This is a genomic window from Sorangium sp. So ce119 (assembly GCF_051524405.1).
GTDB classification, from domain to species: domain Bacteria; phylum Myxococcota_A; class Polyangia; order Polyangiales; family Polyangiaceae; genus Sorangium; species Sorangium cellulosum_G.
In genome coordinates this window covers 8,638,381-8,869,066 of record NZ_CP150310.1, presented here as the reverse complement: position 1 = coordinate 8,869,066, position 230,686 = coordinate 8,638,381, and the positions used below count along the sequence as shown (strand labels likewise).

172 protein-coding genes and 3 pseudogenes (2 of these 175 running past the window's edge) are annotated in these 230,686 nt (G+C 71.6%); 88 read left to right on the top strand and 87 right to left on the bottom strand.

Features of this window, described 5'->3' with window-relative positions; genetic code table 11:
- From WME76_RS33505 to WME76_RS33480, 6 genes are all read left to right on the top strand, one after another.
- A protein-coding gene (locus WME76_RS33505; protein ID WP_437956297.1) for a DUF4384 domain-containing protein crosses the window boundary here: on the top strand, positions 1 to 226 show its 3' portion. It extends 569 nt beyond the left edge of the window; 226 of the gene's 795 nt are visible here — the last part of the coding sequence; the start codon falls outside the window, past its left edge; it ends in the stop codon at positions 224 to 226.
- Positions 223 to 1,809 carry a caspase family protein gene (locus WME76_RS33500; protein ID WP_437956296.1) on the top strand — a complete coding sequence of 529 codons (1,587 nt, stop codon included), beginning with the start codon at positions 223 to 225 and terminating at the stop codon, positions 1,807 to 1,809. The genes WME76_RS33505 and WME76_RS33500 overlap by 4 nt, the downstream gene beginning before the upstream one ends.
- Positions 1,810 to 1,922: 113 nt before the next feature.
- A complete protein-coding gene (locus WME76_RS33495) occupies positions 1,923 to 3,263 on the top strand; it encodes an LLM class flavin-dependent oxidoreductase (protein ID WP_437956295.1) in 1,341 nt (446 codons plus the stop codon).
- A gap of 230 nt (positions 3,264 to 3,493) precedes the next feature.
- Entirely contained in the window at positions 3,494 to 4,474 is a 981-nt protein-coding gene (locus WME76_RS33490) for an aldo/keto reductase (RefSeq protein ID WP_437956294.1), read from the top strand.
- 329 nt (positions 4,475 to 4,803) lie between these two features.
- On the top strand, positions 4,804 to 5,112 hold the full coding sequence (locus WME76_RS33485) for a hypothetical protein (protein ID WP_437956293.1): 309 nt from the start codon (positions 4,804 to 4,806) through the stop codon (positions 5,110 to 5,112).
- A 397-nt stretch (positions 5,113 to 5,509) separates the two neighbouring features.
- Positions 5,510 to 6,211: a phytanoyl-CoA dioxygenase family protein gene (locus WME76_RS33480; protein WP_437956292.1), complete on the top strand. Its 702-nt coding sequence runs from the start codon at positions 5,510 to 5,512 to the stop codon at positions 6,209 to 6,211.
- Between the two features lie 61 nt (positions 6,212 to 6,272).
- Here the strand turns inward: WME76_RS33480 and WME76_RS33475 are convergent.
- A pseudogene (locus tag WME76_RS33475) lies at positions 6,273 to 6,878 on the bottom strand (pectate lyase); the annotation flags it as partial.
- 1,143 nt (positions 6,879 to 8,021) lie between these two features.
- Between WME76_RS33475 and WME76_RS33470 the strand changes: the two are divergent.
- The 3 genes from WME76_RS33470 to WME76_RS33460 all read left to right on the top strand — a co-directional run bounded on the left by WME76_RS33470 (position 8,022) and on the right by WME76_RS33460 (position 13,224).
- Positions 8,022 to 9,470, top strand: a complete 1,449-nt coding sequence (locus tag WME76_RS33470) for a pectinesterase family protein (RefSeq protein ID WP_437956291.1) — start codon at positions 8,022 to 8,024, stop codon at positions 9,468 to 9,470.
- A gap of 88 nt (positions 9,471 to 9,558) precedes the next feature.
- Positions 9,559 to 12,258, top strand: a complete 2,700-nt coding sequence (locus WME76_RS33465; protein ID WP_437956290.1) for a hypothetical protein — start codon at positions 9,559 to 9,561, stop codon at positions 12,256 to 12,258.
- A gap of 93 nt (positions 12,259 to 12,351) precedes the next feature.
- Positions 12,352 to 13,224 (top strand): DNA-formamidopyrimidine glycosylase family protein, encoded by an 873-nt coding sequence (locus WME76_RS33460; protein WP_437956289.1) that lies wholly within the window; start codon positions 12,352 to 12,354, stop codon positions 13,222 to 13,224.
- An 84-nt stretch (positions 13,225 to 13,308) separates the two neighbouring features.
- On the opposite strand, the gene WME76_RS33455 is transcribed toward WME76_RS33460, so the two are convergent.
- From WME76_RS33455 to WME76_RS33445, 3 genes are all read right to left on the bottom strand, one after another.
- The gene (locus WME76_RS33455; RefSeq protein WP_437956288.1) at positions 13,309 to 14,085 is read right to left on the bottom strand and encodes a hypothetical protein; all 777 of its coding nucleotides are present in this window, start codon (positions 14,083 to 14,085) and stop codon (positions 13,309 to 13,311) included.
- A gap of 346 nt (positions 14,086 to 14,431) precedes the next feature.
- On the bottom strand, positions 14,432 to 15,127 hold the full coding sequence (locus WME76_RS33450) for a hypothetical protein (protein ID WP_437956287.1): 696 nt from the start codon (positions 15,125 to 15,127) through the stop codon (positions 14,432 to 14,434).
- Positions 15,124 to 15,798, bottom strand: coding sequence for a hypothetical protein (locus WME76_RS33445; protein WP_437956286.1), 675 nt, complete (start codon positions 15,796 to 15,798; stop codon positions 15,124 to 15,126). Before WME76_RS33445 ends, WME76_RS33450 begins: the two co-directional genes overlap by 4 nt.
- Positions 15,799 to 16,435: 637 nt before the next feature.
- Here WME76_RS33445 and WME76_RS33440 point away from each other — a divergent pair.
- Genes WME76_RS33440 through WME76_RS33425 form a run of 4 tightly spaced genes read left to right on the top strand, consistent with a single transcriptional unit; the run spans position 16,436 to position 21,943 of the window.
- The gene (locus WME76_RS33440; protein ID WP_437956285.1) at positions 16,436 to 17,245 is read left to right on the top strand and encodes a cyanophycinase; all 810 of its coding nucleotides are present in this window, start codon (positions 16,436 to 16,438) and stop codon (positions 17,243 to 17,245) included.
- Positions 17,246 to 17,269: 24 nt separating this feature from the next.
- Positions 17,270 to 19,954, top strand: a complete 2,685-nt coding sequence (gene cphA / locus WME76_RS33435) for a cyanophycin synthetase (protein WP_437956284.1) — start codon at positions 17,270 to 17,272, stop codon at positions 19,952 to 19,954.
- Positions 19,954 to 21,108, top strand: a complete 1,155-nt coding sequence (iadA, locus tag WME76_RS33430) for a beta-aspartyl-peptidase (protein WP_437956283.1) — start codon at positions 19,954 to 19,956, stop codon at positions 21,106 to 21,108. Before cphA ends, iadA begins: the two co-directional genes overlap by 1 nt.
- A complete protein-coding gene (locus WME76_RS33425; RefSeq protein ID WP_437956282.1) occupies positions 21,083 to 21,943 on the top strand; it encodes a cyanophycinase in 861 nt (286 codons plus the stop codon). Before iadA ends, WME76_RS33425 begins: the two co-directional genes overlap by 26 nt.
- Before the next feature lie 68 nt (positions 21,944 to 22,011).
- Here WME76_RS33425 and WME76_RS33420 read toward each other — a convergent pair whose 3' ends face one another.
- Positions 22,012 to 23,280 carry an SPRY domain-containing protein gene (locus WME76_RS33420; RefSeq protein ID WP_437956281.1) on the bottom strand — a complete coding sequence of 423 codons (1,269 nt, stop codon included), beginning with the start codon at positions 23,278 to 23,280 and terminating at the stop codon, positions 22,012 to 22,014.
- 428 nt (positions 23,281 to 23,708) lie between these two features.
- Between WME76_RS33420 and WME76_RS33415 the strand changes: the two genes are divergently transcribed.
- Complete coding sequence (locus WME76_RS33415) at positions 23,709 to 24,599, top strand: LamG-like jellyroll fold domain-containing protein (protein ID WP_437956280.1); 891 nt, start codon at positions 23,709 to 23,711, stop codon at positions 24,597 to 24,599.
- 332 nt (positions 24,600 to 24,931) lie between these two features.
- Here WME76_RS33415 and WME76_RS33410 read toward each other — a convergent pair whose 3' ends face one another.
- A complete protein-coding gene (locus WME76_RS33410; protein WP_437956279.1) occupies positions 24,932 to 25,318 on the bottom strand; it encodes a hypothetical protein in 387 nt (128 codons plus the stop codon).
- 1,174 nt (positions 25,319 to 26,492) lie between these two features.
- On the opposite strand from WME76_RS33410, the gene WME76_RS33405 reads away from it, so the two are divergent.
- The 3 genes from WME76_RS33405 to WME76_RS33395 all read left to right on the top strand — a co-directional run bounded on the left by WME76_RS33405 (position 26,493) and on the right by WME76_RS33395 (position 30,208).
- Entirely contained in the window at positions 26,493 to 27,287 is a 795-nt protein-coding gene (locus WME76_RS33405) for a hypothetical protein (RefSeq protein WP_437956278.1), read from the top strand.
- A complete protein-coding gene (locus tag WME76_RS33400; protein WP_437956277.1) occupies positions 27,287 to 27,868 on the top strand; it encodes a hypothetical protein in 582 nt (193 codons plus the stop codon). Before WME76_RS33405 ends, WME76_RS33400 begins: the two co-directional genes overlap by 1 nt.
- 96 nt (positions 27,869 to 27,964) lie before the next feature.
- A complete protein-coding gene (locus WME76_RS33395; RefSeq protein WP_437956276.1) occupies positions 27,965 to 30,208 on the top strand; it encodes a caspase family protein in 2,244 nt (747 codons plus the stop codon).
- Positions 30,209 to 30,233: 25 nt separating this feature from the next.
- On the opposite strand, the gene WME76_RS33390 is transcribed toward WME76_RS33395, so the two are convergent.
- Positions 30,234 to 32,789: a CHAT domain-containing protein gene (locus WME76_RS33390; RefSeq protein ID WP_437956275.1), complete on the bottom strand. Its 2,556-nt coding sequence runs from the start codon at positions 32,787 to 32,789 to the stop codon at positions 30,234 to 30,236.
- A 127-nt stretch (positions 32,790 to 32,916) separates the two neighbouring features.
- On the opposite strand from WME76_RS33390, the gene WME76_RS33385 reads away from it, so the two are divergent.
- The 3 genes from WME76_RS33385 to WME76_RS33375 all read left to right on the top strand — a co-directional run bounded on the left by WME76_RS33385 (position 32,917) and on the right by WME76_RS33375 (position 39,430).
- Complete coding sequence (locus WME76_RS33385) at positions 32,917 to 34,047, top strand: LA_2272 family surface repeat-containing protein (RefSeq protein WP_437956274.1); 1,131 nt, start codon at positions 32,917 to 32,919, stop codon at positions 34,045 to 34,047.
- Between the two features lie 419 nt (positions 34,048 to 34,466).
- The gene (locus WME76_RS33380) at positions 34,467 to 38,447 is read left to right on the top strand and encodes a protein kinase domain-containing protein (RefSeq protein ID WP_437956273.1); all 3,981 of its coding nucleotides are present in this window, start codon (positions 34,467 to 34,469) and stop codon (positions 38,445 to 38,447) included.
- A 161-nt stretch (positions 38,448 to 38,608) separates the two neighbouring features.
- The gene (locus tag WME76_RS33375) at positions 38,609 to 39,430 is read left to right on the top strand and encodes a hypothetical protein (protein WP_437956272.1); all 822 of its coding nucleotides are present in this window, start codon (positions 38,609 to 38,611) and stop codon (positions 39,428 to 39,430) included.
- A gap of 75 nt (positions 39,431 to 39,505) precedes the next feature.
- Here the strand turns inward: WME76_RS33375 and WME76_RS33370 are convergent, their stop codons facing one another.
- The 3 genes from WME76_RS33370 to WME76_RS33360 form a co-directional block, all read right to left on the bottom strand.
- Entirely contained in the window at positions 39,506 to 40,435 is a 930-nt protein-coding gene (locus WME76_RS33370; protein WP_437956271.1) for a hypothetical protein, read from the bottom strand.
- A 141-nt stretch (positions 40,436 to 40,576) separates the two neighbouring features.
- Positions 40,577 to 40,951: a UDP-N-acetylglucosamine-peptide N-acetylglucosaminyltransferase gene (locus WME76_RS33365; protein WP_437956270.1), complete on the bottom strand. Its 375-nt coding sequence runs from the start codon at positions 40,949 to 40,951 to the stop codon at positions 40,577 to 40,579.
- Between the two features lie 98 nt (positions 40,952 to 41,049).
- Positions 41,050 to 41,580 carry an SMI1/KNR4 family protein gene (locus WME76_RS33360; protein ID WP_437956269.1) on the bottom strand — a complete coding sequence of 177 codons (531 nt, stop codon included), beginning with the start codon at positions 41,578 to 41,580 and terminating at the stop codon, positions 41,050 to 41,052.
- 264 nt (positions 41,581 to 41,844) lie between these two features.
- Here WME76_RS33360 and WME76_RS33355 point away from each other — a divergent pair, with 264 nt between their 5' ends.
- On the top strand, positions 41,845 to 43,596 hold the full coding sequence (locus WME76_RS33355) for a hypothetical protein (protein WP_437956268.1): 1,752 nt from the start codon (positions 41,845 to 41,847) through the stop codon (positions 43,594 to 43,596).
- Positions 43,597 to 43,677: 81 nt separating this feature from the next.
- Here WME76_RS33355 and WME76_RS33350 read toward each other — a convergent pair whose 3' ends face one another.
- On the bottom strand, positions 43,678 to 45,465 hold the full coding sequence (locus WME76_RS33350) for an FG-GAP repeat protein (RefSeq protein WP_437956267.1): 1,788 nt from the start codon (positions 45,463 to 45,465) through the stop codon (positions 43,678 to 43,680).
- A gap of 322 nt (positions 45,466 to 45,787) precedes the next feature.
- On the opposite strand from WME76_RS33350, the gene WME76_RS33345 reads away from it, so the two are divergent.
- Entirely contained in the window at positions 45,788 to 46,468 is a 681-nt protein-coding gene (locus WME76_RS33345) for a hypothetical protein (protein ID WP_437956266.1), read from the top strand.
- Positions 46,469 to 46,537: 69 nt separating this feature from the next.
- On the opposite strand, the gene WME76_RS33340 is transcribed toward WME76_RS33345, so the two are convergent.
- A complete protein-coding gene (locus tag WME76_RS33340; RefSeq protein WP_437956265.1) occupies positions 46,538 to 47,335 on the bottom strand; it encodes an MBL fold metallo-hydrolase in 798 nt (265 codons plus the stop codon).
- 65 nt (positions 47,336 to 47,400) lie between these two features.
- Positions 47,401 to 48,585, bottom strand: a complete 1,185-nt coding sequence (locus WME76_RS33335) for a thiolase family protein (RefSeq protein ID WP_437956264.1) — start codon at positions 48,583 to 48,585, stop codon at positions 47,401 to 47,403.
- Between the two features lie 231 nt (positions 48,586 to 48,816).
- Between WME76_RS33335 and WME76_RS33330 the strand changes: the two genes are divergently transcribed.
- From WME76_RS33330 to WME76_RS33320, 3 genes are all read left to right on the top strand, one after another.
- A complete protein-coding gene (locus WME76_RS33330) occupies positions 48,817 to 49,689 on the top strand; it encodes a DUF2515 family protein (protein WP_437956263.1) in 873 nt (290 codons plus the stop codon).
- A gap of 169 nt (positions 49,690 to 49,858) precedes the next feature.
- On the top strand, positions 49,859 to 50,431 hold the full coding sequence (locus tag WME76_RS33325; RefSeq protein WP_437956262.1) for a peroxiredoxin: 573 nt from the start codon (positions 49,859 to 49,861) through the stop codon (positions 50,429 to 50,431).
- Positions 50,432 to 50,712: 281 nt separating this feature from the next.
- Positions 50,713 to 52,842, top strand: a complete 2,130-nt coding sequence (locus tag WME76_RS33320) for a glycosyl hydrolase (RefSeq protein WP_437956261.1) — start codon at positions 50,713 to 50,715, stop codon at positions 52,840 to 52,842.
- Between the two features lie 13 nt (positions 52,843 to 52,855).
- On the opposite strand, the gene WME76_RS33315 is transcribed toward WME76_RS33320, so the two are convergent.
- The 5 genes from WME76_RS33315 to WME76_RS33295 all read right to left on the bottom strand — a co-directional run bounded on the left by WME76_RS33315 (position 52,856) and on the right by WME76_RS33295 (position 60,004).
- Positions 52,856 to 54,601, bottom strand: a complete 1,746-nt coding sequence (locus WME76_RS33315; RefSeq protein WP_437956260.1) for a class II glutamine amidotransferase — start codon at positions 54,599 to 54,601, stop codon at positions 52,856 to 52,858.
- A 21-nt stretch (positions 54,602 to 54,622) separates the two neighbouring features.
- Positions 54,623 to 55,657: an alpha-E domain-containing protein gene (locus WME76_RS33310; protein WP_437956259.1), complete on the bottom strand. Its 1,035-nt coding sequence runs from the start codon at positions 55,655 to 55,657 to the stop codon at positions 54,623 to 54,625.
- The gene (locus WME76_RS33305; RefSeq protein WP_437956258.1) at positions 55,654 to 57,246 is read right to left on the bottom strand and encodes a circularly permuted type 2 ATP-grasp protein; all 1,593 of its coding nucleotides are present in this window, start codon (positions 57,244 to 57,246) and stop codon (positions 55,654 to 55,656) included. The genes WME76_RS33310 and WME76_RS33305 overlap by 4 nt, the downstream gene beginning before the upstream one ends.
- Before the next feature lie 63 nt (positions 57,247 to 57,309).
- Positions 57,310 to 57,777 (bottom strand): response regulator, encoded by a 468-nt coding sequence (locus tag WME76_RS33300; protein WP_433929372.1) that lies wholly within the window; start codon positions 57,775 to 57,777, stop codon positions 57,310 to 57,312.
- A 328-nt stretch (positions 57,778 to 58,105) separates the two neighbouring features.
- Positions 58,106 to 60,004: a chloride channel protein gene (locus WME76_RS33295; RefSeq protein ID WP_437956257.1), complete on the bottom strand. Its 1,899-nt coding sequence runs from the start codon at positions 60,002 to 60,004 to the stop codon at positions 58,106 to 58,108.
- Positions 60,005 to 60,211: 207 nt separating this feature from the next.
- On the opposite strand from WME76_RS33295, the gene WME76_RS33290 reads away from it, so the two are divergent.
- Together WME76_RS33290 and WME76_RS33285 are read left to right on the top strand one after the other, a co-directional pair.
- A complete protein-coding gene (locus WME76_RS33290; RefSeq protein ID WP_437956256.1) occupies positions 60,212 to 60,580 on the top strand; it encodes a hypothetical protein in 369 nt (122 codons plus the stop codon).
- A gap of 103 nt (positions 60,581 to 60,683) precedes the next feature.
- Positions 60,684 to 61,070 (top strand): hypothetical protein, encoded by a 387-nt coding sequence (locus WME76_RS33285; protein WP_433929367.1) that lies wholly within the window; start codon positions 60,684 to 60,686, stop codon positions 61,068 to 61,070.
- A 48-nt stretch (positions 61,071 to 61,118) separates the two neighbouring features.
- Here the strand turns inward: WME76_RS33285 and WME76_RS33280 are convergent, their stop codons facing one another.
- Positions 61,119 to 61,823 carry a hypothetical protein gene (locus WME76_RS33280; RefSeq protein WP_437956255.1) on the bottom strand — a complete coding sequence of 235 codons (705 nt, stop codon included), beginning with the start codon at positions 61,821 to 61,823 and terminating at the stop codon, positions 61,119 to 61,121.
- Positions 61,824 to 62,313: 490 nt separating this feature from the next.
- Here WME76_RS33280 and glgC point away from each other — a divergent pair, with 490 nt between their 5' ends.
- From glgC to WME76_RS33255, 5 genes are all read left to right on the top strand, one after another.
- Entirely contained in the window at positions 62,314 to 63,582 is a 1,269-nt protein-coding gene (glgC, locus tag WME76_RS33275) for a glucose-1-phosphate adenylyltransferase (protein WP_061614391.1), read from the top strand.
- Positions 63,583 to 63,827: 245 nt separating this feature from the next.
- On the top strand, positions 63,828 to 64,523 hold the full coding sequence (locus tag WME76_RS33270) for a metallophosphoesterase (RefSeq protein ID WP_437956254.1): 696 nt from the start codon (positions 63,828 to 63,830) through the stop codon (positions 64,521 to 64,523).
- 123 nt (positions 64,524 to 64,646) lie between these two features.
- The gene (locus WME76_RS33265) at positions 64,647 to 65,612 is read left to right on the top strand and encodes a 50S ribosomal protein L11 methyltransferase (protein ID WP_437956253.1); all 966 of its coding nucleotides are present in this window, start codon (positions 64,647 to 64,649) and stop codon (positions 65,610 to 65,612) included.
- Positions 65,609 to 66,358, top strand: coding sequence for an RsmE family RNA methyltransferase (locus WME76_RS33260; RefSeq protein WP_437286236.1), 750 nt, complete (start codon positions 65,609 to 65,611; stop codon positions 66,356 to 66,358). Before WME76_RS33265 ends, WME76_RS33260 begins: the two co-directional genes overlap by 4 nt.
- 31 nt (positions 66,359 to 66,389) lie before the next feature.
- Positions 66,390 to 67,304, top strand: a complete 915-nt coding sequence (locus tag WME76_RS33255; protein ID WP_437956252.1) for an alpha/beta hydrolase — start codon at positions 66,390 to 66,392, stop codon at positions 67,302 to 67,304.
- A 50-nt stretch (positions 67,305 to 67,354) separates the two neighbouring features.
- Here the strand turns inward: WME76_RS33255 and WME76_RS33250 are convergent, their stop codons facing one another.
- The 4 genes from WME76_RS33250 to WME76_RS33235 form a co-directional block, all read right to left on the bottom strand.
- Positions 67,355 to 68,284 carry a hypothetical protein gene (locus WME76_RS33250; RefSeq protein WP_437956251.1) on the bottom strand — a complete coding sequence of 310 codons (930 nt, stop codon included), beginning with the start codon at positions 68,282 to 68,284 and terminating at the stop codon, positions 67,355 to 67,357.
- A gap of 129 nt (positions 68,285 to 68,413) precedes the next feature.
- Positions 68,414 to 68,944: a hypothetical protein gene (locus WME76_RS33245; protein WP_437956250.1), complete on the bottom strand. Its 531-nt coding sequence runs from the start codon at positions 68,942 to 68,944 to the stop codon at positions 68,414 to 68,416.
- Complete coding sequence (locus WME76_RS33240) at positions 68,941 to 69,717, bottom strand: hypothetical protein (protein WP_437956249.1); 777 nt, start codon at positions 69,715 to 69,717, stop codon at positions 68,941 to 68,943. Before WME76_RS33240 ends, WME76_RS33245 begins: the two co-directional genes overlap by 4 nt.
- A complete protein-coding gene (locus WME76_RS33235) occupies positions 69,714 to 72,311 on the bottom strand; it encodes a TonB family protein (RefSeq protein ID WP_437956248.1) in 2,598 nt (865 codons plus the stop codon). Before WME76_RS33235 ends, WME76_RS33240 begins: the two co-directional genes overlap by 4 nt.
- 268 nt (positions 72,312 to 72,579) lie before the next feature.
- Here WME76_RS33235 and WME76_RS33230 point away from each other — a divergent pair, with 268 nt between their 5' ends.
- The 6 genes from WME76_RS33230 to WME76_RS33205 all read left to right on the top strand — a co-directional run bounded on the left by WME76_RS33230 (position 72,580) and on the right by WME76_RS33205 (position 78,073).
- Positions 72,580 to 72,996: a hypothetical protein gene (locus WME76_RS33230; RefSeq protein ID WP_061617236.1), complete on the top strand. Its 417-nt coding sequence runs from the start codon at positions 72,580 to 72,582 to the stop codon at positions 72,994 to 72,996.
- 113 nt (positions 72,997 to 73,109) lie between these two features.
- The gene (locus WME76_RS33225; protein ID WP_061617235.1) at positions 73,110 to 73,919 is read left to right on the top strand and encodes a ParA family protein; all 810 of its coding nucleotides are present in this window, start codon (positions 73,110 to 73,112) and stop codon (positions 73,917 to 73,919) included.
- Positions 73,894 to 74,733 carry a hypothetical protein gene (locus WME76_RS33220; RefSeq protein WP_437956247.1) on the top strand — a complete coding sequence of 280 codons (840 nt, stop codon included), beginning with the start codon at positions 73,894 to 73,896 and terminating at the stop codon, positions 74,731 to 74,733. Before WME76_RS33225 ends, WME76_RS33220 begins: the two co-directional genes overlap by 26 nt.
- The gene (locus WME76_RS33215) at positions 74,730 to 75,650 is read left to right on the top strand and encodes a hypothetical protein (protein WP_437956246.1); all 921 of its coding nucleotides are present in this window, start codon (positions 74,730 to 74,732) and stop codon (positions 75,648 to 75,650) included. The genes WME76_RS33220 and WME76_RS33215 overlap by 4 nt, the downstream gene beginning before the upstream one ends.
- Positions 75,647 to 76,954, top strand: coding sequence for a hypothetical protein (locus tag WME76_RS33210; RefSeq protein WP_437956245.1), 1,308 nt, complete (start codon positions 75,647 to 75,649; stop codon positions 76,952 to 76,954). Before WME76_RS33215 ends, WME76_RS33210 begins: the two co-directional genes overlap by 4 nt.
- A gap of 246 nt (positions 76,955 to 77,200) precedes the next feature.
- Positions 77,201 to 78,073 (top strand): fibro-slime domain-containing protein, encoded by an 873-nt coding sequence (locus WME76_RS33205; protein WP_437956244.1) that lies wholly within the window; start codon positions 77,201 to 77,203, stop codon positions 78,071 to 78,073.
- A 115-nt stretch (positions 78,074 to 78,188) separates the two neighbouring features.
- Here WME76_RS33205 and WME76_RS33200 read toward each other — a convergent pair whose 3' ends face one another.
- The 5 genes from WME76_RS33200 to WME76_RS33180 form a co-directional block, all read right to left on the bottom strand.
- The gene (locus tag WME76_RS33200) at positions 78,189 to 79,442 is read right to left on the bottom strand and encodes a thioester reductase domain-containing protein (protein WP_437956243.1); all 1,254 of its coding nucleotides are present in this window, start codon (positions 79,440 to 79,442) and stop codon (positions 78,189 to 78,191) included.
- Between the two features lie 265 nt (positions 79,443 to 79,707).
- Entirely contained in the window at positions 79,708 to 81,105 is a 1,398-nt protein-coding gene (locus tag WME76_RS33195; RefSeq protein ID WP_437956242.1) for an MFS transporter, read from the bottom strand.
- A gap of 125 nt (positions 81,106 to 81,230) precedes the next feature.
- Positions 81,231 to 83,036: a fatty acyl-AMP ligase gene (locus WME76_RS33190; RefSeq protein WP_437956241.1), complete on the bottom strand. Its 1,806-nt coding sequence runs from the start codon at positions 83,034 to 83,036 to the stop codon at positions 81,231 to 81,233.
- On the bottom strand, positions 83,033 to 83,299 hold the full coding sequence (locus WME76_RS33185; RefSeq protein ID WP_061617553.1) for an acyl carrier protein: 267 nt from the start codon (positions 83,297 to 83,299) through the stop codon (positions 83,033 to 83,035). The genes WME76_RS33190 and WME76_RS33185 overlap by 4 nt, the downstream gene beginning before the upstream one ends.
- Before the next feature lie 103 nt (positions 83,300 to 83,402).
- A complete protein-coding gene (locus tag WME76_RS33180) occupies positions 83,403 to 84,398 on the bottom strand; it encodes a helical backbone metal receptor (protein ID WP_437956240.1) in 996 nt (331 codons plus the stop codon).
- A gap of 160 nt (positions 84,399 to 84,558) precedes the next feature.
- Here WME76_RS33180 and WME76_RS33175 point away from each other — a divergent pair, with 160 nt between their 5' ends.
- On the top strand, positions 84,559 to 85,977 hold the full coding sequence (locus WME76_RS33175; RefSeq protein ID WP_437956239.1) for a serine/threonine-protein kinase: 1,419 nt from the start codon (positions 84,559 to 84,561) through the stop codon (positions 85,975 to 85,977).
- Between the two features lie 7 nt (positions 85,978 to 85,984).
- On the opposite strand, the gene WME76_RS33170 is transcribed toward WME76_RS33175, so the two are convergent.
- Positions 85,985 to 86,578 (bottom strand): DUF2231 domain-containing protein, encoded by a 594-nt coding sequence (locus WME76_RS33170; RefSeq protein ID WP_437956238.1) that lies wholly within the window; start codon positions 86,576 to 86,578, stop codon positions 85,985 to 85,987.
- A gap of 476 nt (positions 86,579 to 87,054) precedes the next feature.
- On the opposite strand from WME76_RS33170, the gene priA reads away from it, so the two are divergent.
- Positions 87,055 to 89,514 (top strand): replication restart helicase PriA, encoded by a 2,460-nt coding sequence (priA, locus tag WME76_RS33165; protein WP_437956237.1) that lies wholly within the window; start codon positions 87,055 to 87,057, stop codon positions 89,512 to 89,514.
- Positions 89,515 to 89,539: 25 nt separating this feature from the next.
- Here priA and WME76_RS33160 read toward each other — a convergent pair whose 3' ends face one another.
- The gene (locus WME76_RS33160) at positions 89,540 to 90,109 is read right to left on the bottom strand and encodes a hypothetical protein (protein WP_437956236.1); all 570 of its coding nucleotides are present in this window, start codon (positions 90,107 to 90,109) and stop codon (positions 89,540 to 89,542) included.
- A 339-nt stretch (positions 90,110 to 90,448) separates the two neighbouring features.
- Here WME76_RS33160 and WME76_RS33155 point away from each other — a divergent pair, with 339 nt between their 5' ends.
- A complete protein-coding gene (locus WME76_RS33155) occupies positions 90,449 to 90,892 on the top strand; it encodes a helix-turn-helix domain-containing protein (RefSeq protein ID WP_433929328.1) in 444 nt (147 codons plus the stop codon).
- Between the two features lie 12 nt (positions 90,893 to 90,904).
- On the opposite strand, the gene WME76_RS33150 is transcribed toward WME76_RS33155, so the two are convergent.
- Complete coding sequence (locus tag WME76_RS33150; RefSeq protein ID WP_437956235.1) at positions 90,905 to 91,699, bottom strand: RNA polymerase sigma factor; 795 nt, start codon at positions 91,697 to 91,699, stop codon at positions 90,905 to 90,907.
- 283 nt (positions 91,700 to 91,982) lie between these two features.
- On the opposite strand from WME76_RS33150, the gene WME76_RS33145 reads away from it, so the two are divergent.
- Together WME76_RS33145 and WME76_RS33140 are read left to right on the top strand one after the other, a co-directional pair.
- Entirely contained in the window at positions 91,983 to 92,891 is a 909-nt protein-coding gene (locus WME76_RS33145) for a prephenate dehydratase (protein ID WP_437956234.1), read from the top strand.
- A 264-nt stretch (positions 92,892 to 93,155) separates the two neighbouring features.
- Entirely contained in the window at positions 93,156 to 95,234 is a 2,079-nt protein-coding gene (locus WME76_RS33140) for a hypothetical protein (RefSeq protein WP_437956233.1), read from the top strand.
- A gap of 201 nt (positions 95,235 to 95,435) precedes the next feature.
- On the opposite strand, the gene WME76_RS33135 is transcribed toward WME76_RS33140, so the two are convergent.
- The 3 genes from WME76_RS33135 to WME76_RS33125 form a co-directional block, all read right to left on the bottom strand.
- The gene (locus WME76_RS33135) at positions 95,436 to 97,382 is read right to left on the bottom strand and encodes a bifunctional metallophosphatase/5'-nucleotidase (RefSeq protein ID WP_437956232.1); all 1,947 of its coding nucleotides are present in this window, start codon (positions 97,380 to 97,382) and stop codon (positions 95,436 to 95,438) included.
- 91 nt (positions 97,383 to 97,473) lie between these two features.
- Entirely contained in the window at positions 97,474 to 98,757 is a 1,284-nt protein-coding gene (locus WME76_RS33130; RefSeq protein WP_437956231.1) for a diaminopimelate decarboxylase, read from the bottom strand.
- A gap of 134 nt (positions 98,758 to 98,891) precedes the next feature.
- Positions 98,892 to 99,830 (bottom strand): protocatechuate 3,4-dioxygenase, encoded by a 939-nt coding sequence (locus WME76_RS33125; protein ID WP_437956230.1) that lies wholly within the window; start codon positions 99,828 to 99,830, stop codon positions 98,892 to 98,894.
- 1,194 nt (positions 99,831 to 101,024) lie between these two features.
- On the opposite strand from WME76_RS33125, the gene WME76_RS33120 reads away from it, so the two are divergent.
- Positions 101,025 to 101,432: a response regulator gene (locus tag WME76_RS33120; protein WP_437956229.1), complete on the top strand. Its 408-nt coding sequence runs from the start codon at positions 101,025 to 101,027 to the stop codon at positions 101,430 to 101,432.
- Positions 101,433 to 101,497: 65 nt separating this feature from the next.
- Positions 101,498 to 102,394, top strand: a complete 897-nt coding sequence (locus WME76_RS33115) for a dienelactone hydrolase family protein (protein WP_437956228.1) — start codon at positions 101,498 to 101,500, stop codon at positions 102,392 to 102,394.
- Positions 102,395 to 102,533: 139 nt separating this feature from the next.
- Here WME76_RS33115 and WME76_RS33110 read toward each other — a convergent pair whose 3' ends face one another.
- Positions 102,534 to 106,856 (bottom strand): VIT domain-containing protein, encoded by a 4,323-nt coding sequence (locus tag WME76_RS33110; protein WP_437956227.1) that lies wholly within the window; start codon positions 106,854 to 106,856, stop codon positions 102,534 to 102,536.
- A 529-nt stretch (positions 106,857 to 107,385) separates the two neighbouring features.
- Between WME76_RS33110 and WME76_RS33105 the strand changes: the two genes are divergently transcribed.
- The 4 genes from WME76_RS33105 to WME76_RS33090 all read left to right on the top strand — a co-directional run bounded on the left by WME76_RS33105 (position 107,386) and on the right by WME76_RS33090 (position 111,278).
- Positions 107,386 to 108,096, top strand: a complete 711-nt coding sequence (locus tag WME76_RS33105; RefSeq protein WP_437956226.1) for a thermonuclease family protein — start codon at positions 107,386 to 107,388, stop codon at positions 108,094 to 108,096.
- Between the two features lie 549 nt (positions 108,097 to 108,645).
- Positions 108,646 to 109,986, top strand: coding sequence for a cytochrome B6 (locus tag WME76_RS33100; protein WP_437962183.1), 1,341 nt, complete (start codon positions 108,646 to 108,648; stop codon positions 109,984 to 109,986).
- Between the two features lie 122 nt (positions 109,987 to 110,108).
- Entirely contained in the window at positions 110,109 to 110,309 is a 201-nt protein-coding gene (locus WME76_RS33095; RefSeq protein WP_437956225.1) for a hypothetical protein, read from the top strand.
- Positions 110,310 to 110,696: 387 nt separating this feature from the next.
- Positions 110,697 to 111,278, top strand: a complete 582-nt coding sequence (locus WME76_RS33090) for a TetR/AcrR family transcriptional regulator (RefSeq protein ID WP_437956224.1) — start codon at positions 110,697 to 110,699, stop codon at positions 111,276 to 111,278.
- Between the two features lie 166 nt (positions 111,279 to 111,444).
- Here WME76_RS33090 and WME76_RS33085 read toward each other — a convergent pair whose 3' ends face one another.
- The 5 genes and pseudogenes from WME76_RS33085 to WME76_RS33065 all read right to left on the bottom strand — a co-directional run bounded on the left by WME76_RS33085 (position 111,445) and on the right by WME76_RS33065 (position 115,512).
- Entirely contained in the window at positions 111,445 to 111,717 is a 273-nt protein-coding gene (locus tag WME76_RS33085; protein WP_437962243.1) for a hypothetical protein, read from the bottom strand.
- Positions 111,718 to 111,845: 128 nt separating this feature from the next.
- Positions 111,846 to 112,058, bottom strand: a pseudogene (locus tag WME76_RS33080) (NAD(P)-binding domain-containing protein); the annotation flags it as partial.
- A gap of 3 nt (positions 112,059 to 112,061) precedes the next feature.
- Positions 112,062 to 112,943 (bottom strand): NmrA family NAD(P)-binding protein, encoded by an 882-nt coding sequence (locus WME76_RS33075; RefSeq protein WP_437956223.1) that lies wholly within the window; start codon positions 112,941 to 112,943, stop codon positions 112,062 to 112,064.
- A gap of 90 nt (positions 112,944 to 113,033) precedes the next feature.
- Complete coding sequence (locus WME76_RS33070) at positions 113,034 to 113,240, bottom strand: hypothetical protein (protein ID WP_437956222.1); 207 nt, start codon at positions 113,238 to 113,240, stop codon at positions 113,034 to 113,036.
- Positions 113,241 to 114,696: 1,456 nt separating this feature from the next.
- Positions 114,697 to 115,512, bottom strand: coding sequence for an SDR family NAD(P)-dependent oxidoreductase (locus tag WME76_RS33065; RefSeq protein WP_104976861.1), 816 nt, complete (start codon positions 115,510 to 115,512; stop codon positions 114,697 to 114,699).
- Between the two features lie 74 nt (positions 115,513 to 115,586).
- On the opposite strand from WME76_RS33065, the gene WME76_RS33060 reads away from it, so the two are divergent.
- The 4 genes from WME76_RS33060 (at position 115,587) to WME76_RS33045 (ending at position 118,835) form a co-directional block, all read left to right on the top strand.
- Entirely contained in the window at positions 115,587 to 116,489 is a 903-nt protein-coding gene (locus WME76_RS33060; RefSeq protein WP_437956221.1) for a LysR family transcriptional regulator, read from the top strand.
- Positions 116,490 to 116,901: 412 nt separating this feature from the next.
- On the top strand, positions 116,902 to 117,210 hold the full coding sequence (locus WME76_RS33055; RefSeq protein ID WP_437962182.1) for an ArsR/SmtB family transcription factor: 309 nt from the start codon (positions 116,902 to 116,904) through the stop codon (positions 117,208 to 117,210).
- The gene (locus tag WME76_RS33050) at positions 117,197 to 117,721 is read left to right on the top strand and encodes an SRPBCC family protein (RefSeq protein WP_437956220.1); all 525 of its coding nucleotides are present in this window, start codon (positions 117,197 to 117,199) and stop codon (positions 117,719 to 117,721) included. Before WME76_RS33055 ends, WME76_RS33050 begins: the two co-directional genes overlap by 14 nt.
- A gap of 829 nt (positions 117,722 to 118,550) precedes the next feature.
- Positions 118,551 to 118,835, top strand: coding sequence for a hypothetical protein (locus WME76_RS33045; protein WP_437956219.1), 285 nt, complete (start codon positions 118,551 to 118,553; stop codon positions 118,833 to 118,835).
- Between the two features lie 151 nt (positions 118,836 to 118,986).
- Here the strand turns inward: WME76_RS33045 and WME76_RS33040 are convergent, their stop codons facing one another.
- A complete protein-coding gene (locus tag WME76_RS33040) occupies positions 118,987 to 119,751 on the bottom strand; it encodes a hypothetical protein (protein ID WP_437956218.1) in 765 nt (254 codons plus the stop codon).
- A 1,745-nt stretch (positions 119,752 to 121,496) separates the two neighbouring features.
- On the opposite strand from WME76_RS33040, the gene WME76_RS33035 reads away from it, so the two are divergent.
- Positions 121,497 to 122,213 carry a glycoside hydrolase family 11 protein gene (locus WME76_RS33035; protein ID WP_437956217.1) on the top strand — a complete coding sequence of 239 codons (717 nt, stop codon included), beginning with the start codon at positions 121,497 to 121,499 and terminating at the stop codon, positions 122,211 to 122,213.
- Positions 122,214 to 122,384: 171 nt separating this feature from the next.
- On the opposite strand, the gene WME76_RS33030 is transcribed toward WME76_RS33035, so the two are convergent.
- Entirely contained in the window at positions 122,385 to 123,017 is a 633-nt protein-coding gene (locus tag WME76_RS33030) for a glutathione S-transferase family protein (protein WP_437956216.1), read from the bottom strand.
- An 869-nt stretch (positions 123,018 to 123,886) separates the two neighbouring features.
- Between WME76_RS33030 and WME76_RS33025 the strand changes: the two genes are divergently transcribed.
- Positions 123,887 to 129,439 (top strand): AAA family ATPase, encoded by a 5,553-nt coding sequence (locus WME76_RS33025; RefSeq protein ID WP_437956215.1) that lies wholly within the window; start codon positions 123,887 to 123,889, stop codon positions 129,437 to 129,439.
- A gap of 164 nt (positions 129,440 to 129,603) precedes the next feature.
- Here the strand turns inward: WME76_RS33025 and WME76_RS33020 are convergent, their stop codons facing one another.
- Positions 129,604 to 130,266: a glutathione S-transferase family protein gene (locus tag WME76_RS33020; protein ID WP_437956214.1), complete on the bottom strand. Its 663-nt coding sequence runs from the start codon at positions 130,264 to 130,266 to the stop codon at positions 129,604 to 129,606.
- Between WME76_RS33020 and WME76_RS33015 the strand changes: the two genes are divergently transcribed.
- A complete protein-coding gene (locus tag WME76_RS33015; protein WP_437956213.1) occupies positions 130,265 to 130,825 on the top strand; it encodes a hypothetical protein in 561 nt (186 codons plus the stop codon). The genes WME76_RS33020 and WME76_RS33015 overlap by 2 nt on opposite strands.
- A gap of 28 nt (positions 130,826 to 130,853) precedes the next feature.
- On the opposite strand, the gene WME76_RS33010 is transcribed toward WME76_RS33015, so the two are convergent.
- Complete coding sequence (locus WME76_RS33010; protein WP_437956212.1) at positions 130,854 to 132,308, bottom strand: thrombospondin type 3 repeat-containing protein; 1,455 nt, start codon at positions 132,306 to 132,308, stop codon at positions 130,854 to 130,856.
- Between the two features lie 677 nt (positions 132,309 to 132,985).
- Positions 132,986 to 134,542 carry a sigma-54 interaction domain-containing protein gene (locus tag WME76_RS33005; protein WP_437956211.1) on the bottom strand — a complete coding sequence of 519 codons (1,557 nt, stop codon included), beginning with the start codon at positions 134,540 to 134,542 and terminating at the stop codon, positions 132,986 to 132,988.
- A gap of 239 nt (positions 134,543 to 134,781) precedes the next feature.
- On the opposite strand from WME76_RS33005, the gene WME76_RS33000 reads away from it, so the two are divergent.
- Positions 134,782 to 136,017: an RtcB family protein gene (locus WME76_RS33000; protein ID WP_437956210.1), complete on the top strand. Its 1,236-nt coding sequence runs from the start codon at positions 134,782 to 134,784 to the stop codon at positions 136,015 to 136,017.
- Positions 136,018 to 136,056: 39 nt separating this feature from the next.
- Here WME76_RS33000 and WME76_RS32995 read toward each other — a convergent pair whose 3' ends face one another.
- The gene (locus tag WME76_RS32995) at positions 136,057 to 137,412 is read right to left on the bottom strand and encodes a PQQ-dependent sugar dehydrogenase (protein ID WP_437956209.1); all 1,356 of its coding nucleotides are present in this window, start codon (positions 137,410 to 137,412) and stop codon (positions 136,057 to 136,059) included.
- A gap of 336 nt (positions 137,413 to 137,748) precedes the next feature.
- On the opposite strand from WME76_RS32995, the gene WME76_RS32990 reads away from it, so the two are divergent.
- Entirely contained in the window at positions 137,749 to 139,266 is a 1,518-nt protein-coding gene (locus tag WME76_RS32990; RefSeq protein WP_437956208.1) for an MFS transporter, read from the top strand.
- 25 nt (positions 139,267 to 139,291) lie between these two features.
- On the opposite strand, the gene WME76_RS32985 is transcribed toward WME76_RS32990, so the two are convergent.
- From WME76_RS32985 to WME76_RS32960, 6 genes are all read right to left on the bottom strand, one after another.
- Positions 139,292 to 140,155, bottom strand: a complete 864-nt coding sequence (locus WME76_RS32985; protein WP_437956207.1) for an STAS domain-containing protein — start codon at positions 140,153 to 140,155, stop codon at positions 139,292 to 139,294.
- A 205-nt stretch (positions 140,156 to 140,360) separates the two neighbouring features.
- A complete protein-coding gene (locus tag WME76_RS32980; protein WP_437956206.1) occupies positions 140,361 to 141,527 on the bottom strand; it encodes an SUMF1/EgtB/PvdO family nonheme iron enzyme in 1,167 nt (388 codons plus the stop codon).
- A 152-nt stretch (positions 141,528 to 141,679) separates the two neighbouring features.
- A complete protein-coding gene (locus tag WME76_RS32975) occupies positions 141,680 to 142,321 on the bottom strand; it encodes a LolA family protein (RefSeq protein WP_437956205.1) in 642 nt (213 codons plus the stop codon).
- A gap of 100 nt (positions 142,322 to 142,421) precedes the next feature.
- Positions 142,422 to 144,878, bottom strand: coding sequence for a cytochrome c peroxidase (locus WME76_RS32970; protein ID WP_437956204.1), 2,457 nt, complete (start codon positions 144,876 to 144,878; stop codon positions 142,422 to 142,424).
- A gap of 251 nt (positions 144,879 to 145,129) precedes the next feature.
- Positions 145,130 to 146,626 (bottom strand): C45 family autoproteolytic acyltransferase/hydolase, encoded by a 1,497-nt coding sequence (locus tag WME76_RS32965; RefSeq protein ID WP_437956203.1) that lies wholly within the window; start codon positions 146,624 to 146,626, stop codon positions 145,130 to 145,132.
- 1 nt (position 146,627) lies between these two features.
- Positions 146,628 to 147,452 carry a glycosyltransferase family 2 protein gene (locus WME76_RS32960; protein WP_437956202.1) on the bottom strand — a complete coding sequence of 275 codons (825 nt, stop codon included), beginning with the start codon at positions 147,450 to 147,452 and terminating at the stop codon, positions 146,628 to 146,630.
- Between the two features lie 168 nt (positions 147,453 to 147,620).
- Here WME76_RS32960 and WME76_RS32955 point away from each other — a divergent pair, with 168 nt between their 5' ends.
- Together WME76_RS32955 and WME76_RS32950 are read left to right on the top strand one after the other, a co-directional pair.
- Positions 147,621 to 148,934 (top strand): MFS transporter, encoded by a 1,314-nt coding sequence (locus tag WME76_RS32955; RefSeq protein ID WP_437956201.1) that lies wholly within the window; start codon positions 147,621 to 147,623, stop codon positions 148,932 to 148,934.
- 12 nt (positions 148,935 to 148,946) lie between these two features.
- Positions 148,947 to 149,939 (top strand): phosphotransferase enzyme family protein, encoded by a 993-nt coding sequence (locus WME76_RS32950; protein WP_437956200.1) that lies wholly within the window; start codon positions 148,947 to 148,949, stop codon positions 149,937 to 149,939.
- 92 nt (positions 149,940 to 150,031) lie between these two features.
- Here the strand turns inward: WME76_RS32950 and WME76_RS32945 are convergent, their stop codons facing one another.
- Complete coding sequence (locus tag WME76_RS32945; protein WP_437962181.1) at positions 150,032 to 151,351, bottom strand: MFS transporter; 1,320 nt, start codon at positions 151,349 to 151,351, stop codon at positions 150,032 to 150,034.
- A 119-nt stretch (positions 151,352 to 151,470) separates the two neighbouring features.
- Between WME76_RS32945 and tnpA the strand changes: the two genes are divergently transcribed.
- The 5 genes from tnpA (at position 151,471) to WME76_RS32920 (ending at position 157,654) form a co-directional block, all read left to right on the top strand.
- On the top strand, positions 151,471 to 151,812 hold the full coding sequence (gene tnpA, locus WME76_RS32940) for an IS66 family insertion sequence element accessory protein TnpA (protein ID WP_437954793.1): 342 nt from the start codon (positions 151,471 to 151,473) through the stop codon (positions 151,810 to 151,812).
- Positions 151,809 to 152,180 (top strand): IS66 family insertion sequence element accessory protein TnpB, encoded by a 372-nt coding sequence (gene tnpB, locus WME76_RS32935; RefSeq protein ID WP_437954794.1) that lies wholly within the window; start codon positions 151,809 to 151,811, stop codon positions 152,178 to 152,180. The genes tnpA and tnpB overlap by 4 nt, the downstream gene beginning before the upstream one ends.
- Before the next feature lie 120 nt (positions 152,181 to 152,300).
- Positions 152,301 to 153,905 (top strand): IS66 family transposase, encoded by a 1,605-nt coding sequence (tnpC, locus tag WME76_RS32930; protein ID WP_437954795.1) that lies wholly within the window; start codon positions 152,301 to 152,303, stop codon positions 153,903 to 153,905.
- Between the two features lie 593 nt (positions 153,906 to 154,498).
- On the top strand, positions 154,499 to 155,389 hold the full coding sequence (locus WME76_RS32925; RefSeq protein ID WP_437956199.1) for a class I SAM-dependent methyltransferase: 891 nt from the start codon (positions 154,499 to 154,501) through the stop codon (positions 155,387 to 155,389).
- Positions 155,390 to 155,692: 303 nt separating this feature from the next.
- Entirely contained in the window at positions 155,693 to 157,654 is a 1,962-nt protein-coding gene (locus tag WME76_RS32920; protein ID WP_437956198.1) for an alkaline phosphatase D family protein, read from the top strand.
- A 526-nt stretch (positions 157,655 to 158,180) separates the two neighbouring features.
- On the opposite strand, the gene mscL is transcribed toward WME76_RS32920, so the two are convergent.
- The gene (gene mscL, locus WME76_RS32915; RefSeq protein WP_437286167.1) at positions 158,181 to 158,630 is read right to left on the bottom strand and encodes a large conductance mechanosensitive channel protein MscL; all 450 of its coding nucleotides are present in this window, start codon (positions 158,628 to 158,630) and stop codon (positions 158,181 to 158,183) included.
- A gap of 298 nt (positions 158,631 to 158,928) precedes the next feature.
- Between mscL and WME76_RS32910 the strand changes: the two genes are divergently transcribed.
- Together WME76_RS32910 and WME76_RS32905 are read left to right on the top strand one after the other, a co-directional pair.
- Entirely contained in the window at positions 158,929 to 159,534 is a 606-nt protein-coding gene (locus WME76_RS32910) for a 5-formyltetrahydrofolate cyclo-ligase (protein ID WP_437956197.1), read from the top strand.
- A gap of 16 nt (positions 159,535 to 159,550) precedes the next feature.
- The gene (locus tag WME76_RS32905; protein WP_437956196.1) at positions 159,551 to 162,028 is read left to right on the top strand and encodes a hypothetical protein; all 2,478 of its coding nucleotides are present in this window, start codon (positions 159,551 to 159,553) and stop codon (positions 162,026 to 162,028) included.
- Between the two features lie 252 nt (positions 162,029 to 162,280).
- On the opposite strand, the gene WME76_RS32900 is transcribed toward WME76_RS32905, so the two are convergent.
- Entirely contained in the window at positions 162,281 to 162,610 is a 330-nt protein-coding gene (locus WME76_RS32900) for a PilZ domain-containing protein (protein ID WP_061612867.1), read from the bottom strand.
- 156 nt (positions 162,611 to 162,766) lie between these two features.
- On the opposite strand from WME76_RS32900, the gene WME76_RS32895 reads away from it, so the two are divergent.
- Complete coding sequence (locus WME76_RS32895; RefSeq protein ID WP_159397796.1) at positions 162,767 to 162,943, top strand: hypothetical protein; 177 nt, start codon at positions 162,767 to 162,769, stop codon at positions 162,941 to 162,943.
- Between the two features lie 1,042 nt (positions 162,944 to 163,985).
- Positions 163,986 to 165,899, top strand: a complete 1,914-nt coding sequence (locus WME76_RS32890; protein WP_437956195.1) for a right-handed parallel beta-helix repeat-containing protein — start codon at positions 163,986 to 163,988, stop codon at positions 165,897 to 165,899.
- A gap of 237 nt (positions 165,900 to 166,136) precedes the next feature.
- Here the strand turns inward: WME76_RS32890 and WME76_RS32885 are convergent, their stop codons facing one another.
- The 4 genes from WME76_RS32885 to WME76_RS32870 all read right to left on the bottom strand — a co-directional run bounded on the left by WME76_RS32885 (position 166,137) and on the right by WME76_RS32870 (position 172,771).
- On the bottom strand, positions 166,137 to 168,020 hold the full coding sequence (locus tag WME76_RS32885) for a hypothetical protein (RefSeq protein WP_437956194.1): 1,884 nt from the start codon (positions 168,018 to 168,020) through the stop codon (positions 166,137 to 166,139).
- 440 nt (positions 168,021 to 168,460) lie between these two features.
- The gene (locus WME76_RS32880) at positions 168,461 to 170,524 is read right to left on the bottom strand and encodes a M3 family metallopeptidase (RefSeq protein WP_437956193.1); all 2,064 of its coding nucleotides are present in this window, start codon (positions 170,522 to 170,524) and stop codon (positions 168,461 to 168,463) included.
- 366 nt (positions 170,525 to 170,890) lie between these two features.
- The gene (locus WME76_RS32875) at positions 170,891 to 172,054 is read right to left on the bottom strand and encodes an acyl-CoA dehydrogenase family protein (RefSeq protein WP_437956192.1); all 1,164 of its coding nucleotides are present in this window, start codon (positions 172,052 to 172,054) and stop codon (positions 170,891 to 170,893) included.
- 153 nt (positions 172,055 to 172,207) lie between these two features.
- Entirely contained in the window at positions 172,208 to 172,771 is a 564-nt protein-coding gene (locus WME76_RS32870) for a CAP domain-containing protein (RefSeq protein ID WP_437956191.1), read from the bottom strand.
- A gap of 407 nt (positions 172,772 to 173,178) precedes the next feature.
- On the opposite strand from WME76_RS32870, the gene WME76_RS32865 reads away from it, so the two are divergent.
- The 3 genes from WME76_RS32865 (at position 173,179) to WME76_RS32855 (ending at position 177,750) form a co-directional block, all read left to right on the top strand.
- Positions 173,179 to 174,366: a hypothetical protein gene (locus tag WME76_RS32865; RefSeq protein ID WP_437956190.1), complete on the top strand. Its 1,188-nt coding sequence runs from the start codon at positions 173,179 to 173,181 to the stop codon at positions 174,364 to 174,366.
- A gap of 248 nt (positions 174,367 to 174,614) precedes the next feature.
- Positions 174,615 to 175,745, top strand: coding sequence for a hybrid sensor histidine kinase/response regulator (locus WME76_RS32860; RefSeq protein ID WP_437956189.1), 1,131 nt, complete (start codon positions 174,615 to 174,617; stop codon positions 175,743 to 175,745).
- Positions 175,735 to 177,750, top strand: coding sequence for a PAS domain S-box protein (locus WME76_RS32855; protein WP_437956188.1), 2,016 nt, complete (start codon positions 175,735 to 175,737; stop codon positions 177,748 to 177,750). Before WME76_RS32860 ends, WME76_RS32855 begins: the two co-directional genes overlap by 11 nt.
- 61 nt (positions 177,751 to 177,811) lie before the next feature.
- On the opposite strand, the gene WME76_RS32850 is transcribed toward WME76_RS32855, so the two are convergent.
- Entirely contained in the window at positions 177,812 to 178,867 is a 1,056-nt protein-coding gene (locus WME76_RS32850; protein ID WP_437956187.1) for an AraC family transcriptional regulator, read from the bottom strand.
- Between the two features lie 77 nt (positions 178,868 to 178,944).
- On the opposite strand from WME76_RS32850, the gene WME76_RS32845 reads away from it, so the two are divergent.
- The 4 genes from WME76_RS32845 (at position 178,945) to WME76_RS32830 (ending at position 185,995) form a co-directional block, all read left to right on the top strand.
- Positions 178,945 to 180,000: a Rieske 2Fe-2S domain-containing protein gene (locus tag WME76_RS32845; RefSeq protein ID WP_437956186.1), complete on the top strand. Its 1,056-nt coding sequence runs from the start codon at positions 178,945 to 178,947 to the stop codon at positions 179,998 to 180,000.
- Positions 180,001 to 180,230: 230 nt separating this feature from the next.
- Positions 180,231 to 182,906: a type VI secretion system Vgr family protein gene (locus tag WME76_RS32840; RefSeq protein ID WP_437956185.1), complete on the top strand. Its 2,676-nt coding sequence runs from the start codon at positions 180,231 to 180,233 to the stop codon at positions 182,904 to 182,906.
- Between the two features lie 55 nt (positions 182,907 to 182,961).
- The gene (locus WME76_RS32835) at positions 182,962 to 183,606 is read left to right on the top strand and encodes a peptidoglycan-binding domain-containing protein (RefSeq protein WP_437956184.1); all 645 of its coding nucleotides are present in this window, start codon (positions 182,962 to 182,964) and stop codon (positions 183,604 to 183,606) included.
- A gap of 22 nt (positions 183,607 to 183,628) precedes the next feature.
- Complete coding sequence (locus WME76_RS32830; protein WP_437956183.1) at positions 183,629 to 185,995, top strand: hypothetical protein; 2,367 nt, start codon at positions 183,629 to 183,631, stop codon at positions 185,993 to 185,995.
- 69 nt (positions 185,996 to 186,064) lie between these two features.
- Here WME76_RS32830 and WME76_RS32825 read toward each other — a convergent pair whose 3' ends face one another.
- The 3 genes from WME76_RS32825 to WME76_RS32815 all read right to left on the bottom strand — a co-directional run bounded on the left by WME76_RS32825 (position 186,065) and on the right by WME76_RS32815 (position 187,801).
- A complete protein-coding gene (locus tag WME76_RS32825) occupies positions 186,065 to 186,901 on the bottom strand; it encodes a hypothetical protein (RefSeq protein ID WP_437956182.1) in 837 nt (278 codons plus the stop codon).
- A gap of 79 nt (positions 186,902 to 186,980) precedes the next feature.
- Complete coding sequence (locus WME76_RS32820) at positions 186,981 to 187,214, bottom strand: hypothetical protein (RefSeq protein WP_437956181.1); 234 nt, start codon at positions 187,212 to 187,214, stop codon at positions 186,981 to 186,983.
- Positions 187,215 to 187,405: 191 nt separating this feature from the next.
- Positions 187,406 to 187,801, bottom strand: a complete 396-nt coding sequence (locus WME76_RS32815) for a PAAR domain-containing protein (protein ID WP_437956180.1) — start codon at positions 187,799 to 187,801, stop codon at positions 187,406 to 187,408.
- Between the two features lie 106 nt (positions 187,802 to 187,907).
- Here WME76_RS32815 and WME76_RS32810 point away from each other — a divergent pair, with 106 nt between their 5' ends.
- On the top strand, positions 187,908 to 189,365 hold the full coding sequence (locus WME76_RS32810) for a hypothetical protein (RefSeq protein ID WP_437956179.1): 1,458 nt from the start codon (positions 187,908 to 187,910) through the stop codon (positions 189,363 to 189,365).
- 53 nt (positions 189,366 to 189,418) lie between these two features.
- On the opposite strand, the gene WME76_RS32805 is transcribed toward WME76_RS32810, so the two are convergent.
- The 5 genes from WME76_RS32805 to WME76_RS32785 all read right to left on the bottom strand — a co-directional run bounded on the left by WME76_RS32805 (position 189,419) and on the right by WME76_RS32785 (position 195,074).
- Complete coding sequence (locus WME76_RS32805; RefSeq protein WP_437956178.1) at positions 189,419 to 189,889, bottom strand: response regulator; 471 nt, start codon at positions 189,887 to 189,889, stop codon at positions 189,419 to 189,421.
- 389 nt (positions 189,890 to 190,278) lie between these two features.
- Positions 190,279 to 191,664 (bottom strand): sigma-54-dependent transcriptional regulator, encoded by a 1,386-nt coding sequence (locus WME76_RS32800; RefSeq protein ID WP_437956177.1) that lies wholly within the window; start codon positions 191,662 to 191,664, stop codon positions 190,279 to 190,281.
- Complete coding sequence (locus WME76_RS32795) at positions 191,646 to 193,244, bottom strand: sensor histidine kinase (protein ID WP_437956176.1); 1,599 nt, start codon at positions 193,242 to 193,244, stop codon at positions 191,646 to 191,648. The genes WME76_RS32800 and WME76_RS32795 overlap by 19 nt, the downstream gene beginning before the upstream one ends.
- A gap of 178 nt (positions 193,245 to 193,422) precedes the next feature.
- A complete protein-coding gene (locus WME76_RS32790; protein ID WP_437962180.1) occupies positions 193,423 to 194,376 on the bottom strand; it encodes a flavin-nucleotide-binding protein in 954 nt (317 codons plus the stop codon).
- Between the two features lie 62 nt (positions 194,377 to 194,438).
- Positions 194,439 to 195,074 (bottom strand): glutathione S-transferase family protein, encoded by a 636-nt coding sequence (locus WME76_RS32785; protein ID WP_437956175.1) that lies wholly within the window; start codon positions 195,072 to 195,074, stop codon positions 194,439 to 194,441.
- Positions 195,075 to 195,222: 148 nt separating this feature from the next.
- Between WME76_RS32785 and WME76_RS32780 the strand changes: the two genes are divergently transcribed.
- Both WME76_RS32780 and WME76_RS32775 read left to right on the top strand, forming a co-directional pair.
- On the top strand, positions 195,223 to 196,122 hold the full coding sequence (locus WME76_RS32780) for a LysR family transcriptional regulator (protein WP_437956174.1): 900 nt from the start codon (positions 195,223 to 195,225) through the stop codon (positions 196,120 to 196,122).
- A gap of 61 nt (positions 196,123 to 196,183) precedes the next feature.
- Complete coding sequence (locus WME76_RS32775) at positions 196,184 to 197,764, top strand: AAA family ATPase (protein WP_437956173.1); 1,581 nt, start codon at positions 196,184 to 196,186, stop codon at positions 197,762 to 197,764.
- A gap of 13 nt (positions 197,765 to 197,777) precedes the next feature.
- Here WME76_RS32775 and WME76_RS32770 read toward each other — a convergent pair whose 3' ends face one another.
- From WME76_RS32770 to WME76_RS32755, 4 genes and pseudogenes are all read right to left on the bottom strand, one after another.
- A complete protein-coding gene (locus tag WME76_RS32770; RefSeq protein WP_437956172.1) occupies positions 197,778 to 199,682 on the bottom strand; it encodes a PAS domain-containing protein in 1,905 nt (634 codons plus the stop codon).
- 95 nt (positions 199,683 to 199,777) lie between these two features.
- Positions 199,778 to 200,563, bottom strand: coding sequence for an ABC transporter permease (locus tag WME76_RS32765; protein WP_437962179.1), 786 nt, complete (start codon positions 200,561 to 200,563; stop codon positions 199,778 to 199,780).
- A 5-nt stretch (positions 200,564 to 200,568) separates the two neighbouring features.
- Positions 200,569 to 201,375 (bottom strand): ABC transporter permease, encoded by an 807-nt coding sequence (locus tag WME76_RS32760; protein ID WP_437956171.1) that lies wholly within the window; start codon positions 201,373 to 201,375, stop codon positions 200,569 to 200,571.
- Positions 201,372 to 202,289, bottom strand: a pseudogene (locus WME76_RS32755) (ABC transporter ATP-binding protein); the annotation flags it as partial. The gene WME76_RS32760 and the pseudogene WME76_RS32755, both read right to left, overlap by 4 nt.
- A 258-nt stretch (positions 202,290 to 202,547) precedes the next feature.
- Between WME76_RS32755 and WME76_RS32750 the strand changes: the two are divergent.
- Positions 202,548 to 204,938 (top strand): protein kinase domain-containing protein, encoded by a 2,391-nt coding sequence (locus WME76_RS32750; RefSeq protein WP_437956170.1) that lies wholly within the window; start codon positions 202,548 to 202,550, stop codon positions 204,936 to 204,938.
- Between the two features lie 21 nt (positions 204,939 to 204,959).
- On the opposite strand, the gene WME76_RS32745 is transcribed toward WME76_RS32750, so the two are convergent.
- Positions 204,960 to 206,198 carry an FIST C-terminal domain-containing protein gene (locus tag WME76_RS32745; protein ID WP_437956169.1) on the bottom strand — a complete coding sequence of 413 codons (1,239 nt, stop codon included), beginning with the start codon at positions 206,196 to 206,198 and terminating at the stop codon, positions 204,960 to 204,962.
- Between the two features lie 132 nt (positions 206,199 to 206,330).
- On the opposite strand from WME76_RS32745, the gene WME76_RS32740 reads away from it, so the two are divergent.
- Together WME76_RS32740 and WME76_RS32735 are read left to right on the top strand one after the other, a co-directional pair.
- Entirely contained in the window at positions 206,331 to 207,086 is a 756-nt protein-coding gene (locus WME76_RS32740) for a PP2C family protein-serine/threonine phosphatase (protein ID WP_437956168.1), read from the top strand.
- A 33-nt stretch (positions 207,087 to 207,119) separates the two neighbouring features.
- Positions 207,120 to 207,383, top strand: coding sequence for a hypothetical protein (locus WME76_RS32735; protein WP_061607276.1), 264 nt, complete (start codon positions 207,120 to 207,122; stop codon positions 207,381 to 207,383).
- A gap of 83 nt (positions 207,384 to 207,466) precedes the next feature.
- Here WME76_RS32735 and WME76_RS32730 read toward each other — a convergent pair whose 3' ends face one another.
- The 5 genes from WME76_RS32730 to WME76_RS32710 form a co-directional block, all read right to left on the bottom strand.
- Positions 207,467 to 209,524, bottom strand: a complete 2,058-nt coding sequence (locus tag WME76_RS32730) for a PrkA family serine protein kinase (protein WP_437956167.1) — start codon at positions 209,522 to 209,524, stop codon at positions 207,467 to 207,469.
- Between the two features lie 354 nt (positions 209,525 to 209,878).
- Positions 209,879 to 211,057 carry a YcbK family protein gene (locus WME76_RS32725; protein WP_437956166.1) on the bottom strand — a complete coding sequence of 393 codons (1,179 nt, stop codon included), beginning with the start codon at positions 211,055 to 211,057 and terminating at the stop codon, positions 209,879 to 209,881.
- 191 nt (positions 211,058 to 211,248) lie between these two features.
- On the bottom strand, positions 211,249 to 212,238 hold the full coding sequence (locus WME76_RS32720) for an L-threonylcarbamoyladenylate synthase (protein ID WP_437956165.1): 990 nt from the start codon (positions 212,236 to 212,238) through the stop codon (positions 211,249 to 211,251).
- 285 nt (positions 212,239 to 212,523) lie between these two features.
- Complete coding sequence (locus WME76_RS32715; protein ID WP_437956164.1) at positions 212,524 to 213,549, bottom strand: hypothetical protein; 1,026 nt, start codon at positions 213,547 to 213,549, stop codon at positions 212,524 to 212,526.
- Positions 213,546 to 213,929 carry a hypothetical protein gene (locus WME76_RS32710; RefSeq protein WP_437956163.1) on the bottom strand — a complete coding sequence of 128 codons (384 nt, stop codon included), beginning with the start codon at positions 213,927 to 213,929 and terminating at the stop codon, positions 213,546 to 213,548. Before WME76_RS32710 ends, WME76_RS32715 begins: the two co-directional genes overlap by 4 nt.
- A gap of 640 nt (positions 213,930 to 214,569) precedes the next feature.
- Here WME76_RS32710 and WME76_RS32705 point away from each other — a divergent pair.
- A complete protein-coding gene (locus WME76_RS32705) occupies positions 214,570 to 215,415 on the top strand; it encodes a hypothetical protein (RefSeq protein WP_437956162.1) in 846 nt (281 codons plus the stop codon).
- 27 nt (positions 215,416 to 215,442) lie between these two features.
- Here WME76_RS32705 and WME76_RS32700 read toward each other — a convergent pair whose 3' ends face one another.
- Positions 215,443 to 215,682: a hypothetical protein gene (locus WME76_RS32700; protein WP_437956161.1), complete on the bottom strand. Its 240-nt coding sequence runs from the start codon at positions 215,680 to 215,682 to the stop codon at positions 215,443 to 215,445.
- A 268-nt stretch (positions 215,683 to 215,950) separates the two neighbouring features.
- Here WME76_RS32700 and WME76_RS32695 point away from each other — a divergent pair, with 268 nt between their 5' ends.
- Positions 215,951 to 216,880: a hypothetical protein gene (locus WME76_RS32695; protein WP_437956160.1), complete on the top strand. Its 930-nt coding sequence runs from the start codon at positions 215,951 to 215,953 to the stop codon at positions 216,878 to 216,880.
- A 10-nt stretch (positions 216,881 to 216,890) separates the two neighbouring features.
- Complete coding sequence (locus WME76_RS32690) at positions 216,891 to 217,913, top strand: Uma2 family endonuclease (RefSeq protein WP_437956159.1); 1,023 nt, start codon at positions 216,891 to 216,893, stop codon at positions 217,911 to 217,913.
- Between the two features lie 50 nt (positions 217,914 to 217,963).
- On the opposite strand, the gene WME76_RS32685 is transcribed toward WME76_RS32690, so the two are convergent.
- Entirely contained in the window at positions 217,964 to 220,774 is a 2,811-nt protein-coding gene (locus tag WME76_RS32685) for a hypothetical protein (protein WP_437956158.1), read from the bottom strand.
- A gap of 72 nt (positions 220,775 to 220,846) precedes the next feature.
- A complete protein-coding gene (gene dnaB / locus WME76_RS32680) occupies positions 220,847 to 222,349 on the bottom strand; it encodes a replicative DNA helicase (protein ID WP_437956157.1) in 1,503 nt (500 codons plus the stop codon).
- A 437-nt stretch (positions 222,350 to 222,786) separates the two neighbouring features.
- On the opposite strand from dnaB, the gene WME76_RS32675 reads away from it, so the two are divergent.
- On the top strand, positions 222,787 to 223,668 hold the full coding sequence (locus WME76_RS32675; RefSeq protein WP_437956156.1) for a carbohydrate kinase family protein: 882 nt from the start codon (positions 222,787 to 222,789) through the stop codon (positions 223,666 to 223,668).
- 70 nt (positions 223,669 to 223,738) lie between these two features.
- Here WME76_RS32675 and rplI read toward each other — a convergent pair whose 3' ends face one another.
- The 6 genes from rplI to WME76_RS32645 all read right to left on the bottom strand — a co-directional run bounded on the left by rplI (position 223,739) and on the right by WME76_RS32645 (position 227,804).
- Positions 223,739 to 224,191 carry a 50S ribosomal protein L9 gene (gene rplI, locus WME76_RS32670; protein ID WP_061618025.1) on the bottom strand — a complete coding sequence of 151 codons (453 nt, stop codon included), beginning with the start codon at positions 224,189 to 224,191 and terminating at the stop codon, positions 223,739 to 223,741.
- Between the two features lie 10 nt (positions 224,192 to 224,201).
- A complete protein-coding gene (gene rpsR, locus WME76_RS32665) occupies positions 224,202 to 224,522 on the bottom strand; it encodes a 30S ribosomal protein S18 (protein WP_061611043.1) in 321 nt (106 codons plus the stop codon).
- A gap of 3 nt (positions 224,523 to 224,525) precedes the next feature.
- Complete coding sequence (rpsF, locus tag WME76_RS32660; RefSeq protein WP_437956155.1) at positions 224,526 to 225,062, bottom strand: 30S ribosomal protein S6; 537 nt, start codon at positions 225,060 to 225,062, stop codon at positions 224,526 to 224,528.
- 109 nt (positions 225,063 to 225,171) lie between these two features.
- Positions 225,172 to 225,843, bottom strand: coding sequence for an aminoacyl-tRNA hydrolase (pth, locus tag WME76_RS32655; RefSeq protein WP_437956154.1), 672 nt, complete (start codon positions 225,841 to 225,843; stop codon positions 225,172 to 225,174).
- A 129-nt stretch (positions 225,844 to 225,972) separates the two neighbouring features.
- Positions 225,973 to 226,662, bottom strand: coding sequence for a 50S ribosomal protein L25/general stress protein Ctc (locus WME76_RS32650; protein WP_437956153.1), 690 nt, complete (start codon positions 226,660 to 226,662; stop codon positions 225,973 to 225,975).
- A gap of 197 nt (positions 226,663 to 226,859) precedes the next feature.
- Positions 226,860 to 227,804, bottom strand: coding sequence for a ribose-phosphate pyrophosphokinase (locus WME76_RS32645; RefSeq protein ID WP_433929208.1), 945 nt, complete (start codon positions 227,802 to 227,804; stop codon positions 226,860 to 226,862).
- A 173-nt stretch (positions 227,805 to 227,977) separates the two neighbouring features.
- Between WME76_RS32645 and ribF the strand changes: the two genes are divergently transcribed.
- Positions 227,978 to 228,979: a riboflavin biosynthesis protein RibF gene (gene ribF / locus WME76_RS32640; RefSeq protein ID WP_437956152.1), complete on the top strand. Its 1,002-nt coding sequence runs from the start codon at positions 227,978 to 227,980 to the stop codon at positions 228,977 to 228,979.
- A gap of 58 nt (positions 228,980 to 229,037) precedes the next feature.
- Positions 229,038 to 230,686, top strand: partial view of a DUF4912 domain-containing protein gene (locus WME76_RS32635; RefSeq protein ID WP_437956151.1) — the 5' portion only. It continues 808 nt past the right edge of the window; 1,649 of the gene's 2,457 nt are visible here — the first part of the coding sequence; its start codon is at positions 229,038 to 229,040; its stop codon lies beyond the right edge, outside the window.

Genomic DNA, 230,686 nt, shown 5'->3' with positions numbered 1-230,686 from the left:
CCCCGTCGCCGCGCGCATCGAGCCCGGCCGGAACGTCCTCCTCCCGCAGAGCACGGTGCTGGACGACACGCTCGGCGCCGAGCGGATCTACGGGCTGTTCTGCGCCGAGGCCGTCGCCGTCGAGCCGCTCCGGGCCGCGCTCGCGGCCCACCCCGACGCGCCTCCGGCCCCGCCCGGCTGCGACGTCGACGCGCTCACGGCGGAGAAGGTCGCGGGCGCGCCGTGATCCTCGGCCGCCCCGCCGCGCTCGCCGCGCTCGCGTGCGCCTGGGTCCTCGCCTGGGCGGCCCCGGCCGAGGCCCGGATCGAGCGCTTCGCGGTGCTCATCGGCAACAACGCCGGTGAGCGGGGCGAGGTGGAGCTCCGCTATGCGGAGGACGACGCGGCCAAGATGTACGACGTCCTCAAGGACCTCGGGGGCTTTCCCCCGGCGAACCTGGTGCTCCTGCGGGGCGAGGGCGCGGAGACGGTCCGGCGCACGCTCATCACCATGAACGACCGTGTCCGCGCGGCCGTGTCGAGCCCGGACACCGACGTCCTCTATCTCGTCTACTACTCCGGTCACGCCGACGCGAACGCCCTCCACCTCGGGCCGGCGCCGCTCTCGCTGACGGAGTTCGAGCAGCTCGTCCGCGGCTCGGCGGCCTCGGCGCGGCTCCTGATCGTCGACTCGTGTCGATCCGGGGCGCTGACGCGCGTCAAGGGCGGCACGAGCGCGCCGCCGTTCGTCATCAAGCTCGATCAGCGGCTCGCCGGGCAAGGCATGGTGACGCTCACGTCGAGCTCCGGGAACGAGGACGCCCAGGAGTCCGATGAGCTCAAAGGATCGTTCTTCACCCACGCCCTCGTCTCGGGGCTGCTCGGGACGGCCGACGCGGATCGCGACGGCGCCGTCTCCCTCGAGGAGGCCTATCGCCATGCCTACGAGAGCACCCTGCGCGCCACGAGCCGCACGTGGGCCGGCGCGCAACACCCCACCTTCCGTTACGATCTCCGCGGCCAGGGCAAGCTCATCTTGACAGAGCTGCCGGTGCACGCGTCGCTGCGGGGCGTGCTCCGGTTCCCGCTCGGCAGATCCTACCTGGTGATGCGGGACTCGAGCGAGGGCCCGGTGGCGGCCGAGGTGGGGGCGAGCGACGCGACGCGGACGCTCAGCCTGCGCCCCGGCCGCTACTTCGTGCGCGGCCGAGGCCCCGATTTCCTCCTGGAAGGGACCGTCGAGGCCGAGGCCGGGCAGACGACCGACGTGGGCGACGAGCGGCTGAGCCGCGTCACGTTCGCGCGGCTGGTGCGCAAGGGCGGCGGCGTCCGTGAGATCGCGCATGGGCCGGTGGCGGGCTATCAGTTCAGGACGCCGATCCTCCAGGGGAGCTCGTCGTGTCACGGAGGCTTCGTCGGTTACGCGGTCGAGCTCCAGCACCTCGGCGTCGCGACCCGGCTCAGCGCGTGTCACAGCGCCTTCCAGAACGAGCACCTGACCGCGAGCAACGATGACCTCGGCCTGGACGTGCGCCTGTCCCACGCCTGGGATCTGCCCGTTGTCACCCTCGGCGTCGGCGTGGACCTCGGCCTCGCCGTGATGAGGCAGCGGTTCGAGACGTCCGGCCACGCACCCGACCGCTACGGCCTGGCAGGGGCGTTCGGCGCCGGCGCCGGGGCGAACGTCGATCTCGTGGGAGGGTTCTACCTCGGCGTCGAGGGGGCAGCGCAGACGTACCTCTTCGAGCAGCAGCGCGCGGGCAGCGGCGAGGGCGAGATCGCCCCTTCCGTGGCGGCGCGGCTCCGGGTGGGCATCGGCATGAACCTCTGACGGCGCGCCCGCCGCCCGCCGTTTTCCGCTCGCGCCGACGCATCCGTTATAGTAGACGTGCCGTATCCAACGCGACGCGCGGAGTGGCCGCGCCCGCCGCTCGGGGGCTCACGATGCCTGCACGCACGCTGAAGCTCGGCGCGTTCATGCGCCCTGTCAGCATCCACACGGGCGCCTGGCGCTATCCAGGGGCTTACCCGGATGCGAATTTCAATTTCGCGCACCTCAAGCGCTTTGCGCAGCGCCTGGAGCAGGCTCGCTTCGACGCGTTCTTCATGGCCGATCACCTCGCCGTGCTGAACATGCCGCTCAACGCGCTGGCGCGCAGTCACACGGTCACGTCCTTCGAGCCGTTCACGCTGCTCTCCGCGCTGGCCGGCGCCACCGAGCACATCGGCCTGGTGGCGACCGCGTCGACAACGTTCGATCAGCCGTTCCACGTGGCCCGGCGCTTCGCGTCCCTCGATCACCTCAGCGGCGGGCGCGCCGGTTGGAACATCGTCACCACCGCGAACCCGGACGCAGCCCTGAACTTCGGGCTCACCGAGCACGTGGAGCACGACGAGCGTTACCGGCGCGCGCGCGAGTTCTACGACGTTGTCACGGGCCTCTGGGACAGCTTTGCCGACGACGCGTTCGTGCGCGACGTCGAGTCCGGGATCTACTTCGACGCCGAGCGCCTGCACGTCCTCGACCACCGGGGCAAGCACTACGCGGTGCGCGGGCCCTTGAACATCGCGCGCCCCGTCCAGGGCTGGCCGGTCATCGTGCAGGCGGGCGCCTCGGAGGCGGGCCGGCAGCTCGCGGCAGAGACGGCCGAGGTCGTGTTTGCGGCGCAGTCCACGCTGGAGGGCGCGCGTCGCTTCTACGCCGACGTCAAGGGCAGGATGGAGCGCCTGGGGCGGCACCCCGACACGCTCAAGATCCTGCCCGGCGCGCTGGTCGTGGTGGGAGATACGGTGGAAGAAGCGCGGGAGAAGCGCGCTCGGCTCGACAGCCTGGTCCACGTCGACAGCAGCATCGCGTCGCTCTCGATCGCGCTCGGCTGCGACGCCTCGCGCTTCGATCCGGACGCGCCGCTGCCGGAGATCCCGCCCACGAACGCCGGACAGAGCGGGCGCGAGCGCGCCATCGAGCTGGCGAAGCGGGAAGGGTTGACGGTGCGGCAGCTCGCGCAGCGCCTCGGCGGCTTCGGTGGGCTCGCGTTCGTCGGTACGCCCGGCACCATCGCGGATCAGATGGAAGAGTGGCTGTTCCAGAGCGGCTGCGACGGCTTCAACGTCATGTTCCCCTACCTGCCGGGCGGGCTCGACGACTTCGTCGATCGCGTCGTCCCCGAGCTCCAGCGACGAGGCCTGTTCCGGCGTGAGTACGAAGGGCGGACGCTGCGGGAGAACCTCGGGCTCGCGCGGCCCGCCAACCGGTTCTTTCCAGAGCCCGCCGCGGCGCGCTGAGCGTCGCTGGCGCGCCCACGCCACGGTCCCTCCACGCGCTCCGCGATCCTCCTTCAAGGCGGACGCGGCCCCGGAGCCCGCCCTGGCCCGCGGCTTGCACAATGCGCCGCGCGCGCGCTCAGCGCGGCCGCGAACCACGAGCCGAACAGGTACGCAGGAACCGCACGTCCCTCGCTCGGGGGTACGGCCGACCTGCGCGACCAGCTCGCGTTCGCCTTCGGAGGAAGACCATGACTGATCTGCCCACTCGCCTGCTCGGACGCACCGGCGTCCGCGTCACCACGCTCGGCTTCGGCGCCATGGAGCTGCGGGGCGCCCCGCGCGGCCCGGAGATCTCGGATCAGGAGGCGGAGCGCATCCTGAACGACTTGCTGGACGCCGGGATCAACTTCATCGACACCTCGATCGATTACGGTCGCAGCGAGGAGCGGATCGGGCAGTTCATCTCGCACCGCCGTGGCGAATATTTCCTGGCCTCGAAGTGCGGCTGTGTCGTCGGCGGGGCTCAGGGCGAGCACGTGCACACGGCGCAGAACATCCGGCACGGCGTGGAGAACAGCTTGCGCCTGCTGAAGACGGACCACCTCGATCTGGTGCAGTTTCACCGGAGCCTCACCCGGCAGGAGTTCGAGCAGGACGGCGCGCTCCAGGAGGCGCTGAAGCTCAAGAGCGAGGGCAAGGTGCGCTTCCTCGGCGTCTCGGGCACGCTGCCCAACCTGGTGGAGCAGATCGAGATGGGCGTCTTCGACGCCTTCCAGATCCCGTACTCCGCGCTCCAGCGCGAGCACGAGGACGTGATCACGAGGGCCGCCGAGGCCGGCGCGGGCACCATCATCCGCGGCGGCGTGGCGCGCGGCGCGCCCACCGACTGGCAGCGCACGAACTACATGCTGCCGGGCACCACCATGCAAGACCGCTGGGAGCGCGCCAGGCTCGACGAGCTGCTCGACGGCCTGAGCCGGATCGAGTTCACCCTGCGCTTCACGCTGTCGCACCCGGGCCTGAGCACCACGATCGTCGGGACCCGGAACCCGAAGCACCTCCGCGACAACCTGGAGTTCGCGCGGAAGGGTCCCCTGCCGAGCGACGTGCTCGCCGAGGCGAAGCGGCGTTTGAGCCAGGCGGGCTCGATCCCGGAGCCCCTGCCCACCGCGGATGTGCGCCCGCGCGGCGCGGCGCAGGCGGCGGCGCCTGCCGGAAGCGCGCTCTGAGGAGCCGCTCCGGACAGCGACCTGCTCGACGCGGCGTCTGCCGCACGGGGAGCGCGCGTGGCCGGGACGTCTGGCGTCAGCTCCCCCGCGCAGCAGCTCGTGCGACGGGGCCTGGTTCCGCCTTCCAGGAGTCCGGCCATGGAGCCGGAGAGAGATTTTAACGCCAAGGCGCAAAGACGCCAAGACGCAAGATAAGGACAAATATCATTCCTTTGCGCCTTTGCGCCTTTGCGCCTTTGCGCCTTTGCGCCTTTGCGCCTTTGCGTTGAATCTCTCCTCTCGCGAGGCAGATCCCTGGCAGGGTTTCTGACCCTGTAGGAACAACTTCCATGCCGCTGCCCCGCCCGCCGGATGGCGTCGCGCCGCGCGTGGGGCTCACGCCCGGCATCGGGATCTCCGCGTCGCCGTGGGGCGCCGATCCGCCGCCCGTGTTGCTGCTCTGGCAACAGTCGGTGGTGATCTGCTGCTCCTCCACGGGCACGACCCGCGTCCGCCCGAGGGGTAGAAACGGCGCGGTGGTCCGCTGCGGCGCTGTACCCTGGGCCGGCGAGGCAGGGCGCATGAAGGCGAGCATCCTCGACTGTAACGGCACGCTGACGGCACCGTCCAGAGCGCCGAACAGCTTGAAACAGCCATGAATGAAGAGATTTGAACCACAGAGGGCACAGAGGAAGAAGAAAATAAATCATCTTTCTTTTCTCTTCCTCTGTGCCCTCTGTGCCTCTGTGGTTCGTTTTCTCGTGGTTTCCGGGGGCAGCTTGACAGCGGCCCCGAGCCAACGAATGCTTCGACGCGCGGGCTGTTCCCGAGCCCGGCCCCTCGCGCCGCCGCCGGCACGGCGCGCGCCAGGGCGAAGAGGGCGCTGCCCTTCGGCGGTCCTGGATCGTGATGCTGCCCCTCTTCCGTCGGTGCCGGCCGGCAAGGATCGAGCGCGGCAGATCACGAGGAAAGGGCCGATGACCGGCCATCGGTGATCGTCGCGAGCTCGAGCGCCGCGAGGTCATGATGAGCAATTCAAGTTCAGCGAAAGACCGGATGGACGCCTTCCGCGCGCACGGCTTCTTCGTCGTGCGCGCTTTCCTCGATGTCGCCGAGCGCGCCGAGCTCCGCCGCGCGTGCGACGTCGCGCTCCTTCACGCTCGAGCGCGCTCCCTGGAGACGGGTCACTCGACGCCCAGGATCTCGCTCCTCACGGACGGCGCGACCTGCGTCCAGGAAGACCCTGGCGCGCTCGAGCGCATCGCCGTGTTCGTCGGCTCCGCGCGCGTCTGCGAGCTCCTCGCCGGCCTCTCCCGCCCGCGAGAGGAGGAGACGCCGCGCCTGAAGGACGCGCACTATTACCACGAGCCGACCCGGCGTGACTGGGACGGGGACTGGCATCGAGACAGCCAGTTCGGCCAGCCCGATCCGGAAATTGAGCGCGCGGTCGTCGCGACGACCACGGCGGTGCACTTCCGGGTGGCGCTGGAGGACGACGACCGCCTCGAGATCGTCCCCGGATCCCACGCTCGCTGGGACACCCCGGACGAGCTCCGGATCCGAAGGGGCGCCGACAGGACCACGCCGGACATGCCGAACGCCGCGCGCGTCGCCTTGCGCGCCGGAGATGCGTGCGTCTTCCACGCCTGGTCGATTCACCGCGCGACGTACCGGAGGGCGCCTCTGCGTCGCACGGTCGACGCCCTCTACGCCTTCGCCCGCCCGGCCGCGCGCCGGTGGCCGTCTCCGGCGGTCTGAGCCCGGTCGGCGGGCCGGGAGGCTCCAGCCCCCGGCCTGCCGACCGACGGGGCGCGCCCCGTCAGTACTCGGTGTTGTTGGACGTCGTGATCCGCGACGAGGACAGGCCGATGAAGAGCGAGTCGCCGATGTCGCTGTAGCGGGTGTTCGTCATCGTGACGGTGCTGGTGCTGCTGTCCGTCCTGAAGATCGCCTCATCCATGCGCGAGATGTCGCAACGGTCGATGAAGACGTCGACCTTGAACGTCGTCCCGCCGTTCTGCCGGATGAACTTGCCGGCGTTGGACGCCCGGAAGTTGGAGACCCGGAAGGTGCTGGCGGCGTTGATCTGGAACACCTTGTCCTCGCCGTTCACCGCCGAGCCGCCGTTGAGGACGACCGTGCCAGACTCCTTGACCGTCAGCGCGTCCTCGCCGATGTCCTCCCAGACGATGTTCTCCAGCGTGACGTTGCCGTACGTGTGGATGCCGTCCGCGGCCGGCGCGCCGAGGACCACGTTCCTCAGCACCGCGCCGTTCTCGAGCTTGAACACCGGCTTCTGGCTCTCGGACTGGCTGCCGTCGCCGAGCGCGCTGCCGGCGATGAACCGCCTGCCGCCGCCGTCATAGGTCTGGCCGGATCGCACGACGATCGTCGCGTCCACGACCCCTCCGCTCCCGGTGACCGTGCCGCCGCCGCCCCCGCCGCCCGAGCCGCCGCTGCCGCCGCTCCCGCCCGAGCCGCTGGAGGAGGAGCTCGACGTCGCGCCGCCGCCGCTGCTCGAGCTGCTCCCCGTCGGCACGAGCTCGATGTAGTCGACCTTGATGTCGTGGTCCGTCGCTGAGGCGCTCTTGCCGCTGCAGAGCAGCTTGAACTCGACGCTGCCCGAGAGGCTCCTCGTGCCGAGCGTCACCGTCCTCCAGCTGTCGCCGGTGGATGACGAATAGCCGTCGAGGTTCCCCACGGAGGCGCCGTTCAGCTGGAGCTGGTAGTTCCCGTAGGCGTTCCGCTGGGCATAACGCACGACGACGCGGTACTCACCCGCCGCGACCGATTTCGAGAACTTGAAGTGGTCGCCGCTCGCGTTGGCCTTGAGCCGCACGGTGCTCGAGCTCGCGTCGTACCCGTCCCCCGACGAGTGAGACCAGGACTGCGACTCGGCCTCGAGCCGCGTGGCGCTCACCGCCTCGCTGACGCCATCCATCTCCAGGATGGCTTCCTCTTCCGAGAGGCAGCCGGTCGCGATGAACCCCACGGCGCCGATCGCCAGCAGCACATGACGAGCAAAGGTCGAATGAAGCTTCATGATTCCAGTCCTTGTTCAAGTAAGTTGTCGTACCGTAAAGTCGCCTCGCGAACGCCTCGACCCGGAGCGCGCAGCGCTGTCGTCAGCCCTGCGCGCACGGCCGAGGTGCTCTGCGCTGCGCTGTTCGCAGAGACCCTATCAGCAACACGCGGGCCACATGCGGGCTCGCCCTGGAGCGCAGTAAATGTGCGTTACTGCTGGATATTTCCTCGGAGAACAACGGCCCATGCCCTCTCGGACCCCAGGCGCGTCCGGCGCTGTCACGCAGGGCTGTACACCGTGTTAACCGGGAGTTGACAGGGCAGGCCCGCACAGCAACACCCTTCCGTGCGCGGACGGCCGGCGCACAGGAGTGACAGCCACATCGGGTGTGGGAGAACGAGCATGTTGCGCGACACGGCGCGAGGCGCCCCGCCTCGGCGACCCGTAGGTCACCCGCCCTCGATGCTGCCTGACATGCGGGCGGTTCGGTGTGGCGTCGCGCCGCGTGGCGCGCGTCTTGAAGGCGAGGTCGAAACGGTGAACATGAACAGCAAGTCACGTCGGATCCTCTCGCTCCCTCTCGCCCTCCTCGCCCTCGCCCTCTCCGGGTGCGGCGGCGACTCGGGCGACGGGGGCCCGGCAGGCGCGTCTTCCTCGAGCGGTGGATCCACCGCACCGGACGCCTCCAGCGGCTCGACGACCGGGGGAACCTCCGGCTCCGGCGGTTCGCCTTCAGGCGAGGGCGCTGGCACCGCGAGCAGCTCCACGGGCGAGAACTCGGGATCGGGCGGCTCCGGCACTGGCGGCTCCGGCACCGGCGGCTCCGGCGCCGGCGGCTCGGGTACGGGCGGCTCCGGGCTGGACGGGTCCACGGGGACCGAGGCGCGCCCGCAGCTCACGGGCGCGCAGGCGGCCCACCACACCGTCCTGAAGCACCTCGAGAAGGCGGGCGAGCTCGCGTCCGGTCTCGTGACGGACTCGTGGGATCCCACCGCCGGGGCAGGCGACGTCGGCGGATTCACGCCCACGTACACGGTCGCGGCGAGCGGCGGCACCCACAGGACGGTGCAGTCCGCGATCGACGCCGCGGTGGCCGCCGGCGGGGCGCGCCGGGTCTATATCGAGGTCGCGTCGGGCGCTTACCGCGAGGTGGTCTGCGTGCCGTCGTCGGCCCCGCCGATCACGCTCTACAGCAAGAGCGCCGACGCCAGCCGGACGGTCATCGCGTACGACAACCACAACGGCAAGACCAAGGAGACAGGCAAGCCCGCCAATCCCTGCAACCCGAACCTGAGCGGGACCACGTACGGGACCAGCGGCAGCGCGACGTTCGCCGCGTACGCCGACGATTTCCAGGCCAAGAACCTCACGATCGCGAACGACACCGACGAGCGCGCCGTGTCCGGCGGCAAGCAGGCCGTCGCGCTGATGACGCAGGCCGACCGGCTGATCTTCGAGAACGTGCGCTTGCTCGGCAATCAGGACACGCTCTATGTGAAAACGCCGAACGCAGGGACGGTGTCGCGCGCGTACTTCAAGGGGTGCCACGTGGAGGGCGACGTGGACTTCATCTTTGGCCGCGGCACCTTCGTGCTCGACGGCTGCACGATCCGGTACCTGACCGCGCGGCAGGGCGCCACGGGCGGGTACATCGTCGCTCCCAGCACCGACGCGCGCAACGATCACGGCATCCTCATCATCAACAGCGATCTCACCGCCGAGGCCGGGACGCCGGACGGGCTCGTCTACCTCGGCCGGGCCTGGGACGAGGGCCAGAACGACTTGGCGACGTACGCCACCAGCGTCGCGAGCGGCGCCTACCCGAACGGTCACGCGCTCATCCGGAACTCCACGCTGGGCCCCCACATTCGCGCGCTGGACCCGTGGCACGCCTCGACCGTCAGCCGCCCCTACAGCTCCACGGCGGGCACGTACCCCGCGAACCGCCTCCACGAGCACGCGAACACCGGGCCGGGCAGCGCGCGGCCCTGAGCGGGCGCGCCGGTCGCCACCCACGTCGCCCGCGCCTTGCTGCCTGCCCGCAGACGGCGGCGCGCTCCGTCGCCTATCCTCGCCCCCCATGACGCCGCGCCCGTCCCTGCTCCTCCGCCTCGCCGGCGGGCTGGAGACCCGCCCCGTCAAGCTCGCGCTCTCGCTCCTCATCCTCGTCTCGGTCCTCCCCATCCAGGGCCTCGAGGACGAGCTCCGCCCGTACTTCCTGGGCATCTTCGGCGTCGAGCTCCTCCTCCGGGCCGCCCTCCTCCGCGAGCGCGGGCGCGATCGCTCGCGCCTCGACGTCCTCCTCTTCGCCTTCGACGTCATCGCCTGGCTCAGCTTCCTGCCGCTCGAGCGGATCCTCGACGCGCACGCCGCCCACGCGCTCCCCCTGCTGCGGCTCTCGCGGCTCTTCCTGCTCCTGCGCTTCACGCGCGAGATCGCGATCGACCTCTACGCGATCATGACGCGGCGCGAGCTGCTCGAGCAGTTCGGGCTCGTCACGCTGGCCGTCTGGGGGCTCGCGTTCGGCGCCTCCGTGCTGCTCAGCCACCTCGCGATCCCGCACGACTACGACGGCCGGGGCCCCGTCCCCGACACCGGCTTCCTCGACCGGATCTGGTGGTCCTTCCGCCAGCTCGAGAGCGCCGACAACCTCGTCGCCAACCTCCACGTCCACCCCATCGTCGCCGTCATCTCGCTCGGCCTCACGATGGTCGGGGTCTTCGTGACCTCGTTCATCATCGGCATCGGCGCCAACGTCGTCGATCAGGTCGTGCGCGCGGCCCGGCGGCGTCCGGTCGGCTACGCGGGCCACGCCCTCGTGATCGGCCCGGTGCACGAGGCCGAGATGCTGGTGCAGGAGTTCGTCCGCCTCTACGAGCGCCACCGGTCGCTCCGCAGCATCCGGCTCTCGGAGCTCTGGCTCTGGCTGCTCCGCCGCGGGCCCGCGCCGACCCGGCACGCCCTCCCGCGGATGGCCCTCCTCGGCGCCGAGGACGACCCGCCCGCGTACCTCTACGCCCCGAGCATGCGCTGGGTCGTCTACCGCAAGGGGGACAGCGCGCAGCCCGAGGCGCTCGATCTCGTGGGCGCCGCCGGCGCGAAGCGGGCGCTGATCCTCGCGCGCCACGACGCGGGGCCCGACGCCGACGCCTTGACGGCGATGGCGCTCTCGTCGTTCCGCACGCAGAACCGGCGCGGCCACGTGTTCGTCGAGGTGCAGGAGACAAGGAACCGCGACCTCATCCAGGCGGTGGGCGGGCCGGGGACGTACCCGCTGGACATGCAGCGGTTCCTCGGCCTCTTCCTGTGCCAGCACCTGATCACGCCCGGCGTCGAGTCGCTCTACGCCGACCTCATGACCGCCGACGGCTCGGAGTTCTACACGCACGTCTTCCTCGGCGCGGACGAGGCGCGCGCCGTCGCCGCGCTCGGCGAGGGCCCGGGCGGCGAGATCTCGTTCTCGCGCATGGCGCGCGCGGCCCACGAGAGGAGCGTGATCCTCGCGGGCGTCTTCCTCGGCGACGAGGTGCCGGAGCGCAGGGAGGGCGAGCTCGTGCCGGTGGAGGGGCTCGTGCAGTGGCTCAACCCGCTCCTCGATCCGCCCGAGGGGTCGCCGGCGTGGGCGCTCGGCGCGCGGGCGGGCCGGGTCCCGGCGCGGCGGCTCCGGGGCCTCATCGGGGTGTCGGCCACGTACGCGCCGCTCCGGCGTTACGGGCGCGAGCTGCTCATGGGCCGGGGCGTCGCGGCGGCGGCCGTCGGCGTCGACGCCGCGCGCGCGGCGGACGGCGCCGAGGCGGCGCGCGCGTGGACCGAGGCGTGGGCGGCGACGCTCTCGCGGCGCCGCAGCCACCTCGAGCGGGTGCTGATCGTCGGCTACAGCCCCGCGCTGCCCTCGCTGCTCCACGCGCTCGCGCGGTTCGTCCCCGGGGTCGACGTGACGCTGGTCCTCGGCGAGCGCGGCGACGAGCGGATGCCGCTCGCCGACCGGCTCGCCTCGCTCGGCATGACGCTCGCGCCCGACGGCCCCCCGCCGGGCGCGGAGGGCGCGTCGCTCTCGCTCCCGCGCGGCGGCCGCGCGACCGTGTACACGCAGCGCGGGCACGACCTCGCCTCGCTCGCGGTGCGCTGCGCCGCGCGCGGGGCGCCCCCGTCGGCGGCCGTGTTCCTGAGCGAGCCCGAGGGGCTCGATCGCGACGCGCGCACGGCGATGCGGCTCATCCGCTTCGCGCGGGCGCTGGAGAGCCGGGAGCTCGCGCACGGCGGGCGGCTGCACGTGCTCGCGGAGTTCTCCTCCGTGGCCAAGGGCGAGCACGTCCGCAGCCTCCTCGACGCCGGCCGGTGCGGCTTCGCCGGCCCGGACCGGCTGCGGCTCAGCCTCGTCAGCACCGAGCGCATCAAGAACTATTTCATGGTCCACAGCGCCTTCGTGCCGGGAGTAACGACCCTTTACGAAGAGCTCCTCGGCGAGGGCGGGCAGGATCTCGTGCGGATCGAGGCGCGGCCGCCCGGCGCGGCGGAGCAGGCGCGCGGCGCCATCGGCTTCGACGATCTCCGCGCGGCGCTCGAGCCGAGGGGCGCGGTCCCGGTGGCGCTGGAGCGCGACGACGGCACCGTCCTCCTGAACCCGGAGCCCGGATCGAGGCACGCGACCGCGCGCATCCGCGCCGTGTACGCGCTCGCGCGGAGCCCGGATCTCGCGGCCCCGGGCGAGCGGCGGGCGAGGGAGAGCGACGGCGGCGACGCCGCGCGCGCCGAGCAGGCGCCGCCGATCAGCGCGTGATCCTTGCCGAGCGGCCCGTCCGGCGCGCTCCTTTTTCCGCCTGGCGGGAGAACCGCACGTCGACCTCCGCGGCGGGATGGGTATTCTGGGGTGGTGCCGGAGCGCCCAGACCTGGAGTACGTCGTGCCGATCCTCGCGCGCGAGCTCGCGGGCGCGGCCGTGGTCGGGGTCCGGGCCGACAGCCCGGTGGTGCTGCGCGTCCTCCTGCCGGAGCGCGCCGACGCGCTCTTGCCGGGCGCGCAGATCCAGCGCGTCGCGCGGCGGGCGCACGCGGTGATCTTCGAGCTCGGCGGGCCGCGCGCGCTCGATCTCGTGATCTGCCCGATGCTGGCGGGGCGGTTCTCGATCACGCTGCCGGGCGAGACGCGGATTCCGACCGATCTCGCCTTCTCGCTCGTCCTCTCGGACGGGCGCGAGCTCAGGTATCGGGACGAGGTGCAGATGGGCAAGGTCTACGTGCTCGCGCGGGGCGATCTCGACAAGATCCCTGGCCTCGGGCGCGTGGGCCTCGACGTGCTCGATCCCCGGGTGTTCACCCCCGAGGCGTTCCGCGCCGCCGCGCGCGGCCGGCGCGACCTCGCCAAGGATTTCCTGATGGACAAGGCGGCGCTCGACGCGATGGGGAACGCGTACGCCGACGAGGTGCTGTTCGAGGCGAAGATCCACCCGAAGGCGTCGGTCAAGGGGCTCTCGGACGAGGAGATCGACCACCTGCACGCGGCGATCGTCCGTGTCCTCGGCGACGCGACGCGGACGATCGCGCAGCGGTCGCCGGCGCTCGACGAGAAGCTCCGCGACTTCCTGAAGGTCCGCGGGCGCCCGGGCCATCCGTGTCCGCGCTGCGGCGACAAGCTCCGGCGCGCGAGCGTCCACGGCCACGACGCGATCTTCTGCCCGACGTGCCAGCCGGAGGATCGGAAGAGCGCGTCGTTGAACCTCCGCCGCCCCCGGCGGGAGCCGGGGTGACGCTGCGCCGGCGACTCTTCAGGTCGCTCCCGGGCTGAGCGCGCCGCCACGGGCGCTGCGCGTCATCACCGCTCACTCCGGCGGCTACAGGCCGCCTTCGTCAGAGAAGGTGAGGACGGTGCGCCCGTTGGGCCTGAGATTGCCGTCCTCCATCACCGGCGAGGTCATCCCCTGCGCCCTGCCGGCGCCGAGCTCCTCGCTCAGGAGATCGCAGGTGAAGACCTCACCCCCGTTGGCCAGGGGGATGAGCGGGTCGTTGCACTGATAGTGGATGACGATCGGATCCGGATCTCGGCCTCGCCCGGGCCGGGTCACCTCGATGCTGTAATCGCCGAAGCTGAAGAACGTGCCGGCGGGCACGTGGACGCCCGCGAGCTCGCCGCCGAGGGTCAGGCCTTCCGGATCGGTGACCAGGGCGATCCAGCCGCCGTCATGGACCACGTAGCCCTCCGGGGGCACGCGCTGGCCCGAGATGACGTAAGCGCGATAGTCGATGCGGGGATCGGCGTAGAAGCCCAGGAAGGCGACGTCCGCGCGCGCGTCGGCGTCGGCGATGCCGAAGCGCGCCTCGAAGTAGGCCAGCGCGTCGGCGCGGTTCTGCTCGATCTCGGCCGGCGTGCGCCCCACGATCTCCTCCTGGAAGATCATCCCATCCAGGAAGAAGCCCTCGGACAGCGGGACCGAGCCGGTCGCCATGAAGACGAGGAATCCGTCGTAGCCCTCGGGGGTGGTTCCCTTGCAGCTCCCGTGATCCCCCGCGCACGCGTGTCCTCTGGCCGTGTCGCCGCCGGCGTCCGGACGCGACGGGTGGACGAGCGCGCCGATCAGCCCCACGAGGGCGAACAGAGAGTGAGACCTCATTGTATCCTCCTGCCTGGTAAGTGTTCCGAGCCCGACAACGTCGCTGTCCGCGAGCCGTCGCAGGAAAGCCCCAAGATAGGACACGTTATCGGAGCTGCCGCGCTCGAGTCCAGTGTAAAGCGTCCTTACCAGCGCGCTTGCGACATGGTTGCGCCGCGTGTGTTGGTTACGCTGCAAGTGCGGCCCACGCGCGCGGGGGCGTGTGATCGCGTGTGCGCATCATCGCGCAGGGGAGTGCCGCGTCGCGCGCCGCGTGGAGGTGTAAGGTAGGTGGCGCCCGCGCCACGGCGATCGGGCGGAGCGATGGTGTCTACCGCGCCACGGCGATCGGGCGGAGCGATGGTGTCTACCGCGGCGGGGGCAGGGGCGACGGCGGGGGCGTGTCGTTCTGCTGCTCCGGCGCGGGGGACTCGGCACCTGGCGTGGCCGCGGGAGCGGGCTCCGGCGCGGCCTCGGAGCCAGGTTGCGGCGCGGGCTCCGGCGCGGTCTCGGGCGTGGGCGCGGCCGGCGGCGGGTAGGTGAGGTCGTCGCACGTGGCGCCGAGGCTCCCGACCGCGTCGTTGTAGTGGTTCATCGCGTCGAACGCGTGTCCGTGGGCGTTCTCCTTGCCTTGCCTGGAGAGCGCTCCCAGCACGACGGCGGTCACGGCGACGGCGACGCCCGTGCCGAGGATCACGCCCATGGCGGCCTCGTTCTTGTCGTGGAAGTAGAGCCCTGAGAACCCTCCGAGGCTCCCGAGCCCGAGCACCACCCCGAAGGTGGAGAGCGTCGTCGCGGAGCGGCCGCTCTCCGACGCCAGGCGCGCGTGCTCGCGCGCCTCGGGGACGCAGCGCACGAACTGCTCCAGGCCGTCGTAATGGTAGCTCTCCGCCACCTTCCGGCCGCCGGCCCACAGCGAGAAGCCCTCGTCGTAGGTCGCCGTGAGCTCGCCCCGCGCCACGACGCGCGGGGAGTACATCGTGTGCCCGCTGGAGCAGCCGAGGAGCGTGGAGCCGAGGACGCACGCGATCAGGGCGGTGGGGGGGCGCTTCGCCGGCCTCACGGGAGCTGCCCTTCCGGCGCCGGGAGCGCGCATGGCGAGCCGGGGGTGCGCGCGAGGTCGTTGTAGGCGTTGACCTGGTCGAGCGCGAGGGCCGAGTCCTTGTCTCGCTCGGGGCTCCCGACCGAGAGCCCCACCGCGATCGGCGGCAGCGCGGCGAGCGCGAGGACCGCGACCGTGGCGAGCAGGATCGAGGCCGCCGCGTTGCCAGCGGTGCTATCGCCGCTGCCGCCGCCGCTGCCGCCAGAGGCCGCCTTGCTGCCGGGCCCGGACGTGCCGCCCTTCGAGGGCGACGCGGGGGTCCGCACGACGTCCGGGCCGGGCCTGTGGAGGTGCGGCGGCGGCGGGGCCACGCCGTGCCGTTCGACGACGATGCGCGGGCCAACATAGATCGGCACCCAGAAGCCGCCGGTGACGCGCACGGGCGGGGCTGCGGCGGCGCGCGAGGCCCGCGGGGGCAGCGCTGCGCCCGACCCTTGCTCGCCGGAGAGGCACTCCGGGATCGCCCCGCCGAGCTCCATCGCGACCGCCCCGTCGCGGTACACCGGGCGGGCCCGCCCGTCCGGCGGCGGCACGTACTCGGAGACGTAGGATCCGCACCCGGACAGCACGGCGAGCGCGAGGGCGCCGAGCGCGGCGCGCGCGACGCGGAAGGAAGGTCGATGAGGCTTCACGGCGGTGCACGCGAGACTATCCGCCGGAGGCTGCCCTGCATAGGGGGCCCCGCGCCGCGAGCGTGCTGCGACGCGGACCCGGAGAGGGATTGAACCACAGAGGCACAGAGGGCACAGAGGCGAGAGGATGAGGAACCCCCTCATTCGCAACCGCTTTTCAGCGGGAAAGTTGAACAGGGAGGCGGGGAGACAGGGAGTATTTGAAGATTTTTTTTCCCTCCCCGCCTCCCTGTGAATCTCTCTTCTCCCTCTCTTCTCCCCTCTGTGCCCTCTGTGCCTCTGTGGTTCAATCTCTCTCTCTTCATCCGGCACGCAGGGCGCCCGCCGCGCGCCTCGCCAGCTCCCTGTGAAGCACATCACCACAGCAGCCGTCTGACGAGCGCTCGACGGAGCGCGCCCGATCGGCCGAGCCGAACCAGCGCGGGCCGATCGGACGGACTCAGCGGGCCGCATCGTCGACCGCTGGAGCCGGCCTGTCCCTGCACGGCGCCAGCCTCATCCGGAGCCGAAGAGGGGCAATCGGACACCCTGTGGCATTTTGCCATGGTGCAGGTCTGACCATCTCGTCGAAACCTGCGTGAAACGGAGCGATGCTCTGCCTGGCCCGGGCGTTGCCAGAGAGGACGAGTTCCTGGACATGGTCCCCGGTACGAACTTTCCGCGCTTGGTGGCCATCGGCGGCGCCGAGGACAAGGAGGGGGAGCGCACCATCCTTCGCGAGTTCGTGCGCCTCGCCGGCGGCCAGGACGCCTGCCTCGTGGTCATCCCCTCGGCCAGCGAGACGCCCGATGTGGTCGGCGAGCTCTACCAGCGGCTCTTCCACGAGCTCGGGGCCGCCGAGGTCGCCGTGCTCACCATCGCTGCCCGCGACGACGCGCGCAACGAGGCGGCCATGCGGCAGGTCGAGCGGGCGACTGGCACCTTCTTCACGGGGGGCGATCAGCTCCGGATCATGAACCGGCTCGGCGGCACAGGGGTCGATACAATGCTCCACCGGCGGTGCGAGGAGGGGATGATCGTCGGCGGCACGAGCGCCGGCGCGGCGGTCATGTCGTCGACCATGATCGTCGAGGGCGAGACCAAGTCCCCCCGCGCGGGCGCCGTGCGCACCGGCCCGGGCCTCGAGCTCCTGCCCGGCGTCATCATCGATCAACATTTCGCCCAGCGCGGCCGCATCGGCCGGCTCCTCTCCGTGGTCGGGCTGTTCCCCCATTACCTCGGCGTCGGCATCGACGAGGACACCGCCATCGTCGTCCAGGGACACCACGCCACCGTCATCGGGAGCGGCGCCGTCACCATCGTCGACGCCGGCGGTACCTCCTTCAACGACGCCGTGGACACCCCATCGGGAGGCTGCATCACGCTCTGCGGGGTCACCCTGCACTCGCTCCCTCACGGACGGAGCTTCGATCTGCTCGAGAGAAAACCCATCATCGCCGCTGACTGACTCCAACACAGCCGAGCTAGACCCATGCGCATCATCACCATCCGTACGCTTCAGGGCCCGAATGTGTTCGCCAGCTGGCCGGTCCTCCGCATGACCCTCGACCTCGAGGACCTCAACGAGACGAGCAGCGCGCAGGTCCCTGGCTTCGTCGACCGCCTGCTCGGGCTCCTGCCGGGCCTCGCCGAGCACCACTGCTCGCGGGGCAAGCCGGGGGGGTTCGTCGAGCGGCTCCGGGAAGGCACGTACTGGGGCCACATCGTCGAGCACGTCGCGCTCCAGCTCAGCGAGCCGGCGGGGATCGGCGTCACGTACGGCAAGACGGTCTACGCCGGGGCGCCCGGCCTCTACGACGTCGTGGTCGAGTTCGAGAACGAGGCCGCCATGCGCCTCCTGCTCGAGGCCGCCTTCGAGCTCGTCACCGCCGTGCTCGAGGGGAAGCCCTACGACGTGGCGGCGAAGGTCGCCGAGGCCGCGCAGGTCGCCGAGGAGACGGCGCTCGGGCCGAGCACGCGGGCCGTGGTCAAGGCCGCCGAGAAGCGGGGAATCCCCTGGTCGCGCCTCAACGACGAGAGCCTGCTCGTGTTCGGCCACGGAAAGCACCGGCGCTTCGTCCAGGCCACCACCTCGTGCAACACGAGCTGCGTGGCCGTCGAGATCGCCGGCAACAAGCAGCTCACCAAGGAGCTGCTCGAGCGCGCCGGGGTGCCGACGCCCCGAGGGATCGTGGTGAGGACGGCCGGCGAGGCGGCGCGGGCGCTCGGCGAGCTGCGCGCGCCCGTCGTGGTCAAGCCCCTCGACGGCAACCAGGGAAAGGGCGTGTCGCTGAACCTCTGCACCGAGGCGCAGGTGCGCGAGGCGTTCGACATCGCGCGCGAATACCGCTCTCGCGTCCTCGTCGAGGAGATGGTGAGCGGGCGCAACTACCGCGTCCTGGTCGTGAACGGGCGCGTTGTCGCGGCGAGCGAGCGGCTGCCGGCCCACGTGGTCGGCGACGGTCAGCGGACCGTGGCCGAGCTCATCGCGCTGGAGAACCAGAACCCGCTGAGGGCCAGCGGGCACAACGGCGTCCTCACGAAGATCGTCGTCGACGACGTGGTCCGCGCCGGCCTCGTCAAGCAGGGGCGCTCGCTCGACGAGGTGCCGGCGGCCGGCGAGCGGTTCTTCCTGCGCGAGAGCGTCAACCTCTCGACCGGGGGCATCGCGCGGGACGTCACCGACGAGATCCACCCCGACACAACCCGCCTGTGCGAGCGCGCGGCGCGCGCCATCGATCTCGATATCTGCGGGATCGACCTCGTGGCCGACGACATCGCGCAGCCCCTCGGCCGCGGCGCGATCATCGAGCTGAACGCCGCGCCGGGCATCCGCATGCACGAGCACCCGAGCGAGGGGAAGCCGCGGGACGTGGGCGGCGCCATCGTCGAGATGCTCTATCCGCCGGGGACGCCGTCCCGCATCCCCATCATCTCGATCACGGGCACCAACGGCAAGACCACCACCACGCGCATGGTGGGCCACATCCTCGGGGCGACGGGCGCCACCGTGGGAATGACAACGACCGAGGGCATCCACGTCGGCGGGCACTGCGTCGAGTCCGGCGACACGACCGGACCGGGGTCGGCGCGCACGATCCTGTTCGACCCCACGGTGGACATCGCGGTGCTCGAGACGGCGCGCGGCGGCATCGTCCGGCGGGGGCTCGGCTACGACTGGTCCGACGTCGCGATCATGACCAACATCGGGCCGGATCACCTGGGCCAGGACGGCATCGAGAGCGTCGACGACCTGCTCTGGATCAAGATGGTGGTCGCCGAGCGGGTGCGCGAGGGCGGGACGCTGGTGCTCAACGCGGAGGACCCGCTGCTCGCCGCCGTCCCGGAGCACCGCCGCATGAAGAAGCTCTCGCGGAACATCGTGTTCTTCTCGCTCGACCCGTCGAACGCGGTGCTGCGGGACCACGTCGCCCGCGGCGGGACGGGCTACACGCTGAGGGACGGCGCCATCGTGGAGCTCCAGCGCGGCGTCGAGCTGCGCATCATCCGGGCCGCCGACATCCCGGCGACCTTCGCGGGGGCGGCGCTCTTCCAGGTCGCCAACGCCATGGCGGCGATCGCCGCCTGCCGCGCGCAGGGGGTGATGGTCGAGACCATCCAGCGCTCGCTCCGGACCTTCGAGGCGTGCACCAGGAACAGCGGTCGAATGAACCTCTACCAGCTCGACGACAACTACGTGTTGGTCGACTATGGCCACAACCCCGGCGCCTTCCGCGCGACGTGCGCGCTCGCGGCGCAGTGGGAGGGGCGGAGGATCACGGGCATCGTGAGCCTGCCCGGCGACCGCTCGAACGCGCTGCTCGAGGCGTGCGCCTGCGAGATCGCGGAGGGCGGATTCCACCGCATCATCGCCAAGGACGACGGCGAGCGGCGGGGTCGCGCGCCTGGCGAGGTCCCGGCCCTGCTGCAGCGGGTCGTGAAGGAGGTGAGGCCCGGGCAGCTCTGCCAGGTCGTCCCGGGCGAGCGCGAGGCGGTCGAGCACGCGCTCGCCACGGCGGAGCCGGGCGAGGTCATCGTGCTGTTCACCGAGGAGGCGCCCCGGATGGGCGAGATGCTCACCCGGATGGGGGCTGTCGCGGTGAACGAGGTGCCCGAGCTGATGTCCGGCCCCCGGGCCCGCGCGCGGCGCCGCCAGGACGCGATCGTGGCGGTCTGATGTTCGTGCTCGTCGAGGGCGGGGAGGTCTTCGCGCCCGAGCCGCTCGGCGCCGCGCCGGTGCTCGTGGCCGGCGACCGGATCGCGAAGGTGGGTCCGGTCGACGGCCGCGCCCTGGCCGCCCTCGGGGTCGACGTCGAGGTGATCGACGCGCGCGGGTGCGTGGTGATCCCCGGGCTGCTCGACCCCCACGAGCACCTCCTCGGCGGCAGCGGCGAGCGCGGCTTCGCGTCGCAGACGCCCGAGATCGCCCTGGGCGAGGTGGTGACGGCGGGCATCACCACGGTGGTGGGGTGCCTCGGCGTGGACACGACGACCAAGACGATGGCGGGTCTGCTGGCGAAGGCCAGGGCGTTCAAGGAAGAGGGGATATCGGCGTACCTCTACTCGGGCGGCTACGACGTGCCGCCCGTCACGCTGACGGGCACGGTGCGCCGCGACATGCTGCTCGTCGAGGAGGTCATCGGGGCCGGCGAGGTGGCGATCTCCGATCTCCGCAGCGCCGAGCCGTCGCTCGCCGAGCTCGCGCGGCTCGCGAGCGACGCGTACGTGGGGGGCATCCTCACCGGCAAGGCGGGGATCACGCACCTTCACGTGGGCGACGGGCCGAGGCGGCTCGAGCCGGTGCGCCGGCTCATCGCCGAGCACGACGTCGCGCCGGGGTGGCTCTATCCGACGCACGTCGAGCGCAACGAGGCCCTGATGCGCGAGGCCGTCGCGCTCACGCGGCAGGGGGTGACGGTCGATATCGACACCGTCGAGGAGGACCTGGGCCAGTGGCTGCGCTTCTTCTGCGACGAGGGCGGCGACCTCGACCGCCTGACGGTCTCGTCGGACGCCTCGATACCGAGCCCTCGCACCCTCTTCGAGCAGCTCCGGGAGGTGGTGCGCGAGCACGGCTTTCCGCTGGAGCGCGCGCTGCCGCTCGTCACGTCGAACACGGCGCGCACCCTGAAGCTCGCGCGCAAGGGGGCATTGCGGCCCGGCCACGACGCGGATGTGGTCGTGCTCGAGCAGGGCTCGCTGGAGATCGTCGAGGTGATCGCGCGGGGGCGGCGGATGGTCAAGGCAGGGCGCCTCGCCGTCACGGAGCGGTTCCTCGAGCAGAGCAATCGAAAGGTCGAGTTGCATGGTCGAAAGCAAAGGGCGCGCTGACGGACCGGACAGGGATGCTCCGGCGGGCGCGCCGCGCGGCCGCCCGGGCGGCGCGCTGGTGCTGATCGGGGGGCACGAGGACAAGGAGGGGGCGCGGGAGATCCTGCGCGAGGTCGTGCGCCGCGCCGGAGCGCGGCCGATCGTGGTGGCCACGCTCGCGAGCGAGGTCGCCGGGGAGCTCTGGGTCGAGTACGAGCGGGTCTTCCGGGCGCTCGGCGCGGGCGACGTCAGGCACCTCGACATCGTGCAGCGCGATCAGGCCAGGGAGGCGCGCTGGCTGGAGATCCTCGAGGGCGCGGGGTGCGTGTTCTTCACCGGGGGCGATCAGCTCAAGATCACGAGCAAGCTCGGCGGCAGCCGCCTCGCCGACGCGATCTGCGCTGTGTACCGGCGCGGCGGCACCGTCGCGGGCACCTCGGCCGGCGCCTCGGTGATGAGCGAGACGATGCTCGTGGGCGGGGCAGGCGAGGAGTCCGCGAAGGTGCGCGGCGCCGTGCGCATGGCGCCCGGCCTCGGGCTGGTGCGTGACCTCCTCGTCGATCAGCACTTCGCCCAGCGCGGCAGGCTCGGCCGTTTGCTCGGCGCCGTCGCCCATGACCCCCGATGGCTCGGGGTAGGCGTCGACGAGGATACGGCCGCCGTGATCGAGCCCGATCGCCGCCTGCGCGCGCTGGGGACAGGCGCAGTCTACATCGTAGACGGACGCAACATCAGCCACACGAACATCGGCGAAGAGGAGGGGGATCGCGTGCTCAGCCTGTTTGACGTGCGGCTCCACGTGCTGAGCGCCGGGGACTCGTTCGACCTCGAGACAGGGCGCCCGGGGTGCGCGTAGCCTCGTTGAGGCGAGGCCGGTTGCGGCTCCTCTGTATTTCGAATTTCGCCTCCTGGTGCCCGGACGCTTTACTCGTCGTCGAGCACCGTGAACGAGGCGCCGTCGTAACAGCCGGCGAACGACGTGAGCGTCAGGCCGGTGAGCTCTTCGACGGAGCGGATGAGATCGGGCGTGTCGTTGCCGCCCGGCGCGTTCGGCCACGCGTGGCCGGCCTCGATCCGGGCGCCGTCCTTGTCGTAGATGACCGTGCTGATCGGGATGCCGGCCGGCGCCGTCACCCGGGAGGGCTCGTGGCCGACGAGCACGATCCCCTGGAGCTGAGCGCCCTCGTCGACGGTCACGATCCACTGCGTGAACGTGTACGAGGAGAGCGCCAGCACCATCTCGGCGGTGCGGGAGACGTGCACCTCCGCCCTGGGCCCGCCCTCGCCCCGCTCGTGGATGCCGATGAGGTGGAGCTCCGTCTCTCCCGCCGCGTCGGCCTGGTAGCTGGTGAGGTCCTCGCACGCGGCCTCCACGGGCGCCGGCGGCGCGGCGAGACCGGCGGGGCCCGCGTCGACGCAGTCCCCGTTGTCGTCCTCCTCGAGGTCCTCGCCGAAGGCCGCGAAGCCCTTCGGCGGGCTCGAGGCGAACTCGGTCGCGCCGAAGTTCGCGGTCATGACGTCTCCGTCGGAGAGATAGAGCACGGGGTAATACGCGCCCGTGCCGGGCACCACGAGGACCTCGACGCCGCCGGCGCCCTCCTCGGGATCCATCTCGCCGAGCCAGGCGCCGTTCTTGCTGAAGTACACGCGCCCGGCGTCGAGATCGAGCGCCACGCCGATGACGTCGCCGGCGGCGAACGGATCCTCCTGGACGGCGCTCTCCTGGCCGCCCGCGATGCTGGTGCTCCCGTCGCCGCCGCTCGAGAGGATGCCGGTCGTGTTGTACAGGGCGCCCATGTACGCCGTGTCTCCGACCGTGGAGATCACCTGCTCCACCGAGGCCCCGATGTTCTGGGCCCAGAGGCCGCCGCCGACAAGGTCGTCGACCGTGACCTCGTAATACCAGCGCCCCCCGACATGGCTGGCCGCGGCGCGGGCGATCTGCACCCGGGCCGACGAGCTCGCCGTGAGGCCGTCGTTCGAGAGCTCGACAGGCCCCTCTGCGCCGTCCTCGTGCGCGACGAGGCCGAGCTTGCAGGTCACCGAGCTGCTCCACGCCGGGGGCGGCTCCGTGTCAGGCGATGTTCCCCCGGCGCCGCCGCCGGTGCTCTCGCCGTCGTTCCCCCTGGCGAGGCAGCCGCCGCCGAGGAGCGCCGCGAGCAGGCCGAGCGAGACGAGGAAGCGATGGGTCATGGAATCTCCCGAAGTGGTTGCGAAAATTTGCACCAAGGGTGTTCTGAAGGAGGTGTTGCAGAGCGGTTGTCTTGCCGCCCGGGACAACGAAATGTCGCTGGAGCCCCGCCCCCGAAGCGAGACTCGCCCCAGGGCCTCTGGAAAGCAAGAAACTCGTCCGGCGCTCCTGCCGTTGTGATGCTGCTCCTCGGCTGGAAGCGCCCCTCGCGCGACAGGGTATCGATGCAGCGAGAGCAAGGGTGGCAGACGTGACAGGCGAAGACGGCGGGGCGCGATGAGCGATCTCCGCGCCTCTTTGGTTCATTTTTCTTCTCACGGCATCTGCGCAGGCCATCGGAGGAGAGCGCGCTGACATCGATCGCATCTTCGCGAGAGGCTCGGTGACAGTGCGCGGCCTCCTGAGCTAGGCTGATCGCAGGAAACACAGGATGCTTGTCTCATCACATCTTTCCACACGCTGCCTGGCCGGCGTGGCCCTCGTGCTGCTGTCCTCGACGGGGTGTGTCCTCGAGGGGGGAGGCACGGCGGCGCCGCGCGGGACCGAACAACAGCAGCCTCCCCCTCGGGAGGAGCTCCCCGGGCAGGGGCCTGCCCCTCAAGATGAGCGCCCGGAGCAGGAGCCTGGCCCTCAGGGGGAGCTCCCCACGCAGGAGCCTGGCCCTCAGGGGGAGCTCCCCACGCAGGAGCCTGGGCCTCAGGAGGAGCGCCCCGCGGCGCTGTGCGAGGCGGGAGACCCGTCGCTCATCGCGTGCTTCGCGTTCGAGGGGGACCCCAGCGACGGCTCGCAGCACCGCTTCACGCCCGAGCGCACGCGCAACCTGGAGTACGCGCCCGGAAAGGGCGGCCAGGCGCTCCGCGTGACGAAGGGGAGCCGCCTCCGCTTTGGCCACGACGCCGCGTGGACCGCCCCCGCGATGACGATCGATGTCTGGATCAACCCGGCTTCCCTCCCGGAGAAGGAGCGATTCACCGTGATCGACAGCGGCGGGAAGCCCTCCCTCTTCCTGATGCCGGAGGGCCAGATCCGCTGCACCATGGGTGTCGAGCGAAACGTGCCTCACTCCATCGTAGCTGGGGAGTGGACGCACATCGCCTGTCTGTCGGATGGCCAGACGCAGAGCCTCTATGTGAACGGCGTCGAGGTCGACCGGAGCCCCTCCGGGCCGGTGCTCGCCGACGGAGAGCAGCCGATCCACATCGGCTCGGAAGAGCCGACCGACCGGGACGAGTTCCACGGGCTGATCGACAGCCTCCGCCTCTTCGGCCGGACGCTCGCGCCGCAGGAGATCTGCGCCGCCGCCGGCAAGAACGGCTGCTGAACGAGGGGCGCTGCCTCCAAGGGGGGCTCTGCTCCAGCGCAGCAGAGGTGTGCCTGCGCTGTAGCGATGTGCCCGCGCTGTAGCGATGTGCCTGCGCGGCGGGGGCTCCGTGCTTGCCCTGGCGGAGCTCCACACGCGCGCCGGGGCCAGGCCTTGGCGGTGCGCCGCGCCTGCGCGGCGGCAGCCGCAAGGCCGAGCCAGGCGCAGGCCGACCGGCGCGCCCCGGCGCTCAGGTCCGGGCTGCCGGGTGGACGCGCGCTCGGAGCGCGGAGAATGACGTGAGGGATGAGGGAAGGAGAGGGAAGGAAAACAACGCTTCGGAGCGGAGCCGATCAGAAGGCGTTGGCGCGGAGCTCGTCCTTGTACTTCTTCTTGTACATGTCGTGGCAGCTCTTGCAGCTCGCCTTGGCGCCGTCGATGTCGCCCTTCTTGGCCTTCTCCGCGCCCTCCTTCGAGATCGCGGCCCACTTGGCCATCCCCGGCGGCGGCTTGGCCGCGACGTACTCCAGCGCTTCCGCGATCTTCGCGCCGTCGCCGCTGTTGGTCGCCGACTGCATCACCGTCTTCATCCAGCCCTGCATCGGACAGGGCTTCTGTCCTTTTTCACCGCAGCCGAAATCCTTCTTCTCGGCGATGGACGCAGGGACGTCCGCCGTCCCGCCCGCTGCCCACGCGGCCCCAGCAAACCCAATGCCGACGCCCATCAGCACGACACTCATCAACTTGCTCATCGACATCCGACGTCTCCTGTAGGTAAGGGCAAGCTCAGCGAGAGACATCGCAGCTCCGCGGGTGGTTGTCAACTGCCACCTTGAGCATCGAACGCGCTCGCGAACGCCACCCAGGCGCAGACGAGGTCGGGCGGAGAAACTTCATTCGAGCCTCCGTTTTTTGCTCTGTCGCCGGCGCGCGCGCAGCACGCGCGGAAATTTCTCTCCAGGTGGGCGGCGGGCGCGTTCCGATGAAGCCGAGCCGCGTGATCACGAGGAACAGCCGATGAGCAGCGCCGGGCCATACAGGAGCGACAGGACCGCACCGCGCCGATGACGTTCAGCACCAGGCCGTCGATGGCGAGGACCCCTGTCGAGGAGCGACGGCCCCCGGCAGGTGCGGATGACGCAAAGCGGCATCCCGTGCCCGAGCACCGCGAGCGTGGCGAGGAGCACGGCAGAGGTGGGTGGGAGTGGGGTCGTCGGCACTCCTCCGGCGAGCACGCGAGCCCAGTAGGGTCGAGGACCGGCGGGGGCGGCGCGCTTGCCCGAGGCCCGCAGGATGAACTCGGTGAGGGCGCGCAGGCGGCTACGCACCTGGGCCGCGGCGTAGAGCGAGTGCACCAGACCATGAGAGTCGAGCCCCGTCGTTGTCGGGATCGACCGTGATGGTGCCCGGTGGAGACGACGCGGCGCGCGGCCGGCGAGCCCGCGCAGAAGTACGCCGGTGAGCAGCGGGCGATGAACGGGACGGCGAACGCCGCCGGGCGAGGGGGTGGCGCGACGGATCACTTCGCCTCGAGCGGCACGGCCCTCGAGGCGCCCGGGCGGCCGCTTTCCCATTCAGGAAGAGAGGGTGCCTTTCCGTCCGTTTCGTACCCAAACCTCTACGAGGCTCTCGCCGGTCGTATCTGCCGAGGTGAGGACAGGCAAAGCAATTCGAGGATGTCAAGGGCGAAGCGTCGCTCGCCCAGGAGTGACCATAGCGTCGTTACGATCCGCCCCCGGTGATCCATGTCCCGGAAAATGCATGCAATATTCACAATTTGGGCTCCCATCGAACGGACCGACTCCGCTCCACGACCCGCGGGCCGCGACCCTCGGTCAAAGCACCAGCAGCGCACGTCAGCTCGATCTCGTTCCCCTTGCCCTGAATGGTCCAGGCCGTCTACCTTGAATGCCGATGTCGTTCGGCCGTTGGAACCCCGTCCTCGCGCTCTGCGCGTACGTCTCGGCCTGTGCGCCCAACCAGGAGCCGCCCGCGATCCCGAAAGCGCCGCCACCGGCTGAACGGGACGTGGGCGCCTTCATGGCCGCGGTCGACGGCGCGGCGCAGGAGCTGGCGCGCAGCGACTCCGCTTTCGTGATCCGACCGAAGTACGAGCGCTCCGGGCAGGACGTCGTATACGCGCTCGGTTGGGTCGAGTGCGGCGTCATGGCGAGCTCCGAGGACCGCTTCGGGTTGGCGGTGGCCGCGCGGCTTCACGCAATCCTGCTGGACGACGTCTTCAGCCGTGAGCTGGCAACGAACCGGTCCTGGCGCCAGCACGTCGACGGTCTACGCCACGATGCAGAGGCGCTCGCGCGCCCGAAACAGCTCGAGCTTCACGAATGGCAGGCCCGTCTTGACGGCAGGCTGAAAGCGCTCGCCAGCGCCATTGAGGCGGACGCGGCCGCCGAGCACGCGACGGCTCGGCGCGAAGAATCCGCTGCCCCGTTCATTCTCAAGGGGGGAGTCGAGGTTCGCTTCTCCACGAAGCCGGAGGGGGGACGTATCCGTATCGTCAAGTTCCTTGATTACAAGAAATCATTGTACGAGGGCAAGACCGACGACGAGATTCCTTGGATCACGATCCTTGCAGACCGAGACGAGCTCCTGGGGCGGTATCGATATGCGGCGAGCTGGCCCGACGGGCGTTCTGCCGCCGGCGTCTTCGAGGTTTCTGCTCCGACATCCCTGACCATCGAGCCCCATTGATGGCATCCCTCAAGTCCGGCATGGGTTCCCTCCGCGAGCTCCTCGTCGACGTCAAGACGCTGTCGGGATGGGCGGCCAAGGGGATCATCGCAGCTCCCCTCGTGGACGTCCTACTCGGGTTCGGTCCACCTTGGCCGCGGCAGCTGCCTGTCATCACCTCGTGCGCCGAGCTGCTGACATTGCTGCTTGTCCTGAGCTATCTCGGCGGCCGCAGCGCCAAGGCGCTCACGGGTTCAATGTCGAAATTCGCAGCAGTGACGGGATTTTGTTTCATTGCGTACGCGGTGCTCTCGAGTCAATTGATCTTCACCGCGCCGACCGGCGAACGATTCTCGTCCGGGCTCTCCATCCGTCCCGATATCTCCCCCTTGATCACGGCGAGCTACACGCCCACGGAGGCTCTTCGGGATGGAGGCTGGGATCCTGAAGCGGTCTGGACGCGCGGGTCCATCACCGCGGCCCGGACGGCGATGATCCTGGTGTGGATCTCGATGTTTTGCTCTTTCGTCGCGTGTCTCGGTATCTTCGCGCTGCGGGGAAAGACGGTGAGACACGCGACGCGCGATCCATCGGCGCGATAGACCTCGAGGCTCCAGGCATGCAGACGCCCCCTTGGGCCCCGCTTTCCCGCGCAAGCCGGGCGACCGGCGGGCGAGGAAAGGCGCAGGAGAGAGACCATGTGTACCCGCCAGGTCACCCGTGTATTGGTCTGGGCGCTCCTGTGCTCCGGCTGCCCCCAACCGTCGGTCCCGGGCGGAAAGGCGCTGGCCACCTGGGAACGGGAGGAGGGGGACCGCGGCCTGCTCTCCTGGCCGCGGCGCGAGGACGGCACCTACGCGTGTCCGGCCCGTGGGGACGAAGGCGTGCCATCTGGACCCGGCCGCGCCGGTGAGGGGCGGAGACGCGCTCTCTTGGTCGGAATCAGCCGCTACCAGCACGGGCGGCCGAACGACTTCTGGAACCTGCACACGGAGTACGATCTGCGCGCGATGGCCGAGGCGCTGTGCCTCTACCGCTTCGACGAGATCGCCGTACTGCGCGGCGAGGAGGCCACACGCCAGGGCATCATCGACGGCTTCCGCAAGTACCTCACCGCCAGGTCCCAGCCCGGCGACAGCGCGGTCTTCCACTATTCCGGGCACGGCCAGCAGGTCGAGGACGACGACGGCGACGAGCCGGATGGGCTGGACGAAACCCTGGTGCCCTTCGACTACAGGAGCAAGGACGCGAGGGATGGCGCCGCGACCAACCTCCGCGATGACCAGATCGGCGTGCTGCTGGGCGAGCTGCGCGATCGGATGCGCGGGCCGAGCGGGCGGGTGCACGGCAACATCACCGTCGTGCTCGACAGTTGCTTCTCCGGCAGCGCCACCCGCGGCGACGGCGGGGACGGTCGGCTCGTCGAGCGTGGCATCCGGTGGGAGGGCCCGCCGCCGCCGGTGGCGCCCGGCCGTGGCGGCAAGGGCGCGAGCGGCCTGCTCGCCTCCGGGGAGGCTGCGGCCCACGGCTACGTCGTGCTCTCCGCCAGCCAGGTCAATCAGACCGCCAAGGAGATCGTCACCCCGGAAAGGCAACGCATGGGTGCCTTCACCTATCACTTGACTCAGGCGCTCGCGCAGACCCCGCGGAACAATTACGATGCGGTCTTCGAGCGCGTGGCGCAGGACCTGGCGGCGACGGTGCCGGAGCAGAACCCGCAGATGGAGGGCGGCGCCGACACCGACAAGGAAGTATTCGGCGTCGCCGTGCGCCCCTACGTACCGAGGATCGTCGAGGTCCAGGGAAACGACGTGGTGCTGCCGCTGGGCTCACTGCACGGGGTCACGCAGGGATCGCTCTATGCCCTGTACCGCCGCGATGGCGATCTGCACCGGATCCAGGATCGCCTGGCGGAGGCGACGGTGACCGGGGTGCGCCTCACCGAGAGCACGGCGCGCCTCGAGGAGGCCTATCGCCGGCGCGTGACGGATGCGGATCTGAAGGGGGCGCAGTTGAAGGAGACGCGCCACCAGTTCGAGGAGACGGCGCCCCTGCGCGTGCTGCTGGACGGGACGCAGGACCTCGGGCCCGCCCTTCTGCGGGAGGCGGGGGAGTCCGGGGTGCTTGAAATCGCTGGCTTTCCCGCGGAGCGATGGGAAGTGCGCCTGCGCCGCCTGGGCGGGGGAACACCTGGCGCGCAGGAGATCCTCGTGGAGCGCAACGGCGGCTCCGAGGTGGGCCGGGTCCCCGGCGGGGACGGGGCCGCCGAGCGGCTCGCCGCGTTGCTGCACGGCGAGTGGCGCCGCCGACTGCTCGCGACGCTGCGGGACCCGCAGCGGCACGACCGGCTCATCGAGGTCCATATCCTGCCGCGGGCGGTGAAGGCCAACGCGCAGGGCCAAGTCGAGCGTCCCGAGGACATCCTCCCCGGGGACCTCGTGCAGCAGCGCACCACCACGGGCAACCGCCTGCTCCTGCGTGCGTGGCAACCGGGCCAGGCGGGGGATTACTTCGATGTGCAGCTCTGCAACCGCGGCCGGGATCCGCTCTACGTTACCGTCTTCGAGATCGACCCCGCGGGCAAGCCAGAGCCCATCTACCCGGGGCCCGGCATCCGCGGCGACCGGACCAACCAGGTCCGCCCCGGGTGCCATGCGCTCGGATATCACTACCTGCGCCGCGTGGGATTGCCGGAGGGGCGCAGCGTGGTCAAGGCCATCGCCACCACGGTGCCGGTGGACCTGACCCCCTTGTTGCGACCGGGCCAGGCGCGGGGCGCGGCTCGGGCCGACGAGGAGGCGCTGGTGCGGGGACTCCCCGCGGCGGTCGGCCCGCTGGGCCGCCTGCTCCGCGACGCCAGCATCGGGCGGGGGTCTGATTCGGCGGCGGTGGACATCGAGGAGTGGACCACGGGGGAAGCCGTTTACGAAGTTCAGCGCTGATCGGGCGATCCTCCATGCTCGCCCATCACGGAAGGTCCGGTGTCCCGAGCAATACGAACCCCGCCCAGTACGCAGGATGCGCCAGCGGGTAGCGCGGCCCCGGGGTGGCCGGCGCGCTGCTGCGTGTTCCCGCCTTCCGGGTAGAGGCCGTATCCGCGGAGCAGGTGGTGGGCTCGAACGGTGCGGGGCTGACATCCCAGGATTGCGCGCGCAGGTCGAGCTTCGCGTTGCGCAGCGCCACGGCGGGATCTTCCTTGTCCCGCAGCAGGTGACGGTAGAATGCCTTCATCAGCAGTTCCGTGGCGCGCGAATCCACCTTCCATAGCGACATGAGGACCTGTCTGCTCCCGGCGATGAGGAAGGCCCGCCCCAGCCCCAGCACGCCTTCGCCGGTCTCGTACCGGCCCGACCCTGTCTCACACGCGGACAGCACCGTCAGGTCCGCATCGAGCTTGAGATGGGAAGCCTCGCCGGCGGTCAGGTAGCTGTCCGTCGGCGCGTCGGCGGGTTCCCGGGAGAGGACCAGCGCCGGTTCGTTCGGGCCGATCTGCAGGTCCCGGCCTCCGAGGCTTCCGTGGGTGGCCAGGTGCACGTGGGTATAGGCGCGCCAGTCTCCTTCCCGGAGCGTCGAGCGCAGGGCCATGTCCTGCTTGAGGACGTACGCATCGCCGGGAAACAGCTCGGCGATGCTCCGCACCTCGCTCAGGGTATCGCCCAGACGCTGGAAACGGCCCGTATAGCAAGGGTCCGCGACCGCCAGCAGGCGCTGCTCCTCGCGTTGCCCGGGCCGCTGCAGGCACGGCGGCGCTCGCAGCGACGGCCACAGGCGCACCACGTGCTCCTCGATGAGCGCACGGTACCGTGCCCGCCGCGGCGCCAGGCTGAGCAGGTCGAAGGGAACGAGGTTGAGCGGGCCGTCCGGCAGCACCACCAGCTCCCGCTTCCCTTCCATCAAGTCGCGCACGGGGCCCAGGACCTGTCTCCCCACCTCCCCCAGCTCGAGCTCCAGCACGTCCAGGGGCCGGATGGGGTGCCCCAGCTCCTCGTTGAGCTTCTTCAGCCTCGAGGTGAAGCCGGCGCTCAGGCGGATGAGCTGGCCCCGGCATTGTGTCTCGCTGACGGCCACCAGCGCGAGGAGGTCGCGACCTGTGGCGACGTAATCCAGCAGCAACGCGCCGCCGGGCAGCCCTCGGCGCAGCCTGGCCAGGTCGATGCGCCCGGCCGGCTCCTCCGCGGGCGCCGATCCGCCACAGCGCCTCTCCTCCGCGAGCTCGACGAGCTGGCGCGCCCGGATCAGCTCCGAGTAGGCGAGGAGCTTGCCGCACGTCGCATCGTCGAGCGCTCGCCCCTCGTTCTGGAGGATGGCGCTGCGGATCAGCCCCCAGTACGACCCCCGTACCCGGCTGTTGAAGAAGGCCGCTCGCTGCTCCAGGCTGTAGCTCTTGCGCAGGCGCTCGATGTCTGCTTCGTCCTTCCGGTACTCCGCCTCCGCCTTGTCGAACGCCCCCTGGCGCTCGTAGGCGAGCCCGAGGGCCTGGTGCAGCAGCGGCTCCCGGTGCTCCACCCCGTCGAGGCTCTTCAGACACGATTCCAGGTAGGACTGCGCCTTCCCGGCATCCCCCATCGCCAGGTGCACCCGGCCGAGGAAGCAGGTCGCCTCGAGAGCGGCCGCCGCGTCGAGGGCGCGCGTCCCCCGGTGCTCCTCCAGGTCGTCCTGCCACTCCTGGATGATCGCGAGTCCTCGACGGGGATCGCCTGCCTCCGCCAGGTACTCGGCGCTGCGATAGTAGCTCAGGTGCCGCACCGGCAAGGGCACGTAGTCGTCGGCCAGGGGCCGCGCCGTTTCCCAGAGCCGCAGGACCGCCGCCGGGGCCACGGCGGTCTCCTGGTCGGGGGGACCCCGCGTCAGATCGGCCATGCGATGCAGGAGCAAGTCGTGGTATGCGCGGTATTCTTCGTCTGCGTGGCCCCCCTGCGCGAAGTAGATCCGGGCTGCGTCGAGCGCTCGTGTGCGGGCCTGGTCGCGCTGGTCGAGCCGACCCATGTCCTCGTAGACCGTGGCCAGCGCGTCATCGGTGGTGATGCCGAAGAAATCGCCCTCCTCGACACGATGCTGGAGGAGCGCTCGCTTCAGCTCCTGCAGCGCCCGCTCCGCCACGCCGCTCTGCCCGGCGGCATTGAAATAGAGGGCCCGAGCCTGGACGAGCTGTACCCATTGTTCACCCAGGCGCTCGGTGAGCGCCTGCCCTTGGCGATAATAGAGCTCCACTCTGTCCGCGGTGAAACCATCCGGCGCGCTCCTGGGATCCTTGCCGGCGTGGCGGGCGGCGATGCGGATCGCGAAGATGCGCAGGTCGGCCTGGTAGCGCGCATCGTCGAAGATCGGCTTCTTCAGGTCGTTCAGGAGCACCCGCTCGACCTGCGCGCTGACGTCGTGCGAGCGGACGCTGGTCGCTTCGTAGGCCAGGTACCGCGCCTGGCGCAGGCTCGCGCGGGAGGTGAAGACCAGACAACCCCCCTGCGATAGAAGAAGCAGCAGGACCAGCAGCCACGAGGCGGCGAGACGCGGGCGGCACGGCACGGATCGATGATACCATGCCCGGTCTCAGATAGCCGCATCCGGGCGATCGCCGCCATGCTATCGTTCCTGCCCAGGAGGGGTAGGATTGGCAGCGACGACGAATCAGCACGGAGCGCTGCGCCGGCGCATGCTCGTCGCCGCGTTGCTCGTGCCCGCGCTGGGCCGGGCTGACGAGCCCCCTCGATATCGCTACAGCCCGCTGCACGTCTCGCTGGTGCCTCCGCTGAGCTTTCCAGAGGAAGAAGCGCCGCGCGTCATCGGTCTCAGCCTGAACCTCCCCTACGGCAGGCTCTCCGGCCTCTACGGCATCGAGGCGGGGCTGATCAACCGTGAGGACGGCGACGCTGCAGGCGTGCAGGTGGGCGGCGTGGCCAACTGGGTCGGCAGGGATGCATGGGGTATCCAGATCGCCGGAGGGATGAACCGCGCCGCTGGGCTCTGCGGCGGGATCTGCCTCGCGGGAGGCGTCAACTGGCATTCCGGCGGCGGGGGCGGCATCCAGGTCGCCGGCCTGTTCAACGGGAGCGGCGCCACCTGGACCGGGCAGCGCTTCGTCGGCTTCGCCGGCATCCAGATCGGTGGAATTGCAAATTTCGCGGATATCTTCTACGGGCTGCAGGTGAACCTCATCAACAACACCGCAAACAACATGATGGGGCTGCAGATCGCAATGACCAACTTCGTGGCGGATCACTTCGCCGGGATCCAGATCGGGTTAGGGGGGAACATCAACGCCGGCGAATCGGGCTTGAAGAGGAGCCCGCTCCGCAGCAGCTTCGGCTTCGGCAGCGGTGAGGCCGCCACGGCCACGGACGACTTCTTCTCCACCCTCTTCCACGAGCCGCTCCTCGCGGACCCCACCATCATGGGCTTCCGTACTTACCTGCCGAGGAAGACGCAGGGGCTCCAGGTGGCGCTCATCCTCAACTGGGCCGACGTCCTCCAGGGGGTGCAGCTCGCCCTGTTCCTCGGCAGCAACTTCGTCGTCAGCCAGCTCGAAGGGGTGCAAATCTCCCCACTGGGAATCAATTACGCGTACTTCGACGCCACTGGCATGCAGATCGCATTGGCGTACAACGAGGCCCGGACCCTCAAGGGGATCCAGGTGGGCCTGGTCAACGTCTGTCGAACGCTGTACGGCGTTCAGGTGGGCCTGGTCAACGTCTGCCGCACCTTGCACGGGTTCCAGATCGGGGTGGTCAACGTCGCCTACGAGAACTGGCTCCCGTTCATGATCGGGATGAACGCCGGCTTCTGAGCTGGAGCCGAGTCAGCGGCTCCAGGTGCCCTGACGACGCGACGAATGCGGGGCCGGCGGCGCCCCCTTCGGGCTGCGCTCGGCGTTCGGTCGGCGAAGACGCGGCAGCACCCAGGGACGCGCGGTAGCGCGGCGGGGAACCGTGCTCCGCTGTGGGGGCTTGAGAGAGGCCGGCGCAGGCCGCGCCAGGATGACAGCAACGCGTCCAGGTGAACCGCATGAACCGCAGCTGGTCCGTTGGATCACACCGGCGTCAGTTCGCCCGCGCTGAAGCGCTCTCCGCGCCACGTCACCGCGACGCATCGCATCGCGCGAATGAACCGGCCGCGCCGGCCATGATGTGAGTCCGCGCACCAGCCGGGGACCGGATCCGGACCAGGAGGGCCGCGCGCGTGATATCGCTGGATCCACGGCGGTTGATGCGCGCGGGAGAGATCGTCGACGAGCGGTTCGAGATCGAGGCCCTCGCGGGCTCCGGCGGGATGGGGCACGTCTACCGCGCGCGCGACCGGCGCACCGGCGACACCGTCGCTCTCAAGGTGCTTCGCCGCGCCGGCAAGAGCGAGCTCGGGCGCTTCTCCTGCGAGGTGCAGGCGCTCTCGGCCCTGCGCGTCCCCGGCGTCGTGCGCTACATCGATCACGGCGTCACCGCGGACGGCAAGCCGTATCTCGTCATGGAGTGGCTCTCCGGCGAGACGCTCGCCGAGCGCATGGCCGCGCGGGGCCTCACCCCGGCCGAGAGCGTCGATGTCGTCGCGCAGGTCGCGGGGACGCTCGGCGCCATCCACCGGCAGGGCATCGTCCACCGCGATCTCAAGCCGAGCAACCTGCTGCTCGTCGAGGGGCGGCTCGATCGGGTGATGGTGCTCGACTTCGGGATCGCGCGCTTCCGGATCGACCAGCAGATCACGATGCCCGGCACCGTCCTCGGGACCCCGGAGTACATGGCGCCCGAGCAGGCGCGCGGCGAGCGGAGCGTCGACGCCCGCGCGGACGTGTTCGCGCTCGGGTGCGTGCTGTTCAAGTGCCTCACCGGGCGCGCCGCCTTCCAGGGCGCAGGGGCGCTCGCCGTGCTGGTCAAGGTGCTCCTCGACGAGCCGCCGCGCCTCCGCGAGCTCCGCCCCGAGCTGTCCGAGGAGCTCGACGCGCTCGTCGCCACCATGCTCGCGAAGCAGCCGGGCGAGCGGCCCCGCGACGGAGCGGCCGTCGCCGAGGCGCTCGGCGCGATCGAGGTGCGCGGCGTCGACTCTGCGGACGGCCGCGCGGCCGCCGCGCCGGTGCGCGTCCTGGAGCTCACGAGCAGCGAGCGGCGCGTCACGTGCCTCGTCCTCGCGCACGAGCGCTCGGCGCCCGAGGAGGAGACGCGCTCGCAGGAGGAAGAGCAGGCGCGCGCGCTCGACCGGACCGAGGAGCTGCGCGCGCTCGCGGCGCGCTACCAGGGGCAGCTCGAGCTCATCGACGCGAGGTCGCCGCTGCTCGTGCTGACGAGCGCCGAGGCGGCCACGGATCTCGCGGCGCAGGCCGCCCGCTGCGCGCTCGCGCTGCGCGCGCTGCTCGGGGGCGCGCCGGTGGCGCTGGTGACGGGGCGGGCGGAGCTCACGTCGCGCATCCCGATGGGCGAGCTCATCGACCGGGCGGTGCAGCTCCTGCCGGCCCGCGGCGAGCCAGCCCCCGCGGCCGCGGTCCGGATCGACGAGGTGACGGCGGGGCTGCTCGGCGGCCGGTTCGAGACGAGCTGCGAGGGCGGCGCGCGGTTCCTGCACGGGGCGCGGGACGACCTCAAGGTGGCGACCGCGCCGGCGCTGCTCGGCAAGCCGATGGCGTGCGTGGGGCGGGAGCGGGAGCTCGCGGTGCTGAGCGCGGAGCTCGATCGGAGCATCGAGGAGTCGACCTCGGGCGCGCTGCTGGTCGTCGCCGCGGCGGGGATGGGCAAATCGCGGCTGCGACAGGAGTTCCTCGAGAAGGTGCCGTCCGTCGCGGCGCGCGGCGCGAACGGCGCGCGCGACGCCGGGGGCGGCGGCGTCGAGGTGTGGGTCGGCCAGGGCGACCCGATGAGCTCCGGCTCGGCGTTCGGGCTGCTGTCGCGCGCGCTGCGGAGCGCGATGGGCATCGTCGACGGCGAGCCGCTCGAGGAGCGGCGGCGCAAGGTGCGGGCGCGGGTCGAGCGCCACGGGGAGCTCGACGTGGGGCGCGTCAGCGCCTTCCTCGGCGAGCTCGTGGGCGCGCCGTTCCCTGACGACGACATCCAGGTCGGCGCCGCGCGGCGCAACCGCCTGCTGATGGGCGATCAGCTCCGGCTGTCGTGGGAGGAGTTCATCCGCGCCGAGTGCGCGAAGCAGCCGGTGCTGCTGATCCTCGAGGACCTGCAGTGGGGCGACCTGCCCACGGTGACGATGGTGGAGGCGGCGCTCCGGAGCCTGAAGGACCTGCCGTTCCTCGTGCTCGGCCTGGGCCGCCCCGAGGTGCACGACATGTTCCCCGGGCTCGCGCAGGGCCGCTTCGGCAACCAGATGATGCTGCCGCCGCTCACGCGCCGGGCGAGCGAGCGGCTGGTGCGCGCGGCGCTCGGCGACGAGGCGAGCGCGGAGCTCGTGGCGACGCTGGTGGACCGGGCCGACGGCAACCCGTTCTACCTCGAAGAGCAGGTGCGGGCGGTGGCGGCCGGCCACGGGGCCGACCTGCCGGAGACGGTGCTCGCGATGGTGCAGGCGCGCATCGAGGCGCTCGACGCGGAGGCGCGGCGCGTGCTGCGGGCGGCGAGCGTGTTCGGCCAGGCGTTCTGGCCGAGCGGGGTGAGCGCGCTGCTCGGCGGGGCGGGGGTGACGCGGTGGCTCTCGGAGCTGGAGCGGCGCGAGGTGATCCACCGGCGCGGCCCGGGGCGGCTGCGGGGCGAGGTCGAGTACCGCTTCCGGCACGCGCTGGTGCGCGAGGCGGCGTACGGCATGCTGACCGAGTCGGACCGGCGGCTCGGCCACGCCCTGGCGGGCGCCTGGCTGGAGGCCGCGGGCGAGCCGGACGCGATGACGCTCGCGGAGCACTTCGAGCGCGGCGTCGTGCCGGCGCGCGCCGCGGCGGCGTACCTGCGCGCCGCGCAGCACGCCCTGGAGGGCAACGACCTCGGCGCCGCGATCGCGCGGGCCGAGCGCGGGCTCGCGTGCGCCCCGGAGCCCGCCGTGGTGGGGGCGCTGCGGCTCGTCCAGGCCGAGGCCCACGTGTGGCGCGGCGACCTCGCGCTCGCCGAGGAGCGGGGGACGGAGGCGGCCCGGCACCTCGCGCGCGGCTCGGCGCCGTGGTTCACGGCCGTCGCGCAGGTGGTCGCCGCCATGGGCAAGCTGGGCGATTTCGAGGGGGTGGAGCGGTGGACGGGCACGGCGGTCGTCCTGCCTGCGCTGCGAGGCGCCGAGGGCGCGAAGAGCACCTGTCTCTCCATGGGGGCCTCGACGCTGGCCTTCACCGGCCGCCTCGCCGTCGTCGACGCGCTGATCGCGGCGGTGGAGCGCGCCCTCGGCGACGGGTCTGCGGCGGGCGCCGAGGTGGTCGCGGGGCTCCACCAGGCGCGCGCCTTCCGCGCGATGAGCGGGGGCGACCCCGGCGCCTGCGTCACGGGCCTGGAGGCCGCGCTGGCGGCGTTCGAGCAGGTCGGCGACCGGCGCAACGCGTGCATCACCCGGGCGAACCTGGGCTATTCGTACGGGGAGCTCGGCGATTTCGAGGGCGCCGAGATGGCGCTCCGCTCCGTGCTGGAGGCCGCCGAGCGGATGGGCCTCCACGAGGTGGCGGCGGCGGCGCAGGCCAGCCTGGGGCAGGTCCTCGCCTACCGCGGTCGGCTCGCGGAGGCGCGGGCGGTCGAGGAGGCGGCGCTCGCGTCGAGCCAGCGGCTCGGCGATCCGCGCGCCGAGGTGGTGTCGCGCTCGTACCTGGCGAAGATCGCCCTGCTGGCCGGCGACTTCGGCGCCGCGGAGCGCGAGGCGCGCCTCGCCGGGGCGCTGGAGAGCGCGTCGCCGCTGCGCGTCGCGGCCACGGCGCTGCGCGCGCGGGCGCTGCTCGGGCTCGGGCGCGCGGGCGAGGCGCTCGCGGCCGCCGGCGAGGCCCTGGCCGCGCTCGAGTCGCTCGGCGGGCTGGAAGAGGGCGAGTCGATGATCCGGCTGGTGTACGCCGAAGCCCTCGCGGCGAACGGCGATCTCGGCGGGGCCTCGGTCGCCATCGCCTCGGCGCGCGACAAGCTGCTCGAGCGGGCGGGCAGCGTCCGTGACGCCGAGTGGCGCAGGCGCTTTCTCTCCCACGTCCCCGACAACGCCCGCACACTGGAGCTCGCGGCGCAGTGGGTCGGAACAGGTCGGAACGGGTCAGAGCAGAGCGCCGCTGTCCCACGGGTGAATCTGCACAGGACGTGCAATTAAGAGCTGACAGAGCAGGTGATTCGCCGTACCCTGTCCATAGACGTGGAGAGTTCCCGGCAGCGGTCGCCCTGAGCGAAGCGCCGGAGGGCGTGCTGTGATCGGGGAGCGCGAGCGCTCCTCTTGGCTCGCTACCGAGGTCTCATCACGTGAAAACCAGGGGTATGCTTGGATGCGCAGGCATCCTTCTCGCGATCACCGGCTGCATGGCGCCCGAGCTCGCGTCGGAGGAGGAGACTGACGGTCTCATCTCGAGCTCCGATGCGCTCGTGAGCGGAAATGCGCTGAGCGCCAACGCGCTGAGCGCCAACGCGCTGAGCGCCAATGCGCTGAGCGCCAACGCGCTGAGCGCCAACGCGCTCAGTCGTGAGGCGGCGTTGACGCTCCAGGATCCGGGCGAGGGGGGAGAGCTCTTCCGGACGCTCGTGAAATACATGGTGAGCTGCGCGCTCGACGCGTCCCAGAGCTTCAGCTTCTCCTGGACCGACGCCGCTGGCAGGACCCACGACGAGGTGTATCACGGGGAGCTCGGCCTCGCCGACGCGTGGGGCGCGGGCCCGCTCGACCCGGCCGGCAAGCAGATCGTCTCTGCCTGCCTGGCGGCGCGCACGAACCGTTATGGCGTGTCGGTCGTCATCTCGATGCGCTCTCACCAGGACCCGCTGCGCCACGAGGTCGGGCGCGAGGAGCGGGAGGCGTATCCTCACGTCGAGGGGGCCTTCTGGGGGGATCTCTTCGCGGAGACGCCGTACCTGCGCGCCTGTTACAACAGGGCGAGCGTCGACCTGTCGCGCGCGGCGCGGCGCGACTGCGCGGCGGGGCACGTCGACGGGGAGGGGGATCTCGAGGCCTGCGGGATGATCGAGATCGTCGGAGACTGCCAGGCTCACTGCAGCAAGCTCCACCCGCCCGGGCAGTACTACAAGGACTGCGTGGATCCGGAGTCGGGCAAGACGCGGTATGTCGTCACGACGGCGCTGCGCTGATCCCGTCCTTCACGTACGTCTCCGGGCCTCGCGGCAGCGGGCTTTCCCGCCTTGTCGGGCTGCCTCCGTCGACCGTCAGGAGAGCACTTCGGCGGCAGTCTTGGCCCCGAGGACGTTATCGATCCAGCGGTCGAGGGTCGCGATGTCCGTGCATGCCTGGACGCGCGCTCTCTCGTCCTCGGTGAGCACGAGCCCCGCGCGCGCAAGCAGCCGCAACAGCGTGTCCCTCTTGCCTTTGAGCTCGCCCTCGCGCATGCCCTTGAGCTCGCCCTCGCGCATGCCCTTGAGCTCGCCCTCGCGCATGCCGCGATCGATGAGCTTCTGCACGAACGGGGGAAAAGTCGCCTCGCCTTCGATCTGCCGTTCCATGACCAACGCCTCCAGAGCTTGCCGCATCGGCTCACGCAACCCGTTCCAGATGAGCTGAAAGTAGACCATGGCGTGCTCCTGGTCGAGCCGGCCGAGGGCAACGAGCGCCGCCTGGACCACGGTGAGCCCGTTCGGCCCGTTGCCGTGCGCCACCGCCGAGAGCACCGCGAGCTCGGCCTCCTTTTCCGCGTCGGCCGGGTCGGTGATCTCGGGGACGACGGCCGGACCGAGCACCAGCGGCGCGACGTTGCCGAGGCCCAGGCCGAGGTCGATGTTCTCCGCCGCCCAGGCCGCCACGCCCGCGTCCGGCGCGACCACGAGGACGACCGTGCCGCAGCGCTTCCTGGCGCGCACGACCGTGACGTACGTCGGCCACGAGAACTTCTTGTCCGGGTCCACGTCGCGCTGGACCTCGACGACGATCGCCAGCACGAGCGTGCCAGTCGCGCCGCGGAGCTCGAGCACCAGGTCCGCGCGGAACTCCACCGGGATGAGCTGGTCGAGCGACGACTCGACCACCGCGACGGAGGCGTGCGGCGGCACCTCGACGTGGAGGAGCGTCGCGAGGAAGTGGGGCGCGAGCTCCGGGTGCTCACGGAACATCTCGACGAGGGCGTTGTGCTCGAGCGTCGGCATGACGCTCGGCCTTGAGCACACCCCATGCCGACGCGAAACGACGGGAAAACGCGACGAGAGACCCTGCTCAGGGGTGGCGGCGCCATGGCGGAAGAAGGCGGCCCCACGCCCCACGCCATGGCACGCGACGGAGCACCCTCCTTATTGACCATGGGGATCGAAGTAGGCCTGCAGGGTGCCTGCCCCCGCCTGGAGCAGAGAGGCCTGCTTGAAGTGGCCGCGTGCTTTGCCGCGCTCGTCTGTGTTCATCATGGCGACGGCCAGATTGTAATACGTGTTCGCGTCGGTGGACCCGAGCGCTTCAGCGCGTCGCAGCTCTGTCAGGGCTTCGCGGTGCCGCCCCGCGTCAGACAACACAGCGCCGAGTGACGTCAAGGCATCTATGCAGTTCGGCTCCGTTTCGAGGTGTTCGCGCAGCAAGCGCTCCGCGCGGCCGAGCGCGAGCCTCCACTGGGTTTGATCCCTCCATGCCACCTCATGGAGGCGAGACACTTCTGCAGCCAACGTTGGATCCATGCGCCTGCTCAACGTGCCGTTGTTCCGTCGCGAGCGCCAGGACGACGGCGAAGCCGGCGCGACAAGCTCATTCCTGCAATATCCCGCGGCGCGGTCCGCTATTCGTTGGCATCCACAAGCTCGCTCCAGAACCGGATCCTGCGCGTTTCTTCGCGGACGGCGTCGATGTAAGATATCTGATGGTATTCGTGCCGCAAGTACGTCGCGAGATCGCTGCCGTAGTAAATGATGTCGGTCTGGTAGACTGAAAACACAGGGTTTCCGGCGAGATCTGGCTCCGCCGGAATGTAGCGGTGGCCCGCGATCGGAATCAGGCGGGGCGCCTCTGTGACGATGGCCCGCGCGGTCCGTATCGCTTCCGGCAGCGCCGCGGGCCGAGCGCCCCATGCGTCCAACCAGAACGCGTTGTGCTCGATATCGAACGCCAAACCTTCGAAGGGCCAGTCGAGCTGCCGGCGAATCTCCGCCGAGTCTGGCGCCCGCCAGTCGGGAAAGCGCCCGCCGAGCGGCAGCCCTTCCGAAAGGAAGGAGCGCAGATCAGGCGGAAACCTGGCGCCGATGACGGACTCGGCTCGGCCGAGCTCGGCTTCCGTCAAACCGGGCGCAACCGTGACTCCCGCCTCGGTCAAGATCCGGTGTTCCGCTCGCCAGCCCATCCGCGTTCCGCGCACGTCCCTCCCCGGTTCATCGGGGGTAAGCAGCGTAGCCGGCGCTGATTCTCCTCGTCAACCACGCCGGGGCCATGCCGCCCTCGCGGAGCCCCACCGCGAGGCGGCCGCCCCGCCGCCGCCCGACGCGACGCTGCCCCTGTGAGCTCGACCTGAACCGGCCATCACTCTGCCCTGCGCGCCGCCCTTGTTGACGTCGGGGGCGGCAATGCGAGGATGACGGCGATGATTCCTCGTCGGCGCCCGGCCCGCTTGCTCCCGCTCCTCCTCACATCGCTGTTCCCGCTGGCTTCCGCGAGCTGCCAGCAGATCCTGGGCATCCACGACGTGGACCTCGAAGCGGACGCGAGCCCGTCCGATGGTGAGACGTCATCCGGCACCGGCGGCCGCCCCGACGCGCCCGGCTCCGGCGGGGGTGGCGCCGGCGGGGACGGCGCCGGGGGCGGCGAGACGGGAGCTGCTGACTTCTCCCTGGCCGTCCTCACGCCCAACATCACGGTCCCCCTCGGCGGGAAGAACGTCCTCGAGATCGAGATCCGGCGCACCGGCGGCTTCAGCGGCGATGTGACGGTGCTGCCGGTAAGCCCTCCCGTAGGCCTGGTGATCGACCGCGTGACGGTGCCGGCAGGGCAGACCAAGGCCGAGGTCACGGTGGGCGCGGAGGCGCCTCTGGCCCTCGGCAACACGGTCTCCTTCACCCTGTCGGGCACCTCCGGCGCCCGGGAGAGGACAGCCACCGTGGCCGATGCCCAGATCACCGGCCGCCCCGGCGCCCTCGACGATACGTTCGGCGCCGCGGCGACAGGCCTGGCCGCCATCAGCTTCGGGGCCGACGACGGCGGCTACCTGACGGACATCGAGGTGGTCGGCGGGCAGATCCTCGCCACGGGGTGGGGCGCCGGCGGGCTCGGCGGATCTTCCATGAAGGTCACGCGCCTGACCGGCGACGGCGCGATGGATCCCACGTTCTCCGACGGAAAGCTCGTGTCGGTGCGGTTCGGCGGCTCCTCCGGCTCCACAGCCAAGGCGCACGCGGTGGGGCACCAGCTCGATGGCAAGATCATCGCGATGGGCTGGCACGAAACCCCGGAGCCGCGCGACATCGCGCTCGTGCGCCTCGGGGCGAACGGGGCGACCGGTGATGCGCTGTTCGGCAACGTCAGCGGTGGCAAGGCGCTGATCGATACGGGCGGCAGCGAGACGGTGACGGACGGGCTCGTGCTGTCGAACAACAAGATCCTCGTCGTCGGCGATCGAAGCGGCGAGCCGCTCGTGGCGCGCGCCTCCCCGGACGGCGCTCCCGACAGCTCCTTCGGCGCGGGGAGCGCCCATGTGGTCCTGAGCCCGTCGTTCGTCGCGCAGGCCATGGCCGTCGACGGCGAGGGTCGGATCCTCGTGGCGGGCCACGTGGAATCGGGCGGCGAGAGCGACGCTGTCGTCGCCCGCCTGCTTGCCGACGGACAACCGGATACGGCGTTCGGGACGGGCGGTCAGCGGGTCATCGCCGTGCCCGGGAGCAGCGAGCGGGCCGCGGCGCTCGCCCTCCTCGCGGACGGCCGCGTCCTCGTGGCCGGCGCGTCGAACCAGAATGGCGACGCCGACTTCCAGGTTCGCCGCCTCCTCGAAGACGGCGCCGACGATCCGAGCTTCGGCGCCGGCGGCGTCGTCACGGCGCCGATCACCAGCGGTGACGACGTCGCGGAAGACGTGGTCTTGCTGCCCGACAGCCGGATCCTCGTGGTGGGCAACGCGGGCGGCGGCGCCTCGGCGGGGCCGGTGCTCGCGCGCTACACGCGCGACGGGAGGATCGATGCCAATTTCGGTACCGGCGGCGTTGTTTCCTTGTACGTCGGCGATCAGGGCGGGATCCACCGCGCCGCGATCTACTCGGGCCAGAAGGTCGTTGTCTGCGGCGAGAACCAGGGTGGGGTGCCGGGACCCGGGACGTTCGGAATCGTGGCGCGCCTCTGGATGTGAGCGGCGGGCTGCGCGCCCCAGCGCGCGCGGCCACGCGTCATCCGCCGTTGCCCGCCGCCATGTCCCCGTCGCTCGGAGCGCTCAGGAGGGGACCCACGCTATCCAGCCCCTGGTTCGTCGCGCGGATACGGCTGCGAGCGCGAAGAGGACGACCGCGATCGCCGGAGCGCGCTGCGCCGGCCGGTCCGGGCTGCCCATCTGACATCCCCCGCCGCCTGCGCCCGCCGTGCTGTCGCCGCCTGCGCCCGCGCTGTCGCCGCCGCCTGCGCTGTCGCCGCCTGCGCCTGCCGTGCTGTCGCCGCCGGCTGCGCCGTCGCCGCCGCCTGCGCCGTCGCCGCCGCCTGCGCCGGCCGTGCTGTCGCCGCCGCCGCCTGCGCCCGCCGCGCTTTCGCCGCCGGCGCCGCCTGCGCCCGCCGTGCTGTCGCCGCCAGCGCCGCCTGCGCCGGCGGTGCTGGCGCCGCCGCTGCCCGTGGCGCCGCCGCCTGCGCCGCTGCCGCCTGCGCCCGTCGCGCTGTCACCGCCGGCGCCACCTGCGCCCGTCGCGCTGCCGCCGCCGCTGCCTCCCGCGCCCGTCGCGCTGCCGCCGCCGGGGGCGCACTCGCCCGCCAGGCACGTGCCGCTCAGGCAGTCCTCATCCGCGGCGCAGCTCCCGCCATCGAGGGACGGCAGCGCATAAACATACGCCGCGCCGGCGCGGCTGGGCGCCTCGCCCAGGTAGGGCGCCCCGACGATCGCGCTCCCTCCAGCATAGCCGGTGCTCAGACCGAAGAAGTCGAACGCATGGCCATCCGACGGGACCAGCGTGCGCGCTTCCACCCACGTCGCTCCTCCGCCATGAAAAACCGAGGCGACGCCCTTCTGATCGTTCACGCCGACGAACCCGGCCAGCACCGCGTTGCGCAGGAGCTGCACCCCGGTCGCCGCGGACCCGGTCAGCGCGGGCGTGAGCTTCGCTTGCTGGGTCCACACGCCGTCGTGGCGCGCATAGATGTACACGGCGCTCTTGGCCCCGATCGCCGCGGTGTCGCCCTCGACGGCGACCGACGTGCCGAAGGCCAGGTTCACGCCGCTGTCGGGCGGCACGAGCTTCGCCTGCTGCGTCCACGCGCCGCCCTCGCGCACGAACACATAGGCGGATCCGGCGCTGTAGCGCCCCTCGGGGTCGTCCTGGGGCGCGCCCAGGATCGCGGTGTCGCCCGAGAGCGCGACCGACCAGCCGAGGCCGCGAGGGCTGTCGTGCGGCACGAGCTCCACGCGCGGCGACCACGCGACGCCCGCCCTGGTGAACGCGAACGCCCGGCCCAGGGCGACATCGCCATCCTCGCAGACATCGCTGGCCACGACCGTGTCGCCGTCCACGTCCACGGCCATCGTCGACAGGCCGCCCGTGATCACCTCCGGGATGGTCAGCAGGGCCTGCTCGGACCATCCCTCGTCGCCCCGGCCGAACACATAGATGCGCTCCTCGATCGAGCTCGCCTCGTAGTCGGCGCCGGCCATGACCACGGCGGTGTCGCCGTCGATGGCGACCTGACGGCCGAACCGCATGCCGTCCTCGCCGTCACCCGGCTCGAGCGTGGTGGCGAATGTCGCGACCCCTCCGGCCACCGTGTAGACGTGCACCGCTCCTCGCGTCATGCCCGCCTCGTCCGGCGCCCCGATCAGCACCGTGCTCCCGCTCCCGGCGACGGCGAAGCCGAAGAGGCGCAGCGCCTCCGGCGCGGGCTCGGCGAGCCGCTGGTCCTCCAGGACGGTGAGCGCCGCGCGCGCGGTCGCGGTCGGGCCTTCGTCGGGCGTCGGCGCGGCGCAGGCCGCAGCCGAGAGCGCAGGCGATAGCAGCGCGATCCAGTAGAGTCGCCGGTCGTCCATCGGTCACCTCGACCTGGAGAGTAGTCGAGGCGTCAACCTGTTGAAATCGCGTCGCGCGCGTGAACGCGTGACCGCACAGGGCCGTACACGGGACCAGCGAGCTCGCCGGGGTGGAGGCGCGAGCCTCCGTCGCCCTGCCGATGGAGGAGGCTGCCGCCTCCATCGCCGGAGAAGCGGCGGTCGGCCCCACGGCCCGCGCCGCGATCTTGCGCCGCGAGCGCGTCGAACGCCCCGGAGCGCGCACCGGATCGTCGTGGGCACGTTCCCTGCTCTCTGGTCGGGCGCGGGCCAGAGAGGCCGGCAACTCAAGGGGAGTCGCACCATGAAGATCGCTGCAGTTCATGTCGGTCTCGTTCTCATCACCATCTCGATGGTCACGGGCTGCGTGGTGGCGGATGACGGCAGCTTCGACGATGAAGACACGGCGGAGAGCGCCGAGGCGCTCGGGGGAAACCCGGACCCCTGCGCGATGGGGACCGACCCGAACTTCACCAGCGCGCAGCTCACCGCGGTCGGAGCAAGCGATACGTATGTCCGCTCCTACCAGTGGATCGACAGCATCTGTCCGGCCAGCGGGCAGGATCGAGCGACGACGATCGTCGATTTCCCCGTGCCCAGCTATTACCAGCACCAGACCCCGGAGACGTACAGCTTCGTCGTGCAGCCGTCCTTCTGGGGCTCCTCTTCCACGTCGTGGAGCGACGCGTCGCAGGCGATCAGCGACTGCGCGAACACCAAGATGGCGACGCGCGTGCAGCGCTGGGACTCGGCCACGAGCAAGTTCGTGCAGCTCACGTACAAGGAGCAGGCGGGCGCGTGGGAGTGGGACAACCCGCTCACCGGCCGCGGGCACTGCTCGACTCCGGTGTTCCTCTACTACCACGAGAACTACGGGACTGCGCAGCAGGTCGCCACGAGCAAGTACCGCGTCCGCACCTGGGCCACGCAGCCCGACGGCTCCCACGCGACCGTCTGGATCACGGGGAATCATACTGGCCTGTAGCCCCGCGGCGGCTCCTGGCCACGCCGGCCGACGCCGGCCAGGCTCGATGAGCACGGACGGCGTCCGAGGTCAGGCGTCGCTCATCGACGCCCGCCGCCACCGGTCATCGCCCCGCCGGGCTCGCCCCTCGCGCTCCAGCTTGATCAGGTGCGCCTCCAGGCTGAGCCGCGCGATCGGCCAGAGCGCCGGCGCCGTGTCGGCGTACACGACCGGCAGGAGACCGTCGAGCGACGCGCCCCCCTCGCCGGCCCCGTCGAGCGCCGCGGCCACCTTCTGCTCGCGCCCGAGCCGGTGCGCGATGTAGCGCCGGAACAGCGCCTCGGGCGCGTCGATCGGCATCCCGTGCGCCGGCAGCGCGACCCGCGCCCCGAGCGCCGCGAGCCGCTCGATCTGCGCCAGGTACACCGCCATGTCGCCCTCCCGGGGGTCGATCAGGATGGTCCCCACGCCGGCCACCATGTCGCCGCAGACGAGGGCGCCCTGCGCCTCGTCGAGGAAGCAGAGGTGGTCGGGCGCGTGCCCCGGCGTGTGGAGCACGCGGATCTCCATCGGCTCCGGCCCGCCGAGCCGCACGACGTCCCCGTCCGCGAGGCGCCGCGCGATCGGCACGCCGGGGAGGCGCGGGGCCGCCTCGGCGTGGGCCCAGACCGGCACGCCGAGCTCGGCCGCGAAGAAGCGCGCGCCCCCGACGTGGTCGGCGTGGTGGTGGGTCACCGCGATCGCCACGATCGTCCGCCCCTGGGCGGCGAAGCCGCGCGCCCACGCGAGCCACTCGCGGCGCTCGTCCTCGTACGGCGTGGCCGGCTCGACGAGCAGCACCTCGCGGCCGCCGAGCGCGTAGCTGTTCGTGTGCGTGGCAGGGGGCAAGGTCGGCGTGCGCGCGGCGAAGGCTTCAACGCCGCGCGCGCCGGGAGCGACGGGCTGCGGCCGGATCACCGCTCGACGACGACGGCCAGCGCCTCGCCGCCGCCGATGCAGAGCGTCGCCAGGCCGCGCTTCGCGTTCTGGTCCTTCATCGTGAAGAGCAGCGTGGTCAGGATGCGGGCGCCGCTCGCGCCGATCGGGTGCCCGAGCGCGACCGCGCCGCCGCGGACGTTCACCTTCTGGGCGTCGATCCCGGCGAGCTTGTTCACGGCGAGCGCCACCACCGCGAACGCCTCGTTCACCTCGAACAGGTCGATCTGGTCCGCGCTGAGCCCGAGCTTCTTCGTGGTGTTCGCGATCGCCGCGGCCGGCGCCGTCGTGAACCACTCCGGCGCCTGCGCGGCGCCGCCGTAGCCGACGATCCGCGCGAGCGGCGTCAGCTTGTGCTCCTTGACCGCCCGCTCGCTCGCCAGGACGAGCGCGCTCGCGCCGTCGTTGATCGACGAGGCGTTGGCCGCGGTGATCGTCCCGTCCTTCTGGAACGCGGGCTTGAGCGACGCGAACTTCTCGGGCTTGCCCGCCGGCGGGCCCTCGTCGTCCTTCACGACCACGGCGTCGCCCTTCCGCTGCGGGACGGCGACCGGCGCGATCTCCGCGGCGAAGAGCCCCTCGCGCTGCGCGGCGAGCGCCCGGCGGAAGCTCTCCTTCGCGTACTCGTCCTGCGCCTCGCGCGAGAAGCCGTGCTCCTTCGCGCACGCCTCGCCCGCGGTGCCCATGTGGAAGTTGCCGTACGGGTCCCAGAGGCCGTCATGGATCATGCCGTCCACGAGCTTGCCGTCGCCCATGCGGTAGCCGGTGCGCGCCTGCGGCAGGTAGTAGGGCACGTTCGACATCGACTCCATGCCGCCGGCGACCACCACGTCCGCGTCGCCGAGCGCCACCGTCTTGGCGCCGAAGATGACGGCCTGGAGCCCCGAGCCGCAGACCTTGCTCACCGTGGTGGCCGGGACCTTGCTCGGGATGCCGGCATAGATGGCGGCCTGCCGGGCAGGGGCCTGCCCGATGCCCGCCGAGAGGACGTTGCCGAGGAAGACCTCCTCGATAGCGTCCGGAGAGAGCTTTGCCCGCTCGAGGGCCGCCCGGATGGCGACCTCGCCCAGGCGCGGGGCGGGCAAGGGGGAGAGCGCGCCCTGGAACGCGCCGATCGGCGTCCGGGCCGCTGCGACGATGTACACGGGGACAGGTAGGGTCATGATTTCCTCCAGCGGCGCCGGCGCCGTCTCATTCGATGACGCCGTCGAGGGCGTCTCACGAATGTGCCTTTGGTACCTCGGTTGACCTTTGGGGGCAAGCCGGCCCAGGGCGCCCCTCCGCCTGCGCGGTCCCTCACAGTTCACGACAGCTCGCGCCGCTTCACAGGCTCGCCGAGAGAACCCGGAAAGCCTTGAATTCTCCATGGCCGGGCTCGTGCAAAGCCGCCCGGCATGGCTGAGACGGTGTGCTCGGAAGCGCCGGGCCGCGCCGACGTGGCGCGCCTCACGGCGCTGCTCGCCGAGCTCGACGAGCGGAACCTCGACAATGTGACCCGCACGGAGAGCTACCTCGAGCTCTATGCGCTCACCCGCGCCCATCCGCCGGATCTGCCCTGGCTGCTCATGGCGCACCTCGTGTCGCGCAACGCGGGCTCGCTGATGACCGACATCGCGGTCCTCCTCGACCGCGGCGACGGCGCGATCGCCCCGCCCGCGCTGCGAGAGCTCTTCCTCTTCCTGGAGCGCGCCAATCACCTCATCTTCTTCGACGCCTGGTATCATGTGCTCCACCACCTGCTCGGCCGGAGCGCCGATCTCGCGCCCGGCCGGTGCTCGCGTTTCGTCCGCGAGGCGTGGGCCCGGCACGAGGGCGCGCGGCGGGCCGGCCAGCCGCACCGCGCCCTCGAGCGCGCGCTCGTGCGCGACCTCGTGACCAACGAGCAGAACTTCATCGAGCGCCGCGTCGTGCACCACCCCCGGTTCCCGATCGCGCGGGCGCTCGTCGCGCTCGCCGAGGCGCTCGGGCAGGAGGCCCCGGTCGTGCTGCCGTGCACGCAGGCGTCGATCCAGGTCGGCGGCTTCGCGATCCTCGAGCGGCGCATCCGCGCCGGGATGCGGATCTTCGAGGCCATGGCCGACCGCGCCACGCGCGACGCGATGTACGAGTGGGCGCGGCGGCACCCGCACGACGGCTCGCGGCCGCCCTGCGACGGCGCGCGGGGCCCTGCACGGCCGCGGCTCAGGGACGCGTGGCCCGCCCACGCCGTGCGGGCGCTCTGGGACGGAATTCATGCCCCGCCCGAGCCGGACCCGGGCTGGCCCTGAACGCTCGCCGCCCTGCCGGGGCCGAGGGACGGCCGACTCGCCGGCTCGGGCCTGTGCGCCCGGCCGACGCCTTGTGGTGCGCCGGCGACGGCCCGTGTATCGTGCTCGCCCCGCGGGGGGGAGGGGGTCAGTCCTCCTCGCCTCCGGGCGGACAAGGAGCGAGCGAGCGATGTTGAATGCAGGCGACCGTGCCCCGGATTTCTCTCTCGACAGCGACAGCGGCAAGACGGTGAGCCTCGCCGATTTCCCGGGCAAGACGGTCGTCCTCTACTTCTACCCAAAGGACGACACGCCCGGCTGCACGCGGGAGGCGCAGGCGTTCTCCGAGGCCCTCCACGCGTTCACCGAGGCCGGCGCCGTGGTGCTCGGCGTCTCGCGCGACTCGGCGGAGCGCCACCGGAAGTTCAGAGCTAAATACGATCTCGGGGTGACGCTGCTCAGCGATCCGGATCTCACCGCGCACGACGCCTACGGCGCCTACGGCGAGAAGACGATGTACGGGAAGAAGGTGATGGGCACGATCCGGAGCACCTTCATCATCGGCCCCGACCGCACGGTGAAGCACATCTTCAGCGGCGTGAAGGTCGACGGCCACGCGGACGCGGTGCTCGCGCTCGTGCGCGGCGGCGGCGCGCCCGAGGCCCCGCGCGCGGCGGCGTCGGCGGCGAAGACCGCGGCCAAGACGCCTGCGAAGAGAGGCGCGGTGAAGGCGCCGGCAAAGCCCGTTACGAAGCCCCGATAACGGCCGCCGGGACGGGCGGACAACCACGCAGCCGACTCACGGCGGACTCATGATCGCGCGCGGCGATCGCCTGATTGAGGCCGTCGCGAGGGCATCCCGCGCGGCCGCCTGCGCCTCCTCCGGGCTGGACGGGCCCCGCGCTTCGTGAAAGAATCTTGCACCGTTCCTTGTAGATCGATGAAATTACCACGACACCAGGGCTCATCCCTCGACTCGCCTCACGTCAGGTGGAGCGATGAGCGCTGGAGCGAGGGAGCCAGATCATGATTCTAAAGCATCCGATGGTAAGGACCTTTACCCTGCTGAGTTGCCTCGGCGCGATCGCCGCCTGCGGCGGGGACGACCCCCCGACGCGCCCGGTGGTCAACAACGACGGCGGCGGCGGGAGCGGCGGCGGCGGCGCCGGCGGCGCCGGCGGCGAGGAGGTCGAGGTGTGGGAGCTCAACCGCGACAGGCCGCTGTCCGGGGTCGAGCCGGGCTTCACGGAGGCGCCGCACCCGCTCGAGCCGGGCGACGTCCTGAGCGAGCTGGACACCCCGCTCCCCACGAACACCACCTGGATGAACTTCGCGCTCGGCGACGGCGACCAGCGGATCAACGCCGCGCCCTACGATCTCAAGGCGCTCGGACAGGGGCTGTCGATCTCCCGGCCGGACGTCGTGGTGAACAGCACGTCCGTCACGTCGGCCGACGCGTCGCAGCTCGGGCTCACCGTGCGCCAGGCGGTCACGGGCCACGTCGTCCGGTCGTCCGACCTCCTCTCGGTCACCGTCGAGTGGTCGGCGCAGGGCGGCTCCATGACGGCGCCCATCGTGTACGGGATGCCGTACGTGACGGCCATGTACGACGGGCTCACCCCCTCCGTGCGCGCCGGCGACGGCGTGGCGTTCACCGCGGTGAACGGCGACTCCACGAGCCCCACCAAGGTCACGGGCGATCGATTCGAGATCTCGCTCAACAACGGCCAGACGTGGGTCCTCTATGCGTCTCCCGCCATCACCCTCGAGTGGGACGCCATCGTGATGAACGCGGCGGAGCCCTATGTGGGGTCGCTCCGCCTGGCGCTCGTGCCCGGGCCGAACGCCGCGGCCGTGCTCGACGAGCACGCCGGCGTCATCCCTGTCGGCGGCGACATCAAGGCGTCGATCATCGAGGACACCGCCTCGCTGCGCTTCGTCTGGAAGACGAAGGGCGAGGGCGATCTCCTCACCATGGCCCTGCCGCACCACCTCGAGCGCCTCGAGAAGGCGCTGACGGCGGACCTCTCGTACCCGACCGTGATCGGCGACATGAAGGCCGTCTCCGGGGCGGAGTGGGAGCTCGTGTACCCGCTCAGCGCGATCGGCTGGGACGCCCCGCGCCGCGTCTCGGACCAGTGGGGCGAAGCCGTCGTCGAGGCGCTCGAGGACGAGCGGGGGTTCACGCCCGCCGACGCGGTCGTCGGTTCAGACCCCTATTTCGGGGGCAAGGAGCTCGCCAAGCTCGCGCGCCTCGCGCAGATCGCCGAGGTGGTCGGCAAGGCGGACCTCGCCGAGGAGCTCAGGGCGCGGCTCAAGTCGCTCATCAACCCGTGGCTCAACGGCGAGAACGAGAACCCCTTCGTCTACGACTCGACCTGGGGCGGCATCGTGACGACGAAGGGCATCGCGGACGAGACCGCCGACTTCGGCCAGGCGTATTACAACGATCACCACTTCCACTACGGCTACTTCCTCTACGCGGCGGCCGTGCTGGCGAAGGGCGATGAGAACTGGCGCGACAACTACGCCGACAAGGTGCTGTGGCTCGTCCGCGACATCGCGAACCCGAGCACCAAGGACCAGCACTTCACGCCGTTCCGCAACATGGACTTCTTCCGGGGCCACTCCTGGGCTTCGGGGCTGTTCCCGTTCGCGGACGGCCGCAACCAGGAGTCCACGTCCGAGGCCGTCAACGCCTGGTACAGCCTGCAGCTCCTCGGCGACGCGCTCGGCGACGAGGACGTGATGAACATCGGCCGGCTGCTCCTCGCGGTGGAGACGGCCTCCGCGCAGACCTACTGGCAGATCACCTCGAACAGCACCGTCTATGACGTGCCGTTCAAGGACAACGGCGCTGTCGGCGTCCTCTGGTCGACCAAGGCCGATTTCTCGACCTGGTTCGGGCAGAACCCCGAGTACGTGTATGGCATCCAGATGCTCCCGATCACGCCCATCTCGGAGTCGCTCCTCTCCAAGGAGTGGATCGAGGACGCGTGGCCGGCGATGTCGGCCGCCGCGGACACGGCGGACGAGCCCTGGAAGGCCTTCCTGACCGCGGCGCACGCGGTCGTCGACAAGGAGGCTGCCTGGGAGGAGGCGCAGGCGCTGACCGAGCTCGACAACGGGCTCAGCCGCACGGCGCTCCTCTACTGGATCGCCACGCGGCCCTGAGCGGCCCTCCCGCTCAGTCGATCGGCTCGACCCGCACGTCGACCTCGAGGCGCTCTGCCCCGCCCCCCACGAAGATGGTGCCCGAGGTCGGCGTCGCGTCCACGTAGTTGCGACCGACCGCCACGCGGATGTGATCGGTCTGCGTCAGGATCCCGTTCGTCGGATCGAAGCCCTTCCACCCGATCTCCGGCAGGTACACCTGGACCCAGGCGTGCGAGGCCTCGCTCTGCCGCTGGTTCTCGTGCTTCGGCCCCGTGTAGATGTACCCGCACACGTAGCGCGACGGCACGCCGAGCAGCCGCGTCAGGCAGATGAACAGGTTCGTGAAGTCCTGGCACACGCCGCGGCGGTTCGCGTACACGTCGAACGCCGTCGTGGACAGGTTGGTCGCCCCCTGCTTGTACTCGTACTCCTGGAAGATCGACGCGTTCAGGTCGAGCAGCGTGTCGAGCAGGTCGTAGTCGTTCCGCTCCACGAACGTCATCGCGTACTCGCTGAGCTCCGCGAGCTCGCTCTCCGCGAGCTCCGGCGGCAGGAGGAACGGCTGCAAGATCTGGCGCTGCCAGGGCATCCACACGAGCGGGATCGTCGACCGGGCGCGCAGCGGACGGAAGCTCAGCGGATCGGTGTCGAGCAGCTCCACCCGCGACCTCGACTCGATGATGAGCTCCTTGAACGGCGTCTCGAGCAGCACCCGCCGCGCGCGGTTGCCGAAGACGTCGTCGTACTCGCGGTGCTTGCCCTCGACCGAGATGTCGATCTCGTTGTGCAGCAGCATCTGCAGCCGGTCGTGCGCGGGCGTCAGCCGCAGGAGGTGCGTGCTGCGCTCCACCGCGGTCGCGTAGCGGTACGCCGTGCGGTGCACCACCTGGAAGCGGCGGATCGAGGCGTGCGTCGGCCGGCGGACCGGGCGCGACGACGTCGGCGGCGTCGAGGGCGACGGCCTGCGCCGGTCGGTGCTCGGCGACGCCGTGGCCCGGAGCGCGCCCTGGCGCAGCACCACGAGGTGGCCCGGCGGGACGCGCGTCCACGTCGCCGGCTGCGCGCCGGCGTGGACCTTGAGCTCCTCCGACGAGACGATGACGCCCTTGCGGCTCTTGACGCCCCGCCTGGTGAGATCGACCTCGAGGTCGTCGTCCCCGAACGCGAGGCGCTCGTAGGGCGGCAGCACCTCCCAGAGGAACGCGTCGCCCTCGCGATCCCGGTCCGCATAGACGACCAGGTCGCGGCCGTCCGCCAGGACCGACGTGAGCGGGCCGTGCTCGTTCATCTCGTCGAACCAGTCGCGCAGCACCCGCGGATCGATGTCGCCGATGCTCCGGAGGTCCTCGGACGCCATCCAGCGCAGGAGCTCGCACAGGATGAGCTCCGTGTCGGTCGAGCCCACGGGCTGGAAGAGCGACTTCGGGTCGACCTCGATCCGGTCGACCAGGCTGCCGCTGTGCGCGAACAGCCAGTCGCGCCCGCCCCAGCTCCGGCTGAACGGCTGCGTGTTCGCGTCGTTGATGCTCCCCCACGTCGCCGTGCGGATGTGCAGCACGAGCAGCGACGACTCGAGGTGCTCCCACGCCTTCACGAGCTCGCTGCGGATGCTCCCCTGCGGCGGCGCCGGCTCCTTGAGCACCGTGGCGCTCGGCTCGCCCCCCGGGTAGTACCCGATGCCCCAGCCGTCCGGCAGCCTGCCCCCGGGGCGCAGGCAGGTGAGATCGAAGCACGGGGCGAGCTCGCCCTCGAACGACATCGCGAGGAGGTTCGGCATGGATGGATCTGGCGGGTCCGGCTACTGGCTCGTCGCAGGTGGATTGCTGTCGGGCGGCCCATAACCGAGCAGCTCGCGGCCAATACCGTCGCAGATCGTCGCTGTCTCGTCGACCACGTGCGTGAGCGCCGCGTGCACCGAGAGGGAATCGAACGGCTCGGCCGCCCTGTCGGCGACCCACTGGTGCAGCAGGTGCAGCCGCTCCAGGCACTCGCCCCCGGGGAGCGTCGCGCTCTCCGGCGGGCGGATCTCGCAGAGCCGCGTGAACGCCGCGTGCACGCAGTGCCGGATCGAGCGCGGGAAGCGCGGCTCGAACAGGAGGAACTGTGCGACCGCCTGCGGGGTCACCTGACCCTGGTTGAGCTTCATGAACGGCTCGAACCCCGAGCAGGCGCGGAGGAGCGAGAGCCAGAGCGCCGTCTCGACGACCCGGTGCCGCCGGCGCACCGCGCCCTGGGCCTGGCCGCTCCGCTCCGAGAGCGGCGGCTCCAGGTGGGTGAGGGCGTGGTGGTGGACGTCGAGCGTGCGCGCCGTCTGCCCGACGCGCTCGAGCAGCACGCCGAGCCAGATGAAGTCGAGCGGCGTGTCGTGGAGCATCGTGCTCTGCGTGAGGCCGAGGCAGAGCTGCGTGAGGTGCCGGACGCGCCGGTAGAAGGCGTAGCGGCTCGACCTGAACTCCTCGCGCGCCTGCTCGCTGTTGATCCAGAGGTGGAGCTCGTTGGCGGTCTCCCACGCCTCGAGGCTGACGACCTCGCGGATCGACCGCGCGTTCCAGCGCGCCGCGGAGCTCGACCGGCAGAGGCTCGTCGGGTTGTCCTCGTCGACGCTCATGTAGCGCTGCACGAGCTCGCCGTCGGCCGCGGCCTCCTCGCCGTGCTGGGCGGTGAAGTGCTCCTTCTGCCCGACCACGATGACGACGGGCATCCAGCACTGGTAGGGCGAGAGCTCGGCGTCGAGCGCGAGGTTCTGCGTGACGGCGAGGATCCGGGCCACGCTCTCGGTCCGCTCGAGGTAGCGGCCGAACCAGAAGCAATGGTCAGCGACGCGGGAGATCACAGCGCCTCCGGGGATTCAGACGAGGGCGGCGCGCTCGGTGGGTCGTTGCGGTCGTTGCTCGCGGCCCCGGGGGCCGGGTCTGCGGCGCCGACCGACGGGACCCGCTGCGCGCCGTCGTGGGGGCCCTTCAGGACCCACGTGTCCTTCGAGCCCCCGCCCTGGCTGGAGTTGACGACGTAGGAGCCGGCCACGAGCGCGACGCGCGTGAGCCCGCCGGGCAGCGCCCACGAGCCTTCGCGGCCGGTGAGCACGTAGGGGCGGAGGTCGAGCCGTCGCGGGACGGCCGCCCTGACGGCCGGGTCCCACGTGGGGCTCGTCGAGAGCTCGACCCGGTGCTGCGCGATGTAGCGGCGCGGCGTCGCCTCGATGCGCGCGCGGAACTCCTCGCGCTGCGCCGCGGTCGACTGCGGCCCCATGAGCATGCCGTAGCCGCCGGCCTCGTCCACCGCCTTGACGACCAGCTCCTCGAGGTGCTCGAGCACGTAGCGGCGGTCGTCGTCGCGCATGCAGAGGTAGGTGGGGACCTGCTCGAGGATCGGCTCCTCGCCGAGGTAATAGCGGATCATCTCCGGCACGAACGGGTACACGGCCTTGTCGTCGGCCACGCCGTTGCCAGGCGCGTTCGCGAGCGCGACGTTGCCGGCGGCGTAGGCGCGCATCAGGCCGCGCACGCCGAGCAGGCTGTCGGGCCGGAAGGCCTCGGGGTCGAGGAACGCCTCGTCGATGCGGCGGTAGATGACGTGGACCCGGCGCGGGCCGCGCGTCGTCCGGACGAAGACCTGGTCCTGATCGACGAAGAGGTCGGGGGCCTGCACGAGCTCGAGCCCCATCGTGCGCGCGAGGAAGCTGTGCTCGAAATACGCCGAGTTGTACGGCCCCGGCGTGAGCACGACGGCGCTCGTGCCGCCCGGCGCCACGGGCGACACCGAGCGCAGCGTCTCGGCGAGCCGGGCCGGATAATGGTCGACCCGCTGGACGCGCGCCTTGTCGAGCAGGTGCGGCAGCACGCGCTTGCTGATGAGGCGGTTCTCGAGGACGTAGGAGACGCCGGACGGCGTGCGGAGGTTGTCCTCGAGCACGCGGAAGGTGCCGGTCGGGTCGCGGATGATGTCGACCCCAGCGATGTGGATGCGCACGCCGCCCGGGGGCCGCAGGCCGTGGATCTGCTTCAGGTACTGGCCCGAGCCGAGCACGAGATCCCGGGGGACGCGCTCGTCCTGGAGGATGCGCTGCTCGCCGTAGACGTCGTCGAGGAACAGGCCGAGCGCGCGGACCCGCTGCTCGAGGCCCCGCTCCATGTGGGCCCAGTCCGCGGCGGAGAGCATCCGGGGCATGAGGCAGAGCGGGAAGATCTTCTCCGCGCCGCGCTGATCCGCGTAGACCGAGAACGTGACGCCCTGGTTGAGCAGGGCGAGCTCCGCGAGCTGCTGCGCGCGCGCGAACTCGTCCGGCGCGAACGCGCCGAGGAGCGTCGCCGTGCGCAGGAACTCGGGTCGAGGGGCGCCGTCTGGACCGAACAGCTCGTCGTAGGCGCCGGGGAGTGGTGTGTAGCCGGCGAAGAGGCCGGCACCCGGGGTCTCTAACAACACTGGAGTGAAGCTACCGCCTTGAGGCCCCCGAGGTCCATGGGCCCGTGGCGGTGAAGGGCGGCGTCACTCGGCGTCGAGGGCCTGACGCTCGCGGCAGCGGGTGAGCTCGTCGACCGCGGCCAGAAACGCGTCGTAGTCGATGGGCTTCGGGAGCACTCGAGCGACACCGAGGCTCGTCGCGTCATGTTTTGAAGACGCGGATGAAACAATAACCGGTATACGCGCCGTCTTCTCGTTGTGCCGGAGCGCCGTGAGCAAGCCCCAGCCGTCCATCACCGGCATCATGATGTCGACGACGAGCAGATCCGGCGGGGCGATCTGGTCGAGGAGCGCGAGCGCCTCCTCGCCGTTCGAGGCGCAGCGCACCTCGTAGCCGCCCTCGCTCTCCAGGATCATGCTCACGACCTCCTGGATGCTTGGCTCGTCGTCGACGACCACCACCAGCTTGGCGCGGCTGTTCGGCGCGCTCGAGCGTGTTCGTACCTCTGCGTTGCGCCGCACCGTCCGACCTCCGAGCGTATCGACCAGCATGAACCTCTCCCCTGCGCGCTCTCCGGACCGAATTCCAGGGATGAACCAGAGTATCCACCACACCGCTCGTTCCGTCGCTGCGTGGAATCCAAGATTGGTAGCTCAGGAGACTCCCGAAACCGGGCGACGGCCGCGCGCTCGATCGCTGCGCCCGTTCACGCGGTCGACCGGCGAGCCGGCGCGACGCGTGACCGGGACAGCCGAGCGCGTGCATTCGTGAAGCACGGGCGTTCCCGGCCAGGCGCGGGGGCGCGCGGGCGCCGAAAACTTGCCTGTTTCGAGCGTCGCGCCGCGCCGCGCCGCGCGGGTGCCAGCCGGCGCGCGGCTCCTACTGCGCCGCACCTTCGAGCTGCGCGGTCGCCTCGTGGTAAGCGCGGGTGATGTCGGACTCGTCGAGGATGCCGACGATCTTGCCGTCGGCGTCGGTGACCAGGAGCTCGCGCACGCCGTGCTCCAGCAGCACCCGCAGCGCGCCGTGCAGGTCCTCCGTCTCGCTGACCGAGGCGGGGCTCATCATCATGTCGTGCGCGATCGCGAGCCCCGAGAGCTCGGGGCTCATCGCCGCGGCGCGGAGGATCTCGGCGTCGATGGTGCCGATGACCTTGCCGTCGTCGGAGAGCACGGGGAACGTGTCCTGCCACTCGCAGGCCGCGATGCGCTCGACGACGCTCGTGGCGGGCGCCCGCGCGTCGAACGATACGAACGGGCGGCTGCGGATGACGATGTCGGCGACGCAGATGCTGCGGAGCACGTCGACGATGAGCTCGTCCCGGTGCGCCGGCGACTCGCGCTTCGTCGCGACCTGGGCGCGGTACAGGGTGCTGTGCCGGAGCGCGACGAAGGCGATGCCCTCGCACAGCATGAGCGGCACCAGCAGGTCGTAGCTGCCGGCGAGCTCGCAGACCATGACGAGCGAGGCGATCGGCACGTGCGCGATGCCGCCGTAGAACGTGCCCATCCCGACGAGCGCGAAGGCGCCGGGATCGATGCGCGGGTCGTTGAGGAGCAGCTCCGCCGCGCGCCCGAAGGCCCCGCCCGTGAGCGCGCCGAGCACGAGCGACGGGCCGAAGTCGCCCGCGCAGCCGCCCGAGCCCACGGTGAGCGACGTCGCGACGATCTTCGTGGCGAGCACCACGAGCAGGAGCTGCACGGCCGTCCATCCGCTCGGCATCCACGAGGCGCCGGTGATCGCGATCTGGGCCGCCCCGTAGCCCGCGCCCAGCATCCCGAAGCCCTGCCCCGGCCGGTCGAAGCGCGGCCCGAGGAGCATGAGCAGCGGCGTCACGAGCGCGCCGAGCGCGAGGCCGCCGAGCGCGGGCTTCGCCCAGATCGGCAGCCGGATCTGGTGCATCGCGTGCTCCACGGCGTGCATCGACCGGAGGAACACGGTGGCCACCAGCGAGACGACGAGCGCGAGCGCGGCGTAGAGGGGGAGGTGGCCCGGGACGAACGGGTAGCGCGGCGCGTGCGCGAACAGGGTCGACTCGCCGAAGAAGTAGATGAAGACGGAGTACGAGACGACGCTCGCGAGGATGGACGGGACGAGCGCGTCGGCCTCGAAGTCGTCGCGGTGCAGCACCTCGACGGCGAGGAGCGCGGCCCCGAGCGGCGTCCGGAACACGGCGGACATGCCCGCGGCCGCGCCCGCGATGAGCAGGATGCGCCGCTCGCGCGCGCCCACGCGCAGGGCGCGCCCGATGATCGAGCCGATCGAGCCGCCGATCTGCATGGTCGGCCCCTCGCGCCCGCCGGAGCCGCCGCAGCCGAGGGTGAAGATGGCGGCGAGCGCCTTCACCACCGGCACGCGCCTGCGCATGTTGCCGGCCTTGTGGTGGAACGCGGCGATGAACGCGTCGCTGCCGCCGCCGCGCGTCTCCGGCGCGAGCTTCGCCGTGAGCAGCCCGCCCACGAGGGCGCCGAACGCGGGCAGGATGCAGACGAGCCAGGGCCGGAACGGCCCGGAGTGCGCGCCCCGGAACACCGACTCGCCCTTCGCGCGGAGCGGCTCGTAGCCGGTGAGCGAGAGGAGGAGCTCGTGCTCGGCGAGCTCGAGGGCGGCGAAGAAGAGCGAGCCGACGATGCCGGCCGCCACGCCGACGAGGATCGCGTGGAGGAGCACCCGGCCGACGAGCTGGAAGGCGATCGGCCCTTGCGCGCGGGGTAGCGGGGTGCGCGCGACCCCCATGCGGCTGGGGCGTGCGTGGGAGTCCTCGGGGGACGACATCATGACTTCGGGGCTCAGGGTCCCCCCGGCGGGTAGCTTCCCTGATCTCTCCGCCGGTTGCTGCCTGAAATCGCGGCCAGGCGCGACTTCTTCGGCGGCGCCTTCACGGGACCGGCTTCCGCCCGGCGCTCCCGCGCTCCATGAGCGTGGGAGGAAGCCCGACGCGGGCGCGGTCTCCGGGCCCGGTCGGAGCGTGGGCGAGGTGAAGGAATGACGAACGATCCGAGCACCGTCGAGTACGGCACCATCATCACCGAGGACGAGAGCGTCGCGATGGGCGACGCGGCGGTCCAGACGACGGACGAGAGCGTCCGGACGACGGACGACGCCGTGTTCACGCCCGTGCTGGCGCTGGATCTGGCGGCCGAGATCCTCGTGGCCACGCTCGGCCCGCTGATCGACGCCGACTACGTGCAGGGCAAGACGCAGTTCCGGGACGTGCTCTGCGGCCGGATCGACATCTCGCAGCTCGAGGCGGAGGAGCTTGTCGACGACATGGAGCGGTCCGGGCGGATCCGCTTCGTCGGCGCGGAGGAGGGCCGCGGGTGGCATGTGCAGCCGAGCATCGGGGTGCGCTGAGCGCAGGACGTTCGCGCGCGGGTAGGCTGGCTACGCGCCGTGGTGCTCGGCGAAACAAACCCCTTGCCGGCGTACTCAGGTCATGGCCTACCCTGAGCCGGGTATGGAGGACGGTACGAAGCCGCGCAAGGCCGTGGTCCCGAGCGCTCCGCCCATCCCTCTCGTGATCGTGGCCGGCTGTCCTGCCGAGTTCGTCGCCGTGTGCCGGGAGGTCGGGGCCCGGCTCGGGGTCGCGGTGCGCGAGTGCGATCTGCGCTCGCTCCGGCCGACGATCGCCGCGTCGCAGCCCTACGCCGTCGTCGTCGCGGAGGAGCTGTACCGCTTCGACGCCGAGTCGTTCGACGCGGTCATCCGCCAGGCGCCCGCCTCGCTGGTGCGCCTCGACCGCCGGGAGGCGAGCGACGATGCGGCGCGCCGGCTGATCATCGACGCGATCTTCGAGTCGGCGGCGACCGAGCCGAGCAGCGGGATCCGGTCGATCCTCACGTGAACCTCACGTGACGCGGCGGCCCGGCGCGGGCCGCCGCGCGCGCGGGCGTCAGGGGCGCCGCTTCATGCCGGGGAGGGTGGCCTTCTCGGTCGGCGGCTCGAGGTACTCGATCTGCTCGACCGACATGATGCCGTACTTCGGGTTGGCGGCCGCGCCGCCGGTCGACTTCGTGAACGTCACGCCGTAGGTGCCGGTGACCTTCACCTTCGCGCCGACGGCCGGGATCGGGTTCGGCATCTCCTGGCCCCAGAACTCGTCCGTGAGCTTGGCCTCGCCCTCCTTGCCGCGCGGCGCCTTGTCGATCGCCTCGATCATGCTGTAGATCTGCGCGAAGTTCGAGGCCCAGCCCATCACCTCGATCACGTCCTTCGTCTCGCCCTTCTCGTCGGCGATCGCGAAGCTCGGGACCGGCGCCTTGCAGTCCGTCGGGTCGGCCTTGCCGGTCTTGTGCACGGCGCAGGCCGGGGCGTCCGCGAGGTTCGTCTTGACGATGTAGCCGATGATCGAGAGCTTCTTGCCGTTCACGTCCTCGAAGTGGACGCGGCTCCGGAGATCGTGCGTGACGCCCCAGACCGTGTAGGCGTCGCCCTGCTTCTTGTTCTTCGCGGGCAGCGTCGGCACCGCGGGCAGGTTCGGCTTGCGGCCGCTGAACGCGGGCTTGGGCTGGTACGGCTGCTCGTCCGTTCCGCACCCTGAAGTGCCCGCGACGAGGAGGACAGCGGCGGCGAGGGTTCGACCGAATCGGACGTTCATGGCATCTCCAAAGGTCAACGTGACGGGCGCGCCAGCAGGAAAGATCCAGCGCTGGAGTAGCCCTCGGCTAGCGGTGCGCCGCGCGCGGATCAGGCGCCTCTCGCATGCGCGCGCGGCGGCAAAAACGGCTAACACGGCCGCGAGCGGATCGTAAAGAGAAACGGAAACGTCCCCTGCGCTTCATCAAGCGGCGAGCGGCCACCTGGCCGACGCGCCGCCGCCGCGCCGCGGCGAGTTGCCGCGCCGGAGGAGCCCGATCGCGGCGCTCGCCGACGCGGGGCCCGCGGGGCCCGCGGGACCTGTCGCGCGCGGGTATTCTCGGGTGTGGCGCCGCGCGGCGCCGAGCTCCGCGGCGCGTCGCGCGGCGCCGCGCCCCGCGGCGCATCGGCCTCCGCGACGCTCTCCCGGCGCCCCGGATCGCCTCGAATGCGCGGAGGGCGCGTTTCCGCTCTTCGCGCTGGCAACACCGATCGAGTACCCTCTGCGTCCCATGCGCGAGACGACCCTGCGCGCCGCTTTCGAAGCGTCGAAGGTTTTGGTGATGATCCTCGCTGGCGGTGAAGGCCGCCGGCTCGGCCCGCTCACGCACGATCGGGCGAAGCCAGCCGTGCCGTTCGGCGGCCGCTACCGGATCATCGACATCGTCCTCTCGAACTTCGTCAACTCCGGCCTGCACCGAATCAAGATCCTCACGCAGTACAAGAGCGCGTCGCTAGACGAGCACATCGCCCGAGCCTGGCGCCTGTCGCCGATGCTCGACAGCTTCATCGAGACCGTCCCCGCGCAGCAGCGCACGGGCAAGAGCTGGTTCAAGGGGTCGGCGGACGCCGTCTACCAGACCCAGCACGTCATCACGGACGAGTCGCCCGAGCACCTCTGCATCTTCGGCGGCGATCACGTCTACAAGATGGACGTGCGCCAGATGCTGCACGAGCACCTCTCGCGCGACGCCGAGGTGACCGTCGCGGCCATCCCGGTGACGAAGGAGGAGGCCCGTTCCTTCGGCGTCATCGAGTGCGACGAGGCCGGGCGGATCATCGCCTTCCACGAGAAGGTGCAGGATCCGCCGAGCATGCCGGGCAGGCCGGGCATGTGCCTCGCCTCGATGGGCAACTACATCTTCAAGACCCCGGCGCTGCTCGACGTCCTCGAGCAGGACGCCGCGACGGAGGACAGCGCGCACGACTTCGGGCGCGACATCATCCCGCGGATGGTCCAGAGCGGCAGCCGCGTCTACGTCTACGATTTCCACGAGAACCTCGTGCCGGGCGAGGACGAGGGCGCGGGCTACTGGCGCGACATCGGGACGATCGACGCGTACTGGGCGGCGCAGATGGATCTGGTCAGCATCCAGCCGGCGTTCAACTTCTACAACCCGCGCTGGCCGATCCGGACGGGCATCAGCCACGACCCGCCCGCCAAGTTCGTGTTCCGCGACGAGGCGAACGCGCGCGTCGGCATCGCCACGGACAGCCTCGTCTCGCTCGGGTGCATCATCTCCGGCGGCCGGATCCACCGGAGCGTGCTCTCGAACCGGGTGCGCGTGAACTCGTTCAGCCACATCGAGGAGTGCGTGCTGTTCGAGGACGTGAAGATCGGGCGTCACGTCAAGCTCCGCCGCTGCATCATCGACAAGGACGTCGAGATCCCCGCGGGCGCCGAGATCGGCTTCAACCTCGAGGAGGACCGCAAGAAGTGGTTCGTCAGCGAGGGCGGGATCGTCGTGATCCCGAAGCGCGCGAAGATCGACTCCCCGTAACGTTCCTGACCGGAACCCCGGTCGCCGCGCGCTCGCGCGGCGACCGCGCCGCCGGCGGCCGATGAGCCCGGCCGCCTGGCGACGAAGCGCGTCCATGTGTCCGGAATTTCAGGAAAAATCGCTGTTCATGGCGCCCGGGCGCGGCGGGGGCTCGCCGGGCGCGGGGCCGCGCGGTCGGGCTGCGCGCGGCAGGTCGGGGCCTCGGCGCCCCCTGGACCGGGCGTCCCTGCTACCTTGGGTGTGAGATGCCGCGCACGATCATCATCGGTGACGTTCACGGCTGCCGGGATGAGCTGGCGCGGCTGATCGAGCACGTCGGCTTCGCGTCGGGCGACCGGGTCGTCATGGTCGGCGATCTGATCGTGCGCGGTCCGGATCCGTGCGGAACGCTCGACCTGCTCCGGGAGCTCGGCGCGATCTCGGTGCGGGGCAACCACGAGGACCGGCTGCTCCGCTGGCGCGCGGGGCGCAGCGACCCGCGCGGCGAGCCGCTGGGGGAGCTCTCGAAGGAGACGGCGCAGCTGCTCCGCAAGCGCGACTGGGCCTGGCTCGAGACGCTGCCGTACTGGCTGGATCTGCCGGAGCACGGGCTGCGCGTCGTGCACGCGGGCCTGATCCCCGGGTTGCCGATCGAGCGGCAGGACCCGCACACGTTGATGTACGTGCGCTGCCTCGGCCGCTACGGCGAGCCGGTCGAGCGCCGCGGGGGCAAGACGCTGTGGGGTCAGACGTACCAGGGCCCGCCGCACGTGGTGTTCGGGCACAACGCGCGGAGCGAGCCGCAGATGCACGCGTGGGCGACAGGGATCGACACGGGCGCGGTGTACGGCGGCCGCCTCACGGCGATGGTGCTCCACGACGGCGAGCGCGTGCCCCCGCCGGCGGCGCGCGGCGAGGTGCTCGTCTCGGTCCCGTCGCGGCGCCGCTACGTCGGACGTTAAAAATGCTCCGTTTCCTCCAGCGGTTCCGCGCGATCGGCGGCCCCGCCGCGCGGGATTTTCGTTAGGCTCCCGGCCGCGCCGCCGCCGCTCTTCAGGCCGGCGGCCCGACACGGAGCAAGCCACGTGGAGCCTCGATACCCGTTCGTCGCAGTCGATGTCCCCGAGCCGGAGGCCGACGAGATCGCCGCCGCGCTCTTCGAGCTGGGCGCCACCGGCGTGGAGCAGCGCGACGAGCAGACGCTCGTGCGCGGCGCCCTCTCCGGCCAGGTGACGCTGGTCGCGAGCTTCGAGGATCACGACGAGGCGAACGCCGCGATCGCGACCCTCGCGGAGCTCGATCCGCCGCTCGCCGCGCGGCTCGAGGAGGTGGTGGGCGACGCCTGGCGCGACGCGTGGAAGGAGCACTTCGCGCCGTTCGCGCTGACGCCCACGATCACGGTCGTGCCGCCGTGGGTCGAACACGCGCCGCGGGGCGAGGGCGAGCGGGCGCTCCTCCTCGAGCCCGGGCGGGCGTTCGGCACGGGCCTCCACGCGACGACAGCGCTCGTCGCGGAGCTCCTCGACGAGCACGCCGCGGAGCTCCGCGGCCGCGAGATCCTCGACGTGGGCACGGGCAGCGGCATCCTCGCGCTGGTCGCGCTGCTGCTCGGCGCGGAGCGGGCGGTGGCGATCGACAACGACGATGACGTGATCGAGGTGGTCCGCGAGAACGCGGCGCGCAACGGCCTCGAGGGCCGCGTCGACGCGAGCGCCGGCGTGGTCGAGGCGGTGACGCGGCGGTTCCCGTGGGTCGTCGCGAACATCGAGGCGCGGGTGCTCCGGCCGATGGCGCCGGAGCTCGCGCGCGTGCTCGAGCCGGGCGGCCGGCTGATCCTGTCGGGCATCCTCGAGAGCGAGCGCGACGACCTGGTGGCGCGGTACACGTCGCTCCAGCTCGAGCACGTCGCGACGCGGCCGGATCCGGCGTCGCCGCGCGGCGAGCGGGGCGCGGCGCGGCCGGCGGGGCGCGGCGACGCGGGCGGCGAGGGGTGGGTGGCGCTCCTGTTCCGCGCTCCTGTGCCGGGCGGCGCGGCGCCCTCGCCCGGATGAGCGGCCCGGGGCTCTTGCGGGTGCCGCTCGGATCGATCGCGGCCGGCGTGATCGCGCTGCCGGCGGAGACGGCGAGCTACGTGGTGCGGGTGCACCGGCTGCGCGAGGGGGACCGCTTCGTCGTGTTCGATCCGGAGCTCGGGGTCGAGGCGGACGCGACGCTCGAGTCGGTCGGCCGGCGCAGCGCGGAGGCGCGGATCGAGGCGCCCCGCCCGGCGGCGCTGCGGCCCGGGCGGCGGGTGACGTGGATCCAGGCGGTCGGCAAGGGCGACAAGATGGACGCGGTGGTGCGCGACGCGACCGAGCTCGGGGCGACGCGGATCATCCCGGCGATCTCGGCGCGCAGCGTGGCGCGGCCCGCGGAGGACAAGGGGCAGCGCTGGCGCCGGATCGCGGTGGAGGCGGCGCGCCAGTGCGGCCGCGGGGACGCGCCGCGGGTGGACGCGCCGATGAGCCTCGCGGCGGCGCTCGCGGAGGCGCGCGCCGGAGGCGGGGGCGCGCTGGGGATGTGCCTGGACCCGTACGCGGAGACGCCGCTCGGCGCGCGGCTCGCGGCGCTCACGCCGGGCATGGAGGCGGCGTTCGCCGTCGGTCCGGAGGGCGGCTTCACGCCGGAGGAGCTCGGCGTGTGCGCGGCGCTCGGGTTCGAGCGCGTGCGCCTCGGCACGCTGACGTTGCGCACGGAGACGGTGTGCGCGGCGGCGCTCGGGGCGCTGATCGCGGTGAGCGACGCGCGGGCGGGGTGATGGGCCGGCGGGAGCGTCGCCTCGAGGCGCCATGAACGGCGCTGCGCCCGGCGGGCGGATCGCGCGGCTCTTCACGGCGCTCGTGGTCGTTTCCTGCGCGTGCAACAGCGCCGCGGACGCGCCGAGGAGCAGGCCTGCGCTGGCGCGTGACGGCGCGGCGCCTGCTCGAGCAGAGCCCGCCCCGGCGTCGCCGCGGCCCCCGGCCTTGACCGCGTCGACGAGCGCGCAGGCAGCGCTGGCGCCGTGGCCTCGGGCGCGCCCGCCGCGGGTCGAGACGGACTGGTGCATCGACGGCGTCGACGCGCTCGACGAGGAGACCTGCTACGTGCTGCCCGACGCGCCGACGCGCGCGCTGCTCATCTACCTCCACGGGATCGTCCCGCCGGGGAAGGACAGCCAGCAGAAGACCAACTTCGAGACGGTCGTGTCGCGCGCCTCCCGGCGCGCGGGCGTCGCCGCGCTGATGCCGCGCGGCAAGGTCGGCCTCGCGCCGAAGGGGTACGCGAGCTGGTGGGGCTGGCCGACGGGCGCGCCCGCGTACGAGAAGCACGCCGCTGCGTTCGTGGCGACGTTCGCGGAGAAGCGGCGGAAGCTCGAGGAGATCGCCGGCGCCCCGTTCTCGCGGGTGTACGTCGCCGGCTCGTCGTCGGGCGCGTTCTTCGCCGCGGCGCTCGCGCTGCGCGGCGGCATCGTCGCCGACGGCTATGGCGCGATGTCCGGCGGGGGAGGCCAGGCGACGCCCGAGCTCGCGACGCTCGAGCCCAGGCCGTTCTACATCGGCTTCGGCGCCCACGACACGGTGGGCCGCTCGGCCCGCGCCCTCGCCGACGTGCTGCGCGGCGCGGGCTGGCCCGTGCGCGTCGCCGAGCACCCGGTCGGCCACGGCGCGAGGGAGATCTACCTGGACGAGGCGTTCGCCTTCTGGCGCGAGCGCGAGCCGCGCTAGGCGGCCCGCGCCGGCCATCGTGACCGGCGCGCCCCGCCGCCTTCACCCGATCACGGCAGCACCGCGCGCGTCGGGCACTCGCCGTCGCCCTGGAAGTCGCCGAGCGTGCGCGCCTGCGCGACGACGTAGTCGTACGCCGTCTCGATCACCCCGAGCGCGCCGCCGAGGTTGTAGTCCTGGCCGAAGACCTCGGCGACCTTCACCTCCCTGAGCTCGTCGATCGTCGTCTCGCCGTCGCCGTCGAGATCGCTGTCGGCGATGTACTGCGCGTAGCGCTTCGTGATCTCCGCGCCCGCGGTGATGTTGTTGAAGAACCAGTGATCGCCGTGGATGGTCGGCTTCACCGCGATCGTCCCGCCGGTCGGCACGCTGAAGCCGGTCAGCTCGTCCTCGGTCGCGCAGTCGTCGAACGACGTCCCGGCCGAGAGGCCCCAGCTGAAGCGCACCTTCTCCGCGGGGACGCACGCCTCGCCGCGCGGGCACGACTCGCCGCCCTCCTTCTCGATCGACCCCTCGAAGAACACCGAGTAGCCGTTGTCGACCATCAACGCCACGTCGCCCTCCGAGGTGGGCGACAGCGACTTCACCCCCTCCCGCGCGTTCGGGAGGTCGAACCCGAAGCGGTCCCAGCGCACCGCGCTCACGTCCTCGAACTCCGCGATCACGTACCTCGTGGCCGGCGCATTCTTGAGGTCGAGCACGAACACCGAGGGATCGCGCAGCGTCTCTTCGGCGTCCGAGCGCGCCGCGCGCACGTTGCCGATCATCACGAGGAACTTCTCGTACGTGACCCGCCAGCCGTCCGCGACGTTCTCCTCCCCCGTGCCCGGCTCGAGGCCCTCCGGGATGGTGTCCTCCGGCTCGACGAAGATCTGCACGGCGCCGGTCCCGGACCCCGCGCCGTCCTCTCCGCCGCACCCCGCGACCAGCGCGAGCGCGCACGCCGCGACCAGCATCCCTGTCTCTCTCGCTCTCTCCATGATCCTGGCTCCTCTGTCGTCGAAAACTCCGGACGAGCGCGCACCCGCGCGCCGCCCGTCACGTGGGCCGAGCGCGGGCCCGCGCCGTCTCGCGCGCCCCGCGCCCGCATCACCCGCTCACCTCGCAGCTCAGGCCGCGGGCGGAGAGCTCTTCGGCGCCAGGATCAGCAAGGGGATCGGCCGGACCTCCGGAGAGGGCCGGAGCGCGGCGAGGCGGAGCACCTCGAGCAGGGTGGCCTCGCCCACGCGGTGAACGGGCGCGCCGAGCTGGCCGCGCAGCGCGAACGCGTCGCAGTGATCGTCGTCGAGGTGGGGCAGCGCGTCCTGCGCGGCGACCCGGTCCCCGGGGCCGGGCGCGCCGCCCTCGGCCTGCGGCGGCGCCGCGGCGGCGGCCGGCAGCGCGGCGCGGGCGGCGCCGTGGCCGGCGTCGACGAGCGCGCCGACGTGGACCAGCTCGCCGTGCTCGCAGCGCGCGTGCCGCACGAGCAGCGCGTGCGCCAGCCCCGAGAGCTGCGCGAGCAGCGCGAGCAGCGCGATCCACCGCGCGCTCGAGCCCGCGCGCAGCCCGGCCGCGCGACCGCGCGCAGGCCCGAGGAGCGGCCGCCGCGCCGTCCGCCCGCGCGCTGTCGCGCCGGCGGCCGCGCCGCGGCGCCCCCTCACGGCGCCTCCGACCAGACGAACTCCGGCGGGCTCTGCGCCGTCATGGCGATCACCAGCGCGTTGTGCGCGCGCGACCCCGGCGCGATCACCGCCTCGGTCGTTCCGCCCTCGCCCCCGGCGCCCTCGAGCACCGCGTCGAAATCGACCCGCGCGAGCCACGCGCCCACGTCGAACCGGACCGCGAGGCGCACCGGCTCGGCGCCGACGGTCGCCGCGGCCGCGACGCTCGGGACGGCGCGCTGCCCCTGGAACTGCGGCGCCGCGTCGACGTCGGCCACGAACTCGAGCACGTCGTCGCCGCGCGTCGCGCGCCCGCGCAGGTGGGCCGAGTGTCCCCCGGGCGCCGCGGGCGATCGCGCCGGCGCCGACTCGGTCAGGAACCAGTGGATGCCGTAGTCGAACGACGCGCTCCGGATCTCCCCCTCGAAGCCGCGGACCCGACCGAGCGGCTGCGGCTCCGGGGCGAGCAGATCGACCTGCGCGATCGAGAGCAGCTCGGCGATCGCGGTGCTGCACAGCGTCGCGGATCCGGACGCGGCCGCGCAGAACTGGACCGGGCCGAACGCCACCGCCGCCTCGTCGAGCGCGACCGTCCAGCCGCCGGCCGCGATCTCCCCGGGCGGCGCGGCCTCGGCGTACGCGAGGTACGAGACCTCCGGCTGGCCGGTGCCGGCGCAGCCGAGGAGCGTCGGCGCGCCACAGAGCGCGAGCGCGAGCAGGCCGCGCGCGGCGGAGCGACGTTTGCCATCGTGGCGAGCGCGGCGATCGTTCATAGCGAGAGCGTCACGTTGCCGAGGACCGTGAGCGGCGGCCCCGCGCTGATGTGCCGGGCCGGGAGCGCCGAGGGCAACGGCGTGGTCTGCCAGTTCGAGACGAACGAGTACTCGGTGTCCGCGTGCTCCGCGTCGAGCAGGTTCTGCGCCTCCACGCCGACCTCGATCCAGGGGCCCTCCTGCGCGGGATCGCCGCCGACCCGCAGGCTCCGCCGGAGCGACAGCGAGGCGTCCATCACGAGGACCGGCGCGGCGCTCTGCGCGTAGGGCAGCGGCCGCGCCGAGAGGAACGTCGCGCCGTAGCCGAGCCGCCCCTCGATCGGCCGTCCCGCGATCGTGACGAGCGATCTCTTCACCGATAGATCAGCGCGCACCACCACGGGCGGCACGAACGGGAGCTGCTGCCCCTCGACGTACGGCGGCGTCGGGTTCTCGGGCGTCGGCGGGGGCGGCGCGTCCAGCGTGGCGTGGGCCAGGGTCGCGCTGACACCCGCGGTCAGCGCCGGGCTCGGCGCCGCCTGCAGGTAGACGACGACCCCGCGGCGCGTCGTCGGGCCGATGCGCGCGAGCCCGCCCTCGGCCGCGTCGAACGCGAGATCGTAGGAGAGGCGCGTCTCGTAGGCGGCCGCCGTCGCGCTGAGGCCCCCGCCGGGGCGCACCGTCGCGCCGACCTCGTAGCTCCTCACGGTCGCGAACGGCGCGTTCTCGCCCTCCTCGAGCTGCCGCGCCTGCGGGGAGCGGTAGCCGTGGCCGTACGCGGCGGAGAGGCGCAGCGCGGGCAGGGGGTCGACCTCCAGCGTGGCCCGCGGGCCGAACGCCACGCCCGCCGCCGTGCGCCGGAACCCCTGGATGTGCGTCTCCTTCTGGAACGCCGGGATGAAGTTGCCGAGGCGGTCGTCCACGTCGAAGACGAGCACGTCCGCGCGGGCCCCGCCGCGCAGGCGCGCCCAGCGCGACAGCTCGAGCAGCGCGTCGCCGTGCACGCCGATCCCGGTCAGCCGGATCGACGCGTCGACGCGGCGATCCCAGGTCTCGTTCTGCGGCGGCTGGAGCAGGCTCTGCGCCTGATCGATGCCGTCGGTCTGCACCTCGGCCCCGACGGCCACCTGGCCGTGGAGCCACGACGCGAGCGGGACGCGCGGCGTGCGGTAGGCGAGGCCCCCGCCGAGCGCGGCGTCCTCGTTCGACTGCTCGATGAGATCGCCCCGGCCGGCCCACGCGGGCCGCTCGCGCGAGCGCTGCGTGTAGCCGGTGAAGTTCATCCGGCTCCGGTACCCGGACGTCATCGCCCAGAGCCACGCGCTCTTCTGGGACCCGTCGTCGTCCGACCGCTCCGCGGAGAGCGCCACCTGGAGCCGGGTCGACGCGGCCGACTGCGAGCGGGCCGACGGGTCGCGGTACGCGTCGTGGAAGCCGACGCGCCCGGCCTCGATGTCGTCCCGCCGGAGCACGCCCGCGAGGTTCGCGCGGCTGCCGTGGGCCGCCACGTGGAGCAGCAGCGAGAACTCGTCCGGCAGCGGCATCCGGTACTGGCCGACCGCGGCGCCCGAGATCGCCCCCCGCGTGCCGTCGCCGAAGCCGTCGGTGGCGCGCACCGCGGCGGCCCCGAACGTGTCCTCCGACTGCGCCTCCGGCGCCCAGATCGCGAGCAGCCGCCGCGCGCCGAACGAGCCGAGCGTCCCCTTGAGCAGGAGCCCGCGATCCTCCACGCCGAGGTCGAAGTACGCGCTGCCCGCGACCGCGAAATCGCCCTGCTGCGGGTCGTACACGCCCTCCACGACGCGGAGCGACCGCACGACCTCGGGGATGATCACGTTGAGGTCCCCGTAGCCCTGGCCGTGCACGTGCGAGCGCTGGTTCAGCGGGATCGGCCCGACCCGGAGCTCGACGTCCTGGCCGTGCTCGGCGTCGAAGCCGCGGAGGAAGATGCGCTGCGCGACCGCCTCGCCCTCGGGGTGCGCCACGTGCACGCCGGGCGCGGTGCGCAGGAGGTCGGCCGCGGTCGCGTGCGGCGCGGCGGAGAGCGCGGCGCGGCCGATCCGGAAGTCGCTCGACGCGCGCCGGGGCGGGTTCGGGCGGCCCTGCACGTGGATCTCGATCGGCTTGCCGGGCTCGGCCACCGCGTGCGGGCCCGCGACGCCCCCGGCGAACTCCACCGGCCTCGGCGCCTCGGGCGCGGGCGCCGGGGACGCCGCCGCCTGCTCCGGCGTCGCCGGCGCCGGCTCGGGCTGCGCCTCGTGCGGGCCCGGCGCGAAGTGGAACGGCACGCGGATCCGCGCCCGCACCGGCGCGCCGTCGCGCATGGCCGGAGAGAAGCGCCACCGCCGCGCGGCGTTCAGGGCGGCCTCGTCGAACCCCGCGCCGCCCGACTCGGCGACGGCCGCGTCGCTGACCGTGCCGTCCTTCTCGACCGTGACGAACAGCGTGACCGTGGTGTCGATGCCCTCGGCGAGCCGCTCGGGCGGGTACACCGGGTCGACGTGCTCGAGGATCTGCGGCGGCGCGGCCGCGCCGGGCTGCGCGAGCGCCGCCGGCGCGGCGAGCGCGACGGCGGCGCTGGCGCTGGCGCTGGTCGACAGACAGCAGGCGAACACCCAGCGGCTCCTCGACACGGCAGATCGCTTCGATGCACGAGCAGCGAACTCTGCGGCGCCCTCCGGAGCGGACGCGCGCCGCGCGTCGGCGCGAGGCCCCGCCGTCCCTGCTTCTGCTCCAGACGCGCGCATGGGTAAGAGAGCCCCACGCGACTACCACGGCGCACAGCGGCGCCGCAAGCGCAGCGCCCGCGCTCGCCGGCGACGGAAGCGCGGGCGTCGCAGCGGCGTCTTCCCCGCGCGGCGCGGGCCCGTGTATCGTCTCCTCATGGCGAATGAGGCGCTCGTCCAGGCGGTCAAGTCCATCGTCACCCTTGCGCGCGGGGGCGACCTCGACGCCGCCTACCGGGGGTACCGCGATCTCTTCCAGAAGCCCGAGTTTCTCAAGCACCGGCCCGAGGACCAGCGGCAGGTGCTGCGGCTCATGATCCTCGCCAAGGGCGTCCCGTCGACGCCGACCGACGCGATGATCGAGGCCCACCGCGCCGCGGTGCCCGCCCTGACGGAGCTCGTCTCGATCCACGGCGACCCCGGCGACCACGAGCTCCTCGGGCTGTGCCACGTGGTGCTCGGCAACCTCGAGAGCGCCGACAAGATCTTCCGCGCCGGCCTCACCATCGAGCGCGAGCGCAACCCGCAGAGCGACCTGTGCGGCACGCTGATGAAGCGGATCTCGCTGCTGTAGCCCCGCGCGTCGGCGGCCCCGCCCTGGGGCGCCGAGCGCGGCACTGGTTTCCTGCGGCACCCGTCCTGTTAGGATGCTCCCCGGGCGCCGGGGTGTGCGCCGTCAGGGAGTCCATGTACGTCATTGCGGTCGCGAGCCAGAAGGGCGGCGTGGGAAAGACCACGATTTCCCTCAACCTGGGGCTCGCCCTCGCGCGCGCCGGCCATCGCGTGTTGATCCTCGAGGTCGACGCGCAGGGGAGCCTCGGGCTGTCGCTGGGCCTCGCCGACCGCGCGCGCCCGGGCATCGCGGAGCTGCTCACGGGCGCCGAGCGCCTCGAGTCGGTGCTGCTCCGGACGCGCGATCCGCAGCTCCAGGTGCTCACGGTCGGCCGCGTCGACCCCACGACCGTCGCGGGCTTCGAGGACGCGCTCGCCCGCGCGCCCGTGCTCCCCAGCGTGCTCGCGCGGCTCGCGCCGGACTTCGACGTCGTGGTCGTCGACTGCCCCGCGGGGCTCGGCAAGGTCACGACGCGGGCGCTCGAGGTGGCGACGCACGCGCTCATGCCGCTCCAGGCCGAGCCGCTGGCGCTCCGCTCGGTCGGCCAGCTCCTCGCCGTGATCGACCGCGTCCGCGCCGAGAAGAACCCGCGCCTCTCGCTCATCGGCATGGTGCTGTCGATGTTCGACCGGCAGGCGCCCGCGTCGCTCGACGTCGCCGAGGCGCTCTGGACCAGGTTCCCCGACGGGATCATCCTCGACACCGTCATCCCGCGCGACGGCGCGTTCCTCGAGGCGTCGCTCCGCGGCGCGCCGCTCCTGCTGATGCAGAAGCGGCCACCGCCGCTCGCGCGGGTCTTCGATCAGCTCGCGAACGACGTGCTCGTTCGCCTGGAGCCCACCTCGCCGGACGATGACGATGGCCCGATCTCGCTCCTCCTTTGACCTCGACGGCGCCGTCGCCACCGCCGCGGCGCTCGTCAAGCGGCCGAGGCCCCGCAAGGCGCGCGCGCCGTCGATCGCGCCCGCGGCCGCGCCGCTCGTGTCGTTCGAGTCGCGGCCGCCGCCCACGCGGCCGGAGCCGGAGCCGATCTCCTCGCCGCCGATGTCGCCGCTGTCGCCGGCGTTCGAGGAGCTCGCGCCGTCGAGCGATCTCCTGCCCCTGTCGAGCCCGGGCGCGAGCGGCGAGATCGGCCTCCGGAGCGCGCTGCCCCCCTCGGCCGACGACGTCGACTCGCGGCACGGCGCGGCGCTCGACCTGCCGTCGCCCGCCTCGTCGGCCTCGTACGCGGCCCTGTCCGGGCGGCGCGCGGAGCGGCTCGACGACGCGATCGCGGCGCTCGCGGCGGGCCGCGCCCCGCGCTTCCCGGACCTCTCCGCCGCCGGGCCGGTCGCGCGCTGCGAGCGGGTGATCGAGTGGATCGCCGAGGCGACCGGCGCGACGGACGTGTTCCTCGCGGACGCGGCCGGGCTCCCGTTCGCCGGCGCGATCCGCGACACGGAGGCGAGGCTCGCCGCCTCGGGCCTCATCGCTTCGGCGATCGGCTCGCTCGTGGCGGCGCTGCCCGGCGCCCCGTCGCAGCGCTTCGAGCTCTGCGCCGGCGACGGGCCGTTCTTCCAGCTCATCGGGTTCCAGGTGCGCTCCGCCGCGTACATCGTCGGCCTGATGCGCCCGAGCCCGCTCATGCCGCGCGAGGCGCACGCCGTCCGCATCGCGTGCCAGCACGCGCTCGACGCCGCGGTCGGGGTCGTCGGGTGAGCGCGGACCACGGCGAGCCCTCGCTCGATCGTGGGCTCATGGCGGCCGCGGGCGCGCTGGACGACGACGATCCGCTCGCCCCGATCGCGCTCGACAGCATCGGCTACGGCGTCGCCGGCCTCGACGCGATCGTGGTGTTCCACCTCAGCGACGCGCGCGTCCACGCCGTGTTCGTCCGCGAGGGCGCGCCGCTCTCGCCCGCGGACGTGGCCGCCGGGCTCCGCGACGCGTACCTCGGCAGCCAGCTCGCCGCCCAGCGGCTCGTCCCGGAGCGCGAGGCGCAGGCCCGATCGAGCCGCGCCCGCGGCGCGCGCGCGTCGAGCAAGCCGCCCGGATCGCAGGGCCGCGCCGAGGAGCTCCCGGACCCGGTGGTCACGCTGGAGCTGAGCGGCAGGACCGTGCTCCTGCGCCGCGTCCGCGCGTGCGTCGTCGCGAGCCTGTTCGACGGCACGATGCCGCTCGGCATGGCGCGGCTCGTGGCGCAGCGGCTCGCCGCGGCGCTCGCGCCCGAGCTGCCGCTCGAGGAGCCGCCCGAGGAGATGCTGAGCGACCCGCCGGGGTTCTTCGAGGATCCGCTCAGCGCCGACACGGTCGACGATCTCGTGCGCGGGGTCGCGCGCTCGGCGCCGCCGCGGGGCTCGTCCAGCAGCATCCCGTCGCGCCGGAGCAGCGGGACGCCGCCGCCGGTCGAGCCGCCCTCGGCCGAGGTCGCGCGGACCGAGCGGCTGCTCGCGCTGCTCGAGTCCCGCGCGCCCGAGCCGCACGTCGCGCGGCTGCGGCTCGCGCTGCGCGCCGGGCTGACGCCGCTCGCGCTGGAGCACCCGGACGAGCTCGGCGCGGAGGCGGTCTTGCTCATCGAGACGGCGGTGGCGGACATCCTCGGCCTGGAGCGCGCCGCGCTGCGGAGGCTCCTGTGACGTCGCTGCGGCAAGGCCTGCGGGGCCGCATCGAGGGCCCCCTCGACGATCTGCTCGGCCCGATCGAGCCGCACTGCCTGCTCCACGTGGCGGATCAGCTCGTGATCGCGCACTCGCACCACTTCTCGCTCTTCCTGGAGCAGACGATCTTCGACGCGCTGGGCGGGGAGAGCCGCGGCGTGCGCCGGCAGGCGGCGTTCGAGGCGGCGCACGCGCTGCTCGGCCCCCTGTACGCCGAGCGCCACGGCGCCTCGCCGCGGGAGAAGCTCGAGCTCGCGGCCGATCTGTTCGCCGCGATGGGGCAGGGGCGGCTCCGGTTCGAGCTGAGCGCGGAGGGCGGCGCGGTGCACGCCGCGTCGCTCTTCCACGGGACGAGCTTCCTCGCGAAGTACGGCGGTCGGATCCAGAACCGGATGGTCATGGACGCGTTCGCGTCCGGCTACTGCGCGGCGGCGGCGAGCCTCGCGTTCCCGTCCGACTGGGGGCGGCTCGACGCGGACGAGGTGACGTGCGTCGCGCGGGGCGACGCGGTCTGCACGTTCCTGCTCACGCGGCGGTCGGAGCGGCCGCGCTTCGGCGAGGCGCTGACGCGCAAGGTGGTCGAGTCGGCGCGGGTGAGCTGGGCGTTCGAGAGCGGCGCCGCCGCGCGGGCGCGGCGCACGGGGATCGCGATGCTCGAGGAGCTCGGGGCGCTCCGGGCCGACGAGCGCGGCCTCATCTCCGCGTACGGCGTGAACCTGGCGCTCTTGCCGGTGGGGTACGTGCATCAGAAGACGTTCGACACGGTGCACCTCATCGAGCGGCGGTCTCCGGAGCTGGTCCCGGTGTTCGAGGCGCTCGTGCGGGAGGCGGCGCAGACGGGCGCGTTCCACCTGCTCGGTGGGATGCTCGCGTCCGCGTCGTTCGAGGCGGCGTGCGGCCCGGTGGGCCGGGACCAGCACGAGCGCCTGGAGCAGCTCCTCGGGCTCGCTCGCGCGCTCGGCTGGGGGGCGCTCTCAGCGCCGGAGTTCCAGCCGGGCCGGGTGCTGGTGCTGCGCGCGCCGATGACGCACGAGAGCGCGTATTACGCGATGAAGCACGGCCCCACGGCGCGGGGGCGGCTCCTGTTCCAGCAGGGGACGGCGCTCGCGATCATGCAGCTCCTGCACCGCGTGGATTTCGAGACGGAGCGGCCCATCGCCGCGGAGACGTACGGCGCGCTGTTCAAGCTGGGGACGCGGTTCCGGGTGCAAGAGACGAAGTCGCCGCTCCGGGGCGATGAGGCGTGCGAGGTGAGGGTGGAGGCGGCCGAGGACAGGTGGTGACGACCTCGGCTTGAATCCAGCACCTGGATCTCGCGACGACCTTGCAGGAACACACCGCTGTTGAACAGGACCTCTGCGCGCGGCGGCGCCTCGGGTGCGGTGCTCGCGGACTGGCCTCCTCCTGGCTCCTGAGTCGGCGCGCGGGCGCGAGTCGACCCGATCTGCTATAGAGCGCCAGCGCGGCCGTGGACGATTGAGCAAAGGAAGAGCGGGCATGGCGCATCCACCGAGCAGGAGGCGATCTCGATGAACATGGCCCCGCAGACGGCATCCTTTCTCCAGGGCTCTCGGGCAGCGCTGGCCGTCCTTCTCTCGGCGCTCGCGCTCGCCGGGTGTACCGCGATCCCCGAGTTCATCGGCAGGACGAGCGACGCCTCCGGGACGGGCGGCGGCTCCTCCGGGACCGGCCTGGGCGGCGGCCTCCCGCCGGTCGGCGGATCGACCCAGGACGCGTCCTCCTCGAGCGGCGGGGAAGCCGGCTGCGCGCCGCGGCTCGAAGGGGTGGTGCGCGACTTCAAGGCGTACGGCACGCCCGGCGGGCACCCGGACTTCGAGCGCTTCGAGGGCACCGGCTTGACGGGCATCGTCGAGGCGGAGCTCGGCCCTGACCAGAAGCCGGTGTACGCCCACGAGGGCGCGACGGAGTTCACGGAGGGGCCCGAGTCCTTCGATCAATGGTTCCGGGACGTCCCGGGGGTCAACCGCTCGACCCGGTTCATCGTCCCGCTCAACGTGAGCGATGACGTGTTTCGTCTCTTCACCAGCAGGGAGTTCTTTCCCGCCGACGGCGACGGCTGGGGGAACCAGGGCAGGGACCACAACTACGGCTTCACGTTCGAGCTCCACATGAGCTTCCGGTACAGGGGCGGGGACGACTTCACCTTCGGTGGCGATGACGACATCTGGGTCTTCATCAACAACCAGCTCGTGATGGATCTGGGCGGGGTCCACGGCCAGATGTTCGACACCCTCGATCTCGACGCGATGGCCGACGAGCTCGGCCTCGAGGTCGGGAAGGACTACCCGCTCGACATCTTCTTCGCGGAGCGCCGCAGCGGTGGATCGAGCTTCATGATCTCGACGCTCAAGTACACGAACTGCGAGCCGATCATCCTGTAGCGGCAGACCCGCCCGCCGCGCGCACGGGAGCGCGTCTGCGAGCTCGAACGCGTCGAGCCGGGGTATCGTGGACCGGAGGCTCCAGGGGCTCTCGGGGCGCCCGGACGCGACGCGCCTACCTCGCGGCAGCGCCCCTCGCGCGCCTTGCCGCGCGGCGGGCGGGTTGTCCAGCGAGCCCTCGGCGCAGCGCCGCGAGGTGGTGCTCCGCGCGCGCCCCGAGGACGCCCGCGTCGACCGGCGGCCAGCGGAGGCCCAGGTCGTTCAGCGCCTGCGTGGTCCTCTCCAGGGCGTAATGGCGCGTCGCGTCCGTGAACAGCGCCGCGAGCGCCTCCCCGGCGCGCCTGTCCCCGGGGTCGTCCCCCGCGCCGAGCGGCACGGGCAAGAGCGCCGCCAGGCTCGCCAGGCCTTTCTCCGTCGGATAATGCGCGACCCTCTCGGTCAGGGCCCGCCAGAACTCGTCGTAGCGCACCTTGCGCAGGCCGAGCCCGCGCCGCGCGAAGGTCGCCAGGATGTCGTCGAAGGAGACGCTCTCCGGCTGGAGCACGTGGAAGCAGCCGCCCCACGCGTCGTTGCTGCGCAGCACCTCGACGACGAAACGGCTCACGTGGTCCACCGGCGTATAGTCGAGCCGGATGGAGCTCTCGAAGGACAGGCCCAGCCGGAGGCAGGCCTGCAGCAGCACGTCGGCGAGCCCCCGCGGGTTCGGGGTACCCTTGCTCGAGTGCGGCATGACCTCGCCGAGCCGGTAGACGGTGACGGGGATGCCGCGACTGCGGCCCTGAGAAAGGAGCCTCTCGGCCACCCACCTGGACTGGCTGTAACCGTCGGTCGGGAGCGACGCCTCCGACAGCTCCGCGTCCTCGGGGATCTTGCCCGCGGCGCGCGCGCGGGCGGACTCGGGAAAGACGCCGAGCGTCGAGAGGTGATGGAGGGTCTTGGACCGCCCGCGGCCGGCGAGCCGGAGGAGCTCGACGGTGCCTCCCACGTTGGCGGCGCGATGGGCCTCGTAGTCGTTCAGCGGGTTCACCAGCGCGCCGCTGTGCACGAGGGTGTCGAGCGTCTGCGCCAGCCCGTCGAGCACCTCCGGCGAGAGGCCGAGCCCCGGCTGGCTCAGGTCGCCCACCACCGGGACGATCCGGGGCGCGAGGGACTCGTCCCACAGCCCGTGGTGCCTCAGGTTGGCCTGCACCCGGCTCATGGCCTCCGGCGCGCTGGCGCTGCGGAGGAGGCAGAGCACGCGCACGTCGCGGAGCCCCAGCAGATCGTGCAGGAGATGGGCGCCGATGAAGCCGGTCGCCCCGGTGAGCAGCACGTTGCGGGGCGCCCGGTGCCCTGGGCTGGACGGGGCAGAGATGTCCGGAGGGAGCACGAGATCCTCGAACAGGTGGGGGATGGTCCCATCTTCGGGGGAGCGAGCTGGCCGTCCGTTGAACCCCACGAGCAATTTGCACCTGCTGTCCGAAATGATCGCTTCGACGGGTTGATGCCTCCAGGGGCAGCGGTCCTTCACGCCAATTTGTCTCTCGCGGGGGCGACGGCGCGGCTCAGGGGTCCCGCGAGCTCGTCGTCGGACGACGCGACTCGGCCGGGCGCTCTCCGCTTGAACGTGTGGCCCTGGCCTGCTGCGCTGCGCGTCAGTGGGCCGCTGCGTGCCGCTGCGGCCTCGCGTTCCAGACGCGGGTCGCCAGCGCGAAGCCGATGAGGGCGACGGGGAGCATGGCGATGGGCCATGGCATCCAGTTTCCCGGGTCCTTCGCCGCGTCGCCCGAGGGCAGGATGCTCGCGTAGAGGAACGACTGCGCTGCCGTGCCCAGATAGACGAATCCGTCGATGATGCCGGTCGCGACGCCGGCGTTCTTCTTTCCGCCGAAATCCATGCTCGCGGTCCCGGAGAGCATGCCGTGGACGCCGATCACGCAGAGGGACATGAACACGACGGTCCACCCCGCGATGGGGAGGCTCAGCGTGAAGAGGACGATCACCGCGCCGAGCACGAGGCCCCCGTACAGCACCGAGGCCACCGGTCCGCGGCGCGACTCGAACACGTGATCGGAGATGAAGCCGGCGAAGACGCCGCCGAGGATGCCCGCGATGCAGAGGAGCACGCCCCAGTGCGTCGACACGAACCCCTTGAGCCCCGTCTTGTCCGCGAAGATGAGGTACCACTTCATCACCGCGTTGCGGAGGAAGCCGCTGCAGAACTCGATGGCGACGATGATCCAGATGACCTTTTGCGAGAACATGCGCCTCGCGACCTCGACGGGGCCGAGCTGCTCGCCGGTGTCGCCCGACGAGGCGTCGGCCGTGTCGAAGTCCTTGAATCCGGCGTGGCCTGGCGTGTCGCGGATGACGAAGAAGTCGAGCGCCGCGAACCCGAGCAGCAGCAGGGCGGGGACGTGGAAGACCCACGGCATCGGCAGGACCTTCGCGATGAACCGACTCCAGTCGTACGCGAAGTAGAGCCCCAGCGAGATCAGGATACCGAAGACGCCGCCGAGCATCCCGCGCTCGCGGACGTGGAACCACGGCGCGTTCACCTTGACGATGGATACGGCGCCGAAGCTCTGGAAGTACATGTTGCCCGCGAACAGCGCCGTCATCGCGGTGATGGCCGCGTCGTGTCCGAGCTGGCCCTCCTGGGCGAAGCGGACCGCCGTGCCCATGAGCGCGTTCATGAGCGCCGACCCGCCCGCGGCGAGGAGGATGGTGACGCGCCCGCCCCACCTGTCGGTGAGCGGCCCGTTCAGCAGGAAGGCGATCCCGTAGACGGCCGAGCCCCAGCCGTCGATGTTCCCGAACTCCTGCTTGCTGACGAGGTGCATCGCGTCGAGCGCCGACGCGTTGGCGGAGAAGTTGTACCGCCCCATGTAGAGGAAGGCGTAGGTGAGCCCGAGCGGAAACCAGTTGAAGAACCGCCTCCGCCGGAACTCCGCCGAGTGTCCGAGGTCGATCTTCGGCAGCCGCCGCATGACGACCGCGATGGCCGCGAGCAGCAGAAGGATCGGCAGAAGCTGATTGAGCCAGGCAGGCATGGATCGCCCTCCGGCCGCCGACGATAACGGCCCTCCGCACCAGCGGCTACGCCTTCGCGAGAATCCAGCCTCGCCCGCTCGCTACATCGGCGCGCCCCCGCCACCCGGGACCCCCCCGGTCCCGATCACCCTCCGCGCCCGCGGAAGATCGCGTGGCGGAAGTAGTTGATCTGGCTCTTGGCGAACTCCTTCGCCGCGTCCAGCCGGTCCCCGTCGCGCGACGAGCTGCGGATCAGGAGCTCCCCGTTCTCGTAGAGCTCCCGCGTCTTGCTCCGCTGGAGCTTCCCGCTCGACGTCTTCGGCAGCACGCCCATCCCGACGGCCACCACGTCGTCGACCGTGAGCCCCATGGCCTGCTGCACCACGCGGCGCACCTCGCCCTTCAGCGCCTGCTTCTCCTGCTCGTCCGACGCCCCCGTCTCGAAGGCGATCACCACCCGCTCGCGGTCGTTGTGCGGCTTCATCGTCCCGAACGCGATGACGTTGCCCTTCCGCACCCCGGCGACGCGGCTCGCCTCCCACTCGAGGTCCTGCGGGTAGTAGTTGCGCCCGTTGACGATGATGACCTCCTTCGAGCGCCCGCAGATATAGACCTTGCCCTCCGCGAGATACCCGAGGTCCCCCGTCCGCAGCCACCCGCCCGCGAACGCCTCCTTCGTCATGTCCGGATCATTGAAGTAGCCGGGCATCACGCTCGGGCCCCGCAGCCTGAGCTCCCCGACCTCGCGGTCGCCGAGCGGCCGCGCGCTCTCCGCGTCGTCCGACGCGAACACCGCGATCTCGTGCCCCTCGAACGCCGACCCGCACTGCACGAGCGCCGACGCGCCGTCGCTGTCGGCCGGGACGGGCACCGCCTTGCCCTCCTTCCAGAGCGTCTCGCCGTCGACCGAGTCGGTCTGCAGCCCGGTCCCGAGCGCGCTGAACGACACCGCCAGCGTGCTCTCGGCCATCCCGTACGAGCAGACGAACGCCTTCTCGTCGAACCCGACCGGCGCGAACTTCTCCGCGAACGCGCGCAGGTTGTCCGCCCGGATCGGCTCGGCGCCGCAGCCGGCCACCCGCCACGTCGACAGATCCAGCCCGGCCATGTCCTGCTCCCGGATCCGCTTCACGCAGAGCGCATAGGCGAAGTTCGGGCCGAACGACACGTTGCCCCGGTGGCGCGTGATCGTCTCCAGCCAGCGCACCGGCCGCTTCAGGAACAGCAGCGGAGGCAGGAACGACACCGTGTTGACGTAGTAGAGCGGCGCGATCACGAAGCCGATGAGCCCCATGTCGTGGTAGAGCGGCAGCCACGACACGCCGGTGTCCACCGACCCGCGCACCCCGAGGCCGAGCTCCACGATCGCCCGCACGTTCGCCGCCAGGTTCGCGTGCGTGAGCACCACGCCCTTCGGGCGCGACGTCGAGCCGCTCGTGAACTGGAGGAAGCACACGTCGTCGAGCTCGACCTTCACGGGCCTGAGCTCCTCGCGGGAGCCGCGGATGCCCTCCACCGCCACGACCTGCTGGAGCTCCGGCGCCTGCGCCTGGATCGTGCCGAGCATGCGCTTGATCTCGGCGCTCGTGAGCAGGACCTTGGCGCCGCTCTTCGCGACGATGTGCAGGGTGTTCTCGAGGTAGCCGGTCAGCTTGCCGAGGCCGGTCGGCGGGTAGATGGGCACCGGGACGACGCCGGCGCGGATCGCGCCCAGGAAGGAGAAGATGAAGTCGGCGTTGTCCGGCAGGATCAACGCGACGCGATCTCCCTTCTGGAGCCCGAGCGCCTGGAGCGCGCCGCCGAGGCGCGCGCTCGCCCGCTCGACGCCGCCGTGCGTGAAGAACGGCTCGTTTTCGCTCGACTCCTCGATGAAGCGATAGCCCGTCTTCGTGCTCGCCGCTGCGTCCTCGATCGCCTGAGCGACCGTCCGCGCTTTCCAAACAGCCGTCATCCCGAGAGCCTTCCTTCGTTCTTGAGCCTGAGCTCGATGGCCTTGACGACGTCGGCGACCGTGTCGACCTCGCGCAACATGTCGTCGGGGATGGACAGGTCGAACCTGTCCTCCATGTCCGCGACGATCTCCATCACCCCCAGCGAGTCGAGGCTGAGGTCGGCGACCAGATGGCTCGACTCCTCGATCTTCACCTCGCCGGCCGTGTGTCCTTCCAGGAGCTGGATGATCTCTGCCCGCAACGTCTCCCGTGTCCACGTCATCGTACGGTCCTACCCCAACTGCGGCGTGGCGAGGAGGGGGCTCGCGGCGCGGCGCGGGGCTCGAATGCGGCCGCGTACCCCCTGAACAGACGATGGCGCTGCATCAGGGACGGGCGGCGTCGATGATCTCGCGGAGCCGACTGAGCCCCTCGAGCGCCCTCGCCCCATACCACATGAGGTCCTTGCCATCGCACCGGATCACGTGGCCGCGGCGGGCGGCGGGGATATCGAGGGAGCGAAATATTGCCGCGTCGGCGTCGGTGAAGGCGTGCGGCTCGTCGGGCAGCAGCACGATGTCCGGGGCGCGGGCGATCACCTCCTCGAGGGTCACGCGGGGGTAGCGGAGGTCGCGGCCCTCGACGCGCTCGGGCGGGAGCGCCGGCGCCTTGCCGAGGTCGGCGGCGAGCGGGTAGCGCCGCGGCCGGTCCTCGAAGACGTTCTGCGCGCCGGCGAGGTCGATCATGTCGGAGATGAACGTGTCGCCGTGCACGGTCATCAGCGGGGCCATCCAGATCGGGATGAAGGCGCGGACCGGCGGGCGCTCGCGGCGCCGCGCCTCGGCCGCGGCGTGGGCGCGGTACGCGGTCGCGACCAGCTCGCGCGCGGCGTCCGACGGCGGCGGCGCGGCCGGGGCGCCGTCCTCCGGCGCCGCCGCCGCGGGGCGCGCGGGCGCCGCGGAGTGGCCGAGCAGGCGCGCCAGCCGGGCGAGGTGCGCGACGCCGTCGGCGACGCGCCGCGGGAACGAGACGAGCACCCGGAGGCCCGCCGCGTCGAGGCGCTCGATGTCGCGCTTGCTGTTCTCCTCCTGGTTCGCGACGACGACCTCGGGGTCGAGCGCGATGATCCGGTCGACGTCGGCGTCCTTGGTGCCGCCGACGGGCTCGATGCCCTCGACGCCCTCCGCGGGCGCGACGCAGTAGCGGGTGCGGCCGACGAGGCGGCCCTTCGCGCCGAGCCGGAGGAGCGAGTAGGTGTCGCTCGGGACGAGCGAGACGATGCGCTGCGGCGGGGTCCGCCACTCGTGCTTGCGCCCCCGGTCGTCGACGATGCGGATGAACGACCCGGCGAACGACGGGCCCCAGCCTGCGCTGAACGTCATGCGCCGGATGTAGCCCGTCGCCGCGCGCGCTGCACGCGGCGCGGCGCGGCGAGGGCCGGCGCCGCGCGGACCGGCGCCGCGCGAGCCGGGCGCCGTCCGGGCCGGGGGTCGGGCGGCCGCTTAGTTGGCCCGTCCGGGCGAAGTCTGCGAACGAGGGCACGTGCAGATCGATCGCCTCGATGTGCGTCGCGGAGGCACGCTCCCGTACCCGCCTTCTGGCCTGCCGCCGCTCGCCCTCGGGCGCGACGAGCCCGCCCGCTGCGGCTCGCCGTCCGGCGGGGGTCGGGCGGCGCGCGAGCGGGGGATCGGGCGCCTGCTGCCGTGCCGCCTGGGCCGCTACACGCTCTTCGACCACATCGGCCAGGGAGGGATGGCCGACCTCTACCTGGCGCGGGTGCGCACCGACCTCGGCGCCGCGCGCCTCGTCGCCATCAAGGAGGTCGCCCCCAGGTTCGCGCACGACCCGCGCTTCGTGGAGATGCTCGCGAGCGAGGCCCGGCTCGCCGCGGGGCTGCGGCACGCGTCCGTCGTGCAGGTCGAGGACCTCGGCCGCGAGGACGGCGCGCTGTTCATCGCCATGGAGTACGTCGAGGGCTTCGACCTGCGCGAGCTGCTCCGCCGCTGCGCGCGCCAGAAGGTGAAGCTCCCGGTCGCGTTCTCGCTGCTGATCATCGTCGAGGCGCTGCAGGCGCTCGCCTACGCCCACCGCAAGGGCGTCGTGCACCGCGACGTCTCGCCGTCGAACGTGCTGCTGAGCTTCGAGGGCGAGATCAAGCTCTGCGACTTCGGCATCGCCCGCGCGCACGAGCGCAGCGGGGGGACGCTGGACGAGGCGCTGCAGGGCAAGGCCGGCTACATGAGCCCCGAGCAGGCCCGCGGCGAGCCGCTCGACGCGCGGTCCGACCTCTTCGCGACGGGCATCCTGCTCTGGGAGCTGCTCGCCGGCCGGCGGATGTACAGCGCGGGCCCCGGCGCGTCGCTCTCGAAGGAGGAGGCGCGCGGCGAGCTGCTCGAGCTCGCCCGGCGCGCGGAGATCCCGCCGCTCGTGGAGCGCGGGCTCCCGGAGGAGGCGGCGCTCCACGCGATCGTGGCGCGGGCGCTCGCGGTGGCGCCCGACGATCGCTACCCGAGCGCGGCGGCGATGCTGCGGGACGTCGCCGCGTACGCGACCGCGGCCGAGCTGACCGCCAGCCCGCTGCGCTTCGGCGCGTGGCTGCGCGACAACTTCGGCGCGGAGATGGTCGCCGCCCGCCGGGCGCGCGAGCGCGCGGTGCGGGCGCTGGAGCTCGGTCCGCCCGCGGTGCTCGAGCCGGTCGCGACCGCGGCCGCCACGCCGGGCGCGATGGCGGCCGCCACGCCGGGCGCGATGGCGGCGGCCGCCGCGCCGGTGGCCCCGGCGGCCTGCGCGCCCCCCGCGAAGCCCGCCGCGCTGGCCGCGGCGCCGTCTCCGTGGGCCAGGGCGCGGCGCCCGGTCGCCCTCCCGCCGCAGCGCGCGCTCGCGCCGCTGCTCCTGCACTGCGCGCTGCTGTTCGCCCTGGTCGCGCTCTGCATCGCCGGCTGCTACTTCGCGGCGCGCTAGCGACCCCTCACGAGGGCTCGGCGATCGGCGCCTCCGGCACGGGGATCTGCGTCTCCGGCCTCCGCTCGCACGCGTCGTTGCTGACGCCCACGCCGTAACGATAGATGAGCTCGCCGCCGAGCCAGCCGCTCGCGCCCGCGAGGCCGAACCCCGCGGTCGAGAGCGCGATCCCGAGGGGCCGCAGCCCGACCGCCCGCGAGGCCAGCGAGGCGCCGTACAGGCCGGCGATCGCCATGTTCATGGCGCCGTGGACGAAGCCGATGCGCTTCGCCGGCCCGAGCGTCGTGCTCCAGTCGGCGAGCCCGGCGACCGCCGCCACCACCGCCCCGGCGAGGCCGATCGCCGCGGTCGCGTCCGCTCCCCGGTGGAGCTTGCGCCGGCCGATGCCGGCGAAGTCGAGCACGAGCGCGCACGACCAGGCGCCGATGGGGATGGTCACCAGCACCGGGTGCAGCGGGTGCCCGAGGAACTTGCCGTGGAGCACCTTGGCCACCGTGGGCGCTCGCCCGAGGACGGACTGGATGCCGCGCTGCAGCGGGTTCGCGATCCGGTCGATCCAGTCCTGCTCTTCGATGCCCCCCAAGACTGCGGTTCCGATCATGTTCCCTCCTCGAATGCGCGAGTCGCTCGCGCACATTCACAGCTCCTTGCGCCCGCGCCGCCGGCGTCCAGCGGTGAACCTCACCCGACGCACGAGCAATCAGCGGACCCCGCGCGAGCGGCTCGGGCGTTCCCATCGCCGCGCGGCGCGCCCTGACCAGGCCGGCGCGCTTCGCTTCTGCAAGGGTGGGATGCCGAGATTTCAGATCCGAAACCGGGAAACACCGCATCTGGAGCGAAATACGTCCAGATCGCGAACATCACGGATGGCATGGACGGTGCTCTACGTCCTGACAGCGCTGCCGGCGCGGCCTTCCCCCCCCCCGAGGCCCCGGCGGCGCTTTTTTTTTGCCGCGCTATCCCGCGCTGCGGGGCGCGCCGGCGCGAGCGCGCCGTGCGTTCCTCGTCGTTCCTCGTCCCGCGCGGCGTTCTCTGGTATCTCGCCCGTGCCGCGCCGCGCGCGGCCCTCCCGGAGCGATGCCCCTCCTCGCCGACGTCGCGGTGCCCGTCCCGCTCTCGCAGGCCTTCACCTACGAGGTCCCCGCCGCGCTCGCCGCCGAGGTGCGACCCGGGGCGCGGGTGCTCTGCGAGTTCCACCGGCGCAAGCTGCTCGGCGTCGTGCTCTCGGTGAGCGAGCGCAGCACGGCGATCGATCCGTCCAGGATCAAGCCGCTCGCGGCGCTCGTCGACGCGCGCCCGGCGCTGCCGGCCGAGCTGCTCTCGTTCCTGCAAGAGCTCGCCGCCTACTACTTCGCGCCGATCGGCGAGGTGCTCCGCCTGGCGCTGCCGGCGATCGAGCGCGAGCAGGTGCGGGCGCTCAAGGCCCAGGGGGAGCTCGACGGCGTCCTCGACCTCGGCCGGGCCAAGCAGGTGGGCGGCCGCAAGGTCGCCTTCGCGCGGGCGACGGACGCGATCGAGGAGCCCGGCACGCTCCGCGGGCAGGCCGCCGCCCTGCTCGCGCTGCTCCGGGCGAACGGCGAGCAGCCGGTCGCGCGGCTCGAGGAGCGCTTCGGCAACGCGCGCAGCGCCCTCAAGAAGCTCGCCGAGCGGGGCCTCGTCGCCCTCGACGAGCGCGAGCCGCCGCGCGACCCGTTCTTCCGCCTCGCCGAGGCGCGCGACGTGCCCCCCGAGCTCAACGCGGCGCAGGCCGAGGCCGCCGCGCGCCTCGAGGCGGCGCTCGCGGCGGCCGCCGGGGAAGGGGAGCCGCGCGCGGGCGCCCCGCACGAGCCGCGGCCCGCCGGGCCGAGCGCGTTCCTCCTCTTCGGCGTGACCGGCTCCGGCAAGACGGAGGTGTACCTGCGCGCCATCAAGAGCTGCCTCGAGCGGGGTCGCGGCGCCCTCGTGATGGTGCCGGAGATCGCCCTCACCCCGCAGCTCGTCGCGCGCTTCCGCGCCCGCTTCGGCGACGAGCTCGCCGTGCTGCACAGCGGCCTCAGCGACGCCGACCGCCACGCGATGTGGTCGAGCCTGCACGGCGGCAAGGTGCGCGTCGCCATCGGGGCGCGCTCCGCCCTGTTCGCGCCGGTGCCGGACCTCGGCCTCATCCTCGTCGACGAGGAGCACGACGGCTCGTTCAAGCAGGAGGAGGGCGTGCGCTACCACGCGCGCGACATGGCGCTGCTCCGCGCCCACCGCGCCGGCGCCGTGTGCGTCCTCGGCTCCGCCACGCCCTCCATCGAGTCGGTCGCGCTGGTGCGCCGCGGCAAGCTCACCGAGCTGCGCCTGCCGGACCGCGCGCACCGCGAGGCCAGCCTCCCCGAGGTCACGCTCGTCGATCTCCGCCGCTTCGGCGCCGGCCCGTCGGGCGACCCGCTGATCTCCCTGCCGCTGCACCGCGCGCTCGAGAAGACGCTCGCGGCGAAGGAGCAGGCGATCCTGTTCCTGAACCGCCGCGGCTTCGCGCCGAGCGTCGTCTGCGGCTCGTGCGGGACGCTGACGACGTGCGACGCCTGCTCGGTCGCGCTGACGTACCACCGCGGCCGGCGCCGCGACGCGCCCGCGGGGGCGATCGCGGCGGGCGCGGGCGCGCCTCCGCCGGCCGGCGCGGCCGCGACGCCGCCGCCGGCCGCCGGCGCGCCCGGGGCGGGCTCGCTGGAGGAGCGGCCGCAGGGGGGGCGGCTGCGCTGCCATTACTGCGACTACGCGGGGCCGCTGCCGGAGCGCTGCGCGGCGTGCGGCTCGCGGACCCTCTTGCTGGAGGGCCTCGGCACCGAGCGGCTCGAGGCGACGATCGCCGCGTCGTTCCCGGAGGCGCGCGTGGCGCGCCTCGACCGCGACGTCGCGGGCAAGGACCGGTCGCAGGCGATCCTCGCGCGCATGCGCGAGGGCAAGATCGACATCCTGGTCGGCACGCAGATGGTCACCAAGGGCCACGACCTGCCCAACGTGACCCTGGTCGGCGTGGTGAACGCCGACGCCGCGCTGGGGCTGCCCGATTTCCGCGCGGCGGAGCGCGGCTTCCAGCTCCTCGTGCAGGTGGCGGGGCGCGCGGGCCGGCGCGATCGCCCGGGCCGGGTGCTCATCCAGACGCGCAACCCCGAGCACCCGGCGATCGCGTTCGCCGCGGCGCACGACGTGCCCGGCTTCCTCGATCGGGAGATCCGCGATCGCGAGGAGGTGGGCTATCCGCCGGCCACGCGCCTGGCGCTGCTCCGGATCGACGCTGTCGACGAGGGCGTGGGCCGCGGCGCCGCGGCGAAGCTGGCGGCCCACGCCCGCACCTGCCCGGAGGGGCTCGCGCGGCGCGTCGAGGTGCTCGGGCCGTCGGCGGCGCCGATCGCGCGCCTGCGGGGGAGGTACCGGTTCCGGGTGCTCCTCCGCGCGCGCGAGCGCGGCCCGCTCCGGGGGACGCTCGCGGCGCTGGCCGGGCTCCTGCGGGACGGCCTCGACCGGAACGCGCGGGTGATCATCGACGTGGATCCGGTCGCGATGCTGTGACCGGCGTCGCGCCGCGCTGGGCGCGCTAGCCCGGCGCGGCGAGCGCCGCGAGCTCGCCCGCGCTCGAGAGCCGCTCGAACTCCGCGCCCAGCCAGTCGAGGAACGCCGCGTCCCACGGCGGCCCTTCCGGCCGGCCGGCGACCGCCTCGGCGAGCTCCCGGTCCCAGCGGCCGTAGACCTCGCGGAGGAGGGCGTGCGCCCGGCGGCTCGCGCCGGAGGCCGGGTCTGCCCGGCCGTCCGCGCGCTCGGCTAAGGCGTCCTCGCAGAGGAAGTAGTTGCACGTCGCGGCCCGCCGCTCGGCGGGGACGGTGCAGCCGCGCGGGCCGTGATAGACGCACTTCGCGCGCCGCGGGGCCGTGCGCTCCTCCCGCTTCCGGATGCGCCGGAGATCGAGCCCGCGGCTCACGGGCAGCAGGTTGCCGGCGGCGATCTGCTCGAGCAGCCAGCCGCGACCGCCGAGGGAGACGATGCGGCCGATGTCGGTCCAGTCGAGCTCTGGCGGGCTGACGCAGCAGCCCGCCGGGCCTTGCGGGCACTGGCCGCACAGGGTCGAGTGCAGCCGGGTGTGCTCTCCCGAGAGCTCCAGACGGATCATCGATGCCCTCGCCGTGGCTCCAGGGGCCGAGACTCGCCATCGAGACAGCGCACGTCGAGGTACATGGCTCGCCAGCAATGACAAAAGCGTTGCGCGGTTGCAAGGGCCCAGACCGGACGCGGGGCAGAAGCGACGCGCCCCGCGCGTCCTCCCGTACCAACATGGTGTTCCAGAAGCGCGAGAACTCGCACTCCCGGGCGCTCGTGGAGGAGCTGAATCAGTTAAAGTAAGTAACGCGCACCGGCGTGCGCGCGCGCCCGCGCGGCGCCGCGCGACGTCGAGAGAAAGGTGCGATCGTCCTTTTCTGGCCGCGGCGGGAGTTGATAGGCTGCGCCGGTCATGGGCGATACGCTTCCCAGGGAGGTCGGCCGGGCCATTCGCGTGCTCCGGCTGCTGCACGGGCTCAGCTACGCCGAATTCGCCGAGAAGGCGCGCCTCTCTGCGACATACCTGCGGCAGGTCGAGCGCGGCGAGCGCGACCTCGGGCTCGGGGCGCTGGCGCTCATCGCACAGGGGCTCAACTGCGATGCTCGACTCCTCCTTCCCGGCGACGGGCGGAGCCCGGTCTCCGCGGTCGTCGCCGATCGCTTCGACCGCGCGCCCGAGGCGCTCCAGGAGGCGCTGCTCTTCCTCCTGATCGAGCCGGACGACTCGCCGAAGAAGCAGGCCATCCTCGCGCTCATCAACGACGATCCGGATCGCGCCCGGCCGCGCTCCCGGCCGCGGCCGGACGGGTCGCGGAGCGGCGCGCCCTCGTCGTCGAGCCGGCGCCCCGGGCGATGATCCGCTGAGCGCTCACGGGCGCGCGGACAGCGCGGACAGCGAGACGAGCGGCGGCGGGACGCTGGATACCACCGGACGGGCGCCGTTCCGGATCTCGATCCCGTCCATCGACGCGAGCCGCTGCGCGGCGAGGAGCTGAAAGGCGCTGAGCGCCCGCGTCCGCCGCTTGTAGGCCGTCGAGAGCGGGATTCCCGACTGGCTCGCGAAGTCCGCCATCGGGATGCCCTCGATGTCGTGCGCCATGAGGACCGCGCCGAGCTCTCCGTCGATCTCCCGGAGGACCGAGAGCGCGAACAGGCGATCGCACTCCGAGATGATCTGCTCCTCTGCCGATGGCTCGTCGAGCTCCGCCTCGAAGTCGTCCGGCAGCGGCTCCTCCACCCGGCGCCGCGCGCGCTCTGCGTAGTGGGACGCTGTGTGGACCGCGATCCTGTTCAGCCAGCGGTCAGGCGGCCCGCGCGCCGGATCGTAGTTCCCGAAGCTCTCGTGTGCCGCGAGCATCACGTTCTGGGCGACGTCCCGGCGATCCCGGCGCGGCACCCCCAGCAGGCGCAGCCAGCGCCGCACGAGCACGATCGTTTTCTTGTTGAAGATCCGCCAAAAAGCCTTTTCCCTGTCGTTCGGCGGCTGTGCACCGTCGCCTCCATGCCCCGTGCCCGGCATCGCGTAACGATCGTTATCACAAGAAACGAAACTTGCAAAACGTGGCCGAAGCGATCCCGGGCAGAATTCCGCCTTGTGAGTGAGATGATGTAGGTGGAGGTGGTTGACGTCGGCGGTGGCCTCGACGGCGCGTGTTGCGCGCATGGAGGCTGAATCGTGGGAGAAAGCGCCGTTCGACGATGGTGCTGGCGATGTAACGATCGTTCCTCTCCCGGTGCGGGGCGCGGGCGCCTCGGGCAAGGCCGTTCGCGGCGCGCCGGGGCGGGGCTCGCCCGCGCGGATGCGGCCGCTTTCCCCGCTGGACGCCACCGCACCGCGCCGGTAGACAGGCCGCGCTCGATGCACACGCTCCCTCGAAGGATGCCGGCCTCCCGGCGGACCGGCGCCGCGCTGGTCTGCAGGGGCCCTGGTGAGGCGGTCACCGCCCATGTCGACTGACGCCGGGGATCCGGGGGCGGCGCGCCGCGACGAGGCGGCAGGCGGCGCGGGGGAGGCCGCGGCGCCGCGCCCGCTGGTCGCCTACTTCGGGCGGCCCGGGACGTTCAGCCACGAGGTCGCTTCCCGGCGGTTCGGGCAGAGCGCGGACCTCGCGCCCCGGCGCACCATCTCGGAGGTGTTCGACGCCGTGGCCGCCGGCGCGGCGACCTACGGCGTCGTGCCGATCGAGAACGCGGTGGGCGGCCCGATCTACGACACCGTGGATCAGCTCATCCGCCGCGAGGGCACCGGCGCGGCGCTGGTCGTGTGCGAGGAGCTCTCGCTGCACGTCACGCTGTCGCTCCTCGGCAGGAGGGGCGTGACGCCGAAGCGCATCTATTCGCACTTCGTCCCGCTCAAGCACTGCGGCGACTGGCTGCGCCAGAACTACCCTGACGCGCAGATCCTCGAGGCGGAGAGCACCGCCGAGGCCGTCGAGCGCGCGGCGCAGGACGGCGAGGCCTGGGCGATCGGCAACAAGGGCGCGGCGGCCATCTACAAGCTCGAGGTCCTCGTGCCGAAGCTCGGGGTGAAGGGCGAGAACATCACGCGCTTCTTCATCGTCGGCCGGGCCGAGGAGCCGCCGCCCTCGGGCGGGCGGACGCTGCTCCTGTTCGGGCTGGACCACCGCCCCGGGGCCCTTGTCTCGGCGCTGTCCGCGCTCGGCAGACACCATATCAACCTCACGCGCATCGTCTCGCGCGCGCTGCCGGACAGCCCGGAGGAGTACCTCTTCCTCGTCGAGTGCGAGGGCAGCACCAGGGAGCCGGCCTTCCAGGAGGCGCTCGCGCTCCTCCAGCAGCACGCGACCGGCGTGCGCTCGCTCGGCTCGTTCCGCGTCAGCCAGAAGTACGAGTAGGCGCCCCGCTCGGCCGGGGCGTCACCTCGGGACGAAGCTGCCCGATGAGGATGATGACGAGTTCATCGCGGCGGACGTGAGCCGGTCTCTCGTCGAGTAGGCACCCCCACCGGCGGATGAAACAACGCCGCTGAGAAGGTGGAAATATGATCGCGCAGGGTATCCTGCGTGACCCTCTGCTCTTTTTCGATCGCCAACGGCGCCTCGCCTGGGACTAGAACGCTCGCCGCGTGCGGTCTCGCACCCCTCGACAGGCAAGGTGACATGGAACGACGATGGCGATGGCTCTTCGTGGTTGTGCCGGCGCTCATGGGCTCTCTGGAAGGGTGTGACCACGGCCCATGGCTCTCGGCGTTACCGATCGACAGCGGCCTGCGCGGCGAAGCGGCGGGCCCGAAGGTCAAGCCGATCGGGGCGAGCTGCAGCTGTGACGCGGACTGCGGCGACGCGGGGGCCCTCTGCTTGCTCGGCATCTGCATGCAGCGCGCGGAGGGGCCTTGTACGGCGCCGAACAGCGAAGAGGGGTGCGCGCCCGGATCCCGCTGCTTCAACACGGATATCCTGACGGACACGGGGGTGTGTTATCCCGTCTACGATCCCGCGACCTGCGAGGGCGTGGAGAACCGTCATGGCCTGTGCTCTCCGCGGCGCGGCGAGGGGTGCAACCCGGCCTGCGGCGCGGCGTGCGCGGAGGACACGGTGGGCGCCGGCGACGTGGGCGCGGCCTGCGACACGGCGGCTGAGTGCTCGCTGCGCGGCGCGACCTGCTACAGCGACGCGGGCGCGACGGAGCCGAACGGCTGGGTCGAGGGCTATTGCCTCGCGTTCGACTGCGCGCGCGACGCCGAGTGCGGCCCGGAGGCGGGCTGCTTCCCCGCGGCGGAGGGCGGCGCGCCCGTGTGCATGAACACCTGCGGCAGCGACCTCGACTGCCGGCCTGGCTACGTCTGCCACGTCGTCGATGGCGCGAGCCGCCCTGCCTGCTTCGCGGGCTGCGACGCCGCCGCGACCTGCCCGGTGGGCACGACCTGCCTCGGGGAGCTGTGCGTGTCCGACGACGTCGCGTGCTCACCGGACGTCCCCTCCGGGTGGTGTCCGGAGGGCGAGCGGTGCGACGACGGCGTGTGCCGCGAGGACGGGTCCGCCTGCGACTCCGGCGGTGACGTGCTCGAGCCCAACGACGCTCCGGGGGCCGCGGTGAGCGCGCCCGCGGGCGTCACGGAGGAGCTCACCGTGTGCGAGGGGGACGAGGACTGGTTCAGGATCGTGGTGCCGGAGGGGACGATCGTCCGCGTGGGCATCCGGCTCCGCCACGCCGCGGGGGACCTCGATCTGGTGGCCTATGACGGCGAGGGCCGGCTGCTCGGGTCGCGCTACGGCGAGCAGTACCCGTACTCGTACCGCGATCAGGAGACGGACACGGAGGTGTACGGGTTCTACTCCGAGCGAGGCGGCGCCGAGTACCTCCTCCGGGTCGTCGGCCACGAGGGCGCGCAGAACACCTATCAGCTCGACGTGACCTCGTATCCTTACGTCGACGGTCCGAGCTGCGTGAGCGCCGGCTTCTCGTTCGACGACTGCGCCGGCTTCGGCGACGGCGGCAGCGGGCTCTTGCCGTTCCCGTTCCCCGACCCTGACGATGCGGTCGTCGGCGGCGGTTATGTCTGGGAGACCTTCGGCAACTACCGCTTTGCTCGGCGCGAGCTCATCATGCTCGTCCGCGACGCGCTGTCGGAGACGCTGGGCGCGTTCCCCGGCACGACGCCGCTCTCGCTGATCGACGTCTGCCAGATCAACGGCGTCACGCCCGGGTACGACATCGGCGATCCGCGCCACCCCGAGTCGACGCACGATCAGGGCGGCAACATCGACATCGCGTATTTCCAGACGGACGGCTCGAACGACGGAGAGATCATCTGCGGAGACGGGTCGAAGCACGAGGACGGGTACTGCTCCTCGGCGGCGAAGCGAGATCACATCGTCGATCTCGAGCGCCAGGCGTTCTTCATGGCCAGGCTGTTCCGCTCGCCCCGCACGCGCGTCATCGGCGTGGACAAGATCATCGCGCCGTTCCTCTCGAAGACGGCGACCAGGCTGAACGCCCTTCCGGCGCGCGATCCGCGGAGGATCACCGACGCCGAGCTCGCGAGCTTCTCGGACCGGATGGCCTACGGCTCGGGGTGGCCCTATCACCATCACCACATCCACCTCAGCATGGACTGGTGGCCGAAGCGCGCCGCGGCCGGCGGCCCTGCGGCTGCGTCCTTCGCGTCGTCCCCTGTCATCCACCGCTCGCCCGCCGTCGCGGCAGAGCAGCGGATGACGTGGCCGCCGCGGCCGTAGCGTGGTGACGCGGTGATCGATTAGAAAGAGAAGAAATTAACCACAGAGGGCACAGAGGGCACAGAGGGAGAGAGAAAGAGAAGAGAGATGATGACGAGCTGTTCTCTCTCTCTCTGACTATCTCTCTCTTTCTCTTCCTCTGTGCCCTCTGTGCCTCTGTGGTTCAAATCTCTCTTCTTCCCCGGAACAACCGAGCACCGCTCAGGGCACGATCGTGATCCGGTCGAGCGGGGGCGGCGAGACGGGCGAGCTCACCGCGAAGTAGTCCCGCAGGGCGTCGAGATCCAGGGCGCCGCCGAGGCGGTCGGTCCCCTCGTTGAGCACGGTGAAGCCGTCGCCGCCCGACGCCAGGAAGCTGTTCACCGTCACCCGGTACGTGCGCGCCGGCTCGATCGGGACGCCGTTGATCCGGATCGAGGCGATGTCGACCTTCGAGTCGACGGGCGCGCTCTGGCTGTAGGTGTAGGTGAAGCCGTCCGAGACCTGCAGGATCACGCTCTGCGGCGTTCCCATCGCGTCGACCCGGAACTGCTGCTCCAGCAGCGTATCGATCTGCGCGCCCTTCAGGGTCATCACGACAAGGCTGTTGCCGAACGGCTGCACCGTGAACGCCTCGCCGAACGTCACCACCCCGTCCATGAGCTCCGTCGGCGACGCCGCGTAGGCGAGGTCTGCGCGGACGCCGCCCGGGTTCATGAAGGCGATCTCGGCCCCGCCGGTGCGCGCGTCGCGCGTGGCGGCGAGCTGGGAGTCGGCGATGACGGCGCCCAGCGCGAAGAGCCCCGAGCCCATGGGCGGGACCGCGCGATCGAGCGTCGCGGTGATCGTGCCGATCTGCACGTTGGCCAGCGGCGCCGCGAGGTCCCTGTAGCGCGTCACCAGGGCGTCCACCCCCTCGTGGGCGTCCTCGCGCGCCACGACGACGTTGTTCGCCGTCTTCGCCGTCACCTCGCCCGTGGTCCGGCTGATCTCCAGATCGATGTCGGTGACCAGCCGGCCGAACGACGCCGCGCTCGTCACGACCTTGTCGTCGAGGATGCAGTTGTACGCCTGGTGCGTGTGCCCACTGACGATGACGTCCACGGCGGGGTCCATGTTCGTGGCGATCTCGACGAGGGGGCCAGAGAGGCCCGGGCACTCGTTGAGATGGCCGGTGGGGAGCCCTCCCTCGTGGAGCACCACCACGATGGCCTCGATGCCCTGCGCCTGGAGCTCCGGGACGATGGCGTTCACCGTGTCGACCTCGTCCATGAACGAGAGCCCCGCGACGCCGATGGGCGTCACGATCGACGGCGTGTCCTCGAGCGTCATGCCGATGAAGGCGATCTTCACGCCGTCGAACTCGCGGACGTCGTAGCGCGGGAAGAGCGTCCTGCCAGTCGTCGTGTCCACGACGACGTTGGCGGCGAGGAACTGGAAGCTCGCGCCCGCGAAGAAGGTGCCGTCCGCGCAGCCGTCGACCGGGCTGCACCCGCCATACTGCATGCGGAGGAGCTCCGCGGTGCCCTTGTCGAACTCGTGGTTGCCGACGCCGTTGATGTCGAGGCCGAGGAGGTTCATGGCCTCGATCGTCGGCTCGTCGTGGAAGAGCGCCGACACGAGCGGGCTCGCGCCGATGAGGTCTCCGGCCGAGACCACCACGGTGTTCGGGTTCGTGGCGCGGAGCGCGGCCACGCGCGACGCGAAGTAGGCGACGCCGCCCGCGTTCACCTGCGTCGTGTCGGGCAGCGTGATCCTGCCGCTGCTGCCCGCCGGCGGCTCCAGGTTGCCGTGGAAGTCGTTGAAGGCGAGGATCTGCACGCTCACGGTGTCGCCGCCGCCGTCGCCGCCGCCCGAGCCGCCGTCGCCGCCCTGGCCGCCCGAGCCGCCGTCGCCGCCCTGGCCGCCCGAGCCGCCGTCGCCGCCCTGGCCGCCCGTGCCGGTGGCGCCCGAGCCGCCGTCGCCGCCCTGGCCGCCCGTGCCGGTGGCGCCGCCGGTGCCACCCGAGGCGGTGCCGGTGGCGCCGCCGGTTCCCCCGACGGGGCTCGTCGCGTCGTCGCCGCAGCCCGCGCTGGCCATCGGCGGCACGATCAGCGCGGCGCCGACCAGCGTCACCCGCCACGCCCGTGCGCACCGCCCCACGACCCCGGAAGCTCCAGTCCACCTCATCCCTGCTCCTCCACGTCGAAGCGCTCGCCCATCCACGGTCTCACATGCTGGGCCCGCGGGGAAACAGCCACGTGAACGCCCCGCGGCGGCCTCATGGCTGGCCGCGGCCGCGGCTCCAGAACGCCACCACGTCCTCGGGCCGCTCGCGCTCGCGCAGGACGCGGAGCTCGCCGCCGTCGACGCCGAGCACCGCGGGGATGCCGCGGCTGCAGTGGCGGGACCACATGCTCAGCGTGTAAGCCCCCGTGTCGCGGACGAGCACGAGATCCCCGGGCGACAGCGCCGGGAACGGCAGGTCGCGGGCGAGCACGTCGCCGCCGAAGCACAGCGGGCCGCCGAGGGTGCACGGCGAGAGCGGCCCCTCCTTGAGGGCGCCATCCGCGTCGAGCGCCACGAAATCGTGGTGCCAGTCGGCCGGGTGGTAGGCGCGGCGCAGCAGGAAGTCGGCCCCGAGGTGCAGGATCGCGGTGCGCCCCGCCGGGTCCTCCTTCACGTACTCCACGCGCGAGACGGCGAAGCCGCAGCCCGCCTGGATCCAGCGCCCGAACTCGGTGATCAGCGTTGTCCCCTCCTCGAAGAGCGTCGGCACCTCCAGGCGCAGCGCGGCCGCGTGGTCCTCGAGCAGCGGCGGCCGGTCGGTGCTCCGGTAGGCGACCGGCAGCCCGCCGCCGATATCCATGGTGCGGGCGGCGCCCGGCCCGAGCGCGCGGCGGATGTCCTGGCGCAGCGCCTCGACGCGGCGGATCCCGTCGACGAGCTGCGAGGGCGCGCACCCCTGCGAGCCGACGTGCACGTGCAGGCCGGTGAGCCACCCGTACCGCGCGAAGGCGGCGCGCACGGCGTCGGCCTGCTCGAGCGGGACCCCGAACTTGGAGCGCCGATCCGCGACGCTGGTGAGGGCGATGCTGGACGCCCCGACCTGCGGGTTGATCCGCAGCCCGATGCGGTCGCCCGCCTCCCCGTGCCGGACGAGCGCGTCGATGCGCTCGAGCTCATCGAGGTTATCGGCGTTGATCCGCACGCCCAGGCGGAGGGCCTCCGCGATGTCGTCGCGCGTCTTCGCGGGGGAGTCGTAGACGATGCGGCCGGGGGGGCACCCGGCGGCCGCCGCGAGCTTCACCTCCTCGAGCGAGGCGGCCTCGAGCCCCGCGCCGCAGTCGACCGCCGCGCGGAGGACCTCCACGAGGGGGTTCGCCTTGATCGCGACCGCGTGGAGGGCGCCCGGCGGGAACGCCGCGCCGATCCGCCCGATGCGCGCCCGCATGCGCCCGAGGTCGTGGAACAGGACCGCAGGCTCCACATCCATCCCGCGGCGCCGCGCCTCGCGGAACGCGCGCGCCATGCTCCCGGGATCCAGCCGATCCGCGTCGCTCATGGGACCTCCCTACCGCAGTCTGGCGTCCGGGCGGGAGGTTGTCCGCCCCTGCGCGCCATCGCGGCACCCCGCGCCGGCGCCATCGCGAGCAGGCGGCGCGACCTGTATTTCCAGGATGTCTCGCGCCGGCGCGCTCAGCCGTCGACGATGACGTTGAGCTTTCCGATGACGAGCCCGGGGGTGTACGACATGGTGGGCATCGCAGGGTCGCCGAACCCCGGGGGGTTGAGGCTCGACGCCGGGATGTTCGTCGAGCGGGCCTCGTACGCCGGCTCGTTCTCGTAGATCTGCCTGCTGAAATCGGCCTCGAAGTAGAACTGCGTCGTGATCAGCCGGGTCGTGGCCCCGTTGATGCGCGCGACCAGGTGAACGTGGACGGGGCGCCCCGCGTACCATCCCGGCCAGATCGTCCTGAAGCCGGCGATCCCGTTGCGGTCGGTGAGCTGGACGCCGCGGCAGAAACGCTCGTCGTTCTCGACCGTGCGCTCGCCCGGGCCGCTGTACGGCGTGGAGGGGTCCTGGCCGTCGAAGCCGCTGTAGTAGCCATCCGCATCGCAGTGCCAGATGTAGATCTCGGCGTCGGGGATGGGCTCGCAGTTGTTCTGGGCGTCGAGCAGGCGGAAATAGAACTGGAACTCGCAGCCGGGATGGCCGTCCCGGAGATCGCTGCGAAACAGGCTGATGTCGTTCGGGATCTCGCTGTCGTCGATGAAGAACGGCCCCTCGATGTCCGTGGTGGTCAAGGCGCACCTGACGGCATCCTCGAAGATCGAAGGGTCCAGGTTCAGCGAGTCGTCGCCCCACGCGCCGCCCACACCGCCGCCGGCCCCGCCGGTGCCCGAGCTGGTGCTGCTCGTGCTGGCGATGCCTGAGCTGCTGCTGGTCGCCGTGCCCGTGCCTCCACCGCCGCCTCCGGCGCTGCTGGAGCTCGGATTGTCCGTCCCGTCGTCCTCTCCGCAGGACGTGAGCGCGGGCGCGGTGATGGCGAACGCCCCGAGCTTGATGAGGATCTGCCGGCGGTCGAGGACCCAGCCGAGCAGATCACGCGCCAGGGGTCCCTTTCTCTCAGCCATACAAGGATCTCCTTCGATAAGTCATGCCACGACCGTGAAGTACGCTAACTGGAACGGGTGGGGGGCGGCGCCCCATCCAAGATCGACCGACGAATGAGCTCGAGCTGATCGGCCGCGATGCCCGCGCCGCCCGGCGGCGCCGTGTCGTCGGCTCCGTCGGGGGATCCCCGATCTCCGCATGGCACGCCATCACGAGGAGCGATGACGAGCGCGCCGAGGATGCGGCGAGGGGCACGGGCATCGGAGCTGCCTGGCGACGGATCGACTCACCCGCTGTTCACGGGATGACGGTGCTCCGGGGACATGAGGGACTGCCATCCCTAAGAAAGACTCGCGTGACGCGCCGCCGGCGCAGTCGCAGTGCGCCGGGGCCGTCAATGGGAATACCGTCCCACGGTTTTGGTGTCAAACAGAGTTTTGGATCTCGGATCGATGAAAGAAAGTCAAATGGTGTGATGCTGAGACGAAGTCGGCTCATCGCCGAGGGGCGAGAGAGGCCAAGTGTCCAGTGAGGATTTCACTCCTCCCGGGCGAGCGCGGAACGATGATGGCCAGTGGGAAGTAACCGTGCGTATCTCGTCTAAGGTCGTCCACGGGGGATGCCAGGAGATGGCCAGCGGGCGGAGCGCTCGTCGAGCTGTCCACCGACCGGCTCATCGTCCTCACGCTCACGGGAGACGCCGCCGCTGCCGCTCGCGCGGACCGGTCTTACAGTCGTGGTGAATAAGTACAATACGCCAGCGCGCACCATCGTCTCCCGTGTGGCCCAGACGAATTCCCGGAGGGAGGCGATGTGATCACGCCAGGGGCTCGGGAAGTGGCCGAAGATGTCGCTTTCCCGGACGTGGGGGGCGCCCGGCGGCGCAGATCGCGGCCGCGCGCGCCGCGGTGAACGGGGCAGGTCGAGCCTCGGGGGCTGCTGGGCGAGGCTGGCCAGGGGCTCGCAGGCCAGGGAAAGCGGATACCCGTGGGCATCCGGCATCGAGCGCCGGCGCGAGGTCGGGGGGAGGGGAAGCCGGGAACGGGCTCGGAGGGGAGGCCGGGAATGGCGGGGAGGCGTTCACCTCCGGCGGTGCCGTCCTGGACCACTGTACAAACGAACAGGCGCAGGCACGTCGGAAAATTGGTAATCGCTTCAGGTCCTGTGGTTTCTGTTGTAGGAGGCGCTCCCAAACCCTCCGACAGGACCCCCGCATGACCCGCATCCTCCTCATCGATGACTCCGCCGCGATGCGAACGCACATGCGGGCGGTGCTCGCGGGGTCGAAGGAGCTCGGGCCGGCGGTGGAGATCGCGGAGACGGCGAGCGGGTTCGAGGCGCTCCGGCTGATGCACCGGGGCGCGTACGACGCCGTGATCATCGACATCAACCTGCCGGACATCGACGGGCTCGAGCTCATCCGCTTCATCCGTCAGAGCCGGCACCACCGCGACGTCGCGCTCGTCGTCGTCTCGACGATGTCCGCGGCGCGCGAGCGCGAGCGCGCGTTCCGGCTCGGCGCGCACGCGTTCGTCGCGAAGCCGTTCTCGGCGGACACGCTGGCCTCGGCCGTCCGTCGGGGCGTCTCGTCGAGCCAGCTCCGCCTGCGCGTGGCGACCTAGGCGGGCGCCGCGCCGCCGCGGGGAGGCTTCCGGCGCGCCGCCCCGAGCTGGTAGGGTGCGCGGCCATGAAGCTCCGCCCCAGCCGTCTCCGCCTGGCAGCGCCGCTCGCGCTGGCGATGGCGACCGCCGCCTGCTCTGGCTCGTCTCCGGCCCCCCGCGCCGAGCCGCCGTCCGGCGCCGCCGCCCCGGCGCCCGCGCCGGCCAGCGCCGCGGACAGCCCGACCGGCCTGCTCTCGGAGGAGGACTTCAAGGCGCTCCACCAGCTCCGGGCGGACAGGGCGCCGCCCGCGCGCGGGCAGTCGATCGAGGTGGCCGGGACGCGGGCGTACCTGAGCCTGCCGAAGGACGCGAAGCCGCCCATCCCGGGCGTCGTTGTCATCCACGAGTGGTGGGGCCTGAACGAGCACATCAAGCACTGGACCGACCGCCTCGCCGAGGACGGCTACGCCGCGATCGCCGTGGACCTGTACGGCGGCAAGGTCGCGACCACGCCGGACGACGCCATGACGGCCATGAAGGCGGTCGACGAGGCGAAGGGGATCGAGACGGTGCGCGCCGCGCACCGCTTCCTCACGACCGACGCGCGCGTCTCGGCCCGGCGGACCGGCTCGATCGGGTGGTGCTTCGGCGGCGCCTGGTCGCTCAAGCTCGCCATGAACGAGCCCGAGCTCGACGCCGCCGTCATCTACTACGGCCGGCTCGTCACCGACCAGGAGAAGCTCAAGACGATCAAGGCGCCGGTGCTCGGCGTCTTCGGCAACCGGGACGAGGGCATCCCGCCCCAGGTCGTGAACGAGTTCGACAAGGCGCTGCACGAGGCGGGCGTGGAGCACGAGGTGCTCCGGTACGACGCCGAGCACGCCTTCGCGAACCCGTCGGGAGAGCGGTACGACACGAAGGCCGCGGCGGACGCCTGGGAGAAGGTGCGGCGGTTCCTGGCGGCGAAGCTGAAGGAGCAGTGACAGGCGCGGGGAGGCTCCCGGCCCCACCGCGCGCCGAGCTGTCCACTGCGTTCAGGCGCCCTCTCAGCCTTCGATTCGATCGTCGAGGCGGCCTCCCCCCCGTCCATTCGCCGGCGATCGCGCGACCCCGAGCCATCGCTCAGGGCGCCGCGACGCTCGCCAGCGAGGCCTCCTGTTCCCCGGCGCGGATCGACCCCGGCGCGCTCGTCACGCGGAACGACGCCCCGTCCCACACGATCGTCGTCACCACGAAGCGCACGTCCCGGCGCGGCGGATCGCTGCGGAACCGCACGCGCCACGCGAGGCGCGCGAGCTCGGACGCGGGGAGCTGCACCGCCGCGAGCCCGACCGCCGGCGCGAACACGCCGTCGCCGAGCGCCGCGTCCACCTCGCCGTCGCGCGCCGCCAGGGCGAGCTCCGCGGCGTGGTCCTCCCAGAGCACGACGCGGAGCGCCCCGGGGCCGCTGAAGAGCTGGAGCTCCTTCAGCTTGCGGGCGAGGCTCTCGGCGTCGGCCGGCGCGCCGGCCTCGGCGAGCAGCCGGCCGATGCGCGCCGCGGACAGGAGGCGCGCCCACGCGCGCGGATCGTCCGCCCCCGGCGTGCCCTCGGCGGCCGCGACCTTGCGCTGGATGCGCAGCGCCTCGTCGACGCGCCCGCTGCCCGCGGCCGCCGCGGCGAGCCGCAGCCAGCCCCGGGGCTCGGTCGGCGCGAGGTCCGTGAGCGTCGTGTACTGCCGGTACGCGGCCGCGTACCAGCCGTGCCGGAGGTACACGTCGCCGAGCATCTCGCGCGACGCGGGGCTCGTCGGATCGAACTCGACGATCTCCGAGTACGTGCGGAGCGCGTCCGGCTCGAAGCCGCTCGCGGCGAGCACGTCGCCGAGCTCCAGCGCGAGCCCGGGGCTCATGAAGCCGCGGTCGCGGAGCCGCCGCCCGTAGGCCAGCGCCTCGTCCTTCCGGCCCGCCTCCGCGAGCAGGCGCACCCGCCGGATCTCCCCCTCCGGGTCGTCGGGCCGCTCGGTGAGCATCTGGCGCACCAGCGCGAGCCGCTCGTCCACCGTCGACAGCGCCGCGAGGCGCTCGTCGACGAGCGTCCAGCGCGCCTTCGGATCGGCGCCCCCGAAGAGCGTGCGCCGCACCGCCGCGGAGATCGCGGGATCGACGGTCCGCCGCATGAGCCCGCGCGCGATGAACCGCTGCGCCTCGGGCTCGTCGGCGAAGCGAACGAGCAGCGCCTCGGCGCCGCCCTCGGTGGTCACCTTCGCCTGGAGCAGCGAGAGGAGCGCGGCCCTCGCGCGCCAGTCCGGCAGCTCGCACGTCGACAGCGCGCCCTCGTAGCGCGCGATGAGCTGCTCGGCCGACGTGGCGCGCGCGAGGCGCTTCGACCACACGACGAGGCGCTCGGCGAGCGGGCGCCGCGCGGTGTCGCTGCACGGCGACATCGCCACGGGCCGGGGCCTGGGCGGCCACGCCTGGGCAGCCCTCCGCGCGGCCGCCGCCCCGTCCGCCGCGCCCGGCTTCGCGGCGGACGCGGCCGGATCGAGCGGACCGCCGCCGCCGCGCGGCGCGCCCTTGAGTCGATCCGCGCCGGACGCGCCGGACGCGCCGGACGCGCCGGACGCCAGCGCGCCGCCGCCCTCCGAGGCCTTCCGGGGCGCGCGCTCCGACCGAGGGGCGGCCACGTCGTTCGTCGCGGCCGCGGCGCGCTCCTGCGGCGCGGGCTCCTGCTCCGCGTCGCCGGCCGGGGCTGTGGCCGTCGGGGCGGGCGCGGCGGCCGGGGAGGGCATCGCGGGGGCGGGCGGGGCGAGGTCCGCCGCGGCGCCCGGCTCCCGCGCCTCGGCCTGCGCGGGCGCCGCCGCAGCAGCCGGCGCCTGCTTCCTCATGCCGTGGCCGCCTTCCTTGTTCGAGCTCTCCTCATCGCCCGCCCCGCTCGGCTCGCTCCTCGAGCAGCCGGCGGCGACCGCCATCGAGGGCGGCGCGAGCAGCGCCGCGAGCTCGCGCTCTCGCGCGGGCGTGAGCGCCGTCAGCCGCTCGCCCCGGAGCGGCGAGCGCCGCCGCCGGATCCCCTGGTTCACGTAGGCCTGCTCGCTCTCGAGCGCCAGCGTGCTCGTGAACGGCGTGATCAGCCCGTACTCGAGCCCGAGCTCGACCACCTTGCCCCGGTGCGCCTCGATGTCGTCGCCGTCCGCGAGCAGCCGCCGCATCTTCTCGGCCGCCCAGAAGCGCGGCACCAGCGCCGCCCCGACGCCCCGATCGATCTCGATCGGGTGCTCGCGCGCGTACTCCTTCCCGGCGAGCCGCCCCTTCACGATCGCCTTTGCGGGCAGCGCGTGGTGCGTGCGCGCGAGCATCACGACCTCCTCGCCGCGCGACACCTTGCCGCTCGCGGTGAGCATCGGCTCGTCGAGCCCGGCGCCGAGGTCGATCGACAGATCGGTGATGGTCGCCGTCTTGATCGCGCTGGCGAGGCGCAGCACCTCGGACGTCGAGCCCTCGGCCTCGTCGATCCGGAACGCCTGCCCGCCCCCGGCGCGCGCGAGCTCGCGCAGCAGCGCGTGGTTCGCGTTCTCGCCGACGCCGACGGTGAAGAAGCGCGCGCGCGAGGCCGAGAGCGACCGGCGGAGCCGCTCCGAGAGGCGCGCGCCGGTCACCTCGCCGCTCGTCGCGAGCCCGTCGCCGATGTAGATGACCGCCGGCTGCTCCTTGCCGTGCACGCGCCCGAGCGCCGACTCGAAGAGCGCGCCGAGGTCGGTCGCGCCCCCCGTCGCGTGCTCGGCCAGCCGCGTGAGCGCGGCGGAGATCTCCTGCTCCGACGCCTCGGCCAGCCCGTCCCTCGGGTGAAGGACCGCGGGCGCCGAGTCGAGCGCGACCAGCGCGAAGTGGTCCGACGGCGACATCGCCCGGAGGATCGCCTCGGCCGCCGCCGCCTTCTGCTGCCGCGCGGGCTCGTCGGCCGACGCCGACGTGTCGACCACGACGACGAGGTCCGCGGGCAGCTCCTTGAGCTCGGTCCAGTCCACGTCGGGCACGTACCGGGCCATCACGTAGTCGGCGCGGTCCTCGCCCGCGGCGAAGCGCGACACGCGCAGCGGCGACGCCTTCTCCTTCACGGAGGCCTCGAGCTGGAAGTCCGCGCGCGGCTCGTAGCCGCTCCGCCGCATGCTCACGCGCCGCCCGCCGTCCTCGATGACGGCGTCCGCGAGCGTCGCGATCTGCATGCCCTGGCCGGCCTGGCCGAGGTCGACCGAGAGCGAGAACTCGCCGATCTGGACCGGCTCGCTCGAGCGCATCGGGTACACGTAGGCGAGCTTGCCGGCCGGCGCGCCGAGCATCTCCACGTACCGCAGCACCACGCGCCGGGAGCCGCTCGCGGGCACCGGGAAGATGCGGGCGCGGTAGCTGTGCCCGTCGACCCACTCGAGCAGCGCCGGCTCGTGGCCGGTCTGCACGGCGGTCTGGTACCGCTGCGCCGCCTCTCTCCGCTCGATCACCTCCCCCTCGACGAGCACGCCGTCGGTCTCCACCGCGAACGAGCTCACGAGCGCCCGCTCGGGCACGGTGAACCAGTACCAGCCCTCGACCTGGCGCCCGCCCGGGTTGGAGAAGGTCTGGTCCACCTCGGTCTCGGCGATGCCGTCGCGCACGACCGCGCGCACGACCTGCCGGCTGATCTCGAGCGTGCGCGCCTGCGCCCCCGGGGCGCCCTGCAGGTCGACGCCGTAGATCCGGCCGGCGCCGCTGCCTTCGCCAGCGAGCGGCCGGTGGTCGCCCATGCCGCCGGTCCAGTCCTCCCAGTAGGCGAGCGGCGCGACCTTCGGCGCGGCGTCTCCGGCGACGGTCGCCTGCTCCCCGGCGTGCACCTCGACGCGCCCCCCGGGCGCCGTGACCAGGGCGAGCCCGCGCGCCACGTACACGCTCACCTCCTTGCCCGAGCGCCTCATCGACAGGCCCGCGTCGGCCGCCGAGACCTTGACGTCCCCGAGCGCGTGCGAGAGCTCGCCGCGCTCGGACGGCGGCGCGTCGAGCCACACCTCGCCCTGGCCGAGCGAGAGCCCGCCCGCGCCGAGCGCGATCTCCGAGTCTGCGCGGAGGAACACCGCCGAGCCGTCGGCGAGCCGCACGAGCGCCCGCGCTCCCTTTCCGGTCGCGAGCTCGGCCCCGACCGGGATCGGGGTGCCGGACACCACCGTCGACGGCGTGTCGTCCTGCGCGCTCTCCGTCAGCGTGACGTCTCCCGAGGAGAGCTCCAGCCGCGCGCCGATGGCGCTGGCCCGCGCGGGCGGCGTTTCCCGCCTCAGGACGAGCGCGGTCACGGTCGCCGCGAGCGCGAGCACCCCGGCCGCGAGCCCCACGCGGAGGCTGCGCCTGCGCCTGCGCCGCGCCGCCTCGCCTTCCGCCGCGGCTGCGCGTTCCCGTTCAGGTTCCGGCGCTCCGGCCGGCTCTTCGTGTTCAAGCGACGACATCCAGGACCTCCTCGCCGCGGCGGCTCTCGCCCCCGGAGCCCAGCGCGGGGTCACACGCAGACGTCCCGTGCCCCGCGACGATCTACCGAAGCGATCGCGACGGCCATCGTAACGGGAAAGCGCGGACGGCGCGTAGCCCGACCCGGCGCGGGATGGCGAGGGGCGCTCGTCCGGCGGCGGCCCGCGTGGGGAAAGGAGAGAGAGCTGAACCGCGAAGACGCCAGGGACGCCACGGGGAGAAGAAGAGGAGAGCGAGAGTAGAAGAGAGAGCGTGAGAGATTCATCTCTCTTGTTCTCATCTCCCTCCCCTCTCCTGGCGCTCTTGGCGCCCTGGCGGTTTCTCTTTCTCTCTTCTCCATCCGCCCGTTGACTCAGGCCCTCGCGCACCCCGGGTCAGGGGGGCCGAGCGCTTTCATCGGGCCTGGGCGCGCTCTATAGCGTCATGGAACAGGCCGCCTGGGCAGGAGTGGAGTCCGATCGCCCTGACGAACGGCGGTTTCTGGGGGTTGATCCATCCAAGGAGGGGGCGATGACAGGACTGCTTCCGGGGTTCCGGAGGTTCATCGGCTACGTATCCCTTGTCGCTCGGAGGCGGAGGCTCCGCGAGCCGCCGGATCTGCCGGGCCCGCGCTTCCCCGCGACGGTGGTGAGGACGGTCGACGGGGACACGCTCCACGTATGCGACGAGCGGGGCGTGGACCACGCTATCCGCATGCTCTCGATCGATACGCCGGAGACACACTTCCTCGGCGCCTCGCAGGGCTACTGGGCCGAGATGGCCGCCGCGCGGCTGTCCGAGCTGCTCCCCGAGGGCGCCGCGGTCGAGATCCAGACCGACGAGCAGCCGTGCGACGCTTACGGCCGCGTGCTCGGGTATGTCATCTCGGGAGGTCAGCTCATCAACCGGCTGCTCCTCGAGGAGGGCCTGGCGATGACCTATATCGTCGCCCCGAACCTGCTCCACGCCCAGGAGCTCTCCGAGGCCGCGCGGCGGAGCTTCTCCGCGCGGCGTGGCATGTTCGGCGATCCCAGCGTCCTCCTTCCCTACGAGTTCCGGTGGAGCATGAGGGGCCAGTCGAGCGCGAAGCTCGTCGGCAGCCTGTCCCGGGGCGAGGTGTTCGACCTGTCGGAGCGCGAGCAGGTGCCCTGCTGGGATCGGGTGTTCTTCTTCGACGCGCGCGACGTCAAGGAGCCCTTCGTCCGCATCGCTCCGGCGAGGCGCGCGCGCGACGGAGGTTAGCCGCCCAGACCCTCGCTGTCGCCCGTCATCGCGTTGCGCTGGCGGGTCGCCCTGAGCGCCGCTGCCACACGCGTGGCAATTTGCTACATCCGCTCCCGCGCCCGATACCGATGGCCCTCGCCCTGCATCTGCGAGGTGGAGCGAGAACAGAAGGGGTTTCCCGCGCCGGGCGCTCCGCCTTGCGCTTCGTCCGGAACGCGCGCGTGGCGGACGCGACCCTGGCACAGGAGCCGCCTCTGGACGGACCGCCTCATGGTGCCTGGCCTGCGTGCCTGGCGAGCTTTCATGCTGCATGGTCCGGACAGGCGCGCCGGAGCGCCGGTGCGCGCGGTCGTTCGTTCCACATCGATCGTTCCCTCGGGAAGGAGCGCTTCTATGCCTGTGAAGAAGATGGATGTGTCGTGCCTTGTCGCGTGCACCGCGGCGCTCTCGCTCGGCCTCGTGCATTGCGCCTCGACGCCGGGCGCGGCGCCCGAAGATCCCACCGGCCCGCGCGAGGCCTCGCCCGCCGCGGCCGGGACGATCGCGCCGGCGGGGCCGAGGGCGCCCATGAACGCGAACCCTCCGCCCGGCCCGGACACGCCGCGCACGAGCTACCTGCCGGTGGAGGACAAGGAGCCGTTCGCCGCCATGGTCGCCCGGATGAAGGCCGACAAGCCCGCGGTGATGAAGCGCCATCAGACCCTGCTCGACGAGCGGTACGACCTCTCGAACCGCCCGGCGCAGGGCGTCACCATGTCGCGCGGCAAGCCCGTCCAGGCCGGCGTCCGCGTGAAGCTCTCGAAGGGGACGACGTGGGAAGGGCTGGCCGCGCTCGCGCCCGACGCGATCCGGGAGCAGGGGCTCTGGCCGAGGGGCTTCCTGCCGCTGCCGCACGCGAACCACCCGGAAGGGGGGATGGTCTTTCCGAAGTTCCACATCGACGAGCTGAAGCGCCAGACGGCGCGTGACCTCACGCGCTTCGATCTCGACTTCGACCTTCCGGATCACATCATCTCCGAGTTCCCGGCGCCGATCTACCTGACCACGCGGCCCGACCTCGGCGACGTCTCCCGGGGGCAGCTCGTCACGATCGACAACTTCTACGAGATCTTCAACGGCATCCTGACGCCGAAGCAGCTCGAGGGGCTCCGGTTGCTCGTCACGCCGTTCCCGCAGATGCAGTTCAACGCCACCGCGGATCGGCGCTCGGAGCGGGCGAGCCTCGGCGTCGCCTGCTTCGATTGCCACGCGAACGGGCACACGAACAACGCGTTTCACCTCGTCGGCGACACCCGGCCGCAGGAGTTCCGGCACCGGGTCGACACCCCGACGCTGCGCGGCGTCAACATCCAGCGCCTCTTCGGCTCGCAGCGCGCGCTAAAGACCGTCGAGGACTTCACCGAGTTCGAGCAGCGAGGGGCCTACTTCGACGGTGACATCGTCATCGCCGTCAAGAAGGGCATCAACATCCTCGACCGCGGGCACCAGGTGCACGCGATGTCCGAGTTCCAGGAGATCCTCGACTTCCCCCCTGCGCCGAAGCTCGGCGTGGACGGGCGCCTCGACCCCGCGAAGGCGACCCCGGAGGAGCTCCGCGGCGAGCAGGTCTTCCACGGCAAGGGCCGGTGCGGGACGTGCCATGTGGCGCCCTACTACACCGACAACCTGATGCACAACCTGCGGGCGGAGCGCTTCTTCAAGCCCGAGCTCATCAACGGCCGGATGGCCACCGCCGACGGCCCCATCAAGACCTTCCCGCTCCGCGGCATCAAGGACAGCCCGCCCTACCTGCACGACGGCCGCCTGCTCACGCTGGAGGACACCGTGGAGTTCTTCAACCTGGTGCTCGGCACCAAGCTGACCGCGCAGGAGAAGGCCGACCTCACGGCGTTCCTGCGGGTGCTCTAGTTTCTGGTCCCGCCTGTCAGAAACCCTGGCGGGACTGTTCCGCGGGGGCGAACCGTCGCGATCCGTTGGATCGTCCGAGATTTGGGGAGAGTGTGACGGCGGATCGCACCCCCTCGGGTGGCATGGGCCCAACCCGGGCCCGACCGCCGGACCTCGGGCCCGGGGAGTTCGCGATGGCCGATCCGTCGCCTCGGGCGGCCGTCGTCGCCTCGCTCGCCGGCACCCTGACCCGCGCCGTCGCCCTCGGGGACGAGGTGGCTGCCCGGGTCGTTCACGAAGCGATCGGTCGGCTGCTCGGGATGTCGGTGGCACCGGAGGGGTGAGCACGCTTGCGGCGCGCCGCCTCAGCCACGACGCGCATCGCCTGGGCGGTTGGACGTTCCCCACTGCCGTCAGCATCACCCCGGTCGCACGAGGCTGCGCGGCAACTCGCTACTCCCTGAGACTGCCGGAGAGCAGGCCGGGCTGGAGAACTGATGCCAGCACCACCTCTCGGTGCGCATCGACAGGAGACCGAGGCGCACATCGCGACCTTGCGCACGGCCCTTGGCGCCCAGCTGCCTGGGGATGAGAAGGCAAGGGCTCGCTCGGCCGGCCGCGAATCCACCAGATGGTTGGCAACATCCATGAAGATGTGGGTTACAATAAGCTGTCAACCACAATCCATCGGACTGCGCACTGTCCGACCGAAGTCAGGGGAGTCATCAGCGATGAGGAAGTCGAGGGAGGAAGCGGCGAAGACCCGGGAGCGGATCGTGGCCGCCGCCGCCGCGGAGTTCCGCCAGAACGGGATCGATGCCACCGGGCTCATCGAACTCATGAAGGCGGCAGGTCTCACCCACGGCGGGTTCTACAAGCATTTCGACTCGAAGGATCAACTCGTCGCCGAGGCGTGTCGGGCCGCCCTGACCTCGGCAGATAATCCCAAATGGGCCGCCGCATTGAAGACGGGCCGGAAGGGCCTGAAGGCCGCGGCCGCCGCCTACCTGTCGGCCGACCACCGTGATAACCCGCGCGAGGGTTGCCCGTTCGCCGCGCTCGGGAGCGAGCTGGCTCGGGCCGACGAGGCGACGCGGGCGGCGGTAACGGAGGGTTTCTTACGGGGGATCGACCTGTACGCCGAGTACTTCGACACCGTTACGGCGGACGAAGCCAGGAAGCGGGCCATCGTCATGGCCGCGTTGATGGTCGGGGCACTGACGCTGGCCCGCGTCGTGGCCGATCCGGCTCTGTCAGACACGATCCTGCGAACCACCGAGAGGGCCGTTGTCCGACTCCATTCCGAGGAGTGATCCGCGGTCGAGCACGTGTGCGAACTGAGCCGTTCGAGGCGTAGACGTCATCGTCTCCCGGCACGAACTCGCGCGGGGGCCGGAATCCCCGCCTGTCCGCGCAGGACGCCGAACCCGTAGGCCGCGTTCGGGATGGCGGTACGGACACTCCGGCGGGGTGGGCCGGCTAAATCGGGAACCGACCCTGCAGCACGAGGTTAAGACCGGCCAAGGGGCCGCCGACCTGCTGGAGCCGTCCGCCGACGGCCAAGGAGCCGAGGTCTACGCAGGCGAATCCGATGCCCTCCAGGACGGTGCGCAAATTCCCCTTCGCCAGTTCGTCGTCGCCAGAGATGAAGAGGACGGTTCGCGGCTTACTATCCGAGTAGTTCTGAATCCAATCCATCGGGACGCTATTGAACGCCTTGAGGACGCGCGCACCCGGCGCGAGATCCGCCACGATCTCGCTCGACGTCTTCCCTGAACTGAAAGGTCGCCGAGACGCACGGGGTTGTAGCTCTCGAAGCGGTTGGTTGCGTCGATCAGGGCACGCCCGCTCCAGTCGGGCACCGCGGCCAGGGTCTCGGGCACCAGGTGCCACATGACCGCCAGGATGACGAACTCTTGATCCGCCGCCTCAGTCGGCGTGCCTGCCCGTGCGCCGGGCCCGAGATCCCGTATGAGATCGGACAGCGTGTCGGGGCCGCGGCTGTTGCTCAGTACGACCTCGTGGCCGTGGGCCAGCAGGTGTTTGGAAAGCGTCTGGGCAACAGTGCCCGCGCCAATAAATCCGAATTTCATGATTCACTGCGCCGAGGGGTTTGCCGCGAGCTCCCGGAAGAACTCGCGGTAGTTGGTTGGCTTTCGGCCGATGAGACGCTCCAGGTCGCCGGTCACCTCGGCGAACTCCCCGACCGCGATCGCGGTTAGCCACTCGATCGCGAACTCCGCAAACGGCTTCGGCATCCCCTCGGCTACCGCTTCGGAGACGTACTGTTCTGGGGATATGGTTACATAGGGGATCTGACGGCCGGTCGCCTCGGAGAGGACTGACGCGACGTCGGCAATCGAAAAAGCCTCGCTGCCACCGAGCGTGTAGGTCTTGTTCTCGTGTCCGGACTGCGTCAGGACGGCGGCGGCCCCTTCCGCCAAGTCGATGCGCTTAGCAAGTGCTGCGCGGCCGCTGCTCGGCGGCACCCGGATGCCTGACGTCAAGGCCCTCTGGCCCATCAACATTGGCACTACATCCAGGTAGAGCGAGTTGCGCAGGATCGTGAAGTGCATCCCCGAATCGGCCAGCGCCTTCTCGGTGCGGTCGTTGGTATCGGTCGCTTGGGAGATCTTGAACGTTGACCCGGGCCGCTTCTGAATCGATGTGTAGACAACGTGACGGACATCGGCAGCCTTGGCGGCCCGGAGGGCGTTCGCCTCCTGGGTCGCGCGGTCGCTGAACGCGACGGACGAAACCAGGAACAACGTTTCCACCCCGTCGAAGGCGCGAACCAGGGAGTCGTAATCGGAGTAGTCACCCTTCCGGACGTCGACGCCCGCGGCGGCGCGCCCGGCTAGCTTGGCCGGATCGCGCGCCATCGCGGCGACATCTCGCGAGGGCAGCTTTCGCAGCAGGAGGTCCAGCGTCGCGCCGCCGAGCCCCCCCGTGGCACCGGTCAATAGAATCTTGCTCATATCGATTCTCCTTAGTTCATTGTGGTGTTGTGGATCGTTACTTGCCCGCGAAGCTCAGGGTGGGGACCGGTTGCCCACTCTTCTCGGTGCTCAGTCGGGTGTCATCGCCGCGGGTGCGGCTGCGGTGTCGAGCGCTTCCCGCAGCAGAGCGTTCTTGCCGTCGAGGGCGATCAGCAGCCCCGCGTAAGTCTGCTTGTACAGCTTGCCAGTTTCTGGCGCCTGAGCCTCAACGCTGTACTCGGCGAACAGCGCGGCGGCTACGGATGGTTGTCTCACGTTGCCGAGGTATGCCAGCAACAGTTCCTTCGCCGACCGAGGATTCCTCGGTCGTCTTGTCGGGTGTGGTCACGAGACAAGTTCTTTCATTGCCGATTGGGCGGTCGCTCGTCACGGAAAGCGCCCGGAGTCATTGGATTATACACGACATCTAAATTATGGCAAGCGGCTTCTTCATGTCGGTGGAGGCGGGACTACACCTCGCCAACTCGGGGTCGCGGACGCCAAGTCTCGGGGTCGACGACGCTTCAGGTCGGGTGAACGGCGACGAGGGCGCTGCGGTCGGCTCAGCAAATCGTGCCCCAGATGGAGCTCCGCCGTGGGCGCGCGCGGGTAGGAAGCGAGAGAGCGTTCCTGTCGGCCAAGCCGTGCCCGGCGCCCGTCCTCCGCGGTACTGAGGGCGTCGCCGATGGCGCTCACCCCCCGGTCGCCACCACGACGCCGAGCCGCGGACGCACAGCGGCCTCCACGCCCCGTAGCGGAGCGCGTCGTGGCTCGCCGTGGCTACGCGGCATCGAAGTCGAACGTCATCTGCCCGTCGGTTGGGTCACGCGCAGCGGCGCGCGGGGGCGGCGCCGTCGGAAGCCCGAGGTGGGCCAAGATATTATCCGGATCCCTCGTAACTTCAGGTAGCTCGTCATCCCGCCGGCGAAGCACAGCCCGGGCAACGTCCCCTGGATGACCACGCGATCCCAGCAAGACAGTACCCCGGAGATCTGGTCCTCATAGCGATTGAGCAATGTCGTCATGACGGCAGCCTGCGCTCGCGTTCGCCTTTGGCTGCGCGCCGCCCAGCGCCTGGGCTGGTGCACCACTCGGACCGCGGTCGTGGTCCTGCCCCGCTTCCGTCCCATCCCTGCCTCCTGGTGCCGTCGGGGGTGTCGACGGAAGCGGGGCAGGACCATGCCTCGGCAGCACCTGGGTACCTTACGGCGCGATCATCACGGTACTGCGCTGGTTCGGGAAGGCGCCGGTCGTCCCTGTCTACGATCGCGAGACGATCCTCCGCGAGATGCGCGAGGTAGGGTTCGTCGAGATCGAGGAGAGGGAGGTCGGTGCTGGGGGGATGGTTGCGTTCGTCGTGACGAAGAAGCCGGGGTAGCGCGCAGGTCGCTGCGACCGAAGATCATGCGACCGGGTTGCCGGCGACGCGCGCCGGCGGGCTCAACGCCGCGGCGAGGGAGGCGCACGCGGCGCGCGAGTGCGGGCCCTCAACCGTGGGCGTTGCGGCGGCGGAGCGCGCTCCGTTGGGCCACACCGGAGCCGCCCTCGGCGGCGAGACAGGCGGAAACTATCAAAATTGCTACTGTTTCCAGCGACCGCTCGCCAGCGGCTTTTTTTCTGGCGGGGCGATTCCGCGGGGACGAACCGTCGCGATCTGTCACTTCACGCGGGAATTTGGGGGCACCCGACCACCGATCGCACCCCCTCAGGAGGCATGGGCATACGGATGCCACGGCGCGGACGTGGGTCCCGGTCACGGAGTGAACGCGGTCGCCGTCGCGACGGCCTCGCACGCGTCCATGTCGGCGGCGATCTCGGCGAGCTTTCCGCGCACGAGCGCGACGGCGTCCGCGCCGAGCGGAAGGCGGAGCGTGGGTGCGCCCGCGGCGACGGCGGCGACGATCGCCCTCGCCGCCTTCGCCGGATCTCCGTCCTGGTTACCGGCTTGCTGCGCGACGTAAGCGCGCGTCGGACCGACCGTCTCCACGTACGCGGCGCTCTCGGTCATGCTCTTGAACGCATGGCCGAAGAGGTTCGTCCGGAAGGCGCCCGGCTCGACGATGAGCACGCGGATACCATGGGCCGCGACCTCCTTCGCGACGCACTCGGAGAGGCCCTCGAGCGCGTGCTTCGCCGCGCAGTACGCGCCGAAGCCCGCCGCCGTGGTGAGGCCGCCGACGCTCGTGAGCTGGACGATCGTGCCGCCCTTGCGCTCGCGCATCTGCGGGAGGACCGCGCGCGTCAGGGCGGCAGGGCCGAAGAACATCGTCGCCATGACGTCCTGCAGCGTTTCGTCGTCCGTCTCCTCGAGCGCCCCGATGATGCTGTAGCCGGCATTGTTGACGAGCACGTCGACCGCGCCGGCGCGCTCGATCGCCGGGGCGATCGCGCCGAGCTCGCGCACGTCGAGCTTCAGCGGGACGACGCGATCGGGCGCCTTGACGGCGAGCTCCGCGAGCGCCGCCTCGCTCCGCGCGGCGGCGATCACGCGATCTCCGCGGGCGAGGACGTCCTCCGCGAGCGCCCTGCCGAAGCCGGAGCTCGCACCCGTGATGAGCCATGTCTTCATGCCTCGAGCCTACGGCCCGATGAACGGCGGCAAAAGGCGTCGAATCGCGGCAGGTCTTGAAGTAAAACTAACGAATGGATCTCGCCGGTCTCACCGCGCTGCTGGCGGTCGCGGAGAAGCGGAGCTTCACCGCCGCGGCGGCGTCGCTCCGCGTCACCCCCTCCGCGGTGAGCCAGACCATCCGGGCGCTCGAGGAGCGCGTCGGCGTCCGGCTCGTCCAGCGCACCACGCGGAGCGTGGGCCTCACCGAGGCCGGCGAGCGCTTCGTCACACGGCTCCGACCGGCGCTCGCCGACGTGCAGGGCGCCTTCGATTCGGTCGCCGAGCTCCGCGATGGACCTGCGGGCACGCTGCGCCTGAACCTGCCGCGCATGGCGTTCGGTCGACTGATCGAGCCGCACCTGCCCGCCTTTCTCGCCGCGTACCCGCGCATCCAGGTCGACCTCGTGCTCCAGGATTCGCTCGCGGACATCGTCGCGACCGGCTGCGATGCCGGGATCCGGCTCGGCGAGACGGTGGAGCGCGACATGATCGCGGTCCGCATCGGGAACGACGAGGAGAGCGCGATCGTCGGCGCTCCCGGGTACTTTGCCGCGCGCGGGGTGCCGCGGAGGCCGCGCGATCTCGCCGGCCACGAATGCATCAAGTACCGGCGATCGTCCGGGGAGATCTATCGCTGGGAGCTCACCGAGCGGGGGCGCGATATCGAGGTTACGGTCGAAGGCCGGATCACCGCGAACGATGGCGAGGTGATGGTGCGGCTCGCACGCGCAGGGCTCGGCCTCGCGAACGTGCTCGTCAGCTTCGTCGAGGACGACCTCGCGACCGGCCGGCTCGTACGCGTGCTCGCATCGTACTGCCCGCCGTTCCCCGGGCTCTTCCTCTACTACCCGAGCCGCGTGCAGCTCGCGCCGAAGCTCCAGGCGTTCGTCGACTTCATGCGCGCCCGTACGACGCGACGACCCGCCCGTCGGTAGCCGATGCGCAGGTGCATGCACATGTCGCGCAATCGCGCATGCGTGCACGATGCATCACGAAACGAAAGACCCGTCGGAGACGGGGTATCTCGATCGTCATCACTAGAGTGCGCGGCGATGAAGCTGCTGCTCCCTTCCTTCGGCGTCGCGCTCCTCGCTTCCGCCTGGATGCCACGAGGAGCCCGCGATGTACCGCGCGACCGCGGCGGTACGGGAACGCGATCCCGGCGACGGCGGCGAGTCGTTTCCGTGGCGGCGCAGGCTCGCCCAGGACGGGGCGTTGTTCGGCCATCTGCACGTGGTCTTCCTTGACGGGGCTTATCACGAAGACGGCACCGAGCTCGTGTGGAACGAGCTCGGTCACCTGCGAACGCGCGAGGTCGGTCAGGTCCTGGAGCACGCCGTCGGGCGGATGCTCCGTTCCCTCCGGCGGCACCGGCGTCTCGAGATACGAGCCGACGCTTCGATCACGGACCTCGCCGAGAAGTTTCACATGACCCTCACGGGCATGAAGAAGCACGTCGGCGTCCTCGAGCGGGCCGGGCTCGTCACCACCGAGAAGGTCGGCCGCGTGCGTACCTGCAAGCTCGGCCCGCGCCCGCTCGACGAAGAGACGGCGTGGATCGAGAGGTACCGCCAGCTCTGGGCCGCACGCTTCGACGAGCTGGACAAGGTCATCGAGGAGCTGAAACGAAAGGAGAACGTCGATGGACGCAAGTAAAGAGAGTGAGCCCCAATTGACGAGTGATCGCACGACGGTGGAACCGAAGTCCGATCGCGAGATCGTCGTCACACGGACCTTCGATGCCCCGGCGCGCATCGTGTTCCTGGCGTGGACCACGCCGGAGCTGTTCAGGCGGTGGTGGATACCGAAGTCGATGCCCGTGCCTCTACTTTCCTACGAAGCGGAAATTCGCACCGGCGGCAGCTACCGCCTGGTCTTTGGTCACGACGCCGCGCAGCCGATGGCGTTCTTCGGCACGTACCTCGAAGTGACACCGCATTCGCGCATCGTGTGGACGAACGACGAAGCGGGCGACGATGGCGCCGTCACGACCGTGACCCTCGAGGAAAAAGGCGGCAAGACGCTGCAGGTGCTGCACGAGCTCTATCGATCGAAGCAAGCGCGCGACGCCGCCCTGGCCTCGGGCGCGTACAGCGGGATGGGCGAGACGTTCGACCAGCTCGAGGAGCTTCTCGTCACGCTTGGTACCACGGCGCGATCGTCCTGAAGCCATCGCGCGGGAGGGGCGCCGGGGAGCGCGGTCCTCCTTCTCGGCGCTGCGCATTCACGCGGGCGGCGCGAGGCGCACGAGGGCCGCCGCCTCGGCACGCGCGCGAAGAGGGCGCGGAGCTCGGGCGGGATTCTCTGCCAATGCACGCGTCGTCACCGGCCGCGGCAGCGTGTCGTCGTCTTCGCGTGGAAGGCAGGGAGCTCGAGGAAACAGCGACCGTTGCGGCGGACGACGGCAGGCCGTCGTGCTCGCTGTCATGACCCGATGCGTTTGGCCGCGCCGGTTCGGCGCCTTGAGCCGGTAGGCGATGCGCCCGTCCGCCAGTTCCGAGAAGCGCTCGAGCGAAGGGTGGCCGAGCGCCGTAGCGAAAGAGTCGTTCCCGCCCCTCGCGGTCGTGGGCGGCAAGACGTACGCCCATCGGACGGGCCGCTTATTCTCCGGCGGCCGGTCGTCATCGAGCGGTGTTCCTGGCGGGACTGTCCCGCGAGGGCGAACCGTCGCGATCGTCCACCAGAGGAGCGTGTCTTCATGGGGCCGAGCGGGTCCCTGCCGGGGTACTTGAGCCGGTACGCGATGCGCCCGGCCGAAAGTCGCGAGACGCGATCACTTCCCATCCGAGCGGGCCGACCCCCCGGTTCAACCTTCGCCGTATTCCAGCAAGACTGGAAGCCAAAAAATCGACATCGGCCCGTGCCCAAACCGGCTCTCCCACGTTCTCCATCGGGTGAAGGGGCCGGCGGCAACGGCGGGCCGCTTCCGGGGCGCCGCGCTGCATGGGCCGGCCGGCTCCCCTCCATCCACACGTTGCGAGCTGCAGAGCTGGATCATGCGCAAGACTTACCTCATGGCGTCGATTTTCATTGCGACCGCGCTCCTCGCGGCCGGCTGCAAGACGGGGACATGCGCGGATGCCGTCGAGCACGCCGCGGCCTGCGGGGTCGACGACCTCGAGCTCGATGACGACCTCGCCGGCTGCTCCGAACACGAGGCGTGTCGCGCGTCGTGCGTGCTCGACGCGCCCTGCGACGAGATCAAGGCGTCTTTCGCCGGCGGCACGGACCGCAGCACGGAGGTCTGGCGCTGCTACGAGCAGTGCCCTCTCTCCGATTGATGGCCATTGTACCGATCGGGCTTTCTCGGCGCTCGGCGCTCGTCGGGGCGGCCGCGCCCTCGGCCTCGTACGCGGCCTCCGTGCAGTGGCGCGTGGCGTGGCGGCGCGCCGGCCCCGGCCCCGAGCGCCACAGATCATGCCAAGGTTTCAATCATGGCCACAACGTAAAGAACGTGTTGCCAGCCAACGTGCGGAACCTCGCGAATCTGGGCCCTGGACTTCCAGTCCCTGCGGCTCTCCACCCGAACAAGCCTGTTGAGCTTGGGTCCCGGATGGCGGCCCGCGACCGAGCCACATCGATGGCATTCTGTATAAAATTCCGAAAATCCGACTGCATTCGATCGTTGTCGTTGTTCGCGATGTTGACCATCTGCTGCAGCCGACGACGAACCCCATGATCGTGGTTCGGATAATCGGAGAACCCATCGAACTGATTGGCGGCGCGAATGATGTCGATCAAATTTCTCGCCCCGGGTGCCCCGAACTGAGAAGGATCGTTCGCCAGTCGATTCTCCAGAACCCGTTGCATCCACCCCATGCTATCCAATGTTTCTGCTGCCAGGTAGTCTGCGTGGGAAGGGCCGCGGGCCTCCGACAATAACAGTCTGGCGACAGCTCCAGCTTCAGTGGCAGGATCCGGCAACTCTATCGCAGCGTCGACCACAACCCTCAGTGTCGCCTGGACTCCGGACCGTGTCGCCGCAGTCACCGTTACAGCGCCACTGCCTGACGTTGTGGCGAGCGCGTCGAGGTAAAACGAGAAATTGCCAACGGCGCGTATGCGAGGTGTGCCATCGACGCCAACCACATCAGGATCACTGCTCGTTATTCTGGGAAGGCCATCCGGGCGTGGAACATCGGCGAGCTCGATGCCGGCCGAAGAGTTCCCTTCGGCGCTCGATATGTGAATGGTCACATCCGTAACATCTGTTCCATGTCGCCGAAAACGCATATATCACCTTCACATGGCGCAAGGCCCAGATCGACGCTCTGCTCCTGCATCACTCTCCAGGCCTGTGCAAGGCCAGGGGCTCTCCCGGCGACTCGCAATCCCGCGGCAACGAGTCAACCCGCTTCTTCGTCGCGAGATAACTGCTACCTCCCAAGGCGGCTTCGTCGGGTGAGCGAATCTGCGATTCTGCGTAACGCAAAAAAACATCCGATCGAGGCTCTTGAGCTTCCTGAGTGCGCACGGGGGTACAGCCTACAGACGGCAGGCAGAACAAGCGCGCAACCCAGATGGAGCCGCCGAGCGCACGGGCGAGCTTGTGGAGTTTGAAGAGCTGCGCCCCTCCTCGACCGCCGGATTGCCCCCCTGGCAGCATCTCCATGACCGTCCGTAGCGCAAGCGCCCGACCAACGCCAGCGTGAACGTCGGCGCAGCGCCGGTTGCCTGTCCCCCTTCGCGACGAAGGAGGAAGCGATGGCAACGAGGGTAGAGGGGGTCGAGCGATGGGAGCGCAGCGGGCTGATTGCCGAGAAGCTCGCGCGGCACGAGCGGTACGAGCTTTACCAGCTGTGCTGGTGCCGCTGGAAGCTGCGGGCCTGCGGACCTTCGCAGCCCCTGCCGTGGTCCTCGACGGAGGCGCCGCGCTCCCTGCCGGTGCAGTGGTGGCCGACGCCTGGCAAAGCGCCACGTCGAGCGCCTGCGCGTGGGTCACCGTCGGCACGTCGGAGTCCGTCTTGTAGATCCTCAGCCACAGATCCATCTCCTGCGCGTGGTTTGCGGCCAGCCACGCTTCGAACGTGGCCTCATCAGGGAAGCTCTCGATCCTGCGCTTGTCGGGAACGATGGGCGCCATCCGGTCGGTCTCGCAACGCGCCCACCCTGCGCGGAGCCAGCAGAGACGCCAGCGCGGAGGTCGTCGAACGCCGACTCGCCCGACCCGCCGCCCGGTCACACCGAGCGTCCGCCGACGCCCGGTGACGAGCGCCCGCGCCGCGGAGCTCGGGGGGGTCGAGCTGGCCGATCGGCGTTGACATCCGCGACGTGAACGTTCACAATGAGACCTCATCCTTACGCTTTCCCCTGAGTGGGCCGTCATGAGCACCGGGACCTCCGTCATCGGGATCGGGATCGATCCCTTCACCGGCTCCCATTGTTCGGTCGTCGCGGACACATGCGACGGCGCGTTCGCGGGCGCCGCGCACAGGCCTCCACGACAGGGCCGCTGTGCATTTCTCGCGTGGCCGCTCAGCTTCGAGCAAACAGGCCTCCACGACAGGGCCGCTGTGCATTTCTCGCGTGGCCGCTCAGCTTCGAGCAGACAGGCCTCCACGACAGGGCCGCTGTGCATTTCTCGCGTGGCCGCTCAGCTTCGAGCAGATCGAGTCGCTTCACGCCGGGAGGGGCCTTGTGCAGCCCTGCCGGCGCGCGGCGCCTGGTCGATCTCGCTCCAGCGCTTCGAGCGCGCTCGCCTGCCGAGCGCGGCCGGCGAGGCCCGCTGGTCGCAGGCGATCTTCGACGAGATTCGCGCGCCTGGCGCGCCGGGCGATGGCGCCCGTCGAGGCCTCGGCCCCCCTGTCGGCGTCAAGCCACCGCCGTCACTCTGCATCTGATAATATCGCACCTTCTTGATGACCAGGCTCGGTTGCGATGCACAATCGGCTTGACGTAACTGCCAGTCACGAACAATAGATAGGCCAAGAAAGGCGATCGCCATGAACAACATCACCCGGCTCGGCGTGTGCTCCGCCCTTGGGCTCCTGCTGACCAACTGCGTCATGGATGGCGCAGAAATGGACATGAACGAGACCGATCTGACCGCCGATCAGAGCGCTATCACGATCAACTCGAATCGAACCGGAACGGACGGCCAGTGGTACACGTTCTGGAAAGATGGCGGGTCGGCCAGCATGAATTTGAACGGCGGCGGCAACTACGCCGTCAATTGGGCGAACGGCAACTATAATTTCGTTGGCGGCAAGGGCTGGAGCACTGGGTCGTCGAGCAGGAACATTGGCTACAACGCCGGCGTCTGGTCGACGGGCAGCAGCAATGCATATCTGACTCTCTATGGGTGGACGACAAACCCACTCGTGGAATACTACGTCGTTGACAGCTGGGGCAGCTGGAGACCGCCGGGCGGAACGCCGGCGGGCTCAGTCACCACGGACGGGGGCACCTACGACCTGTACAGGATGCAGCGAGTCAACGCGCCCTCTATCATAGGTAATACGACGTTCTATCAGTACTGGAGTGTCCGAAGGTCGAAGAGGGCCACCGGGGTCAACAGCACCATCACGTTTTCCAATCACGTAAATGCTTGGGCGTCAAAGGGGTGGAACCTCGGCACTCACAATTACCAGGTGATGGCAACGGAGGTGTTCAACCCCTCGAGCAGCGGCAGCTCCAACCTGACGGTGTGGCAGAATTAACGTACGGGGCCATCGACGACGGCGCCATCGCCGTCCGGATACCCGACCACGCGAAGAACGCCGCAGCGCGCAGGCTGTCTCACCACGTCGCCGTAGCGCACAGGGCAGGAAGAGGACGCGGCGCTCCTACGGCGCTCGCCGAGGCGCTCCGCTTCAAGCCTTCAAGGCGCTCTAAGCCCCAGGCATCTTGAGGCCGCGCTCGTCCATCACGGCTTTGTTGCGCGCCTCGCTCTTCGCGTGCGCCGGGCGGGCTCTGATCCGCTCGGCGTATCCGGTGAAGCTCGGGCGCGGCTCGAGCATCTTGAAGTCGAGCATGTACGCGATGGTGCCGCCGAAGATGACGTCGGCCATCGAGAACTCCTTGCCGAGGACGAAGTCACGGCCAGAGATGGCCGATTCCATCGTCGCGATCATGTCGTCGTAGTTGCCCCAACCGGCGGAGCCGGCGCGGAACTCCCAGTTGCTGGCCTTGGCCATCGAGCCGGGCTCGATGACGGAGGGGGCGAAGAGCGACCAGCGAAAATACGTGCCGCGCGCCGCGTCGTCGAGCTTCGGCGCGAGGCGGCCCGGGGCATAACGATCCGCGAGATAGAGGCCGATCGCCGCGGATTCGGTGACGATGGCGTCGCCGTCGATGAGCAAGGGCAGCTTGCCCATCGGATTGAGCTTCGTGACGTCCCCCTTCTTCTGGTCGCCGGCCATGATGTCGACGAACTTGAGCTCGTACTCGACGCCGACTTCCTCGAGCATCCACACAGTGTTGGCGGCGCGCGAAAACGGGTGGTGGTAAAGAACGATGGCCATGGTGGTGTCTCTTTCTCCGTTCCTTTCCGCCGGTCGGTCGGCGGCGCGGCGGAGGCTACCAGAGGCCGGCCCCGTTGGGCGCGGCGCCAGGTGCGGCAGGTTGAATTCCTCCGCCCGCCGCGTTCATGGCTCCCGCCTCGGCGCGTGGCGGCCTCGACCGCTACCCGGCGATGATCACCGGCTCGATCCGCGGCCACACGAACGAGAGCGCGCAGGCGCCGCGTCGGCGCCTCCCAAGCTCGTCCTGCGGGCCGAGCACGCGGGCCTGCGCCGCAGGCTGTGGGGAGTGAGGGCGGCCCCCTGGATGGGATGAGGCAGCCCAGGCGGCGCCTGGACCTGTGATGCCGACCACACCGGTGATGCTGCGGGCCCTTGACCCCGGGCGACGCGGCGGCGGAGGGCGCCCCGCTGGGCGGCACCGGAGCCGCCTTCGGCGGTGAAGCAGGCGGCAACCATGGAACCGCTGCTGCTGCCGGCGGCCGCTCGTCATCGCCCGGTTTCTCTGGCGGGATGATTTCGCGGGGGCGCACCGTCGCGATCCGTCACGTTCGCCGGTGTTTATCAGCGCTCTTCGATCTGCCGCTCTTCGTCTCGCCGGGGATGCCGCTCTTCGTCTCGCCGGGGATGAGGAGCACGTTGGGCCGCTCCGCCTCGTGGAGCATCTTCAGCGGCCGCCAAGGGGTGCGCCGAGCGTCCAGACTCCAGGGCGGCGTTCGAGGCGTCCTGACGACCTCACGCGCCTGCACACCCGAGCGTCGCACGAGCTGGGCGTGGTCCAAACCCCCCCCGGTGCCAAGTCACACCCTCTGGAATATAAAAGTAGCTGGTCGCAGCGCGTCGCCTCAACGGGCGAGCTAGCAAGGTTTGCGATGATCGTCGAGAGAGGCTACCTGCTCCGCGAGAAGATCGAGGAAACCGCCGATTTCGCCCTGTACCGCGCATGCCGCGAAGGCGACAGCGTCCCGGTCTTGCTGAAAATCCTGCGCGCGGAAGGATCGACCGGCGCCGAGATCGCGCGCTTCAAGCACCAGTACGAGCGCGTGGCGCGCCTCGCCTCGCCCCGCCTCGTCGCGCTGCGCGGCGTCGAGGCGCGCGCCGGCTCCTTGATCGTCGTCCTCGAGGACTTCCCGGGCCGCGATCTCGCGCGGATCCTCGCCGAGCGCCCGTCACGCAGGATGCCGGTCGGCGAGGCGCTCGATCTCGCGGCCGCGCTCGCAGAGGGCCTCGCCGCGGTGCACGCGGCCGGGCTCGTCCACCGCGATCTGCGCCCGCAGAACGTGCTCGTCGGCGCGCGCGGCGCGGTCAAGATCAATGGCCTCGGCGTCGACGCCGAGATCACCCGCGCGCACGAGCGGCTCTACGCGCCGGCGGTCATCGCCGAGGTGCTGCCCTACGTCTCCCCCGAGCAGACAGGCCGCATGAACCGCGGCGTCGACTACCGGACCGACCTCTACGCGCTCGGCGTCATCCTGTACCAGATGCTCACGGGTCAGCGCCCCTTCGAGTCCCTGGACCCGATGGAGCTCATTCACGCGCACCTCGCCCTCGCGCCCGCGCCGCCGTCCCGCGTCGATCCGGCCATCCCCGAGGCCGTCTCCGACGTCGTGCTCAAGCTGCTCGCGAAGAACGCCGAGGAGCGTTACCAGAGCGCCGAGGGCCTGCTCGCCGACCTCGATCGCTGCCGCGAGGCCCTGCGCTGCACGGGGACGATCGAGCCCTTCGTCGCGGGCCAGCGCGATCGTCAGGACCTCTTCCGGATCCACCAGAAGCTCTACGGCCGCGAGCAGGACATCGAGGCGCTCACCGCCGCGTTCGAGCGCGCGCTCGAGGGCAGCCGTGAGATCGTCATCGTCTCCGGCTACTCGGGGATCGGGAAGTCCTCGCTCGTGCACGAGATATTGAAGCCACTCGCGCGGCAGAAGGGCTATTTCACGAGCGGCAAATACGACCAATACAACCGCGGCGCGCCCTACAGCGCGGTGATCCAGGCGTTCGACGGCCTCGTGCGGCAGATCCTCACCGAGAGCGATGAGCGCATCCTCCGCTTTCGGAGCGCGCTCCTCGAGGCGCTCGGGCCGAACGCGCAGGTCGTCTGCGACGTCATCCCGTCGCTCTCCCACGTGATCGGCCCGCAGCCGCCCGTCCCGGCGCTCGGCCCGATCGAGGCGCAAAACCGCCTGAACCGGTGCTTCTTGCTGTTCGTCTCGGTGTGCGCGCGGCGCACGCACCCGCTCGTCCTGTTCCTCGACGATCTTCAGTGGATCGACCCCGCGAGCCTCGTGCTGCTCCGCGCGCTCCTCGCCGACGACTCGCTCGATGCGCTCTTTTTCTGCGGCGCTTACCGTGACAACGAGGTATCGCCCGGGCACCCGTTCGTCGTGGCGATCGAGGAGCTCGAGCGAGCCGGGCTCGTCGTGCGCGACATCGTCCTCGCCCCGCTCGCGCGCCCGCACCTCATCGAGATGCTCTCGGATAGCCTCAAGCGCGGCGACTGTGGGCCGCTCGCCGATGCGGTGCAGAAGAAGACCGGCGGCAACCCGTTCTTCGTCAAGGAGTTCGTCCGGTCGCTGCACGACCACGGCGTCCTCGCGTACGCAGCCGGATCAGGCTGGCGCTGGGACCTCGCCGCGATCGACGCGCTCCGGTACACGGACAACGTCGCAGACCTCATGGTGCGCACCATCGCGCGCCTGCCGCCGGCGACGGTGAAGGCGCTCAACCTCGCCGCGGCGATCGGCAACCGGTTCGACCTCGAGGTGCTCGCCGCGGTGAACGAGTGCTCGCCGGAAGACGCGTACGCCCGGCTCGATCCCGCCGTGAGCGAGGGGCTCGTGATCGCCGGGCGCGGCGGCTACCGCTTCGCCCATGACAAGGTCCAGGAGGGCGCCTACGCGATGATCCCGGAGGTGGAGCGACCCGCCTTCCACCTCCGGATCGGCCGGCTGCTCGCGGGCAAGCTGGACCTCTCGGAGAGCCAGAGCCTCTTCGACGTCGTCCGCCACCTGAACAGCGCAGGCGACCTCGTGTCGGACCCCGCGGAGCGCCTGCACCTCGCCCGCATGAGCCTCGAGGCCGCATGCCGCGCCGAGGACTCGGCGGCCTTCGGCGCCGCGCTGCGCCACCTGCAGTTCGGCCTTTTACGCCTTCCGGAGGACGCGTGGGCGTCACAGTACCCGCTCCGCCTCGAGTACGCGAAGAGGACCGCCCTGATGCTCTCGCTCTGCGGCCGGCATGACGACGCCCTCGCGATCCTCTCCGATGGCCTGGAGCGGGCCGCGAGCCGGCTCGATCGCACCGAGGTGCTGCGGCTCAAGATGAACGTGCAGGTGCTCAAGAACGACCTGCCAGCCGCGCTCGCGGAGGGGCTCGAGGCCCTGCGCCCGTTCGGGATCGACCTGCCTCCCTTCCCGGACGACGTCATGCTCGACGCCCAGGTGCGGGCGACGATGGATCTCGTGCGGGAAAGGACGATCGAGGCGCTGCCAGGCCTGCCGCCGCTCGAGGACCCGGAGATCCTCGCCATGCAGGACGTGCTCCAGGAGCTCTTTCTCCCCTGCTACTTCCTGGCCACCAACAACCTCGGCATCACGGTCGCACAGATCCTCGAGAACACGCTGCGCCACGGGCTCTCGAAGAGCTCGATCTTCGGCTGCATGAACTTCGGGATGCTCCTCTGCGCCCGCGGCGACATCGCGCTCGGCTACCGCTTCGGCCGCGCCGCCGTCGACCTCGCGGACCGCTGCACGGACAGGAAGTCCGAGGCGATGCTCCGCAATATGTGGGGCGCCTTCGTGCAGCATTGGCGAGAGGGCTACGCCACCTGCAAGGCGTCGCTGGTCGCCGGGGTCCACGCCGGGCTCGAAACGGGCCAGTATATCTGGTCGTTCTACAACACGGTCAATGGCATCACGAACAGCCTCCTGCGCGGCCTCCCGCTCTCCGACCTCCTCGCCGAGGCGCAGAGCTACCAGCCGATGCGCAAGCTCGACGAGTTCAACGCCATCACCTGGATGGTCGGCGCGGTCGGACAGATCGCGCACCAGCTCTCGGTCGAGACCGAGCGCCCCGCCACGCTCAAGGGGGCGTGGGTCGATATCGACGAGGTGATCGAGGAGTCCCGCCGCATCGACAACCAGGCCTCGTTCTTCTTCGCCCACTTCTACATCGTCGTCCTCTGCGTCTTCCAGGGGGCGTTCGTGGAAGCGGCGCGCGCTGCGCTCTCGCCGAACATCGAGATCCCGGCCGTGGCGGCCTGGCACGGCAACCCCGCGTTCCATTGCTACGCAGGCGTCGCGCTCACGCAGGCGGCGGACGTCGTCTCCCCGGAGGAGCGCGCGCGCTTCCTCGCCCGCGCCGAGGTCTTCGCCGAAAGACTCTCGCGCTGGGCGGACCTCTGCCCGGAGAACCTGGCGCACCGCCGCGCCCTGCTCCTCGCCGAGCTCGAGCGCGCCCGCGGCGACGCGCGCGCCGCCGGGGACCGCTACGACGAGGCGATCGCGCTCGCGCAGCGCGGCGGCTATCTCCACGACGAGGCGCTCGGCAACGAGCTCGCGGGCCTCTGCTTCCGCGCGCTCGGCAAGGAGACCATCGCCGGCGCCTACCTGACCAAGGCGCACAGGGCGTACGGCCGCTGGGGCGCGACGGAGGCGATGCGGCGCCTCGAGCGCGCGTACCCCGACCTCGTCCCGGGCGAGGGCCTCCGCGGCGAGCGGAGCCCGCAGGCCGGCGCCGCGCTCGACGTCGGCTCGGTGCTCAAAGCCTCACAAGCCATCTCGGGCGAGATCGTCCTCGACCGCCTGCTCGACGCGCTCATGCGCATCATGGTCGAGAACGCCGGCGCGCGGCGCGGCGTCCTCCTGCTCCTGCGTGACGGACGGCTCGTCGTCGAGGCCGAGCACCACATCCGGGATGCGTCGGTCCACGTGCTCGGCGCGGCGCCCCTCGAGGGCCGTAAGGACCTGCCGGCCAGCGTCGTCACGTACGTGGCGCGGACGCGCGAGACCGTCGTGCTCGGCGACCTCGCGATCGACGGGCCGTTCGGGTGCGATCCCTGCTTCGCCGGCGGTGCGCCGCGCTCCTCGCTCGCCGCGCCCATCGTCTACAAGGGCCGCCTCGCCGGCGTGATCTATCTCGAGAACGACCTCACCCGCTCTGCCTTCACCCCCGATCGCGTCGAGGTGATCCGGCTCCTTTCGGCCCAGGCGGCCAGTTCCATCGAGAATGCGTGCCTCTATGCGGATCTGCAGCAGGAGAACGCGGAGCGACGGCGCGCCGAGGAGGTGCTCCGCCATTCCTACTCGCTCCTCGAGGCCACGCTCGAATCGACGGCGGACGGCATCCTCGCCGTCGACGACGAGCAGCGCGTCGTGCGTCAGAATCACAGGTTCGCGGCGATGTGGCGCATCCCGGACGAGATCCTCTCCACCGGGTCGGACGAGACGTTCCGTACGTTCGTCAGCGACCAGGTCGTCGATCCCGAGGCGTTCCTGCAAAGGATCCGCGCTCTCTATGCCTCGCCCGAGGAGTCCGGCTTCGACACCATCCCGTTCGTGGACGGGCGCGTCTTCGAGCGTTATTCGCAGCCCCAGCGCCTCGGCGGGCGCGTGGTCGGGCGGGTCTGGAGCTTCCGCGACATCACCGCGCGCGTGCGCGCCGAGCAGCAGCGCGATCAGCTCCTCCTGGACGAGCGGCGGGCGCGCACGGCAGCGGAGGAGGCCGTGCACCTGCGGGACGAGTTCCTCTCCATCGCCTCGCACGAGCTCCGCACCCCGCTCACCAGCCTGCAGCTCGCCATTCAATCGCTGGGGCAAAGGCTCGCGCGGGGCATGGACGTCGAGCGCGTGCGAGCCGCGGTCGCCCTCTCTGGCCGCCAGGTCAAGCGCCTCACCGGCCTCGTCGATATGCTCCTCGACGTCTCCCGGATCCAGGCGGGGAGGCTCGAGCTGTGCACAGCGCCCGTCGAGCTGCGCGCGCTCGTGGACGAGGTCGTCGCCCTCCTCGGCCATCAGATCGCGCAGTCAGGCAGCGCGGTCGCCGTGCGCGCGGAGCAGCCGGTCATCGGCCGGTGGGACCCGCACCGCCTGGAGGAGGTCGTGACCAACCTCCTCACCAACGCGATCAAGTTCGGGGAACGCCAGCCGATCGACATCGCCATCACCCGGGAAGATCGGGTCGCCCGGCTCTCGGTGACCGACCGTGGGATCGGGATCCCGGCCGAAGTGCAGGCGCAGCTCTTCGAACGATTTCGCCGCGGCGTCTCGTCGAAGCATTTCGGGGGGCTGGGGCTCGGCCTCTACATCGCCCGCACCATCGTCGAGGCGCACGGCGGCCGAATCTGCGTGTCGAGCGAGGTCGGCCGGGGCTCGACCTTCTGCGTCGAGCTGCCGCTCTCGACCGAGCGCGCGGGGGAGTTGTCGTCGTAGCGGTTGCCTCGAGCGGCTTCCTCGCGGCGGTCGACCCGTCGCCTCGATCCGCCGTGGTTGCGTCGCTCGCCAGCAGCGCCGTCGCTCTCGGGGATGAGGTGGCCGCTCGTGGCGTCCTCGGAGCGCCGAGCAGCGCGCGGAGAGCGTTGGCGTCGGCGGGTCGCCTAGCGCGCGCTTCCGCGCGGAATGCCGAGGCGGTCTTCGTAGGCGTTCAGGACTTTCACGAACGCGGGCCGCTCTTCGCAGCGACGGCGGTGGTTCTCGACGTTCGGATACCTGGCGAGGATCTCCGTCTTGCGAAGCTCGCGCAGCACGCACGTGAGAATGATGTCGGCAACCGTGAAGTCAGCCCCCGTGATGAACGGCTGATCCTGCAGCATCTGGTCGATCTTCGGCAAGAAGCGATCGAGTATCCCGACATGCCAAGGGCGCAAGGCCTGTAAATGGGGGTTTGAGTCGCCTTGAAGATCGGCAAATAGAATCGGCAGCGAAAAAGGCTCGATGTTGTTCAGTGACGTGATCGTCCAGCGATAGACCTGCGCGCGCCCCTTCAGATCAGAAGGGATCAATTTCCCGGATTTTTCCGCGAGATAAAGCAGGATCGCGCCCGACTCCGTCAAAATATACCCGTCGTCGTCGATCGTCGGAACTTGTTTGAACGGCGACACCATTCCGAACTCGACGTCATCCTGAAGGCCGTTTGGTCCGCAATCGAGCCCGACGGCCTCGTAGGCGATCCCGCACTCTTCCAGCGCCCACATCGCACGAAGGTCGCGCGTGTAACCCCAGAGAAACGGCGGCAACGATTTGAAAACGTATACTTTCATGAAGCTGACCTCATCTCATGATCGAGTGAATGCGCCGGTTCATAATTATCACCCGCGCTACGTGCCTTGGAAGCCGGCGCGACCCCGCGCGACGTGCCCGGTCACGCCATGGAAGCTCGTCGCGGCCGAGGAAAATGGCTGCACGGACGCCTATTGCGGGACCGGCCCCGGCGGCGGGCGCCCGTGCCTGTGCCGTGATGATCGGGGCGAGACGGCGGTGACCCTCACCACGAACGGCACGGCCCTGCGCCTCCCGGTGGAGGTCTCCGCGTTCAATCCGTGGGGATCGAGCTTCGTGGACGTGACGTCCGCCGATCTCGACGGCGACGGCTCGCCTGAAGTGATGCTCTCGGTGCTGCAGGCGGTATCGAACGGGCTCGGCGAGGAGTTTCGCCCGTTCGTCGTCGTTCGCCACGGCCGGGAAATGCTGCGCTATGACAGCGGCGTGTTGACCGCGAAAACGGCCCTCGTTCGCGTGGGCGCGGAGTGCCATCTCCAGCGAGGCGCGCAGCGCCACCGATCGGCTGGCGGACCACGGACGCCGCACGAGCGCCCGTGATCGGGCCAGCGCCGGGCGCGGCAGCGCCTCAGGGCCGGTGGGCGGTGAGGTCGAAGGTCGCCGTCGGGTAGAACTCGAAGGAGCCCGACGGCGCGGTCTCCTCGAACGTCGCCCCGCTGAGCTGGTAGGTCAGGGTGAGCGGCACGGCCGAGCAGAGCGGGGCGGAGAGGTAGTTGAAGCGGCCATCGCGGTAGTTCGCGGGCCGGTCCATCATGAGGAGCGCCTCCGTCTCGAGCGTGCCCACCGTCGACCCGCGCTCGGCGACGATCACCAGCGGCCCCAGCGTCTCGAAGCGGAAGTGGGCGGAGTGGTCGCCGCCGTTGTAGTCGGTCTTCTCGATGATGAGGAAGCTCTCCGGCACCATGTGATAGCGGACCGTCGACCCCTCGACCGTGATCCAGCCGAGGCTCATCCTACCCAGGGACGTGCTCCCGGCGCCGCCGTCCCACGCGCCGCCGTCGCTGAGCCGGTACTCCGCGTGGATGCTCATGATCGGCATCGACGCCCACGAGCCGCGCTCGGTGTAGTACGGGGTGAAGACCGCCGTGTCGATGGTCTCGGGGCTCGGACCGCTGCCAGGGTTCGGCCAGCTGTTGTTGTAGTCGGGATCGACGACCCCGACGGCCAGGCACGCCCCGCCGCGCTCGTCGATGTCCAGATCGCACGCGTCGCCGATCCGGTTGCCGTCGACGTCGAGCTGATCCGGGTTCACGTCGAAGGGGCAGTTGTCCTCCAGGTCGGCCACGCCGTCGCCGTCGTCGTCCTCGTCGCACGCGTCCCCGAGCGTATCGCCGTCGAAGTCCGCCTGATCCGCGTTCGCCGCGTGGGGACAGCTGTCCAGCGTGTTGGACACCCCGTCGCCGTCGACGTCGTCGTCGCAGGCGTCGCCCCTCTCGTCTCCATCGGTGTTGGCCTGGTCCGCGTTGGGGACCCACGCGCAGCTGTCCGACGCATCCACGACGCCGTCGCCGTCGTCATCGTCGTCGCAGGCGTCGCCGTACGGGTCCTCGTCGAAGTTCGCCTGGTCGGCGTTGCGGACCGCGACGCAGTTGTCGGCTGCGTTGGGCGCGCCGTCGTCGTCGAGGTCGTCGTCGCAGGCGTCGCCGCTCCCGTCTCCATCCGTGTCGAGCTGGTCCACGTTCGCGGTCTGCGGGCAGTTGTCGTCCTCGTTCCGGACCGCATCGCCGTCCATGTCGCCGTCGCACGCGTCGCCGAGCCCGTCCCCGTCGACGTCGCTCTGGCCGTGGTTCGGGTCGTCGGGACAGTTGTCGATGTCGTCGTCCTGCCCGTCGCCGTCGTGGTCCGTGTCGCTCGGGTCGGGCGCGTCGCCGCCGCCGCCGCCATCCCCGTCATCGTCGCAGTCGCCCTGACCTCCGGCGCCGCCGTCACCGCCGCCGTCGCTCCCGCCCTGCACGGGTCCGATGCAGGCCGCGAGCGAAGAACATAGCAGCACACACGTCGCGATGTGGTTCCAACGCATCATCAATCTCCTCAAGCCGTGCCTGGATCAGGGACTCGATGGCAGCCGTATGGGATCCGCCACGAGGACGACCTGGCTTCGGCGTTCATTGACATCCGGGCCATGGACGTGGTCGCTGGTGCAGGCGGCGAGCGGTAGCGGTCGTCGTCGCTGCCCGGCTTCCACGGTTCGTCAGGATCGGCGCGCACCCGGCCCCTGTCCACCACACCGCAAGAGTCCAACTCGCCGGCCCCCGGGCGTCGCCGGCGCCGTCCGACCCTCGGGGTCGCGGGCGCCGGGAGCGCCCTCACCGGTCGGGTAGCTGAGGAATCCCCTCAAATTCTTCGGAGAAATTCACAGGGAGGCGGGGAGGCGGGGAGGAAAATCTTCAAAATACTCCCCGTCTCCCCGCCTCCCTGTTCAATTTCTCCGCTGAACATGGCTGTTATCACCGGCGCGGTGTTCAGTCGGCGTCAACCCGCCATCGCGTCAGGTGGTTAGAAGGATACGGAGGTCGACAGATTGACGCCGTGCTCTCGAACGGCTCAGCTCGTGTAATCCTGGCGCGACGAAGGTGTTCTCGAACGGTTTTCGCCCAGTTACGCCCAGGTAAGGGCGGCCCGCTTGGCCCGGTGAAGACACGCTGCTCTGGTGCGGGAGGCGCCCGGCCGGACGGGCGCCCGCACGACGACGTGGAGACGTCAGGCCGCCTCGTCGCCGCGGAGGCCATACGCGGCCATCTTGCGCTTGAGCGTGTTCCGGTCGATGGCGAGCGCGCGCGCCGCGCGGGAGATGTTGCCCCGGTGCACCCGGAGCGCGCGCCCGATCGCCGCGCGCTCGGCCGACGCCACCGCGTCCGCGAGCGGCGCGACCTCGTCGCCGCCGGCCCCCGGCTCCGCCGGCCGCGCGGCCCCGCCCGCGCCGACGCCCGCCGAGCCCGCCGAGCCCGCCGCCGCCGTGATCTCCGGCGCGAGGTCGCCCACGTCGACCGTGTGATCGCAGAACACCCCCCACCGGAGCACCTCGGCGTGCAGCTCGCGCACGTTGCCCGGCCACGGGTGGCTGCAAAGGCGCCTCAGCGCCTCGCGGGTCACCTTGAGCCCGCGCCCCTTGCGCCGCGCCCGCACCTCGTCGAGGAACGCCTGCATGAGGCTCTCGATGTCGCCGCCCCGCGCGCGGAGCGGCGGGACCTCGATGACCGCGCCACGGAGCCGGTAGTACAGGTCCTCGCGGAACTCCCCGCGCTCGACCATGGCCGCGAGATCGCGGTGCGTGGCCGCGAGGACGCGCACGTCGAGCTCGATCGTCGCCTCGCCGCCGACCCGGCGCAGCGTCCCGTCCTGGAGCACGCGCAGGAGCGACGCCTGCACCCGCGGCGACAGCTCGCCGATCTCGTCGAGGAACAGCGTGCCGCCGTGCGCCTGCTCGAAGACCCCGCGCCGCCGCCCCGCGGCCCCGGTGAAGGCGCCCGCCTCGTGGCCGAACAGCTCGCTCGCGAGCACGCCCTCGGCGAAGACGCCGCAGTTCTCCGCGATGAACGGCCCCCCGCCGCGCGGGCTCTGCTCGTGGATCGCCCTGGCCGCGAGCTCCTTGCCGGTCCCCGTCTCGCCGAGGATCAGCACGGGCACGTCGGTCGCGGCGACCCGGGCGATCCGGGCGCGGAGGAAGCGCATCGGCTCGCTCTCGCCCACGAGCACCGCGTCGCGGGTGCGCGCCTCGGCCCGCAGGCGCACGACCTCCTCGCGCAGCGCGCGGATCTCGGGGAACCCCTCGATGTCGAGCCGGACCTCGCGCACGGCGCGCGGGTGCGGCCGCGGCACGAACGCCGCCGGGATCACCTGGAGCATGCGCGCCGGCAGGAGCCCCGCCTGCACCAGGATGACCCAGAGCGTCTGCGCCTGCGGCGTGCCGGCCGAGAGCAGCACGTCGGTCGCCCAGGCCGCCGGGGGGAACGCGCGCTTGAGCTTCGCCGAGAGCGGCCCGAGCGCGCGGAAGAGCTTCGCGTAGTCCGACGGGTCGTCGACGTCGACCACGCGGAGCTCGACGCGCGGCGCGCGCCCCCGCGCCCGCTCGACGAGCGCCCGCGACGGGGCCTCGCCCGCCGGGATGGTGAGGACCACGATCGCGTCGTAGCGGCTCTCCTCCTGGTCGAGCAGCCGCAGCACGGGCCCCCGGTCGCCCTCGGGCCGGCGGCCCTGGTGCGCGGGCGCCGGCCCGAGCGTGCCCGCGTCCGACCAGGTCAGCAGGAGGCGTTTCACGGGTGCGCGGGCGCCGGCCCGGGCGCGCCGGCGTCGAACCAGGTCGGCAGGAGGCGATTCACTGGTGCACCGTACACCATCACTGGTGCGTCATGCACCATTCACGATGGTGCGCCATGCACCACATCGCGGCGAGGTCGAGCCGTTCTGCCGGCGAAGGGCGCCGAGCGCGCGCTGGCACGGGATCCGCAAGTCTCCTCGGCGTTCGCCCGCGCCACGGGCCACGGAGACCCTCGTTCATGAAATCGCCCGCCGACAGCGTCGTTCTTCCCGCCCACGCCCGCGTCATCGCCCGCGACGACGTCTGGCTCGAGGGCAACGCCGTCCAGCAGTTCGCGCGCGTCGCCGCGCTCCCCGGCTGCGTCCGCGCCGTGGGCATGCCGGACCTGCACGCGGGCCGGGGTATCCCTGTCGGCGCGGCGTTCGCGTTCGCGGACCGCGTCGTCCCGCAGCTCATCGGCGGCGACGCCGGCTGCGGCGTGCGGCTCGTCGCGACGTCGATCGGCCGCATGGCGCCGGACGTCCTCGAGCGGCGCGCCGGGGAGGCGATGGAGGACGACCCGCTCGCCGGCTGCGACCCGGCGGAGGTGTTCGATCGGGTCTGGCGCCGCGGCGCGCGCGGCCTCGCGGAGGTCGACGGCGCGCCCGAGGCGCTGGCGCGGCTCGCGGCGGCGGAGCCGGAGGACGGCCTGCGCCCGAGCGGCGACCCCGCGCCGTACCGCGCGGGGTACGAGGCCGCGCTCGGCTCTGTGGGCGGGGGGAACCACTTCGTCGAGATCGCCCGCGTCGGCGCCCTGCGGGACCCGGCGTCGTCGGCGGCGGTCGGCCTCTCCGCCGGGGATCTCGTGGTCCTCGCGCACTCGGGATCGCGCGGGCTCGGCGGCGCGCTCGGGGAGCGCTGGGGCGGCGCGGTGCTCGAGGGGGACGCGGCCGAGCCGTACCTCGGCGAGCTGGCGGGCGCGTGCCGCTTCGCGCAGGCGAACCGGCTCCTGCTCGCCTACCGGATGCTGCGCGCGCTCGGCGCCACGCGGGCGTCGAAGATCGCGGGCGGGTTCGATATCACCCACAACGACGTCGCGCGCGAGGCGGTGGGCGGCGAGCCGGCGTGGGTGCACAGGAAGGGGGCCGCGCCCGCCCGGGGCGACGATCTCACGATCGTGCTCGGCTCGCGCGGGACGCCGTCGTGGGTGATGCGCTCGCGCGACGCGGAGGCGGGGCTGCGCTCGGTCGCGCACGGCGCGGGGCGCAAGATGGGGCGCGGCGAGGCGCGCGAGAAGATCGCGGCCAGGTACCGTCGGCGCGAGCTCGCCCGCACGGAGCTCGGCGGCCGCGTCGTGTGCGACGACCCGGCGCTGCTGCTCGAGGAGCACCCGGACGCGTACAAGCCGATCGAGCCCGTCGTCGAGAGCCTGGTGGAGGCCGGCCTGGCGACGGTCGTCGCGCCGCTCGTGCCGGTGCTCACGGTGAAGCGATGAGCCGGTCCCGGGCGCAGATCAGCGCGGGCCGGAGGAATCTCACTTGCCGTAGGCCACGCGCCACACGGTGTTGCTCTGGTCGTCGGTCACCAGCAGCGCGCCGTCCTTGGCCACGGCGACGCCGACCGGACGACCCCACACGTCGCCGGTGCTCGTGACGAAGCCGGTCATGAAGTCCTCGTAGTAGCCTGCCGCCTTGCCGTCCTTGACCGGGATGCGGATCACCTTGTATCCGGTGCGCCGCGAGCGGTTCCACGAGCCGTGCTCCGCGGCGAAGATGTGGCCCTGGTAGTCGGCCGGGAACTGCTGGCCCGTGTAGAAGCAGAGGTCCAGGGACGCCGAGTGCGACTGGATCAGCACGTCCGGCACGATCACCTTGTCCCTCAGCTCGGGGTGCTTGCCCTCGTGGCGCGGATCCTGGTTCGGGCCGAGGTAGTACCAGGGCCAGCCGTAGAAGCCGCCCTCTTGCACGCGCGTCACGTAATCGGGGACCAGGTTGTCGCCCAGCTCGTCGCGCTCGTTCACGCTGGTCCAGAGCGCGCCGGTCGCCGGCTCGATGGCGAGGCCGACCGGATTGCGGATGCCGGACGCATGGAGCGTCTCGTTCTTGCCGTCGGGCGTGAAGGCGAGAATGCAGGCGCGGCGGTCCTCGGACTCGTCGTCGTCGACGTTGGAGCGGGAGCCCACGGACACGAACATCCGCTGGCTGTCCTTGCTGAAGACGATATCGCGGGTCCAGTGGCCGCCGCCGCCCACCGCCTCCTTGCCCGAGGGGATGTTGGTGACCAGCGCCTCGGCCGGGCCGCTGGCCTTGGTGTCGCCCGTCTTGTAAGGGAACCGCACCACGCTGTCGGTGTTCGCCACGTAGATGTGCGTCGGCGCATCGGTGTTGGCCGGATAGAAGGCGATGCCGAACGGTTTCTTGAGATCCTCGGCGTAGATGCTGCGGAGGTCTGCCTTGCCATCGCCGTCCGTGTCCCGGAGCACCTGCACCCGGTCCCCCTCGCTCTCGGCCACGAACACGTCCCCGTTCGGCGCCACCTGCACGACTCGGGGCTCCTCCAGGCCCGTGGCGAGCTCGGTGACGGTGAACCCCGATGGGACTTTGGGGAACATCCCCGGTTGACGATCTGCCTTGCTCGGCCTGTTGACGACCGACTCATCCTCGTTGGGCGCGGGGAGCTCGGCGACGGTGATCTTGCGCTTCACGCCCGGCGCGTCCGTGGTCCAGTCGCCCAGCGCGTCGGCGCCGGTGAGGATCTTGTCGGTGGGCGCTGGCTGCGGCGTGATCTCCGCGCGCTTGGGCGAGCACGAGGCCAGCGCGCCCGAGCCGACCAGGAGCACCTGAGCCACCCCGAGCCGGGCCCACCGGCGATCTGAGCTTCGGTTGTCCATGGACTCTAGGTGCCATTCGGATCCTCCTCTGTCCACGGCTCTCTGTCCGGCGCCGCTCCACCCATGAGCTCGCCGATCTCCTCGCCTTGCATGTCCGCTCGCGCGGCGACGGCCGGCAGGCGCGGAACCCCGTGATCCGGGGCACCGCTCCGCGTGATCTTGCGTGGTTGTCCAGGCGCGCGGGGCGGCGGGAGCTCGCTCGCGGCGCTCCAGGCGCGCGATCTTCGTGTGCCCGCGACGGCCTGCGGTGAGCTGCGCTCATGATCCTGATATGTGCCCCGCACTCGGTGTGGTACGGAGGCTCGCCCGGGGGCGCGGGCGCGCGAGGAGCATGAAATGACGAACGCAGCCGTGAGCGAGCCCGCTGTCGAGGGGCCGCCGAAGCTCTCCTTTGCTCAGACCATCAGGAGCCTTCCGCGCTCCTTCTGGATGGGCTGCACCATGGAGATGTGGGAACGACTTGCCTATTACGGCGTGCGGGTCGTGATGCCCATCTACATCGCGCAGGCCGACGAGCCAGGGGGCCTGCATTTCAGCCAGCAGGACAAGGGCACCATCTACATGGTCTGGGCCCTCATCCAGTCGCTGCTGCCGATGATCACGGGCGGCTACGCCGATCGATACGGCTACAAGCCCACCATCTTCATCACCGTCTGGCTCAAGATCATCGGTTATCTGCTGATGGCGACGCAGCGGAGCTTCACCGGCTTCCTGCTCGGCGTGGTGGTCCTGGCGACGGGGACGGCGCTCTTCAAGCCGGGGATCCAGGGCACGCTGGCCCAGTCGATGGACAAGTCCAACTCCTCGGTGGGCTGGGGTCTCTTCTACTGGCTCGTGAACGTGGGCGCGGCGGTCGGCCCGCCGCTGGCCGGCTATCTCCACGGCAAGGGCTGGCCGTGGGTGTTTTACGGCTGCGCCGCGATCATCTCGCTGAATTTCCTGATGCTGTTCACGTACAAGGAGGTCGACTCCGGCGCCGACAAGACCTCGGATGCGTGGAAGGTCTTCAGGGACACGATCAAGAACATCTGGGACGCGCGGCTCATCACCGTGATCCTGCTGCTCTCGGGGTTCTGGCTGATGATGTACCAGCTCTGGGATCTGATGCCGAACTTCTACACGGACTGGATCAGCAGCACCTCGTTCGTGCAGAACAACCCGTGGCTCCCGGCCTCCTGGCTCAACGCGGGCGACGCGCGCGGGGTCCAGCTCAAGCAGGAGAACGTGCTCAACCTGAACGCGGTGTGCATCGTCCTCTTCCTCGTGCCGTTCTCGTACCTGGTGGCGCGGATGAAGGTGCTCTCGGCGATGTCGCTGGGCATCCTCGTGGCGATCGGCGGGATCATCGTCTCCGGGACGACGAACTCACTTTACGTGCTCTTCCTCGGAATCCTCTTCTTTTCCATCGGAGAGATGCTGACCGGCCCCAAGAAGAGCGAGTATTTCGCGCTCATCGCGCCCCCGGGGAAGAAGGCGTTGTACCTCGGGTACATCAACATCCCGGCGGCGATCGGCCCTGCCCTCGGGGCGCAGCTCGCGGGGATCCTGTACGGCACCCGGGGCGAGAAGGCCACGCTGGCCCTCCGGTACCTCGCCGAGAAGACCGAGCATGGGAAGGGGTGGAACGGCGACGTGTCCTCGCTCCCCGAGGCGGTCGGGGTCTCGCGGCAGGAGGCGTTCAGGAAGCTGCAGGAGGTCCTGAACATCGACGCGGTCGAGGCCACGCAGCTGCTCTGGGAGACGTATCGCCCCTACGAGATCTGGTACGCGTTCGCGGCGATAGGGGTCGCGTCGCTGGTGGGGATGCTGATCTTCACGCAGCGGTCGAAGAGGTGGAAAGACCTCGACGTATAAGCCCCCGCCCCGCGTCCCGCGTCCCTCAGGCCGCGCCGCCCAGGTTCACCGTGGTCGCGAATGCGATCCCGCTCTGCAGATCCCGGCGCGTCACGATTCCCGCCATGTCGATATCCAGCCCCACGATCGCCTGCGCCACCTCGGGCCGGATCCCTGTCAGCACGACCCGCGCCCCGAGCAGCCGCACCGCCCTCGCCACCTGGAGGAGCGCGCTCGCGGAGGTCGTGTCGATGTGCGGCACGCCCGTCACGTCGACGATCGCCACCCGCGCCTGCCGCTCGACCACCTTGGCCAGCAGGTTCTCCATCATCTGCTGCGCCCGCGAAGCGTCCAGCGCGCCCACCAGCGGCAGCACGAGGACGTCCTGGCTGAGGGGCACGATGGGCGCCGACAGCTCCAGGAGCGTCTTCGCCTGCGACCGGAGCGTGTCCTCGAGCCGCTTTCGCTCGGTGATCACCTCCGCGAACAGCATGATCCCTCCGATCTCGCCGTTCGGCGTGTACCACGGGAAGATCTTCCAGCTCCCCCACTCGACGGACCCGTCAGCCCGCGGGAAGGGCTCCTCATCGTTCCCTTCCGAGGCCCCTGCGAGGCAGCGCTGGTGGACCGCCTTCCAGTGCTCGGGGACGTCGGGGAACACCTCGTAATGGTTCCGGCCGATGAGCTCTCGAGCATCCAGGCCGAAATCCGCCCCGTAGCGCTGACTGGCCATGACGTAGCGCATGTCGCGATCGAACATGGCGAACGTGGCCGGCGTGTAGGTGATGAAGAGGCGCACATGCTCCTCGCTCCGGCGCAGCGCCTCCCGGAGCCGATCCCGCTCCTCCTCGGCCTGCTCCAGCTCCTGGATGCGCTGCCTCAGGCGCTGGTTTTCCGCAACGAGTTCCATGTGATCCGAATCGCCGCCCATCCGTGCCTCGGTTCTGACCTGGACTGTATATCAAAGAAGCACGGCGCACGGCGCACGGGCGCACGGTGATCGATGCGGCGCAGCGCTCGCCCCCACCAGCGCTGGTCGGGGAACCAGCAGACGAGCGCGAGCTCGTCCCTGGTTCCCTGATGGACTCACGACCGCGGAAGCCCGACCGCGCCCCTCACCGCTTCTCGCCGCTCGTCGCCGCCGCCGGCGCGCCGCCCCCCGGCGTCGCGTCCACCGCGCCCGGCCCGAGCAGCGTCCCGCACATCGTCTTGCACAGGATGTCCGTCGCCCGGCACTCGCACTTGCCCTGCTGCTTCAGCTCGAGCTTCCCGCGCATCTGCTCGACCGTGAACTGCGCGAGCCGCTCGACCCGGTCCATGCTCCAGCCCTCCTGGATCTGGCGCGGCGTCCGCGGGTCGGTGGTCTTGCCGTCGGGCTCGGCGCAGCAGCGGAAGCTCAGGAAGTAATAATAAAACCCCTCGTCGTGCGTGTAGATCTTCGGGCGGCACTGGTTGCGCACGCCCTTGTACCAGGGGCCGCCCGTGTGGACGCTGTCGAACTTGCCGCGCCAGCCGCCGCTCGTCTCGCTCGCCACCACCTCATCGGTGTTCGCGGGCATGTCGGCGACCCCGTAATCGCTGATGCACTGCGCCTGCGACCCGCTCCGCACCCCCTTCCAGAGGCGGGCCAGCTCGGCCGGATCGCGCTTCGCCACCTTCTTCATGTCGGGGTCGTCCCAGAGGTGATCGCCGTTGCACTTCGTCGCGTCGCGCGAGTACCCGTAAGGGAACGGCTTGATCTCGGGGCCCTCGCAGGCGAGCGTCCACTCCGACTCGGTGCAGAGGCGCTTGCCCACGGCGGCGCACTTGACCTGCGCCTGGTGGAACCGATTCATCACCTCGGGCCGCTCCCCCTTCTTGTTCGGCCACTCGTACGTGTCGACGCAATACCGCTTCTTCACCTTCTCGCCGGTGCAGCGCCCAGGGGTGGGCGCGAACTCCTCGCAGACGGTCTTCTTGTTCGACTTGTCGTACCAGCTCTTGAGACAGCTATGCTCGACCTCGGTGCAGTACTCGCCGTCGACGAGCTTCATGTCGGCCGGGCATGCCTGCTCCTCGGCGGCGGCGCTCACCCCGCCCGTCGTCCCGGGCTCGGCGGCGTGCGCGCCGGGCTCCGCGGCCGGGGGCGCCGCGCCGGCGGTCCCGGCGGCGGACGGCGCGGCCGCGGGCGGGCGATCGTCGCGCGCGCGCAGTGGAGCCGGCGGCTGAGCGGGCTCCGGCGGAGCGCCGGAGCAGGCAGCGGCGAGCGTCAGGGCGGGGAGGGGGAGCAGGAGGCGTCGCATGCCCGGCGTCATAGTCGAGATCGCGGCGAGGGGAACCAGCGTCGCGCCCCCGGGACACGCGCCCTCGCCTCCCCGAACACGCGCCGACGCGTCTCCGCGACAGGCGCCGCGCGCCCCGGCCGTCTCGCGCGCCTCCCTCGCCGGCGGGCCGCTCAGCCCTGCTTCGGCGCCCTCATCCGCGCCGGATCGACCGCCACGTCCCGCGCCACCTTGCCGAACGCGATGACGCTCCGGTCGCCGTTCTTCTCCTCGATCACGACCCGCCGCACCGACCAGAGCTCCGGCCCCGAGGTCATCTCGAGGCTGCGCACGTGCTTCGCGACCTCCTCGACCCGCGGGCGCGCGGCCAGCGTGATCCCGCCCTCGCGGCTCGGGATCGACAGCTCGTAGCGCGCCCTCAGCTTCTCGAGGTCGCCGCCGAGCAGCACCAGGAGGTCCGACAGCACCGCGCCGAAGCGCCCCGCCGCGCCCCGCCCCGCGCCCGCCGCGCCCTTCGGCGTCGCGAAGCCGAACCCCTCGGGCGTGATCCAGTAGGTGATCGCGTCCGGCGGCTTCAGCTCCCAGCGGAGGCGGTCCGGCAGGACCAGCGTCATCTCCCCGTCGCTCTTCACCGCCGTCGCGAGCAGGCCGATGCTCCGCTCCTGCGTGAACGGCGCGACGAGCGTCTTCACCGACGCGCGCGCCCGCGTGATCTCGGCCAGCGCGTCGCCCACCGCGTCGGCGCGGGCGCGGCCGGCGACGGAGAGCGCGCCGCCGCACGCCGCCAGGCCCATCAGGAAAGATCGTCGCTGCATCCTCGTCCTCATTACCCCAGACGGGCGGGCCGCGCTTTGCTTCACACCTGGCAGATTTGCCAGGCGCGGCAGGCGCGGGAGCGCAGCCGGCCGGCCGCGCTCAGTCCGCCACGGGCTTCGGCGTGTTGGGCCCGCTCTCGGGGAGCTCCGGCTTCGCGATGTACTCCTTCGGGAGCTCGCCCGTCAGGGACTTGAGCCAGACCACGATCTGATCGACCTGCGCGTGGGTGATGTCCTTGCCGAGCTGGTGCTTCGCCATGAGCCGCACCGCCTCCGGCAGCGACGAGACCGACCCGTCGTGGAAGTACGGCGCCGTCATGGCCACGTTGCGGAGCGTCGGCACCCGGAAGACCATGAAGTCGGCCTGCTTCTTCGTGATCTCGAAGACGCCGCGGTCCATCGTGTCGGGCCACGACCTCACCAGGCCGAGCTTCTGGAACATCGTCGCCCCCACGTGCGGGCCGAAGTGACACGTCACACAGCCGACCTCGACGAAGGCGTTGAAGCCCTCCTTCTCGGCGTTGGTCAGGGCGTCCGGATCCCCCTCCAGGAACAGGTCCCACCGCCCGCGCGTGAACAGCTTGCGCTCGAACGCGCCGAGCGCCTTCGCTGTGTTGGTGGTGGTCACCGGCCACGGGTCGTTCGGGAACGCGCGGCCGAACGCCTTCACGTACTCGGGGATCGAGCGCAGCGTCGCCTCGAGCCGCACCGGCGTCATCGCCATCTCGCTCGGGTTCATCATCGGCCCGTTGGCCTGATCCTCGACGCTGTCGAAGCGCCCGTCCCACATCAGCGAGAAGAACCCCGCGGAGTTGTAGACGCTCGGCGTGTTGCGCCGGCCGCTCTGGTGGGCGTGCCCGATCGACACCTTGGCGCCGTCCGCCCCGTAGCGGTCGAGCGGGTGGCACGAGTTGCACGAGAGGTCGTGGTTCTTCGAGAGCCGGTTGTCGTAGAAGAGCATCCGGCCGAGGCTGACCTTCTCGTCCGTGAGCGGGTTGTTCGACGAGGTGATGAGCGCCGGCAGCGGGTTGAAGCTCCCGAGCCGCTCCGGATCGATCTGCACGGCCGGCTCCTCCGCGCCGGGCGCGGACGTCGCGCCGGGCGCGGCGCCGACCGGGGCCGCCTGCGGGGCGGCCGGGGCCGCGCCGGGCACCGAGGAGGGCGCGGCCGACGTTGTCTTCTGCACGAGCCACGCGCCCACGCCGGCGCCTGTCGCGGCGACGAGCGCCGCCGCCGCCACGAGCGGGGCCGCCTTGCTGCGGGGGCGCGGCGCGGCGTGGGTCGGATCGCCCGCCACGATGATCGTCCGCTGGAACGGCGCCGAGGTGCCGGCGCCCGTCATCGACGGCGGCGGGCCGTCGATCCTCGGCTCCGACGTGCGGACCGGGGCGCCGCTCTGCGAGTACTGCATGCTGCGCTCCTGCCAGCTCCGGGGCGTGGCCACGGGCGTCGGCGGCCGCCGCGACCCGGGGTCGCCGTAGTCCTGCCAGCTCCGGGGCGTGGCCACGGGCGTCGGCGGCCGCCGCGTCGCGTGGTCGCTGGGCTCGGGCCAGTTCACGGCCGTGCCCGCGGGCGTCGGCGGGCGCCGCGTCGGGGCCTCGGGGTTCGCCCGCGACGGCGGCGGGACGTCGGCCTGCAGCGAGTCGGGCAGCGGCTGCAGCATGTCCTCGCGGATCGAGGCGCCGTACGGCAGCAGCGTCCGGACCGCGTCGAGCATCTCCGCCGCGGACTGGAAGCGCAGGTTCCTGTCGATCTGGAGCGCGCGGTGCACGATCTCGCCGACCTCGTAGGGCACCCACGGCGCCAGGCTCTGGATGGGCGGCGCCGGCACCGAGCAGATGGCGACGATCAGCTCGCCGAGCCCGCGGGAGTTCCGGTAGGGGGTGCGCCCGGCGAGCATCTTGAAGAGGACGATGCCGAGCGACCAGAGGTCGGTCCGGCCGTCGACGTCCTTCATGTTGCGCGCCTGCTCCGGCGACATGTAGATGGGCGAGCCGATCAGGTTGCTCGTGGCCGTGAGCTCCTGGTGCTTCTCGAAGCTGTCGTCCGCCTGGATCTTGGCGACGCCGAAGTCGAGCAGCTTGACCGTGAGCTCCCCCCCGTCGCGCCGGGCGAGGAACAGGTTGGCCGGCTTGATGTCGCGGTGGAGGACGCGCGCGTCGTGCGCCCGGATCAGGCCCATGCACGCCTGGGCCACGATGCAGAGCGCGAGCTCCGGCGGCAGGGGACCGAGTCGCCGGAGGAGCTGGTCGACGTCCTCGCCCGAGAGCAGCTCCATCACGAGGAAGGGCAAGCCGGTCGCCCGGTCCCTCCCGCTATCGAGCACGCTGGCGATGTGCTCGCTGTCGATGGCGCCCGCCGCCCTGGCCTCGCGCTCGAAGCGCGCCATGACCGCCTCGTCCTGCGCGAGCTTGCTCGTGATCACCTTGACGGCGACGCGACGACCGGTCCCGAGGTGCCGTGCCTCGTAGACTGCCCCCATCCCGCCCTCTCCGAGCAGCCCGAGGATGAGGTACCGTTGATCGAGGGTGGTGTTGATCAGGTTGATGTCCGTCATGGTCCGGTCGACCCGGTCGCCGCTCCGATGCGCCGACCCTTGCGCCCCGGATCGCATTCTCGGACGGAAGTTCTCGCTAGGCAATCTCGCGGTAAGGGCGCCCCGGACGAGAGGTGTCCTACCGCCGATGTACGGGCGTGGGCGAGCGCCGGCAGTGAACCCGGGGCGAAACGGCTGCGCGCCGGGCCGGCTGGATCGGCGCCTGCGGCTGCGCTCGCGGTTCCGCGCGGTTAATTTATTTGTTTGTTTATTTAAGGAGTGTCACGGCCGCGCTTGCCATCCGAAGAGGACGGATCGACCGCGTCGCTTCCCTGCTCGCCGCCGGGGTGGGGCGCGCCGGCGCGCTCCCAGGCGGCGTAGTCGCCGCTCGTGAGCAGCGGGTCCTCGGGCAAGGCCTCTGGCTCGGCGGTGTCGCGGGCGGGGTCGAAGGCCGGATCGAGCAGCCGCGCGAGGTCGAAGCGCAGGAAGCGGCCGGCGAGGTGGGGGCCCTCGCTCACCCAGAGCACGCGCGCGGTGGCGTCCATGACGACGGCGTGGGTCGCGATGAGCGCGTCGATCGCGCGCCGATCGCCGAGCGGCAGCGGCGCGCCGCCGGGCCCGCGCCGGTCGCGCAGGACGTCGACGGCCGCCTCGATCGCGGCGCCCTCGGGCAGGGCCGCGAGCCGCTCGTCGAGGCGGCGGCGCCGCGCGTGGGTCGAGGTCTCGGCCTCGACGCGCCGGTTGCGCGGGTCGCCGGCGAGCGGCCCCTCGAAGTGGTTGGTGAGCGGCACCTTGCCGCGGCCGCGGCGCGCGTGGAGCGGCGCGCCGGGCGCCCGCTCGGCGATCGCGACGTCGCCCGCCGCGTCGACGAGCATCACGAGGTGGGAGACCATCGGCGCGCGCGTCTCGAGGATCGCGAGCGCCTCGTCGACGCCGTCGGCGCGGCCGAGCACCTCGCGCATCGTGTGGACGACCGGCTCGCCGGCCGCGCGCGGCTCGCCGGCCCGCCCCCCGTGGACGACGAGCGCGAGGCCCGCGGCGTTCATCCCGGTGACCGCGCCGACGAGCCCGGGCCAGGCCACCGAGGCGTACGGGATCTTGCCCTGCTCGTGGACGAGGAACACCGCCTTGCCCTCGTCGAAGACGGGCCCGGCCTCGAAGTCGAAATTGCGGGCGAGCACCGCGTGCCCGCCGGCCGACGCCGTCCCGGTGAGCGCGAAGCTCGTGCAGCCGATGAGCGGGGAGTGCTCGAACGAGAGCGCGATGTCGTAGAGCGACTGGAGGAAGACGAAGCGGTGGTACGTGGGGAGGACGCCGTCGAACGGGTCGGGCGAGAAGGCGCGGGCCTGCGCGGCGATCTCGCGGCGCGCGCCCCCGGCCATGCCCTCGTCGACGCCGCGGAACTGGAGGCGCGAGACGTCCATGATGAGCCACCGCAGCGGGGCGACGGGCACGTAGCGCTGGAACTGCTCGTAGAGGGTGCCCTCGTTCTTGACCATCTCCGGGTAGAAGAGCCGGCCGTGCTGGTGGCCGATCTCCTCCGGCGATCCGGCGAGGCGCGCCTCGAGGATCCGGCCGCGGCGGCGCGCGTAGGCGGGGCCGAGCACGCGCAGGCCCAAGGGTCCGGCCGTGGGCTCGCCGGAGGCGGCGCCGATCGGCGGCGGATCGATCCGCGTGGCGGCGGCGATGCCGAGGTGCGCGAGGACCGGCGCGGCGAGGAGCGCGGCGGCCGCGATGAGCTTGCGCCGGTGGCGGGCGGCGCGCTTCACATCAGGGCGACGCCGTCGTCGGCTGCGACGGGCGGGGGTCGATCTCCGCGACGATCGCGCTCGCCGCGGCGGGGCGGCGCGCGGCCGGAGCCGGCGTCGGGGCGGCGGGCACGTGGCGGAGCCCGCGCGTGAGCGCGAGGGTCGTCACCACCCGGCGCACGATCCGCGCCGGATCGCGCACGCTGTCGAAGTGCGTGAGCCGCTCGTCCTCGGGCGGGTAGATGACCCGGATCGGCACCTCGACGATGCGGACGCCGGCGGCGACGGCGCGCAGGAGGATCTCCGCCTCGAAGGCGTACCCCTCGTCGCGCGCGCCGAGCGAGAGCGTCTGACGGAGCGGGTAGCGGCGCAGGCCGCACTGCGTGTCGGCGAAGGGGCGGCCGGCGAAGAGCGAGAGGAAGAAGTTCGAGATGCGGTTCGAGATCTGGTTCGCGCGCGGCGCGCCGGCCGAGGCGAGATCCCGGATGCCGAGCACGAGCGCCTCGGGGTCGGCGTCGGCCTCGACGAGGCGCCGCGCTTCCTCCGGCGGGTGCTGGCCGTCCGCGTCCACCGTGATCGCCACGTCGAAGCCCGAGGCGAGGGCGAACTCCATCCCGGTGCGCAGGGCGGCGCCCTTGCCGAGGTTCTCCGGGTGGCTCAGCACCGTGGCGCCGGCCGCGCGCGCCAGCTCGGCCGTCCTGTCGCTCGACCCGTCGTCCACGACGAAGACCGCGCCGGCCAGCCCGTCGACCCGCAGCGCCTCGCGTGTGACGTCCCCCACGTTGCGCTCCGCCTGGTAGGCGGGAATGATGGCGCAGATCCGCATGAAGCAGAGCGCGATTACCACGGTGTGCCCTGGATGAACAGCGGCAGGCACGATCTGTCCGCTACGTTGTCGGCCGGGCGACGTTCGGCCGCGCTTGATCTGGATGCGGGCGAACCAGCGCGGGGCGCATGGCGGACGGCCACGGCCGCGCTGCCCGGGTAGCGCCCGTCCAGTCAAGGAGACCTCCACGTGCATGTCCCCTCGACGCCGGCCGGCGATCGTCGGCCGGAGCCCCGTCCGGGCTTGCTCCGTCGCCGCCCCCATTTCCGTCGCGTCTGGCTGAGCGAGATCGTCTCGCTGCTCGGCGACTGGATGAGCTTCGTCGCCGTGAGCCTGCTCGCGCTGGGCGGCGAGGGGGGCGGGGTCGTGGCGCTCGCGCTCGTCATGGTGGGGCACCACCTGCCGAACGCGCTGTTCGCGCCGGTGGCGGGCGTGCTGGCGGACCGGCTCGATCGAAGGTGGCTGCTGATCGCGACGAGCGCGGCGCAGGGCGCGCTCACGGTGGCGATGCTCGTCGCCGCGGTCCTCGGCAGCGTGCCCGCGGTGCAGGTGCTCGTGTTCGCGCGCGCGTCGGTGGGCGCGCTGCGGCTGCCGGCCCAGAGCGCGGTGCTGCGGCACGTGGTCGAGGAGGACGAGCTGCTCGAGGCGAACGCGATCGCGTCGGCGACGTGGAGCGTCATGTTCGCGGTCGGCATGGCGTTCGGCGGCCTGATCGCGGCGCTCGGCCCGGCGGCGGCGCTCGCGCTGGACGCGGCGTCGTTCGGGCTGTCGGTGGTGTTCCTCTGGGGTCTGCCGCGGATGGTCGCCGAGGGGCGGCCCGCGGAGGGCGGCGCGGTCGCCGCGCTCGCGTCGGTGCGCGGCGACATGGTGCTCGCCTGGAAGCACGCCTGGGAGCGGCCGCCGCTGCTCGACGCCGTGCTCGCGAAGACGCCGGTCCACCTCGCGAACGGCGGGGCGCTGCTGCTGCTCAACGTGGTCGCGACGCAGCTCGCCTTCGCGGGCACGGGCGCGCTCACGCTCGGGGTGCTCCAGTGCGTCCGGGGCGCGGGGACGGGGGTCGGCCCGCTGCTCGGCGTCGCGCTCGTGCGCCGCGGCCTCCGGGGCGAGCTCGCCGCGACCGGGGCCGCCTGGCTGACGTTCGCGTCGATCGCGGCGTTCGCGGTGACCCGGCACTGGGCGGCGCTGCTCGGGATCGCGCTCGTGTGGGGCCTCGGCAGCGGCGCGAACTGGGTGCTGTCGAGCGCGGAGATCCAGCGGCTCTCGCCGGACCGCTTCGTCGGGCGGCTCTCGGCGATCGACAACCTCTCGCTCACGGTCGGCCTGTGCGCCACGTCGCTCGGGGGCGCGGTGCTGGTCGAGCGGGTCGGCGTCCCCGGGGTGGCGGCGTGGCTGGGGCTCGGCGCCGGCGTCGTCGCCTGGCTCGGGTCGCAGTGGATGGTGCGCCGGCGGGCCGCGGCGGGGGCGAAGGCGCTTTCCTTGCGGCCCGGGGCGGAGCGCAGGTAGCCTCCCGCCCCGATGATCCCGGATGGTTGGGCGCCGCTGCGCGGCCTCTCGGTGCGCCGCTGCGAGGACGAGGGGCTCATCAACGGGACCTGGGTGGCCGGCGTGGCCGGCGAGCCGCCGCGGTATGTGGTCCAGCGGGTGAGCCCGATCTTCGCCCCGGCGGTCCACGACGACATCGAGGCGGTGACCGCGCACCTGGCGAGCCGCGGCGTGCCGACGCCGCGCCTGCTGCGCGCGGACGACGGCGCGCTCTTCGCGCGGGACGGCGCGGGCGCGGTGTGGCGGGCGATGGACTTCGTCCCTGGCCGCACGCACCACCGGGTCGGCTCGCCCGCGCTCGCCCGCGCCGCGGGCGCCCTCGCCGCCCGCTTCCACCGGGCGGTGGACGATCTCGAGCACGCGTACCGCCACGTCCGCGCCGGCGCGCACGACACGGCGCTGCACATGGAGCGGCTGGACGGCGCGGCCACCGGGGGCGAGGGGCGGCGGCTGGCGGACGCGATCCTCGACGCGTTCCGCACGTGGCAGGGGCGGCTCGACCTGCCGGCGCGGCACTGCCACGGCGATCTCAAGATCTCGAACCTGCGCTTCTCGGAGGCGGGGGAGGGGATCTGCCTGCTCGACCTCGACACGCTGGCGATGCAGTCGCTCGACGTGGAGCTCGGCGACGCGTGGCGGTCGTGGTGCAACCCGGCCGGGGAGGACGCGACCGAGGCGCGCTTCGACCTCGAGGTCTTCGCCGCCGCGGTGGCCGGCTACCGCGAGGTGCGGCCGTTCAGCGCGGAGGAGCGCGAGGCGCTCGCGGACGCGGTGGAGCGGATCGCGCTGGAGCTCGCGGCGCGCTTCTGCCGGGACGCGTTCGAGGACCGGTACTTCGGCTGGGATCCGGCGCGATTCCCGACGCGGGTCGCGCACAACCTGCACCGGGCCGCGGGGCAGCTCTCGCTGGCGCGCGCGGCGCGGCGGCAGCGCGGGGAGATCGCGCGGCTGCTCGCGGGGGGGTGAGCGGGGCGGCGCGGGGGGCTGCTGGCCTTTCAACCCATTGTTCGGCGCTGAATTCTCGGCGCTTCAGCCCGCGGCGTTCACATCGAGCGGGTTCAGCTCGCGCGCGCGACGCTGACCGCGGTGCCGCCGACCACGGCGCCGCTCCGGGCGAGGCGCTCGGCGAGGGCTTTGTCGTAGCGGGCCTGTTCGTTGGCCTTGTGGGCGGCCGTGAAGCGCACCAGGATCGCGCACACCGACGAGGCGAGCGCGGCGAAACCCAGCACCGCGAAGCAGTCCTGGGTGTCGCCGACCGCCTTCAGCAGAAAGCCCGCCGCGACCGCGCCCACATTGCCGCCCGCGCCCACGATACCTGCGACGCCGCCGAGAGCCTTGCGATCGATGAAGGGCACGAGCGCGTAGGTGGCGCCGCAAGCCATGTGCGTGAAGAGCCCGAAGCAGATCATCGCGAGCACCGCCATCCCCGGCGTCTGCATCTTGGAGAACCAGAGCAGGCCGATCCCCTCGCCGATCATCAGCGCGAACAGGAGGGTCGTGCGGGCGTCCAGGCCCTTCCGATGTGCCAGCCGATCGGAGAGCATGCCGCCCACGGCGCGCGCGAACAGCGCCAGGAGCCCGAAGCTGCCCGCGGCCATGCCTGCGGTCTGGAGATCGAGCTTGAAGCGATCCACGAAGTAACTGGCGGCCACGTTGTGCACGAAGAGCTCGATCCCGAAGCAGGCGCCGTACGTGATGAACAGCATCCAAGCCCGGTAGTTGCTCCCCGCCGCCTTGAAGACCGCCCAGCCACCCTTTTTCCCGCCCTCGATCTCGACGCCCGCCGCGCGGAGGTCCTTGTAGTTCCCTTGCGGGCAGTCCTGGGTATACTTCCAGTAGAGGACCGCCACGACGAGCATGAGCGCGCCCGGCACCAGCATCACGACGCGCCAGCCGACCGATGAGGTGATACCCAGGCTCAGCACTGCCGCGAGCACCCAGGGCATGGTCGACTGCGTGACCCCGCCTCCGGCGTTGCCCCAGCCTGCGGTGGTCGCGTTCGCGGTGCCGACCACGTTGGGAGCGAACATGACGGACGTGTGATACTGCGTGACGACGAAGCTCGCGCCGATCATGCCGATCAGCAGCCTGAAGAACAGGAAGACCTCGTAGCTCTGCGCGAGCGCGATCCCGAGCACGGGGACGGCGCCGAACGCGAGCAAGCACGTATAGGTCGCTCGCGGGCCGTACTTGTCGCAGAGCGGCCCGATCACCAGACGACCCGCCACCGTGATCCCCACGGCGGCGATGTTGATGTTGGCGATCTGCTCCTTGGTCAGCGTGAATTCGCCCTTGATGACGGGCATCAGCGGCGCCACCGCGAACCACGCAAAAAAGCAGGCGAAGAACGCCAGCCAGGTCAAGTGGAACGCACGCATCGCTGGAGTCGACAGCGAAAACAGCTCTATTTTGGTCGCCTTGGTAGCGTACGCGTTCTGCGGACCCCATCCTGTCTTCGAGCCTCTGCGCCGCTTAGAAACCGGCGCCGGAGGTATCGATGGACGAGAGCACACGCACCTGGCGCGACCGCGTGGCGCGCTGGCACAAGAGCGGGCACTCCGCCCGCGTGTTCGCGGAGCAGGAGGGGGTCAACGCCGGCACGCTGTACTCGTGGAGCCGCCGACTGGGCATGAAGCGGAGCGACTACCGGCAGCGCTCGGAGAAGGCGACGCTGCCCACGTTGCTCCCGGTGGTGGTCGCCCCGTCGGGCGCTGCGGCCTGCCCTTCGGGCGCGGCGCTGGAGATCGTCTTCCCAGACGGCGCGGTCGTGCGCGTACCACCGACGTTCGACGAGGAGACATTGGCGCGCGTTGTTCGAGCGCTCGGGGGTATGCGATGATCCCGGGCCGCGTCTCGATCTACGTTGCCACCGAGCCGCTCGACCTGCGCCGGTCGTTCGATGGCCTCGCTGCTGTCGTGCGGGAAGTGCTACGGGAGGACCCGCTCTCCGGAGCGCTGTTTCTCTTTTTCAACAGGGCAGCTGACCGCTGCAAGGCCCTGTGGTGGGACCGCAGCGGGTACTGTCTTCTCTACAAAAGGCTAGAGCGCGGAACGTTTCGAGTCCCGCGCGCAATCACACCGGGTGGCACGAGCGTCATCATCGACGCCGCCGAGCTCGCGAAGATCCTGGAGGGCATCGCGCTTGCGCCCTCGAAGCTGCGGCGAGAGGTCCGCCTCGCTGAGGCTGCACCCCCTCCAGCCCCCTGATCCTACCTGATAGCACTGCATTCTCGCGGGCAGCACCCATGGTTGCATTCCCGCGAGACGCTGTAACTTTCCTCAACAAGCCCCTTCAAAAAGCAGGAGCTCACGAGTACTTACCGCCCCGTGAGCAAGCCGGTCGAAGAGCAGATTCGCGAGCTCAAGGACAAACTCGCGCGCGCTGCCCACGAGCGGGACGAGTACCGCAAGCTCTACGAGCTCGCCAGCATCGAGCTGGAGCGGCTTCGCCGGCACATCTTCGGCCAGAAGGCCGAGCACGTCGACCCCGGGCAGATGCAGCTCGCGTTCGACGCGATCGTACAGATGCTCGCGGGCGCCGGTGCGCAGCCGGACGCGGGCGCGACCGGCTCGCCGGAAGGCCGCGATGACGCCACGCCGAACGGCTCTTCCGGCGGCGGGGACAAGGGGCGCCAGGCCCGCCCGCACGGGCGGCAACGCCTGCCCGAGCATCTGCCTGTCGAGCGGATCGAGCTGTTGCCGCCGGAGGCGCAGGATGAGCGCGCGACCGCGCTCGTCCGCGTCGGCGAGGAGGTGTCGGAGACGCTGGAGTGGCGGCCCGCGAGCTTCGTGCGGCTGCAGATCGTGAGGCCGAAGTTCGCGGTCAAAGGTGAGCCCGAGCAAGGCATCACGATCGCCGACGTCCCCGACAGCCCCATCCCGCGCTGTCTCGCCGGTCCGGGTTTGCTCGCGCACGTGCTGGTGAGCAAGTACGCGGATCACTTGCCGCTTCACCGGCAGGAGAAGATGTTCGAGCGCTGGGGCCTTCACCTCTCGCGCTCGACGCTGTGCGGTTGGGTCGAATCGTGCGCCGACAAGCTCGCGATCCTCGTCGGGGCGATGGCCAAGGACGCCCTGAACGCGCACTGCATCGCCATCGATGCCACCGGCGTGCTGGTGCAAGCAAAGGAAAGGTGCCGGCGGGGCCACTTCTGGGTCCTGGTGGCGGACCGAGATCACGTCCTGTTCCGGTTCACGCCCCATCACAACCAGGATGGCCCCAAGGAGTTCCTTCGGGGCTACAAGGGCTATGTCCAGGCCGACGCCTCCAACGTCTACGAGCAGCTCTTCCGCACCGAGCAGGTGACCGAGGTCGGTTGCTGGGCCCATAGCCGGCGGAAGTTCTTCGAAGCGATGACCTCCGACCGGGAGCGCGCGACAGTCGCCATCGGCTTCATTCGCAAGCTCTACGCGATCGACAAGGCGACCAAGGAGCTGCCTCCGAGCCGCCGGACCGAGAAGCGCCGGACGGATGCCGAGCCCGTGCTCGTGGCCTTCCGCGCCTGGCTTGAGACAGAGGACGTGCTCGTCCTGCCGAAAAGCCCCATCGCCGGGGCCATCGGCTACGCGCTCAATCAGTGGACCGCGCTCACTCGCTTCCTTGAGGATGGTCGGCTCCGCCTGGACAACAATCGGAGCGAGCTTGAGCTCCGCCGCGAAGCCGTCGGCAGGAAGAACTGGCTCTTCGTGGGCAGCAAGGACGGCGCCGAGTGGAACGCCACTATCGTGTCGCTCATTGCCTCCTGTGGGCTGAACGGCATCGAGCCCTGGGCCTACCTGCGCGACGTGTTGATCCTGCTGCGAACCTGGCCTCCCGAGCGGCTCATCGAGCTCGCTCCCAAGTCCTGGAAGCAGACCCTCGAGAACACTGACGCTCGGCAGCAGCTCGCGGCCAGTCCGTGGCCTCGGGCGCCGGCCGCGGCCGCCAGCTGATCGCTCCCCGGCCTCGCCGTCCGCTGCCGCAGGCACCGGCGCCCCCTTGCCGGCCGCCGGACTCGCCGCTCGCCGGCGTTGCTGCGCTGGTGCCGCCTCTTCGGCGCTCGCTCGGCCGACGCGTGGCCTCCGGCGCCTCGTCGACGACTCGGGGTCGGCAGTGGCATCGGCGGCACGCGGCTTCGCTGCCGTGCGCCTGCGGGCGACCTGCACGCGGGCGGGGAGATCGGCATCGACCGCCGCTTTACCCGCTCGCTGCTGCGCCCAACCACCCTTCGCCGCAGGCCGCTCTTGCTCTCGCATCGCGTCGCGAATCTACGGCGACGGCACGCACCTCGCGAGGATGGGGTCTACAGGACGGATACCCTTGGTAGCCTGGATCATGGGGCCTCGCAGGTTGCCGATCTGAAGGACCTCGCGGCGCGGAGCTCGAGGCTTCAGGACGGATCCATAGAACAAGGACCGTAAATGAGTCGTAAAACGTATGTTTCCGTTCGATGTCTGCGCCGTGGCCACCACGGCACGCGGATGGCCTGTGCTTGCCTCAGCCGTTGCCGTGCATCCGCGCTGCAGGTGCGCTCGCTGCTGGCCCCGTGCTCGCAGAGGAGCAGCGTCGGCGGCCCGGGCTTGCCGCGCGCGACGCTGGCCTTGAGGCCAGGAGAGGTGCCATCGCCATGTCAGAACGCAAACTCTTCTACCCGGAACACTTCAAGACCGCTTCGCGATACTACACGACCGGCCGATCTGCCTATCCGAAGCTCCTCAGCCGCCGGGTGGCCGAGCTGGTCGGGCTCGATCGGGGCGCCAGCGTGCTCGACCTCGGGACCGGCCCGGGGTTCCTCGCGATCGACTTCGCGCCGCGCGCCGGGCAGGTGACCGCGGTCGATCCATCGCCCGAAATGCTCTCGGCGGCCAGGGAGAACGCCGCCCGAGCGGACGTGTCGATCCGCTTCATTCAGGGCAGCTCGTATGAGCTCCGGCCGCATCTCGGCCATTTCAAGCTCGTGACCATCGGGCACGCCTTCCACTGGATGGACCGGGTCGAGACCATCAAGTCGCTGGACGCGCTGCTCGAGAAAAGCGGCGCAGTGGCGCTGTTCGGAGAGAGCTACCCCGAGGTCCCGGCGAACGCGTGGCACAAGCAGTTCCAGGCGCTCATTGACGAGTACTCGCCCGATGACCCAGCGCGCCCGCAGATTCGCGAGGCCGCGAAGAACGAGGCCGTGTTGCTCGACTCGTCCTTCAGCCATCTCGAGCGCATCTCCGTCCTCGAGCAGCGGGAGACGCCCGTGGAGCGCTTCGTCGACCGGGCTCTGTCGTTTGCGGCCACCTGGCACGGCCGGCCGGGGTCGCGCGAGGAGGACCTGGCCGTCGACGTCCGCAAGGCCATCGCGAAGTACGCCGGGGCGGACGGCCTCGTTCGCGAGGTCCTGGAGGGGCACGCGCTGATTGCCCGCCGCCCGCGCGAGGTGCTGGCCGGCTGACGCGCCGGAGACGCTCGACCGTGGTGCCAGCGCCGCGAGCGGCCTTCGCTGCGAGCCCGCGCGACGTGCGCGAGTGCGAGCCGTGCAAGAAGTTGGTGAGCGTCCTTGTTCGGACCTCGTGTGTCGGGCTTCGGCCACGCAGCCCAGGGAGCTGGAATACCCGCGGGATTCACCCTTTCGTCCGAGCCTACCTGCTGACGCGAGGGTTGGAGTCAAACAAGGCGCATTTCGCGCTAAGCTACGGTGACGCGCGACGATCTGTCCGCGCTTGATAAGGCCTCTCAGTGTGTGGTTTTATGGGACATGATGCTCGAGATCCGAAGTGTCTTCGCGATAATCCGCAAGGTCGCCTGTGTTGCGCCCTTGATGTTGCCACTCCTCTTCACTGGGTGCTCCGCCGGAAAGAGCATCGTAACCAAGATGTCATGGTCGGTGGAGGATTTTCGTGCACGCCGTCTTTTTGGCAATGAGCCGATGTACAGCGTGTCGCAGTGCATGCCCGCTATGACCACGGACGCGCTGTCGGGAGAAGCGCGATGGTGCATTGATCAGGAATGCCCATCCGAGCTTCCGTCTACTCAAGAATTCCCTCTCGAGGGGCACACTTTCCGCCGCTGTGAGCAGTCGCTGGTGGCGCCACCTCCCGCGAAATCCCAGGTCGAGTCGTCAGCGGCGCCACCTCCCGCGAAACTCCAGGACGAGTTCAGCTTCCTCGCGTGGAGCTGCGATGAGCCGTTCGGGTACCACAGCGGGCAGCCCAGGATTCCAGTGCCCAGTGCACTATCACAAGCATTGCTGGCCGTTCGGGCGCAGGGGAAACTCGTACTGGATTCGGCGATGCCGAAGAGGCCCTCCTTCGCCCTGGCGCTCGGCGACCAAGTCTATGTCGACACCGATCCCGATGAGATCGGGTTGCAGGAGGAGACACTCGCTGCGTTCGGGGGAGCGAACTCAGCCAACTGGCGCCTGGAGGGCCGCTCCAAGCGGGCTGGGCGATTCTTCTGGGACCTGTACTCGGCCCATTTCCTGGGCTCGCCTTTCATGCGACAGACCCTAAACGCCCTCCCGACCGTGATGATGTGGGACGATCACGAGATCCGAGACGGCTGGGGCTCGCATGGTGATGAAGGCGAAGGTGAATGGTCCGCGTGGTATAAATCCGCGCGTAGCGCATTCGTGGCGTGGCAAGCGTTGCGCAACCCGGGATGTGGCGGCGCCGCTGATCATCGGGCCTGTGTCGATGCCGGCACGGAACACGCCCCCGCGCATACGCAGTTCGATGCCGGTCCTCGCGTGCATTTCTTTGTGCTGGACTCCAGGTCGGCAAGGCGCTGGGATAATAAGCTGCAGCCCAATGAGCAGCAGGCAGTTCTCGGCGACGCGCAACTTGCGAGCCTGCACCAGTGGCTGGGGCTCGACCCGACGAAGGCGCCAACGTGTGGCTCGAAGGGCGGCGACCTGTGGGTCCTGGGGAGTGCGACGCCCCTCTTCGTCGATGCAGCCTCCAGCAAGTCCATCGGCGAAGCCGTGCGGGCTGAGCTGGAGGATGACCTGCGGGACAGCTGGGGCCACCAGCAGCACTCAGTGGAGCAGCGGAAGATCTTGGCAGCACTCAATAAGAAGCTCTCTGCTTGTAGGAATGATCGCCTTCTCGTCCTCTCTGGTGACATTCACGAGTCGGGGCTCCTCGCATTGCATCTCGGAGACTCGCTTCGCGGATGGGAAGTGGTTTCTTCGGGCGTCGCCGCCGATGTTTTTGAGAAGGCAAGCATCGCCTGGGTTGGGAGTAAAAATATATACAAGTCAACGGCCGGATGGAGGTCGACATGGGCGGGGCGCATGGCGGGTACTCCGGCATTTGCAGAGGTTGGCGTCGCAGGATTGGCAAGCGATGACGGGACTATCGCGTTGAAGGTCGCATGGTACCCAAGCCGGAGCGCTGTACGGGCAAGCGGGACCTCATCCCCGAATCGACCGCTGAACCTCGCGAAGGAAGCTGCGTCGATTCTTTGCGATGGGGTAGGCGAATCCCACGTTAATGCCACACGCAGGGATAAGGAAGTCTCGCTTGGGAGTGTGCTGGTGGACACGCTTCCCGTGAGAGATACGGATCCAGGTTACAAGCTGCTGCTGGGTACGCCGTCCAAGTGGTTGCCCAACACCGTGAACACCAACATGTATGCGAAGGCATCGGCCGCTCGTACGTCGATTGACTCGTCGCAGTACATCACGCGCTGGGCCGCGCTGTGCGACGTCTTGAAGTAAGGCCGAACACGGTGGGTCGCCTCTCTCGGGCCCGACACCTGGCCGGTTCGCGCAGCAAACTGGAGAAGCGATCGAGCATGCCGCCTTGGGGAGGATTTCCCCCCTCCATCCATCAATCGTAAGTCCTCGCCCAGGCTCGTCCCCCGAGCGCCTGGAGTTTGTGTCAACGCGTGCGCACGTGGCTGCCGTTGGCACGGTCGTTCGCGCACGAGTGCGCAGCGCGAGTGCGCAGCGCGCGTGCGCGAAGGCTGGCTCCAACCGGGCTTCAGGTCAGGACGGGCAAGGGCGAGGACTTCCGATTCACGAGCTGCACCTGCGGCTGGTGCCGGGCGCGCCGCTCTACCTCACAACCATCACGAGAAGTTGCGGCGGCTGGAGCAAATCAACGTCGACCACCGCGACCGGTTCGTCGTGGAGCGGGGGCTGGCGGCGAGGCAGATCCACTGGATGCGGTACGACGGCGACGGCGACGGCGAGCGGCGGGGGCGCCTCCAGCGGCGCCGCCCACGCCCCCGTGGCCTCTCCGCTACGCGGTCTTCAGCGCCGCCGTGCAGTGCCCGCAGCGCACCGCCTTGATGGGGATGCTCATCGCGCACTCGGGGCACTCCTTCGTGGTCGCCGCCTCCTCGTGCTTCCTCTGGAGCTTGCCCATGAGCTGCATCAGCAGGAACACCGAGAAGGCGACGATGAAGAAGCTCACCAGGTTGTTGATCACCTGGCCGTACTGGAGGAGGACCGCGCCAGCCTTCGTCATCTCGTCGATGGTCGTGTGGGGACCGGGCCCGGTCGGCGCCTTCAGGACGATGTAGTGACGGCTGAAATCGATGCCGCCCGTGAGCAGGCCTATCGGCGGCATGATGAGGTGATCGACCAGCGATTTGACAATGTTGCCGAACGCCGCGCCGATCACGACGCCGACAGCCATATCGACGACGTTGCCACGAATCGCGAACTTCTTGAAATCATCCCAGAACATCGCTCGCCTCCCGCGTCGACGGCTTCTACTCCGCTGGCACACCGAGATCCATCCTCGATTCGCAGCCGCCCGGGCGCTCCCGGACCCAGGCGCCGCCGGCACGAACGGTGCCGAGCGGCGCCACCGAGCTCGTCCGTGGGCTCCCAGCGCGCGTCCCGCGCGCCCCCGCCGCCTCGCGCCCGGCATCCGCTCCCCGCCCGGCGTCCGCTCCCCGCCCGCCTCGCAGCGCGCCTCAGGAATCCCTGGCTCGATTTCCGACGCGCGAGACTAGGATGCCCGCCGGAGGATCGACCGAGCCATGCACCCCGACGCCGAAGCCGCCCTGCGTCACCGCGCGAAGGCCGAGCTGCGCAAGCGCGCCCGGGCGCTCCGCAGCTCCATCCCACAGGGCGCCCTCCTCGAGCGGTCGCGCCGCATCCAGCGCGCCCTCGCCGAGCTGCCGGCCCTCGCCGCCGCCCGGCGCGTCGCGCTCTTCTACCCGATCGAGGACCGCAACGAGGTCGACCTCCGGGAGCTCGACCCGCTCCTCCGCGGCCGCGGCGTCCGGGTGGCGTACCCCGCCATCGACCCGGAGTCGCGCGTCATGACCTTCCGCTTCGTCGCCGACCCCGAAGTCATGGAGGAGCGCGGCCTCGGCTTCCGCGAGCCCGACCCCGCCGACGAGGAGGCCGCAGCGCTCGACGTCATCGTCGTGCCCGCCCTCCAGATCGACCCCCGGGGGCACCGGATCGGCTACGGCGCCGGCTACTACGACAGCACCCTGCCGCGCTTCTCCCCGCCGGCCCGGACCGTCGGCGTCGCGTTCGACTTCCAGCTCATCGCCGAGGTGCCGACCACCGAGGGCGACATTCCGCTCGGCACCATCGTGACCGACGCCCGCGTGCTCGCGGCCGAGCCCGCCTAGGATGCCCGGAGAACCGGTGGAAGAGGGGAGCGCGAGCGACAGGTACGCCCTCATCGCGGCGATCGCGTCCGGCGCCATGATCGCCCAGCAGGTCGCCGGCCGGGCCACCCGCGACGCCCTCTTCCTCGCCAGCTTCGGCGCCGCCGACGTCCCCAAGGTCATGGCCGCCGGCGCGGCGCTGTCGTTCGCCGCCGTCCTCCTGATCTCGCGCGCCCTCCTCCGGCTCTCCCCCGCGCGCGTCGTCCCCGCCCTCTTCGGCGCGAGCTCCGTCCTCCTCGCCCTGGAGTGGGGCCTCGCCCTGCGTGCCCCCGGCGCCGCCGCCCTCGTCTTCTACCTGCACATCGCCGTCTTCGGCGCGACCCTCATCTCCGCCTTCTGGTCGCTCGTCAACGAGCGCTTCGACCCCCACACAGCCCGCCGCTCCATGGGGCGCATCGCGGGCGGCGGGACGCTCGGCGGCGTCGTCGGCGGCCTCTTCGCGTGGCGCGCCAGCCGCGTCATGGACGCCCCCACCATGCTCCTCGCCCTCGCCGCGGCGAGCGCGCTGAGCGCCGGGACCACCTACCTGCTCGGCCGGCACCTCCCGCTCGCCCCGTCCGCCAGCGCCGCCGGCGCCGCTCCCGCCGGCGAGGAGGCGCGCGCCGACGCCGGCGCGAGCGCCGGCCCCGCGGGGCTCGGGGCGCTGCGCGACAGCGGCCACCTGCGCGACCTCGCCCTGCTGGTCGGGCTCGGCGCCGTGAGCGGCGCCCTCTTCGACGTGGCCCTCAGCGCCGAGGCCGCCGCCGCGATGCGCGACCGCAACGAGCTGCTCTCGTTCTTCGCCCTCTTCCACCTCTCGGTGAGCGTGCTGTCGTTCCTCGTGCAGTCGCTCGCCGCCACCTTCTCGCTCGACCGGCTCGGGCTCGCCGCCACCATCGGCATCCTCCCGGCGGCCGTCCTCACGAGCTCCCTCTCCATCGTGATCGCCCCGCGGCTCTGGGCCGCCGCCATCGTCCGCGCCACCGAGGCGGTGCTCAGGAACTCGCTCTTCCGCTCGGGCTACGAGCTGCTCTACACCCCGCTGCCCCCGGACCAGAAGCGGTCGATCAAGACGCTCATCGACGTCGGCTTCGACCGCATCGGCACCGCGGTGGGCAGCGGCCTCGCCATGGCCCTGCTCGTGCTCGCGCCGGGCGGGTCGCTGCCCCTCCTGCTCGGCCTCGGCACGGCCGCCACGGGGGTCACGCTGCTCTTCACGCCGCGGCTGCACCGGGGCTACGTCGCCGCCCTCGAGGGCAGCCTGCGCTCCGGCGCCGTCTCGCTCGACCCCGCGAACGTCGTCGACGCGACCACCCGCCGCACCCTCAGCGGCACCGTCGACGCGCTCAGCCGGGACAAGGTCCTCGCCGAGCTCGCCGCGCTCCGCAAGGGCGCGGGCGCGCCGACCGACGCCGGGCGCGCCCCGGGCCGGGACGGCGAGCGTACGTCGTACGCCGGACCGCCGATCTCGGCGCGCGGGCCCGTCTCGGTCGGCGCGCCCGGCGACGGCCCGCGCGCCCCGGCGGGGGACGGCAGGCTCGCCGACGGGCCGCTCTCGGCGAGGGCCGCGTCGGCGGCGCTCGCGGCCGACCCGGTGCTCGCGGCCACGGCCGATCTCCGCTCCGGCGACGTCGGTCGCGTCCGCCGGGCGCTCGCCGGGGAGGTGGACCTCTCGCTCGTCCCCCACGTGATCCCGCTCCTCGAGCGGGAAGGGCTCAACGCGGAGGCGATCCGCGCGCTCCGCAGCGTCGCCCAGCGCGCGACCGGCCAGCTCCTCGACGTGCTCCTCGACCCGTCCGTGAGCGTCGCCGTCCGGCGCCGCGTCCCGCGCGTGCTCCAGGCGTGCCCCACCCAGCGCGCCGCCGACGGGCTGATGCTCGGCCTCGCCGACGAGCGCTTCGAGGTGCGCTACCAGTGCGGCGTCGCGCTCGCGCGGCTCCTCCAGCAGCGCGCGCCGATCCACCTGCGGCGCGAGGACGTGATCGAGGCCGCGACGCGCGAGATCGAGATCGACCGCCGGGTGTGGGACGCCCAGCCCCCGAACGCGGCCCCGCCGGGCGACGCGCCCCCGGCCGAGCGCCTGCTCGTCGAGCGGACGAGCCGCAGCCTGGAGCACGTCTTCCGCGTGCTCTCGCTCTGCCTGGAGCGCGAGCCGCTCGAGATCGCCTACCGCGCGCTCCACGCCGACGACGCCCACCTCCGCGGGACCGCGCTCGAGTACCTGGAGAACGTCCTGCCGTCCGCGATCCGCGAGAGCCTCTGGCCGTACCTGGGCATCCGCGCGACCGCCCCCGCCGAGCCGCGCGCCGAGGAGCCGCGGGCCGCCGAGGAGCCGCGGGCCGCCGAGGAGCCGCGCCACACCGCGCCGCGCGCGCCGCGCCTCCCCGAGCACGCGCTCGACGAGCTCCGCCGCTCCGCCGCCAACATCCCGCGGGCCTCGATCGCCGCCGCGCGCCGGCGGAAAGCGTCGACCTAGGCGGCGACAAAAAGAAAAAGCGTCGCCGGGGCCCGGGGGGGGGAGAGGCCGCACCAGCAACGCTGTCCAGGGAGTTAGCAGCTCGCGTGCCACCGCGGAAAGAGCGGGATCCTGAGCAATTCCGCCCCGGTGTCCCGGGCGCATCCCCCGACGTTGCATTCCTGCGATTTCACCCTTGCAGCCGCGCATTGCGTCGGGGGCGGGGCCTCGGCCGCGGGGGCGTCCTGCGGCGCGCGCCGTGGCGCGGCCCGCTCAGTGGAGCGGCTCGCGGCGGCGGGCCTTGTCGTCGAGGTGCTCGGCGATGGTGAGCCGGTCGGCGTCGCTCATGACAACGAACCGGACGGCGAGCAGGTTGTCGCGGTCCCACACAGGGCGGGCGCGCAGGCGGATGGGGCGCCCGACCCCGAGATCGAGCTCGAACGGGGTGACGGCGGGCAGCGCCCGGCCCGCGAGCGCGGGCGCGCGCTCGACGATCATGCCCGTGGGCGACAGATCGATGGCGCGGCACCGGTGCCTGTGGCCGTCGACGAGCGCCGAGACGGGGAAGTCGACCTGCGCGCGCGCGCCCTGCCTTCGATCCATGCGTTCCTCCTGAGGGACTTCGTGCCGGCCCCGAGCGTAGGCCGCGCGCGGCACCCTGGCCAAACATCGGGCAGGCGAGCCCCGCGGTCGGGGCGCCGCGGGCGAGCACGAGCCCGGCGCCGTGCGATATGCTGGCCGCGAAAGGAAGGTCCGGCGATGCCCACGTGCCGTGAGTGCGACAGCGAGGTCGACGAGCTCAAGACGATCAAGGTCGGAAGCAAGAAGAAGAAGGTCTGCGAGGACTGCGCCGATCGCGCGGCCCAGGAGGGCGCCATCGCCGAGGAGAGCGAGGCGGTCGTCCAGCAGATGATGGGCTTCAAGGGACGACGCTGAGCCGGCCCACGGCGCCGCGGACTCCCTCGGATCACCGCGCGAGCGCGGGAGATGCCGACGCGCGGAGATGCGGCGAAATTCTCGGATTCACAGCAGAATCCGGCCGCTACGGCGGAGTCTTCCGTTCTTCGTCGAGCGCTCGAGCGCTCGAGCGAATCGACGCTGTCCCCTGGATTGAACAGGAAGTCGGGAATCCAGGAAAGAGCTTGAATCCTCTACCGGATTCGTGTCGTTCTTTTCCGTATTCCTGACAACCCGTTCAGTTTTTCCGTCGAAGCCGGGACTTAGGTTTTTCGTCGCCGGCGCACGGCGGACGGCGCGCCCGTCCCGTGGATCCGGCGGATCTCCTCGTCAGCCCCCGGCGACGCTCGCTTCGCCCCCGGCCACGCTCGCAAGGCCGCTGCAGCCGTCCAGGAGTCCGTCTCGAGCGCGCGATCAGGGCGCCTTGCCGCTGCTTCTCCAGGTCGAGCGAGACGCGCGGTGAGATCGCCGATCTCCACGCGCTCCGCTCGTGGTCGATGGCAGAAACAGTGCGTGTGCCGAGCGAAGATGCCGCCTCCGCGCGGTCGTCGATGTCGCCATCGAGCTCGGGCATGCGGGGGCGGGTAGGTGAAGGTCGTCAACTGGCATGGAGAACGTGACGGGGATGGGTTTTGCCCAACATTTTCGGGGGATTTCGGCCACGTCGGAGCGAGCGACCGACCACGTCCAACCACCTTCCCCACAGGAGCGGCCGAACTGCGCATTGCAGTTTTGCATCGAATTTTTGCAACCTTGATGTGAAAAGCAGCTCAGGTGTGCGACCTAATTGGCCGATCGTTTGGTTTGCGAAAGCATTTCGTCTTGACCCTTCGTGCCGTTCCAGGAATAAGTTGTCTCACGAGAGCGCCGGTATCCGCCCCTTCGGTTGCTGAATGGTCTGCACCGATGGTTCGCGGCGCGAAGGCAAACAGCGGGAGGCTCCTCTTCTGCCCCCTGTTGCCTTCGGCCGTAACGGTCCTGTTCACCGCAGGGGTTCGACGACGCCGGGGGAGAAAAAGCCATGCATTCGATTTCTCAGGGCTTTGGGTCGCGGTCGTTTGCCGCCGGTAAGTTCATCGCCTCCATCGCGGCGGTGTCGATCGTCGGCTTCGGCTGCGCGCCGCTCGACGAGGACGTGACCGCGGAGGATCTCGACGCGGAGGAGCAAGCTGCAGGGACGACGTACCGAGTCGGCCCGACGCGGACCTACAAGACCCTCGCCGACGTGGCGAGCCGGCTGGCGCCGGGCGACGTTGTCGAGGTCGACGGCAACGCGACGTACCCGGGCGACATCTGGCTCAAGAAGGGCGGTACGGCGAACGCGAAGGTCACCATCCGCGGCGTCCGGGCCAACGGGAAGCGGCCGCTGCTGAAGGGCGGCGCCAACACCATCCAGCTCAACGCGAACCACATCGTGATGGAGGGGTTCGAGGTCACGGGCGGCACGTCCCGCTGCATCTTCACCCACGGCCACGACCTCACGATCCGCGACACCGTCGTCCACGACTGCCCCGCGCACGGCATCCTCGGCGCGGACAGCGACTCGGGCTCGCTGACCCTCGAGTACGTGGAAGTGTACAAGTGCGGCGCCGGGGAGACGAAGCACCCGATCTACATCGCGACGGATGAATCCAAGTATCCTGGCGCGGTGTTCCGGATGCAGCACAGCTACATCCACGACGCGAACGGCGGCAACGCGGTGAAGACCCGCGCGGAGCGGAACGAGATCTATCACAACTGGATCGAGGGCGGGTACTGGAAGGAGCTCGAGCTCATCGGGCCCGACGGGCAGGATCCGGGCCTCGCGCGAGAGGACTCCGACGTGGTCGGCAACGTCTTCCGCAAGACGCGCACGCAGTACGTGGTGCGCATCGGCGGCGACGGTACGGGCGAGACGAACGGGCGGTATCGGTTCGTCAACAACACCTTCCTGCTGGCGCAGGGGTCGAAGGCGGCGATCCACATGCACTTCGGCGTCGAGAGCGTCGAGCTGCACAACAACGTCTTCCACCGCGTCGGGGGCGGGACCATCGATGTGTTCCGCGATGACGCGGAGTGGGCGACGGGCAGCCCGATCATCAAGGGCGTCAACAACGCCGTTCCCACGGGCACGGCGGTGCCCTCCGGCTTCGCGGGGACGGTGAAGGTGAGCGGAGATCCCGGCTTCACGAGCCTCGCCAACCGCGACGTGTCGCTGCTCTCGACGAGCCCCCTCCGGAACGCGGGCGTCAGCCAGATCCAGGGGATCTCGGGGCGCGAGATCAAGGCGCCGCTCGCGATGCCGCTCTTCCACCCGCCGAAGGCGGCGCTCGCGGCCCCGGGCACCGCGCTGGCGCGGACGGCCGTGGGCGCGGTCGACATCGGCGCCTTCGAGTTCGGCTCGGGGGTGGCGCAGTCCCAGCCGACGACGCCGACCGAGCCCACGGAGCCGACCGAGCCCGAGGAGCCGGCCGAGCCGACGACACCAACGCCGGACGCGTCGTGCCCGTCGGTCGACCCGGGCGAGTGGGCGAACACGCCCCTGCCGACCCAGTGGGGGACCTTCACGGCGACCTGGGACGTGACGCCGACCGCGTCGAACATCGACGGCACGATCGGGGTGTCGCGGGGCGCCGCGGACCAGGCGAGCGAGCTCGCGGCGAGCGTGGTGTTCGATCGGCAGGGCAACGTCCGCGTGCTGAACGGGACGAGCTACCAGGCGATGACGGCGTTCCGGTACACCGCGGGCACGACGTACACCGTCCGGATGGTGGTCGAGCCGGGGTCGAAGCGGTACGCGGTGTACATCCGCCCGCTGAACGGCCAGGAGGTGCAGCTCGCGTACCGGTATGCGTTCAGGACCGAGCAGGTCGCGGCGGGCATCCGGTCGATCAACAACTGGACGATGGTCGGGGGAGCGGCGCCGCTCTCGGCGTGCAACTTCTCGATCAAGTGAGCGGGTGACTCCTGCGGGGGGCTCCTCGAGCGGGGCCCGGCCCGAGGAGACCGTGTTCTTCGCGCTGCGCGGGGGCCCCGCCGGACTCGCCTGAGACAAAGCTCCTCCGGCTTCGCCGGAGGAGCTTTCTCATCTGGGCTCAGACATCGGCCCTCCCCGCGCCGCGCGAAGAACATGGTCTTCTCGGGCCTAGGGATGTCGAGGAGGGGTCAGGTTCGTGGGGCGGACCGCGCTACGTCACCGCACGAGGAAGCCGTGGCGCAGGACCGGGAAGACGCCGAGGTAGAGATCCGAGTTCTCCGAGACCTCCCCGATGGCGGGCCAGCCGACATCGGGACGCATGCCACCGAGCTCGGCGACCTGACCGCGGAGGAAGTGGCGATAGAAGTGCACGAAATCCACCTCGCCGTTGGACCCGCTGTAATAACCGTGGATCTCGGAGCCGTGCAGCCCATGGATGCCGTTGTACGAGCGCAGAACGTTCTCGTTGTACGACTCGTAGTTGTGCATCACCTCGTGGAGGAACCCGGGGTTCGGGACGCCGATCCCACCGCCGGTGAAGGTGGTGGGGAAACCGATGAACTGCTCGTCGAAAGCCCACGCGATGTTGCACTCGTCGTCCACCAAGGATCCGTCGGCCTGGTGCTGCGGGAAGAGGAGCACGATCATGTCGTACTGGGATTCCAGGGCCGCGGTCGGAAACTCGCTCCGGAAGCGACCGGTGTCCCACCCGTCGTGGTTCTGCTCGACCATCGGCACGTCCTCGACGGTGGGCAGGACCTCGACGGTCCACTTGGCGAGCCCGTAGGACAGCGGCTCGAGCCATCGAGCGCTGGTCGCCCTCGCCTGCGTCAAGAGATCCGTGATGTCGTCGTCGGAGAGCACGCCGGTGTTCGACGGGTCCGGTCCGCCCAGCGACGCGACGTAGTTGATGCTCCTCCGGATGGGCAGGATGCCGATGCGGGTATCCTCCTGGATCCCGAGCGGCGGGTTCGCGGTGATGTCGACCGCCACGGGCGACGCGCTGACGGTCACGTTCTGCTCCCGGTAAGAGCCCGTGTAGTCGTACGGCGGCGACTGGGTGCCGAGCCCAACGCCGATGGTGTAGTCGCCCGGCGGCAGCGAGAGCGTGGTGGGCGTGGTGCGCCCCGTGAAGACGTCGTTCACGTACACCTTGCCGGGCTGCGCGCTCACCGCGGTCACGGTGACAGGCTGGCGCGCAGGTCGGTTCGGGGTGCTCAAGGAGAACGTCCGATCTGCCACGATGCCCGTCCGGACGTCCTGGCCGTTGCACAGGGTCGCGGGGCACGAATCGTTCACGACGAGCTGGTTGTCGACCCAGACCTCGACGCCGTAGCTCGTCGGCCCTCCGGTGTTGAGGGTCTGTACCCGGAGATCGTTGACGCCGCTCCCGAACCAGTCGCTCACGTCGATGCGCTGGCCGATGCTCGGATCGTCGATGGGGAACACCCTCCGCTGCAGGCCGTTCACCGAGAAGACGAGGCGGTCGTCCGCGCTGGAGACGCGCAGCTCCACCTTGGAATGGCCGGCCGGCGTTCCGCCCACGAAGCGGAGGTTGTCGACCACGTAATCGGTCGTCGTGTGCGGGACATTCAGGACGATCTTGAACGTCAGATCGCTGTAGGTCTGGCGCAGGGCGTCGACGACGTTCTGCGGCACGTTGAACGAGATCGGGCTGAACGTGCCCGCGGGCAGCCCCGCGAGGTTCACCTGGCCCAGCCAGACGGTGTGCACGCCTCGGGACGGGATGTTCACGACGAGCTGCGCGTTGCCAAAGGCGGGCGACACAGGCGCCTTCAGGTCGAAGGCGATCGTCGAGGTCACGCCCGACACGGTGGTCAGCGGCACGGACTGGAGCTCGACGAAGCTGAAGTTCCGCACGGCGAGCGCGGAGCTGCCCTGGGAGTGATCCACGCTCGCGCTCTTCACGGCGCCGGAGGCCGTCCAGTCGGCGGTGCTCTCGAAGCCGAGCACCGACGCAGGGGTCACGAGGGCCTGCGCCGCCTCATCAACGATCTGCTCCTCCGTGTCGGTCCCCTGTGCGCAGGCTGCGAGCACGAGCGCGCACGAGGTGGTCATCATGAAACGTGAAAGTCGCATTCGAAGGTCTCCTCAAGATCGCGGACTGTTGTTCGCCCCGGAGTGAGGCGGACCGGGTCGCTCGGAGCGGCTCGCGCTCCCGACCTGGCTCCGCCTCACGCTGTACCGGCTCGGCCCGCCTCCTCGGGGCGAGGCGCGGCCGTCACAGCCGGGTTCGCGGAGCGCTATCGCAACCGGCATGCCGCGCCGCCGCGTGAGGGCCTTTCCGGCGAAGGCGGGCGGCGCGACGCGCCGGGCGCGGCGCACGAGCGGCTGCCGCGCGATCGAGATCGCCAGTGGGGCCAGGATGCGCGCGGCAAGCATTGCCGTGCTGGCAAAGTTTGCCAGCCCTGAAAGACCGGGACATGGCAAGGATTGCCGTCACGCCACACGCCGGGGACCCCGCGATGGCCTGGCGCGCTCGACTGAACCGGTTAACTCGGGAGCTCAGCTCCGGGGGCTCAGGCGAGGCCGCTGCGCTGGAGCAGGGCGTCGAGGGTGGGCTCGCGGCCGCGGAAGCTCTTGTAGAGGTCCATCGGGTCCTGCGTGTCGCCGAGCGAGAGGATCTGGCTCCGGAACGCGTCGCCCACCTTGCGGCTGAACAGGCCCTCTTCCTGGAAGCGGGAGAAGGCGTCGGCGTCCAGCACCTCGGCCCACTTGTACGAGTAGTAGCCGGCCGCGTAGCCGACCGGGCTCGAGAAGAGGTGCGAGAAGCCGGCGATCATCGCGTAGCCCTCGGGCAGCGGGACCGGCGAGTAGCGCGAGAGGACCTCGCGGGCGAGCTCGACGACATCGCCGCGGCCAGGGCCCCAGTCCATGTGGAGCGTGAGGTCGATCTCGGCGAAGCCGAGCTGCCGCATCGTCGTGGCGCCCGCGCGGAAGGTGCGGGCCGCGCGCATCCGCTGGAGCAGGTCGTCCGGGATGGGCGCGCCCGTCTCGTGGTGCCGCGCGAACAGGTCGAGCGCCTCGCGCTCCCAGCACCAGTTCTCCATGATCTGCGAGGGCAGCTCGACGAAGTCCCAGGCGACGTTGGTGCCGGCGAGGCTGCGGATCGGCACCCGGCTCGAGGCGTGGTGCATCATGTGGCCGAACTCGTGGAACAGCGTCTCGACCTCGCGGTGGTTCAGGAGCGCGGGGCGGCCGCCGACCGGCGGGGTGAAGCTGCCCGCCAGGACCTCGAGGTGGCGCGCGTCCTCGCCGCCTTCGCCGTTCTCGCGCCCGTCCTCGCGCGGCGCGCCCGTGACGAGCCCGTGCATCCAGGCGCCGTCGCGCTTCTGCTCGCGCGGGAGGAAGTCGAGGTAGAACGCGGCGCTCTGGGCGCCGTCCGCCTCGATGAGCTTGTAGGCGCGGGCGCTCGGGTGCCACGTGGGGGCGTCCTGCCACGGCGCGATGCGCACGCCATAGAGGAGGTGGGCGATCTCGAACAGGCCGGAGACGACGCGATCGAGCGGGAAATACGGGCGGAGCGCCTCGTCGTCGAAGTCGTAGCGGGCGCGGCGCAGCTTCTCCGCATAGTAGGAGACGTCCCACGGCGCGATCGGCGGCGCATCCGGGCCCTCGATCTCGCGGCGGAAGGCGGCGAGCTCCTCCTTCTCGCGCTCGAACACCGGCGCGGTGCGCGCCCGCAGCGTCTCGACGAAGCGGCGCGCCTCGCCGCCCGTCTTCGCCATGCGATCCTCGAGGACCAGATCGGCGAAGGTCGCGTAGCCGAGCAGCTTCGCCTTCTCGCAGCGGAGCTCGAGGATGCGGCGGATGAGCGGGCGGTTGTCGTGCTCGCCCTCGGTCGCGCGCGTGTTGTAGGCGCGGTAGAAGCGCTCGCGGATCGCGGCGTCGTCGAGGTGCGTGAGCACGGGGATGTAGCTCGGCGCCTGCAGCGTGAAGCGGTAGCCCTGGAGGCCCCGGTCCTGCGCGCTCTGGCGGGCGGCCTCGACGGCGCTCGGCGGCAGGCCGGCGAGGCGGGCCGGGTCCTCGATCACGAACTCGAAGGCGTTCGTCGCGTCGAGGACGTTCTGCGAGAAGCGCAGGGTGAGCGTCGCGAGCTCGACGTCGATCTCGGAGAGGCGCTTCTTGCCGGCGGGGTCGAGCTCGGCGCCGCTGCGGCGGAAGTCGTCGAGGGTCTTCTTGAGGAACCGGCGCCGCGGGCCCGTCAGCGCCCCGGCCTCGGGCGTGGCGGCGAACGCCTTGAGGGCGCCGTAGACGCCCTCGTTGAGCGCGATGCCGCTCAGGAACTCGCTGACCTCCGGCTGGACGGCGTTGTACGCGGCGCGCAGCGCGGGGGTCGTGGACGTCGACTCGAGGTGCGAGACGACGTTCATGGCGCGATCGAGCCGGTCGGTGACGGCCTCGAGCGCGCCCAGGGTGTTCTCGTAGGTGCGGGGGCCGGGCGCCGCGATGAGGGCCTCGAGCCGGGCGCGGGCGTCGTCGAGCAGCGCGCGCGCCGCGGGCTCGACGTGCTCGCTCCGGATGCGATCGAACGGGATCTCGAAGCCGAGAGAGAGCAGGGGATTGTCGGTCGCTTCGGTCATATCGCTCCTGGTTGGGCCCCCTGGGGGGCCGGCGGACGGGGCGCGGCGCGCCGGCGACCCTCGGCCGGCGCGCGCGGTCCTCCCTTTGGTAAAGGCGCTGGCCTGGGTTGGCTAGTGCCGGCCTCACGATGCGCCGGCGACCCTCGGCCGGCGCGGGCCCTCGCGGGCGCGTGGCGCAGCCGGCTAGTACCGTGGGCAGAACTCCTGCCAGGGATCTGCCTCGCGAGAGGAGAGATTCAACGCAAAGGCGCAAAGGCGCAAAGGCGCAAAGGCGCAAGTGTATGCATTTGTTCTTGATTTTGCGCCTTTGCGCCTTTGCGTTGAAATCTCCATCCGGATCCATGGCCGGGCTCCTGGAGGGCGGAACTAGAGGCCGAGCCACCGGGAGACGACCGTGGCGAGCACGTCGGACGTCCCCGAATGGATGCTGCCGCCCAGCGCGTCATCCACGGCCGACGGCAGGCCGCTCTCCTCGAGGTAGCCGGCGCCGCCGCGCAGCCAGAGGTCGTCCAGCGCGAACAGAACGGCCGAGTCCGCCGCGTGCCACTTCGCCAGCGCGGCCTCGGCCTGGCCGCGCTGGCCCTGATCGAGCTCCCAGGCGGCGCGGTAGACGAGCAGCCGCGACGTCTCCAGCCGCAGCTTCATCTGCGCGACGCGGTGCGCGACGGCCTGGTGGCGCGCGATCGCCTGGCCGCCGAGCTCGCGCTCCCGGGCGAAGCGGACGGCCTCGCCGAGGGCGCGCTCCATGGCGCCGAGGCGGAAGGCGAGGATCAGCGCGCGCTCGTAGGTCATCGCGATCTGGAAGACGGCGAGGCCGGCGCCGGCGCGGCCGAGGAGCGCGTCGGGGCCGACCTCGCAGCCGCGGAACGACACGGGCGCGAGCCGCGCGCCGCGGAGGCCCGCCGTCGCGAGCGGCGCGCCGACGCGGACGCCCGCTGCGTCGGCGGCGTCCGCTACGGCGCGGGCGTCCGCGGCGGCGTCGCGGGGCACGAGCAGCGCCGTGAGGCCGCGCGCGGGCGCCCCGCCGGCGCCACCTCCGTCGCGCGCGACCGCGAAGTAGACGTCGGCCCGGTCGGCCCAGGTCACGTACCGCTTCTCGCCGGTGACCTGGTAGCCGGCGGCGGTGCGGTCGGCCCTGGCCTGCACCGACGCGACGTCCGAGCCGGCGCCGGCCTCGGTGGCGGCGACCGTGGCCATGCAGTCGCCGGTCGCCATCCGCGGCAGCCACGCGCGCTGCTGCGCCGGGGTGCCCACCCGGGCGAGCAGCAGCGCCACGCCGAAGAGGTGCGCCCCTGCGGCGAGCAGCACGCCGCCGTCGCGCAGCGTCGCGCCGAGGCCCTCGTAGGCGAGCGCCGTCGTCACGAGGTCGAGGCCCTCGCCGCCGAGATCGCGGGCGATGGGCAGGCCGAGGGCGCCGCCCCGGGCGAGGACGCGCATGCGATCGTCCGGGGCCGCGGCGTCAGCCTCGGCGCCGAGGGCGCGCATGCGGTCGTGGACGGCGCGCTGGGCGGGGGTCCATCCGAAGTCCATCGCGGCTGCGATACCAGAGCGGGCGCGGGGCGTGGAGGACCGGAGGGCGGCGCGCGGGCCACCTCCGCCGGCGCGCTCATCGCCTACAGCGCGCTCATCGCCGCCGGCGCGCTCATCGCCGCCGGCGCGCTCATCGCCGCCGGCGGGCGTGGCTCAGTACGGGCGCTCGTTGATGAAGTTGCCGGGAGGATCGTAGTTGCACACCCAGAGCTGCCAGGCGCCGCCGCCGAACGGCGAGCCGTCCGTGCAATCGGCGACCCCGCAGCCGAGCCGCGCGGAGTCGGCCCACACCACCTGCGTGTAATGGCCGCACGTCGAGCTGCAGGCGTTGGTCGCGAGGTCGTAATTCGCCGCCTCGTCGACCCAGGCGGCGACGACGTCCTCCGGCGTCGAGGCGCCGCTCGAGGCGTAGAGGTTCTCTCCGTAGTTGCTCTCGCTATGGCCGAACTCGCACCGTTCGGCATGGGCCTGCGCCACCGCCGCGATCTCGGGCGACCACGAGAGCCCGGGCAGCGGCGGGTCGGCGGGCGGCTCGACCGCGGCGCGCGCCCGGTTGTGGGCCGCGGTCATCCCGCTCATCCGGGGCGGCTCGCCCGCCTGGCCGCCCGTCGCGGGCTCGTCGTCGGACGAGCCGCCGCAACCTGCGATGAGCGCGAGCACGAGAGGGAACCGCGCGAGTCGGGCGAACCGGGCGAGCGAGGGGCCGAGCGTCTTCACCGGGCCATTGTCCTACGGCCCGGGCGAGCTCTGCAACGGTTATTCGATGATGGCTGTGTGAACCCACGACGTGCCGTGTCATGGCGCGTCACCATGGTTGCTTGGACGGCGCGGCCATCGCGACCCCGGAATCCGGGCGTGGCGCACGGCGCCGAGACAGCCAACAACAGATCTCGTCGTGCATTGCTGCCTTGCTGACGGGCAGCGCCCTAGGGCCGTGTTGAGCGCGGTAACAATTCTGCAGGGTGGCCCTTGTCAGCCGGGGCGATTTATGAGTTATTGTCGCCCTGCCTCGGCGGCGGCCGCCGATTTCGCAAGGAGCGCGGTCGCCCTCATGGTCCGTCGCCGCTCTCCGTGGCGATCCGGCCGCATGCGGCGCTCCCGACAAAGAACCAAGGAGTTTCCTGATGAACATCCGTGTGACGTGGCGAATCGCGACATTCTCTCTGGCGCTGGCGGGGCTCTCCGTCATTCCGGTGATGGGGTGTGACAAGGCCTCGGAGCTGCAGAACGACCTCTGTTGTCGCGACTTCACGCCGGGCGCCGATCTCGCCACGGTCGAGTGGGGGCTCGAGGGCGACGCGGAGCTCAATTATGGTGCGTTCATGCAGTCCGTGTCGGACTTCACCGGCGCCGCGGGCGCCATGGTGGCCGACGTGAGCGCCGCCTGTCAGGCGATCGCGCTGGACCTCGGCGCGGACGCGGCGACGATCACGGCGACAAAGCCGAGCGAGCGGGCGTCGGCGTGGTGCGAGCTCGCGATCGACCAGCTCGGGGACGCGACGGCCGGTCTGTCGATCTCCTTCCAGCCGCCGAGCTGCACGGTCGACGCGAGCGTGCAGGCGAACTGCGAGGCGCGGTGCAGCGCCAACGTCGAGTGCCAGCTCACCCCGGCGGAGATCATCGCGCGCTGCGATCCCGGCGAGCTCTCGGGCCGCTGCGAGGGGCAGTGCACCGGCTCGTGCGAGGGCTCGGCCAACCTCGCCGTCAACTGCGAGGGTACGTGCCAGGGCACCTGCGAGGGCGCGTGCGACGGCGATTGCTCGGCGACGACCGAGGGCGGCGACTGCCGCGGTCAGTGCGAGGGCACCTGTACGGGCCAGTGCCGCGGCTCGTGCGAGCTCGCGGCCGACGCGCAGGTGGAGTGCAACGCCGACTGCTCGGGCTCGTGCGACGTCCAGTTCAAGGCGCCGAAGTGCAGGGCTCAGCTCAAGCCGCCGTCGGCCGAGTGCCAGGGGAGCGCGGAGTGCAGCGGCTCCTGCGAGGCGAGCGCGAGCGCGCGGGCGAGCTGCAAGGAGCCCGCGATCAGCATCGCGGGCGCGGCCGAGGCCGACGCGGTCATCTCGACGCTCCAGGCGAACCTGCCGCGGCTCCTCGTCGTCGCGCAGGCGCGCGGCGAGCTCCTCCTCGCCAACGCCGAGGCGGTGGTCGAGGCCGCGGGCACCCTCGAGGGCGCGGTCACGGGCAGCGTGAAGGCGGGGGCCTGCATCATCCCGGCCACCAACGCGATCACGCAGGCGGTCGAGAACATCGAGTCGAGCCTCACGGCCAGCGCCAACGTGATGGCCAAGCTGGAGATCGCTCCCCGCCAGTGAGCGCGAGCCTGGCGGCGGCGCGGGCCGCGGCCGGGCGCGCGTGATCGCGCGGCATCCACGCGCGATCCGGGCGTGATCCGCGCGTGACGACGAGAGACGGCCGGGGCGGAGCGCTGCGAGCGCTCGCCCCGGCCGTCGCTGTTTTCAGCGCCCCGAGGGGCGCCTCGCCGCGATCGGCGCCGGCGCGCGCCGCGACGTATGGTGGGGGCGCCGACCCTCGTGTACTCTGCCGCCGGAGCCGAGCGCGCATGGAGCAGCAGGGGGTGCGATCCAGGGTGCTCGTCGTCGATGACAACGAGCAGAACCGCGCCTTGGCCCAGGCGACGCTCGAGGACGACGGCTACGAGGTCGTGCTCGCCACCTCGGGCGAGGAGGCGATCCGCGAGTTCGAGCGCTGTAGCCCGGACTGCGTGCTGCTCGACGTGCGGATGCCGGGCATGGACGGCTTCGCCGTGTGCGCCCGGATCCGCGCGCTGCCCGGCGGCGCGAGCACGCCGATCGTGTTCCTGACCGCGCTCCGCGACGTCGACACGTTCGACAGCGCGCTGCGCGCCGGCGGCGACGACTTCCTGACGAAGCCCGTGCGCCCGTCGGAGCTGCTCGTCCGGGTGCAGGCCGCGCTCCGGCTGCGCCGGCTCGGCGCGGAGCTGCGCGAGCACGTCGAGCTGGTCCGGCAGCAGCGGGACGCGCTCATGCGCCTCCAGCTCCAGAAGGAGCAGCTCACGGCGTTCGTCGTGCACGACCTGAAGAACCCGGTGAGCAGCATGGATCTGCACGCGCAGTTCCTGCTCCGCGACCGCGCGCTCCCGGAGCCGGCGCGCGACTCCGCGCGGCACATCCGCGCAGAGGCGCGGTCGCTCCTGCGGCTCATCTACAACCTGCTCGACATCAGCAAGAGCGAGGAGGGCCGGCTCGCCCCCGAGCGCGCGCGCGTCGACCTCCGCGCGCTCGTCCTCGAGGTGTTCGCCGCGCTCGAGCTGCGCGCGAGCTCCCGGTCGATCGCGCTGCGCGAGGCCGTCGAGGCGCCCGCGGTCCGGGCCGACCCGGACCTGCTGCGCCGCACCGTCGAGAACCTCCTGGAGAACGCGATCCACCACGCCCCGGTCGGGACGGCGGTGGCCGTGAGCGCCGTGAAGGACGGCGCCGCGGTCGAGATCCGCGTGGCGGACGCGGGGCCGGGCGTGCCCGCCGACCTGCGCGCGCGGGTGTTCGATCGCTTCACCCAGCTCGGCGGCGACGCGGAGGCCCTCCACCGGGCCGGCCGCGGCCTGGGCCTCGCGTTCTGCAAGATGGCGGTCGAGGCGCACGGCGGCCGCATCTGGATCGAGGACAACGCGCCCGGCGCGATCTTCTGTGTGAGGCTCCCCGATGACGAATGAACGATCCTCCGGCGAGCGCGCGTCGTCGCCCGAGCAGGCGCAGGACGGGCTCGGCGCGCCGCAGCTCGACGACGAGAAGTTCCGCCAGCTCATCGACGCGGCGCCCGACGCCATGGTGGTCGTCGACGAGCGGGGGCGCATCGTGTTCGTCAACGTCCAGACCGAGCGGATGTTCGGCTACGGGCGCGGCGAGCTCCTCGGCAGGCTGGTCGAGGTCCTGCTCCCGGAGCGGTTCCAGCGCTCTCACGTGGGCCACCGCTCGACGTTCACGGGCGCGCCCAGGGCGCGCCCGATGGGATCGGGGCTGGAGCTGTTCGGCCGGCGGAAGGACGGCGGCGAGTTCCCGATCGAGATCAGCCTCAGCCCGCTGGAGACCGCGGGGGGCACGCTCGTCTCGAGCGCGATCCGCGACATCAGCGAGCGCAAGCGCCTGGAGGCCGTGGCGCAGCGCTCCAGCGATCTCCTGCGGAGCGCGGTGGAGAGCGCCCAGGGCGCGTTCGCCGTGTTCGACGCGCAGGATCGGCTCGCGCTCTGCAACAGCGCGTACCGGCAGTGGCTCGGCGGGCGGGGGAGCGGCCCGATCGTCGGCCGGAGCTACGTCGAGCTCCTCGACGAGGGCCTCGGCGCGGGGCTCTTCACGCTCGACGGCGAGCCGGCGGCCGCGCTCCGCGCGAGGATGCTCGCCTACCACGCGGCGCCGAGCGGCGCGCTGGATCTCGGGTCGAGCGACGGGCGCAGCCTGCGCGTGACCGAGCGCCGCACGGCCGAGGGGGCGACCGTGTGCACGATCTGGGACATGACCGGCGACGTGCAGCGCGCGGAGGAGCTCCGCAAGGCGCGCGCCCTCGCCGAGGCCGCCAGCACCGCGAAGAGCGAGTTCCTCGCCTCGATGAGCCACGAGCTGCGCACGCCGCTCAACGCGATCCTCGGCTTCGCGCAGCTCCTCCAGCGCGACAAGAAGACGCCGCTCACCGAGCGCCAGAGGGAGCGGATCGAGTACGTGATGAAGGGCGGCGAGCACCTGCTCAAGCTCATCGACGACGTGCTGGACCTCTCGCGCATCGAGGCCGGGCGGGTGGCGGTGTCGCTCGAGCCCGTGAGCGTCCCCGAGGTGCTCGCCGAGGTGAAGGCGACGCTGGACCCGATGGCCCAGCGCGCGGGGGTCGAGATCGCCATGACGCCCCTCCCCGTGGACATCCCGGAGGTGGTGGCGGACCGGACGCGGTTCGCGCAGATCCTCATGAACTACGGGTCGAACGCGATCAAGTACGGCCGGAAGGGCGGGCGCGCGACGTTCATCGTGTCGGTGACGGCGGGCGGGCGCGTGCGGGTCTGCGTGGCGGACGACGGCATGGGCATCGCGCGCGAGCAGCACGCGAAGATCTTCCAGCCCTTCCAGCGCGCCGGCCAGGAGACAGGGCCGATCGAGGGGACGGGGATCGGGCTCGCGATCACGAAGCGGCTCGCGGAGATGATGGACGGCGGCGTCGGCTTCCGCAGCGCGCCGGGCGAGGGGTCGGAGTTCTGGATCGAGCTGCCCGCGCACGAGGTGAAGGCGGAAGAGGCGGCGGGGCAGCCGAGCGAGCGCGCGGGGGCGTCGCCGCTCACGGAGGCCGGCGGCGCGCGCTACGCGGTGCTCTACGTGGAGGACAACCCCTCGAACATCGCGTTCATGGAGGCGCTCATCTCGGAGTTCGAGCGGATCGACCTGATCACGGCGCCGAACGCCGAGATCGGCATCGAGCTCGCGCGGGCGCGGCGGCCTCACGTCGTGATCATGGACATCAACCTCCCCGGCATGAGCGGCTACGAGGCGCAGCGCCATCTGCAGGAGTGGCCGGAGACCCGCGCCATCCCGGTCATCGCGCTCAGCGCGGCCGCGATGCCGCGGGACACCCGCCGCGCCGAGGAGGCCGGGTTCTACCGCTACCTGACGAAGCCGGTGCGGGTCGACGAGCTGACCGCGACGCTCGAGGAGCTGCTGCTCGTACGGGCCTCGCCCTGATCACGGCGGCGCGGCGGTAGAATTCGAGGGGATGCCTCAGGGGCTGATGGGCTGAGAGCGCTCAGCGCGGCTCGGCGCCCCTGACCCGGGCGCGGAACGCCTCCGGCGTCTCGCCGGTCCAGCGCCGGAACGCCCGGTGGAACGCGCTCGGCTCCGAGTAGCCGAGCAGGTAGGCCACCTCCCCGATCGCCATGCCCGCCTCCAGGAGCGCCGCCGCGCGGCCGCGCCGGACCTCGTCGAGCAGGGCGTGCAGCGACGTCCCCTCGTCGCCGAGGCGGCGCTGCAGCGTGCGCGGGCTCATCCGCAGGCGCGCCGCGAGCGCCCCCAGGTCGGCCCCCTCGCGCAGCCGCTCGGCGAGGAGCGCCCGCACGCGGTCCGCGAGCGCCTGCCCGGACGGCGCCGCGCCGGGCAGGCGCGCCGCGAGGGCGCCCACCTGGCGCTCCAGGAAGGCGGCGAGCGCGTCGTTCGCCTGCGGCAGCGGCCGGGCCAGCGCCTCCGCCGGCAGGACCAGCTCGGTCTGCGGCGCCTCGAACCGCACCGGCGCGCCGAGCCGCCGCGCCTTCTCCTCCGGATCCCCCGCCGCCGCGTGGCGGAAGCTCACCGCGACCGCCTCGATCGGGGCGCCGCTCATGCGCCCGCCGTTCACGAGCACGTCGAACGCGAACATCTCCGCCACCTGGCCGTGGGCCGGCCGGTCGGGCCCGAACGGCGTGAAGCCGAGGTGCGCGCGGCCCCCGCGGAGCTCGAGCGTGTAGCGCTCCCCCTCGCTCCAGAGCTGCTGGTAGCGGAGCATCCGGCCGAGCGCCTCGCCGAGGTTCGGGCTGCTCATCGCCAGGAAGCCGAGCGCGTCGAGCTGCTCCGGCTGGAAGCGCCCCGCGAAGTCCAGGCCGAGGTGCGGATCGCGGACCGCCGCCACGGCCCCCTCGAGGAGCGCGTAGAACGCCGCGAGCGGCGCGCGGGCGTCGGGGTCGTCGAGCGCCGCGGCCGGCAGGCCCGCGGCCTCGAGCAGCGCCGCGCGATCGGCCCCGCGCTGCGCGGCGTGGTCCGCGAGCTGCCCGGCGAGGCGGGCCCAGATCGTCGGCGCGCGCTCCGGGGCCCGGGACGCCTGGCGCCGCATGTCAGCCCTTGTGGCGCGCGCTGTCACTGCCGTCCCGCCGAGCCATCCCCAGGATTGCAGGCGATCGGAGGAGCGACATGCGAAGGGACGGCATCGAGGAAGGGCGCGGCGCGTTCGTCGAGGGCGCCTGGTACATCATCGCGGACGGGTCCACCGTGGGCAAGCGGCCGGTCACCGTCGAGCGCTTCGGGACGCGCATCGTGCTGTTCCGGGACGAGCGCGGCGCGCTGGTCGCGGCGCGGGCGCGCTGCCCGCACCGCGGCGCGGATCTCGGCCTCGGGCGCGTCGTCGACGGGGCGATCGAGTGCCCGTACCACGGCTTCCGGTACGCCGGAGACGGGCGCTGCGTCGCGATCCCATGCGAGGGGCGCGGGGCGACGGGGGCGGCGGGCGTGGAGAGGGTCGCCGGCGCGGGCGGCGGCGGCGTCACGCTCGCGCTGACGCGCTACGAGGTGCGCGAGCACCGGGGGCTCGTGTGGCTCTACTGGGGCGAGCGGCCCGCCGAGCTGCCGCCGCTGCCCTGGTTCGACGGCCTGCCGCCCGACGAGCGGCACGCCCACACGGCCACGATGGAGTGGGACGTGCCGTTCGAGCGCGCGATGGAGGGCATGCTCGACGTGCACCACCTGCCGTTCGCGCACCGTCCGTGGGTCGTCGGCGTCGGCGCGCTGCTCGACCCGTTCGAGGTCCGCGTGGAGGGCGACACGATCCACGCCGAAGGGGTGCTCCGCCACGACGACGGGAAGCCGTGGGACGGGCGTCGGGGGTGGAAATTTGCGATAGAGCTGCGGTTTCCCGGGGTGCTGCGCCTGACGATGGGCGGGCGCATGGCGGGCGTGGCCGGGTGCGCGCCGATCGACGCGGAGCGGACGGCGATCGTGGGGCGGTACTACGTGCCGGTGCCGGGGGTCGGCCGCGCGCTCGCCTGGCTCGGGCTCTCGCTGGAGTTCTTGCTGATCCAGCCGGACGACGCGCGGATGCTCGCGTCGTCGGAGCCGCGCCACGCGGACCTGAGCGCGTGCCGCTTCGTGCGCGCGGACGCGGGGATCCTCGCCTGGCACAAGATGCGCCGGGAGCGGCTGAAGGCGCAGCGCGCGGGGGAGCCGCGCCGGCTGCCCGTCGACGTGGCGTGAGCGGCTGAGAGGGCGCCTTGTCGGCGCGGCGGGGCGAGCGGCTGACGAGGCGCTTCGCTGCGGCGGCGGGCGATCGCGGCCGCGGTGCCGGCGCGCGTCGTGGCGGTCGGCCCAGCCGTTGGTTCGTCGGATACGATCTGCCCTACGCTGGCGCGCCGCATGGCGCATGTGCCGCCCGGCCTCGCCGGACCGCGCGGCCCGACGCCACGACGACAGCGCAAGGACCCCCGATGACGATCCAGGCCTCCATCTCGGCCGACGTGCGACTTCCCGGGAGCGCCGACCCGTATCTCTTCTCGGCATTCCCGTTCCCGCCAGGCCACTTCCGTGTGCACGCGATCCGCGGGCGGGAGGCGCTCAGCAGGCCCTACGCGTTCCAGGTCACCGTCACCTCCCGGGCGTTCGTCGGCGAGGATCTGGAGCGCATCGCGCTCGGCCAGCGCGCCGCGCTCGTCCTCCGCGTCGGCGGCCCCGCGCGCGTGATCCCCGGGGTCGTCGCGGCGGTGCGCACGGAGGGCGTGCGCCCCCACCACGAGGCGGCGCAGTACACCTTCCGCCTCGTGCCGGCGATCGCGCTGCTGCGGCACCAGCGCGGCTCGCGCATCTTCCAGAACCAGCGCGTCGACCAGGTGGTCGACCACGTGCTCCGCGGAGCGGGCATGTCCACGCGCTGGGAGCTCACCCGCGAGTACCCCGTCAGGCCGTACATCACGCAGTACGAGGAGAGCGACCTCGCCTTCGTGAGCCGTTTGCTCGCGGAGGCGGGCATCTTCTACGGCTTCGCCACCGCGGCCGCGGACATCGAGGCGTTCGCTCACGCCGCGGCCGCCACGCTCGCCTCTCCGGCCCCGGCCGCCGACGTCGCGGCGTTCGTCCAGACCGCGGCCGCCGGCCTCGCGTATCCCGAGGAGACGGTGGTCTTCGGCGACGACGCGTCGACGTACCCGGCCATCGCGTCGGACGGCCTCCTCGGGGCGGTCGCGGGCGCGGCGGCGGCGCTCGATGTGCCGACGCAGGGCTCGCTGGGGCCGGTCACGGTAGGTCTCGGCGCGCCTTCGCTCCATTACCTCTCGACGCTCGGCCTGGTGACCGAGCGCGCCGACAAGGTCACGGCGTTCGAGGCGGTGCGGCGCGTCCGCTCCGATGTCGCCGAGTACCGCGAGTACGATCCCGATCGCCCGAACGCGACGCTCGTCAGCCGCGACGAGGACGACGAGCCCGCCTCCGGCGCCGTCGACCACGCGGCGGAGGCGCTCCGGCGGCTCGTCTCCCGTCGCGCCCTCGAGACGTACGAGCACGACGGGCACTTCCTCTTTCCCGACTGGAAGGACGTGGGCGAGGTGGCCCGCCGGATCCGCCGCCAGACGTCGCGCAAGCGCGTCGTCGCCGAGGGACGGAGCCTCTGCGCGGCGCTCGCGCCCGGTCATCGCTTCCGGCTCGAGGACCACCCGATCGGCGACCTCAACCGGGAGCACGTCGTCACGTCGATCGAGCACCGGGGCAGCGTCGCCAGCGATCAGGAGCTCTACCAAAACGCGTTCACCTGCGTGCCCGCGCGGGTCACCTATGTTCCTTCTCGCCCCCGTCGACGCACGGTGCAGGCGCTGATCACGGCGACGGTGGTCGGCCCCGCCGGGGAGGAGGTGCACGTCGACAGCCTGGGTCGCGTCAAGGTGCTGTTCCACTGGGACCGCCGCCGGACGAAGGACGACACGGCGTCCTGCTGGATCCGCGCGGTGCAGCCGTGGGCAGGCGCCGGGTTCGGGCACCAGTTCTTCCCGCGGGTGGGCATGGAGGTCGCCGTGACGTTCGAGGGGGGCGATCCGGACAAGCCCGTCGTGATCGGCGCGCTCTACAACGCCACGCAGCAGCCGCCCTTCCTGCTGCCTGCCAGCAAGACGCAGAGCGGGATACGGACGCGATCGGTCCCCGGCGGCCGCGGGCACAACGAGATCTCCTTCGAGGACGCGGCGGGCAAGGAGCGAATCCACATCCACGCGCAGTCGGATCTCGACGAGGTCGTCCGCCACGACCACACGATGATCGTGCACGCGGACGAGCGCCTGCGCGTGGCGGGGAGCCGGCACGACACCGTGGTCAAGGACGCCGTCAGCGAGGTGCTCGGCGACCGCGAGGACATCGTCCGGGGCGACGCCGCGGTCCGGCACCTCGGCGCGCGGCGCGACGTCGTCGAGAAGGGCCTCGACCAGCGGGTCGGCGTCGCGCGCGCGATCCGCGTCGACGGGCGCGACGACGTCGAGGTGCGCGGCGCGGCGGAGCGGCGGTATTTCGGGGATCTCACGACGCGGGTCACGGGCCACCACACGGTGATCGTGGGCAAGCACGACGCGAAGCGCTCGATGACGCTCCGGGTCGAGGGGGTCGCGACCGTGTCCGCCGACGACGCGCTCGTCCTGACGGCGGGCGGCGGGATCACGCTGCGTTGCGGGAACACGTCGATCCGGATCGGCGAGGACGGCATCGAGCTTCACGGGCCGGTGGTGCGCGTGGCCGGCGAGAGGGGGAGCGTCGAGGCGAGCAAGGAAGGTATCAAGATCTCGTCCGACGGGGCCTATGCGCACCTCGGCGACAAGCTGCTCGTGAAGACCGAGAGGGCGAGCCTCGCCATGGGGACGGAGGTGAAGGTCGACGGCGAGAAGATTCTGCTCAACTCGCCGGAGCAGGCGACCGAGGAGCCGCCGCCCGAGAAGGAGCCGCCGACGGAGATAGCCCTCGTCGACGACAAGGGGCGTCCGCTCGGACACCAGCGCTTCCTGATCCTGCTCGAGGACGGGTCGCAGCGGACGGGCGTCACCGACAGCGGCGGCAAGGCCGTGATCGATCTGCCGGCGGGCGTGAAGGCGAAGATCCGCTTTCCCGAGCTGACCGAGCTGGCGTACGGCTGAGGGGGCGGGGCGCGCGCCCGGGGCCGTGGCGTGAACAGGACAAGGAGGCTTTGACGTGGCGAAGCCGTGGGTACCGTACGTGATCCAGCAGGGAGACCATCTCCGGAAGCTCGCTTTCCGGTTTGGCATGGAGGCCGAGACGCTCTGGCGGCACGAGAAGAACCAGGCGCTCTCGCAGCGCCGGAAGAACATGGACCTGCTCCACCCGGGGGACGTTCTCCACGTGCCGGCCGAGCCTGCGCCTGCGCTGGAACTTTCCGCTGGCACGATGAACCGGTACAAGGCCAGGGTGCCGACGATTCCTGTGAAGCTCCAGCTCGAGTCCGCGGTGCGGTCGCTGGCGGGGCAGCGGTTCGAGGTGCACGGGGTGGGCGAGGGGGTCGAGCCGATCTGCGGCACCACGACGGCGGAGGGGGAGGCGGCCTTCGACGTACCCGTGCTGGTGCGCGAGGTGGAGCTGCGGCTGCCGGACGCGGGCCTGGTCATCCCGGTGCTCGTCGGGGATCTCGACCCGATCGACGAGCCGAGCGGGGTGGCGCAGCGCCTGCGCAACCTGGGTTTCCTGCCGCCGATCGGGGAGGTGGAGGCGGAGGACGTCACGCTGGCGCTGATGGCGTTCCAGAGGGAGCAGGGGCTGGCGGTGACCGGCGCGGTGGACGACGAGACGCGCCGCGCGCTGGAAGCGCGACACCGTCTCTGAGCGCGGGACAGGACACGGATTCATGGCGAAGCTACCGTCAGTTCGATACATCTGGACCGCGGAGGACGAGCGGATCGCGCGGGGCGGCGCGCCGGACGTGCAGGGCGCGTTCGTGACGCCCTATGGCATCCCGGCGGCCGGCGTCCCGCGGTGCGCGACCTTCACGGCGGGGACCGAGGTCGAGGTGGATCTCGATCGCAGCGGCTGGGGGGAGCCGTGGCGCGCGCGGCGGTTCCACAGCGGCAAGCCGTTCTACGAGTGGCACGAGCCGGGCGAGATCCCCGGCTCGATCGGCACGCTCGCGGAGCTCTGCAAGCACCTGCGGGAGAGGGACCCGAGCGCGTACCCGGAGACGATCTACGGGGAGAAGAAGCTCGCGGATCCGGGGCCCGAGAACCCGGCGAAGATGCTCTTCGATTACTGGCAGAACTCCCGGTACCGCTACGCGACGGTGAAGGAGGGGTTCGACTGGAAGACGTACGCGAGCAGGCCGGGGGGCCTCGCGGTGCGGAAGGACGGCGTCGCGATCGACTACGTGCTGCGCAAGGTCACGCCGCTGCCGAAGGCGGTCGCCGCGCCGGGGGCGCAGAAGAGGCTGATCGATGAGCCCGCCCTGGCGGTGGAGCAGTACATCGTGGAGGTCGCTGACGCCACGGCCAACATCCGGAGGCTCCTGGATGCGGCGAATGACGCCATGCTGGCTCGGTTCCAGATCATCTACAAGCTCCAGGCGCTGCGGGCGATCGCGGAGGCGTCGGCCAACGCGCCCCAGGGCGGGATGCCCTCGCAGGGCGCCGAGATCGTCCGGATCGTCGATACCATTCTCCCGAAGGTTCACCAGGTCCTCATCGCGATGCCCATCCGCGCTGGCACAGCGGAGCAGGCGCTCGCGGAGCTCCTCAATTCACGTCGGAGCTTCACGGTCGACGCCGTGGCGGACATCCGGGCAGAGGAGCGCAGGCTGCGCGAGCTCCTGCTCGGGTCGAGCGCGCATGCGCAGATGCTCAAGACCTGGGCCGCGTCGGTTCATGGTGGCTGGCTACAGGGGCACCCGGCGATCGCGCAGCTCGTCGATCTGCTGACGGTGACGGTCGCGGAAGGTCACCTCGCGCTCGGCGAGTGCGCGCCGCGCGAGCACGATGATGTCCTCAAGCAGCTTCTCGATAACATGCCGCCGCGCCACGCCGAGACGCCGGACAGCATCGGGGGCGACTCGCCGACCGAGGTACTGCTGAACCTGGTCGGCAAGGGGACGAGCATCACGCTGACGGTCGTTGGTAATCTGGCAGGTCCACCCAGCCTGTCCATCGCGCTCCTTCAGGTGTACGCGCTCCGGCAATTCCCGAAGATCGTGCAGGAATCGTTCAATGTGCTGAGCAAGGTCCAGGTGGACTTGACGGAGTTGGCCTCGTGGCGCGGCCCGCACCCGGAGCTCCTCGATCTCGAGCGCGGGGTGACGATGTACAATCGCAAGATGAACGAGCTCACCGGGTACGTGGTGAGCCATGTCCCAGACGGTGAATTCAAGCAGAAGCTGAGCGTCGCCCTCATCGACGAAAACCCGGAGGTGCTCGCGGGTCTCAGGAGCGAATACGGCGAGGAGATGGCCGGCGTCGCGCAGAGCACCGTCGCATGGAAGGGGGCCATGGTGCTCTTCAGCCTGCTCGGTACCGCGCTCGCGATCCGAGAGGCTCAAAAATCAGGTGACAGAAACGCTGTCCTCACGCTGTTAGACTGCACGTCGCAGGGCGTCGGGAGCGCATCTGTGGTGCTGGGTACCTACGAGACATTTTTGACCGTAGTCGGTCGTCTTGAACCGGTCGCCAAGGCGCTGACAAAGGTGGGTAACGTACTGGGAGCTGTAGGGGGTGCTGCGGGAGCGATTTCGGGGGGACTCGCCTACTTCAAAGCAATTCGTGAACAGGATTGGTACGGCGCTACCAGTGCCATGTTCGGTGCCGTCGGCTCCGCGGGAATGGCCATCTTCGCTGGGTGTGCGGTCGCCAATGTCGCGATGCCCGTGCTTGGCGCAATCTCGCTTGCATGCATCCTCGCGTCGGGGGCGGTGAGCTTCATGCAGGTTATCGATTCTGGTGACAATGAGATGTCGAAGACCAACAAGATCTGCCATGGTATCCTCAGCTCGATACGTGCCGACGCGCTCGGGGGATACATGGAGTCTCGCGATGGCCTGATCCTCGTCGAGATGGAGGAGCTCGAGAAGCTCACGCGGGAGGGCTTGCTGCCGAACGCCGTAAATGACTACTGGGTCGTTCTCGCGCTTGAAAAGGCGGGCCTGTCCAAAGAGCATATTCAGCAGATCGTGAACTCGTCCGCGCTCGCGACCACCCCGTTCGGGCCCGGCCCTGGTATGCATGCATTCAGATGATTGCGTGATCCCTGGGGCGGTGCCCTCATCCGTAGGGTGGAGGACGGGCGAGCGCTCCGACGGGGGCGCCTAGCCCTGGTTGTCAATCAGACTATCGCCTCGGGGTACTCCCCTCCGTGCACGCTCCGCTTCGACGCGCTCGATGTCGTCGAGAAGGCTCGCCGCCGACACGCTCGTTTCCGATGGTAGCTCCAGGGCCTCTTTCAGGCGCTGCTGCAGGAACATCGCCGCTTTTACACCATGCATCCGGGGCACCAGTGGAAGCACCTTGCCAGAGCGCAAGCGGGCACTTAACGAGAAGCAGACGGTCCCTTTATGACGACCCGATATGTGTCTTGCGCAGAATAGCTTATCTATGTCTTCGGTCTTCAGGTCGATGTCGCTGTACCACGGTATTCGAGGTCTCTGACGGAGTTGCAGCGTGCCGCTCTTGATGGTGAGATGGGTCCGGCTCGCGAATGCAATGAACATGAGATAGGCGGTGAAGAGGGCCAGGGGTACACAGGGCGCCATCGCCCCGAGGAGGAGCTCGGGATCGGGGCCTTCGTACTGGAGAGCAGCGTGGGCGGCATAGCCGGTGATTGGCCACATCAGCGATGCAAAGAACACGCTGGCCCAACGGGGAATTCTGATGTCGTCCACCGGCCAGCTCATCTCGAGCTCGCGTTTCACATGTCCCCGATAATCCTTCGGATTCACATCGGTCGCGCTCACGGTGTACGACGGCGGTGCGGGGAGCTCACGAGGCGGTCGCAACCAGGGGTTCTCCTCGCGGACCTCGCGGGTACGCGCGGCAGCGACTTCGAACACGGTGCCACAGCTCCGGCACACGGCGAAGCCGAATTCCTCGTCCAGCTCCTTCGCCGTCGAGATGTTGGGGCAGCGGACGCATGCGATCGTGACCATGGGCGGATCCTACCTCCGATTGCGATGTGCGAAAAGCAACCTCGGGGAGTCATGACGGTTGAGTGAACCTGCTCGGTTGTCACCAGAACCGTGTGGATTGATTGATGTCGGTGACGCGCACCGAGAACTCCGGCGGCGTGGAGATGGGGCCATGCGACTCCAGCTCCGTGAGATCGTCGTCGGCGGCGCGGCGATTCGCGCGTGGCACATCGACTACGGTCTTGAAGACGCGGCGCACGGCGAGGCCAGCGAGCTCGTCCAGATCCTCCGCGTGTACGTCGCGGTGACAGTTGACGCACGCGACCGAGAGCATGGGTGGATGCTATCAGCAAAAAAGAAGGCACCACCCGCGGGAAACGTGCGCCGCCTCGGGACGGCGACCAGCTTCGACGGCAGCCTCCGGAACCCCTCCGTGCTCACCCGGCCGGATCGTTTGGGACAGCGATGCGACCGACCGGATCGAGACAATCCTCCATCCGCGAGCTGCTCCCTCGCCAACCGCGCTCAGCCGCCGACGAAGACCGTCCCGTCAGCCACGACCGTGCCGTTCGGCACGTCTTGAGGGTCGTTGCAGGTCATCGCCGGATCGCCCATCCGGGCGGCCTCTCTCCCGTCGAAGAAGACCCGCGAGCTCCCCCGGTGAACCGAGGCCTCGTTCGAAGGAGGCCTCTGGAACGGACCCGCCGCGGGCACGTGCGCCGGGCTGTTCATCGCCTTGCTGCCCTGGACCGCCGCGGCCCTGTCGTCGATGAACACCGTGGAGCAGAGCTCGCCCGATAGCTGCCCGGAGAAGGGCATCGGCGTGGGCGTGGGCACCGGCCCAGCGGGCGAGGGGACCATCACCACATGCGTGTCGATGGCCGCGACCCGATCCCCTTGCTTCGCTCCCGGCGCGCCCATCGCGATCGCGACCCCCTCTCCGGACGCAGGATAACCCGCCCGGCGACGCCGTTGAAGTGCCGCGCGAACGTGCCCCGGGGCGCGTGGCTTCGCTAGAATCGGCTCGGTGAACGCCTCCTCAGCCGGTGGACCCGCAGACGCCGGGCTCGATCCCGTGCTCCACGGCGTGTCGCTCACCCAGTTCGCCGCGGTCAGCGCGGCCCTGGCTGAAGGCTTCGCGCTCCCTGCCGTCCTCGCCGTCGAGGGCATCGCGCCGGCATCCTGGCCCGGCGCTGACGCCGCGTGGAAGGTGCGCCTCGTCGACGAGTCGCAGAAGGAAGGCAAAGGCCTCTTTGCCTCCTACGAGAGCAGGCTCGCCGCGGCCGAGGATCGGCTCGGTCGGCGCATCTCGCCGCTCGAAGCCGATCTCACCGCCTGGACGTCGTTCCTGAAGGCCTACTCGAGTCATCCGTCGCCGTTCGAGCTCCTGGGCGGCCTGCAACTCCGCGTGAGCGACGTCTCGAGACTGTCGCGCCTGTGGGCGCGCCGCATGGCCGGATCCACGGAGCTTCAGGACCGGGCCACGGAGCTCGCCCAGGGGGCGACGACCGCCTTGCCCGAGCTCCGCATCGAGCCCGGCGAGCTCACCCCGTCGTCGGCCACGAGCACCCGCGCAGCGCCGGTGGAGACCGCGCCCGTGGACGCAGCGTGGGAGTCGCCGCTCGTCCTTCCGTCGGCCTATCGCCCCGGCGCCAGCAAGGCGCCGACCGCGCCCGGAGCGCCCGGCGGGTCTCCACCGGAGCCGCCCGCGCCTCGAGCCGCGCCGGTCCCGCCCGGCACCGCGCTGTCCGTCGATGTTCCGCGCGGGCCGGCGCTGCCGTTCGCGGCCGCAGATCCGGGGAGGCCCTCACCGCTGGCCGCGCCCGGTGTCGCAAGGCCGGTGGTCCATCGCGCGCCCGGAGCGCTCACCGGCACCGCGCCGCTGCCCGAGGGCGTTCCACGTGGCCCGGCGCTCCCGTTCGCCGGGGCGAGCGCTGGCCGCGGAGACTCGATGCCGCCGGTCGTTCAGGCGCCGCCAGCGCTCGCGGGAACGGCGCCGCTACCGGACGACGTTCCGCGCGGACCGGCGCTGCCGTTCGCGGCCGCGGAGCCGGGGCGCCCCTCGCCGCTGGCCATGCCCGGTCCCGCAAAGCCGGCGGTGAACCGCGCGCCAGAGGCGCTCACCGGCACGTCGCTGAGCCTCGCCATCCCGCGTGGCCCGGCGCTCCCTTTCGCAAAGGAGCCCTCCGGCGGGACTCCCGGCAGCGGGCGCGCACCGGCGAGCGCCTCGCCAGGGAGCCCCTTGCCTCCGCTGCCGCGGCTCACGCTCGAACAGCACGCCTCGCTCACCCTCGAGCTCGTCGTCGAACCCGGGAAGCAGGAGGAGATCCTCCGCCGGTACGGCATCAGCGTCGGCGAAAAAATGCAGCTCGACGCGCATTTCAGGCAGCGCTTGGCCGAGGATCGGTCGCTCGTGGGGCGGTGGAACGAGGCGTACCGGGCCCATCATGCCCGGTTCACGGGCGCGCGCCGCGGCCCCCGCTGAGCGCGCGCTGGCGACACGGCAGCATGAGGGAGCGCGCGCAGCCGCGCGGCGGGTCAGCGGCGCATCCTGACGAGGGCCTGGACCACGACGCGCAGATCGTCGATGTCGAGCGGCTTGTCGAGCACCGCGTCGGCGCCCAGGCCGTAGGCCTCCGCGTGGGTCTCCGGGTCGCCGAACGCGGTGATGAGGACGACGGGCGTGGACCAGTCGTCCCGGCGCAGACCGGCCAGGAGCTCGAGGCCGCTCTTGCCGGGCATGCGGATGTCGCTCACCACGATGTCGAGCGGAGCGCCGCCGCTGGAGATCAGCGACTCGCCCATGATCTCGAGGAGGTGGTTGCCGTCGCGCGCCTCCAGGACCTCGTAGCCGTCGCGGCGGAGGGCGGTGGCGAGCAGAAGCCGCAGCTCGCGGTCGTCCTCGGCGAGCAGCACGCGAACGGGCGACTCGCCGAGCTGGGCGCTCGGCACCGGGCCAGGGGGCGCATCGAGGAACGAGGTAAGGTCGCGTAACAGCTCGGCGGGCATCGGGCTTTCTCCTTTGAGAGGCCTCATTGCAGGCAGCGTGCCGTCCGCGGTGGCCGGAACCGACCGAGGTTGGGGGCCAGGGCTGGGGGCCACGGCTGCCCCAGGTTGGGGCGACCGACCCAGGTTGGGCCGACCCAGGTTGGGCGCCGGAACCGACCCAGGTTGGGCGCCGCCGGAGCCGACCCAGGTTGGGCGCCGGAACCGACCCAGGTTGGGCGCCGGAGCCGACCCAGGTTGGGCGCCGGAGCCGACCCAGGTTGGGCGCCGGAGCCGACCCAGGTTGCGCCCCCCCGGCGTCCCCCAGCCCCGCGCCCGCGCCTGCACGCCCCGCCTCGCCCCACCCCCGGCGGGGCGCCGTTCCCCGCCCGGGGTATTCCTCCTCGCCGCCCTCAGCCGCCCTTCGCCGCCCCCCCGGCCGGCGGCTCCCACCGCTCCAGCTTGCGGTGCAGCGTCTTCCGGTCGAGCCCGAGGATCCTGGCCGCCAGCGTCTTGTTGCCGCCCGCCGCCTCGAGCACCCGCAGGATGTACCGGCGCTCCACCTCCTCGAGCGGCACGAGCTCCGACGGATCGTCCGCCGCCACGATGACATGCGACGGCCGGTGCTCCCGGATCTTCGCCGGCAGGTCGTCCACCGTGATCTCCTGGTACCGCGTCAGCGCCACCGCCCGCTCGACGCAGTTCTGGATCTCCCGCACGTTGCCCGGCCACGAGTACGCGAGCAGCCGCTCGGCCGCCGCCGGCGAGAGGCCCACCACCTCCTTGCCCGAGCGCGCCGCGCAGTCCTCCACGAACCGCTGCGCCAGCAGCAGCACGTCGCTCCCCCGCGCCCGCACCGGCGGCAGCTCCACGTGGAGCACGTTGATGCGGTAGTACAGGTCCTCCCGGAACCGCCGCTCCTCCACCGCCGCGTCGAGGTCGCGGTTCGTCGCGGCCACGATGCGCGCGTCGAAGGCCACCTCGGCGCTGCCGCCCACCGGGCGCACCCGGCGCTCCTGCAGCGCGCGCAGCAGCTTCGGCTGCACCCCGAGCGGCAGCTCCCCGATCTCGTCGAGCAGCAGCGTCCCGCCGTTCGCCTCGACGAACAGCCCGGGGCGCGCCACCCGCGCGTCGGTGAAGGCCCCCCGCACGTGGCCGAACAGCTCGCTCTCGATCAGCGACTCCGGCACGGCCGCGCAGTTGATCGCCACGAACGGCCCCCCCTTGCGCCGGCTCCGCTCGTGCAGCGCCCGCGCGACCACCTCCTTGCCCGTCCCGCTCTCGCCGGTGATGAGCACCGTCGCCTCCGCGTCGGCGATGCGCTCGATCATGTCCTGCACCCGCCGCATCGCGGCGCTCCGGCCGACGAGGTCCGGGAACGCGCCCGGCCCGGCCACCGCGCGGCGCAGCCGCCGCACCTCGGCCTTGAGCGCGTGGTGCGCGATCGCCCGCTCCAGCGCGAGCGCCAGCGTCTCGATGTCGACCGGCTTGGTCACGTAGTCGTACGCGCCCGCGCGGATCGCCTCCACCGCCGTCTCGATGCTGCCGAACGCGGTGATCACCACGACGGGCACGTCCGGCCGGATCTCGGCCGCCCGGCCGCAGACCTCGATGCCGTTCATGCCGCCCATGTTCAGGTCGGTCAGGATGACGTCGAAGCCCTCGTCCTCCTCGAGCAACGCGAGCGCCTCGACCGGCGACGTCCGCGTGGTCGCCTCCACGCCGCGCGTGCGGAGGTCCGCCGCCAGCCACGCGCACATGGCCTCGTCGTCGTCGATGATCAGCGCTCGCCTGCCCATGATTCCTCGCTCTCCCCGCGCACCATGACGCTCGCCCGCGGCCGCGCCGCCGCCCCGGCCGCGCCGCCCCGCTCCGCCGCGGGCGCGCCCTCGTCCCCGGCCGCCGGCCGCGCGGCCTCCTCGCCGCTCGGGGCGAGGTACACCGTGAAGGTCGAGCCCTCGCCGAGCTTGCTCTCCACGTCGATCCAGCCGCCGTGCTCGCGCACGATGCCGTACGAGACGCTCAGCCCGAGGCCGGTGCCCTCGCCGACGTCCTTCGTGGTGAAGAACGGCTCGAAGATGCGGTGGACGTTGTCGGGCTCGATCCCCTCGCCGCCGTCGATCACCCGGACGGCGAGGTGCTCGCCCTCGGCGCCGCCGTGATCGGCCGGAGGGCGCGCGCGCGCCCGCTCGACGCGCACGGTGAGCTCGCCGCCCCGCTTCATCGACTGCATGCCGTTGATGACGAGGTTCGTGAGCACCTGCTGCATCTGCCCGGCGTCCACCTCGGCGCGCGCCGGCGCCGGGCCCACGTCGTCGAGGCGCAGCGCCACGCCGCGCTTGCGGGCGAGGGGATCGAGGAGCTGCAGCGTCTGGCGCGCGATGTGCGCGAGATCGTGCGGCGCCTTCTGCGCGACCCGGCGGCGCGCGAAGTCGAGGAGCTGCCGGATGATCTTCGTCATCCGGTCCGCCTGCTCGGCGATGATGCGCGCGCTGTCCGCCGCCTCCTCCGGCGGCAGGCCGCGGGCGATCATCTTGGCGCGGCCGCCGACCACGTTGAGCGGCGTGCCGAGCTCGTGCGCGAGCCCCGAGGCGAGCTTGCCCACGATGCCGAGGCGGTCGGCGTGCCGCAGCTGCTCCAGCGCGACGATGCGCGCGGACGCCTCCCGGGCGGCGCTCTCGCGCGCCTCGGCGAGGTGATCGCACATCGCGTTGATCTCGCGGGCGAGCTCCCCGAGCTCGTCGCGCTGCGGCAGGAGCAGCGGGCCGCCGAGGTCGCCCTTCCCGATGCGCCGGGTCTTGTCGACCAGCCGCTGCGTCGGCTGCCCGACGAGGAGCTGCCCGAAGATCATGGCCAGGAGGCCGCTCAGCGCCGCGAGGGCGACGATCGTGGTCACGGTGTTGACCACGCTCGCCTGGACGTACGACTCCTCCTCCCCGAGCGACTCGGAGATCTCGATGGCGCCGACGCGCGCCGGGTCCACGGGCACGGGCGCGTACGTGTAGAAGCGCCCGCTCCTGTCGCCCTCGCGCTGGAGGCGGAACACCTCGGTCCCCCCGGAGAGCTCGGCGATCTCGGCGGCGGGCAGCGCGGGCGCGAAGCGGTCGCCGGCCGGCGCGTCGAGCCACACCCAGCGGAAGCTCACGCCGTCCTCGCGCTCGCTCGCCTTGCCGAGCACGCGGAGCGCCTCGTCCATCCCGTCCCGGCGCCAGATCTCGACCATCGCCGCGCGCAGGGCGCTGCCGATGAGGTGCTCGTCGCGCCGCATGTCCGCCTCGAACAGCGCCCGCTCGCGTCGGACCGAGAGGTAGCCGTAGAGGCTCAGCACGGCGCACATGACGAGGACGAGGGCGACGGTGAGCTTGCTGGCGAGCCGCATGGAGTACGTTGGAGGAGCATGCAGGAGGCGTGCGCGTTCTCAAGGGGGTCGCGGCGCGGCGCGCGTCGATCCAGGGCGCCCCGGAACTCCCCGCGTGGGGCAAAACTCCCCTGGCGGCGCGCGCCGGGGGCAGCTCGGCCCGCGAGGCGCCGAGCGCCATCGCCCGAGGGGCCGCAGCTCAGGCCGCCGTCGCGCGCTCCACGTCCTCCCAGGTCCCGGTCGCCGCGAGCTGCGGCGCCGCCACCGGCGCCGACCAGCGCAGCGGCACCGCATCCTCCCTCCAGACCCCCTCGGCCACGCGGAACCGCAGCAGCCGCTGGGCGCCGGGGAAGGCCGAGACCTCCGGGCCGTCCCAGACGACCTCGGCCTCTCCGGTGAGCGACAGCAGCCCGCCGGAGGCGAAGTCGACGAAGAGCAGCCCGGCGCGCGGGTTCAGCGCCAGGTTGCCGAGCGTGTTGAACGCGAAGTTGCCGGTGAAATCCGGGGAGGTCAGGGCGGTATGGCCGTCCTCCTCGGCGACGCGCACGAAGCCGGGCCTGCCGCCCCGGTGGGAGACGTCGGCCCCCTCGATCGCGTCGCCGCCGCGCGCGGCCGGCGCGGCGGTCGCGATGAAGAACGTGTCCGCGCGGCGGATCAGCGCCGCCGCGCCGGCGGACAGGACCGGCCCCTCCGCCTGCGCCGGGCGCGGCGCGGCGGCCGTCGCCGGCGCCCTCACGAACACAGGCTCTCGCGCCTGGATGTACTGCGCGCAATTGCCGAAGCTCTGCCCGACCTCGACGACGAACCCGCCGTCGCCGGCCTCGACGATCGTGCCGTTCATCCGGTTTCGTCGGCGGGTCTCGAGCTGGATGCCGAGCAGCCCGACGGGCGCGCCGGCCACGAGGTGCGCGCCCAGCGGGTCGCCGGCCCCGGGGCGCGCGCTCACCGCGAGCGTCCGCGGATCCGGGGACGCGATGAACCCCGGCTGCCCCGCGAGGAGCGAGGCCCACGGCCGGCGCTGCGCGTCGAGGCCCCCGACGAGCAGGAACGGCAGCTTCTCGAACAGCTCGCGGTGCTGGTCGGGCATGAAGTCCCGGATGATCCGGCGCCCGGCCTTCTCGGCCCGCTCCCGCGCGCCGGCCCGTGTCTGCATGGCCATCTCCCCCGGGTGGTAGGGCGAGCCGTCACCGGGCCAGCCGGGCAGGGGGGTCACCCTCAGGCCCCCGCCGGGACCGGCGTCCGCTGCATGGGCACGAAGCCGGGCAGATCCTCCACGCGCGCGAGCCACGCGCGCACGTGGCCATGGGGGTCGAGCGACACGCCGCCCTCCGGCGCGTGCGCCGTGTAGGTGTAGATCGCGACGTCCGCGATCGTCGGCGCATCGCCGACCAGGAAACGCTGCGTCCCCAGGTGCTGGTCGAGCACGGCGAGGAGCTGGACCGCGATCCCCTTCGCCTGCTCGCGATCGAGCTTGAGGCCGAACACGTTCGCGAGGCGCGCCGTCCCGGGCCCCGCGAAGAGCCGCCCCGCGGCGACCGACAGCCACCGCTGCACGTGCGCCGCCGCCACGGGATCGCGCGGAAGCCAGCGCCCCGACGGGTCGTAGCGCAGGGCCAGATAGACGAGGATCGCGTTGCTGTCGGCCAGCGTCACGTCGCCGTCCTCGATCACCGGCACCTGACCGAACGGGTTCTTGCCGAGGAACTCGGGCGTCCTCTGGGCGCCGTTCCTGAGGTCGACGTCGATGAGCTCGAACGGGAGCCGCAGGAGCGACAGGAACAGCTCCACGCGGTGCGAGTGCCCCGAGAGCGGGTGTCGGTAAAGGCGGATCGGGCTGGCAGGGGTGGTCATCGACGTGTCCTTTCGACGGGATGGTCAGGGCGAGGCGGCGCAGACAGCGCGTGCTTCCCTCGCGCGCCCACCGAACCATGACCGTTGCTGTGGCTGACGGGAATGCCCATCCTTGACAATGAACCATTCCAGGAAATGAAATAATCGGATGGATCGCCTGGACACCCTGCGCGTGTTCATCGCCGTCGCCGAGGAGGAGGGCTTCGCGCCCGCGGCGCGGCGCCTGTCGATGTCGCCTCCGGCGGTGACGCGCGCCATCGCCGCGCTCGAGGAGCGCATCGGCACGCGGCTCCTGCACCGCACGACGCGCATCGTCCGCCTGACCGAGGCGGGCGCCCGGTTCCTCACGGACTGCAAGCGGATCCTCGGCGAGATCGAGGAGGCCGAGGCGTCGGCGGCCGGGTCCCACGCCGAGCTGCGGGGGCAGATCGGGGTGACGGCGCCCGTGATGTTCGGGCGGATGTTCGTCGCGCCGGTCGTCTTCGACTTCCTGGCGCGCCATCCGCGCGTGTCGGCGCGGACGCTGCTCGTCGACCGCGTCGTCGACATGCTCGACGAGGGGCTCGACGTCGCGGTCCGGATCGCCCACCTGCCGGACTCGTCGCTGACCGCGATCCGCGTCGGCTCGGTCCGGCTCGTTGTCTGCGCGTCGCCGGACTACCTCGCCGCGCGCGGCGCGCCCGAGACCCCGGCCGACCTGACGCAGCTCGACACGATCGGCTTCTCGCAGGCGGCCTGGCCCGCGGAGTGGTCGTTCTCGTCGGGCGCGCGGGTCCAGAAGGTCCTCCCGCCGTCGCAGCTCCTCGTCAACACCGCCGACGTCGCCATCGCGGCGGCCGTGGCCGGGCGGGGGCTCGCGCGGGTGCTCTCCTACCAGGTCGGCCCGGAGCTGCGCGCCGGGCGCCTCCGGATCGTGCTCCCGGCGTTCGAGCCGCCGCCGGTCCCCGTCCACGTCGTCCACCCCGAGGGCCCGCGCGCGGCGGCGAGGGTGCGCGCCTTCGTCGATTTCCTTGTCGAGCGGCTCCGGTCCGAGACGTGGCTGAGCTGAGCCCCGGGGCGCGGCCCGCTCCGGCTTGCGCCGGCCGCTGCGTTGGCGCCAAGGTCGCGGGATGAAACGCCGCTTCAACACGGCCGGGCCCTGCATCGAGGGGATGCACTACATGATCCCGCCGGCCCGCCGCCTGCCGGAGGCACCCGGGCTCGTGGAGCAGCTCGGCTATTTCGTGGTGCACGCCCCGCGGCAGACGGGGAAGACCACCGCGCTGCGGGCGCTCGCGCTCAGCCTCACGGCCTCTGGCAAGCACGCGGCGGTCCTCCTCTCGTGCGAGGCCGGCCAGGCGGCCGGCGATGACTACGAAGCGGCCGAGAGGATCGTGCTGTCGAACATGCGCAGCGAGGCCGAGTCGAGGCTCGCTCCGGAGCAGCGGCCGCCGCCGTTCCCCGATGCGCCCCCCGGCGATCGCCTGCGCACCGCGCTGAAGGCCTGGGCGCAGGCCTGCCCCCTGCCGCTCGTGCTGATGCTCGACGAGATCGACGCGCTCCGGGACAGCAGCCTCGTGACCGTGCTCCGGCAGCTCCGCGCGGGCTTCCCGGGTCGTCCCAGGGAGTTCCCCGCCTCGGTGATCCTCTCCGGCCTGCGTGACGTGCGCGACTACAAGGCCGCGAGCGGCGGTGATCCGTCACGGCTCGGCACGGCGAGCCCGTTCAACATCAAGGTCGAGTCGCTCCGGCTCGACGACTTCCGCCTCGACGAGGTGCGGGAGCTTTACGGACAGCACACGGCGGACACGAGGCAGGTCTTCGCCGAGGAGGCGATCGCGCGTGCGTTCGAGGCGACGCAGGGGCAGCCATGGCTGGTGAACGCGCTGGCGCGCGAGATCGTCGAGAAGATGGCCGTGCCGCTCGAGCAGACCATCACGGCGGCGCACGTCGAGGAAGCCAAGGAGCGGCTGATCCTGGCGCGCGCCACGCACCTGGATTCCCTGGTGGCGAAGCTCGCGGAGGCGCGGGTGAAGCGCTTCATCGAGCCCGTCCTCGCTGGCACCCTGACGGCCAGGGACGAAGCGTATGACGACGACCTGCGCTACTGCCGAGACCTCGGCCTGCTCGCGCGGGACAACCCCCTCCGGATCGCCAACCCCATCTACCACGAGGTGATCGCGCGCGTGCTCGCCGGCTCGGTGGAGGCCGAGATCGTGGCGGAGCCGCGGAGCTTCGTCCTCCCCGACGGCCGCCTCGATTTCGGCCGCGTCCTGCGCGAGTTCGCCGACTTCTGGCGCGAGCACGGCGACGTCCTTGCCGCCGGCCTGCCCTACCACGAGGTGGCGCCGCAGCTCGTGCTCATGGCGTTCCTGCAGCGCGTGGTCAACGGCGGCGGTTTCATCGATCGCGAGTACGGCATTGGCCGCGGCCGGATCGATCTGCTGGTGCGCTGGCCCTACCGCGACGCGAGCGGCGCGCGCGCGTGGCAGCGCGAGGCCCTGGAGCTGAAGGTCTGGCGCGACAGGGCGAAAGATCCGATGAACAAGGCCCTCGCGCAGCTCGACAGGTATCTCGAGAAGGCGGGGCTCGACGCCGGGGTGCTGGTGATCTTCGACCGGCGGTCGGAGGCCGGGGACATCGAGACGCGCACCCGCTTCGAAGAGGCGAAGACGCCTTCGGGAAGAGCGGTGACGCTGCTGCGGGCGTAGCGCGCGCCGCCCCTCAGCCCTCGCGCTCCGAGGGCGGCGCCGGCGCCTCGTCCGCGTCCTCGCGGCGCGCCCGCCGCCTGCGCCGCCGCCGGACGGACATCCCGCTCGACTGCATGGCGAAGCGGAGCCCCTCCCGCAGGTTCGAGAGCGTCTTGATGTTCGACAGATCGAGCCCCAGCGACACCACCGTCTGCGCCACTTCGGGCCGGATGCCGACCACGACGCCCTGCGCGCCGAGCATCGCGACCGCGTCGATCAGCCGCAGCACGTGATCGGCCGTGGCCGCGTCCACGGCGCTCACCCCGGTCAGATCGATGATCGCGTGACGGCAGCGGGTCCGCGCGACGGCCTCGAGCAGCACCTCCATCATCTGCTGGGAGCGCTGCTCGTCGAGCACGCCCAGCACCGGCATGGTCAGGACCCCCTTCCAGACCTCGATGATCGGCGTCGACAGCGCCCGGATCGCCTCCTGCTGCTGCTCGATGATCTCGAGCCGCTCCTGCAGCACGGCCTCGTGCCGCTTGCGCTCGGTGATGTCGGTCGCGCCGCCGGCCATCTGGAACGGCACCCCCTTGTCGTCCCAGTCGGCCATGCCGCGGGTGAACACGTCGCGGTACGCCCCGTCCTCGTGCCGTAGCCGGTACTCGACCCTGAAGGGCCGCCGCTCCTCCAGGTGCGCCTTGAGCGCGGCCTGGAGGGCGCTCCGGTCGTCGGGGTGCACGCGCTCGAAGAAGGTCATGAACGTCCCGCCCCACGCCTCGCGCCGGACGCCCACCAGCTCGAGCAGGCGGTCGCTCCACTCGACCGTGTCCTCGCGGATGTTCCAGAACCAGATCCCCTCGTTCGACGCCTCCGCGAAGAGCCGGTACCGCGCCTCGCTCCGCCGCAGCGCGGCCTCGGCCTTGCGCGCGTCGGCCACGTCGGTGGTGCCGCCGAGCCACCGGACGATGTTCCCCGCCCGGTCGCGCTGCGGCAGCGCCCTGACCACGTGCTCCCGGTAGGTCTGGTCGCTCGCGCGCCACAGGCGGAACTCCGTGTAGTACGGCTCCCCCGTCTCCAGGCTCCGGGTCCACACCGCGATCGTCTTCTCGACGTCGTCCGGGTGCAGCATCGCGAGCCACCCCTCGCCGAGGATCTGCGCCTCCGTGCGGTCGAAGTAGTCGACGACGGCCCGGTTCACGAAGTCCAGCTTGCCGTCCGGACGCGCGGTCCACACCTGGAGCGGCATGGCGTCCCCCAGGGTCCGGAGCTGCGCGTCGAGCTCGCTGGCCAGCGCGCCCGGCTGGGCCGCGGCGCCGCCGGCCTGGACGCCGGCCCCCCGGAGGCGGCTCGGCGGGGGCGCGTCGCGCGCGCGCTCGGCGTCGCCGGCGCCCGCGACCCCGAGCGCGCGCGCGAGCGGCCCCTCCAGATCGACGGTGCGCTCGGCGTCGCTGTCGGCGAGCCGGGCGCGCACCAGGCGGAGGAGCTCCCTCCGGACCTCCTCCTCGATGCGGCCGCGCAGGAAGTCGCTCGACCCCGCCGGCGGCTCGGCGAACAGGATCGACTCCGCGGCCGGCTCCGCGACGTCGAGGAAGATCCCGAGCGGCGCGCACGGCCTCGGCGTGATGCGCAGCGTGACCGTCGCGCCGAGCTGGTGCACCGCGGCCTCGGCCTCGCCCGCCGTCTCGACCCGGACCGTCAGCGCGTGCGGGATCGCGACGTCGAACGCGCCGCTCGTGCCGCGCGTCACCGCCGCCTCGCCGGGCTGCACATCGAGCGAGAGGCGCGACACCTTCCCGAGGACCTTGAGCTCCCGCTCCTCGCGGCGCGCGACGGGGAGGAGGGCCGCCGCCCGGCGGCGGATCAGGTCCTCCGTCATGACGAGATCGACGATGCTCCGGCCTAGCTCCTCGAGCGTGAGCCCTCCGTTGTTCACCATGTCTCCTTCTGAGATGCTCGCTCGCCCTCCTCGCGGCGGAGGTCAAGATCGCGAGCCTAACGCGCGGCGCCGTTCGTCGGAAGCCCCCGCGCCGCTCAGCTCGACGCCGACGTATACCGTCCTATCGCCCGTTTCCACACCGCGCGGGCCACGGCGCCGAACGCGAGCGCGCCCAGCGCCGCGGCGGCGGCCGTGCGCGGGGCGAGGGTCCCGAGCAGCGCCTCCGCCGGGTAGGTGGTCATCAGCGCGAGCGGGACGACGACGGTGAAGGCGACGCGCCAGAAGCCCTTGAAGAGCGTGACCGGCCAGCGCGCGAAATCGAAGAGGGAGTTGAACAGATACGCCAGGTTGTCGAGGCGCACGACCCAGAACGCGGCGGAGATCACGAGGATGCAGATCGAGTAGAGCACCAGCGTCGCCGTCACGAGCAGGCCGAGCGAGAGCGTCACGTCGGCGGGCGCGGGGGCGCGGCCGATCCGCGTGAAGGCGTAGACGAAGATCGCCGCCGCGGCGAAGCCGTCCACGACCTTGCGGATCTCGAAGCGGGCCGTGGAGACGAGGAACTGCGCGTCAGCCGGCTTGAGCAGCGTGAAGTCGAGCGTGCCTTTCCGGATCTGGTCGACCACGCTGATGAGCGACGGGTTCACGGCCCCCTCGAGGACGCCCTTGAGCAGCGTGAACCACCCGACGACGACGAGCGCCCGCTCGTACGTCCAGCCCTCGACCGGCTGTCGGCCGACGAGCGCGATGTGGAGCGGGACGAGGCCGACGAGCGTCCAGACCACCGTCATCACGGCGCCGAGCAGGAAGTCCCACCGGTACTGCATCCCGAGCGCGATCGACACGCGGAGCTGCGTCGCGAGCAGCCGGAGGTAGCGCACGCCGCTCACCCGCCGAACGCCGAGAACCGCCGGACCCCCGCGCGCCACGCGACGAGCGCCGCGGCGGCGGTGCCGGCCGCGAAGGCCCACTGCACGCCGAGCTCGGTGAGCGCGCGGCCCGGGTCGAGCAGGCCCGTGATCAGCTCGACCGGGAAGGCGAGGCTGTACCGGAACGGCAGGGCCCGCGCGACGTCGCCGAGCCACGGGGGGAACAGCTCGATCGGGACGAGGTAGCCGGCGAAGATCATGAAGGCCGCGAGGTAGATGTCGAACACCGCGGTCGAGCTCTCGATCACGAAGGCGAGCGAGCCGATCAGCGCCATCGTGAAGAAGTTGATCGCCCAGGCGCCGACGAGCGAGGCCGCCCAGATCCCGAGCTCGAAGGCCGTCGGGTGGAACCGCTCGCCCGAGGTCACGAGGAGCGCGATGACCGCGATGGGCAAGCAGAGCAGCGCCCGCAGCGGGAGCGCGGCGAGGTTGTCGGCGGCGTAGGCGATGAGCGGGTGGATCGGCTTGAGCAGGCGCTGGGAGAGGGCGCCGCTCTTGATCTCCATGTTCATCTCCCAGACGAGCCACGACCCGGTCATCTGGCGGACGATGAGGATCGCCAGGAAGTACGCGGTGAAGTCGCTCGCCCCGAAGCGGCCGACCGGCGCGGCCTCGGCCACCGCCGACCAGAGCGCGAGGCTCACGAGCGGCATCGTCGTCGTGAGCATCCAGATCAGCATCTCGGCCCGGTAGGCGATCGCGGCCGCGACCCCGACGCGGAGCAGCGTCGGGAACGCGCGGGCCGCCCTGGACAGTGCGCTCACGCCGCGCCCCCGCCCCCGGCCGCGGAGCGCGCCGGCTCCACCGCGGCGCGCGCCGGCTCGCCCGCGGGCTGCTCGCCCGCGAAGAGCTCGCGCATCACCTCCTCCAGGGGAGGGTCCTCGACGGTGAGGTCCGCGATGTCGGTCTGGCTGAGCAGCCACGACATGGCCTCGCGCAGCGCTTCCTGGCGCACCTGCAGCACCGCGCGGCCCGGCTCGAGCAGGACGACCGCGCCGACCCGCTCGAGGATCGCCCGGTCGACCGCGCCCCCGAGGCGCAGCGCGATCCGCTTGTGCGGGCGCACGCTGCGCACGAGCGAGGCGAGGTCGCCGTCGTAGCGCAGCTTACCCTTGTCGATGACGATGACGCGCGGGCAGAGCGCCGCGACGTCGTCCATGTAATGGGACGTGAGCACGACCGTGGCCCGCCGCTGCTCGTTGTAGCGGCGGACGAACTCGCGGACGCTGAGCTGCATCGCGACGTCGAGCCCGATCGTCGGCTCGTCGAGGAACAGGACCTCCGGCCGGTGCAGCAGCGCGGCCGCGAGCTCGCACTTCATGCGCTCGCCGAGCGAGAGCTGCCGCGTCGGCTTCGTGGCGATCGCGGCGATCCCGAGCAGGTCTTCCAGCTCACCCATCGTCTGCCGGAACTCCGCGTCGCCGATCCCGTAGATGGCGCGGTTCAGGGCGAAGGTCTCGGCCGGCGGGAGGTCCCAGAGGAGCTGCTGCTTCTGGCCCATCACCAGGGTGATCCGCTTCAGGAAGTCGGCCTCGCGGTGCTGCGGCACGAAGCCCGCGACCCGGACCCGCCCGCCCGACGGGTGGAGGAGCCCGGCGAGCACCTTCAGCGTCGTCGTCTTGCCGGCGCCGTTCGGGCCCAGGAAGCCGACGCGCTCGCCGGGCGCGATCGAGAACGAGAGGTCCTCGACCGCGTGGACGACCCGGTAGCGGCGCCGGAAGACCGAGCGCACCGTGGCCGCGAAGCCGGCGGCGCGCTCGTGGACCTGGTACGTCTTGGAGAGCGACTCCACCGCGATGGCGCTCGACGCCTCTGCCATGGGCGGCGGAGACTAGCACCTCCGCGCTGGACCTCCCGCGACGACGGGTGCTCGCCCCGCCGATCCTGCGCTAGCCTTTCAGGGAAGTGGGGGGCAACGGTCGCCCGGGATTCCCCTATGCCGCAGAGCTTCAAGGACGACACGCTTCAAGATCTCTCGCTCTCGGCGAGCGGCACCCGCGCGGTGTCCGAGCCCAGGGACGCGGCGGCGACCGGCCCGCGGCAGGTCCTCGCCGGCCGGTACGAGCTCCTCGGGCTGGTCGGCATCGGCGGCATGGGGAGCGTGTACCGCGCGCGCGACCTGGAGCTCGAGGAGGTCGTCGCGGTCAAGGTGCTGCGCCGCGAGCTCAGCGGCGCCCCCGAGGTGATCGAGCGGTTCCGGCGCGAGGTGCGGCTCGCGCGCAAGGTGACGCACCCGAACGTCGCGCGGGTCTTCGACATCGGCGAGCACGACGGCGACCGGTTCCTGACGATGGAGTTCGTCGACGGCGAGCCGCTCGCCGGGCTCCTCGCGCGCGAGCGGCGGCTCAGCGTGAGCCGCGCCATCGACATCGTGGAGAGCGTCTGCGCGGGCCTCGGGGCCGCGCACCGGGCCGGCGTCATCCACCGCGATCTCAAGCCGGACAACGTGCTGCTCGGGCGCGACGGGCGCGTGATCCTGACCGACTTCGGGATCGCGCGCGCGCTCGCGCGGGACGGCGAGGCGGGCAAGACGCTGGGCGCCGTGCTGGGGACGCCGGCCTACATGGCGCCCGAGCAGGTGCAGGGCGCGGCCGACATCGACGCGCGCGCCGACCTCTACGCGCTCGGCGCGATGCTCTACGAGATGCTCACCGGCGAGCGCGCGTGGCAGGGCGACGCGCCGCTCGCGGTCGCCGCCGCGCGGCTCATCGCCGACGCGCCCGACCCGCGGCACCGGCGCGCCGACCTGCCCGACGCGCTCGCGCGCGTGGTGCTCCGCTGCATGGCGCGCGAGCGGAACGACCGGTACGCGTCGGTCGAGATGGTCGCGCAGGAGCTCGGCTCGCTCACGCGCCCGGCCACGATCGTCCCCCCGGCGATCACCCCGCCGAACGAGCGGCTGCCGATCTCGGGGGTGATCTCCGGGACGGGCGACGCCGGCAAGAGCGTCGCGGTCCTCCCGTTCACGAACCAGGGCTCCCCCGCCGACGCGTACCTGGCCGAGGAGCTGACGGACGATCTCATCGACACGCTCTCGATGACCCCGGGCCTCCGCGTGCGGCCGCGCGTGGCGATGGCGCGGTGGCAGGGGGGCGATCCCGATCCGCGCGAGATCGGGCGCGAGCTCGGGGTGCAGGTGGTCGTCGGCGGCTCGGTGCGGCGGCGCGACGGCACGGTGCGGATCAGCGCGCGGCTGCTCTGCGTGACCGACGGGTTCCAGCTCTGGGCGAAGCGCTTCGACCGCCCCGAGGCCGAGGTGCTGCGGATCAACGACGAGGTGGCCGAGGCGGTCGCGGAGGCGCTGACCCTCGCCGGGTCGGCCCCGAGCCGCGCGGCGCCGAGCGATCCGGTCGCGCTCGACCTGTTCCTGCGCGGCCGCCACGAGTACCGGAGGTTCTGGCCGGAGCACCAGGAGCGCGCGATCGCGCTCTTCGAGCAGGCGCTCGCCCGCGAGCCCGACGACCCGCTGATCCTGTCGGCCTACGCGCTCGCGCGCTCCCGCTTCTGGTTCTTCACGGACCAGGGCGGCGACCTCGCCATCCAGGCGGCGGCGCGGGCCGCCGCCGCGGCGCCCGGGCTCCCCGACGCGCGGCTCGCGATGGCGTCGGTGAAGTTCCAGCGCCTCGATGTGGTCGGCGCGATGCGGGAGCTCAAGGCCGCGCTCGCGACGCGCTCCGGGCACGCCGAGGCCGAGGGCCTCATCGGCACCATCCTGCTCGAGTGCGACGCCTTCGAGCACGGCGTGCGGCGCGCGCGGTCCGCGCTCGCGCGCGATCCGGACGTGGCGCTCGCGGCGTACGCGCTGGCGCGCGCGTACTCGCTCCTCGGCAGGTGGGCGGAGGCCGACGACGTGATCAAGGTGCTCCCGTCGACGGGCAGCGGCTCGGGCCGCGCCGTCCTCCACATCCGCCGCGCGCTGTGGCAGCGGGACCCGAGGGTGGTCGAGGAGCTCGCGAAGGGGCGCGTGAGCGAGGCGTTCCCGGGCATCTCCGCGCCGTTCGCGCAGATCGCCGCCGAGGTCCTGGAAGGCCGGTTCGCGGACCTCCGGACCACGCCGCCGGCGGGCGCGGGCGCGCCGCCGGTCCCGGCGCTGCGCCGCACGTCGTTCATGTGGCAGCTCCAGGCCGAGTTCGCCGCCTTCCTCGGCAACGCGGAGCTCGCGCTGGAAGCGCTCGAGCGCTCGCTGGCCGACGGCCTCTTCGACCTGAGCTGGCTCGATCGCTGCCCGGTCCTCGAGCCCCTGCGCGGCGACGCGCGCTTCAGGGCCATCCTGGCCGAGGTGGAGCGGCGCGCCTCCGCGGTGGTCGCGGTGTACCACGAGCGCTGACGCGCCCGGCGGCGCGCGACGTCAGCTCGGCGCCCGGAAGAGCGCGAGCACGCCGGTGTAGAGGGCGAGCTTGATCTCGCCTGGCGCCGACGGGGCGATCTCGAAGCTCGAGTGCATGCCGGCGATCGGCAGGTCGGCGAAGCGCTGGCGCAGGATGCGCGCCTCCACGTCAGGCGCGCCGTAGAGCCCCTGGCCGCGCCCGGCGCAGGTCAGGTAGAGCGCGAAGCGGGGAGCCGACCCGAGCGCGCTCCGGGACACCTGCCGCGCGATCCCGTCGAGCCCGGCGCGGCCGGCGGCGGCGTCGCGCACGGCGAAGGCGAGGCGCGCGCCGGGCCGCGCGTCGTCGCCGAGCAGGAGCCCGCGCCGCGACGGATCGATCCCGCGGATCGGCCGCAGCACGTAGCGTACGGGGGGTGCGGCATGTGCGGAACCTGCGGAATGTGCGGAATGTGCGGAATGTGCGGGACCGAGCGCCGCCGGATCCGCGGCGTCGCCGCGCGCCGCGGCGGATCCGGCGCTGGGCTCGCGCGGCGGATCGGCCAGCGCGGCGAGGACGAGCGGCTGCGCGCCCGCCTGCTCGCCGAGCGTCGCGGTCGCGGCGGAGAGCAGGTCGAGCGCCGAGCGCCCGCCGGCGCGCAGCACGACGCCGCCGCTCACCTCCTCGACGGGGTGGAAGGCGGAGAGCAGCCTGGCGGCGGGCGAGGCGTCGACGATCGGCGGGGCGAACCCCGTGATCGCGAGGCCCGTCACGGCGCCCTCGATCAGCTCGCCCTGCGACGTCACGCCGAGGGCGGCGCCGGACGCCGTCCCGGCGCCGAACAGGCACGCGCCCGGCGCGCAGGAGCCGAGCCCCTCGAGCATCCCGGGCGAGAGCGCCCCGGGGCGGGCGAAGAGGATGGCCGTCGCGGCGCGGTGGCCGATGGTGCGGGCGAGCGTCTCGCGCAGGGCGTGGCCCGGGTCCTCGGCGCGCTCGGGCAGCGCGAACGGCGTGACCCGCCCGCCGGCCCAGAGCACGCCGCTCGCCCCGGTGTCGCCCTCGAGCTCGCCGCGCTCGCTGAGCACGCCCGCGGCCGGGACGACGCAGGCGGGGATGCCGCGCCAGGTGCTCCGGACGAGCTCGGCGACGCCCGCGGCGCGCTGGGCGAGCTGGCCGGAGACGAAGATCACGCCGCCCGAGGCCGACGGGACGGCGCTGCGCAGCTCGGCCAGGTGGTGGACAAGGCCATCCGGCCCACAGGTCGCGGAGAAGCTTCGTGCCATGGCTGGCCTGTCCATCCTAACCGAGCCGTCGCCCACTCGACAGGCCCCGCTGAAGGAGTTTATCGTGCGACAGTCGCGCCGACGACTCGGGGCTCTCCCCACGGGCGGCGATCGAAGGACCTGGCAAGCTCGATGAGGATCCAGTCATTTGGCCGCACCGACGTCGGGCGCCACCGGCGCGCCAATGAGGATGCTTTCTTCCGGGACGACGAGCTCCGCCTCTACATCGTCGCGGACGGGATGGGCGGGCACGCCGCCGGCGAGGTCGCGAGCGCAGAGGCCGTCGAGACGATCTACGGCATGGTGAAGCGGGGCCTGCCCGCCATCGGCGACCCCGACGAGCCGCTGACGCAGCCCAAGGCGCGCGCGGTGCTGCGCATCCTCGAGGGCGCGATCCAGGCGGCGACGTACATGGTCTTCGCCATCGCCGAGCTCGATCGCGACAAGAGCGGCATGGGCACGACCATCAGCGCGGCGCTCGTCGTCGGCGGCGCGCTCGTGACTGGCCAGGTGGGCGACAGCCGCATCTACCAGGTCCGCAACGGGACCGCGGTGCAGATGACCGAGGATCACACGCTCATCGCCTGGCAGATCAAGAATGGGCTCATCTCGCCGGACGAGGCGAAGAGCTCGCCCCACCGCAACGTGATCACGCGCGCGGTCGGCAACAGGGACTATGTCGAGGTCGACACCTCGATCGTCGCGGTGGAGGAGGGCGATCGATACCTGCTCTGCTCCGACGGGCTGCACGGGTACCTGCACGCCGAGGAGGAGGTCGCGAGCATCGCCTCGAAGGGCGGCGACACGGCGGTCGACCTCTTCATCGAGCTCGCGAATCGCCGCGGGGGGCGGGACAACATCACCGCGGTGCTGGTCGAGGTGGGCTGACGCGGCCGCGCCGAAGTCGGCTAGGCTGCGCGCATGGCGTTGAAGGACAAACTGGTATCCGAGGGGATGAAGCTCGCCGCGAACCCGAACGTGGCGAAGCTGATGCAGGACGAGCGCTTCATGCGGCTGTTCATGACGGCGATGAGCGTGCCGGGCCGGGTCTCCTCGTTCACGGCGGAGCAGAAGGAGACGTTCGCCAAGGCGATGGGCCTGGCGACCGCCGAGGAGGTCCGCGACCTCAAGCGGACGGTGGCCTCGCTGGAGCGCGAGATCGCGCGGCTCAGGCGGGAAGGCTGACGCGGGGGTGAGCGGCGGGCGCGGCACGCGAGGCGCCGCGCCCTGGCGACGGGCGCGGCGCCGCGCGCGCGCCCCCGCCCTGACTACTTCGTGTCGCCGCGCGCGTAGATGCTGGCGACGTAGTCGAGCACGTCGCGCGCCGAGACCTCGTTGTACCCGAAGTACTTGATCATCCGGGTCTTGATGATGTCGATCTTCTCCTGCGTCTCCTTGTCGATGACGCTCGACACGAGGGTCTGGAGCTTGATCGCGTCCTTCTGGTCCTCGAACAGCTTCAGCTCGAGGGCGCGGCGGAGCCGGTCGTTCGTGTGCCACTCGAACTTCTTGCCGTCGACCGCGAGCGCGCCGATGTAGTTCATGATCTCGCGGCGGAAGTCGTCCTTGCGGTTCTCGGGGATGTCGATCTTCTCCTCGATCGAGCGCATGAGCCGCTCGTCCGGCTCGATGTCCTCGCGGGTGAAGCGGTCCTTCACCTTCTCCTTCAAGGTGTAGGCCTTGATGGAGTCGATGTAGTTCGCGGCGAGCTTCTGGATCGCGTCCTCGTCGGCGCTGATCGCCCGCTGCACCTCGTTCTTGACGATGTCCTCGTACTCGCGCTTCACCATGCCGATGCACTCGGTGAACCGCTTGCGCTGCTCCTCGTTCGTGATGAGCGAGTGGTGGCGGAGGCCCTTCTCGAGCTCGCTCATGACCATGAAGGGGTTGATCGTCCCCTCGCCGAGGTCGTTGACGAGCGCGTTCGAGATCTTGTCCTGCACGTAGCGGGGGCTGATGCCCTCCATGCCCTCGCGCGACGCCTCCTTGCGGAGCTCCTTCACGGTGTCCTGCGTGTAGCCGGGCAGGACCTTGCCGTCGTAGAGCTTCATCTTCTGGACGAGCGAGAGGTTGTGCTTCTTCGGGTCCTCGAGCCGGGTGAGCGCGGCCCACATCGCGGCGACCTCGAGCGTGTGCGGGGCGATGTGCTTGCCGCGGATCTTCTCCTTGTTGAAGTCCTTCTCGTAGATCCGGATCTCCTCCGACACCTTCGTGATGTACGGGATGTCGATCTTGATCGTGCGGTCGCGGAGCGCCTCCATGAACTCGTTGTTCAGGAGCTTCTTGTACTCGGCCTCGTTCGTGTGGCCGATGATCACCTCGTCGACGTCCGTCTGGGCGAACTTCTTCGGCTTGATCTTGTGCTCCTGCGACGCGCCGAGCAGGTCGTAGAGGAAGGCGACGTCGAGCTTCAGGACCTCGATGAACTCGACGATGCCGCGGTTCGCGATGTTGAACTCGCCGTCGAAGTTGAAGGCGCGCGGGTCCGAGTCCGAGCCGTACTCGGCGATCTTGCGGTAGTTGATGTCGCCGGTGAGCTCGGTCGAGTCCTGGTTCTTCTCGTCCTTCGGCTGGAAGGTGCCGATGCCGATGCGGTCCTTCTCGCTGAGCACGAGGCGGCGCACGCGCACGTGCTGCATCACCTTCGACCAGTCGCCGCCGTACTTGTCCATGAGGCGGTTGAAGATGAAGCGGCACGCCGGGTCGAGGTCGCCCTCGGTGCGGACCTGGAACTGCGGGCTCGACAGGCCGAGCTCGCGGAACGCGCGGTCGCGCCAGGACGGCGGGATGAGGCGCAGCGGCTCCTCGTGCATCGGGCACTTGAAGCGGGCGCTCTCCGTCCCGGCCATGCCGACGTCGTCGAGGTTCACCCAGTCGAACGTGTAGAGCGCGCCGTCGGGCGTGGTCGAGTAGTGCTCGATGCCCTTCTTGAGGAGCCGGGCGATCGTCGACTTCGACGAGCCGACCGGGCCGTGCAGCAGGATGACGCGCTTCTCCGGGCCGAACCCCTCCGAGGCCGCCCGGAGCACATGGACCAGGCGCATCAGCGGGATGTCGAGTCCGTACACGGCGTCGGCGCCGCCGTGCATCTCGTCCTTGAAGAAGTTGTACCGGATGAGCTTCTTCTTGTTGTCCGTGTACTCCTCGATGCCGTAGCGGATGATCATGTCATACGCCCGCTGGAACGCGTTGCGCGTCACCTGCGGGTTCTGGCGAACGACCTGGAGGTACTCTTCGAACGTGCCCTCCCACGCGAGATCGCGGTAGAGCGCGAAGTCCTGCATCGCCGCGATCTTTTCAACCATCCCTGTCCGCATCTCGCCCATTTCGCACCTTTTTCTCCGGGGCGACCGCGGGGCGGCCATGGCCGCCGGAGGTGCGCGAGCAGCGCTCGGCTCGCCGAGCTCCGCCCTCGTCTTGCGCCGCGCGCCCAGGGGGAAGCCAAAGCTTAACACCGATCCCAGAACTGCAAGCTCGCGGCGCCCTGGAGCGCCCTCCATCCGGAACGGCAGCGCGCCCCGCCGTGCCGCGCGCGCCCTGCCGTCGAGAGGGGCGCGGTGCGGGCGCGCTCTGTCCCCGAAGGGCGCGGTGCGGCGCGCTCTGTCCCCGAAGGGGGCGCGGTCGCAGCGTGCCCGTGGCGAGCTCGGAGGAGGTGCGAGGGCGCCTGCGGGCAGGCGACGTCAGCGCTGGTCGGGCGCGCCGGAGGGCGCTCTGCTCTCGACGACGCCGGGCCAGGAGTCGACGTATTCCGACGGCTCGCCGGGCCTGGAGATGTCGATCCAGAAGACCTTCCCGGCGCCGGGCCGGCGCACGTCGACGTGAACGAACTTGCTGTTCGGGTAGAACCCGCAGCCGACGTCGGCGAGCGTGCGACAGAACTGGAACAGCGCCGCGTTCGGCACCCCGGTGACGAGGATGTCCATGGCGCGCCCCTCGGCGTGCTGGCTGTGATGGCCGCCCGAGCCCTTGCCGCGCGCCGCCGGACCGTCGCCGACCGGGCGCGGCCGGTACCCGCTGAAGATGTGGATCCCGCGGCGCGGGAAGGCGTCGGCGACCTGCTGGAGGAGCCAGAGCAGGCGCGGGTGGACGATGCGGACCTGGGGCACCCACTCGAGCGCCCGCTGCCAGGTGTCGGCGTCCGGCTCGTCGGGGAGCGCCTCGCCCGGGTCCGGCGCGTCGGGCGGGCGAGCCATGATCGACAGGCGATCGAGCGCGCCGGGCGCGACGGAGCCGTCGCAGCGCACCAGCTCGAAGGCGTCGTGCTGGCCGCCGTACCGGGCGAACTGGACCGGCCCGCGGCGGCAGCGCCAGTCGGGCGGCTGCTTCTTCGGCAGGTCCCAGATCAGGTCGAAGCCGTTCGACGAGAGGCTCGGCCCCGTGGTCGCGAGCAGCGGCGGGCTGACGATCGGATCGAGCTGGCGGAGCCACGCCGGGGTGGCCGGATCGAGGTGGAGCGGGGCGGGGGGCTCGAACGGTGAGAACGGCGAGAAGGGGGCGTACACGTTCGCGAAGACCGAGGTCCCGGAGACGGCGGCGGCGAGCCCGCGCTCGCCCAGCATGTCCCCGGCGTCCGGCCGCGCGCCGCCCCAGGCGAGCTGCCACCACGGCTGCTGCTGCCATTTGCCGTAGGCGCTGGTCATGTAGAGCCGGAGCGGACCGGGGCGCTCGACGGCGGCGTTGCGGAAGGCGCGGAGGAGCGGCAGCTCGGGCGCGACCGTCTCGTCCAGGTTGAAGGTCGCGCGCCTCGGCGGCTCGTCGAGCAGGCTCGCGTCGGCGCCCGGCGGGGCAGCGACGAGCGTGGCGGCGAGGCCGAGGGCGGCGGCGAGGCTCTGGACTGCGGCGCGGGAGGGTGCCGGCATGGGATCGACGGGGCGGACGAACTGGACGAGGCGGAAGGAGGCTCACCCGGCGGGCGGGCGACCCTGGTTTGCCACAAACCGCCCGCCCGGGGGATGAAAACATACCTCGGCCTGAACGGGGCGCCTTCTGCGGCGCCCTTGCGGCGCCGCCTGCGCCCTTGCGGCGCCGCCTGCGCCCTTGCGGCGCCCGATCAGGCGGGCGCGGACGCGCGCGTCAGCCGGTCGCGCACCGCGTCCCAGGCCGGGTCCTCGGGGACGGCGGCGATGACGATCACGTCGCAACCGGCGTCCTCGAGGCGGTGCAGGGCGGCGTAGAGCGCCGCCGCGTAGCCGGAGGGATCCACGGGGAGAACCTCGGCGTGCGGCCCGGGCGCGGTGCGGCTGCCGTGCTCGACGGCGCCGGCGCGCGACCCGGCCTGCGCGGCGCGCTCGACCTCGCCGCGGACGGCCGACGCGGGGACGAGCGCGACGCGCGCGCGCGGGGCGTAGTGGCGCGCGTGCGTCCCCGGGGACGGCGCGCGCTCGCCCGGGGCGGTGATCACGCCGGCGCTCGTCTGGAGCGACACGAGGGCGGCGATCGCCTCGGCGGCCACGTGCCCCGGGCGGAGCAGCCGCGCGGGCGAGCGCGTGACGTCGACGATCGTCGACTCGATGCCGACCGCGGTGGGCCCGCCGTCGACGATCGCGTCGATGCGCCCGCCGAGGCTCTTGTCGACGTGGTCGGCGGTGGTCGGCGAGATCGCGGTGGAGCGGTTGGCGCTCGGCGCGGCGATGGGCAGCCTGGCCGCCTCGAGCAGCGCGCGCGCGACCGGGTGCGCGGGCACGCGGATCGCGACCGTGGGCCCGCCGGCGGCCACCTCGTCGGCGACGCGGTCGGGGCGGCGCGCGACGATCAGCGTGAGGGGCCCTGGCCACATCGCCTGCGCGAGCCGCTCCGCGTCGTCGGGCCAGCTCGCCGCGAGCGCGCGGGCGGCGGCGACGTCGGGCACGTGGACGATGAGCGGGTTGCCGGGCGGCCGACCCTTCGCCTCGAAGATGCCGCGCGCCGCGCGCCCGTCGTCCGCGCGCGCGCCGAGCCCGTACACCGTCTCGGTCGGGAAGGCGACGAGCCCTCCGCGCCGGAGGATCTCGGCAGCCCGTGCGATGGATGCCGCGTCCGCGGCGAGCTGCTCGGTTCGCATGCGCCGCCGTCCATGTTGCCCGGGCGCGCGGGAGGCAAACGAAAAGCGATGGGGCGGTCACGGGGCGGTCCGGAGGGCCTCGCCGCGCCCGCGGAGCCGCGACGGTGGCCACGAGCCGCGGCGATCGCTGAGCACGCCGGCGAGCGCGGTATCGTCGTGCCACGGTCAAGCGAGATCGTCGCGGCGCAGCGGATTTCTGGGCGAGGACTCTGTTTGCCGACCCAATGGTCGACAAACACTCGACCCGAGGGTGTTCCGTTGTCAGCGGACGGTGCAGACTGGCCGTCACAACCGAGCCAGCCGTCCATCATCGAGTACCACCCATGGAGACGACGTCGAATACGCCTCGGTCCCGGCAATCGGCAGGCTTGGTGCATCCGCGAGCCGATCGAGTCCTTCTCGGAGCTTCATGCCACGATCGGTGAGCCGATAGACCAGCGATAGCATCGGGTAGCCATCAGCCGGTTTCGGTCCCGTCGCGCGCTCCACGACCGCGCTCGAATCGTGATCTGCCCATTGCTCCAGCCGGCGTGGTAGGAACAGATCGCCCGTGCAGTAGAGGAGCTCCCACAACTCGGCGACCAGTTGCGACTTGTGGCTGCACACGGCCAACGGAGTCTGCCACTCCGTCGACAGGAGAGTCAGTACAATCTCGTCGAATCGACTGAGGCGTAGGGCTCCTCTTGTGCCCCTTCTTGGAAAGAAGGAAGAGAGCAGCGCCCACAATGGGGCGAGCTCTGGAAACCCTCTGACGCAACGTGTGCACCTTTCGACGAAAGGCAACGGATTCGTATCGACGTACCTCTCCCAGAGGCGGACGGCACGATCGTAGCGTTCACGTGGCCAGGGGCGCGCCTTGTCGAGGCGCTCCAGAAGAACCTCGTCGGGATGATCCGACACCGATGCGGAGCAGTCGAACGGAGGCAGCGGTTCCTCGGGGATCCTTGAGCGGTGCACTGGATCAAAGTCGACGATAAAGACATCGTGGCGCGCGATCCCCAGGCGACGCAACCAGCTACAGGCCCTCCAGAGGTTGACTCGCTCGTGGAGACTCGATGATACCCACAGGACAACGGGCAGATCCCAGCGGATATCCGATGAATAGAGCCGGTCCCACTCTTCGGACGAAGACCACCATGTCTCGCGCGTCCGGGCATGCTCCATGGTATCCAGCCGACTCGGTCCGATAATGAGGCAGTCGGACGCACGCACCGCATTGCCCGCGCCGAGTCGTGCCAGGCGCTCTGTTGTCGGTGTGTCGAAGGCAACATGCGTTGCGTCCCAAATGGTCTGCGGGATCGTCGTGTTCATTCAAACCCACACCGGTGGCACTCGTCGTACGTGTAACGCTTCTTGAGCTGACAATCGCGCCGACAGATCGCGTAAAGAGATTTGCCGCCGTCGATGACGCGCGTGCATGGATAGCCTTTGTCCTCGCAGTCGACGTACATGTCTGTGCATGTCTTGTCTGGCGTGCAACCAGCCATCTCCTCCGTGGCGCCGCTCCCCACGTCGTCACCGTTTCCGAACCGGTCCCCCGTAGCTGCTGACCCCGGTGGGTAGGGTTCTCCGGCCCCTGTGCCTTCCGTCCCCCGAAGATAGCACTCACCCAGGTCGTAGTTGCACGCCCACACCGTGAGGCCGAGAGGAATAAGAACAGGGATCGCCTTCATTTTCAGCCTGTGGTGCATGCCCCTCCTCCAAGTCATTCCGATGCGCGTGCGTAGAGGCAGTGTCAACTGTGGCATGGGATACATATTATGTCCGTGCGCCCATCGTTCCGGGAGCGGGCCCAGCATTGGCCTTCGATGTTCACCTGGCGGGGCCGCGCTGCCGTGCCGGGCGCGCCACGGAGGTCGCCGCGCTCACGGCTCGGCAGCGCAGCCGAGGGAGCGCCCGTCGCCGTCGGCGTCGATCCAGAGCGGCGCCGTGGCGAGGTGGACGCGCTGCTCGCTCGCTCGGCGGAACGACGCCGCCGAGCGGTCTCGACCCCCCGGCCCATTTCTCGGATGCCCCCGGCGTGGTCTCGATCAAGCGCCGAGGCTCTCCAGGAGCCGGCAGAGAGGTCGCGACCTCTCGATTTGTATGAAAAGATCCATTTCTTTTGATCGGGACCTCGTCGCGGCCTGAAAAGATCCCCCGCGATCGGTCGCGACCTCGCCGTGGGCTCGTGACGAGCGTCGGCGTCGATCGCGACCTCCGGAACAGCATCTTTTCGACGAGCCGGGTTGGTCTCGATCCGTCGCAAACTGGCGGGCTGCTTGACGGGCTCTGCCGCGTCACCGTCTCCTGGCCGGACACGCTGTACCCCGGTCAAGGAGGTCTATTGCGATGTTGAAACACCTGATGATCGAAGAGATGGTCGCGCTGGTGTCCCCGTGGGTCGAGAACGCGCAACGGAAGCGGCTGTTCCTCTCGATCCCCGAGATCGCCGGCCTGCACCCGAAGGTCGTCGCTGCCCATGAGTCCGTGCTCGCTGTGCGCCCGAGCAAGGCAGGGTTGTCGGCCGCGATGAGCGCGTTGAACGACGAGCTCGGGCGCGTCGATGAGCGCCACGATCACCTCGCCAGGGCCGTTTGCTGGGGCATCGACGCGCACCGCGCGCATTGCCTCGGCGCGGATCCTCCGGACAGGGAGCGCGCCGCGACGTGCGACCAGGTGCAGCCGAAGCTGTTCCCGAGCGGGCTCAACATCATCAAGGCGTCGCCGACGGCGGAGGCGGGCAACACAGCGCGCGTCGCCCGGCTCCTCGACGAGGAGCCGTCGATAGGCGAGCTCCTGAAGGGGATCCCGGCGCCCGGGAAGACGACGCTGCTCCACACGACGCAGCGGTGGATCAAGACGGGCAAGGAGCTCGAGGCGATCGAGCACCGGCGGGACGAGCTCGCCGCCAAGGAGAAGACGGCGCCGGTGACCAAGGCGACGGTCGCGGCGGCGCGCAGCCAGTGGTTCCGGGTCGTGTCCGCGGTGCTCTCCAACCTGGAGCTCTCGGACGCGCCGGCCGAAGCGATCGAGACGATCCGCGGGCCCGTGCTCAAGGCCTCGGAGCGGGCGGGGAAGCGGTATGGCGGGGCGCCCGCGGCCGAGGGGCCGAGCGTGACGGAGCCGGGGCAGCCGGTGGTCGGCGAGGAAGAGGTGGAAGCGGCGGGCGCGGCGGACGGCGAGCTCGTGAGCTGAACCGGCCCGTGCGAGCGCCGCGCAAGGTCAGCCGCCGGCGGGCTTGCAGCAGAACGTGTTGCCCCACGTGGGCTTGATCTTCTCGCCCTCCGCGATCCCCACCCGCCCGTGATCGATGCAGTCGCCGTGGCCTTCCGCGAGCACACGGAGCTGGAGGTCGCCGAAGGCCACAGGCTCCGGCAGATCGATACAGACGCTCTCGGTCGTGAGCGTCTGGGTCAGCGCGAGATCGCTGCACGCGTCGTCGCGGTAGAATGAGAGCTCCATCGAGCAGGGCTCCCCGTCCAGCTCGCAGTCGCACTCGCCGCAGCCGGAGACGATCTGCCAACAAATCAACGGGTTCGCCCGTTCGCGGACGATTATCCGCACCTACGCTGGCCTCCGCCGCGCGATCGGCTGCTACGCCCGTCCGGCCTGCCTGCGCCGGCATCGGTCCGCCGGGCGGCCTCGCGTTGCGTATGCCGGCGTCGAGCGCGGCCACGCTGAAAGGGAAACCGTGGTAGGGGTCAGGGCCGTGCATGCGAGCGCCGCTTCCATGTCCACGAGCGATCAGCGCCTCTCGAGCGCCGTCTGGGCTGCGCTGCCGGAGTACGAGCCCGGCGAGCTGGTGGACGGCTGCCTCGTGGAGGAAGAAGTGTCGAGCGCTGCTCACGAGGCCGCCGTCGTCTGGCTCATCGCCACGGCGTCGTCGATCAACGACGACCCAAGGCTCTATGGCTCTCTATTCGCGCCCGAAACAAGGAGAATTGTTGCCATGAAGAGAACCGTTCGTGCCAGAGTGCTCGCCTGCGGTCTGGCGATATCCGTTGGGTACTCGACGACTCCGGGTTGCGTCATCCGATTGGGCCCGAGCACCGAGGAGGACTCGACGGGCAACGAAACGGACACGGGCGCGACGCCGGAGAGTCCGGTCGCTCCAGAGCCCACGCAGGAGGAGGAGGAGGCCGCCGAGGCGTTCGCTCAGGTGGATGCGGAACAGCTCGTGCTCGCCCAGGCGAAGGCGTCGCTGACCACGGCGTACCTGGTCGCCCAGGCCGAGTCTTCGGGCATCGATCCCAGCACGCTGGATGAGGCCGCGCTCGAACAGCTCATGCAGCAGTACCTCCCAGCAGCAGCGGCCTCGGCGGATGCATGGCTGGCGACGCTGGATCCGGCGACGTTTCCAGCATGGCGTGAAAAAAGCGAATGCGAATTCGATGAGGGCTGCGCCTCTCGCGTGCCATGCAAATACAATGCTCCGCCGGCAAGGCACTTGTGTTTCGTTACCGATTGTGGCAAGTCCAGATGCTCGATTTGTCCTGACTGGGTGTCTGATCTCCTGAAGAGCCTGGTGCTCACGTCCTGGTGCGCGTACGTCTGTGTCGAGCTTGGGAAGCCTTCGCAGACCAGCGTGGTCGCGATCGGAGCGGGGGGGATTTCCGCGTTCAAAGGGAATTTCGTCGGTCCTATCTGCAAGGACCCTTGAGGATCGAGCCATGACGGACGAGCTCAAGAGGAATGCGCCGGATCGGGCCGCTGGGAGCGTGACGCCGAGCTCGCTGGGAGCGGCGGAGGATCAGGCAAGAGCGCTCGCGCTCGGCCTTTCGGCCGCGCTGAACGTCGCGGGGCTCCTGGCAGCCCCGCGTCTCCTTGCGAAGGCGATGCGAACGCAAGAGGAGGCGCCGACCGGCGAGGCTCTCTCGGCGGTGCTCGAGAATGCCACGACGGCGTTTCGCTCCTCCGGCGACGCGACCGGCGACGCGACGGGGCTCGTCGCGTCGCTGTCCGAGCTGCGCGATCGGCTTTCGACCTGGGAGGGCCGGAGCCCCGCGCCGGGGCCGATCGTCGAGGCAGCGCGCGGGGTGCTTCGTGCGCTGGACATCGGGGAGCCCGAGGAGGGGTGGGACCGCTGGGAAGGTCCGACCGAGGAGCAGACGGTGCCTCCCGCTCGGCAGATGCCGCGCATCCTCCGCGTCGAGCGCATGACGATCGAAGCGTGGCTAGCATTCGACAGCCCCGGAGAGCTCTGCGAAGGCGTTCTCGTCGAGGAGAAAACCTCCACGGCGCTGGAGGACGCCGTCGCAGCCTGGTTTCTCACGGTGCTGCGTGCGTGGGCACTGCCGCGCGGAGGTGTCGTGTGCGGCCGGGGGCACAAGCTCGCCGTATCGGCGGTGTCGGGTCGAAAGCCTGATGTCTGCGTTTACATGCCGAACGATCCGTCTGCCGAGACCGGCGCTCCCTCGACGCCGACGCTGGTCCTGGAGGTGGTCTCCGCAAACCCCGCGGACCAACGGCGTGCACGCTTGACGACCAGCAGGGAATACGGTGCGCTGGGCGTACGATGGTACTGGCTCATCGATGCGCTCAACCGCACGTTCGAGGTCTTCGAGCTCGGATCCGGAGGCCGCTACATCGTGTTCTTGGCTGCGATCGATGGGACGATGTCCCAGGTGGGTCCTGAAGGGCTTGCCATCGACCTCGACGCTCTCTGGGCCGCCGTCGCCCCGATGGGGCTTTGATACACAGCTCTCCGCAAGCCAAGGACCCGCGCGCCGCAGGGCTCGCCGCGCTAAGGGGCCGCGGCGCGGCCGAGGGAACGGCCATCGCCGTCGGCGTCGATCCAGAGCGGCGCCGTCATCGCGAACGGCAGGATCTCGTCCGGCGCGCCGGCGAGCACCGGCTCGAGCGGCCGCCGGCCCCGGACGATCGCGACCACGAAGGTGTCCTCGGCGACGGCGATCGCGCCGTGCGCGCTCTGACCGGACCGGCTTGCGCCGAGACCTCCGCCGTCGCGGGAGCCCAGCCGCATCGGCGGTCGCCCACCGCCGCCTCCGACGACGACGGGGATCGCGATCTCGTCCACGAGCGCGCCCGCCGGCGTGGCGCGCGCGCCCTCCAGGGCGATCGGCGCGCCGTTCGCGACGCCGCCGACGAGCACGTGGAGCTCCCGCGCGTCGACCCACGGGGCGCGCTCGACCCGGATCGAGAGCGACCGCTCCTCGCGGCGGGCGCCGCGCCGCACCGAGGCGACGCCGCCCTGGCGCGCCTCGCCGAGGCGCATCGTCACGAACGGCCCGTTCGTGATCACCACGTCGCGCCGGCGCCGCAGGCCCGCGACCAGGTCGGCCACGTCGAGGCGGCCCGGATCGTCGTCGGCGACGCCGACGTACGTGCGCGGGTAGCCCGGCTCCGCGCCGAGGAGCCCGTGCGTGTCGCTGGTCGCCGTCGGCGTGACCGGGCGCGACGCGCGGAGCAGCCCCCAGAGCTCCTCGAGGGCGCGGTCGCGCGCGGCGATCTCGCGCCCGGTCCAGACCTCGAGGGCGTCGATGCCCGCGCCCTCCCCGACGAGCGCGGCGAGGTCCGCGCCCAGGTCCGGCGCGCCGCGCGGCGCCTCGAGCGCGTGCAGGGGCGAGCCGCCGCCGCTCGCGAGGCTCACCTGGATGACCCGCTCGCCCGGCAGCGCGCGCACCTCGCCGAGGAGCGCCCCCGCGGTCTGGTCGCGCCACCGCAGGGCGCCCCCGGCCGGCGCGGCCGGGTCGAGCGGGAACACGCTGACGCTCCCGAGCCCCGCGCCGCCGCGGGCGCTCGTGAGCTCGTCGCCCGGGATCGTCCGCAGCCGCCCCCCCAGCTTGAGCTCGGCCACGGCCGGCGCGAGGTCCGCCACGAGGTGGTGCTCGCTCGCCACCGCGCACTCGACGCCCTCCACCGCGCTGGAGGCGACCCGAGCGGCCGCGGACGCGCCCGCGTCGGCGCTCCGCGCGGTGTGCTGCCGGAGGTCGCAGGCGACGTAACCCGACGTGTCGACGACCCGCGCGATCGCGAGCTCGATCCGCGCCTCGCCGCCCTCGGCGATGTCGACCGTCGCCTCGGCGATCGAGAACTCCGGCCCGCGCGAGGCGACGACCCGGTGCTGCCCCGGGGGCAGCGGGATCTCGAGGTCGCCGGACAGCGTGAACAGCGGCGGTGCCGCCGCCCTGCCGGTCGTGGCGTCGAAGAGGCTGATCTTCGCCGGCGTGGGCCGCCCGGGGAGCGCCGAGCCCGCGGCGGGCGCCGGCCCGACGCGCTCGCGCACCGACAGCGCGAGCCGGCCGGCGCCGGAGAGCGCGAGCCGCGCCGGGGCGACCTCGCCGGCCCGGATCCTCACGCGAGCGCCCCCCAGCGCGCGGCGGCCGCTCCCCTCGAAGCCGACCTCGTAGAGCCCCGGCGGCGCCTCGGCGCCGAGCGGCCCGCCGCCGGCGGTCGCCCGCAGCCACAGGTCGATCGCCCCGACCGCCGGCGCGGCGCCGCCCGCCGGCGCGGCGCCGCCCGCCGGCGCGGCGCCTTGCTCGGCGATCGGCGTCAGCGTCACCTTGCCGGCGAGCGGCGGGAGCGGCGCGCCGCGGGCGTCCACGAGCTCGATCGCGACGCCGCCGGGCGCGCCGCCGCCGAGGAAGAAGAGCTCCGTCGCGACGGCGAGCGGATCGCCGCGCGGCGCGACCGCGAGGACCCGCTGGTACGCGGCGCGCCCCCCGGGCGGCAGCGCGGCGGGCCGGGCGAACGTCGCGTCGCTGAAGCCGGCGCCGCTGCGCGCGCGGAGCGGCGCGCCGTCCGCCGCGGCGAGCGCGTACGCGACGCCCGTCCCCACGCCGGCCACGTAGGGCGCCTCGCGCTCGCCCCGCGACCCCGGCGCGCTGGCCGGCGCGATCGGCGCCGCCGCGCCCCAGTGGACGACGTCGCCGAGGTCGAGCCCCTCGATCGGCGCGCCGCCGTCGTTCTGGATCGACGTCGCGATCACGAGCGCCCGGTCGCGCGGCCCGAGCGTGTAGCGGGTCGTGACAGAGAGCGCGCCGCCCGCGCCGCCGCGCCCGCGCACCTCGATCCAGGCGGCGCCGTCCTCGCCGGCGCCCGTCGCGAGCTCGCTGTAGACCGCCTGCCGCGCGGGGGCGCCGAGCCGCGCGACGATCTGCCCGAGCTCGTCGCGCCGCGCCCGCGCGTCCGCCGCGTCGATGACGTGGCCGCCGCTCTCCGCGAGCCCCGCCCCGGGGCCGAGCTGCTCGACGACCACGGCGATCTCGTCGTTCTCGAGCACGTGGTCGCCGGGCCGCCCCGCCGCGAGCGGCCCCGAGAGCGCGTCCGCGGGACCCGCGATCCGCCGGACGCGCGCCGGCCGCGCCGCGCCGTCGGCCCTCGGGCAGAGCTCGCCCTGCTCCGCGTCGCCGTGCCCCCACCGGCACAGCATGCCGAGCCGCTCGGCCGCGCCGGACGACACGACCACGCTGCCGTTCTGCGCGGGCGGCGCGCACGTCGCGCAGGCGAGCGCCAGCGCGGCGAGGCCCCCGGGGCGGGGGCGGCGCCCCCGGACGGCGGAGGGGAGCGGCGGCCTCTCGGGCGAGCGGATCATCGGTGCTGTTCCGATGCGCGACCGCCGCCGCTGCTTGGGTCCGAGCGCGCGGGGAGGAGCAGGCAGCGCCCCCTACTCGTCGTCCACCAGCTCCGGGTAGTCGCCGGGCGCGAGGTTGTCGAACCGGGTGCACGACGACGTGAACCGCGTGAGCACCTTGCCCGTCGGCCCGTTGCGCTGCTTGGCGACGATGAGCTCCGCGATGCCCTTCTGGTTGGTGGTCTCCGCGTTGTAGTACTCGTCGCGGTAGATGAAGATGATGTTGTCGGCGTCCTGCTCGATGGCGCCCGACTCGCGGAGGTCGGAGAGCTGAGGGCGCTTGTCCTTGGTGGTCCGGGTCTCGACCGCGCGATTGAGCTGCGACAGCGCGATGACCGCCAGCTTGAGCTCCTTCGCGAGCTGCTTCAGCCCGCGGGAGATCTCGCTGATCTCCTGCTCGCGGCTGTTCACGCCGTCCCGCCCCTTCATGAGCTGCAGGTAGTCGATGACGACGAGCCCCACGCGCCGCCCCGGGTGGCCGTCGCTCGGCGCCCGGTCGTACTCGGCCTGGATGCGCCGCACCTTGGCGCGCAGCTCGAGGAGCGAGATCGCCGGCGTGTCGTCGATCCAGATCGGCAGGGTCGACAGGAAGGACGCCGCCTCGGTCAGGCGGCGCCAGTCGTCGGGCTGCAGGAAGCCCTGGCGGAGCTTGCCGACATCCACGCGGCCCTCGCTGCAGACCATACGTGTCGCGAGCTGCTCGCGCGGCATCTCGAGCGAGAAGACCGCCGCGCCGAAGCCGGGGTCGTGCCGCTCGACGCCGTGCCCCACGTCGTCGGGGCCGGGCGAGCTCACCGTGCGCGGCGACGCGACGTTCACGGCGAGGTTGAGGACGAACGACGTCTTGCCCATGCCGGGGCGGGCCGCGACGATCGTCAGGTCGCCGTCGTGCAGGCCGGCCGTCTTCGCGTCGAGCTTCTCGTACCCGGTCGAGATGCCCGTGATCCGGTCGCCGCGCTCGGCGGCCGCGGTGATCTGCTCGAACGCGGCCTTGAGCACCTGGGCGATCGGCTGCGTCGACGTCCCCTGCGGCGTGCGCGCGAGCTGGTAGACCGCCTGCTCCGCGCCGTCGATGAACTCCTGCACGACGCCGACGTCGCCGTACCCCTCGGCCGCGACGCGCTGGCACGTCGCGATGAGCTGGCGTACGCGCCACTTCTCGTACACGACCCGCGCGTGTGCGGCGACGTGGGCGACCGCCGGCGTCGCGTCCGCGAGCTGGGCCAGGTACGCCGCGCCGCCGACCTGCACAAGGCGCTCGCGGTCGCGGAGCCAGGACGCGACCGACACGATGTCGATCGGCGTGCCGGCGGCCGCGAGCTCCTGCGCGCCCTCGTAGATGCGGCTGTTCGCCTCGCTGTAAAAATGTTCCGCCTTCAGGATCTCGAGCACCCGATCGAGCGCGTCGCGGTGCAGCAGGATGGCGGAGAGCACCGCCGCCTCGGCGTCGAGGTCGTGCGGCGGCACACGCCCGGCGACGATGGGGGGCTCGACCCTCTGAGGCCGCTGGCCGCGGCGCTCCATCATTCTCATCATCCGTGCATCTCCTCCCCACCGATTCCCCCCATCCCGCCCCGAGCTTTTCCACAGGAGCCGAAATGGGCGACGCCCCGAAGGCGCAACGGTCCTTCGGGGCGTCGGGTGCAGGGTCGATTTCCGTCTATCAGAACATGGGCAGCCCTGAGAAGGGTTTCTGTTTGCATCGCAGTGAGCGTTCGTGCGGTGGCCATCCCAATGCAGGCTCCACGTTCAGGCGGCGCCCCTCCGATCGCGGCGGAGGAGCAGCGCGTCCAGGCGAGGCGCCGCGGGCGGCGAGGTATGGAAATCGCGCAACCCCGGTCTCATCGCCATTTCCCTTCGCGCTTGACTGAGCTGCGATGGCGCCTTGCGCCCGGCCATGAACCATCACGGGAGCCGCCATTGTGGATCACAAAACGCGTCAAACAAGGATTGAACCCGCCGAGGTGGTCTGCGTGGGTGAAGCGCTGTGGGACCTGATTGCGCCGGAGGGCGTTCCGCTGGAGCGGGCAAAATTGCTGCGCCGCGTGCCTGGCGGCGGCGCCGTGAACACCGCGACGGCGCTCGCCCGGCTCGGCGTCCCGTCGGGGCTGTGCGCCGCGGTGGGCGACGACGCGCTGGGGCGCGGGCTGAGGGATGAGGTCGCCGCGGCCGGCGTCGACGTGAGCCGGCTTGCCCTGGGCGCGGCGCGCACCGGCCTCATGTTCGCCGCGATCGAGCGAGGCGAGGCGCGTTTCCTCGGGTACAGGCAAGGCGACATCGAGGCGCGCGCGCTCGCCGCGGCGACGCCGGCGCGATGGCAGACCCGGGTCGTGCATTTCACCGGGATCGCGCCGGTGCGCGGGGCGGTCGGCGCGGTCACGCGGGCGGCCGCGAGCGCGCGGCGCGAGGGGTGCGCCGTCTCGGTCGACGCGAACGCGCGCCCGCGGATGTGGCCGCGCGCCGAGCGCGCCGCGGGCGAGCCAGGCGCCGGCGTGCGCGGCTGGTTCCGGCTCCTCGGCGAGGCCGACCTCGTGAAGTGCAGCGTCGGCGATCTCGACGTGCTGGGGACGACGGCGCGCGCGCTCCGCGACCGGCTGCGCCCGGAGGCGACGCTCGTCGTCACCGACGGCGCGCGAGCGACGCTCGTGCTCGGCCCGGGCGGCGAGCGCTCGGTCGCGCCGCGCCCGGTGCGGCCGCTCGATCCGACGGGCGCGGGCGACGCGTTCTGCGCCGGGATGCTGGCGAGCCTCGTGTGGCAAGAGCGAGCGGCGTGGGCGGACGCGACGCTCATGCTGCGCGCGGTGGCGCGGGGGCACGACGTCGCGCGGGCGTGGGTGAGGCGGAAGCGCGGGTGAGGTGGAAGCGCGGGCGAGCCGCGCCTGGAGGACGGGGTGGAAGCGCGGGCGAGGCCCGCGCTTCCGGGGGCTACTTGGCGGCGACCGTGACCTCGACCGACGCCGTGATCGACGGGGCGAGGCGGATCGTCACGGCGTGGGCGCCGAGCGACTTGATCGTGTCGGTCTCGATGCGGCGCCGGTCCACGCTGAACCCCTGCGCGGCGAGCGCCTCCTCGATGTCGCGCGCGGTGACCGAGCCGTACAGCTTGTCGCCCTCGCCGACCGGGCGGCTGATCGTGAGCTTGACCTGGTTGAGCTTGCCCGCGAGCTGCTCCGCCTCGGAGCGCGTCTTGGCGGCGCGCGACTCGGCGACCCGCTTCTCGTGCTCGATCCGGGACACGTTCTCGGCGGTGGCGCCCACCGCGAGGCCGCGCGGGATGAGGTAGTTGCGCGCGAAGCCCGGGCGAACCTTCACGAGCTCGCCGCTCTTGCCGACGTTGTGGAGATCCTCGGTGAGGACCACATGGATGTGGGTTGCCATGATCGACCTCCTACGCCGTCACGGTGAACGGCAAGAGCGCGATGTTGCGCGCGCGCTTGATCGAGAGGGTCACCTTGCGCTGGTGGCGCGCGCAGTTGCCGCTGATGCGGCGCGGGACGACCTTGCCGCGCTCCGAGATGAAGTACTTGAGCGCCTGCGGGTCCTTGTAGTCGATGACCAGCGCCTTGTCCGCGCAGTAGCGGCAGACGCGCTTGCGGCCCGTGCGGCGGCGCCCGGGGGCGTCCGCGTTCAGGTCGGGCGTGCGACCGAAGTCGCGATCGTCGTAGTCACCGCCGCCGTTGCGGCCCATGTCGTTGTTGCGGCCGTTCATTGCTCAGCTCTCCTCCTCGTCGGTCGCGCCTTCCGCCTCGGCCTCTTCGCCGTCCTCGAGATCCGGCGGGGCGGCCTCGGAGCTCCGGTCGACGCGGCGCTCCGGCTCGATCAGGCCGAGCTGACGCTCGCGCGAGTCGTCGCGGTCGTCCTCCAGCGGCGCGAGCTCCAGGCGCTCGAACTTCACGTCCTCGTCGGCGATCGCGACGCCCTCGGCCTCGACGTCGTTGCGCACGAGCACCGTCTGGTACTTCAGCACGCCGTCGAACAGGCGCAGGTTGCGCTCGACCTCGGAGACGACCTTCCCGCCGCCGAGGTACTTCAGGTACACGTACACGCCGCGGCGGTGCTTGGCGATGTCGTACGCGAGGCGGCGGCGCCCCCACGTCTCGACCTTGGTCAGCCGGCCGGCCTCGCGGCCCACGACCTCGGCGAGGCGCGACCCGATCCGCTCGGCGCCGTCGGCGTCGATGTCAGGTCGCAGGATGTAAATCGTCTCGTACTCTCTGGCGCGCCCGGGCGCCGTTACCTGTCGGCTCATTCCGTCTTCCCTCTCGGACAATGGCCCCGGGGCGGCGCCCCGGAGCGAGGAAAGGAGCAGCGTGTCGAGCGACGCACCGGCGAGCTCGACACGCTGGCTCCGTAGAGGATCAGGGCTTCTGCGTCGGGGGGAGGGGTCCCCTCTCTCCCTTCGCGGTCGGAGCTGGGTCTGTCGACCCGTCCCCTTCGCCCTTCTGCCTCTTGCCCGGCTTCGGCCGGGTGTTTCGAACATTCATCGCGGCGTCGAAGCCGCGGGCGGCGACTTCTAGCACACTTTGGACAGCTTGCTTCAAGCAGTCGGGCAGCCCCGCGCGCTCGACGGCGTCGAACCCCGACAGGACGTAGTCCGCGACCTCGCCCCGGAAGCCGGCGGGCGGCCGGCCGATCCCGAGGCGGACGCGCCCGAAGTTCCCCGTCCCGCAGTGCGCGATGATCGAGCGCAGCCCGTTGTGCCCCGCGTGGCCGCCGCCGACCTTCAGGCGAACCGTGCCGAAGGGCAGATCGAGCTCGTCGTGGAGCACGATCAGGCCGGACGGCGCGATCTTGAAGAAGGCCATGGCCGGCTGAACGCTCCGCCCGGACTCGTTCATGTAGGTCATGGGCTTGAGCAGGATCGCCGGCTGCCCGGCGATCTCCGCCTTCGCGTGCACGCCCGAGAACTTCTCGCGAAACGGATCGGCCCGGACCTCCTCGGCCAGCGCGTCGACGGCCATGAAGCCGACGTTGTGCCGGTGAGCGGCGTATTCCTTGCCCGGGTTTCCCAGGCCGACCACGAGCAGCATGACGGGCGGGTTCTGCTGAGTCCTGGAAGGATCGAGGGCGGGGCGCCGCGCGCGGTCAGGCGGCGCAGGCAGCGCGCGCCTCGCCGCGAGGCAGGCCGCGCGCGTCTCGCCGCGCGGCCCGCTTCGGGGCTACTTCTTGTCCTTCTTGTCGCCGGCCGGAGCGGCGCCGCCCTTCGCGGGAGCGGCCGCGCCAGCGGCCGGAGCAGCGCCCGCCGCGGCGGGCGCGCCGGCAGCCGGCTTCGCCTCTTCCTCGGCGCCGGCCTTCTCGGGCGCGTTGACCACGGCGATGGTCTGGTCGTCGGCGAGCAGGGCCTTCACGCCCTCGGGCAGGTTCAGCCCGCTGGCCTTGTACGACTCGCCCATGTCGAGCTCGGTCACGTCGATCTCGATGAACGACGGGATCTTCTCGGGCAGGCAGCGCACCGGGATGGTGCGGAAGATCTGCTGGAGCACGCCGCCGGTGACCACGCCCTTCGGCTTGCCGACGCAGCGGAACGGGATGTGGACGTCGACGGGCTGGTCGAGCTTCACCTGGATGAAGTCGGCGTGGACGAGCTCCCGCGAGACCGGGTGGTAGTCGTAATCGCGCACCATGACGGTGAGCGTCTCGCCGTTCTCGACGGCCAGCTCGACCACGGAGTTCTTGCCGTGGTCGGAGCCGAGCACCTGAAGGAGCGCCTTCGGCGAGACGGCGACCGAAATCGGCGCGAGCTCGCGCCCGTAGGCGATGGCGGGAATCTGTCCGGCGCGGCGCAGGCGGCTCGACGCGCTCTTGCCGCTCTCCTCGCGCCTCGTGGCGTTGAGCTTGATGATCTCCATGTCGACGGCTCCAGAAGTGACCCGGGGGGTCCGCGATGCGCGGTCCGCTCCGGCGTAGGGTGCGGCGCTATAGCAGAACGAAGAAGAGAAAGTCGAGCCTTCGTCGCCGGGGGCGCGTTTTGTGGCAGGGGCGCGGGGGCGACCTGCGTCGCCTGCGCTTCTGTCACCCCGGTCGGCCGCCGGGCGCGCTCAGCCGGTCAGACGAAGAGCGAGCTCACCGAGTCCGAGTGGTGGATGCGGCGGATCGCCTCGGCGAGCAGCCGCGCCACCGAGACGACCTTGAACTTGCCGGAGGCCCTCGCCTCCTCGGAGAGGGGGATCGAGTTCGTCACCACCACCTCGGTGAGGGGCGACTCCTTGATGCGCTCGACCGCCGGGCCGGACAGGACCGGGTGCGTCGCGCAGGCGGCGACGCTCTTCGCGCCCTGCTTCATCAGGGCGTTGGCGGCGTTGACCAGGGTGCCGGCGGTGTCGATGAGGTCGTCGAGGATGAGGCAGTTCTTGCCGGCCACCTCGCCGATGATGTTCATGACCTCGCTCTCGTTCGCGCGCTCGCGGCGCTTGTCGATGATGGCGAGCGTGCCCTGGAGGCGCTTCGAGTAGGCGCGGGCCCGCTCCACGCCGCCGGCGTCCGGCGAGACGATGACGACGTCCTTGCCGTAGTTCTCGCGGAGGTGGTGGTCGAGCAGCGCCGGCATCGCGAACAGGTGGTCGAACGGGATGTTGAAGAAGCCCTGGATCTGCCCGGCGTGCAGGTCGAGCGCGACGATCCGGTTCACCCCGGCGGCGACGATGAGGTCGGCGACGAGCTTCGAGGTGATCGGCGTCCGCGGCGCGACCTTCCGGTCCTGTCGGGCGTAGCCGTAGTACGGGATGACCGCCGTGATGGAGCCGGCCGAGGCGCGGCGGAGCGCGTCGACCATGATCAGCAGCTCCATCACGCTGTCGTTCACCGGCGAGCAGGTGGGCTGCACGACATAGGTGTCGACGCCCCTGACGTTCTCCTGGATGACGCAGAACGTCTCGCCGTCCGAGAAGCGCGACACGCGCGACTTCCCCATCGGTTGCTCGAGGACCTGACAGATTTCCTGGGTCAGCGCGAGATTGGCGTTGCCGGAGAAGATACTGACTCTCTTGAACACGGCGCGCCTCCAGCCCATTTAGGGAGGCGCGGCTCTATCAGCCTGACATGGGGCCGTCAAGTGACTCTGTACATCGGACGCTCGGCTGTACGGGTGTATCGTGCCCGCGGCTTCTTTTCCGGCTCGCTTCCCACGGCTTTTCGTTCGGCGCGGCTTCGGGTTAGGTAGCGGCTGTGGAGCATCTCGCTGCCGCCTCGGGCGGGCAGGGGGGGCGCGCCGCGGTCGAGCCGCGGGGCAGCCTCGTCATCATCGGCAACTTCGACGGCGTTCACCGGGGGCACCAGGCGCTGCTCGCCGACGCCGCGCTCGACGCGGAGCGGCGGGGGCTCGATCCGGTGGCGCTGACGTTCGCGCCGCACCCGGCGAGCGTCCTCGGCCGCACCCCGCCGCCGACGCTGACGGCGCTGCCGCGCAAGATCGAGCTGATCCGCCGCGTGCAGCCGGCGATCCGGGTCGACGTGGTGACGTTCGACCGCGCGTTCGCGGCGCAGACGCCGGAGGAGTTCGTGCGGCGCGTGCTGCTCGATCGGCTCGCCGCGCGCGTCGTGCTCGTCGGCGCGAACTTCCGGTTCGGCCACGGGCGCGCCGGGGACTTCACGACGCTGGGGCGCCTCGGGGAGGATCTCGGCTTCGAGACGCGGTCGCACCCGCTCGTCGGCGACGCCGACGGGGCGTGGTCGAGCACCCGCGTCCGCGCGGCCATCGCGCGCGGGGACCTCGGCGCGGCCGAGCACATGCTGTCCCGCCCGCACATGCTGTCCGGCGTCGTCGCGCAAGGGGCCAAGCGGGGGCGGACGATCGGCTTCCCCACGTGCAACCTCGACGAGATCGAGGAGGCGCTCCCGCCGTTCGGCGTCTACGCGACGCTGGTCGATCGGGTGACCCCGTCGGGCCGCGCGATCGCGCTCGCCCGCGGCGTGGCGAACGTCGGCGTGCGGCCGACGGTCGACGCGTCGAGGCAGGCGCGGCCGAACCTCGAGGTGCACCTCTTCGACGTCGACGAGGATCTCTACGGCGCGGCGCTGCGCGTGCACTTGATCGCCCGGCTGCGCGAGGAGCGGCGGTTCTCCGGGCTCCCGGAGCTCAAGGAGCAGATCGCGCGCGACGCCGAGGCCGCGCGCGCGCGGCTCGCGTCGCTCGTCGAGGATCCGGCGGCGGAGGGCGCGTTTCGCTGAGCGGCGCCCGGCGGCGCGCGACGGTGGGCGCGCGTCGGATGTGGTAGCGTCCACGGCGATGGAGCGCCGGGAGCTCGACGGGCTGACGCGGGAGGAGCTGATAGCGCGCGCCGAAGGGCTCGGGGTGCCGCGGCCGCGCGTGCTCACGAAGGCCGAGCTCGTCGACGAGATCCTGGCGCGCGCCGCGCAGAGCGAGCCGGAGCGGGCGCGCGCGCGCGGCTTCCTCGGGCGGGCGCGCGATCTGCTGTCGCGCGTGGTCGAGCGCGGCCTGCACATGCCGGAGACCGCGCGCGCGCTGCGCGGCGAGCCCCCGCCCGAGCAGTGGCCGCCGCCCCCGCCGCCGCCGCTGCCCACGACGACGCTGGCCGAGATCTACGCCTCGCAGGGGCACACGGCCCGCGCCATCGCGGTGCTCGACGAGATCCTCGCGCGCGCGCCGCAGCACGAGGAGGCGCGGCAGCTCCGCGCGCGGCTGATCGAGAAGGCGCAGCGCGAACAGGAGGAGGGAACGGGCGCGGCGGCGAGGGACGAGGAGGAGGAGGCGGACGAGGAGGAGGCGGACGAGGAGGACGCGGCGGACGAGGAGGACGCGGCGGACGAGGAGGAGGCGGACGCGGCGGACGAGGACGCGGCGGACGCGGCGGACGAGGAGGACGCGGCGGACGAGGAGGACGCGGCGGACGAGGAGGCGGCAGCCGAGGCCGCCGACGCGGAGGACGCTGGCGCAGAGGACGCTGGCGTGGCGGACGCGACGGTCGCTGCTCCGGAGCCTCCCGGCGTAGCGGGCGCGGCGGCTGCAGACGCAGAGGCGGAAGAGGCAGAGGCCACGAAGGGCGCTGCTCCGGAAGCCGCCGGCGTGGCGGGGGCGGAAGCCCCCGGCTCGGTCGCGCTGGTCGAGGCCCCGGCCGCCGACGAGCAGGCCGGGCAGCCTGAGGCCGTCTCCGAAGCGCCTGCCGTCGCTCAGGTGCCGTCGCCGCGCGATCTGCCGCCCGCGGAGGCTCCGGCGCAGGCATCGCCGGTCGCGGAGGACAGCCGCGCGGGCGCGGCGCTGAGCCTCGCGGCGGTCGCGCAGGACGAGCCGACCGAGATGCCGGCGCGGTACGACGTCGACGAGATCGTCGGCCTCGCCGTCGATCCGGAGACGCTCTACCTCTACTGGGAGGTGCGCCCCAGGACGCTCGCGCGAGCGCGCGCGCGTCGGCCGGATGGGCAGCTCGTGATCCGCGTGGTCGCGGTGCTCCCGAGCTGGGAGAGGCCCGTGGTCGAGCAGCGCGATCTCGCGATCGACGCGCTCTTCGGGGATATGTTCGTGCGCGACATCCCGGCCGGCGCGCACCTCCGGATGTGCACAGGCTGGCTCGCCGGCGACGCGTTCGAGCCCTTCGCGGTGGGCCTCGAGGTCGCCGCGCCACGCGCGCTGCCGGTCGCGCCGAAGCCGTCCCCGGAAGCGCCCGTCGCCCCCGAGCCCGCGGCGCTGCCGGACGAGATCCCGCCGGGCAGCCTCGCCGCCTCGAGCGGTTCGGCGCCGCACGTCGAGGGGACCGACGGCGAGGTGTACTCCACGGCATCCGGTGCGCTCGATATCTCTACAGTGTTGGTGGAATTTCCGAGGGGCAGCGGTGGGGGCGGGACGCCTTCCACCGTGGCAGGAGCGGCGCCGGACGCGGCGTCGGCGATCGCGCCTGCGCCGCCTTCGAGCGTGCCGGC

Coding starts and splice junctions, on each gene's coding strand:
- WME76_RS33095 (WP_437956225.1), top strand. CDS start 110,109: ATGGGCCCAACCCGGGCCCGACCGCCGGACCTCGGGCCCGGGGAGTTC.
- WME76_RS33045 (WP_437956219.1), top strand. CDS start 118,551: ATGCGCAAGACTTACCTCATGGCGTCGATTTTCATTGCGACCGCGCTC.
- WME76_RS32830 (WP_437956183.1), top strand. CDS start 183,629: ATGGCGAAGCTACCGTCAGTTCGATACATCTGGACCGCGGAGGACGAG.
- tnpB (WP_437954794.1), top strand. CDS start 151,809: ATGATCCCGGGCCGCGTCTCGATCTACGTTGCCACCGAGCCGCTCGAC.
- WME76_RS33345 (WP_437956266.1), top strand. CDS start 45,788: ATGAAGATCGCTGCAGTTCATGTCGGTCTCGTTCTCATCACCATCTCG.
- WME76_RS32650 (WP_437956153.1), bottom strand. CDS start 226,662: ATGGAGATCATCAAGCTCAACGCCACGAGGCGCGAGGAGAGCGGCAAG.
- WME76_RS33410 (WP_437956279.1), bottom strand. CDS start 25,318: ATGAGTGTCGTGCTGATGGGCGTCGGCATTGGGTTTGCTGGGGCCGCG.
- WME76_RS33250 (WP_437956251.1), bottom strand. CDS start 68,284: ATGGAGAGAGCGAGAGAGACAGGGATGCTGGTCGCGGCGTGCGCGCTC.
- WME76_RS33330 (WP_437956263.1), top strand. CDS start 48,817: ATGGCTGAGACGGTGTGCTCGGAAGCGCCGGGCCGCGCCGACGTGGCG.
- WME76_RS32850 (WP_437956187.1), bottom strand. CDS start 178,867: ATGCGGCGCCAGGCGTCCCGGGCCCCGGAGCGCGCGCCGACGATCTGG.
- WME76_RS33025 (WP_437956215.1), top strand. CDS start 123,887: ATGATCGTCGAGAGAGGCTACCTGCTCCGCGAGAAGATCGAGGAAACC.
- WME76_RS33420 (WP_437956281.1), bottom strand. CDS start 23,280: ATGACCCATCGCTTCCTCGTCTCGCTCGGCCTGCTCGCGGCGCTCCTC.
- dnaB (WP_437956157.1), bottom strand. CDS start 222,349: ATGATGAGAATGATGGAGCGCCGCGGCCAGCGGCCTCAGAGGGTCGAG.
- WME76_RS32740 (WP_437956168.1), top strand. CDS start 206,331: ATGAGGATCCAGTCATTTGGCCGCACCGACGTCGGGCGCCACCGGCGC.
- WME76_RS32990 (WP_437956208.1), top strand. CDS start 137,749: ATGACGAACGCAGCCGTGAGCGAGCCCGCTGTCGAGGGGCCGCCGAAG.
- rpsR (WP_061611043.1), bottom strand. CDS start 224,522: ATGAACGGCCGCAACAACGACATGGGCCGCAACGGCGGCGGTGACTAC.
- WME76_RS33365 (WP_437956270.1), bottom strand. CDS start 40,951: ATGGATCCAACGTTGGCTGCAGAAGTGTCTCGCCTCCATGAGGTGGCA.
- priA (WP_437956237.1), top strand. CDS start 87,055: ATGCCCCTCCTCGCCGACGTCGCGGTGCCCGTCCCGCTCTCGCAGGCC.
- WME76_RS33155 (WP_433929328.1), top strand. CDS start 90,449: ATGGGCGATACGCTTCCCAGGGAGGTCGGCCGGGCCATTCGCGTGCTC.
- WME76_RS33400 (WP_437956277.1), top strand. CDS start 27,287: ATGGCATCCCTCAAGTCCGGCATGGGTTCCCTCCGCGAGCTCCTCGTC.
- WME76_RS33065 (WP_104976861.1), bottom strand. CDS start 115,512: ATGAAGACATGGCTCATCACGGGTGCGAGCTCCGGCTTCGGCAGGGCG.
- WME76_RS32685 (WP_437956158.1), bottom strand. CDS start 220,774: ATGATCCGCTCGCCCGAGAGGCCGCCGCTCCCCTCCGCCGTCCGGGGG.
- WME76_RS33385 (WP_437956274.1), top strand. CDS start 32,917: ATGCTCGTCGCCGCGTTGCTCGTGCCCGCGCTGGGCCGGGCTGACGAG.
- WME76_RS33190 (WP_437956241.1), bottom strand. CDS start 83,036: ATGACGGCTGTTTGGAAAGCGCGGACGGTCGCTCAGGCGATCGAGGAC.
- WME76_RS32970 (WP_437956204.1), bottom strand. CDS start 144,878: ATGACGGACATCAACCTGATCAACACCACCCTCGATCAACGGTACCTC.
- WME76_RS33490 (WP_437956294.1), top strand. CDS start 3,494: ATGACTGATCTGCCCACTCGCCTGCTCGGACGCACCGGCGTCCGCGTC.
- WME76_RS33225 (WP_061617235.1), top strand. CDS start 73,110: ATGTACGTCATTGCGGTCGCGAGCCAGAAGGGCGGCGTGGGAAAGACC.
- WME76_RS33380 (WP_437956273.1), top strand. CDS start 34,467: ATGCGCGCGGGAGAGATCGTCGACGAGCGGTTCGAGATCGAGGCCCTC.
- WME76_RS32795 (WP_437956176.1), bottom strand. CDS start 193,244: ATGCGGCTCGCCAGCAAGCTCACCGTCGCCCTCGTCCTCGTCATGTGC.
- WME76_RS33325 (WP_437956262.1), top strand. CDS start 49,859: ATGTTGAATGCAGGCGACCGTGCCCCGGATTTCTCTCTCGACAGCGAC.
- WME76_RS33240 (WP_437956249.1), bottom strand. CDS start 69,717: ATGAACGATCGCCGCGCTCGCCACGATGGCAAACGTCGCTCCGCCGCG.
- WME76_RS32690 (WP_437956159.1), top strand. CDS start 216,891: ATGACGGACGAGCTCAAGAGGAATGCGCCGGATCGGGCCGCTGGGAGC.
- rpsF (WP_437956155.1), bottom strand. CDS start 225,062: ATGAGCCGACAGGTAACGGCGCCCGGGCGCGCCAGAGAGTACGAGACG.
- WME76_RS32985 (WP_437956207.1), bottom strand. CDS start 140,155: ATGGAACTCGTTGCGGAAAACCAGCGCCTGAGGCAGCGCATCCAGGAG.
- WME76_RS32825 (WP_437956182.1), bottom strand. CDS start 186,901: ATGGTCACGATCGCATGCGTCCGCTGCCCCAACATCTCGACGGCGAAG.
- WME76_RS32910 (WP_437956197.1), top strand. CDS start 158,929: ATGCACCCCGACGCCGAAGCCGCCCTGCGTCACCGCGCGAAGGCCGAG.
- WME76_RS33185 (WP_061617553.1), bottom strand. CDS start 83,299: ATGACGTGGACACGGGAGACGTTGCGGGCAGAGATCATCCAGCTCCTG.
- WME76_RS32920 (WP_437956198.1), top strand. CDS start 155,693: ATGATGCTCGAGATCCGAAGTGTCTTCGCGATAATCCGCAAGGTCGCC.
- WME76_RS32720 (WP_437956165.1), bottom strand. CDS start 212,238: ATGCGAACCGAGCAGCTCGCCGCGGACGCGGCATCCATCGCACGGGCT.
- WME76_RS33280 (WP_437956255.1), bottom strand. CDS start 61,823: ATGAACGTCCGATTCGGTCGAACCCTCGCCGCCGCTGTCCTCCTCGTC.
- WME76_RS33115 (WP_437956228.1), top strand. CDS start 101,498: ATGAAGCTCCGCCCCAGCCGTCTCCGCCTGGCAGCGCCGCTCGCGCTG.
- WME76_RS33230 (WP_061617236.1), top strand. CDS start 72,580: ATGGCGAATGAGGCGCTCGTCCAGGCGGTCAAGTCCATCGTCACCCTT.
- WME76_RS32820 (WP_437956181.1), bottom strand. CDS start 187,214: ATGCTCTCGGTCGCGTGCGTCAACTGTCACCGCGACGTACACGCGGAG.
- WME76_RS33075 (WP_437956223.1), bottom strand. CDS start 112,943: ATGAGCAAGATTCTATTGACCGGTGCCACGGGGGGGCTCGGCGGCGCG.
- glgC (WP_061614391.1), top strand. CDS start 62,314: ATGCGCGAGACGACCCTGCGCGCCGCTTTCGAAGCGTCGAAGGTTTTG.
- WME76_RS32860 (WP_437956189.1), top strand. CDS start 174,615: ATGGAGCAGCAGGGGGTGCGATCCAGGGTGCTCGTCGTCGATGACAAC.
- WME76_RS33415 (WP_437956280.1), top strand. CDS start 23,709: ATGCTTGTCTCATCACATCTTTCCACACGCTGCCTGGCCGGCGTGGCC.
- WME76_RS33300 (WP_433929372.1), bottom strand. CDS start 57,777: ATGCTGGTCGATACGCTCGGAGGTCGGACGGTGCGGCGCAACGCAGAG.
- WME76_RS33270 (WP_437956254.1), top strand. CDS start 63,828: ATGCCGCGCACGATCATCATCGGTGACGTTCACGGCTGCCGGGATGAG.
- WME76_RS32865 (WP_437956190.1), top strand. CDS start 173,179: ATGAACATCCGTGTGACGTGGCGAATCGCGACATTCTCTCTGGCGCTG.
- WME76_RS33055 (WP_437962182.1), top strand. CDS start 116,902: ATGCTCCGTTCCCTCCGGCGGCACCGGCGTCTCGAGATACGAGCCGAC.
- WME76_RS32875 (WP_437956192.1), bottom strand. CDS start 172,054: ATGGACTTCGGATGGACCCCCGCCCAGCGCGCCGTCCACGACCGCATG.
- WME76_RS33370 (WP_437956271.1), bottom strand. CDS start 40,435: ATGCCGACGCTCGAGCACAACGCCCTCGTCGAGATGTTCCGTGAGCAC.
- WME76_RS33290 (WP_437956256.1), top strand. CDS start 60,212: ATGACGAACGATCCGAGCACCGTCGAGTACGGCACCATCATCACCGAG.
- WME76_RS33480 (WP_437956292.1), top strand. CDS start 5,510: ATGGACGCCTTCCGCGCGCACGGCTTCTTCGTCGTGCGCGCTTTCCTC.
- WME76_RS33020 (WP_437956214.1), bottom strand. CDS start 130,266: ATGAAAGTATACGTTTTCAAATCGTTGCCGCCGTTTCTCTGGGGTTAC.
- WME76_RS32775 (WP_437956173.1), top strand. CDS start 196,184: ATGAAACGCCGCTTCAACACGGCCGGGCCCTGCATCGAGGGGATGCAC.
- WME76_RS32815 (WP_437956180.1), bottom strand. CDS start 187,801: ATGGGCGCGCCGGGAGCGAAGCAAGGGGATCGGGTCGCGGCCATCGAC.
- WME76_RS32790 (WP_437962180.1), bottom strand. CDS start 194,376: ATGCAGACACGGGCCGGCGCGCGGGAGCGGGCCGAGAAGGCCGGGCGC.
- WME76_RS33195 (WP_437956242.1), bottom strand. CDS start 81,105: ATGCCTGCCTGGCTCAATCAGCTTCTGCCGATCCTTCTGCTGCTCGCG.
- WME76_RS32780 (WP_437956174.1), top strand. CDS start 195,223: ATGGATCGCCTGGACACCCTGCGCGTGTTCATCGCCGTCGCCGAGGAG.
- WME76_RS32710 (WP_437956163.1), bottom strand. CDS start 213,929: ATGCACCACAGGCTGAAAATGAAGGCGATCCCTGTTCTTATTCCTCTC.
- WME76_RS32885 (WP_437956194.1), bottom strand. CDS start 168,020: ATGCGACTTTCACGTTTCATGATGACCACCTCGTGCGCGCTCGTGCTC.
- WME76_RS32715 (WP_437956164.1), bottom strand. CDS start 213,549: ATGAACACGACGATCCCGCAGACCATTTGGGACGCAACGCATGTTGCC.
- WME76_RS32855 (WP_437956188.1), top strand. CDS start 175,735: ATGACGAATGAACGATCCTCCGGCGAGCGCGCGTCGTCGCCCGAGCAG.
- WME76_RS33350 (WP_437956267.1), bottom strand. CDS start 45,465: ATGGACGACCGGCGACTCTACTGGATCGCGCTGCTATCGCCTGCGCTC.
- cphA (WP_437956284.1), top strand. CDS start 17,270: ATGCGCATCATCACCATCCGTACGCTTCAGGGCCCGAATGTGTTCGCC.
- WME76_RS33485 (WP_437956293.1), top strand. CDS start 4,804: ATGCCGCTGCCCCGCCCGCCGGATGGCGTCGCGCCGCGCGTGGGGCTC.
- WME76_RS33295 (WP_437956257.1), bottom strand. CDS start 60,004: ATGATGTCGTCCCCCGAGGACTCCCACGCACGCCCCAGCCGCATGGGG.
- tnpA (WP_437954793.1), top strand. CDS start 151,471: ATGGACGAGAGCACACGCACCTGGCGCGACCGCGTGGCGCGCTGGCAC.
- WME76_RS33255 (WP_437956252.1), top strand. CDS start 66,390: ATGAACGGCGCTGCGCCCGGCGGGCGGATCGCGCGGCTCTTCACGGCG.
- WME76_RS33465 (WP_437956290.1), top strand. CDS start 9,559: ATGACGCCGCGCCCGTCCCTGCTCCTCCGCCTCGCCGGCGGGCTGGAG.
- WME76_RS32770 (WP_437956172.1), bottom strand. CDS start 199,682: ATGGTGAACAACGGAGGGCTCACGCTCGAGGAGCTAGGCCGGAGCATC.
- WME76_RS32840 (WP_437956185.1), top strand. CDS start 180,231: ATGACGATCCAGGCCTCCATCTCGGCCGACGTGCGACTTCCCGGGAGC.
- WME76_RS33440 (WP_437956285.1), top strand. CDS start 16,436: ATGGTCCCCGGTACGAACTTTCCGCGCTTGGTGGCCATCGGCGGCGCC.
- WME76_RS33425 (WP_437956282.1), top strand. CDS start 21,083: ATGGTCGAAAGCAAAGGGCGCGCTGACGGACCGGACAGGGATGCTCCG.
- WME76_RS32950 (WP_437956200.1), top strand. CDS start 148,947: ATGATCCCGGATGGTTGGGCGCCGCTGCGCGGCCTCTCGGTGCGCCGC.
- WME76_RS32730 (WP_437956167.1), bottom strand. CDS start 209,524: ATGGGCGAGATGCGGACAGGGATGGTTGAAAAGATCGCGGCGATGCAG.
- WME76_RS33015 (WP_437956213.1), top strand. CDS start 130,265: ATGAAGCTGACCTCATCTCATGATCGAGTGAATGCGCCGGTTCATAAT.
- WME76_RS33050 (WP_437956220.1), top strand. CDS start 117,197: ATGGACGCAAGTAAAGAGAGTGAGCCCCAATTGACGAGTGATCGCACG.
- WME76_RS33140 (WP_437956233.1), top strand. CDS start 93,156: ATGGAACGACGATGGCGATGGCTCTTCGTGGTTGTGCCGGCGCTCATG.
- WME76_RS33470 (WP_437956291.1), top strand. CDS start 8,022: ATGAACAGCAAGTCACGTCGGATCCTCTCGCTCCCTCTCGCCCTCCTC.
- WME76_RS32845 (WP_437956186.1), top strand. CDS start 178,945: ATGCGAAGGGACGGCATCGAGGAAGGGCGCGGCGCGTTCGTCGAGGGC.
- WME76_RS32980 (WP_437956206.1), bottom strand. CDS start 141,527: ATGCGACGCCTCCTGCTCCCCCTCCCCGCCCTGACGCTCGCCGCTGCC.
- pth (WP_437956154.1), bottom strand. CDS start 225,843: ATGCTGCTCGTGGTCGGCCTGGGAAACCCGGGCAAGGAATACGCCGCT.
- WME76_RS32890 (WP_437956195.1), top strand. CDS start 163,986: ATGCATTCGATTTCTCAGGGCTTTGGGTCGCGGTCGTTTGCCGCCGGT.
- WME76_RS33060 (WP_437956221.1), top strand. CDS start 115,587: ATGGATCTCGCCGGTCTCACCGCGCTGCTGGCGGTCGCGGAGAAGCGG.
- WME76_RS33105 (WP_437956226.1), top strand. CDS start 107,386: ATGACAGGACTGCTTCCGGGGTTCCGGAGGTTCATCGGCTACGTATCC.
- WME76_RS32805 (WP_437956178.1), bottom strand. CDS start 189,889: ATGCCCGCCGAGCTGTTACGCGACCTTACCTCGTTCCTCGATGCGCCC.
- WME76_RS32900 (WP_061612867.1), bottom strand. CDS start 162,610: ATGGATCGAAGGCAGGGCGCGCGCGCGCAGGTCGACTTCCCCGTCTCG.
- WME76_RS33010 (WP_437956212.1), bottom strand. CDS start 132,308: ATGATGCGTTGGAACCACATCGCGACGTGTGTGCTGCTATGTTCTTCG.
- WME76_RS33285 (WP_433929367.1), top strand. CDS start 60,684: ATGGAGGACGGTACGAAGCCGCGCAAGGCCGTGGTCCCGAGCGCTCCG.
- rplI (WP_061618025.1), bottom strand. CDS start 224,191: ATGGCAACCCACATCCATGTGGTCCTCACCGAGGATCTCCACAACGTC.
- WME76_RS33405 (WP_437956278.1), top strand. CDS start 26,493: ATGTCGTTCGGCCGTTGGAACCCCGTCCTCGCGCTCTGCGCGTACGTC.
- WME76_RS33375 (WP_437956272.1), top strand. CDS start 38,609: ATGCTTGGATGCGCAGGCATCCTTCTCGCGATCACCGGCTGCATGGCG.
- WME76_RS32880 (WP_437956193.1), bottom strand. CDS start 170,524: ATGACCGAAGCGACCGACAATCCCCTGCTCTCTCTCGGCTTCGAGATC.
- WME76_RS32705 (WP_437956162.1), top strand. CDS start 214,570: ATGTTGAAACACCTGATGATCGAAGAGATGGTCGCGCTGGTGTCCCCG.
- WME76_RS32735 (WP_061607276.1), top strand. CDS start 207,120: ATGGCGTTGAAGGACAAACTGGTATCCGAGGGGATGAAGCTCGCCGCG.
- WME76_RS33335 (WP_437956264.1), bottom strand. CDS start 48,585: ATGACCCTACCTGTCCCCGTGTACATCGTCGCAGCGGCCCGGACGCCG.
- WME76_RS32785 (WP_437956175.1), bottom strand. CDS start 195,074: ATGACCACCCCTGCCAGCCCGATCCGCCTTTACCGACACCCGCTCTCG.
- WME76_RS32745 (WP_437956169.1), bottom strand. CDS start 206,198: ATGGCACGAAGCTTCTCCGCGACCTGTGGGCCGGATGGCCTTGTCCAC.
- WME76_RS33110 (WP_437956227.1), bottom strand. CDS start 106,856: ATGTCGTCGCTTGAACACGAAGAGCCGGCCGGAGCGCCGGAACCTGAA.
- WME76_RS33205 (WP_437956244.1), top strand. CDS start 77,201: ATGAACATGGCCCCGCAGACGGCATCCTTTCTCCAGGGCTCTCGGGCA.
- WME76_RS33120 (WP_437956229.1), top strand. CDS start 101,025: ATGACCCGCATCCTCCTCATCGATGACTCCGCCGCGATGCGAACGCAC.
- WME76_RS32800 (WP_437956177.1), bottom strand. CDS start 191,664: ATGGGCAGGCGAGCGCTGATCATCGACGACGACGAGGCCATGTGCGCG.
- WME76_RS33315 (WP_437956260.1), bottom strand. CDS start 54,601: ATGCCGAACCTCCTCGCGATGTCGTTCGAGGGCGAGCTCGCCCCGTGC.
- WME76_RS32945 (WP_437962181.1), bottom strand. CDS start 151,351: ATGCGTGCGTTCCACTTGACCTGGCTGGCGTTCTTCGCCTGCTTTTTT.
- WME76_RS33455 (WP_437956288.1), bottom strand. CDS start 14,085: ATGAGGTCTCACTCTCTGTTCGCCCTCGTGGGGCTGATCGGCGCGCTC.
- WME76_RS32975 (WP_437956205.1), bottom strand. CDS start 142,321: ATGCAGCGACGATCTTTCCTGATGGGCCTGGCGGCGTGCGGCGGCGCG.
- WME76_RS33125 (WP_437956230.1), bottom strand. CDS start 99,830: ATGGCTGAGAGAAAGGGACCCCTGGCGCGTGATCTGCTCGGCTGGGTC.
- WME76_RS33220 (WP_437956247.1), top strand. CDS start 73,894: ATGGCCCGATCTCGCTCCTCCTTTGACCTCGACGGCGCCGTCGCCACC.
- WME76_RS33135 (WP_437956232.1), bottom strand. CDS start 97,382: ATGAGGTGGACTGGAGCTTCCGGGGTCGTGGGGCGGTGCGCACGGGCG.
- WME76_RS33180 (WP_437956240.1), bottom strand. CDS start 84,398: ATGACGTTCAGCGCAGGCTGGGGCCCGTCGTTCGCCGGGTCGTTCATC.
- WME76_RS32695 (WP_437956160.1), top strand. CDS start 215,951: ATGTCCACGAGCGATCAGCGCCTCTCGAGCGCCGTCTGGGCTGCGCTG.
- WME76_RS33100 (WP_437962183.1), top strand. CDS start 108,646: ATGAACGCGAACCCTCCGCCCGGCCCGGACACGCCGCGCACGAGCTAC.
- mscL (WP_437286167.1), bottom strand. CDS start 158,630: ATGTTCTGGGATGATTTCAAGAAGTTCGCGATTCGTGGCAACGTCGTC.
- WME76_RS32750 (WP_437956170.1), top strand. CDS start 202,548: ATGCCGCAGAGCTTCAAGGACGACACGCTTCAAGATCTCTCGCTCTCG.
- WME76_RS33150 (WP_437956235.1), bottom strand. CDS start 91,699: ATGCGCGCAACACGCGCCGTCGAGGCCACCGCCGACGTCAACCACCTC.
- WME76_RS33395 (WP_437956276.1), top strand. CDS start 27,965: ATGTGTACCCGCCAGGTCACCCGTGTATTGGTCTGGGCGCTCCTGTGC.
- WME76_RS33355 (WP_437956268.1), top strand. CDS start 41,845: ATGATTCCTCGTCGGCGCCCGGCCCGCTTGCTCCCGCTCCTCCTCACA.
- WME76_RS33090 (WP_437956224.1), top strand. CDS start 110,697: ATGAGGAAGTCGAGGGAGGAAGCGGCGAAGACCCGGGAGCGGATCGTG.
- WME76_RS33145 (WP_437956234.1), top strand. CDS start 91,983: ATGTCGACTGACGCCGGGGATCCGGGGGCGGCGCGCCGCGACGAGGCG.
- WME76_RS33170 (WP_437956238.1), bottom strand. CDS start 86,578: ATGATCGGAACCGCAGTCTTGGGGGGCATCGAAGAGCAGGACTGGATC.
- WME76_RS33130 (WP_437956231.1), bottom strand. CDS start 98,757: ATGAGCGACGCGGATCGGCTGGATCCCGGGAGCATGGCGCGCGCGTTC.
- WME76_RS33035 (WP_437956217.1), top strand. CDS start 121,497: ATGAACAACATCACCCGGCTCGGCGTGTGCTCCGCCCTTGGGCTCCTG.
- WME76_RS33160 (WP_437956236.1), bottom strand. CDS start 90,109: ATGATCCGTCTGGAGCTCTCGGGAGAGCACACCCGGCTGCACTCGACC.
- WME76_RS32725 (WP_437956166.1), bottom strand. CDS start 211,057: ATGCCGGCACCCTCCCGCGCCGCAGTCCAGAGCCTCGCCGCCGCCCTC.
- WME76_RS32895 (WP_159397796.1), top strand. CDS start 162,767: ATGCCCACGTGCCGTGAGTGCGACAGCGAGGTCGACGAGCTCAAGACG.
- WME76_RS33260 (WP_437286236.1), top strand. CDS start 65,609: ATGAGCGGCCCGGGGCTCTTGCGGGTGCCGCTCGGATCGATCGCGGCC.
- WME76_RS33495 (WP_437956295.1), top strand. CDS start 1,923: ATGCCTGCACGCACGCTGAAGCTCGGCGCGTTCATGCGCCCTGTCAGC.
- WME76_RS33000 (WP_437956210.1), top strand. CDS start 134,782: ATGAAATCGCCCGCCGACAGCGTCGTTCTTCCCGCCCACGCCCGCGTC.
- WME76_RS32700 (WP_437956161.1), bottom strand. CDS start 215,682: ATGGAGCTCTCATTCTACCGCGACGACGCGTGCAGCGATCTCGCGCTG.
- WME76_RS33320 (WP_437956261.1), top strand. CDS start 50,713: ATGGTAAGGACCTTTACCCTGCTGAGTTGCCTCGGCGCGATCGCCGCC.
- iadA (WP_437956283.1), top strand. CDS start 19,954: ATGTTCGTGCTCGTCGAGGGCGGGGAGGTCTTCGCGCCCGAGCCGCTC.
- WME76_RS33030 (WP_437956216.1), bottom strand. CDS start 123,017: ATGGCCATCGTTCTTTACCACCACCCGTTTTCGCGCGCCGCCAACACT.
- WME76_RS32995 (WP_437956209.1), bottom strand. CDS start 137,412: ATGGACAACCGAAGCTCAGATCGCCGGTGGGCCCGGCTCGGGGTGGCT.